We start from the raw sequence: 230,686 nt of genomic DNA, 5'->3' as shown, positions 1-230,686 counted from the left end.
GAGAACCTGACCCGCGTCGCGCAGTTGATCGAAAGCATCGACACACCGAGCGCCATCGACACTGACGTGGTGCAGATCCAGAACGGCATCGCCGCCGACATCGCGCCGATGGTCGCCGACTTGCTCGACGCGCCGGGCAACGATCCGACGCAGAAAATTGCCGTGATCGGCGATCCGCGTTCCAACACCATCATCATTCGCGCCGGCAGCCCCGAGCGCACCGAGCTGGCGCGCAACCTCATCTACAAACTCGACAACGCGCAGAGCAATCCGAGCAATCTGCATGTGGTTTATCTGCGCAACGCCCAGGCAGCGAAACTCGCGCAAGCGTTGCGCGGTTTGCTCACCGGTGAGAGCGATAGCGGCAGCAGTGACACGGCGCGCTCGGTGCTCAGCGCGATGGGCAGCAGCACCGGCGGCAATGCCGGGCAGAACGGCCAGAGCAGCACGCCGAGCACTGGCACGACAACCTCGACTGGCAGTGGCGGAACCGGCGGCAGCTATGCGCAGGGCAATGGCGGCGCGGCCAGCAGTGGTGGCACGCAGAGCAGCGAACAGAACGTTGCCTTCAGCGCTGGCGGTGTGACGATTCAGGCCGACGCCACCACCAACACTTTGCTGATCTCTGCGCCGGAGCCGCTGTATCGCAACTTGCGTGAAGTCATCGATTTGCTCGACCAGCGCCGCGCGCAGGTGGTGATCGAGAGCCTGATCGTCGAAGTCGGCGAGGACGATGCCAGCGAATTCGGCGTGCAATGGCAGACCGGCAATCTTGGCGGCAAAGGCGTGATCGGCGGTGCCAATCTCGGCGGTTCGGGTCTTAATACCAATGGCAAAACCAGCATAGACGTACTGCCTCAAGGGTTGAACCTTGGCTACGTCAACGGCACCGTCGACATTCCCGGCATCGGCAAGATTCTGGATTTGAAAGTGTTGGCTCGGGCGCTGAAGAGCAAGGGCGGCACCAACGTGCTGTCGACGCCGAATCTGCTGACGCTGGACAACGAAGCGGCGAGCATTTTTGTCGGCCAGACTATCCCGTTTGTCAGCGGCAGCTACGTCACCGGCGGCGGGGGCACCAGCAACAATCCGTTCCAGACCGTGACGCGCGAGGAGGTGGGCCTGAAGCTCAATGTGCGCCCGCAGATTTCCGAGGGCGGTACGGTGAAGCTGGATATTTATCAGGAAGTCAGCAGCATTGATGAGCGCGCGTCCAACAGCGTGACCTCGGCGGGCATCGTCACCAACAAACGTGCAATCGACACCAGCATTCTGCTCGACGACGGCCAGATCATGGTGCTCGGCGGTTTGCTCCAGGACGGTTACAGCCAGAGCAACGACGCGGTGCCGTGGCTGTCGACAATTCCGGGGATCGGCGCGCTGTTTCGCAACGAACGCCGGGCGACCACCAAGACCAACCTGATGGTGTTTCTGCGCCCGTACATCATCCGCGACAGCGACGCGGGGCGCAGCATCACCCTCAACCGCTACGACTTCATGCGCCGCGCCCAGGGCCGGTTGCAGCCGGAACGCAGCTGGGCGATGCCGGACATGCAGGCGCCGCAATTGCCGACGTCGGCGCAGGGTGTGCCACTCCCGTCCACCGGCCCACGCGCCACCATCAAAGCGGTCCCGATTGAAGGGAGCACCCGGTTTTGACTGAGATGATGACTGTGGCGAGGGGCACCCGGTTTTGACTGAGATGATGACTGTGGCGAGGGGATTTATCCCCGCTCGGCTGCGCAGCAGTCGTAAACCGGGCACACGCGATTTACCTATAGAAACCGGTTCTCAAGGTTTGGGTCTGCTTCGCAGCCCAACGGGGATAAATCCCCTCGCCACAGAGGATCGCATTGCCACAAGGGATCGCATTGCCACAGGGGATCCCGTTGCCACAGAGGATCGCATTGCCACTGTACCGATTGAAGGGAGCACCCGGTTTTGACTGAGATGATGACGGTGGCGAGGGGATTCATCCCCGCTCGGCTGCGCAGCAGTCGTAAACCGGGCACACGCGATTTACCTGTAGAAACCGGTTCTCAAGGTTTGGGTCTGCTTCGCAGCCCAACGGGGATAAATCCCCTCGCCACAGAGGATCGCATTGCCACAGGGGATCCGGTTGCCACAGAGGATCGCATTGCCACAGGGGATCCCATTGCCACTGTACCGATTGAAGGGAGCACCCGGTTTTGACTGAGATGATGACTGTGGCGAGGGGATTCATCCCCGCTCGGCTGCGCAGCAGTCGTAAACCGGGCACACGCGATTTACCTATAGAAACCGGTTCTCAAGTTTTGGGTCTGCTTCGCAGCCCAACGGGGATAAATCCCCTCGCCACAGGGGATCGCATTGCCACAGAGGATCCCGTTGCCACAGAGGATCGCATTGCCACAAGGGATCGCATTGCCACAGGGGATCCCATTGCCACGGTGGATTGTGTGGAGGATGGACGATGAGTGCATTGCCTTACGCCTGGGCCAAGGCGCAGCGCGTTCTGTTACGCGATGGCGTGCTGACGGTGTGCCCGTCGACGCCCGGCTGGTCGATCAGCGAGGTGCGCCGGCAGTTTGGTGCGGCGCAGATCGAGCGGGTGCGCGATGACGAGCTCGACGGTTTGCTCGCCGCCGCGTACGCCGACACCGGCAGTGCGGCGGCGGTGGTTGGCGCCGCTGAAAACGAAGTCGACCTCGATCGCCTGATGCAGGACATGCCGGAAATCACCGACCTGCTCGACACCCAGGACGGTGCGCCGGTGATTCGCATGATCAACGCCTTGCTGACTCAGGCTGCGCGCGACGAGGCCAGCGACATTCACATCGAACCGTTTGAAACCCATTCGGTGGTGCGCTACCGCGTCGACGGCACGCTGCGTGACGTGGTCTCGCCGCGCAAGGCCCTGCACGGTGCGCTGGTGTCGCGGATCAAGATCATGGCGCAGCTCGATATCGCCGAAAAACGCTTGCCGCAGGACGGTCGCATCGCTTTGCGCGTAGCGGGGCGGCCGATCGATATTCGCGTCTCGACGGTGCCGACCGGGCATGGCGAACGCGTGGTGATGCGCCTGCTCGACAAGCAGGCCGGACGCCTGCAACTGGAGACCCTGGGCATGGACGCGCAGGTACTGGCCAAACTCGATCATCTGATCCGCCAGCCCCACGGCATCGTGCTGGTCACCGGCCCGACCGGCAGCGGCAAGACCACCAGCCTCTACGCCGCGCTGGCCCGACTCGACGCGAGCACCAGCAATATCCTCACCGTGGAAGACCCGGTGGAATACGACCTGCCGGGCATCAGCCAGATTCAGGTCAACGCCAAGATCGACATGACCTTTGCCTTGGCGCTGCGGGCGATTCTGCGTCAGGACCCGGACATCATCATGATCGGTGAGATCCGCGATCTGGAAACAGCACAAATCGCCGTGCAGGCGTCGCTGACCGGTCACTTGGTACTGGCGACATTGCACACCAACGATGCGGTGTCGGCGGTCAACCGTTTGGTCGACATGGGCGTGGAGCCGTTTCTGCTGGCCTCATCAATGCTCGGCGTACTCGCGCAGCGCCTGGTGCGGCGCCTGTGCAATCAATGCAAACAGGAAGACCCGGCCACGCCCGGCACCTGGCGCCCGGTCGGCTGCGCGGCGTGCAATCAAACGGGTTACAGCGGTCGCACCGGCATTCACGAATTGTTCTGCATCGACGACGACATCCGCACGCTGATTCATCAAGGGGCAGGGGAGCAGGCTTTGCGCGCGGCGGCGGCGAAGGCAGGGATGTTCAGCCTGCGCGAGGACGGTGAGCGCTGGATTCGCAGCGGTGCCACCGCGCCGGAAGAAATCCTTCGCGTGACACGGGACGCCTGATGAATCGCTATCGTTTTGAAGCCGCCGACGCGAGCGGAAAGATTGAGTCCGGGCACCTTGAGGCCGACAGCCAGAGCGCGGCGTTCAGTGCCTTGCGCGGCCGTGGTTTGACAGCGCTGTCGGTGCACGAAGAAAGCAATGTCGCTCGGCAGGGCGGCGGCGGTTTGTTCAGCGCGCGGCTGTCGGACAACGATCTGGCCTGGGCCACGCGGCAATTGGCGAGCCTGCTCGGCGCCAGTCTGCCGCTGGAAGCAGCGCTGAGTGCAACGGTCGAGCAAGCCGAGAAAAAGCACATCGCCCACACCCTCAGCGCGGTGCGTGCCGATGTGCGCAGCGGCATGCGTCTGGCTGAATCGCTGGCGTCGCGGCCTCGGGATTTTCCCGAGATTTACCGCGCGCTGATTGCGGCGGGGGAAGAGTCCGGCGATTTGGCGCAGGTGATGGAGCGGCTGGCCGATTACATCGAGGAGCGCAACAACCTGCGCGGCAAGATTCTCACGGCGTTCATCTATCCGGGAGTCGTCGGATTGGTGTCGATCGGCATTGTGATTTTCCTGCTCAGCTATGTGGTGCCGCAGGTGGTCAGCGCGTTTTCCCAGGCGCGGCAGGATTTGCCGGGGCTGACGCTGGCGATGCTCACCGCCAGTGATTTCATTCGTGCGTGGGGTTGGTTGTGTGCGGCGCTCTTGGCCGGGGCGTTCTGGAGCTGGCGGTTGTATTTGCGCAATCCGGCGGCGCGCTTGAGCTGGCATCACCGGGTGCTGAAGTTGCCGCTGTTCGGGCGTTTCATTCTCGGCTTGAACACCGCGCGCTTCGCCTCGACCCTGGCGATTCTCGGCGGCGCCGGGGTGCCGCTGTTGCGCGCGCTGGAGGCAGCGCGGCAGACGCTGTCCAATGACCGTTTGAGCCTGAGCGTCAGCGAGGCCACGGCCAAGGTGCGCGAGGGGGTGAATCTGGCGGCCGCGTTGCGCGTGGAAAATGTGTTCCCGCCAGTGCTGATCCACCTGATCGCCAGCGGCGAAAAAACCGGCTCGTTGCCGCCGATGCTCGAACGGGCGGCGCAGACTTTGTCGCGGGATATCGAACGGCGGGCGATGGGCATGACTGCGCTGCTCGAGCCATTGATGATTGTGGTGATGGGTGGGGTGGTGCTGGTGATTGTGATGGCGGTGTTGTTGCCGATTATCGAGATCAACCAACTCGTGCAATAGGCCGAATGGGTGGTGGCTGGGCTGGCGCTATCGCGAGCAGGCTCACTCCTACAATTTGAAATGCATTCCCCTGTAGGAGTGAGCCTGCTCGCGAAGGCGCCGGTCCGGACAACACAAAAACTCAAATATTTTTCACCAGCCTCAGCACCACCCGAGTCCCGATCCGGTCATCCTCGGGTTCTCCATTCTGTCATCTGCAACCACCCTTCACCGGCTCCAGCCCGATTGAGCGAAATGCTTGACTCAGAGCGCCTGCCGATCACCGTAAACACCCGAGAAATCCGCACAAAAATCCCTCCTCAGCTCCCGAGGTTTTTTCCTTTATCTGTCACCGGAAGCTGCGAATTTCTCCCTGCGGCTCCACTTCGGTGGACCCTCCCAGTGTCATGCAAGCCTTCCGAAACCTGTGTTCCAAACCTCGTTGAAAAGGAGATTCTTCATGTTCAAGCGCACTCTGATCGCCGCCTCACTGACCGTCGCCGCTCTGGCTTCCGCCCAGGCCATGGCCGTAACCGGTGGTGGTGCTTCCCTGCCTGCCGCACTGTACAAAGGTTCCGCCAACAGCATCCTGCCTGCCAACTTCAGCTACGCCGTGACCGGTAGCGGCATCGGCAAAAGCGCGTTCCTGACCAACAACGCTGCCCAGTTCAGCACCACCGGTACTGTGCACTTCGCCGCCAGCGACTCGATCCTCAGCGCTACGGAACTCAGCACCTACAACACCAACTTCGGTGGTTCGTACGGCCCGTTGATCCAGCTGCCATCGGTGGCCACTTCGGTTGCCATTCCGTACAAAAAAGCCGGCAACACCACCCTCAACCTCACCAGCGCTCAGCTGTGCGATGCATTGTCGGGCGCCAAGACCACCTGGGGCCAGTTGTTGGGCACCGCTGATACCACCGCAATTCGCGTGGTTTATCGCTCGACTTCGAGCGGCACCACCGAAATCCTCAGCCGTCACCTGAACTCGGTCTGCCCGACCAAATTCGCCGTTAACACCACCTTCACCAACGCTCGTCTGCCAGCAGGTTCGGCCCTGCCGTCGAACTGGGTAGGGGTGGCCAACACTGCTGACGTTGCTACGGCCGTGAACGCGGTTGACGGCTCGATCGGTTACGTCGGTCCAGACGGTGTCAACGCTGCGAGCAACGCTGTGGTTGCCCGCATCAACGGCGTTCAGCCAACCAGCGCCAACGTCAACACTGCGCTGGCGTCGGCTCCGCTGCCAACCAACCCGGCCCTCCCGGCGCAATGGTCGCCAGTGGTCGCCAACCCGGCCAGCGGTTACGCCATGGCGGCTTACACCAACTTCATCTTCGGCCAGTGCTACAAGGATGCAGCCGTGGCCGCTGATGTCAAAGCGTTCCTGACCCAGCACTACAGCACTCCGGGCAACGCCGTAGCCACCGCTGCTCACGGTTTCATTCCGGTTCCGACCAACTGGAAAAACGCTGTGACCGCCAACTTCATCACCAACACCACGGGCAACAACCTGAACATCAACAACGCCAGCGTGTGCAACGCTGTGGGTCGTCCTCTGTAAACCTTGCTTCACTCGCAATGACTGCAGCAGCCCTCGGGCTGCTGCTTTTTTTTGGCTGGCCTTGGTCGATACCGGCAAACCGTGTGCGGTCTCAGACCCGGTCTTTATCGCCGGTTCTGGCCGATCTACTCCTCAATCATGAAGTTTGTGTGACATCCGTTCGGTCTCGCCCCTCGCCAACGGCCTATGTCCTGACAGCAGGTTTTTGCCGGCCTGCAGCTTTATGTGGCAATCAAAAAGGATCTCGTAGTGATGCTCGCTCGCCCATCCCGTCGCAGTACCCGTGCCCAGATTCTCAAGCGTGAGGCCGCCGAACCGGCCTTGTGGCTGCTCAAGCCGCTGGCGCACGCGGTTGCGCTCTGTCTGGTGGCGGGCAGTGCGCAGGCGCAAACGGCGTTCAGTTCCAACTGGTTCGCCGCCAAGGGCGCCGCACAACAAGCGGCGGCAGCGCGGCCGAGTATGGGAGGGCTGCCGGGGATGACGCCGCCGCTGGCGCAGCAGCAGAAAGCCAACCAGCAGTTGCAGCGTTCACTGCAGACGCTCAACAACACCGTGGCGGCAATCGCTGCGCAGCAGGCGGCTCAGGCGGCCGGACGCGCGGTGGCGTTGGGCAGTGTGCAAACCGTGCCAGATGGCTTGGGTGAGGGCGGTTTGAAAGTCGACAACAGCCTCACCCAGGGCTGGCTGAACGCCAAGGGGCCGCAGCAGACTCAGGCTGATGGCAAGACCACGGTGACAATCGAGCAGACCGCCGACAAGGCGATTCTCAACTGGGAAACCTTCAACGTTGGCCGCAACACCACGGTCGAATTCGCTCAGCAGTCCAACTGGGCGGTACTCAACCGCGTAAACGACCCGAACGCGCGCGCCAGTCAGATCCAGGGCCAGATCAAAGGCGACGGCACGGTGATGCTGATCAACCGCAACGGCATCGTGTTCAGTGGCAGCAGCCAGGTGAATGTGCGCAATCTGGTGGCGGCCGCGGCCAACATCACCGATATCCAGTTCCGCGACCGAGGCCTGTACTTCGACAGCAGCGCCACCCAGCCGACCTTCACTGACGCGGCCGGCAAGGTGCTGGTGGAACGTGGCGCCAGTATCCAGACCCATTCACCCAAGGCGTCGACGGACGCGGGTGGCTACGCCTTGCTGTTGGGCAACGAGGTGCAGAACGATGGCAACATCAGCACCGCCAAAGGCCAGACGCTACTCGGTGCAGGCGACCGCTTTTACATCCGCAAGGGTTCAGGGACCGATGGCAACGCTGTATCCACGACCTTCGGCAATGAAGTTACACCGGGCTTCAAGGCCGGCGCCGTGGCCGGCAAGGTCAGCAACAATGGCCTGATCCAGGCCGCCACTGGCGACATCACCCTGACTGGCCATGAAGTACTGCAAAACGGTGTATTGCTGGCGAGCACCTCGGTGGCCACGCGCGGCACTGTGCACTTGCTCAACCCGGCGAGCGACAGCGACGGCAGCGTCACGCTCGCTCAGGGCAGCGTCACCGCGATCATGCTCGACAGCAGCGACCTCACCGCGCTCGACAGTCAGCGTGACGCATCGCTACAGGCTGTCAGTGCCAACAACCGAATCCGTGGCGATCAGTCGCGCATCGAGATCGGCAGTGGCGGCAGCGTCGAATTTCAAAACGGTTCGATCACCCTCGCCACCGGTGGCCAGGTGGCGGTATCGGCGGGGCGTCGCAGCTTGGTCCGCGATGGCGCGTTGATCGATGTGGCTGGCGCTGTCGGGGTGAAAGTGGCGATGGAAGCCAACAACATCAAGATCAACGTGCAGGGCAACGAGCAGCGCGATGCACCGGTCAATCGCGAAGGTGGCGCGCTCAACAGTAACGATATCTGGGTCGATGTCCGCGAACTGGTGTACGTGCCGGCCGGCACCAACGGCTATGCCACCGACCGCTGGTACACCGCTGGCGGTTTGCTCGAAGTTGGCGGTTATCTGGGCACTCAGGGGCACACGATCGGCGAGTGGATGGCGCAGGGCGGCAGCGTGAATTTTTCCGGCAATGACGTGGTCACCGAGAAAGGTTCGCTGATCAATTTGTCGGGTGGCACGCTTGATGTGCAGAGCGGCGAGATCCGTCAGAGCTGGTTACGAGGGGCTGATGGACGTTTGTACGAAGTCTCGCGCGCGCCAGGGGATCTGCTCTACACCGGGCTGTACAAAGGCTATGAAGACAGCAGCGAGCGTTGGGGCCAGACACAGATTTTCTATAATCCGCTGATTGCACCGACGTCGCGCCAGGAGTCGGGCTACACCGTCGGCCGCGACGCGGGTCAATTGGTGATAGGCACCCGCAACGCGCTGGTCGATGGGCAGATTCTCGGCGACGTGTTCCAGGGCGACCGCCAGACCCAAGCCCCCCGCGCGGTGCTTGATGGCTATGAACAGAGTCAGACCGCGCGGGCGCGCCGGGCCCAGTTGATCGTGGGGCAATACGATCCGGCCTGGTCGGCTACTGCCGGTGGCCTGCAATACCAGCTCGATGCGCTATTGAACCAAGTGCAGATCGGCGCAAACCCTGCGGCGGCGCTCACAACGCCCGGCCTGGCGGATGCCGTGGCGCAGGAACGGCTCGGTAAACTGTTTCTCGACAGCGATCTGCTCAACGGCTTTCAACTCGGCGCGTTGAAGGTTTCTGCCGCGAAAGCCATCGTCATCGATCAGGCCGTGACAGTTGATGCGGGTGGCGACATCACCCTGTTCGGGCCGCAACTGCAGGTCAATGCGAACCTCACGGCGCGCGGTGGCAGCCTGTATCTGGGTGATGTTTTGACGGGTAACCCCGGATTGACGACGCCAGCCGGGACGCCTGTCGGGGTCACGGTGGCCAGGGATGCGCAACTCGATGCTCGCGGTCTGTGGAGCAATCTGGGCACCGACCCGGACGACGTCAGCAGTCTGGCCTACCTCAATGGCGGTGTGGTCTCGCTGCGCAGTACCGGCAAGGTCAGCCTGGGCAGTGGCAGTCTGCTTGACGTGTCGTCTGGCGGGGCGCTGTTGGCCAATGGCAAGACCCGTGGCGGCAAGGGTGGCGACGTCACCCTGGAGTCGACGCCGCTGACAAGCGCGACGCCGTCACAGGTGATCCTTGATGGCGATGTGCGTGGCTACGGTGTAACCGGGGGCGGCAGTCTGACGATTCAGTCCGGCAAGGTTGTGATCGGTGGATCCGGCGTGGCCCTTGCCGACAACGCGCTGCATCTGGCCCCGAGTCTGTTCAGCACAGGTTTTGCCCGTTATAGCGTCACCGGTCTGAATGGGCTGGAAGTCGCTGACGGCGCTCAGGTCGATGTGGCGATGCCGGTTTATCGTTTTCGCGATGTGGCGCCGAACCAGGCCAGCGGCGTCGATCCGCGTGCGGCCCTCGAATCGTGGACCCCGCCGCTGTTTCAGGAGAACCCGGCCAAAGGTGTTCTGACCCAGCGTGGCGGCGCCAGTCTGGCGCTCCAGGCCGGTTCCAGTGACTTGGCGCTGATTGACCCGGCGAGCAGTCCGCTGTCGATCGGCCACGGTGCACGGATCAGCGTCGACCCAGGGCAGCGCATTAATCTGCGCGGTGCCGGACAGATCACGGTCGACGGGCAACTGCACGCCTGGGGCGGCACCCTCGATATTCGTCAGCAACAGTTTGGCTCGCTGGACGTCGCGACCAGGCTGCAGAACGCCGACCCGCAGGCCCACAACCGTTCGATCTGGATTGGCGAAGACGCGGTGCTGGATGTTGCCGGTCGCGCTTATACCGCCGTGGATGCATTGGGTCGGGTGTACGGTCAGGTCGGCAAGGGCGGCAGCATCATTCTCGGTGGCGAGATCGATTCGAAGAAACTCACCGCGACGTCAGCCGACGCCTATGTGATCGTGCGCGACGGAGCGCGGCTGGACGCTTCCGGTACGCACGCAGTCCTGGACCTCGCCGGGCTCGGAATGACTGACGTCGCCACCGATGGCGGGCGCATTGCCTTGAGCTCATACAATGGCGTGTTTCTCGACGGCCAGTTGAAGGCTGCTGCGGGCGGCATCGGTGCCTCGGGCGGGCGTCTGGAGATTGTCCAGGACGCGCCGCTCTACCAGATGAATCTGGCGAGCAACGAAGTGCGTGCGCCGCGTGAAATGATCATCAGCCAACGCGCGGATGGATCGTTGCTGCCGGCCGATCTGCAAGCTGGTGAAGGTGCTGCGCAGCTGCGTTACGGGCAGACCCGGTTGAGTGCGGAGCGCTTGATGTCGGCTGGCTTCGATCACCTGAGCCTGATGAGTAACGGCTTGCTGACGTTCGCCGATGATGTCGATCTGCGCATGAATCAAAGCCTGAATGTGTACGCCGGCTCGATCTCGCTGGCGCAGGCCGCCAGCGATACGACGCGGGTCAATCTGGCCGCGCCGAACATGCGTTTGTCGGGGCTGGGGTTTTACTTGTCGTCGGATATCAGCATGCGTCCACGGGTGCTGGCCACCCCGACCACACAGGTATCGAACGCTCGATTCACCGCCACCGCTGATTTGCTCGATCTGAGCAACACCTTGTCGTTCGGCGCCGAAGGCACGCTTGCGCAGCTCGGCGCGCCGGCCCTTGCTGTCGTCCGTCGAGGTTTCGATCAGGTCACTCTCGACAGTCGTGGCGACATGCGGTTTCTCGCACCGAACGACAACGAACGCAGCTCGCGCTTGTGGACAGCCGGTGACCTCAATTTGCGCGCGGCGCAGATATATCCCGCTACCGGGGTGTCGGCCGATGTCCGGGTCGGTTATCAGGGCCCTGTCCCGATCGCCGAGGATGCCCGCACATTGCGCATCAGTGGCCATGGCGAAGCACCGCAGGCCTTGCCGTATTCCGCGTTCGGCAGCCTGTTGCTGGTGGCCGGGAATATCGAGCAGGGCGGCGTCATTCGCGCCCCGTTGGGGTTGATCCAGTTGGGGGAGAACTCGCTGGGCAAAACCCGGGAGCTGCATCTGTTGCCAGGGAGTGTCACCTCGGTCAGCGGCGCGGGGCTGGTCATGCCCTATGGCGGCACCACCGACGGCATCGACTATCGCTACAACGGCAAATCCGTGGCGTTGCACGGAATCGCCGGCGCTCTGGATGGCGTGATCCTCACCGGGCAGTACGTCGATGTACAAAGCGACGCGTTGATTGATTTGTCGGGTGGCGGTGATCTGCGCGGCGCAGGTTTCGTTTCCGGGCGCGGCGGTTCCACCGATGCCCGATTCAATCCGCTGGTGCGCAACGCTGCCGATGGCACGTTCAGCTTTCCGGGGCTTGGCAGCAACCCGGTGTACGCCATCGTGCCGGGCAACCAAAGTGCTTTTGCTCCGGCACTTGCCGAGGCGGGTGCGAGCGATCCACGTCTTGGCGAACAAATCACCGTCGGCGCCGGTGTACCTGGCCTGGCCGCCGGAACCTACACCTTGCTGCCTTCAACCTTTGCCTTGTTGCCCGGCGCGTTCCGGGTCGAGGTCAATGGACAGGCAACTCCAGGCATGACCACCGGTGCGCTGAAAATGCGCAACGGGTCCTGGTCCAGTGCGGGGGTGATGTCAATTGCCAACAGCGGTTTGCGCGACAGTCTGCCGAGCCAGGTGATCTTGACCTCGGCCGAGGTTCTGCGCCGCTATTCGCAGTACAACGAAACCAGCTTCACCCAGTTCGTTCAGAGCGATGCAGCCCGTCGGGGTGTGCCACGGGCCTTGGCGCCGATGGATGCGAAGTCGCTGATATTCAAACTGACTGTCGACGATCAATACGACATCGGCATGAATTTCCAGGGCAAGGCCATGTTTGCGCCCGGTGCAGGCGGCGTTGCCGGCACGGCGACCGTGTCAGCCACGCAGCTGGAAGTGCTCGGCCAAGGACAGTCGCACACCCCAGGCTTTGGCGGCGTTTCGGTGTACGCCGACAGCCTCAATCGCCTCGGTGCCGGTCGCCTGAGCCTCGGCGCGACGCCGACAGTCGAGTACGGCACGGCGGGTAACTTCATACGGTTTGACGGTAATGCGTCCGACATTGCTTTGCGTAACGGCGCGGTGTTGTCTGCGCCCGAGGTGCTGATACGCACGACCACCACCAGCGGCGGTATCACCGTCGAAGCGGGGGCGGGTATCAACACGCTTGGCCTGGGCAAAGCACCTTTCGACTCGAACGACGGTTTCATTTATCAGCCCGGCGCCGCCAGCCTGCTGGTCGTGTCCAACGGCTGGACCAATGTCCTTGCGCCGACGGCCGGGAACAGTGTTGATGGGGCCGGCAGTATCCGCATCGGCACGTGCGCAGCACAGCCGTGCACCCAGCCGTCCGTGCTGTATTCCAATGGCAGTATCAGCGCCGCCACCGATAACCGGTTCGAACTCAACGAGGCCGTACGATTTGGTACCCGTCACCTTGCTCTGGCGGTCGGTGCGATCAACGCCGGTAGCGCTGAAGCGATCACGGCGGCGGGGAACGTTCCGAGTGGTTTGAACCTGAACCAGAACGTTCTGGACCGTCTGTTGCGCGGCGACACGCAGTTCGGTGCGCCGGCGCTGGAAACCCTGAGCCTGACCACCCGCGATGCGTTCAATTTCTACGGTAATGTCAGCCTCGATACGCTCGATCCACAGACCGGCGTCAGTCGCTTGCAGAATCTGGCTCTCTCTACGCCTGCCATCTATGGCCTGGGCCAGGCCGGTGACGTGGCGACCATTCGCACCGCCAATCTGATCTGGAGCGGTGCGACCCAGGCGCCGGGTGCGGTGGCCAGCGGCGGGGCGGGAACGGGGAGCGGCACTCTGGACATTCAGGCGCAACGCATCGAGTTCGGTTATGGCCCGAACCCGCAGCCCAACGGCCTGGATCAGAACAACCGATTGGCGTTGGGCTTTGCCACCGTCAATCTCACCGCCAGCGAGCGCATCACCGCCAACCATAAGGGCAGCCTCGCGGTGTACCAGACGCAGGGGGCTTACGATCCTCTGACGGGTTATGCCTACAGCGGCGGCGCCCTCAATCTGCGCACGCCGTTGCTCACCGGTGAAGCGGCGTCAGTCAATCTGCTCAAGGCGGGGGGCAACCTGACGGTGAGTGGCGGTGCGAATGCTGCGGTGGCCAATGCCTTGGGTGCGGAGTTGACGCTTGACGGGCGCAATGTGGTGCTCGACGGTCGCATTGCGCTGGCCAGCGGCAAACTGGTGGTCAAGGCGCAAAACGATCTGACCCTGACCGCCGCGGCACAGCTGGACCTGGCCGGGCGTACGTTGCCATTCAATGACATCAGCAAATACAGCTGGGGCGGCGACGTGGCGCTGTACAGCAGCGACGGCAATATCCGCCAGGCCGCCGGTTCGCGTATCGACCTTTCGGCGCACAACAATCAGGCCGGCCATCTCAGTGCCGTGGCGCTGGCAGCGGACGCGGGTGTGGTCGATTTGCAAGGCGAGATCCGTGGCGCCAGCAGCGGTTATTACGATGCCGGCGGCACGCTGGTGCCGTACAAGGCCGGTGGCGTGGACATTCGCGCACAACGACTGGGCGACAATTTGAGCCAGGACTTCGCTGGGTTGAACCAACGCCTGAACGCCGGGCAGGTGTTCGGCAGCCGCAGCTTCCAGCTCAAGCAGGGCGATCTGCAGATTGGCGAGGGGCTCAAGGCCGGTGAGGTCAGCGTGTCGGTGGACAACGGCAGTCTGACCGTCGCCGGGCTGATCGACGCCAGTGGTGAGCGGGTCGGCAGCATTCGTCTGTCTGCCAATAACGGTCTGACGCTGACTGGCAATGCCGTGCTCGATGCCCATGGTCGCGTGCTGCGGGTCGACAGCTACGGCAAGATCATCGATGCGCCCAACCGCGCCATGGTCGAGCTCGATTCCGGTGACGGCTTGCTGACGCTGGCTGCCGGCGCACGGATCGATTTGCGCCACGGCACCGACGCTCCGCTGGGCAGCGCAGCCGGCCAGAACGACGGTTTGCCGCGCGGTACGCTGGAGCTCAATGCCCCGCGTATCGGCGCAGGCGACATTGCCATTGATGCCAGTGGCGTGCTGAATATTCAGGGCGCGCGTTCCATCGGCCTGAATGCCATGCGGCGCTACACCGATGCTGCCGACGGCACCGATGCGGCGGTCAGCGGGCGCCCGTATCAGGTGATCGATCAGGCTTATCTGGACGGTATCCATGGCGACAGCACGGCGTTCATCGATGCGGCGCTGGGCAACAGCCAATTGCTTCAGGGCAAACTGGCCGGGCTGAACAATGCCATCTACGCCGACGCTTTCCATGTGCGCCCTGGCGTAGAGATCGCCAGCAAAACCGTCGACGGCGATCTGGTGGTGCAGGGCGATCTGGATTTGTCCGGTTATCGCTATGCCAGCCTCAATCCACACACGCCAAAAACCGCCGTTTATGGTTCGGGAGAATCCGGCAGCCTGCTGATCCGCGCGGGTGGCAATCTGGATATTTACGGCAGCATCAACGATGGCTTCGCACCGCCACCGGAAACCGTGGACGACGCCGGGTGGAAACTGGTGCCGGGCATCCAGCCCTTCGGTGGCGACTTGATCGTTCCCGGTGCCGGGGTGACGCTGGCAGCAGGCACTTTGTTTCCGGTCGGTACGACCCTCAATTACGACTTGCCGATACAGGGCGCGACGCTGGCCAGCGGCACGCTGCTGCCAACCCAGGGCATTCTCGCCGGGCCTTACACAATGACCGCCGGCACGGTGTTGGCGGGGGCGGTGCATGATGCCGCCGGCAACCTGTTGTACGCCGCCGGCACCGTGCTCAACGACACCGTGACCTTGCCGGCCGGCAGCCGTCTCGGGGCCGGAACCCGGTTGAACGCCGCCACAGACATGCAGGCGATGCTGTGGCCCAAAGGCGTGCCGTTGCCGGGCACGTTTGCCGATAACCAGATCGTCGGGGTGAAATTAAGCACCGAACTCGCGTTGTTGCGCGGCTCGCTGATTCCATCGATGACTGACGTGGTGCTGGCCGACGGCACGGCGTACATCGATTTGCGTCCGTTGAACGGCACGCAACAGGGACGCAACTGGGCCTTGGCGAGCATGCTGCCGTCGGGCAGCACGTCGTGGTCGATGCGCGTGGTTGCCGGGGCAGACCTTGACGCTGCCGACAGCCGCACCGTGAAACCGCTGACCAGCGAAGGTCATTTGCGCCTGGCGGATACGCATTACGGCATGCTCGTCACCACGAAAGCGCTCGACACCACCTGGGCGATCGACAATCCGTTGGGGTTCCCCGCCGGGGAGGTGGTCAAGGAAGACGAAATGTTCTGGTGCGATATGATCCCCGGCGTCTGCATCGCGCCTGCCAAGTTCCTCTGGGCGGATGGCAACGTGTTGGGCATGCCGACTGGCACCCCGGTTTCCGAAGGCGATTTGTTCTGGTGCGACATAGATCCCAATTGGTGCCTGCCCAATGTCGGCGGCACCACGGTGTCGACGCATACGCAGATGTTCAGCGTACTGCGTACCGGCACCGGAGACCTCGATGTGCTGGCGGCTGGCAACCTGAGTATGGAATCGCCCTTTGGTGTCTACACGGCGGGGACGCAGTCAGGCGATGTCGAGGCGCGTTACAACCAGCCACGTGGTCGCCTGTCGGACAACGGTTCAGTGCTTGGCAGCGCTGGCAGTGACAACGAGAAATGGGTTGATGGCGGCAGTGACAGCCTCTATCAAGCGTGGTACCCGCGACTGGGCGGCAATCTGACGATCGGGGCCGGCGGGTCGGTGTCGGGCGATGTCATCGGGCAACGTACGGTGAGCAACAAAGTCGAAACCCGCGAGCAAGTAGCCAGCGTGGCCGTGGGCAATTGGTTGTGGCGTCAGGGCACGGGCAACGACGAGATACCGACCGCCTGGTGGATCAACTTCGGAAGTTACGCAACGCAGCCGTTATCAGGCGAGACCGGTACGGCGCCTTATCTTGTCGGTTTCACCGGGTTCGGTACCCTCGGCGGCGGCAACATCAGCCTGCGCGCGGGTGCCGACGGCGGCATGCTTGATCCGGTCGGCGATGGTCGCTCCAATCTTTATCCAAGGGGGCAGGGGCTGATCGTTGCGGTGGGCAGCACCGGACGAGTGGGGAGCGATGGCAGCCTGCAATTGACCGGTGGCGGTGACATCGATATGCGCCTGGGCGGTTCGCTCAACCCATCGCTACTGGCGCGGGCGCGGGAAACCGGAACGCAAGCGCCGCGCCACGATCTGCAAGGTGCGGTGATCAACCTGCGGGGGGCTGCGCAGGTCAGTGCGAGTGCGTTGGGCGGCGTCAATTTGCAATATGGCGCGTTTGCACAGGATCAGGATCCGCGCGAAGTCCGCGCCTACGACCCGTTCAGCTCAACCCTGAGCAGCGCGACCGGCGGACTGGTGTTGATTCCCGGTGACTCAGGCATGCGCCTGAGTACGCGGGGCGATCTGGTGCTGGGCGGCGCCGCGGATCCGGGGCGTGTGCGCCTGCAAAACTCCACGGCATTCACTGACGGCAGTGGCGTGGCCCATGCGGGCGGCGGTTTGACTGGCTTCTCACTGTGGACCGAGCACACCGCGATCGATCTGTTCTCGGCAGGGGGCAACCTGACGCCGAGCACGCAGTTGGCCGAAAGCGATCTGCTGACCAATGCCAGCTATAACGTCTCACCCACCGACGGACGCTTTGTATATCCGTCGATCCTGCGTGCGGTGGCGGCCCAAGGCTCCATCTATGCCGGTCCTTCTGCGGCCTACAGTCCCGGCAATGCTCCACCTGCGTTGGGCTACTCGTTGTTGCTGGCGCCGTCCGGTTCGGGTCAGCTGGAAATGCTGGCAGGCGACTCGATCTATGCCGGTGGTTACGCGATCAATCAGTCGGGCGCCAGTCCTTCGGCAATCACTACAGTGTTTGCGCCATCCTTTAACGGCTATGACAACAACAATGCGAGCCGGCCGGTCATGACCAATAACAGCCCGGACGGCGTCGCGACGAAAACCAATGCGTTGTACCCGTTGTTTGTGTTCGGGGCCAACAGTTATTCGGGGCTTGCTGGTGTGCAGGGACCGGCTCGGTTCTATGCGTTGGCCGGGGACCTGGTGGGGGTGCGCAGCGGCGAAACGCTGACGTTCAGCCGATTCGGCGTACCGCAGCGCACCTGGTACGAAGCGGCCGGCCCGGTTCGGATGCTCGCCGGCCGCGATATCGTCGCATCCGGCACTTATCTGGGCCAGCCAACCAAAGCACCCACTGACGGGATGGGGCGTAGCGACGAAGACATCGTTTCCAGCGGCAACCTGTTCATTCATAACCGGCCAAACGATGTGTCGCGGGTTTCGGCGGGGCGCGACATTCTTTACAGCAGCTTCGATATCGGCGGCCCAGGCGTACTTGACGTCAGTGCAGGACGCAACATTCTGATGGAAGACCGTGCCAGTATCACCAGCATCGGGCCGGTGTTGGCAGGCGACCGCCGCCCTGGCGCGAGTGTGGTGTTGCAGGCCGGTGTCGGCGCGCAAGGGGCGGATTATTCGCGCTTCATTGCGCGTTATCTGAACCCGCAAAACGTAGCGGATTCAGCGGTGGCCCTCAGCGCCCAGCCGGGCAAAGTGGTCAAGACCTACGTCGATGAATTGCGCAGTTGGCTGAGCCTCGGTTATGGCTTCAAGGGCAGCGATGAACAGGCGCAAGCCTTCTACGCCACACTGCCGAGCACTGAACAAGCCATCTTCGCTCGCCAGGTGTATTTCGCCGAATTGCGTGCCGGTGGCCTGGAATACACCGATGCCAACGGCCCGCGCACAGGCAGTTATCTGCGCGGTCGCAACGCCATTGCGGCGCTGTTCCCGACCACGGATGTCGCGGGCAATCCGATCCGCTACGACGGCGATATCACGATGTACGGCGGCGCCGGGGTCAAGACGCTGTTTGGCGGCGACATCCAGATGCTCACGCCGGGCGGTGGTCAGGTGTTCGGCATCGAAGGCGCGGCGCCGCCGTCCACGGCGGGGATCATCACTCAGGGCTCGGGCGACATTCAGCTGTACTCGCAGGGCAGCATCCTGCTCGGCCAGAGCCGGATCATGACCACCTTCGGCGGCTCGATTCTCGGCTGGTCCGCCGAGGGCGACATCAACGCCGGTCGCGGCTCGAAAACCACCGTGGTCTACACCCCGCCAAAACGCGTCTATGACACCTGGGGCAACGTCACGCTGTCGCCATCGGTGCCGAGTACCGGCGCCGGTATCGCCACGCTCAACCCGATTGCCGAAGTGGCACCGGGCAACATCGACCTGATCGCGCCACTGGGCACCATTGATGCGGGCGAGGCGGGGATTCGCGTGTCAGGCAACGTCAACATCGCCGCGCTGACGGTGGTCAACGCCGCGAACATCTCGGTGCAGGGCAAGGCGACCGGCGTGCCGGTGGTGTCGGCGGTGAATACCGGCGCAATCACCTCGGCCAGCTCGGCGGCTTCCTCGGCCACCCAAGCGGCAGAAGACGTTGCCCGTCAGCAACAAGCGGCGGCGCGGCAGAATCAGGCTTCGGTGTTTACCGTGCAGGTGCTTAGCTTCGGCAACGAGCAACTGGCGCCGTCGCGCGATGGCGCCAGTCGCACGCCGGCGACGGGCTACAACCCGGACAGCCCGGTGCAGGTGCTGGGTGCCGGGGCGCTGGATGAACAAGCGAAACAGCAGCTGACCGAGGAGGAGCGTGGGCAGCTGACGTTGTAAAGGACTCTCGTGCAGTACGTTTGGGCGGCCGGTTGGCCGCCTTTTTTTTAGAGTGTTTATGGATATTTTTTTCGGGCGTGCAACACGGTCAGAATATTGATGTGGTCTGTCACCCGATAGACCAGTAAATAATTCGAGTTAATGACCATTTCGCGAGTGCCCGGTATTCGACCGGAGCGAAAACCATGCGGTGCCCACGAAAGCCTTTGCGCTGCGGCGCTGAGCTTTTGCTGCAGTGCAAATGAAGCGACAGTGTTGCTTTGTTCAACGTATTCGATGATGTCAGCCAGATCTCCAAGAGCCGGTTTACTCCAGTTAACCGGCAGCGCGTCGATTCTTGCGTCTCTCTTCGAGCATCTGATCGACCAGCACCATTGCCTCATCGTGGGGAACAGGCGGCCGTGGATCATCAAGTGCGGCTTGTACCTTGGCGCGATACCAAAGGTCGTAGCTCGCAGCCTCTTCTTCGGTTTCGAAGTTTGAAACGATAAGTGAAAGTTCAGCGCTCATAATGACCTCCATGATCAATGTGCAGCAGTCTAAGGGGATGTGGGCTCGTTGTCGTCACTGGCAGGACGAGGAACACATCATCCCTGAACAGACCATTCATATCTGTCAGACGCTTCGCTTGTGAAGGGCGTGAAGTCGATCAGGGGTGTAGTTCGATTCTGTAGGAAATTATCAGTTTTCATTGGGCTGATATAAGCCTCCAACGCATGACTCAGCGCCAACCCAAGTCGTCATGGGGCGGCCGGTTGGCCGCCTTTTCAGGTTGAAGGGGTTCGAGGATATTTTTGTCGAGCGTGAAGCACCCTGAGTATGTCGATCTGCCCATTCACCCGATAAACCAGGAGATAGTTCGGATGAACCACCATTTCGCGAGTGCCAGGCACCCGACCGGATCGGTAGCCACGGGGTATGGGAGAAAGTTTCTGCGCTGCGGCAACGGCTTTGCGCTGAAAGGAAACCGAAGCAATGGAGTTGTGCTGGTCGATGTAATCAATGATGTCAGCCAGTTGACGAATTGCCTTGTAGCTCCATTTAACCTGCAGCGCGGCGCTTCCTGCGGTTTTCTTCATTCATCTGGTCGAGCATCACCATGGCTTCGGCATGGGGAATGCCCGGGTGCGGATCATCAAGTGCTTCCTGTACCTCAGCACGAAACCAAAGGTCGTAATCCGCAGCCTCTTCTTCGGTTTCGAAGTCTGAAACGATAAGTGAAAGTTCAGCGCTCATAATGACCTCCATGATCAATGTGCAGCAGTCTAAGGGGGATGTGGGCTCGTTGTCGTCACTGGCAGGACGAGGAACACATCATCCCTGAACAGACCATTCATATCTGTCAGACGCTTCGCCTGTGATGGGCGTGAAGTCGATCAGGGGTGTAGTTCGATTCTGTAGGAAATGAGCTTTTGGTCATCGAGCTGACAGCCGCCGCTCAAAGCAACGGCCACAGCTACGCCGCCTTCAATTGCCGTCCGCCACCTTGCGCTCGATCTCGTCGACCTTGCGTTGCAACTCTTCCGCTTCCTGCTCTTTGACCCGGTTGGAAGAAGGCGTAATGGTCTTGTCCACGCCCTCGGTGCTGCCGTCGCGGTCCTCAAGATCGCGCTCGACCACGTTCACCGGTTTGCCGCTGGCATCGGTGGGTGGGGCGTTGGGGGTTTTGTCGTCATTGGGATTCATGTCGCTGGCCTCCTGTGGGTGTAAATATTGGAGACAGCGCGGCGGCAGACGTTCGAAATTTTTCAGCGCAAAAGCCCTCTCCCGCAGGAGAGGGCACAACGGCGACTTTTTCAGTCTTTGAGAATGTCGCGATCTTTGGTTTCCGGCAGAAAGAACGTGCCGAGGATCGCGGTCGCCACAGCGATCACGATCGGGTACCACAGCCCGTAATAGATATCACCGGTGGCCGCGACCATGGCGAACGCGACGGTCGGCAGGAAGCCGCCGAACCAGCCGTTACCGATGTGGTAGGGCAGCGACATCGAGGTGTAGCGGATACGTGTCGGGAACAACTCGACCAGCCACGCGGCAATCGGCCCATAAACCATGGTCACGTAGATCACCAGGATCGTCAGCAGAAGCAGCAGCATCGGGTAGTTGGCTTTTGCCGGATCGGCTTTTTCCGGATAGCCGGCTTCTTTCAGCGCGCTGCCCAGGCTGGCGGTGAAGGCGTCGTTGCGGGCCTTGAAGTCGGCAGCCGGCAATGCGCTGCCTTCGAAACTCTCGATGACTTTGTCACCGATGCGCACCTGCGCCACAGTCCCCGGCTCGGCCGCGACGTTCTCGTAAGGAATCGCCCGCTTCGCCAGCAGGGTCTTGGCGACGTCGCAGGAACTGGTGAATCGCGCCTTGCCGACCGGGTCGAACTGGAACGAGCACTGGTCCGGGTTGGCGATGACCTTGACCGGGTTTTTCTCTTGCGCGACGAACACGTCAGGGTTGCCGTACTGGGTCAGCGCAGTAAAGATCGGGAAGTACGTCAGTGCCGCCAGCAGGCAGCCGACCATGATGATCGGCTTGCGTCCGATGCGATCAGACAGGCTGCCGAAAATCACGAAGAACGGCGTGCCGATCAGCAACGAACCGGCGATGAGCAGGTTGGCGGTCTGTGGGTCGATCTTCAGCGTCTGCAACAGGAAGAACAGCGCGTAAAACTGTCCGGTGTACCAGACCACCGCTTGCCCGGCGGTGCCGCCCAGCAGCGACATGATCACCACTTTGAGGTTGTCCCAACGGGCGAAGGATTCGGTCAGCGGCGCCTTCGAGGCCTTGCCTTCGTCCTTCATTTTCTGGAACACCGGCGACTCGCTCAGCTGCAGACGGATGTACACCGACACGGCCAGCAGAATGATCGACAGCAGAAACGGAATCCGCCAGCCCCAGGCTTCGAACGCTTCGGTGCCCAGCGCCGTGCGGCAGGCGAGGATCACCAGCAGCGACATGAACAGACCAAGGGTGGCAGTGGTTTGAATCCACGAGGTAAAGAAACCGCGCCTGTTACGCGGCGCATGTTCGGCCACGTAGGTCGCGGCGCCGCCGTATTCGCCACCCAGGGCCAGGCCTTGGAGCAGACGCAGGGTAATCAGAATGACCGGTGCCGCCACGCCAATGGTCGCGTAACCGGGGAGCAGACCGACGATGGCGGTGGACACGCCCATGATGACGATCGTGATCAGAAAGGTGTGCTTGCGTCCGATCATGTCGCCCAGGCGGCCGAACACGATGGCACCGAACGGCCGTACCGCGAAGCCGGCAGCAAAGGCCAGCAGGGCGAAAATGAACGCGGTGGTTTCGTTGACGCCGGCGAAGAAGTGCTTGGCGATGATCGCCGCCAGCGAGCCGTACAGGTAAAAGTCGTACCACTCGAAAACCGTGCCCAGCGAGGACGCAAAAATGACTTTGCGTTCCTCCTTGGTGATGCCGCCGCTGCGCGGTGGCGTGCCGGTGGATGCTGTGTCGATTGTGGCCATGGGTGTTCTCCGTCGTGCTTATTGTTGTAGGCCGGAGTCCCCCGTTACTGCCTGTCGCACTCTGGCCCGTTGGCATCTGCCGCCATTGCTGTCGCGTGAAGCTTGCACAGTCTGACCGCCTCGCAGGGCTGCAAGGTTTCCTCAAGCATAATCAGCTTTTGCCAGATATCCACTCGGCCTACGCTTTCACCCAACGCTGGCGGCTCCAGGCACTCAACCAGTCGACCAGAAACACCAGCAACAGCATCGCCAGAATCACCGTACTGGCCTGCGCTTCCTGAAACAGGCTCAGGCTGACATAGAGCATCTGGCCCAGGCCGCCAGCGCCGACAAAACCCAGCACGCTGGCCATGCGGATGTTGTTTTCCCAGCGATACAGGCAGTAGGCGAGCAGTTGCGGGGCGAGGTTGGGCAGCGTGCCGTAGCAGAACGCGAGAATCGGATTGCCGCCCTGCAAACGGATCGCTTCGGCCGGTTGCGGCGGGGTGTTTTCCAGCGCTTCGGCGAACAGTCGACCGAGCACGCCGGTGGTGTGCAGGGCGAGGGCGAGGGTGCCGGCGTTCGGTCCCAGCCCGGCGGCGAGCACCATCAGCGCCGCCCAGACCAGCTCCGGAATCGCCCGCAAGCCGTTGAGCAGCAAGCGCGCCGCGCTTTGCAGCGGCCAGCCGAAACGCCCGGCGGCGGGCAGCGCCAGAACGATACCAAACAGCGCCGCGAGCAGGGTGCCAAGGGCGGACATGGCCAGGGTTTCCAGCGAACCGTGAGCGATGGCTTTCAGGTAACCAGCGCTTAAGTCGGGGCTGAGAAAACGCTGCACATAAGCACCCATCTGCTTGAGGCTGTTGGCGCTGCCCAGCTCGCCGAGATCCAGCTCCAGATAAGCGAAGGAGGCGACCACGGCGACGGCAATGCCGAGGACCAGCAGCACGTTGATCAGGCGCCTCATGTCAGTCTCCAGCGCAACAGACGGCTGAGCTGATCGGCGCACAGTACCAGCAGCAAAAACGTCAGCAACATGCTGGCGACTTCACCGCCGGCGAACATGCGGATCGATAAATCGATTTGCTGGCCCAGACCGCCGGCCCCGACAAAGCCCATCACCACCGACGCGCGGATTGCACATTCCCAGCGATAGACCGTGTACGACAGCAGCTCTGCGGCAACATTGGGCAGCGTGCCGTAGGCGAACGCCGCCAGCCGACCGCTGCCGGCCTGCAGCAAGGCGTGCGCCGGGCGCTGGTCGGTGGATTCGAAAATCTCCGCGTAGACCTTGCCGAGCATGCCGCTGTAAGTGATGGCGATGGCCAACACACCCGCTGCCGGGCCGAGGCCAACCGCTCGCACGAATAACAGCGCCCAGACGATTTCCGGCACGCTGCGCAGAAAAATCAGCAAGCCGCGCACCGGCCAGCGCAGCAAGCGCCCGGGCAGGCTCGGCACGCCGCCGCGTGAGGCGGCAGAAAGTGACAACGCGCGGCTGGCGATCAGGCTTGCCGGCACTGCCAGCAACAAGGCCAGCGCCATGCCCGCCGTGGCAATCGCCAAGGTTTGCAGGGTGGCTTTGAGCAGCAATTGCAGGAACGCTTCATCGTGCGCAGGTGGCCAGAACGCCGAGACGAAACGGCCCATCTCGCTTTGGCTGTCGGCTTGAAACAGCACACCCAGATCAAGTTCACTGAGGAGGATGCCCGGCCACAGCAGGGCAATCGCCAGGACGGTGAGCAGTAATCGCGGCCACGCCGCAGGGTCGCGTGTGTCCGTTTTCAGCATCGCGGGATCTGCACAATCAACGGCGCCACCGCAGCGGTTGGCGATTGCAGTTGTTCGTTGGCGTACAGCGCATCGAGCTTGTCTCGGCTGACTTCATCAGAAGGGCAGTCGAAAAGAACTTGGCCGTCGCGCAAACCGATGACCCGTGGGAAGTGCGCCAGCGCCAGTTCCACCGCGTGCAGGCTCGCCACCAGCGTCACGTTATGCTCGCGGGCATGGCGCGCCAGGATCGACAGCGTATGCCCGGCCAGCACCGGGTCCATCGCCGAGACCGGCTCGTCGGCCAGCAGAATTTCCGGCGCCTGATACAACACCCGGGCAATACCGACGCGCTGCAATTGCCCACCGGACAATTGCTGGCAATGGGCGAACAATTTTTCGCCCAGATCCAGTTGCGCCAGTGCGGCGCGCGCACCGGCCACATCCAGCGGATGCAGCAGATTCAACAGACTTTTGCCCAGACTCCACTGACCGAGCTTGCCGGCCAGCACCGCGGTGATGACCCGTTGACGCGGCGGAATCGGCGGCGCCTGATGCACCAGACCGATGCGCGCCCGCAGGCGCTGGCGTTGTGGGGACGACACGTGCCAGGCACGTTCGCCAAGTACCTCGATCTCGCCGCTGCTGGGCTTCAGCGCGGTTGCCAGCAGGTTGAGCAAACTCGACTTGCCGGCACCGGACGGGCCGATGATCGCGACCTGTTCGCCGACGCCAATCTGCACGTCGACACCGCGAAGGGCTTCGACGCCGTTGGCGTGGCGCAGGCTGCCCTGGTGAAGGCGTAGGGTCATTTCAGCAGTTCGGCGGCGCGGGCGGCTTCCTCGATGCCCTTGTAGTTTTCAGGCTTGGTGTCGATGAAGCGACTGGCCGCCTGCAGATCAAGAATCTTCTTCTGCTCAGGATTGGCCGGGTCGAGGTCGAGGAAGGCTTTCTTGATTTTCGCCGCCAGCTTCGGATCAAGGGTGCCGCGCACGGTCCAGTTGTAATCGAAGTAGGTTGGCGTGGTGGCGAAGACCTTGACCTTGTTGGTGTCGACCTTGCCGGCATCGACCAGCTTCTGCCAGACGCTGGCGTTCAACACACCGGCATCGACCTTGCCGGCCTGTACCCAGGCAACGGTGGCGTCATGCGCGCCGGAGTAGGCGACGCGACTGAAATAGGCTTCCGGCTTGATGCCGTCATTCTTGAGCATGAAGTAACGCGGCATCAGGCTGCCGGACGTGGAAGAGACGGAACCGAAAGCGAAGGTCTTGCCCTTCAGATCAGCGAGGCTTTTCACGTTCGGGTCGGCGGTGATGAACTTGCTGGTGAACTGCGCATCCTGTTCGCGCTGCACCAACGGGATTACCGGGGTGGTCGCGTCGGTTTTCAAACGCGCCTGGACAAAGGTGAATCCCCCGAGCCAGGCCATGTCGAGGCGATCAGTGGCGAGCGCTTCGACCACGGCCGGATAGTCGGCCACCGGCACGAACTGCACTTTCATGCCCAGTTGCTGTTCCAGATAAGCCCCCAGTGGCTCGAATTTGCGCAGCAGCTCGGTCGGGGCTTCATCGGGAATCGCGCTGACACGCAAGACCTCGGCGGCTTGCGTCATCAATGCAGAAAGAGACAGGGCCAGGCCGGCGGTCAGGGCCAGGGTTCGTTTGAGCATGGAATTCTCCGTTTCGTAAGCGTCAACATTCGAAGGGCCACCGGTAGTTAACGGCGCGCCACGTCAGGGTAGACGAAACGGCGAGGTTATACGCATTCGCGAGGAGATTGGCCAGCCTCCGTGCCGGCGCGTTGTGTCTGTTTATGTGCTGTACCGGTCAGGCCGCTTCGGGCAGTTTCGCAATCACCTTGATTTCAAAATCGAAACCCGCCAGCCAGGTCACGCCGACAGCGGTGACAGTCGGGAACGGTGCTTCGCCCCAAAACTCCGGCACCACACTCCAGATCGTTTCGAACGTCGAATGCGGATCGACCATGAACACCGTGACATCCACTGCATCATCGAAGCTGCAACCAGCCTCAGCGAGAATTGCATTGAGGTTATTAAAAGCCGTGCGCACCTGATCACGCAGATCTGCCTCGGGTGAACCGTCCTCCCGGCTGCCGACTTGTCCCGAGACAAACAGAAAGCCGTTGGAACGAATCGCCGGCGAATAGCGGTGACGCTCGTAAAGAGCATGGCGGGCAGGTGGGAATACAACGTCGCGCTTGTTCATTGGATGACTCCATCATTGGGTTGATGGGCCGACTGTAGGTATTTGCAGGCGGGCGATAAACGCGCAAGCTTGGCGTTCACTGTTTGTAATTGCCAAACAATCGAGGCGCCAATGGACCGGTTCGATGCGATGCAGGCCTTTGCCCGGGTGGTCGAGGCGGGCAGTTTCACCAAAGCCGCCGAGACCTTGCACATGAGCAAGACCACTGTCACCCAACTGGTGCAGCAACTGGAGGCGCGCTTGCGGGTGCGGTTGCTTAATCGCACCACGCGCAAAGTCAACGTCACCGCCGATGGTGCGGCGTATTACGAGCGGGTGATCAAGCTGCTGGCCGATCTGGACGACGCCGAAACCAGCCTGCCCGGCGCCGCCGCACGGCCACGCGGGCGCTTGCGCATCGACGTGCCGAGCCCGTTCGCGCGGCTGATTCTGGTGCCGGCCTTGCCAGCGTTTCATGCGCGCTACCCGGATATCCAGATCGACATGGGCGTCAGCGACCGCATTGTCGACATCATCGATGAGAACGTCGATTGCGTGGTGCGCGGTGGCGAACTGCTCGATCAATCGCTGATGGCGCGCAAGGTCGCTGATCTGCCATTGGGCGTGTTTGCCGCGCCAGTGTATCTGGCTCGCGAGGGCACGCCGGCGCATCCGCTGGAACTGGAAGACTCCCATCACCGCGTCGTCGCTTTTCTTTGGGCGCGCACGGGCAAACCCGTGCCTTATGCCTTGCACAACGGTGCTGAGCAGTTGCAAATCAAAGGCCGCCACGTGCTCGCGGTCGACGACGGCAACGCCTACCTCGCGGCGGGCCTCGCCGGGTTGGGCGTGCTGTGGTTGCCCACGTACATGTCTGACGCGCCTGTGGCAAACGGAGAATTGGTGCCGCTGTTCGAAGACTGGCAGCTTGAACCGATGCCCCTTTACATCGCCTACCCGCCGAACCGGCATGTCAGCCTCAAGTTGCGGGTGTTTATTGATTGGGTGGTGGAGTTGATGGCGCTGCGAGTGCCGGTTGTGACGCGCCAGTCACTGGCATGATTGACTCCGGCGCAGATCAGGCCAACTATCGCCCCATAATAATCACCGATGGACCCGACCTTGATCGAACGACGTCAATTCAGCGGAGGCATGAAGGGCAAGAACCTCCGCTATCTGAATGAGCAGGACACCGCCAGCAGCGGTGTGACCCGCACCGGTTTTTTGCTCCTCGAACATTTTTCGCTACCGGCCTTCACCCAGGCACTGGACACGGTGGTCACCACCAACCTGTTGCGTCCGGGGCTTTTCTCGTCGCGCACTTTCGGGTTGGGCGATGGCGAGGTGATCAGTGACCTGGGTCTGGTCATCCGCCCTGATGCACGGCTGAATCCAGCGGCGCTGCAAGCGCTGGACCTTTTAGTTGTATGTGGAGGTTATCGCACCGAACTGCGCGCCAGTGACGAGTTCATCGGACTGCTCAAAGCGGCGGCGGAGCGGGGCGTGAGCCTCGCCGGTTTGTGGAACGGTTCGTGGTTTCTCGGCCGCGCCGGTCTGCTCGACGGCTATCGCTGCGCAATCCACCCGGAACATCGCCCGGCGCTCACCGAGATCGCCAAGAGCACCCACGTCAGCAGCGAACCCTACGTCATTGATCGCGACCGCCTCACCGCCTCCAGCCCGTCCGGGGCGTTCCACATGGCGCTCGACTGGATCAAGGGCTTGCATGGCAAAGCGTTGGTCGAGGGCATTGAAGACATTCTGGCCTTCGAGGAGTCGCGCTACCGGCGGATCAAACCGGACGAAAACATCTGCGTCAGCGCGCCGTTGCGTGAAGTGATCAAGCTGATGGATGCCAACCTCGAAGAGCCGCTGGAACTGGAACAACTGGCGGTCTACGCCGGGCGCTCGCGGCGTCAGTTGGAGCGCCTGTTCAAGGAACAACTGGGCACCACGCCGCAGCGCTATTACCTGGAGCTGCGTATCACCGAAGCGCGGCGCCTGCTGCAACACACTGAACTGTCACAGGTGGAAGTGCTGGTGGCCTGCGGATTCGTCTCGCCGAGCCATTTCAGCAAATGCTACAGCTCATACTTCGGTTATCGCCCATCGAAAGAAAAACGGCTGGTCAAATAGACCCCGCCGTTTTTGCCCTCGAGGGGTTTTTCTTCAGAGGTGATCGGCATCCACCACAGCCCGGGCGAACGCTTTCGGAGCCTCTTGAGGCAAATTATGCCCAACCCCACCCTCGATCAACCGGAACTGATATTTGCCGGTAAAACGCTTGGCATAGTCCTCGGGCCTGGGGTGCGGCGCACCGTTGGCGTCGCCTTCAAGGGTGATGGTCGGCACGCTGATTGACGGCGCGGTGGCGAGTTTCTGTTCCAGCGCTGCGTATTTCGCCTCGCCCTGAACCAGACCGAGCCGCCAGCGATAGTTGAACACGGTGATGTCGACGTGATCGGGGTTCTGCAAGGCCTTGGCGCTGCGGTCGAAGGTCGCGTCATCGAACTTCCACTGTGGCGAAGCGAGTTGCCAGATCAATTTGGCGAAGTCATGGGTGTTATTCTCGTAGCCGGCGCGGCCCCGGTCGGTGGCGAAGTAGAACTGATACCACCATTGCAGTTCCGCTGCGGGCGGCAACGGGTTCTGCCCGGCAGCCTGATTGCCGATCAGATAACCGCTGACCGCCACCAGCGCCTTCACCCGTTCCGGCCAGAGCGCCGCGACGATGTCGGCCGAACGGGCGCCCCAGTCATAACCGCCGAGCACCGCTTGCTTGATCTTCAGCGCATCCATGAAGTCGATGACGTCGCTGGCCAGCGCGGCCGGTTGACTGTTGCGCAGGGTGTCTTTGGAGAGAAAGTGCGTATCGCCATAACCGCGCGCATACGGCATCAACACCCGATACCCCTTGGCTGCGAGTAACGGCGCGACGTCGTCGTAGCTGTGAATATCGTACGGCCATCCGTGCAGCAGGATGACCACCGGGCCATCGGCGGGGCCGGTTTCGGCGTACGCCACCTCAAGCACGCCGGCCTTCACGTGTTTCAGCGGGCCGAACGGCGAGGGGGTGGTGTAGCTGACGGTCGCCGGTTCGACGGTTTGCGCCTGGACGGCGCTGATTGAGCCGAACAGCGACAAGGCCAGCATCGATAAACCGACAGCGGTTTTACGCAAGGGTTGAGCCTTTTTCATGATGACGTCTCCTGCCATTGTTGGGTCAGGGGGCTGGACGAGACCCTTGAAACCTTGGCTGCATTGGAGCGCGCAGACGTATCTGCCATGTGTCGAGGGACGGCCATTTTGCAACGCGTTGTACGGTAGAGGGGCGCGTACACAGTGTGATACACGAGGCGAAGAGGGCATGGCCGCTGCCCGGTTTTCGGCAAAAATAATAAGTCGCTGTTTTAAAACAAAAAATATTTCATTGCGGGCTTCCCAAACGAAATGAATGTTGATAAATTGCGCCCCGTTCTCACAGCGATCTTCTCGGAGTCGCTGGACAGAGCTACAGGGGCGTCGCCAAGCGGTAAGGCAGCAGGTTTTGATCCTGCCATGCGTTGGTTCGAATCCAGCCGCCCCTGCCATCTATTAAAAAACGCCAACTTCGCAAGAAGTTGGCGTTTTTTTATGCCTGCGATTCGCTCAGGCAGAGCGGGGCAGGCGTGCGCGATGCCGAAGCACCGCGCACGCCCGTCACTCAGTGCGGTGCGCGCGGGATGGTTTTCATCAAGTCTTCGGGGCTGATGTGGCCGACCACGCTGCCCGGTTGCGGCAGATTGAGGATATGGCCTTTCATCTTGCCGATGATGTGCATCTCGCACGGCTTGCAGTCGAATTTCAACGTCAGCACTTCGTCGCCGTGGATCAATTGCATCGGGGCGACCTTGGTACGCACGCCGGTCACGCCTTTGGCCTGTTTCGGGCACAGGTTGAAGGAGAAACGCAGGCAGTGCTTGGTGATCATCACCGGCACTTCGCCCGGTTCTTCGTGCGCTTCATAGGCCGCGTCGATCAGCTTGACGCCGTGGCGGTGATAGAAGTCGCGCGCCTTCTGGTTGTAGACGTTGGCGAGGAAGGTCAGGTGCGAATCCGGGTACACCGGCGGCGGGCTGGTTTCGGCTTTGCGGCTGCCTCGCGGGTGGGCGGCAACACGCGCAGCCGTCAGCGCTTCGATCACTTCGCGGCGCAGGGCCTTGAGCTGCGAGTTGGGGATGAAGAACGCTTGCGGCGTATCGAGTTTGACGTCGGTGGCGTGGTACTGGGTGGTACCGAGCTGGCCGAGCAGGTCGCGCAGTTGCTCCAGCGCCTGTTCCGGTTTGTTGGCGACGCCGAACGGTCCGTTGAGGCTGACGCTGGCGCTGATGCCTTCCTCGCTGGTTGCGGTCACTTCCAGCTTATCTTCACGCAGACGGGCAACCCAGCTCAGGGCCACGCGACGTTCCGACGAGGTCTTTTGCAGCGCCTGTTGCCAGTTGTGATCGAGGTTGCGATTTAACGGGTGGTTCGGCCGTAGCTTGAACAGGCCTTCGGGCATTTCATTCGGCTCGACGCGATAGCGGTAGCGCTTCTCGCCGTCTTCTTCGAACTCGCCTTTGGCCTCAGCGATGTTGGCGCGAAAACCGACCACTTCGCGTTTGACCAGCACGTTCAGGCCGTCACCGTTGGACAGCGGTTCGTGGGTCACGACCTGCATGTCACGCTTGCCGACTTTTTCCACCGTACCGACCGGCAGGCCGGTAAAGGTTGGCGAGTCGAAAGCGCCGATGTCGATCTTGCGATCAGTGACGAAGTAATCGGTGCTGCCGCGGTGGAAGGTTTTTTCCGGGTCGGGCATGAAGAAATGCACGGTGCGGCCGCTGGAGGCGCGGGCCAGGTCCGGGCGATCTTCGAGCACATCGTCGAGGCGCTGGCGGTAATAGGCAGTGATGTTCTTCACATAGCCCATGTCCTTGTAGCGACCCTCAATCTTGAACGAACGCACGCCGGCTTCAACCAGCGCACGAATGTTCGCGCTCTGGTTGTTGTCCTTCATCGACAGCAGGTGCTTTTCGTAGGCGATCACGCCACCTTTTTCGTCTTTGAGGGTGTACGGCAAGCGGCACGCCTGGGAGCAGTCGCCACGGTTGGCACTGCGCCCGGTCTGCGCGTGGGAAATGTTGCACTGACCGGAGAAAGCCACGCACAACGCACCATGAATGAAGAATTCGATGGCCGCGTCGGTTTCATCGGCGATGGCACGGATTTCCTGCAGGTTCAGCTCGCGGGCCAGTACCAGTTGCGAAAAGCCGGCCTGATCAAGGAACTTCGCTCGCTCGAGCGTGCGGATGTCGGTCTGGGTCGAGGCGTGCAGTTCGATGGGCGGAATGTCCAGCTCCATCACGCCCAGGTCCTGGACGATCAGCGCATCGACGCCGGCGTCGTACAACTGATGGATCAGCTTGCGCGCCGGCTCCAGTTCGTTGTCGTGCAGGATGGTGTTGATGGTGGTGAAAATCCGCGCATGGTAGCGGCGGGCGAACTCCACCAGATCGGCAATTTCACCGACTTCGTTGCAGGCGTTGTGGCGCGCGCCGAAGCTCGGGCCGCCGATGTACACGGCGTCGGCGCCATGCAGGATCGCCTCACGGGCGATGGCCACGTCGCGGGCAGGGCTGAGCAATTCCAGATGATGCTTGGGCAAGGACATAGTTTTTTTAGTCAGGCAGTCACGGTCAGGCGCGCATTCTACTCGCGAAATGCACGGCGGGCACGCATGCGCTGCCCGATGGCGAAAGCCATGCTCAGTTGGCATCGGTCGGCATGGGCCAAGGGCCCGCGTCGCTCGGACGAATGCCATCTGTCAGTGGCAGATGTGCTGCCTGACCCGGCGCTTTCGCGGGCAAGCCCGCTCCCACAGTTTTTTCAGGGTGTCAGCCAGTTTCGTGGATGACCCGCTCCCATAGTTTTTCATAGTGTCGGCAGATTTCAGGAACGGCCCCGGTCCCTGTGGGAGCGGGCTTGCTCGCGAAGGGGTCATATCAGGCGACGGATCGGTTGACTGACCCGGCGCATTCGCGAGCAGGCTCGCTCCCACAGTTTTTCGGGGTGTCAGGCAGTTTCGTGGCTGGCGACAGTCCCTGTGGGAGCGAGCTTGCTCGCGAAGGGGCCATGTCAGGCGGCGCATCGGTTGACTGACCCGGCGCTTTCGCGAGCAAGCCCGCTCCCACAGTTTTTTTCGGGGTGTCAGGCAGTTTCGTGGATGTCCTCAGTCCCTGTGGGAGCGAGCCTGCTCGCGAAGGGGTCATATCAGGCGGCGCATCGGTTGACTGACCCGGCGCTTTCGCGAGCAAGCCCGCTCCCACAGTTTTTTTCGGGGTGCCAGGCAGTCTTGCGGATGGCGACAGTCCCTGTGGGAGCGGGCTTGCTCGCGAAGGGGTCATGTCAGGCGGCGCATCGGTTGCCTGACCCGGCGCTTTCGCGAGCAAGCCCGGTCCCACAGTTTTTCGGGGTGTCAGCCAGTTTTATGGATGGCGACAGTCCCTGTGGGAGCGAGCCTGCTCGCGAAGGGGCCATGTCAGGCGACAAATCTGCTCACAGGCTGAACAATCAGGCCTTGGCCGCCATTGCCGTCACTTCCACACGCATCCCCTCAACCGCCAGCGACGCCACGCCCACCGCCGCACGCACCGGCCATGGTTTGGCGAAGAAACGCTGGTAGACCTCGTTGAACGCGGCGCGATCGGCCATGTCGGTGAGGTAGATGGTCAGGTGCATGACCCGGTCCATCGAACTGCCGGCGCGCTCCAGAGCGGCTTTCAATGCTTGCAGTGTGCATTCGCTTTGCGCGGTGATATCGCCCAGTTCCAGGCTGCCGTCAGCGCGGGTCGGGATCTGCGTAGAGACCATGATCCCGCCGAAGGTGGCGACGTCGGAAGAAATCGACTCAGCGTCCGGATCGGGCGTGAACGTGATGTCTGGAGTGGTCATGGTGATCCCTTTGAACGAGTTGAGAGCGCGCCAGTTTACAGATTCCATGACGACATGGCCTGCCTGACGCGCGTCGAAACACACCTGCCTGGCAGCGCTTGAGTAAAACCGCGAAGCATTTGTATGAGCGTGTATCAATCCCGCCCGGGTATACACCGCAATAATCAACGCGGTATTCCGGACACATCCTGCGTACATGCCGTGCTCAAAGTAGGGCCACAACCACTACGTTTGAGAGGGCACTACCATGAATCGTCCACTGTTTCTTGCTACCGCCGCTGTCTTCGCTTGTCTGATCGGCACGGCACAGGCCGCTGACAGCGGGGCCATGAGCTGGCAGAAGGGGCTGAGCCGCACGGACCTGGTCCGCCAGGACGTGGGCGCGGTCGACAGCGAAGTGATCCAGGCGCGGATCGATTTCGAACCGGGTGTGACTTCGCCGAGACACGCGCACCCTGGCGTGGAAATCGCTCACGTGCTCAGCGGCACGTTCGAATACCAACTGGAAGGCCGCGCGCCGGTGATCCTCAAGGCCGGTGAGTCGTTGTTGATTCCACAAGGCGTGGCGCATGTGGCGAAAAACGTTGGCAGCGACACGGCCTCGGAACTGGCCACCTACGTCGTCAAAAAGGGCGAACCGGTGCTGATTCTCAAGCCCTGAATCAGGCGGCCGCATGATCGGATTGTGAATGGCTGCTCGGGCACCGCTCGAGCAGTCCCCACCCGTCGCCTCGCTTGAACTGTATCGGCGTTGTCGCGTCTTAATTTCGCGATATCAACCTTTATGGAAGCAATCATGCTTTTAAAGAACAAGAGTCTCGTTGCTGTAATGTCCTGCGCCCTGATGCTTGCAGCCGCGCCTCTTCTGCCTGCCGACCTGTCCGTGATGGGTTCGGCATACGCCAAAGACGGTGGCGGCGGCGGTAACGGTGGCGGCGGCGGTGGTGGTAATGGTGGTGGCAACGGTGGCGGTAACGGCGGTGGCAATGGCGGCGGCAACGCTGGCGGTCGCGGCGGCTCAAGCCACTCCGGCGATGCCGGCAGCAATCGTGGCGGAATGAGCAGCGACCCCGCCGGGAAAGCCGTTCGCGATCACGGCCTGAGCGGCAATCACTACGGCGGTGACAAGAATGCGGGCAGCAATGGCCACGGTTCGACCACGTCAGCAGTCGCCAACTCCCGAGACACTCGCGGCATCAGCAAGGCCCGGGCGATCTCGACGACCACGCCGGGCGATCACAACGCAAAAGGCTTGAGCAATGCGGGCTCCTCGGTGTCGAAGAAGTCCCACTGAGTTCCAGCATGAAAAAACAAAGCCCTGACTTGTCAGGGCTTTGTTGTATGGGCGAACCGCAAAGGCCGTTACGGTCCGTCGGCGATCAGGCCTGTTCCAGCGTCTCGGTCAGCCCCTGATCCTCGCCCAGGAAGCCGCCACTCTGGTGCTGCCAGAGCCGCGCATAGGTGCCGTTCTTTTCCAGCAATTGGGCGTGGGTGCCTTGCTCGATGATGCGCCCTTCATCCATGACAATCAGGCGATCCATGGCCGCAATCGTCGACAATCGATGGGCGATGGCGATGACCGTCTTGCCCTTCATCATCTCATCGAGACTTTCCTGAATCGCGACTTCAACTTCGGAGTCCAGCGCGCTGGTGGCCTCGTCGAGTAACAGAATCGGCGCGTTCTTGAGCATCACCCGGGCGATGGCGATACGTTGGCGCTGGCCTCCCGAAAGCTTGATGCCGCGCTCACCCACCAGGGTGTCGTAACCGTTGTGGCCTTGTTTGTCGCTCAGTTGGCTGATGAAACCGTCGGCCTGGGCATGTGCGGCGGCGCGGCGGATTTGTTCGTCGGTTGCATCCGGGCGGCCATAGGCGATGTTGTCGCGTATCGAACGGTGCAGCAGGGACGTGTCCTGCGTGACCATGCCGATTGCGCTGCGCAGGCTGTCTTGCGTGACGTGCGCGATGTTTTGCCCATCGATGCGGATCTCGCCGCTGTTCACGTCATAGAAACGCAGCAACAGATTGATCAGCGTCGATTTGCCCGCACCGGATCGGCCGACCAGGCCGATTTTTTCCCCGGCACGAATGTTCAGGCTCAAACCGTCGAGCACCTGGCGTTCACCGCTGTAGTTGAAACTCACGTTATCGAACGTCACTGCGCCGCCCGCTGGCACCAATACCTTGGCGTCCGGCGCATCCTGCACTTTCGGGCCGCGGGTCAAGGTGTCCATGCCGTCCTGCACGGTGCCGATGTTCTCGAACAGTGAAGTCATCTGCCACATGATCCAGTGCGACATGCCGTTGATGCGCAACGCCATCGCCGTGATTGCGGCCACGGCACCCGTGCCGACCTGGCCCTGGTGCCACAGCCACAGGGCGTAGCCGCCAGCGCCAAGAATCAGCCCGACCACCAGGGCCTGATTGACGATCTCGAACTGGCTGACCAGACGCATCTGGCGAAAACCGGTGAGCTTGAAATCTTCCATGGCCGCGCGCGCGAAGTGCGCTTCACGTTTGGAGTGGGAGAACAGTTTCACCGTGGTGATGTTGGTGTAGGCGTCGGCAATGCGCCCGGTCATCGACGAGCGCGCATCGGCCTGTTCCTGGCCGACCTGGCCCAGGCGCGGTACGAAATACAGCATCGCCAGGCCGAACAGCACGATCCAGGCAAGGAACGGCAGCATGAGCTTGAGGGCGAAGCCGCCGGCCAGCGCGATGATCGCAATGAAATAAACGCCAATGCCGGGCAGGATCTCGATCAGCGTGAACAGCACTTCGCGCACGGCCAGCGCTGTCTGCATCACCTTGGTCGTGACCCGGCCGGAAAACTCATCGGAGAAGAACGACAGGCTTTGTCGCAGCATCAGTCGGTGGAAATCCCAGCGCAGGCGCAGCGGCAGATTGATCGCCAGGATCTGGTGCTGCACCATCGTGCGCAGCGCCACCAGCCCGATGCTGACAACCAGCACAATGCCGATGCCCCACAGCACACGGCTTTCCTCATCGCTCGCCGCGCCCCCGGTCTGCCAGGTCGACAGCAGATCGACCACTTGCCCGAGAAAGGAAAACAGCCAGGCCTCGTAGATGGACACGCTGGCGCTGAGCAGGGCGAAGACAAGAATGTAGCGGCGCGCACCGCGCGTGCAGGCCCACAGAAACTGGAACAGACCGACTGGCGGTGGTGGGGCCTCGTCGGGAGGAAAGGGGTCAAGCCTTTGTTCAAACAGGCGAAGCATCGTGGTCTCCGAAATGATCAGGGCAGGAAAATTCTGCCATTTAACGGTTGCCTTGAGGGGTTGCAGGTTGGCCGGACAGTACCGGCCAGGTTGTGCTGCGTGTTCGAAACTCAATAGCCAAACAGTCTATACCCTACGCCGTACGATCACCCGCCCGAAGCGTTGGTTCAGTCGCAGGTCGGTAGGCGGGGATTGGCTTTCACCACGCAGGCAAAAAATCGAACTGTCGGCGTTGACCTGTCGTCCATTTTGTTAGGAACAACCAGACAAAGGGCGGGCAGAACAATGGATCAGCAGAAAAACGATCTGGTGGTGATTTGTGGCGCGAGCGCAGGCGTAGGGCGTGCCACGGCCCAGCGCTTCGCCGCCGGCGGTTACCGCATCGGCCTGCTGGCACGCGATGAAGCCGCGCTTACGGAAACATGTGCAGAACTGGCGCAGTACGGCGTCGCGGTGAAGGCCATCAGTGTCGATGTGGCCGATGCGCAAGCCGTGCAAGCGGCGGCGGATGAGCTGGAAACGCAATTGGGGCCGCTGCGGATCTGGATCAATTGCGCCATGACCACGGTGTTTTCACCCGTGGCGACACTCACCGCAGAGGAGATTCGCCGAGTCACCGAAGTGACTTATCTGGGCGCTGTTCACGGCACCCTGGCCGCCTTGCGCTTGATGCGCCCGCGTAATCAGGGGCTGATCATTCAGGTCGGCTCGGCGCTGGCCTATCGGGCGATCCCGTTGCAGGCAGCCTATTGCGCCGCGAAGTTTGCCGTGCGCGGTTTCACCGACGCGTTGCGCTGTGAACTGTTGCATGACCACAGCAGGATTCGCCTGTGCATGGTGCAACTGCCAGCGGTCAACACGCCGCAGTTCGACTGGGCACGCAACAAGCTGGAAAAGCGCCCGCAACCGGTGCCGCCTATCCACGATCCCGACGTCGCTGCCCGTGCGATTTTTAGTGTTGTGCGGCGTCCACCCCGAGAGTTGTGGCTGGGCATGGCAACGATCAAAGCAATCGTCGGAACCTGCCTGATGCCGGGCCTGCTCGACCGCATGCTGGCGCGCCAGGCCTGGTCTGGGCAGATGTGCAACGAAAGTGATGACGCCGACCGTGGCGATAATCTATACGAGGCGCAGAGCACTGACCTGCACCGCACACGCGGAAGGTTTGTCGGCCGCTCGAAGGACTCGGCGCTGGCGCTGACATCGACGCAGGTCACGGCATTGTCTGCGTTATTGGCGCTGGTGTGCGCGGCGGTGCTGTTGCTGTTTTGAACCGCCGCGGCGAAACCAGCGGTAGCCAAATCCGTTCAGTGTCAGCGCCGTGTTGGCGCTGGCCGGCGAAGGGTAGGTGCCATCTGCCAGAATCTCTTCGAACCCCTGTAGCGCCTGAATCATTGTCTGTTCAAGCGCGGCTGGATGGCGCCCGAGATTGGCCAGCATGATCGTCGTCGCCTCGCCCTCGTGGCGAATGGCAAAAACAGCCGGGTGCTCGCAGGGTAGCGAGTGCGCCGTGCCGCTGCCGACTTCCGTGAGCACGGCACGCATCTGGAAAATCGCCTGACAACGGCTGAGCAGAGATTCGGGTTTTTCCTGCTGCATCGCGACATTCAGCATTGGGTAACCGAACGGTCCCTGGTCGATCAGCGGCGCGGGAAAATTTTTCGGTGTCCCCCGGGAAAAACCGCCGTTGCGTTCAGCGTTCCACTGCATCGGCGTGCGCACCGCCAGGCGCTCGGGCCGCAGCAAATCATCGCCCATGCCGATCTCCTCGCCGTAGCGGATGATCGGCGTACCCGGCAACGACGCCAGCAGCGCGTGCGCCAGCGCCTGGTGCCGGACATCCCCGTCGAGCATGGGCGCCAGGCGCCGACGAATGCCGCGACCGTAAGCGCGCATGTGCGGTTGTGGGGCAAACACTTGCATGACTTCCTCGCGCTCCTGTTCCGTCAGGCGCTCCAGATCCAGCTCGTCATGATTTCGCAGCCACAGCGCATAACCGGTACCGTCCGGCGCTGCCGGGCGATGTTGCAAGGCACGCCACAGCGGCTCGGCGCGCGCTCGGGCGAGTGCCAGAAACACGTGATTGTTGAGCCAGAAATCCAGCGCCAGTTGCAAGCGATTGCCCGTGCCGAAGTAGTGGCGGAAGCGCGCCGGTTCGACATCCACTTCGCCCATCAGCAGGCAGTCGGGATTGATCGAGCGGGCGTGCGCCGCCAGCCGCTCCAGCAGCCACACGCCGTGCTCCTCATTGCCGCCGCCGGCCTGTTCGACCGCATGGGACGCCGCATCGAGCCGAAACCCGGCAACGCCCAGGTGCAGCCAGTGGGCGATGATCTGCTCGATCTCCTCAACCACCGCAGGATTCGCCAGGTTCAGGTCCGGCTCATGTCGGTAAAACAGATGCCGATAAAACTGCCCGGCCTGTTCATCCCATTGCCAGATGCTGTCCTCGACGCCGGGAAAGATCGGCTGGTTGCCGTCGTCAATCGGTTCGTCCGCCCAGATGAAGTAATCACGATAACGACTGGTGCGGTCCTGACGTGCCTGTTCGAACCAGGGATGTTGCTCGCTGGTGTGTTGCAACACCAATTCGAGGATGACACGCATGCCGCGCTTGTTCGCCTCGTCAATCAACAGACGAAAATCGTCTTCGCGGCCAAAACGCGGTGCGACGATCCGGTGATCGTCCACGTCATAGCCGCCGTCGCGAAACGGCGAACCAAAGATTGGCAGCAGCCAGAGCGCGCCGACACCCAGCGAGCGCAAGTAATCAAGGCGCTCGACGATGCCGGCGAGGTCGCCGCAGCCATCGTCGTTGCGGTCGGAAAACAGTGAAGGGTCGATCTGGTAGATCACCGTGGTGTGCGGCCATTCAGCGCTCATGGGCGACTCCTGTGGGACGCAATAATACGGCTTGCAGCGGACCGACAATCCCGGCAAACGGCCGGTTCTCACCGTGACGATCACTGGCGACTTCGATCAGCCAGTCACCGACCAGGGCAAAGGTGTGCTCGGCCTCGTCGAAGTTGATGCAGACAATGCGCTCGTCCTCCTCGCAGTGTCGGCGGTACGCCAGCAATTGCGGGTGCGAGGGCAGCTCCGTCCAGTCGCCGACCCGCAAGGCCGGGCTGTCCTGGCGGCAGCGCAGCAGGCGCCGGTACAGGTTGAGCGTCGAGTCGTTGGCGTTTTCCTGCGCCTGCACGGCCAGCGCGGCGGCATCTGGCGGGAAGGGCAGCCACGGCGTTTTGCCGGTCCAGCCGTGGGGCGGCTGCGCTGTCCACGGCAGCGGCGCACGGCTGCCATCGCGTCCGCCGGGGTCGACGCGGGTTTGTGCGGTCACTTGGGTGTCTTCCAGCGCGAGCTCGTCGCCCTGAAAAATAAATGGCGTACCGCGCAGGCTCAGCAGCATGACCGCCGCGGCGTGCGCCTTGGCCCGCGAACCGCCGTAGCGGCTGCGAATCCGGCTGTTGTCGTGGTTGGACAATGCCCAGGTCGGCCACGCTTGCTGCTCGCCCAGGCAACGCTCGACCTCACGGATACACAGGCGGAACACCACCGGATCCCAAGGCGCATCGAGCGGCGGAAAATTGAATGACATGTGCAACTCATCGCTGGCGCCGTAATACGCCGCAACCCGCGCGGTGGAGCGAATATTCACTTCGCCGATCAACACACGGTCGCCGGGATAACGGTCGACCAGGCGCCGTAGCCCGCGCAGCACTTCATGGCTGTAGGGCTGATCATTGATCTGCACCATGGTTTCGCCGGCCAGACAGCGTGGGTCATCGGCGAAACTCGGGTCCTTGCCGACGCAATGCACGACATCGATCCGAAAGCCGTCGACGCCGCGATCCAGCCAGAACCTCAGCACGTTGTGCATGGCTTCGACGACCTGTGGGTTATGCCAGTTGAGGTCAGGCTGCTGCGGCAAAAAGAAGTGCAGGTAATACTGCTGACTGCCTTCATCCCAGGTCCAGGCGCTGCCGCCGTCGATCGAGGCGCGCCAGTTGTTCGGCTGGTCGCGCCAGATGTACCAGTCGCGCTTGGGATTGTCGCGACTGGCGCGCGATTCGACAAACCACGGGTGCTGATCCGAGGTGTGATTGGGCACGAAATCCATCAGCACCTTGAGGCCGCGATTGTGTGCCTGCGAAACCAGTTGATCGAGGTCGGCGAGGCTGCCGAACAGCGGATCGATGCCGGTGTAATCGCAAATGTCATACCCGGCGTCACACATGGGCGACGGGTAAACCGGTGACAACCACAAGGCGCTGACGCCCAAGGCCTTGAGGTAATCGAGCCGGCCGATCAACCCGGGCAGATCGCCAACACCGTCGCCGTTGCCGTCGGCGAATGACCGTGGATACACCTGATAAATCACCACGTTTTTCCACCACGTCAAATGCGGTTCGACAGACATGGTCTTCTCCTTGCATTGACTCCCGCTGGTGCCAGGCGGCACTTGGGTGCGCAGGTTCAGGGCTGCTGGTAGTGCCCGGGGATGTTGTCGTCTTCATCGGGTTTGGTGCGTTTTTGCACTTGAACGTCACTCAGGCGCGCGTCCTTGAGTTCAGTGAAAGTGGTTTTGAGCAGCGCTTCGGCCTGTTGGGGATCGAGGGTGTCGCCGTCGTGTTCCAGCGTTCTGTTATCCGGCTGGTTGTCGATGATGAAACTGACGATGTAGCGGTGCTTTTTATCAAACATGAGTGCCGTCCTTTTTCTGATACATCAAAGGTCAAAGCTCAGCGCCTGGCTTGCCTGTCCTGATCGGCCGGCCCCGGCTTGACGCGGGCCCCGTCCTGGCGATCGGACTGTTCGCGACTCGCCCGCTGATCATCTGTCAGGCCGTCGCCGTGGTCTTCAATGTGCAGTTGTCGTTCAGGTTGATCGGAGACGTGTTCAGTCGATGTATCGCGGTTACTGGCGGACATGGGCGCACCTTCAGTTGGTGGGTTTGTGCACGCGCGAGGCAGACAAATTTTCCTCGCGCTTTTAGTGATGACGCTGCAAGCGGCAGGTTGTTCCCCTGGATTGACTGAGGCGATGGGCTGCAACGTCGATGACTGAACCGCACGCACGATGAACGGCGTTTGTGGCCGGGCGGTAGCGGTTCGCGGTGCCACACGTCGATTGGTTCGAGCAGTGTCCGTGCGAGCCGGGTCAACCTCAGACGAAGGTCGACAGCGCATCCGGCGCGAGGAAGGTTTGACATGCGTGTGCATCATTTGAATTGCGGCTGTATGTGCCCACTGGGTGGCGCTTTGTTCGATGGCTACAGTCGCGGCCTGACCGCGTCGGTGGTGTGTCACTGCCTGCTGATCGAAACCGCCAGCAACGGCTTGATTCTGGTGGACACCGGTTTCGGCCAGCAGGACGTGCAGCATCCGCAGCGCCTGAGCGGTTTTTTCAGAACGCTTAATAACATTCGCCTGGAGCACCGCTTTACCGCGCTGGAGCAGATCCGCCGGCTGGGCTTCGACGCCAACGATGTGCACCATATCTTGCTGACCCACCTGGATTTTGATCACGCCGGCGCCCTGCAGGATTTTCCACGTGCGCGCGTGCATGTCATGCAGCAGGAACTTCAGCATGCCACGCGGGCGGGTGGCTGGATCGCGCGGCGGCGCTTTGTGCCCGCGCAATGGCGCGATGTCGTGGATTGGGAGCTGTATGCCCCACAGGGCGATACCTGGTTTGGCTTTGATTCGGTGCGCGCAGTGTTCGGCGCCGAAGAAGAGGACATTTTGCTGGTACCGCTAAGCGGGCACACCGCCGGACACGCCGGCATCGCCTTGCGCACTGCCGAAGGCTGGCAACTGCACGCCGGCGATGCCTATTTTCATCATGACGAAGTGCACCTGCCCACACGCCGCTGCCCACCCGGCATGCGGCTCTACCAATACATGATGGACACCGACCGCCACGCACGCTTGCACAACCAGCAGCGCCTGCGCCAATTGGCGGCGGATCAGCGTGCGGCGGTGAAGATCTATTGCAGCCACGATGCGCGGGAACTGCAGCATGCGACCCATCCTGGCAGTGACGCAGCGGCGCGGGCGAGTGGGCAGGTGGATCGGCTTCGGCATTGGTGAAGGTTCACGGTGGTGCCGCGCCAGACGCGCCGATCAGCCCCTGTCTTGTTCTGCGCCAGCGGCCTGAACGGCGGCTCTTTCGCGGCGCCGACGAAGCCAGCTGAACAAGGCATGGACGGGATGTAAAACGGCCGCCAGCACGCCCAGCAGCATGATGATGAAAATGACAATGAGGGGAAGGCTTTCGTGCGAGAACATGGTGGGGTTACTCCTGTAGTCACTATGTCGGAACCCGCAGGGTAGACGCGTCGAAGGCTCCTCGCGATGAACGTATGTTCATCCTTGCGCGGCACAATTGTGCTACGGCAGGGCTTGCTGGATATTCGATCGGTTGCGCGACATGGCCTTGTCCGGAGCTGGCGTGGTGAAGCTTGCCGATTTTCACATCGGGGCGCGGTGCTGGTGACGGCGGGTTCGCTACTGTGCGCGCAAGCGACTCGGCAACGACAGCCGCCTCCACCATCCGTTGAGATGCTGGAGGCGGAGGGTGAACGTCCCGGGATTCAATAGAACAGGCGCTTTACGGCAGCCCTCTACAACTTGAGGCGCGTCGGTCAGCCAACAGATTTCAACGCAATCGGCCCTTTGAGCCGGTCCAGCATCGTCGCGCAATACCAGTCATCGAACTGACACACGCCGGTCTCGGCCGTTTCCGAATACGGGCCGGGCTCGTACGAGGGCGAGGTCACGCCGCGCTGGGTGCCCTCGACCAGCGTGCGGTCCTGATCATTGGTGGCAATCCATACTTTGGTCAGACGTTCGATGTCGTAGTCAATGCCTTCCACGGCGGTGTTGGGCACCAGCCATTTGGTGGTGACCAACGTCTGCGTGGCGCTGATTGGCAGAACGCGGAAACTCAGCGCGTGGTCGCCGAGGAAGTGATTCCAGGTGGAGGGGTAGTGGAAATACAGCAGCGCGCCAATGTCCGCTTCGGTGGTCTTGTCCAGGCGACCGGCCACGGCAGGTTTTCCGTCCATGGTGTAGCTGACGGCACCGGATGACAGGGGAATGCGTGTCATGCGGAACTGGCCGTTGATATCCATGACCAGCCGGCTTGGCAACCCGGCCTTCTCGCACTTGGCCCAATAGGCCGACAGCTCGGGGTCATCTTCGCCACTGATGCCACCCACCGAAAAATTGTCGACGAACGAATGCAGGAGTTCGGGGTGGGAACCGTCGCAGTGATAGCACTCGCGATTGTTTTCGAAGACCAGTTTCCAGTTGCCTTTCTCGATGATGTTCGACTCGAACGCGACTTTGCAGTTTTCAAGATAATGCGGCGCGATGAAAGGGCTGACGGCTTTGCGGAAACCGTCGAACTCAGGGGCTTTGGCGGCGACGCAGACGTAAATGTAGGTATCGACGATCTCGCAGTGAACGCTTTTGAGGTTGTATTGCGACTTGTCGAAATCCTGGCCCATGTTGCCGGCAAACAACAAGTTGCCATCCAGCTCATAAGTCCACTTGTGGTACGGGCAAACCATTTTCGCGACTTTGCCGTGGTCGGCTTCGCAGATTTTTGCGCCTCGGTGACGGCACGCGTTATGGAACGCGCGAACCTCTCCATCCTTGCCTCGGACGACGGCGACGGGATAGTCACCGATCTGCAGAGTGAAATACTGCCCCGGCTTGGTGATTTCGAACGTGTGGCCGGCAAAGATCCACTCCTTGTGCCAGATTTGCTCAAGGTCCTGACGGTAAACGCTCTCACTGCTGTAAAGCGCGCCCGGCAGTGAGTGCCACGGTTTGCGCTGTGCGATAAGGTCGAATACGGATTCGTTGTTGTTCATTGTTATCCTCCCGGGACATCAATCTTGTGCGGTCACCTTTAACCGTGACTTTTAAAAATCAGCCATCGATAGAACTCAGCCTATCGGGCGCGGGCTGATCATCACAAACGACATTTGCTAGGGGTTATCGATGATGTGTAGTTATGAGTGATTGGCTAGCGGCAAGGCCTGAACCGCTTGGAAAACTGCATCGAGGGCGCTAACAGCGCAGTTCGCTTGAGCGATGTGCCTGATCGTGGTTTTCAACGCATCACTGCGTTGATGGCCGAGGCCACGGGCGAACAGATCAAACTTTTCGTTCAGCTCTTCAGCGCTCAAAGGCGATTCGGGATCACCACGTGCGGCGGTAAGCGGACTCACCAGCACTGTGCCGTTCTTCAGCGTGACGCTCACTCGGGAGAGGATTTCGTCAGGGAATCGGGCCGAGATATCAGCGGCTTCAACAATTTCGATGCGGCGGCTCAACGCCAGAATATCCGCCGCGAAAATGGCTTCACCGGTGACTTCTTCCGGCCCCACTTTACCCCTGACAAGCAGCGCAGCGAGTGGAAAGGCAAGGGCGTATTGCGCCTGATCGGCATTGCGCGGTGTATGGCCCTGTAAACACATCGACTCGTAGAATGTTTCCACACGAAGGGTTTCAATCGAATCGGCATCGAGCAGTGGATTTTCACGCCGCAGCTCAAGCATCGCAGTCAGCGCCGGTTGTGCCCAGCGGCAGACCGGCCAGGGCTTGAAGTACTGACTGTCGATCTCCCAGCGGCCACCGACATCGACCCAATGTTCGGCGACCGTGACGTCTTCCACCGTTTCTGCCGGCGCACCGGTGATGCCTGCCATTGCCATGAACAGCGCGTTCAAACCGGTAAAGGCCCCAGCGCCATGGGCGTCGCGCAGCATCGTCGGCGCTTGCACCACGCGCATCATCGGACAACGCGCGCTGAAGTACTCGGCGATGCCCAAGGCGTGGCGAAACGTCGATTCATCCAGACCCAGCAACCGTGCTCCGGCGCAGACAACTCCGACCGCCGAGAACCCCCCGGATGCGTGATACGTCGGCGAGGTCGCCATCAATGCAGACCCGGCCCGCAACGCGGTTTCGTAACCGATGCACAAGGCAGTCAGTAACTCACGGCCGGTGATTGACTGGCCTTGATGATGCTGCGCATCGGCAAGCGCCAGCACGGCAGGCACCACGGTGGCGCCGGCGTGGCCCTTGGATTTGAAATGGCCTTCATGGGCGTCGAGGCTGTCGGCACTGAACCCGCCGGCCCAGGCTGCGCCGAGCACGTTGACACGCTGCCCGCCGAAGATCATACGGCTGTTATAAACGCCTGTCGGGTAATGTTGCTGGGCAAAGCGCCGCATCGCGACAGTGGTGTCATTGCTGGCCGCGCCGGCCATGACGCCAACGATATCCAGCAGACTGTCTTGCACGATTGCTTGGGTGTTGCGCGGAGCATCCAGAAAATCAAAGTGGCGACAGAATTCGAAGAGTGACATTCAGCAAGCCCTTCCAGTGAGTTGAGCCGGGCCGGTCTGAACCGGCGGCGCTCAACAATGAGTCAGGGCAGGGCGCCGCTCCAGCGACATTTTCGTCGGGCAATTGATAACCAAAACGCCCGAACGAGTGGCGGGTTGAGTCAACGGCGGGGAAACTTCGTCAGGATCCATTCACGAAAGCGCCGCAATTCATCTTCATTGTCCGAGTTTTCTCGACAGCTGAGGTAATGCCAGCTGTTGCGCAACTGCACCTGTTGCTCGATCGGTCGCACCAGCAGGCCTTGCTGCACCAGCGAGGTGACGAGGTGATTCCAGCCCAGGGCGATGCCCTGATGGGTGAGCACCATGCTGATCAGCAGGTTGTAATCGTTGGCATTGAAAATCTGTGGGCTGTTCGTCGGCCGGTCGTCGATATCGATGGCCTGAAACGCCAGCCACACCCCCCAGTCGACGTGTTCGGCGACTTGCGAGCGGCCGTACGGGCTGAGGTTGAGCAGCGCCGAATCGCGTACACCTTCAATGGTCGAAATCTCCGGGTGCTTCTCCAGGTACTGCGGCGTGCACACTGGATAAATCACATCGTGGCACAGCGGATAGCTTCTATAACCTTCGCGGATGCGTGAAATCTTGGTGATGAAAATGTCCGGCTGCACGCCCGGTTCCATGGTCAGAAAATTCTGCGTGGTGATCAGGTTCAGTTCGATGTCCGGGCACTGGGCGAAGAATTCCTGCAGGTGGTTCGACAGCCACAGTGCGGAAAAGGCCGGTGAGCAGCAGACCGTCAGCACTTTCTTGCTCGATTGGCTGCTGCGGATGCGTTCGGCGGCCTGGGCAATGTTAACAAACGAGAGCTGCGCGGCATCAAAGAACACCGCGCCGGCGGCGGTCAATTCAACTGCACGGCCCACGCGGGTAAACAGTTGCGCGCCCAAATAGCTTTCCAGCTCGCGAATCTGTCGGCTGATCGCAGCTTGAGAAACGCATAAAGCCTCGGCGGCACGGGTGAAGCTTTCGTATTTGGCAGCGGCGACAAATGCCTTTACAGCCCTCAAGGAAGGCATTTTCAGCAAGATAGTGTCAGGGTCGACATGCTTGGTCATTCGTACACTCTCCTAACGATACAGCTCCCCAACGAAGCGCGAGGAGGGTAACGGAACCGACCGCGGACGGCCACGCCAGCGTCGTTTTGGGAATAGACCCGGTCGCTGAGGATGCGAGGCAGCCGATCCTTCATGGCCGCTTCGCAAACCGATAACCCGACGTTATCAAATTGTCCCTGTAAATGTAGTTGGATTAAGCGGGGCGATGCTAATAGATTTGCAACATCCCTTTTTCCTGGGTCCCCAAAAATAATAAAAGGAAGCCCGTCGTGAAAACATTTATTCATTACCGCTGCCGTTCAAAAACAGTTTCGCTGATTTGCTTGTCGTGCAAAGCAAAAGAGGCGCGACGCGAAGGAGGCAAGGTATGACAAGTTCCGACGAGATCATCTGCGTAAAGAATGTTTTCAAAGTCTTTGGTACGCAGCCGGCCCTGGCGATGAAAATGATAGAAGAGGGCGCCTCGAAAGCCGAAGTATTCAAAAAGACCGGTCAGGCAATTGGTGTTTTCGATGCCAACTTCTCCGTTCGCCGAGGTGAAATCTTTGTGATCATGGGATTGTCCGGCTCCGGCAAATCGACCATGGTCCGATTGTTCAACCGGCTGATCGAACCGACCTGCGGCCACATCTTCCTCAACGGCAAGGAGATCACCGGTCTAGCCGACAAGGACTTGCTGCAGGTCCGGCGCAAGGACATGGGCATGGTCTTCCAGTCGTTCGCGCTGATGCCGCACATGAGCGTCATCGATAATGTCAGTTTCGGCCTGGAAATCAGCGGCGTCAGCGAGAAAGAGCGCTACTGCCGCGCGATGGGCGCGCTCGAGCAGGTCGGGCTGTCAGGCCAGGAGTTCAGCTTCCCGCATCAACTCTCCGGCGGTATGCAGCAACGCGTCGGTCTGGCCCGCGCCCTGGCCAACGACCCTGCCATTCTGCTGATGGATGAAGCGTTCTCGGCACTCGATCCGATGATTCGCAGCGAGATGCAGGGCGAGCTGATCAAGCTTCAGGCCGAGCAGGATCGCACCATCATTTTCATCTCCCACGACATTGAAGAGGCGGTTCGCATCGGTCATCGGATCGCGATCATGGAAGGCGGACGCGTGGTGCAGATCGGCACGCCGCGTGAATTGCTGTGCAGTCCGGCGAATAAATATGTGCGCGACTTCTTTAATGGCTTCGACACCAGTCGAATATTGAAAGCCGGCGATATAGCACAGCAGGACTCCAATGTTGTTTATCTGCCAGGCAATCAAGTAACTATCAGGGCCGAAGCTTCATTGCGCGACATCTTTCATATTGTCGCTGCCTCGGCAACACCGATGCCGGTGGTCGACGAAGTTGGCCTTTATAAAGGTTCGATTTCGCAGGGCCATTTGCTGAGTTGCCTAAGTAACAGCTGAACGCCGAAGAGTCAGGATTGATAAAAGCAGTTTTTGCGGGCGAGGTAGCACCATGTCAGATTTCAATATTCTGGATCCATTCCAGAGCATCAATATTCCCTTGGGCTCGTGGGTCGAAACCGCACTCAAATATCTGGTCAGTCACTTTCGCGAAGTCTTCCGCTCGATTCGCTGGCCGGTCGACCAGGTTCTGGATGGCGTGCAGTGGGGACTGCTTTCGGTGCCTCCCACGGTCTTTATCATCATTGCCGGACTGATCAGTTGGCAGATCGGCGGCAAGCGTATCGCCATCTTCAGCATCGCGACGCTCACCGGCCTTGGCCTGATCGGGGTATGGAACGATGCCATGGTCACGCTGGCCCTGGTGCTGACATCGCTATTGTTTTGCGCAGTCATCGGCATCCCGCTGGGCATCCTCTGTGCCCGCAGTGATCGCACCGAAATGATCATCCGTCCGGTGCTCGACGCCATGCAGACGCTGCCGGCGTTCGTTTATCTGGTGCCGGTGGTCATGCTCTTTGGCATCGGTAACGTGCCCGGAGTGATCGTCACCATCATCTTCTCTGTCGCGCCGTTGGTGCGGCTGACCAACCTCGGCATCCGCCAAGTGCCTGCGGACAAGGTCGAGGCTGCACGAGCGTTCGGCTGTACGGCCACGCAAATGTTGCTGAAAGTGCAGTTGCCGCTGGCGGCGCCGACGATGATGGCCGGACTCAACCAGACGTTGATGTTGTCGCTGTCGATGGTGGTGGTCGCCTCGATGATCTCGGTCGGTGGTTTGGGCCTGATGGTGTTGAGCGGCATCGGTCGTCTCGACATGGGCCTGGCCAGTGTTGGCGGCGCCGGGCTGGTACTGCTGGCGGTGTTCCTTGACCGGCTGACCCAGGCCATGGGTGAACGCAGCAGCGATCTGGCCACCGGTCAGCGCTGGTATGAAACCGGCCCGCTGGGGCTGGTGATGAAGCTCAGGAAAAAGAAAACCGTTGCACGTCCGGTGACGAATTAAGTTGGCCTGCTCACCCCTCAAACATTCCAAGCGTGGTGAAAAATGAAACTGACAAATCTGAAGAAAAGCCTGATTGCGAGCCTGGTGGCTACGGTGTTCGGCACGGTGTTGGGCTCGGCGGTTTACGCAGCAGACGCCAACAAACCGGGCGCCGGCGTGTCGATCACACCGATTTTCCCGAGCATCGCCGAAGAGCGCTTCCGGGGTGAGGTCGTGCTCGCCGGTCTCAAGGAACTGGGCTATGACGTCAAGCCGCCGAAAGAGGTCGACTATCCGGCGATGTTCCTCGCGCTCTCTTACGGCGATGCGGATTTCACCGTGCATGAATGGGAACACCTGCACCAAGCGTTTTACGAGAAGGCCGGCGGCGATGACGTAATGGTCAAGGTCGGGCAGATCATGAAAGGCGTGCTGCAGGGCTACATGATCGACAAAAAAACCGCCGAGGCCTACCAGATCAAGGATCTGTCTGACCTGAAGAAACCTGAAATCGCCAAACTGTTCGACAGCAACGGCGATGGCAAAGCCGACCTGACCGGCTGCAACCCGGGCTGGGGCTGCGAGATCATGATCGAGCACCACATGAAAGCCTACGGCCTGGGGCCGACCGTGGTCGATAACCGCGGCTCCTACTTCGCGCTGATGGCCGACACCATTGCGCGTTATCAGCAGGGCAAGCCGGTGCTGTTTTTCACCTGGGTGCCGCAGTGGATTGCCGGCGTGCTGGTGGAAGGGCGGGACGTGGTGTGGCTGCCGGTACCGTTCACTGCGCTGCCCGATGGCAAGGACAGCAAAGAGACTTTCCATGACGGTAAAAATCTCGGTTTCCCGGTGGACACCGTCAATGCCGTGATGAACAAGGAGTTCGCCGAGAAGAATCCGGTAGCACGCAAGTTTCTCTCCGAAGTCAGCATTCCCACCAGCGCTGAGAGTGCGCAAAACCTGCGCATGCAAAACGGTGAAAAATCGCTCGCCGACATCAAGCGTCACGCGGCCGAATGGATCAAGGCCAACCAGCAGGCCTACGACGGCTGGTTGAGCGATGCACGTGCGGCGGCAAAGTAATCGGTTCGACTGCACGTGGCGGCGGGTCAGCCGGTCGCCACTGTTCGCGCCGCGGGTAAGCGTTCAGGCGAGTGAGTGACGAAAGATGGAAACCTTTCAGAGTCCGTTGAAGCAACAGAACATCCGGTTTCGACAATCCACGTCGGTCCCGGGACGTGAACGCGTCGTTCGGGTGGCCTTTGTTCTGCTCGACCATTTTTCGTTGACAACCCTTTCCACGGCGATGGATGCGCTGGTCACGGGTAACCTGATCAATGGCGAGACGCTTTACCAAGTGGCGACCTGTTCGCTCAAGGGCGGGCTGGTCGAAAGCGATATCGGCGTGCCGGTGTCTTCGCAGAGACTGGTCGCGGAAGGCTTAACTCATGATGCGGTGATTGTGGTCGGCGGTCAGCGTGTCAGGCTTGCGTCTCAACCGCTGCTGCGCCGAGTGCTGAAAAAAACTGCCAGCAAAGGCATCGTTGCCGGATGCTGGAACGCCGCGTTCTATCTGGCCGATGCCGGCTTGCTGGACACTCATGAGTTTGCCTGTCACAGCGACAGTCGCGCTTTGATCAGCGAATATTTCCCGCAGTTGAAGGCGTCCGGTCTCGACTTCATCTGCGCTCAGCGCCGAGCCACTTGTGCCAGTGCTCATGCAGCGCTGGGTATGACCCTGGCGATCATGCAGGAACTGGGCTCGCGGAGCGATGCTGCCCTGGTCGATGAAATCAAACGGCTTCACCAGCCTGGACAGGGCGAGCCTGCGATAACTGCCGAGAGTGTTCGTCCGGCAGCGATTCCAAAGCCGCTGAACATCGCCCTCGACCTGATGGAAAACAACATTGAGGAGCCGATGGAAATCGATGAGATCGCCAGTCAGACCGGCGTGTCCCGCCGGCAGCTGGAAAGACGGTTTTCCCGCTACCTCAACGCAGCACCGAATCGGTACTACCTGGAGCTGCGGCTGACTCGGGCTCGACAACTTATTGTGCAAAGTGACCGGTCGCTGACAGATGTAGCGCTGGCCACCGGATTCATCAGTTATCCGCACTTCTATAAGCGTTTCAAGGATCTGTTCGGCTTATCGCCCATGACCTTCAGGGATTATTACTACGCCAGCGATTGTGCCAGCCGCGGACACGCCCTGGCTGCCAGTTCCTGAGTCGAGCGGTTAACCCTGACGATAGGGGAAAAGCCGGTTTTGCAAGTTTTCCAAACAACGCCACTGCGTGCGTTTGCTGTGTGCCGCGTGCGTTTTGCAACTTCAACGAATAACGGTTGAACATTATGAAAGTCAGTTCATTGCCTGCCGATGATGATAGTTGTGGCTGGTTTCATCTGAGCAAGCCGCGCAGTCCCCGGCCCGCGCACCGCGGCCACCGTTCGGCGCGCTGGGTGATTATCGGTGCCGGTTTCACCGGGCTGGCCTGCGCGCGGCAACTGGCGTTGAATTTCCCCGGCGACGAAGTGGTACTTGTGGAAGCTCAGGAAGTAGGGCTGGGGCCTTCAGGTCGCAACGCCGGTTTTGCGATTGATCTTCCCCATGATATTGGTGCGGATGATTACATCGGCGACATCACACTTGCCCGGACCAGTCTGAAACTCAATCTGGCCGGACAATCGATACTTCGCGGGCTGGTCGATCAATTCAATATCGACTGTCAGATGAAAGCGTGCGGTAAGTATCAGGCGGCGGTGGAAGATCGCGGTGTTGCGGTACTTGATGCCTATCGACGCGGCCTGGAAAAACTCGATCAGCCATTTCAAATGATCGATGCCGAGGAATTGCCCGAACATCTGGGCACGCGGTTTTACCGCCAGGCATTGTTCACTCCGGGTGCCGTATTGCTGCAGCCGTCCGGCCTGGTGAAAGGTTTGGCCGATCATTTACCGTCGAACGTCACGCTGTATGAACGTACGCCGATTCTCGAAGTGGAATATGGCGCCAAGACCCTTCTTAAACACGCCCACGGCAGCATCACCACCGACAAACTGATTCTGGCGAATAACTCGTTCGGCATGCGCTTCGGTTTCCTGCAGGGGCGCATGTTGCCGATCTACACCTACGCGAGCATCACTCGACCGCTGGCGGATGAAGAACAGGCGCGCCTGGGCGGCAAACCTTTCTGGGGCGCGATCCCGGCAGATCCGTTCGGCACTACCGTGCGCCGCACGCCGGATAACCGCTTGCTCATTCGCAACAGTTTCACCTTCAACCCCGATGGCCGTAGCAACCGCAAATACAACGAGCGTTTCGTTCGTCGGCACAAGGCCTCTTTTGATCAGCGCTTTCCGATGTTGCCGAACGTGACCTTCGACTACACCTGGGGTGGCGCGCTGGCCATGTCGCGCAATCACAACGGCTTCTTCGGTGAACTGGCGCCGAATGTCTATGGCGCGCTGGGCTGCAACGGGCTCGGGGTGACGCGCGGAACTGTCACCGGCAAGTTGCTGGCCGACTGGCTGGGAGGGCAGCGTGACGAACTGATCAATTTTCTGCTGCAAACCCCGGGGCCCAACAGCAACCCGCCAGAACCGTTCCTTTCGCTTGGGGTGAACATGAACCTCAAGTGGGGGCAGTTCCGCGCCGGGAGAGAGAGCTGAACCTCCTGTTGCCCGAGTATTTTTTACATTGAACCCCTGGAGAAAACACGATGAACTTTGATGGAATTTTTACCCCGGCCATTACCCCGTTATCCGCCGATGGCCAGCTCGACTATTCGGCCTTCTCCGACGTGATCGAGTACCTGATCGAGTCCAGGGTTCACGGCATCGTGATTGGCGGTTCGACCGGCGAGTACTATGCGCATACCGCTGAGGAACGCGTGGAAGTGGCCAAGCGGGCGAAAGAGGTGATTGGCGGGCGCTTGCCACTGGTGGTCGGCACCGGCGGCATCCGCACTGAAGACTCGGTGTACTTCGCCGAGAAGGCAAAGACACTTGAAGCTGACGCGATTCTGGTCGGCTCGCCGCCCTATGCCTTGCCTACTCAGAAGGAGATCGCCGCCCACGTGCTTGCTGTCGACAAGGCCGCCGGGCTGCCGATCATGCTGTACAACTATCCGTCGCGCATGGGCGTTGCGATGGGCGATGAATTTTTCCAAGCCATTGCCGGTTGCAAGAACATCGCTGCCATCAAGGAAAGCTCCGGCGAAATGAGCCGTCTGCATCGACTGGCTCACGCACATCCGCAGATCCAGATCTCCTGCGGCTGGGATGATCAGGCGCTGGAGTTTTTTGCCTGGGGAGCGCGCAGTTGGGTGTGCGCCGGTTCGAACTTCATCCCCCGTGAACACATTGCGCTTTACGAAGCCTGCGTGATCGAGAAGAACTTCGATAAGGGCCGTCGGATCATGTCGGCGATGTTGCCGCTGATGGATGTCCTTGAAAGTGGCAAGTTTGTCCAATCGATCAAACATGGCAGCGAACTCAGCGGTCTGCGTGCCGGTGGCGTTCGTGCGCCCCTGCAGCCGCTGGAACCTTGCGAAAAGGACGAACTGAAGAGCGTGATCAAAACCCTGCAGTCGAACGTCGCGCGCATCGTCGAGGAGGCTTGAAATGGCAGACTTGCTGAGTAAAGAGCAATACCGTGAGCTGGCGGCGACGCTTGAGTTTCGTCATCAAGCGTTTATCAATGGCAGGTTTAGCGCCGCAAAGTCGGGCCAGACCTTTACCACAACCAACCCCGCCACTGGACAGGTCCTGACCGAGATTGCCGCGTGCAATGCCGATGACGTCGATGAGGCCGTCGCGGCGGCTAAAGAGTCGTTCGAAGACGGCCGCTGGCACTCATTGGCGCCGTCAGCCCGTAAATCGGTACTGCTGCGTTTTGCCCGGTTGCTGGAGGACAACGCCCATGAACTGGCGGTGCTCGAAAGCCTGGACAGCGGCAAACCCATTCGCGAATGCCAGAACATCGACGTGCCGGAGACCATCCACACATTGCGGTGGCACGCCGAGCTGATCGACAAGATTTACGACGCGACGGCGCCCGTCGGATCCGGGGCCGTCACCATGGTTGTGCGCGAGCCGATTGGCGTCGTCGGGCTGGTGTTGCCATGGAACTTCCCGCTGCTGATGCTCGCCTGGAAAATCGGCCCTTCGCTGGCCGCAGGCTGTTCGATTGTGGTCAAACCGGCCAAGGAAACCACGCTGAGCACCTTGCGCGTGGCCGAACTGGCGCATCAGGCAGGTATTCCCGCCGGTGTCTTCAACGTCGTGCCTGGCGGCGGCAAAGAGGCGGGCGAACCGCTGGGGCGCCACCCCGACGTGGCGATGGTCAGCTTCACCGGTTCGACCGACACCGGGCGGCTGTTCCTCAAGTATTCCAGCGAATCCAACCTCAAGCGCATCGTGCTCGAATGTGGCGGCAAGAACCCCGCCGTCGTGATGAATGATGTCGAAGATATCGACCTGGTCGCCCAGCACGTGGTCAACGGTGCGTTCTGGAATATGGGCGAAAACTGCTCGGCCTCGTCCCGCTTGCTCGTTCATACCGACATCAAGGACGAGCTGTTACAGCGTGTGCAGGTGCATCTTGGCGACTGGAAAATGGGCGACCCACTGGACCCTGAAAACCGCTTGGGTTCGATGATCAGCAAAGCGCACTTCGACAAGGTACGGTCTTATCTTGACGTGGCCAGGGACGAAAACCTCAGCGTACTGGCGGGCGGCAATACGACTAACGATATTTTCGTCGAGCCCACCATTATCGATGGCGTGAGCCGCGACAGTCGCCTGTTCCAGGAAGAAATCTTCGGCCCGGTCTTGAGCGTCACCACTTTCCGGACGGTAGACGAAGCCATCGCTCTGGCCAATGACACTGCCTATGGTCTGGCGGCCTCTGCGTACACCGGCAACCTGCGCCATGCACTGAAACTCTCGCGTGGCATCCGCGCCGGGATTGTCACGGTTAATTGCTTCGGCGAGGGTGACGCTTCGACGCCGTTCGGCGGCTATAAAGAATCGGGATTTAGCGGCCGCGACAAATCGATCTGGGCGCACGACCAGTACACTGAAATAAAGACGATATGGATTGATGCATCCTGAGGCCAGAGCGTCGGGGAAGCTAAACCGCAACAAACGACAAAGCCCTGATAATCAGGGCTTTGTCGTACATAAGACGCTCAAATCTTCCAAGCGCAGGATTACATTCTTTCGCTCGCAGCCTCTGCTGAACGATAGCGTTCGGCCAAAAACGGACACTGAGCTCCGCGTATTTACCTGAGACCCGTCGCGCGAGTAGAATGCGAGTAATTATCAGTTATGTACTTTCCGGGATTCCGATGCGCAGCGATGAAACACTAGGTACTGCAGATCTAGGGCTGCTCTATCGCACCCATCACTCGTGGTTACACGGCTGGCTGGTCCGACGCATTGGCTGTCGCGATAACGCAGCTGATTTGGCGCAGGACACCTTCGTGCGTCTGCTCAAATCCCGCCAGTCCAGCCCCTTGCGCGAACCACGCGCCTATTTGAGCAGTATCGCCCGCGGACTGATGATCGATCAGTATCGTCGTCGCGAACTCGAACGTGCCTACCTGGAAAGCATCACGTTGCTGCCTCAACACGAGGTTCCCTCGGAAGAGAGCCGGCTGATGATTCTTGATGCGCTCGAGCGCATAGACCGCATGCTCGGTTCGCTTAAACCGAGAGTTCGCCAGGCGTTTTTATTGGCCCGACTCGACGGCCTGACGTGCGCGCAAATAGCCGAAAAGCTGGGTGTTTCCCGCGCGACGGTGGAGCGCGACCTCGCCACGGCCCTGCAACACTGCTATCGCGTGCGTTATGTCGAGTCGTGAGCCGCAGGCGCCGGATCCGGCGATTGTCGAGCAGGCGATCCAATGGCTGGTGCGCCTTCGCTTCAATCAAGCCGATGAACAAACACAGCGCACTTTTGAGCACTGGCTCCAGCAGCACCCGGAGCATGGGTTGGCGTGGCAGCGTGTGGAAACGCTTGGGGATGAACTCGCAGGCGTGCCAGCTCAACTGGCCCGACAAACCCTTAACGGCACCCATCAAGGAATGCGACGGCGGGAAAGCCTGAAGCTACTGGGCCTATTGGCGACTGTTGGCACGGCAGCCTGGCTCGGCCGGGACTACACACCCGTACCCGCCATGTTCGCGCAACAGCGCAGCAGCACCGGCGAGCAACGACGCTTCCAGCTCGATGATGGCAGCCTTGTCCAGCTCAATAGCGATAGCGCCGTCGACAGCGATTTCGACGCCCAGCGACGCCTGATCATCCTGCGACGTGGTGAAATCATCGTGAATGTCGGTGCGGATCAACACTCGCCTCAAGCGCGACCGTTCTGGGTGCAATCACGTGACGGGATCATACGCGCTCAGAGCTCCCGCTTTCTCGTCCGCGAGCGTGACGATGGCACGCTCGTCGCGGCTCAGCAAGGATCGGTCACGGTGTTCCCCGGCTCCAGCCAAACGCCTGCGAGCCGCAGCGTCCAGGCGGAAAATCAGCTGCTGTTCACATCAACTGGCGCCCGAATGTTCAGGGACAACGGCCTTGATCTATGGAGCTGGGGTGACGGGGTGATCAGTGCGCGCAATATGCGCCTCAGTGATTTCATCGCGGAGTTGTCGCGTTATCGTCCCGGGATACTGCGCTGCGCCGAAGAGGTCGCTGATCGTCGTGTTTCCGGCACCTTCCAGCTCGCCGACAACGATCAGGTCCTGGCACTGATCGCGCAGTCACTGCGCTTGCACATTGATTACCGAACCCGTTACTGGGTGAGCGTAACCGCTGCCACCTGAATCCATCAGAGCGTGTGCAATCTGAAAAATAATGAGGTGGTTTCTCATTCTCGTTCGACCTCTAAGGAAGGCCGGAATACAGGCCAGTTGCCGATGTCCTTTCTTGGAGCGAGAAAATGAGTTCGTCCCCTGTTTCACAGCGCCATCCGTTAAATCGTGCCTTGCACGGCGCGATTCTGGGCTTGATCGTGAGCAGCTACGCATTGCCATCGCTGGCGCAAACCTCAGGCGCTGACCACAGCAATCAAGTCAAGCAGTGGAACATCGCAGCCGGCCCACTGGCGCCGGCGCTTGACCGCTTTGCGCGCGAGGCGGGCATCAGTCTTTCCTTCGACGCATCGAGTGTAATGAACCGCACCACGGCCGGCGTGAATGGCACGCTCGATACGTCGGCAGCGCTGTCATCGTTGCTACAGGGAAGCGAATTGCAGGTCGAACTGCAAGGCCCGAATGCTTACCTGCTGGTCCCCCAAGCAAAGCCCGCCGGCCCGCTGGAGCTTGACGCAACGGCCGTCGAGGACTATCGCCTTGCTCCCCTCATCATCAATGCCAAGGTCAGGGTCAGCGCCGACGACGACGCCAACTCGGTGGTCGCCAAGGAGCTTTGGGTTGGCGGCAAAGTGGCAACCAGCATTCTCAATACACCGGCATCGGTATCAGTCGTTACCAACAAGGAAATGCAACAGCGCAGCGTCAGCACCACGGAAGAGGCGCTGCAATACACGCCGGGCGTGGTCAGTGACTTCTATGGCACGGATGACCGCAACGACTATTTCCAGATCCGCGGCTTCCAGGCCACCACCTACCGTGACGGCTTGACCCTGAGTTCGATGCGCGGCGTACGCGAAGATCCATTCGCTTATGAGCGCATCGAGATTCTGCGTGGCGCCAACTCCACACTGTTTGGCCCCGCGGACCCCGGCGGTTCGGTGAATTTCGTGACCAAACAGCCGCGCTTCGAGAAGTTTGGCCAAGGCTATGTGACCTACGGTTCGTTTGACCATGTCGAGACAGGCATCGATGTGGGGGATGCACTGAACGACGAGAAAACCCTGGCTGGGCGCTTTACTGCCAAAGGTCAAAACAGCGACCGCGAGTACGATCACTCACAGGACGACAATCAGTTGTTCATGGGCGGCCTGACCTGGGCACCGACGGATTACACGTCCGCCACCGTGATTCTGGACTATCTGAAAACTGAAAGTTCGCCCAACAGCGGCGGTTATCCGCTGGATAAAGAGTACGACCGCAGCAAGTTTTATGGCGAGCCCAGCTACAACTTCCACGATGTCGAGCGCACCAGCCTCAGCGGTAACGTCACCCATGATTTCGACAACGGCTTCGTACTGCGCAGCAATCTGCGTTACAGCAAGTTGACCGATGATTTTGGCTACGTTTATATCAGCGACAGCGCCGCACGTGTCGGTACTAGCGTTGACCGGTACCTGTTTGGAACAGACACTGAAGCCGACCAGTTCAACGGCAATCTGATGCTGCAATACGATGCCCGCTTCGAGAACATCGACAGCAGCAGCCTGGTGGGCGTGGAGTACCTCGATTCGACCACCAGGGAAAGCTCGGTCTACGCCCTGACGGCCCCGATCGACATTGCAAACCCCGTGTTTACGGGCGTTTCACGCTCAATCACGCCGTATGCGGTCAACAAGCGAGACGCGACCACCAAGGCCGTATTCCTTCAGCAGAACCTCTCGTTCTACGAGCGCTTCATCGTCACCGGGGGTGTGCGCAACGACTCGATGGACCTGACCAGCAAAGGTTTGCAATCCACTGAGAAAGACACCTTCTCCGAAACCTCCTACCGAGGTGCGTTGACCTATATCGTCAACGATGAGGTGTCCACCTATGTGAGCATGGTCGAATCCGTTTCGCCGCCGCAGGTTGGCGTAACACCGCAGACGGGCAGGCAGTACGAAGTGGGCGTGAAGTATGCGCCGATGGGGATGGACGCCCTGTTCTCCGCCTCCGTTTATGACCTGACTCAGGAAAACGTTACCATCGCCGTGGTGCTGCCGAGCGGCATCATTGAGCAACAGACAGTGGGCGAGTCGCGGGCGCGTGGCCTCGACCTGGAGGCCAAGGCGCAGGTGACGCAGAACCTCAGCCTGATCGGTGGCTATTCCTATATGGAGTCCGAGGTACTGCGCGGTTCGTTGTACGACGGCAGCTCCCTGAAGGGTAATGAGTTCTCCACGGCACCCAAGCATTCCGCTTCGCTCTGGAGTTATTACGACGTGCCCGGCACTGACGTCAGCGTTGGCCTGGGCGCGCGCTATGTCGGTTCTTATTACTTCGATGCAGCCAACTCCGGCAAAAGCGATGGCACCACGCTGTTCGACGCCGCCTTCAACTACAAGATCGCCAAGGGCACCGACCTTGCGGTGAACGTCAGCAACCTGCTGGATGAGCAGCACGTGGTCGGTTCCGGCACCGCGAACTTCTACAACCCGGGCCGCGAGATTACCGCCAAAGTGAGTTACAACTGGTAAGCAGGCGTCGAGGACTTTTTCCCATACAGGAAGCGGTGCCCGCTTTAGGGCGGGCACCGTTAACCTGGCCAGCAATCGGCGAGGTGAAAGCAAGGGCGATGGGTTTCATCGTTGCGCGCGCTTTCGGCCATAAGCTGCCATTCGCTGACCCCGAACAAGTCACCATACATCTTAAAGATGCAGAACCGGGGCCCCCCCTGCGCCGTGCCTTGGCGCTTCGACCTTGACTCGCATCCCAATCAACAGCGCTGCGAGCAGCATCAGGATGCCAGCGGCGACAAATACGCCGGCGATGCCACTGACACTGAACATAGCGCCCCCGGCAGCAGCACCCGCAGCGATCGCAGACTGCACCGAGGCCACTACCATTCCTCCCGCACTTTCCGCCTGATCCGGCACCGACCGGGCTACCCAGTTTGACCACGCCACTGGTACACCGCCGAAAGCCATGCCCCAGAGTGCCAACAACAACGCCTGACACGGCACAGAAGCAGGCAGCAACACCAGGGCTAATGCTGCAACACCGACCAGCGCAGGCATCATTACCATCGTCCCGCGCGGGCTGCGTTCAAGTAGCCAGCCAGCCAGCAGCGTGCCGACGAAATTAGCCGCGCCGAAACCCAGCAGCATCAACGCCAACCCTTCTGCCCCTACGCCGGTTGTGCTTTCCAGAAACGGCCGGATGTAGGTGAACAACGCGAAGTGCCCTGTGTGCACCAGCACGCAACCCAGCATGCCCACGGCAATGCCCGGACGCAGCAGCACTTCAAGCACCGTTCTCAACCGCGCCGTCCTGCGCGGTGCCAAAGGCGGCAGCGTGAAAAGCTGAAAAACCAGCGTCACTACCCCGACGGCGGCGGCGGCCACAAAAGCACTGCGCCAGCCATACAGCCCGCCCAAATAGCTGCCGAGCGGCACCGCCACCACAGTGCCCACTGCAATACCGCTGAAAATAATCGACAGGGCTCGTGGCAGCAGCGCCGCCGGCACCAGGCGCATCGCCACTGCCGCCGCCATGCTCCAGAAGCCGCCCAGTGCGATGCCCAGCAAAATCCGCATGATCAACAGCACCATCAGGCTGGAGGAGAATGCCACCAGCAAGTTAGAGGCAATCATCAGCGTGGAAAAACACAGCAATACCACTCGCCGGTCGATCCCTCGCGTCAAGCCTGGCACCAGTAGTCCGGAGAACAGGGCCACTATCGCCGTCACTGTCACCGCCTGCCCCGCCAAGGCCTCCGACACCCCCAATTCAACGGCCATCGGCGTCAGCAAGCTGGCCGGAAGGTACTCCGCCGTCAACAATCCAAACACGCCCATCGCCAGCGAGAATACCGCCATCCAGGCCGGCATCGCTGGCTCGACATCAGTCTCATTGCCAAAGCGCGCATCAGCTACAACGTCACACACCCCATTACTCATCATTAAATACCTCTGGAAATTATCTCAACCAGAAGTCTATGGACGCAGACCAGGATGTTCTATGATGCAAAGTCTTTAGTTTTTGACCGAAACCCCGAAATGACACCTCTAAATCAGTTCGCCTTATCGTCCGATCTCATCAGCGAACTATTACGCGGTATGCGCCTGCGGGGCGTCGAGTACCATCGCATCCAGGCCGGACCCTCCTTCGGGCTGGGTTTTGCTGCCAAACCGGGACACGCTTACTTCCACTTCCTCGCCGTCGGCACAGCCGTCCTGCGTGCGCAGAACGGCTCTTTGTACGAGTTGTCGGCCGGCAACGCCGTGTTCATCGCCCAGGGTGAAGCCCATCAGCTTCTCTCAAGCCAGGACGTACCCGCCCATGACATCGGCAGCTTCGACGCGGCCCCACTCAGCGAGGCGGTCTGCGCGGTGGATGCTTCTCCTGGTGCCGAAGTCAGCCCCAGCACCCTTATCTTTAGCGGCTGCATGGAGTTCGAACTCGGAAGCATGCAAGGCCTCGGCGGGTTGATGCCAGATCTGATGCTGATTGATGCCAGGGGGCAGCGTTACCCTGGGCTTATGCCAATTCTCGCGACCATGGAGCACGAAGTTCGCTCCGCACGCATCGGCTTCGCAGGCATCCTCGCTCGTCTCGCCGACGTAGTGGCAGCGATGATCGTCCGTGGCTGGGTTGAATGCGCCTGCGGCAACGCCTCTGGCCTGGTGGCCGCGTTACGAGACCCCAGGCTGGCCCGCGCGCTCCTGGCCTTGCATCGGGAGCCGGCGCGTGACTGGACGGTAGCGGGACTGGCTGCGCAATGTAACACCTCTCGCTCGGTCTTCGCGGAACGCTTCCAGGCCACTATCGGCATCCCCCCGCTGCGCTATGTGACTGAACTGCGGATGCGCCTCGCCAATCAATGGCTAAGTCTCGAGCGACTGCCTATTGAGGCCGTGGCGCAGCGCCTGGGCTACACCTCTCAGGCAGCCTTCAGCCGCGCCTTCAAGCGCATCACCGGACAGCCACCCGGCGCCAGCCGGCAAATGGCTCGTTCTATGGCACCCTGAAGAACGAAGACGTGGAGTGTGCATTGACACTTGTATCGATCTGGTAATCCCCGATGTGTAGAAAAGGGGACTAGAAAAGGGGAGTGATTTATTTTCTGAGAAATGAATCTGAGAAATAAATCAGTCCCCTTTTGTTTCCCTTTTGTTTTAGAGCGGCAACAAATCCTGTGCCCTTTAACGCTGATTCATCGCTCTAGATACCCCACCGTTGCTCACCGGTTCAGGAACTTGATGACAGCACTGGCGAACAGTTCTGGCTGATCAAGCATGATGAAGTGAAAACTGCCGTCAATGCGCCTGAAGCTGATGTTTGGGGTCGAGGCATAGGCGTTATGGAACATTGCATCAATGTGGGATGCCTCTACGCCGTAAAGCAGGTCGTAGGCATAGACGACCTCGACAGGCACCTTGATGCGTTCAAGCTCAGGCCGGAGGTCGGTGACCATCAGTTCATACATGGCATTGGCCATCGTCTTTCGGTCCGAGTTCATCCCCGCTGCGACCAGGCCTGGTCTGACCGCTTCAGTTTTAGCGAGACGGGCGATGGCCGCCTGCTGCATGGCGTGCGCCTGCTCAGGCGTTGCCGCCAACATTGCATCGCGCATCGCAGCAGCATGCGGGGTCGCCGTTTCACTGGTCGCGGAGGGGTAGAAGAGCAACGTATAGAAGGGCATCGCATCGACAATCATCAGGCGTCCCACTTGATCGGGATGACGCGCACCCAGCATCAGTGCCACCTCACCACCCAACGAATGACCGATGACCACCGGCGCCTCGATGCGCTGGCTGCGGATGTATTCAGCGATCGCCTCGACCGTCGGCGCGACGACTTTCCCGTCTGGATTGGATACGGCAGGCGAGCCGGCAAAGCCAGCTACCTGCACGAGATGGAGACGGTGGCTGTGCCGTAATCCGGAGGCCAAATCAGCCCAGACTTCGTAGGACGACGCAAATCCGGGAATTAAGATGATGTCTGTTCCCGAGCCTTGTACCAGCACTGAGATACCACCCTGGTTGACAGTGACTGGCGGCAGGGCTGCAGGCTGGGCTGGCGACGCAGACAACAGCGCCAAAGTGGTGCCAATCCCGGCAAGAGTCACGCCTGCACGCATGGCGTTCCCCTTTTCGCGCAATGCGACGTGACATTTACAGTGTCACGGTCGCCGATTTCACCGACGGGCAGGCCGCTTAGCGGGTTCATAGCCATTCCTTTGACCGAAAAAGTATTGCCACTATACGGCGCACAAAGGCATCAGGAAACTCTCCCCGCCGGCAATCCTTGGCGTCCGCTTCGGGTCGAAAGCTGCCCATTTTTGAAAGCCAGCGCCTATCGAATGTGGGAGCGGGCTTGCTCGCGAAGGCGGTGCGTCAGGCGAGACAATTATCGACTGACACGCCGCTTTCGCGAGCAAGCCCGCTCCCACAGGTAGATCTGTGGCAGTTTCAGAAATCAGCGTTTTCCGGAGTTAATGCAACCAATGCGCTTTGCCTGGACTGATTTGATCAGCGCCAACGTAACGGTGTCAGCAGGGCAGGGTGGCGGGAATGGCTGAGAAGATGCGGAAGCGATCTACGTGAAGGGAGCCGGTTTTCCTGAATGCCAGAAACGACAAAGCCCTGAATAATCAGGGCTTTGTCGTACATAAGATGGCGGAGGCGATGGGATTCGAACTCATGGACCTGTTACAGTCGACGGTTTTCAAGACCGTTGCCTTAAACCACTCGGCCACACCTCCGTTTGCGTTGCGGGCGCCATAATACCTGAATGAAACACACTGTCAAACTCTCTGCATGGCTTGTTACAGAGCGTCTGTTATGATCTTTGCATCTGAACGTTTCCAACCAACAGGAGTGTCGCCATGCGCGAACAGGATTACGCAGTTAATAACAGCGTGCAGGCTGAGCAGCTAGAGGTTAGCCGCGTCCTGCGCAACACTTACGGCCTGCTGGCTCTGACCCTCGCATTCAGCGGCGTGATGGCTTTTGTGGCGCAGCAGATGCGTGTCGGCTACCCGAATATCTTCGTGGTGCTGATCGGCTTCTACGGGCTGTTCTTCCTCACCAACAAACTCCGTGACTCCGCGTGGGGCCTGGTGTCGGCGTTTGCGCTGACCGGATTCATGGGCTTCCTGCTCGGTCCGATCCTCAACCGTTACCTGGGCATGCAGGGCGGCGCCGAAGTGGTCAGCTCGGCGTTCGCCATGACCGCACTGGTATTCGGTGGTCTGTCGGCCTACGTGCTGATCTCCCGCAAGGACATGAGCTTCCTCAGCGGCTTCATCACCGCCGGGTTCTTCGTGTTGCTGGGCGCGGTCGTCGCAAGCTTCTTCTTCCAGATCAGCGGCCTGCAACTGGCGATCAGCGCCGGCTTCGTGCTGTTCTCGTCGGTCTGCATTCTGTTCCAGACCAGCGCGATCATTCACGGTGGCGAACGCAACTACATCATGGCGACCGTCAGCCTGTATGTATCGATCTACAACCTGTTCGTCAGCCTGCTGCAACTGTTTGGCATCATGAGCCGCGACGACTGATCGCAGCCACGCAACAACGGAAAAACCCGCTTCGGCGGGTTTTTTCTTGTCCGCAAGAAAGTGCCCCGGCTACGCCATCGGCGGCAAGCGACGTTTGACCGGCGTTTTCTTGACGATCGCGGTGTTGGTTTCCGCCAGGGTATTGAGGCGGTCGAGGAGGGTGTCGAGCTGTTCCATCGAACGCACATGCAGGCGCGCGATGAAGCAATCTTCGCCGGTGACCTTGTCGCATTCGGTAAATTCGGGGATCGACAGGATCTGCCGTTCGACCTCCTGCAACTGCCCCGGCAGTGGCCGCACGCGGACGATTGCCTGCAATTGATAGCCGAAGCACTTTGGATCGACCTCCACCGTATAGCCCTTTAACACGCCGCGTTCTTCCAGACGGCGCAAGCGTTCTGCAACGCTGGGCGAAGACAAACCGCTTATCTGCGCCAGCGCCTTGAGCGAGCGCCGCGAGTCTTCCATCAGGGCGCTGATCAGGATCTGGTCAATGTCATCGGTCATGAGCAACTCCGGCATTAGGCGTTTGGTGAAAAACACCCGCGATAAAAAAGGTGAAGCGCAAGTTTAGCCTTGTTTATGCGCTGGAGAAGCCCGGCGCGCGCCGGGCATACTTTTGCCATGCTTTCGCCACAGACTCAGGAGATAAAAGATGGACAAGACAATCCGTCGCGGTTCGCTGGAAATGACCGCTGCCATGCTGATATCCGGGACGATCGGCTGGTTTGTGCTGGTCTCCGGGCAACCGGTGCTGGACGTGGTGTTTTGGCGTTGCGTGTTCGGCGCCGGCACGTTGTTGCTGATTTGCGCGGCGTTCGGCTTTCTGCGCCCGGGCATTCTGACCCGTACCACGTTTCTGCTGGCGGTGCTCAGCGGCATGGCGATTGTCGGCAACTGGGTGTTGTTGTTTGCCTCGTACTCCAAAGCCTCTATCGCGATCGGCACGGCGGTCTACAACGTACAGCCGTTTATGCTGGTAGGGCTGGCGGCGCTGTTTCTGGGGGAAAAAATCACTTTGCAGAAGCTGTTCTGGCTGGTGATTTCGTTCATGGGCATGCTGGCGATTGTCAGCGCTCACGGTACTCAAGGTGAGAGCGGCAACGATTATCTGACGGGTATCGCCCTGGCATTGGGCGCGGCGCTCCTCTATGCGATTGCGGCGCTGATCATCAAGCGCCTGACGGGCACGCCGCCTCATCTGATTGCACTGATTCAAGTATGCACCGGGGTGCTGTTGCTGGCGCCGTTTGCGCATTTCAGCGCATTGCCGCAAGCGCCGAGTGCCTGGGCCAGTCTGATCACGCTGGGGATCGTGCACACCGGCCTGATGTATGTCTTGCTCTACGGCGCGATTCAGAAATTGCCGACCGCGTTGACCGGCGCGCTGTCATTCATCTACCCGATTGCCGCGATCTTTGTTGACTGGTTCGCTTTCGGTCATCGCCTCGAAACCCTGCAATGGCTCGGCGTCGCCGCGATTCTGCTGGCCGCGGCGGGTATGCAACAGGGCTGGGGCCTGAAGACGCGGCGCCTGGCTGCGCAATGACGGTCAGATGTTCCAGCGCGGAGCGGTCACGGCCAGGCGCTGGCGCAGTTCGCTGACATTGGCTGCCAATTGGCGGGTCAGTAACCGGTAACCGTCCAGCGTGTTGTCAACCGGTGCATCCAAATGGACCTGCGGCAGTTCCACAGGCCGATCCAGACGCTGGGTCGCGCCGCTTTTCAAGGCGCGGGCCATGCCGATCAGTTGCACGCGAATCTGCCGATGCTCGGCCTTCAACGCGGTTTGCAAATGGGCCATGGCGTGCGCATCGCTGGCGTTCGGGCGGATGTTGCCGAGGATCTCCAGGGTGCTGATGCACATGCGCAGGTTGCGCTGGATCGCATCGAGTTCGGTCATGGAAATTTTCACTTCCTTGGACACTGACGGCATCAGCGAGCGCAGTTGCACCATCACCGCGCCGAGGCGGCTCATCAGCTTCACGTGCTCGTCGGCACTGACCGGTTGGCCGCTGATGATGCGCCCGTACACCGTGGCGCAGTCGCGCAAGGCATCAGCGAGGTTGTAGCGCCACGAGTACACCGCATACAGCGGCAAGGCAAACGAGAAGGCGAGGGCGAGGGCGATGCCGATCAGGATATCGACGCCGCGCCACAAACCATCGGTGATCGGGTTGTCACCGTGTCCGGCCACGATAAACACGGTAATGGCTGAAAGCAGCGCGGTGTAGCCGCCCTTGCCGATGGCGTGATAGGAAAAGAACCCGCAGACCACAGCCATCGAGAAATAGGTCAGCCAGGGCATGCCGAGCCACGCGTGCTGGGCTACCAGAGCCAACCCGACTCCGGCACCGATCAACGTGCCGATGGCTCGCTCGGCGGCTTTTTTGCCGATATTTCCGTGATGCTGCAAGCCGCCGATCACCACCAGCATCGTCACCGAAGCCCATTCGCCGTGGGGCAGGTTGATGCCGGTGGTCAACAGAATCGTCGCCAGCAACCCCAGCGCTACCCGCACCGCATGAATCAGACGGGCGTGGCGATAACGCCGAAACGGATCGAGCAACGGCCGCAAGACGCGGCGTAAAAACGGTGGCAGTCGATGGGTGCGGAAAGTGCTCAGTGCGAACCTCGCTTTTCAAACCTGCAATCAATGGAAAGGGAAAATGTAATTCATCCATGCCGACATGCGCAGCAGGATTTTGCGCATCGCGCCGATGTGGTGAAAGTGCTGGCTGTACAGCGCCGCCTGCCCGTAAGCGCCTCCCGGCATGAGTTGGCTGTATTGGGCGAAGTTGGGGTCGGTGATTTCGATGATCACCGGCACCCGCCCGGCCGGCGGGGAACCGGTATAACCGATCAGCGTGCCGGAAGGCTGCACCTGGCCTTCGGCGATCACCCCAATGACATTTTTTACTCGACCGGCGAAGACCTTGCCGGGAATGCCATCGAACGCGACCTCGGCTTCATCGCCGACGGTCAGGCGCAACAGGCTGTTCTGGCGCATCCACGCAGCGAAATACTGGCCTTCCTGCGGAATAAACACCATCGAGGGGCGCAACGGCAGCTTGCTCGCCATCATGCCCGGGCGCAGCGACACATGGGTCACGAAGCCCTTGCTCGGCGCGCGCACCACGGTGTTGTCCAGTTCGAACTGGGCGTTGGCCAACTGCGCCTGGAGGTCGTCGGTGCGAGCGATCGCCGCGTCCAGTTCACGTTGCGTGCCGAAGTTGCGGCGAATCAGTTCGGTGATGCGATAACGATCGCCTTTGGCCGCGATCAATTGTGCCTTGAGCGATTTCACCCGGTTTTCGAAAGGCGTCGGGTCGATGCGAAACAGCACATCACCTTTTTCCAGGGGTTCGTTGCCTTGTACCGGCACCTCGATGACCTGGCCGCTGATAATCGGAATCACCGGCACCGAGACGAAATACGAGCGCGCCACCTCAGAGTACGGGTGGTTGTAGTTCATCGTAAAAATCAGCGCGCCGACCAGCACAATGCCACCGAGCACCGCCGTGGGCACGGTCCATTTGTTCAGCGGAATGCGAAAAATCTTGAACAGTGCGACACAGAAAGCGGCATAGGTCAGGACAAGGAGAAGATCCATGGTTCAGATCCCCTCGCCGTGTGGACGGGCGGGCGGTTCAGTTCCGGGAGAGCGGGTTTCCAGTTGCTCCAGCCGGGTTTGCAGTTGCAGCACTTGCTGTTCCAGGCGCAGCACATGACTTTGAACCGACTTGCCGTCGCCAAAGCCCCAGCCGCGATCTTCCCGATAGGCCATCGCCCAGATCCACAGGAACGGCCAGAGCGCATGCAAGGTGAACAGACTGACCCAGCCGGTGGCATGGATCGCATCCTGGTGCGGATGCTTGCGGTGAACGGCGATCTCGTACGGAATGTCATGCAATACGATGATCCCGTAAAACAGCACGAGACCGACGAACACCAACAAACCCAACGCGAAGTAGTCGAGCATCATCGCCTCCCGGCATCCAGCAGTGCTGGCCTCAGTGTAGACACTGGTTTTACCGGGAGCGGGGTGTTTCAGGCGGGAATTTTCAATCCTGCCGGTTTGCCGGTCAGAAGATGTAGTCGGTGGTCAGGAAGCTCGAATCGCGCCCGCGAATGATCTCGCTGATCAGGTCCTTGTTGCTCTCCTGGAATTTTGTCGCCACCAGCGTACGGATTGAAAATACGCGCAACGCATCGTGCACCGAGAGCGTACCTTCGGCGGAGTTCTTGCGGCCGTTGAACGGGTAGGTGTCGGGGCCGCGCTGGCACTGCGCGTTGAGGTTGATTCGTCCGACCTGATTGGCAAAGGTGTCGACCAGACGGCCGACGGCCACCGGGTTGGTGCCAAAGATACTCAGCTGTTGACCGAAGTCCGACTCCAGCACGTAATCAATCACGGTATCGAGGTGACGGTACGGCACGATCGGCACCACCGGGCCGAACTGCTCTTCCTGGTAGACACGCATCTGCGGCGTGACCGGATAGAGCACTGCCGGGTAGAAGAACGAAGCCCGGGATGCGCCACCATTCGGGTTGACCACCTGCGCGCCCTTGCTTTGCGCGTCGGCGACCAGTGCGTGCAGGTAATCGACCTTGCCCGATTCCGGCAGCGGCGTCAGCGACACACCGCTGTCCCATGGCATGCCCGGTTTCAGCGTGGCCAGGCGGGCGTTGAATTTTTCGATGAAGCGATCGACCACGTCTTCATGAACAAAGAGAATTTTCAGCGCGGTGCAGCGCTGGCCGTTGAACGACAACGAGCCGGTCACCGCTTCGCTGACCGCGTTATCCAGATCGACCTCCGGCAGCACGATGCCAGGGTTCTTCGCGTCCAGACCCAGGGCGGCGCGCAAACGGTGCGGTTTTGGGTGAAGTTTTTTCAGGTCGCTGGCGGCCTTGTTGGTGCCAATGAAGGCGAAGATGTCGATCTTGCCGCTGGCCATCAGTGCGCTGACGGTCTCGCGGCCGCTGCCGTAGATTACGTTGATCACGCCGGTGGGGAAGCTGTCGCGGAACGCTTCGAGCAGCGGGCGAATCAGCAAAACGCCGAGCTTGGCCGGTTTGAACACCACGGTGTTGCCCATGATCAGCGCCGGGATCAGCGTGGTGAACGTCTCGTTCAGCGGATAGTTGTAAGGGCCCATGCACAGGGCGACGCCGAGCGGCACGCGGCGGATCTGGCCGAGGGTGTCCTGTTCCAGTTCGAAACGGCTGGAGCGGCGGTCGAGTTCTTTCAGGGCATTAATGGTGTCGACGATGTAATCGCAGGTGCGGTCGAACTCTTTTTCCGAGTCCTTGAGATTTTTGCCGATCTCCCACATCAGCAGCTTTACCACCGCTTCGCGCTGTTCGCGCATACGGGCGAGGAAGGCTTCGACATGCTGGATGCGCTCGGCGACGCGCATGGTTGGCCACAAGCCCTGGCCTCGGTCATAGGCGCGGACGGCGGCGTCGAGGGCAGTCAGGGCGGTGTCGGCATCGAGCAGCGGCGTGCTGCCGAGAATCACTTGTTCGTCGCCGTTGGCGCCTTGCAAATACACCGGGCTGCGCACTTGCGCGAGCGGGCCGTCCCAGCGGCGCAACTCACCATCGACAAGGTATTCGCGTTGCTCGAGCTGCGCATCGAGGCGGTATTTTTCCGGGATGTCGCTGACTGAAGGGAACAGGTTGCCAAGGATGTTTGCTGTGGTCATGTCGCTACCCCGTGTTGATTTGCGCATGTAGATCAAAAGTCTCTACAGGTTATACGCCTGAATGCCTGCGGATTTAACCCCGCAAATGTCATGTGAATGTCACGCAGAGGTGCAGAACAGAAGGGCAGGTGCAACGCCGATCCCCTGTAGGAGTGAGCCTGCTCGCGATAGCGTCAGGTCAGCCAACTCCTTTTTGACGGACACACCGCCATCGCGAGCAGGCTCACTCCCACAGGGTTTTTGCGTGGCGTGTAATGAAGCTTTTATGACAAAAGTTCGGTAGCACATAGCCAGTCCGGTCATGCCTGTGTAACGCGCTTGAGGGGCCCAACGGGGCGCTTTTCACAAGCCGAGGCGGGACGCCGGGAGTGAGGCAGTGGGGACTATGGAACGCTACTCGAAAGTGGGCATGCAGGAGCTTGATCAACGCCTGTCGAAGATCGTCGAAGCCGCGCGCAAGAAGCCGGTTTCGGTGTATCGCTACGGCGCGCCGTGGGTCTGGATCGTCTCGCAGGATGACTGGCAAGGCGCCTTGAAGGAAGTGTCGAGCTACATTCCGCCGGGGCATTCGCTGGTCTTGTTGCGCCCGCAGATCGACGACCTGCTCGACGCCCACCGCGACCTGCTGCACGACCTCAATGCCGAACCCGGCATGCTCATTCCCGCGCAAACGGTCATGCACATCCTGCTCCTGCAACTGCTGTATTCGGTGCCCAGTGAACAACAACTCTATGAGCAACTGAACTACAACCTGCTGTTTCGCTGGTTCGTCGGCCTGGGCCTGAACCAGAAAGTCTGGAGCTTCAACGCCCTCAGTCGCGACATCGCCACGCTGCTCAACGAGCCGCGGGCGGTGCTGCTCATTCAGAAAATCATCGGCGAAGTGTTCTGTGGTGCCTTGCTGCAAATGCCCGAGTTCTCCTTGAACTTCGCGCTCTTGCACACCTGGCTGGGCAAGCACGCCTGCGCGACAACGATCAGCAATTGACGCAACACACCGGGGCGACAAACGCCAACAGGTCATCGCGAATTTCAGGGGGTAGTGTGGAACGGATTTTCACGTCACGGCTGGCGCTGTGGGGCTGGTTGCTGGTGGCGGCGGGCGCGCAGCCGGCGTTGGCCGAGGAGGGCGCAGAAGCGCCGGCCGCTCCGCGTCTGGTCGACGTCAACGAATACTTCGTGCGCGGCAACACCGTGCTCGATGCGCGGGCCATCGAGGAAGCGGTGTACCCGTTCCTCGGCCCGCAAAAAGCCCTGAGCGACATTGAAGGCGCGCGCGACGCGTTGCAGAAGGCCTATCAGGAACGCGGCTATCAGTCGGTGTTCGTCGAGTTGCCCGAACAGGCTGTGGCCGATGGCATCGTCTACCTGCAAGTCAGCGAAACCAAGGTCGGCCGCGTGCGTGTGGTCGGCGCCAAACACTATTCGCCACTGGACATTCGCGACAACGTGCCGGCGCTGAAGGAGGGCGAGGTGCCGGACTTCGCCAAGGTTCAGGGCGAACTGGCGCAGCTCAACAAAACCCCCGGCCGCCAAGTCATGCCGCTGGTGCGCGAAGGTCAGCGCCCCGGCACCATGGATGTCGACCTTCAGGTTGAAGACCAGAACCCGTGGACCGCCAGCGTCGGCCTCAATAACGACTACAGCGCCGACACCGAAAAGCTGCGCACGGTCACCAGCCTCGGTTACAACAACCTCTGGCAACTGGGGCACAGCGTCAACCTGACGTTCTTCACCGCGCCGCAGGAAACCGACAACGCCAAGGTCTGGTCCGGTTCTTATACCGCGCCGTTGAGCGAGCGCTGGAGTGTGCAGTTCTCCGGTTATCAGTCCGACAGCAACGTCGCCACCATCGGCGGCAGCAACGTCCTCGGCAAGGGTCACAGCTACGGCGTCGCAGCGATCTACACGCTGCCCGCAAGCGGCAACTGGTCGAACTCGCTGTCGGCCGGCATCGACTTCAAGGACTTCGACGAGCGCCTGAGCCTGTCCGGCGAAAGCGACAAGGTGCCGCTGCAATACGCACCGTTCACCTTCGCCTACAACGGCTATCGCTACAGTGAAAAGAGCCAGCTCGGCCTTGGCCTGAGCCTGGTCGCAGCCACGCGCAGCGTCTTCGGCTACGGCAGCGACGACGAAGATTTCGACTACAAACGCTACCGCGCCAAGCCGAGTTTCGCCGTGCTCAAGGGCGACACGAATTACACCTGGACCTTCGACAACGACTGGCAGAGCGCGAGCAAAGCCGCGTTTCAACTGGCCTCCGGTCCACTGGTTTCCAACGAACAATTCTCCGCCGGCGGCGCCACGTCGGTGCGCGGCTATCTGGCCGCCGAACGCACGGCGGACGACGGCTATCTGCTCAGCCAGGAACTGCGCACGCCGTCGCTGGCGAAGTACGCCGGCACCTGGATGCAGGACTGGCGCTTCTACGCCTTCGCCGAGGGCGCGCAACTGTACCTGCGCGACGAACTGCCGGATCAGGACGCCAATTACGCCCTCGCCAGCGTTGGCCTCGGCACCCGCGCCAGCCTCAGCAAATGGCTGTCCGGCAGCCTCGACTGGGGCTATCCGCTACTCGAAGGGCCGAACACCTCGAAACAGGAATCGCGCCTGCACTTCAACCTTCAAGCCACTTTCTAACGGAGCACGTCCATGCAACGCCTCTTCCTTTCGTTGTTGATCTGCCTGGGCTTCGTGCTCCCGGCCACGGCCCAGGCCTGGTGGCAGGACGACTGGCATTACCGCAAACAGATCGCCGTCGACACCACGCCGCAAGGCGCGGCGATAAATCAAGCTCTGGGCCGAACCGCGCTGCTGGTGCGCCTGCACACCGGCAATTTCACCTTTGACGGCGTGAAAGAGGACGGCGCGGATCTGCGCTTTGTTGCCGCCGATGACAAAACCGTACTCAACCACCAGATCGAAAGTTTCGATGCGCTGATGGGCATGGCGCTGATCTGGGTCGATGTGCCGAACGTCGAGGGCGGTCAGCGTCAGGACATCTGGATGTACTACGGCAACCAGAAGGCGCCGGCCACCGGCAACGGCCAACTGACCTTCGATCCGAATTACACCGCGCTCTATCACTTCGACGGCGCCACCGGTACGCCGGCCAAAGACACCACCGCCTACGGCAACACCGCACAAAGCGCGACCGGCGCGGCAATTGACGGCGTAGTAGGGCGCGCATTGCAGCTCAGTGGTCGGCCATTGCTCCTGCCGGCCAGTCCCTCGCTGCAACACAACACCGATAGTGCGTTTACGTTCAGTGCCTGGTTGCGTCTGGATCAGGCCAATGGCGAACAATTGATTCTCGCTCGTCGCGAGGGCACGCAAAGTCTGCTGATCGGTGTCAACCAGGGCGTGCCGTTCGTGGAGATCGACGGCCAGCGCGCCGCTGCCACGCAAGCGCTGACTCCGGCGCAATGGCAACACGTCGCCCTGACCGCTCAAGGCTCGAAGGTGACGCTGTACCTCAACGGTCGCGAGAGCGCAGTGTTGGCCCAAGCAATGCCGGCATTCAACTCGGTCATGGCCATCGGCGCCGATCTGCACGAAGGTGCGTTCCAGCCATTCGTGGGCGCCATCGACGAGCTGCGCCTGTCCAAAGTCGCCCGCCCAGCCGCGCTGTTACTGGCCGATGCGACCTCGCAAGGCGCCGAGTCGAAACTGGTGGCTTACGGTGTCGATGAAGAACAGTCCGGTTTTGGTTTCGGCAGCCTCGGCTTCCTGCTCAACGCCGTTCCAATCGACGCCTGGGTGATCATCGCCGTGCTGGTGCTGATGATGTTCCAGTCGTGGGTCATCATGCTGCGCAAGAACCGTACGCTCGGCCGCGTCACCGCCGCCAATGAAGATTTCCGCGTGCAATTCGCCAAGGTCGGCACGCGCCTGGAGATGTTCGCCGACGACGCGCAACTCGCCCAGCGCTTGCAGTATTCGCCGCTGTGGCGCCTGTATCTGGTGGCGGTGAAAGAGATCCGCACCCGCCGCGAGCAGGGCGCCGACACCTCATCGGTTTCCGGGGCCACCATCGAAGCGATCCGCTGTTCCATGGACGGCGTGCGCACCCGCGAAAACCAGCAACTGAGTTCGAAACTCTCGACCCTGTCCAACGCCATCGCTGGCGGCCCATACATCGGCCTGCTCGGCACGGTGCTGGGGATCATGGTGGTGTTCCTCGGCACGGCGATGGCCGGCGACGTCAACATCAACGCCATTGCGCCGGGCATGGCGGCTGCGCTGCTCGCGACGGCGATGGGTCTGTTCGTCGCGATCCCCGCGCTGTTTGGTTACAACCGCCTGATCACCCGCAACAAGGAAGTCAGTGCCGACATGCGCATCTTCGTCGACGAGTTCATCACTCGCCTGGCGGAGTTGCACGGCGAGAGCCAGCTCAGTGAGTCGGCGCATGCGCGCGGCCATCACGCCAACCACTCTGTACCGGCCTGAGGAGCACCCTGACATGGCGTCCGTAAATGCCTCCCACGATGATGAAGAAGATGCCGCCGTCGACAGCATCAATATCACCCCGCTGGTCGATGTGCTGATGGTGGTGCTGGTGATGTTCATTCTTACCGCCACGGCGCAGGTTTCCGGGATTCAGATCAACCTGCCCAAGGCCAGCGCCTCGGTGTCGCTGTCGGAAGCCAAGACCAAGGCGATTTCGGTCAACGACGGCGGCCAGGTGTTTCTTGATGCCTATCCGGTGACCTTGGCCGAACTGGAAGAACGCCTGCGCATCGAGAAAGCGCAGAGTCCGGATTTTCCTGTGATCGTGCGCGGTGACGCGACCGTGCAATACCAGAAAGTCATTGAGGTGCTGGATCTGTTGCGCCGGCTCGAACTGTCGCAAGTCGGTCTCGTGACCGGCAAACCGAGCCAGGGCTGAGCCATGACTGCACAACTCCCGATCGAGCCGCCGCCCGTGAAAAAGTCGCCGTTGCGCTATGTGAAATGGGGCGCCGGATTGCTGATCGGTGTGCTCGCCGCGTGGTTCCTCTGGCAGTGGGCCAACGATATGAGCGGTATCCGCCGTGAAGCGCCGAAGGTGCCGACGATCATTCCGCTGCCGCCACCACCGCCTCCGCCGCCGGAGAAACCGCCGGAGCCGGAAACCCCGGTGGAAGAAAAAGTCGTCGAGCCCGAGCCAACGCCTGAACCGCAAGAGGTCAAGCCTGAAGAAGAGGCGCCGCCATCGCCGGCGGATGATCTGGCCAACCCGATGCAAATGGACGGCGATGCGCAAAGTGGCAACGACGCGTTCAACATCGGCGCGGGCAAGGGCGGCGGCATGGCCGGTGCTGGCGGCGGGCGTCTGGGTACGGGCACGTACAGCCAGTTTCTGGCGTTCACCTTTCAGCGTTTGCTGCGCGAAAACCCCGACCTGCGCAATCTCGCGTTTTCGCTGCAAGCGGATGTGTGGCTGAGCAGCGTCGGCGAGATCACCCGCGTCGAGCTGATCAAGTCCAGCGGCAATCCGCAAATCGATACCCAAGTGCTGGCCGCGTTACGCGGCGCGCCGGCCCTCAGCGAACGGCCTCCGGCCTCCATTACTTTGCCTGTGCGCTTGTCCCTGCAAGGGCGACGTCCGGGTTAATTCATTTATTCGAGCTTTGGCAAAAGGAGTTGTGTGCAGATGATTTCCAACGTGAATCGATTGTCCCTGGCGGTCGGCATGGTCATTGCGACCCTGGTCGGTCAGGCCGTGGCAGCGCCTGCGCCCTCGGAAAACGCCACGATCAATCTGATCCGCTTGCTGGTCGAGCAGGGCATTCTGAAACAGGACAAGGCTGACGCGCTGATCGCTCAGGCGCAGAACGAAGCGGCGCAGGCGAAACAGGCTGCGGCGTCTACCGCCGTGGCGGCCGGGCCGGTCGCGGCGCCGGGCGATGTACGCGTGCAATATGTGCCAGCGGCGGTGCGTGACCAGATCCGCGATCAGGTCAAAGCCGAAGTCATGGCCACCGCCAAACAGGAAAACTGGGCGGCGCCCAACAGCTTCCCGGAATGGGCTGCGCGCATCAGCTTCGACGGCGACATCCGCTTGCGCGACGAATCGCGTTATTACTCGGGCAACAACAGCAACGAAATCGTCGACTTCGCCAAGCTCAACAACAACGGCCCGTACGACGTCAACCCCAACAGCAGCACCAGCCTGCCGCCGTTGCTCAATACCCGCGAAGACCGCGAAAACCTGTTCCGCCTGCGCGCCCGGCTGGGCATGAAAGCGGTGATATCGCCCGAGTGGACCGCCGGTATCCGCATCGGCACCGGCTCGGACAACAACCCGGTTTCGACCACGCAAAACCTCGGCGGCGGTTTCGCCAAGAAAGACATCTGGCTCGATCAGGGCTATCTGAGCTGGAAGCCGATGGATGAATTGACGCTGACGGGCGGGCGCTTCGCCAACCCGTTCATGTCCACCGACATGCTCTATTCCAACGACTTGAACTTCGACGGTGTGGCAGCGATTTTCGACCACAAGCTCAACCACGATTGGGGCGTGTTCGGCACGGTCGGCGCGTTCCCGGTCGATTACACCAACGACAGCGCCAGCAGCAATGGCTTCGATAAGGAAGAGAGCGACAACAAGTGGCTGTACGGCGCGCAACTCGGCGCGAAATGGGCGATCAACAGTAACAACCGCTTGAAAGGTGCGCTGGCTTACTACCGCTTCGACGACATTCAGGGCCAGCGCTCCAGCCCTTGCGAGCCGTGGGCCGGTGCGCCGGGCTGCGACAGCGACGGCACGCGCGCGGCGTTCATGCAGAAGGGCAATAGCGTGTTCCTGCTGCGCGATATCACGCCAAACCCGCTTAACCCGACCACGACGCCACAGCCGCAATTCGTTGGCCTCGCGTCCGAATTCAACCTGCTCGATCTCAACGTGGTCTGGGATGCCGATCTGCCGCAGGACTTCAAACTGCGCAGCCAGGGCAACTACATCCACAACCTCAGCTACGACGAAGGCGAGATGCGCAAGCGCTCGGCCGGGCAGATCGTCAACAACCTCGACAGCAATGGCGACATCGAAAGCGGCGCCAACGCGTGGATGGTGCAGTTCACCCTCGGCAACGCGCTGGACCTCAAACGCAAGGGCGACTGGAACCTGTTCGCCGGCTACAAGTACATCCAGCCGGACGCCTTGCCGGACGGCTTCAACGACTCGTCATTCCACCTCGGCGGCACCAACGCCAAGGGCTATTTCATGGGCGGCAACTATGGCCTGGCGAAAAACGTTTCGGCCACCGGGCGCTGGATGAGTACCGAGGCGGTGTATGGCGCGCCGTTCGACATTGACGTCTTGCAGCTTGAGATCAACACGCGCTTTTAAGCGCCGGGAGAGGTTATGAAAAACCGCTTGTTAGGGCTCGGACTCGGCCTGTTGATCGCCACCGGGGCGAGCGCCGAAGGCATGGAAGAACGCTTGCGCACGCAATTGCGCAGCACCGCCCAACAGTTGCAGGCCCTGCAAAGCCAGCAGGCCCAGGCCAGCGCCGCGCAATTGGCGGCGCAAAACGAGGCCAAGGCTGCCCAGGCGCAAATCAAACAACTGACGGCCGAGCTGGCTAAAGCCAAAGGCCTCGCCGAGCAACTGGCCGGGCAACAACAGAGCCTGCACAGCCAGGCCCAGGCGCAAGTCGCGGCCAGTGCCGAGCAGACCGGCAAGTTCAAAAAGGCCTATGACGAATTGCTGGTCCTCGCTCGCGCCAAAGAGGCCGAGCGCTCGAAGCTGCAAGCGCAACTGGCTGAACGTGACACACAAGTGCAGCAATGTTCAGTCAAGAATCAGCAAATGTACGGCGTCGCCAAGCAGATCCTCACGGCCTACGAAAACATTGATGTCGCCGAGGTGATGAAAATACGCCAGCCCTTTGCCGGTAGCGCCCGGGTCAAATTCGAAGAGCTGGCCCAAGGCTTTGGCGACGAGCTTTACAAGACGCAATTCGACGCGCCGCAAGCTGCGCTCGCTCACTGATGAACAAGGAAGCAGTCATGACTCAATTGATCACCCACGTTTCACCGCAATCGCTGACCGATGTGCTGCAAGCCGCCGGTTATCGCGTCAACCCGAGTGAGCAGAACGGCATCGTCCAGTTGCTCAGCGCCAGTCAGGGCATTGGCTACGCCGTACGTTTCGGTAATGCGGCGGTGGAGCAGGGCAGTTACGTCGATTTCACGTTCAGTTGCGCGCTGCGCGTGCAAGGTGAGTTGCCGCAGGGGGTGGCCGAACAGTGGAACGCCACGCGGCGCTTTGCGCGGCTGTCGTTGCAAGGCGAGTTTCTGGTCATGGAAATGGACGTGGTGGTGGCTGCGGGTGTGAGCAACGATCACCTACGTGGCAATCTGGAGTTGTGGGATCGCCTGTTGCAGGAATTCATCGTTTACCTGCGCGACTTCAGCCAGGCCCCGGCGGCGCAGGCGGCGAAAGTTGTCGTTACTGAAGAAGAGGAAGTGGCGCTGTGAAAAAGCCTGCCATGGTAGTCAGCGCTGCCGCCGTGGTGCTGTTGGTGGTGGCCGTGGCGCTGGTGCTGCGACCTGGAAGTGATCCGGTCGCTGCCCAGCAACCGTCGTCGGCAGCCGCGATTGCGAGCGGGCCAGCGGTGGCACGACTGGGCAATCAACAGGTCTCGCCTGAAGAGTTGCAGGCGTTGCTTGCTGCGGTCCCGCAGCAGACCCGCGAGCAACTGCGCGGCAACCGTGAGGCGCTGGAGCGCTGGATTCGCACACGTCTGGCCGAGAAAGCCGTGTTGGAGCAGGCGGACGCGCAGGGCTGGGCGCAGCGGCCCGACATCGCCCGGCAGACCCGTGCGGCGACCGAGCAGATCGTGTTTCGTGATTATTTGCGCTCGGTGAGTCAGGTGCCGGCGGAGTATCCAAGTGCGGCCGAGTTGCAGCAGGCGTATGACGCCGGCAAGGCCAACTGGCAGACGCCGGCGCTGTACCGGGTCAGTCAGATTTTCCTCGGCGTCAGTGAGGCTTCGAATGTGGAAACGGTGCGCAAACAAGCGCTTGAGTTGAGCAAGAAAGCCCAGTCAGCACCGGGCGAATTTGCAGCGCTCGCTACGCAATATTCGCAGGATCGCGTGACGGCAGAGCGGGGTGGTGATACCGGCCTGCAACCGTTGCAGCAACTGGTGCCAGAAGTGCGCGGCGCGGTGGCGCGGCTCAAGGTTGGCGCCGTCTCCGATCCCGTACAAAGCACTGCCGGATTCCACATCATCAAACTCACCGAGCAACAACCGGCGCGCACTGCGACGCTGGACGAACTGCGCGACCAACTGACCCAGGCCTTGCGTGCGCAACGTCAGGAGCAGATCGCCCAGGCCTACCTCGACGGCATGCTCAACACCGCCACGCTGAGCATCGATGGTGCTGAGCTCAACAAAATTCTTGAGGAAAAACCCTGATCCCAGCCCCCACACAAATCCCCCTGTAGGAGTGAGCCTGCTCGCGATAGCAGAGTGTCAGGTTTAGTGATGTCGACTGAAACACCGCTATCGCGAGCAGGCTCACTCCTACAAGGGAATTGTGTAAAGACAACCACATAGATCGACAGGGAGTCATCGATGTCATTCACCGAACCCGCAGGACGCGCCAACACCGGCGATTACCGCTCGCCGCCCAACAAACCTGAACCCTGGCTCACCCGGGCCGCGACCATCGACAACGAAGTCGCGCAATACTTCCTGGTCAGCGCCCGCTGCGGCTGCTTCATGCAAGCGGCGCGCAGCCTCAACGTACGCTCGACCCTGCTGCGCAAACAACTGGCGCAACTCGAACAGCAACTGCAACACAGTCTGTTCAGCTTCCAGGGCAGCGCCCTCAGCCTGACCCGCGAAGGCCAGCAGCTACAGGCGAAACTGATCGCCTTGGCCCACGAACGCAAACTGCCAGTGGTCGAGCAGCCACTGATTCGCCTGGCCGTCGCCGAATCGATCCTCCACGACATCCTCGGTCGCGACCTCATCGCATTGCTGCGCCGCAACGCCAGCGTGCGCCTGGAAATCATCGCGCTGGACAGCGAACTGTCGCTACGCGCCGTCAGCGCCGACGTCGTCCTCTGGCTGGCTCACGGCGAAACCCCACAACCCGGCCCGACCTTCGCCACCAGCGAACCTCAACAACTCGCGCGTCTCGACTATCTGCCCCACATCGCCAAACGCTACTCCCGCGTCACCGCCCGCCCCGAAACCACCGACGACCTTGCCGATTTCATGCTGGTGCAATGGCAGCATGATCGGCAGATCGATAGTTTTCGCCCGTGGAATGAATTGGTCGAACAGCGTCTGGCGGGTGTGGTGCAGATGCAGTCGTATGAGTTTATGCTGGAGATGATTCGGTGTGGCGCGTGCATTGGGTTGTTGCCGGCGTATATGAGTCGGTTTGACCGTGGCTTGAGCGCGCTGCCGGGGCTGTTCGAAGAACCGATGCAATTGCAGGCATGGCTTGCCGTCAACGCCGATTCGCAACACCTGCCTGAAGCCCGGATGCTCAGCGACGTTATCCACCACACCTTTTCCGAGCGTCAAGAATGGTTCCTGCCCTGACCCGTTTCCATTGTGGAAATGAACCTGCTGAAGGCATCGACACATCCAACACTGCGCTGCCTGGCCCACCGCCATCGCGAGGAGGCTAGCTCCCACTGGTCTGCTTTTGTTGCGGCGTAAAGTTTGTTCAGTGGTTCGTCTGTGGAGGCCGATGACACCCCAATGCACCGCAACGCTGTGGACCGGGCACTTGGCGGCAGGGCCTTAATAAACGGGCGCTCTGGAGCTTGTTTCTTTTTGTCAGACAAGAAATTCGGCTCGTTTATAAGGTGTTCTGACAAGTAATCCAGTATACGTACAGTTGATAAGCATATCTCTCCAAGTATGGGTAATAAAGTTGTATCTCAATGCTGTTAAACATACTGTTGTTCGGCATTGGAATGAACGTCTCGCGTTCGGCGCCGCTTCCAAAGGCAACAAGCTCGAATTTATGGACGATACTGCGCTGATTCATAAAGTTGATATGTCCTAACACTCTGTCCCTGAGGAGTGGACCGCCGTTTTCGGGTAATCCATTAATGTTGTAGGATAAAGTAAGCGCTTTGAATGTTCTGTCTTTTAAATCAAACAAGGTTTTGTCTTCACCTATTCCCCTGCTGTGCCTGTTGAACATGAGTAACGAATCGCCACCGTGCCCCTCTCGTTGGGTGCCGTTAACATTTATCCATGTCAGATTGGCTTCGCCTATATCGTATATTCGACCATATTCAAAGAGACGTGGGCCAAAGTTATGGATCTCGATTGCAGCCAAGCTCAAAATAGTTAGGTGGCGGATCTCGGAGTACACCGGAGAGAGGTGATACAGAGATTTTGCATACAATCTTCGTGCGCCCACTTCGAGAGTGATCGTACGCTCCCATTCACCTGTTGCCGAGGCTGTGGCCACGCCCTTGGAAACCGCGCTCGGACCGTTTCCATCAAAAATCTCGACTCTCTGGCCCAGGCTCGCGGTGCCTTTGAGGTTCAGGGTCGTGCTGACGGTGGTTTGACCCTCGGGAACTTCAACGTTTTTGTCGTCAAGCACGTAGCTCAAGGTAGGGACGACAACTGCCGTCACGGTCAGCGTCCTGGCGGCCGACACCGGATTGCTCCCATACAAAGCTTTGGCGGTAAAGCTGTGTGCCGCCACAGCCAGGGCAGTGACGGGCAGCGTCCAGACGCCGGTGGTGGCAAGTGCCGTTGCCTGACCTTTGGAGACATTGCCGTCAAAGACTTCGACTTTCTGTCCCTTGGCCGCAACGCCGCTCAGGGTTACGGCCGTTTCCACCGTGACCCCGCCTTGAGGAATTTCGGCCTCGTTTGTCGAACCGGTGATCTTGCCGATTTCCGGTTTCACATCTTCAACAGTCTTGACGATGTACGTGCGCAGCGGAAAACTCACCGCCTCGCCCTCCACCGCGCTACCCCCAAGCCCCGCCTTGAATATCACCGTCAACTCGCTGCCGTCTTGCAGCTTCTGCAGATCAATGAGCGGAATCGAATACGTCCAAAAGCCTTGTCTGATCCACGTCGCGTTGGTTTGTGCGCGGGGCGGTTCCCAGAATATTACGTCGTAGACACCGCCATCCTTCTTGGTGCCTTTCACCTGCGACCAGACAGGCTGCCCCAGCGCAATATGCGGCCAGCTATTCACTTGCACGGTGGCGGCGGCGGTCAACAGACTGACGTCCAGCTCTCGTCCTTCGCCGCCGTCCGACGCTTGCAGAATCAGCGGTTTGTCCAGATAACGATTATCCAGCGGCAGCACCACCAACGTCAGCGCTTGCGACGGCGGTGACGGCTTACTGTCTCGGGTCACGATGTAGGTTATCTCCACCGTTTTGCCGAGGTTGAAGGCGATGACCGGCACATGCAGCGGTATGTGCTGCGGTCCGAGCGCGGTCACCGTCCATGGCGTGGTGGTGTGCGAGCCGCCGGCGGGTGTGCCAGCGGCGCCAGTGAAAATGACGGTGATTTTGTCATGGAGGCGCAGGCCGCCAGGGGCAACCACCGCGGTCAGTTCGGTCTGCGCGTTGATCGGGTCGAGGCTGGTGCCGTTCGGCGCTTCCTTGATACCGGGTGCGGTGAGATCCAGCGCTACCCCAACACTGAACTCCAGCGGCTCGGCATAACTCGTCCCGCCCGCCGTGCGCTTGATTTGGTACCGGACGATCACCTTTCCGCCTTCATTGTCCTTGATCAGCTTGGCTTCGATGTTGAACGGTACTTCCTTGCCGGCGGTGAACTCGTTCAGCTTGATCGAGTCGGTGTACTCACCGGTGAGCGAACCAATCCAGAACATGAAGACTTCGTCGCCGGCGACCGTTTCGGTGTACGGCACGGTCAAGGTGGTGCCGGCAGTGTCGGGGGCAGGACGCCGTCCACCACGCCGGCCACCACCGGTTCAGGCAGTTCCAGGCGCGGTTTGCCGACTTGCAGGATCTCGGTGTGAATCGACTCGCGAACGGCCCGGGTGGCCTCGAACGGGTCCAGTGTAGCGAGCACCGCAGCGGCGACCAGTTGCTGGTAATAGAACTCGGCCGTGCCACCGTTGACCGGGGCCAGATGCTTGCCGTCAATCTTGTACTGCAACGGTTTCGCCTCGACGATGTCGTTGTAGGTGATGGGGCGCCTTGGCAGGTCAGGCAGGTAGGGCTTGAGGCCTGGCGTAGTGCCGAGCATGACCGGTTTGAGGACCTGGCCTTCGACAAAGGATTTGTCGAAGGGAATCTCGAGACTGATTTGCAGCAGTGTCGGGTCCAGCGCCCCGGAGTTCTCGTCCAGCATGATCGGCGCGGCCAGCCGCTGGATTTCGCCGATGGCACGGATGAACTGGCTTTTGGAGCGTAAATCGACAGAGGCATCGGCTTTTTCCAGGCGGTAGGACAAGGTGATCTGCGACTTGGCCAACTGGCGCAGCACGGCGTTGGGCGCCATGATTTCCATAACGCTCGGCACACTTTCCAGTTCCACGCCTGCTGATGGTTCCCAATCAATCGGCGGCCCTTCGACGGGCGTGCCCTTGATCCTGATGAATACAAGGTCACCGACCTCGAACTTGTTCTTATCCATGGCGATAATCTGCACGGTGCCATTGGCGTCGCCCAGCTTGTCGACGTCCAGTACATTGTTCAGCGTTTCCTTGAGCAACGGCGCGTCCGCCCGAGTCGCATCCACCGCCACCGGCACACGCTGCTCGGGGCTCCAGTCCTCGGAGCGGTTGAGCACGCAGTCGTATACCTCGAACACCACGGCCACGCCGGGAGTCCGCATCACCGGCCTCGCGGATGACGGCTTCGGTGATGGTCACGATGATCGGCGCTTTGCCTTCAGCCTGTTCCTGGGTCAGCGCCTCACTGAACACGAAAATGCCACCCCAGCTGATGCGAATAACATCGCCCGCCGCGGCAAAGGGATAAGGCGGCGTGCCATCGTTGTTGCCGACGGTGATCGGCACGCCCTCGGCCACGTTGTCCTGGTCGATACCGCCGTCAACAATCTCTTGGGGCATCGTCATGATCAGCTTGGAATGCCCGCTGTCATCGTTGTCATCGTGCCCGCCCGGGCGAGTGAGCTTGAGCTGCACCTGCATGACTTCGGACGGTTGATCCGTGCCGCCCAAGGGCTTGACCGTATAGGACACCGCGAACAGGCCATCGACCATGTGTCGGGAAGGTACGAACATACGGAGCTGCGTGTTGACCTCGGTCTTGTCGACGGTTTCAACCCACACGTTTTGCCCGGTGCCCAAATAGAGGGTCAATGTGTCGCCAACCGCCATGTTCGCCCACGGACCCGCCTGGCACAGCAGACCATTAAGTGGAAAGTTGCCCAGCGCGGCCGCGATGTTGATGCCCCAGATTTTCACCGGAGTTTCCGCTACCGGGCCGGTGCGACCGGGGATATCGAGTTCCGCGAGGACGAGAGGCTCGCTGGGGCTGGACATGGCGCTGACTCCGTGCGGGAAAGTGACGGAGTGAGTTAACGCGTATTGGAGAGCTTGCGCACCTGTCAGATCTGACAGGTGCGGGCTTGAATCCGACGGGTGGCGCTTGTTTTGAGTTGTGCTTGTTAGAAACACGGAGTCAGTGCCGGCCCCTTCGCGAGCAGGCTCGCTCCCACAGGGGGTCTTTAGCGATCACAGGTTTTGTGTCCGTCAAGGACCAAATGTGGGAGCGAGCCTGCTCGCGAAGAGGCCGGCACGGCCACCGCCTGATTCAGCCGGCCGACATCACCCCGGCAACTCCGGATTATCCAGTACCCGGTTCGTGGATTGGATGTGGGTTCAGTAGAAGCCACATTTTTAATCTCGCCAGACTCAATACCTCCTGTTTAGAGTGATCGGCCACACCCCGATCACGGATAGATCCTCATGCCAGACCCGAACCCCGCCATCCACCTCGAACGTTTCAACGAATCCCATCTCGAGGGCATTACCGCGCTGTACAACGACCCCGCGGTAGCGCGGCAAGTGTTGCAGATGCCGTTCCAGTCCACTGAAGTCTGGCGGCAACGCCTGCTGGCGGACAACGAACGCTCGGTGAAGCTGGTGGCGCTGCATCAGGGTGTGGTGATTGGTAATCTGGGGCTGGAAGCGCACTCGCGGATGCGCCGGGCGCACGCCGGTAGTTTCGGCATGGCCGTCGCCGTGGCGTGGCAGGGCAAAGGCGTGGGTTCGAAGCTGTTGGCGGCGGCGCTGGATGTCGCCGACAACTGGATGAATCTGCACCGCGTCGAACTCACGGTGTATGCCGATAACGAGGCGGCTATCGGACTTTATCGCAAGTTCGGCTTTGAGACCGAAGGCCTGTTTCGCGATTACGCGGTGCGCGACGGGCAGTGGGTCGACACCCTGAGCATGGCCCGTCTGCGCGGTTCGTCGAAGGCCTGACTCAGTCGCCCAAGGCGAACGCCACCGCCGACTGCGCATGCAGTTCGGTGGTGTCGAGCAGAGGCACGGCGCTGTGTTCGGGTTTGATCAGCAGGCCGATTTCCGTGCAGCCGAGAATGATCGCCTGGGCACCGCGTGCGGTGAGGGATTCGATCACCCGCTGATAGATTTGCCGCGACTGATCGCTGATCACCCCGACGCAAAGTTCGTCGTAAATGATTCGGTGCACGTCCTTGCGCTCGGCTTCTTCCGGCACCAATACCGTCAAACCCTGGGCGATCAGGCGCTGTTTGAGGAAGTCTTGCTCCATGGTGAATGCGGTGCCTAGCAAGCCGACCGTATGCGCATTGATCGCCAATGCAGCCTGAGCCGCCGGTTCGGCAATGTGCAGAAACGGAATACTGATCGCCGCCTGAATCTGCTCGGCGACCTTGTGCATTGTGTTGGTACACAGCACCACGCATTCGGCGCCGCCGGCTTCGAGCCTGCGTGCAGCATCGACCAGGATCGCCGCCGCGTCGTCCCAGCGCCCGGCGTGCTGGGCCTGTTCCACCGGGCCGAAGTCGACGCTGTGCATCAGCAATTGCGCCGAGCGCAACGGCCCGAGACGATCACGAACCTGCTGGTTGATCAGGCGATAATACTCGGCGCTGGACTCCCAGCTCATGCCGCCGATAAGGCCGATGGTGCGCATGCTGTGCTCCTCAGGGTTGATCAGGGAGGTGAGTGTCCTTTGTATAGGGTGTCGCGATCCAGCGAAAAATTACCGATGCCGGTCTCGCGCATCTGCCATGCTGGGTGTCCGCAGTACTCTTCAGGGAACACCGCAATGAACGACGTACAGCAACTGGGCGAAATGCTTCGCCACTATGCCGAGAGCGAAGCGCACAAGAAGCAACTGTTCGAGACGCAATCGGCGACATGGACCACGCGTATCGCCGCGTTGTTCGGCGATATTCAGCAATGGCTGGAGCCCGTGCAGGCACCGCATCTGCTCGAGGTGACTCGTGAAGCCTATGTGGCGTTCGGGCCGAGTACACCGGTGGAAACCTCGACCTTCAAGACTGAGAAACTGAGCATTGTGATTGCCGGCAAGCCGGTGGAGTTCGTGCCGGATGTGATGGGCAGTGCGGGGCAGATTTCGCTGGCGGTGATGGGGCTGACGGCGGCGCGCTACGGCAGTATCTCGCTGGTGGGCCTGGCGGATGGCGGATGGCAGTGGCGCAAGACCAATGGCCTCAAGGATCCGGATACGTTTGTGTTTGACGCGAACTTCCTCGCTCAGCAACTGCAAAGCCTGATCCCTAGAGACCGTACCTGAATCTGAAGGGTTGCCCAAAAAACTGTAGGAGTGAGCCTGCTCGCGATATCGGTGTGTCAGCACCAAAGATGTTGACTGACACACCGATATCGCGAGCAGGCTCACTCCTACACAGCAATTGTGGGGAGGTTACATATCGAGGTTGATCCATCCCGGTCTGGCTTCTTCCGGCGCCACCGCGTTCACCGTTTTCCCCGTCGCCAACTCCACCCGCCGCGCCACCTCCGGGTCATCGGCAAAGGGCACCATGCTCGCTTCATCCAGACTGTCCGCGGTTTCGCGACGCAGGCAGTACTCCACCGCCAGCCACAAAAACACCACGCCCAGCACATCGAACACAACCTCAACCATGACCGACTCCCGTCTCAGGCAATCTGCGCTTCACGCTGCGCCACGGCGACGTCCGCCACGCGCACCGTGCGCCAGACGTTGTAGGCCATCAGCAACATGCCGGTCAGAAAGAACACGCCACCGGCAAAGCGCACGACGAAGCCCGGGTGACTGGCTTGCAGCGCTTCGACAAACGAATAGGTCAGCGTGCCGTCCTCGTTGATTGCTCGCCACATCAGGCCTTGCGTGATGCCGTTGACCCACATCGAGGCGATGTACAACACGGTGCCGATGGTCGCCAGCCAGAAGTGCAGGTTGATCAGCGGCGTGCTGTACATCTGCTCGCGGCCGAACACTTTCGGCACCATGTGATAAGTCGCGCCGAACGTGATCATCGCCACCCAGCCCAAGGCCCCGGCGTGAACGTGGCCAATGGTCCAGTCGGTGTAGTGGGAGAGGGCGTTGACCGTTTTGATCGCCATCATCGGCCCTTCGAACGTCGACATCCCATAGAACGCCAGCGACAACACCAGAAAGCGCAGGATCGGGTCGGTGCGTAACTTATGCCAGGCGCCGGACAGCGTCATCATGCCGTTGATCATCCCGCCCCAGCTCGGCGCCAGCAGGATCAGCGACATGGCCATGCCCAGCGACTGCGCCCAGTCGGGCAGGGCGGTGTAGTGCAAATGGTGCGGGCCGGCCCAGATGTACAGGGTGATCAGCGCCCAGAAATGCACGATCGATAACCGGTACGAATACACCGGCCGGTTGACCTGTTTTGGCACGAAGTAATACATCATCCCGAGAAACCCCGTGGTGAGGAAAAAGCCCACGGCGTTGTGGCCGTACCACCATTGCACCATGGCGTCCGTGGCCCCGGAATACACCGGATAGGACTTGAACCAATCCACCGGAATCGACAGGTGATTGACCACATGAAGCATGGCAATCACTAGAATGAACGCGCCGAAAAACCAGTTGCCGACGTAGATGTGCCTGGTTTTGCGCCGCACCACCGTGGTGAAGAACACCACGGCGTAGGCGACCCAGACCACGGCCATCCACACCGCACCGGAGAACTCGATCTCGGCGTACTCCTTGGTGGTGGTGTAGCCCAGCGGCAAGGTGATGAGCATGACCACAATCACCGATTGCCAGCCCCAGAAGGTGAACGCGGCGAGGCTGTCCGAGAACAGCCGCACCTGACAGGTACGCTGCACCGCGTAATAACTGGCGGCGAACTGCGCGCTGCCGGCAAAACCGAAAATCACCAGGCTGGTGTGAAGCGGGCGTAAACGACCGAAAGTGGTCCACGGCAGATCCAGATTCATTTCCGGCCACACCAGTTGCGAGGCGATCCACACGCCCATCGCCATGCCCACCACACCCCAGAAAACGGTTGCAATGACGAATTGGCGGACGACCTTGTAGTTGTAGGCCTGCCCGATTGTTGCTGTGCTCATGGTCAGTTCATCCACGGTTGCCAAGTCTTGCCAGGCCTCCTGGTCTGGCATGGTGTGCACTGTAGGAACCGGGGCGCCAACAAAACAGACTCAGGAAATGTTGATTTGAGCAGATCAGATTCCGAGGCGATCTGCGGCGGGTTTGCCGCTTTTGATCGGGTGCCTTGCCTATTCGATGCTTCTGTTCCATGCCCCGGTCCCTGTAGGAGTGAGCCTGCTCGCGATAGCGGAGGGTCAGTCGCCTCATTTCTAGCTGACAGACCGCTATCGCGAGCAGGCTCACTCCTACAGGGAGAGAAGGCACATACCGGGGAAACCCTTAGAACCCGGCCCAACCCGGTATTTCCACTTGGGTCGATGGTGGCCTTTTGGTAGAGTCGCCGTCGCCAGCGGGTTTTCGGCTGGACGAGGGAATCGAAGAAGGGAGTCTGATCAGTGAGTCCGGGCAAAAAAATCCTCGGTCTCACAGCGTTGCTGTTGATGGTGACGCTGTGGGCCAGTTACTTTTATGTTTTCAAGGAAAATCGCGACGGCCAGCTTGGCGGTGTCGGTGAAAGCACCGCGTGGTGCGGCACACCGCCGACCACGGAAGCGGCGTTGCTGGGCAAGGACCAGCTGACCTTGCGTATCACCAACAACCTGCGTGGTGAGTTCATGCTCAGCGGTTCTGTGGTGGTCTCGGAGCGCACCTTCAACCGTTATGATCTGAGCCGCAACGAATTGCGCCTGCGTCTGGAACCGCTGCAGTGGTCTTACGGCGCCACGCCGATTTTCCTCGAACAGGTCAAGGTCCAGCCGCTGAGTCGCAATCTCTCGTCGACTAATAAAAGTGCGTTCGCCGAGCTTGAACCGCGACCGATCGGTGTGCGCGGGCAGGTCACCGGGTTTCCCTTCGACACCTATCGCTACGGCTACAAACCGGTGCTGTATTACCTCAAGGGCAGCGAGCGCGTCGACCTGCGCTTCAAGAACATCACCACGCTGATGGAGATGTCCAACACCTTCACGCCGATCCAGAAGTACAACCGCGTCGAGTACATCAACGAACCCAACACGATGATCCGCGACGACGATTACAAACCTTACGCAGCGCATGAATGCGCCTTCAGCGTCGAGCGCAAGGGCGCGTTCAAGGCCGTGGTGTTGTTGCTGCTGCTGGTGCTGTGCCTGCCGCTGATGCTGGTGTTCTATCGTGACGTGCCGGGGATCGACTTTCTGGCGACACTGGTCGGGGTTGCGCTGGTGCGGGTGCTGCTCATCGGGCCGGTGCAGGATTTCCGTCTGTACAACATTGATTTTCTGTTCGGCGCGGCAATTTTGCTGGTGGGCACGGTGTCGCTGATCAAGGCGATGCGTATCAATAGCCGGCGAGAGATCGCGTTGCGCAGTGGCGAGACGTCTGCCTGGTAGGGCGATGACATTGAAAAGCCCCTCACTCTGACGCTCTCCCGAAGGTGAGGGTGGGGTGAGGGGCCCGTCTACAGCCGGTCACTTCAGCGCCGGATCGCCCATGTTGATTTTCTTCCATCCCTGCAACAACACCTGCGCCTTGGGTTCCTGTCCGCTGTCGAGGTAATACTGGATCAACGACAGCCGCGCATTGCGGTTGGCCGGCTGGACCTTGAGCAGGCCCTCAAGAATCGCGCAGGCTTCATCGACCTTGCCGCTTTCATGCAGCGCCACCGCGAGCACGTAACCGTATTGCGCATTGTGCGGTTCCAGTTGCGCGGCTTTGCGCAGCGGGGCCATGGCTTCGGCGGACTGGCCGGCGCGAATCAACGACAGTCCGCGCGTGTGTTGCAACAGCGCTGCCTCGGGATGCTGCTTGAGGCTGTCATCCAGCAGTGTCTGCGCTTCCCGAGCGCGTCCGTTCGCCTCCAGCCACTGGGCCAGCGTCACCAGCGCCGGGTAGAAATCAGGATCGCGCTGCAGCGCACTGCGCAGCAGCGCTTCAACCTCGGCGCTGCGGCCGCTGGCCTGGTACAGCATCGCCAGATTGAGGTTGGCTTCGGCACGTTCCAGCAGGCTTTTCTGCACGGCTTCGTATTCGCCAATCGCGACATCCCAGTTGGCTTGCGCGGCGCCTAAACCGTTATTGCGTGCGGCGCCGAGCAAGTCCCGGGCGGCAACGATGCGCACGGCTTTCACCGGATCGTTCAACAGCGGCGCGAGCAGTGGCGCACGCGCAGGCGGCGGCAGAAACGCACTGATCGCCCGCACGGCACTGTCACGCACTTGTGGCTCTGGATGCTTGAGATCCTGCGTCGCCAGTTTCAGCGCCTGTTCGCTTGGGTACAGCGGCAGTTCGGCCAGTAACGTCGCACGCTGGATCGCCGGCAAATCGCTGCGCTGCAACTGCGCCAGCAGTGCATCAGCCGCGCCGGGCTGGCCGTTGCGGATCAGCCACAGACTGTCGTCGTAACGCCGCGCCTGGGGCGCGGGGGAAGTGCTCCATAACTTGAACTGCTCTGTGACCTTGGCGCCGGCCTTGCCTTGATGGCAGCTCAGGCAGGCGTCTGGCGTGCCGAGTTTTTGTGCGCGCTCCGGGTCGGGAATGCTGAAGCTGTGATCGTGGCGCCAGTCATTGCCCATGTAGAACTTGCCGGGCATATGGCAATCCACACACTGCGAACCGGGCTGCCCCGGAGTGTGACGGGTGTGCTCGGGCGAGTCATAGTGCTTGGCTTGCAAGCCTTTACCATCAACCCCTTCAAGCGAAGTTTTGCCGGCCGGGTTGTGGCATTGCAGACAGACCGCGTTGCCCGGCGCTTTCAACTCGTTGCTGTGCGGGTTGTGGCAATTGCTGCAACGCACGCCCTTGTCGAACATTTTGCTTTGCAGGAACGAGCCGTGTTCGAACACTTCGTCCTTGATCTTGCCGTCCAGCGCATAGAGTTCGCGGGTCAGGGTGCTGGGCAGGTAATCGTCCATCAGGCGCTTGCCAACGGTGAAGCCATCGCCCAACGGCGCGCGGCGCGCATGGCATCGGGCGCAGGTTTCGATTTCCACCGTGGCGTCTTTGTCCTTGAGGTCGACGTCGAAGCCCTTGTGGATCAGATCGCCTTTTTTCTGCGTCCATTCCAGGTGGCTGGAGGCCGGACCGTGGCAGGCCTGGCAGCCAACACCAAGGCTGTTCCACTGGCTCTTGAAGGTGTTGCTGGCCGCGTCGAAATTGCGCTTGAACCCGGTGGTGTGGCATTCGATGCACATGAAGTTGGCGTTCTGGCTCGGCTTGCTCCAGTGCAGCGGATTTTTGAAGTTCACGCCCTGGCCGGGATAGAGGTGAAACCAGCGATTTTTCTCGCTATCCCACGCCACGCCGAGCGCCTGCAAACGGCCTTCGCCGACGTCGATCAGGTATTGCTGCAACGGCGCAATGCCGAAGGTGTAGGCGACTTTGAAGTTGGCGTTCTTGCCGTCGATACCGGGCGCGTTGACCCAGAACTCATCGCCCCGGCGCGAGAATCGTGTGGTTTCTTTCTCGGCCTTGAACGTCACGTTGCTGAAATCGCCGAGGACGGTGTTGGCCTGTGCCACCTGCATCGCCAGTTGATGGTGCGAACCTTGCCAATCCTTGACCTGTTCGCTGTGGCAAGCCTGGCATTGTTGCTCGTCGATCATCGTCGCCGGGGCGCTCGCGACCGGTTGTGGCGCGGGCGCGACCTGCACCGGGGCTTTCGCCTGCGCGGGCGGTGCGGGCGCGGGTGCCGGGCTGAACAGAAACCAGCCGATGCCCAGGGCGGCGGCCAGCAACACGCCGATGGCGACGGGAAACAGATATTTCGAAACGGCGGATCGAGATGCCTCAGGGGCAGGTTGCGCTGCGTTGTTTTTATGCTTGGGCATTACCACTTCCATGATCCATGTGCATTTGCCGTCTGGCGTGCATACAAGCTCGATGCAGCTTTGCCGGCTGATCGGCATCTGTCAAATGAGCGTTGTGAACGCGTACGCAGCGTTGCGTGAACTTTGTGATTTGTAATCGCAATTGCCGCGCTTTTAGCTATACCTGTAGCTCCCCCTCTATAAAAGTTTGGGCCTTCTGACAGGAGTTACAGCATGAAGCTAGCAGTAATGGTGGGCACGCTGTGCATTGCCACCCTCGGTGTGGTGGGTTGTTCGAGCAAAACCGTCGCTCCCGAGCAGTACTCCGGATTTCTCAAGGACTACAGCCAACTGAAAGAGACCAAGTCACCGTCCGGTGCCGAGGTGATGCGCTGGATGGACCCGAAACTGGACATCAACAAATTCTCCAGTGTCTACGTCGAACCCAGCCAGCTCTACCCCAAGCCGCAAGCGACCGAAAAGATTCCGCAGCAAACCCTCAATGGCATCACCAGTTATTACGATCAGGCGCTCAAGCGTGAGCTGAGCAAATCACTGCCACTGGCCACCGGCCCCGGCCCTGGCGTAATTGTTGTGCGCCCGGCCATTACCGCGGTCAGCAGCAAGACCGAAGGCCTGCATGTGTATGAGGTGATTCCGATTGCGTTGGTGGCCGCCGCGGTGAGCACCGCTACCGGTATCCGCGATCAGGAAACCACCCTGGCCACCGAGGCGGTGTTCATGGATGGCGCCAGTAACAAGGTGGTGGCGCAGGTGGTGCGCAAGGGCACCGGTCAGCCACTGGAAAACTCATCGCAGGTGATGAAAGCGACTGACGTCAAAGCAGTGATCGATGGCTGGGCGTCGGATATGCACCAGACCTATCTGAAGCTCAAGGCTGAGGCCAAGTAGTGCGTCGAGGCTGACGGCCTCTTCGCGAGCAGGCTCGCTCCCACTCAAGTCTCCAATGGCTCAAGCGTGGGAGCGAGCCTGCTCGCGAAAGCGGTCTGTTGGTCGCCGATTTACTGCCCGACAAACCAGCGAAAATACGGATTGCCTCCATCGCCCTGCATCACTTCGCGAATATCCCGCCCCCACGCGTCTCGATCACCCTCATAGGCGTGCAGACTCGCCCGATAAAACTGCATCAGACGCTGACGATGCGCCTCCATGCGCTGATTGAATCCGCCGTCGGCATTCACCACTAAAGGCGCCTGATACAGCGCCAGCAGCGCCGGCAGCACCCGGGTGATTTCCTTGCTGCGAACCCACGGCGCATATTCGATGCGAGGCCGATCATCGGTCACGGCCGGCGCATCGGCGGCGAAGCGTTCAAGGCCGGCGCGGTCGGTGACCCAGGTCGCGAGCAGCGCGGCTGCCGAACCAATACCGACATCCTGCAAGGTGCTGCGCACGCTGTCTTGCTGCAAGCGCGCGGTGATCTTCGCGACGTCGAGTTGCATCGGCGCCATCGAACCGACCAGCAACATCTCGTGGAACTCGCTGGTCCACAGCGAGGCATGCGGGAACACGTCAAGAAAACTGCGCACCAGCGAGCGCGAATCGTCGATGTTTTGCGTGGGCAGCGGTAGCCACTGGGCGACGATGCCCTGGTGCTGCAGACGACTGGCGGCCAGTTGATAGAAGTCCCGAGAATACAGATTGACCACGCCGGCGGCGGAGGGCGGTGGCGGTTCGAGGGTGATCAGGTCGTAGGTCTGTGGACTGCGCAGCAGTTCCTGGCGGCCGTCGCGCAGACGCACCTCGACACCCGGATCGCCGGCCGCGTTGAAGTTGCCCTTGAACAACGGCGCAGCCTCGACCACCGCCGGCAGCAACTCGGCCACCACGCGATGTTCAAGACCCGGATAGCGCAGCATCGCACCGGCGGTGATGCCGGTGCCGAAGCCGATCACCAGCGTCGCGCGCGGCTCGCCGTTGTGGATCAACAGCGGCAGCAGCGCCTGGATGCGCATGTAGCGCAGCGACGGCATGGCGTCGCCGGTGTTCGATACGCCTTGAATGTACAAACGGTGGAAGGTGTTTCCACCGCGACCCTGGCTGACCACGGCGACAGTACCGCCACGTCCTTCTTCATAAAACGCCAGCGCGCCGTTGCGTGCCCCGGGCAGCAGGCTGGCGAGTTTGTCGACGGGTGTCAGCACGGCCACGGTGATTGACACCAGACCCAGCGCAACGACGGCCTGGCGCCGACCCTTGTCGACGCCGTGGCCCTTGCGCACGGCGCAATATCCGATGGCCGCCGCGATGAGCGCCAGCAGGCCCAGCGTGCGCACCAGCCCCAGCAGCGGAATCAGCACAAAGCCGCAGAGCATTACGCCGATGATCCCGCCCAGCGTGTTGAACGCGACCACCGCGCCGACGTCGCGGCCCACGTGTGCGGTGCCGACACTCAAGCGCAGCGCCAGCGGAAATGCTGCGCCGAGCAGCAGCGTCGGGATGAACACCAGGCTCATTGCCGCGACGGCAAAGCGTGCGCTCATGCCAGCCAACTCACCGCCCCCCAGACTCAACAGCCAGATTTCCGCCTGGCTTTGCGCAATCACCAGCCAGCGCCCCAGCAGGGCAATTTCCAGCAGGGCGATCAGTCCGGCGCCGGCAATCAACAGACCGAACACGCCCCACGGGTCGCGAATCCGCTCGACACGGTGAGCGAGCAGGGCACTGCCGAGAAACAGCCCGGTCAGGTAGGTCGCCAGGACCACGGCAAACGCATACGTGCGCGTGCTCATGAACTGCACGATCGATTGCGACCAGACCACCTCGTAACCCAGCGCCACGCCGCCAGCGATTGCGTACAGCCACAAGGCAGTGCGGTCCGGCGCTTTTTCCGTGGGGTGTCTTGTGTGCGCTGCCATCGGCAGCGGGTGCTGGCGCTGCAACCACAGCGCGCCGGCAGCGGCGAGCAGGTTGAGCATTGCGGCAAACAACGCGCTGCCGCGCACGCCAAGCGTCGCGATCAACACGAACGCAGCGAGCAGGGTTCCAACGATGGCGCCCAAGGTATTCGCCGCGTACAACTGACCGCCGGCCTTGCCCGGGTCAGCCGCCAGCGAGCGCACCAGCACCGGCAGCGTACCGCCCATCAACACGGCCGGAATGCCGACCAGGGCAAAAGGCAGCAACCAGGCAAACCAGCCCGCATGACTTTGCAGCCAGGCAAAAGGGCTGGCCGCCAGGCTCATGGCGAACGTCGCGCCGACGCCGAGCACCGCCACTGTCACTTCAAGCCCGGCGTACAGCAGAACCGGTTGCCGCAAGCGGTCGGCCCAGCGTCCGAACAGCCAGCCACCCAGGGCCAGACCCGCGAAGAACGCGCTGATACCGGTAGTGATCGCGTAGACCTCGACGCCGACGACCAGCGACAGTTGTTTGATCCACAACACCTGATAGACCAGCGCCGCAGCGCCGGAAATGCACAGCAACAGGGCGGGGATCAGCGAGGTGGCAGAGGCAGCGCGCGGGGCGGGTATGGCCGACGGCTTGCTGGCGATACGTGAGGACATGCGGTTGGCCTTGTTCCAGTTCTGAAATTCGGGTGACTGTGCGGGCCCTTTCGCGAGCAGGCTCGCTCCCACATTGGACGTGCGTGGGGGCGCGAGCCTGCTCGCGAAAAGGTCCACTCGGTCTCCAGTCGAAAACAGCGCCGCCCGCCAATAACGGCGGGCGGCAGTGCAGCGGTGTCACTGGGCTTTTTTCATTTTCTCTTCGATACGCCGATCCACGTCTTCACGAATCTGATCGATGCTGAAGCTCGCCGGACGCTGGCTAGGCGGGTAGTCGACGAACGTCTGCAAGAACTTCGCGGCCCGACGGGTGCCGTCGAAAATCAGGTAATCGTTCTTGGTCAGCCAGTCATAGTATTGGTCCGACACGATGTCGGCCCGCTCGTACGGGTCCATGCGCAGGTTGAACATTTTCGGTACGCGCAGGCAGGTGAACGGTTCGCTCCACACCTCAAGACCACCCGGTGCGCGCTGTTCGCAGAACACCAGTTTCCAGTCGTTGAAACGCATGCTGACCAACACACCGTCATCGTTGAAGTAGTAGAACTCCTTGCGCGCGCTCTTGTCGGTTTTGCCGGTCAGGTAATCCAGCTGGTTGTAACCGTCCAGGTGCACTTTGAAGTTCTTGCCGCCGACGTCGGCGCCCTTGAGCAGGCGGTCCTTGATGTCGGTATCGCCGACCGCGGCCAGCAGCGTCGGGAACCAGTCGAGTCCGGAGAACATTTGCGTCGACACTTCGCCGGCCTTGACCTTGCCCGGCCAGCGAATCATTGCCGGCACGCGGTAGGCGCCTTCCCAGTTGGAGTTTTTCTCGTTGCGAAACGGCGTCGTCGCGGCGTCCGGCCAGGACCATTGGTTCGGGCCGTTGTCGGTGGTGTAGACGACGATGGTGTTCTCGGTCAGCTTCAAGTCATCCAGCGTCTTGAGCAGTTTGCCGACGTCGCCGTCATGCTCGAGCATGCCATCGGCATACTCGTTGCCGATCATGCCGCTCTGGCCTTGCATCGATTCACGCACATGAGTGAACGCGTGCATGCGCGTGGTGTTCATCCAGACGAAAAACGGTTTGTCAGCCTTGGCTTGTTTTTCAATGAACGCCTGAGCCGCCGCGGTGGTTTCGTCGTCGATGGTCTCCATGCGTTTTTTCGTCAGCGCGCCGGTGTCTTCGATCTTGCCGTCGGCAAAGCTGTGAATCACACCGCGTGGCGAGGCGGCCTTGACGAACTCGGCGTCATCCTTGGGCCAATAGGGCCGCTCCGGTTCTTCTTCGGCGTTGAGGTGATAGAGGTTGCCGAAGAACTCGTCGAAGCCGTGGTTGGTCGGCAGGTATTCGTCTTTGTCGCCCAGGTGGTTCTTGCCAAACTGGCCGGTGGCATAGCCCTGGGCTTTCAGCGCCTGCGCGATGGTCACATCGCGGGCCTGCAAGCCGACCGGCACGCCCGGCATGCCGACTTTAGACAGGCCGGTACGCAACGGCGTTTGCCCGGTGATGAACGACGAGCGTCCGGCCGTGCAGCTGTTCTCGGCGTAGTAGTCGGTAAAGATCATGCCTTCTTTGGCGATCCGGTCGATGTTCGGCGTCTTGTAGCCGACAACGCCCATCGAGTAGGCACTGATGTTGGTCTGGCCGATGTCATCGCCGAAGATCACCAGAATGTTGGGTTTTTCAGCCGCTGTGGCGGTTGCCGACAGCGCCATCACCGAGGTTGCCACCAAGGCAAGTTTCGGTAGCCACTTGCGTATGCGAGTCATATGACTTGCTCCTTTGCGCGGGGGTCGTTTGTTGCGACTAACGTTTATTGCACTCCTGCATCACGCTTTTTTATTGCACCTGCCCGGTTGCCGGTGGATCGAACGGGTAGATCCGGCGCCACTCGGTTGCCATGTCCACCACGGTCCAGCCACGGGAATTCGCTTCGTCGAGGGCTTTGTCGAGCCGGCCGATATCGGATTGACGGTCATAGGCCCATTCGCGCTTTGCGTCGGTGTGATGCACCAGACCCATGAAGCGCTTGCCGGGACCCGCCGCCGTCCACTGCAGCATTTGCAGATCACCATCGGAATTGCCGAACGCGAGGATCGGCCGCCGACCGATCACCGCGTCAATACTCACCGGCTTGCCGGGACCGTCGTCGTTGTGCGCGACTTTCGGCAGCCGCACGATCGAGGCCTTGCCGTCCTTGAACTGGTACGCGGTGACGAATGTCGTGCCGATCACTTGCTCCGGCGGTATGCCGTAGACCTGCTCGGCGAAGGTACGCATGAAGCCAGTGTCGCCACCGGAAACGATGTAGGTCTTGAAGTTCTGGCTGCGCAGGTAGTCGAGCATTTCCAGCATCGGCTGGAAGATCATCTCGGTGTACGGCTTGCCGGTTTTCGGATGACGGGCCTGGGTCAGCCACGTTTTGGCGTAGTCATCGAAGGCTTCGGTGGTCATGCCGCTGTGCGTGGCGCCGACGATTTTCAACAAGCCGTCCATGCCCGAGGCGGCCAGGGCTTTGTGATCGTTCTCCAGCACTGCCTTGAAGGGCTGGGTGGTTTTCCACTCCGGGTGTTGCGCGGCAGTGCGCTTGACTTCATCGAAGGCGAACAGCAATTCGAAGTACGCCGGTTGCTCGCTCCACAAGGTGCCGTCGTTGTCGAACACGGCGATGCGCTCGGCCGGCCTGACGAAGTCCTTGCTGCTTTGGTCGGTGACCGCTTGTACAAACGCGATGATGCTCTTTTTCGCCGGGCCGTCGTGCCATGACGGCAGGGGTTCGTTCGCGTGTGCCAGCAGGGGCAGGACCAGGGTGAACAGCAGGGCGAGACCGAAGCGTTGGCGATGCGGCAACGGGTTGCTCATGGGAAATCCTTCTCGTGCACAGGGTTGAGCGGGCGCAGGGCCGAGGCGGGTTTTGCCTGTTGCCGGACGGCCTGACTGTGAAGCGTAGACAACGATTGGCGTAACTGAACAAGTGTTTGATCGGCGGCAGGCTGGCGACCGTAAAGCCCCCGTAACAACCCTTGCAGACGTGGCCCGGCACCGGTCAGTTTCAAGCCCAGGCGACTGCGCCGCAGCCACAGGTACAACGCGGTCAGTTGCGCCGGCCTGGCTTGCAGTTGCCGGTCGATCTGTTGCCAGGCGAACGCGGCAGACAGTCGCCAGGCCAATTGCCTGGCCTGTTGACGTGCCCGCCAGCGCTGCCGGGCGCGACCGGCGAGGGGACGCAGCAGGTAAACGCTGACCGTGATGCCAGCCAACAGCGCGAGCCACAGCAGCCAGCGGCTGGAAAAATACACGCGGTCCTGGCCCAGTTGCCTGAGGTCTTCTGTGATCGAAAACACCGGTTTGTAGGCGCTGTTGGCGACCGCCTCGAAATCCACTGCCGGGACCTGAGCAGTGCAGATCTGGCTCGCACCGGCGTCCCACCATTTCACGGTAATCGCCGGCAGCGAATAGGTGCCGGCAGCCTCGACGCGATAGCTCGCGCTATCGATGCGCTGGCCGCCGAGCAGATTGCCGCGTCCGTCGTCCAGCGCGGTGACCTGTGGTGTCTTCGTGTAGCGACTCAGGCCGGCGACATCGCTGAGCGTTGGTATCGGCAGCGCCATGGCCAGAGCGCCATCCGCTTGCAAGGTCAGCTGCCGGGTGATGCTGTCGCCCACTTTCAATGGCGTGGCCGAGTGACTGACGGTTTGGCTCAAGCGCAAACCGTTGGCGACCAGTGGCGTTTCCCCGACGTTAAAGCCGGGTGGCTGCGTGGCGCTGAAACTCAGCGGCTGGCTTTGCGCGCTGATCTCGCCACTGGCCTGTCCGGGCGTCGCGCGTACGCTCAGGGCGGGGATGTCGAAGCGGCGCGCGACGTTGGGCGTGATCAGGTAGCGGTAGCGCAAACCGGTGAACGACTGGCGATCGATGGTTTGATTAAGGTGCTCGGCCTGTCCGTTCGGCGGCATGACCAATGCGCCATCGAGTTTGAGCTCGGGCAGGGTGGCGGCGCTGGTGAACCAGGTGTCGGTGAGCACGTCGAGTTGCAGCTCGACGAGGCCGCCAACCATGGCGCCTTCGCTGGGGTTGAGGTGCGCCTGGACCTTGAGCTGCGGGCTGGCGGCGAGGGCATTGAATGACAACAGGGTGCCCAGCAACAGAGCGCCAAGTGTTGTGGTGAGCGCTCGGGCCTCTTCGCGAGCAGGCTCGCTCCCACAGGGAGGCGATGGGGTCCTTGTGGGAGCGAGCCTGCTCGCGAAGGCCGCGACCGGCTTCATGGCCTGGCCTCCTGCTGATCCTGCAGGCTGAATTTCTGCCGAAGAAACTTCGCCGGCGAGGTGGTCAGGTTCTGCAACCACAGCGCGTCGGAAGCGGCTTGCTCGGTCTTGATGGCTTTGGCCTGACCCTTGCCCGGCGCCTTGTCGAATTTCACTTCATCGGGTTTGGTTTGTGGGGCATTTTTCTCGGCGCTTTCAGTGTCCTTGAGCAACGCTTGGGCCAAGGCCAGGTTGGCCGTCGCTTCGGCAAACTGCGGCTGTAGTTTCAACGCCTGGGTGTAGGCGGCGATCGCCTGATCGAACTTGAAACGCCGCACGTAAATATTGCCCAGATAGAAGTACGCCTGAGCCGTGTCCAGCCGCGCAAAGGTCGCCAATGCAAGGTCGTAGTCAGCGGCATGATAAGCCGCGACACCTTTCCAGTAGGGATCGACAAACAGCGCCGCCGCCTGCGGCAAGTGATCGTGTTCGAACGCCCAGCGGCCCTGCTGATCGCGGGTGAAGAAGGCGTCAGTCAGGGCGTTGGCCTGTGCTGGCGCTGTGGGCCAGGCAAGGCCGATGGTCAGCGCCAGTGCCGGCATCCAGTTGACGCTCCAGCCTTTGCGCACATTGAACAGCGCCAACAGCAACAGCGGCCAGCACAGCCAGTAACCTGCGTCTTTCCAGTGCAGTTCGCGTTGCTCTGCGCTGACGCTCTGGAAGTGTCGTTGCGCGTGCAGTTCGATCCACTGCAAGTCGTCATCGTTGAGGGTCAGGCTGCCCAGTGGCGCATCGACAGCGGCGGCCAGTTGCTTGAGGGCGGCCTGATCGAAGCGGCCGAGCGCCGGGCGCCCGCTGGCATCGGTGCGCGGCCGACCGCTGCTGTCACGAATGACGCCGCCGTCTGCGTTGCCCACTGCCAGTAACAGCACTTGCAAGGGACTGTCGCCGATACGCTGTTCGAGGCCGTCGAGCTGCGCGGTGTCGGCGCCATCGGTCATCAGCAACAGGCTGCCGGGAGATTTTTCGGCAGTGAGCAAGCGCTTGGCCTGGTCGATCACCGCGCCGACGTTCTTGCCGGGTTTGTCGATCAGGCCGGTGCTCAAGGCTTGAACGAAGGTGTCGAGGAGCGCCGGATCATCGGTGGCCGGCAGCACCAGATGCGCGCTGCCGGCGTAGGCGATCAGCGCGATGCGAGCCCCGGCGCGGCGCTGGATCAGCTCGTGCAGTTTGTGTTTGGCCGCTTCCAGGCGCGTCGGTGACACATCACTGGCGTCCATTGAGGGCGACAGGTCAACGGCGACAATCAGCGGGGCGCGGTTCTCGAGAAAGTCCGGACGATCCTGCTCCCAGGTCGGCCCGGCCGCCGCGACGGCGCCGACCATCAGCAGCGCACAGAGCAGATGCACCGGGCGCAGGCGCTGAGTGTCCGGGGGCGTGACCAGCAAGTGCGGCAACAGGTGCGCGGCGATATGGCCGCGCAGCCGCCGTTGCAGGTCGCGGCTGCGCCGCCAGAGCCACGGCAGCAATGCCGCGAAGAGGGCGAGGATCAGCCATGGCGGGCGCAGGAAATGCAGGTCGCTGAGGTTGATGTCCATCTCAGGCGTCCTGCTGCTGGTGCGCGGCCGTCAGCCGTGGGCGCAACAGCGCCGCCAGTTGGTACAGGGCGAGCAATCCCAGCGCTGCGCCCAGTGGCCAGAAGAACAGCTCGCGCTGCGGCTGGTGACTGAGGGTTTGAATCTGATGCGGGGTGAGTTGATCGAGGGTGCGGTAGACCTGATCCAGCGCGGTGCGATCTTCGGCCCGGAAGAAGCGGCCGCCGGTGGCGCTGGCGATCTGTTCGAGGCCCTGCAGATTGACCTTGGCTTCACCGGATGCGTCGGGATCGCCGATGCCGATGGTGTGAATGATCACGCCTTTGCTGGCGGCCATTTCGGCGGCGTGATCCGGGGTGATCGCGCTGCTGGTGTCGTTGCCGTCGGTGAGCAGGATCAGCACTTTCTCCTGTTCGTGGGCCTGGTCCAGCAGCTTCAGGCTCAGGCCGATGGCATCGCCAATGGCGGTGTTCGGCCCGGCCATGCCGATGCCGGTATCGGCCAGCAGCAACGACAGGCTGGCGTGATCAAGCGTCAACGGCGCCTGCGGGTAAGCGCCGCTGCCGAACACGATCAGCCCGAGACGGTCGTCCTTGCGCTTGTCGATGAAGCCTTGCACCACTTCTTTTACGGCGGCAAGGCGATTGATTTTCTCGCCTTTGGCGTTGGTAAAATCCTCGGTTTCCATGGACTGCGAGAGGTCGATGGCGAGCATCAGGTCGCGCACCGGTTGCTGGCGTTCAATCGGTTTTTCGACGTACACCGGGCGGGCGGCCGCCAGCAGAATAAGCGCCCAGACCAGTACATTGAGCAGCAATTGCCAATGGTTGCGCTGGTTGCCAGCCACACCCGGGGCTTCACCGACCGCACGGCTCATCGCCGCAAAAAACGGCACACGCACAGCGCTGCGCGCCTCGCTGTAGGCCGGCAGGAAGCGGTAAGTCAGCCAGGGCAGCGGCAGCAGAAGCAGCAGCCACGGGTAATCAAGCTGCCACATGATGATGCTCCACCCAGTATTGGCAGGTGTCGAACAGTGCCTGGCGGTGCGGCGCGGGGAGGGCGCGCAGGACGTTGTCCGGTGCATAGGCGAGTTGCGCGAGTTGATCGCTGAAGTCCGCGGGGAGTTTCTTCTGGCAATGCTGCTGCAGAAAATTCTGCCAACGCTCTCCCTTGATCGCCGCAGGCCCCTGTGGGAGCGAGCCTGCTCGCGAAAGCGCTGGGTCAGTTGAGCCAGATATCGGATGTGCCAACCTCTTCGCGAGCAGGCTCGCTCCCACAGGGAATGCGTTCCAGGCTGAGGATTGAGTGGGCATCGACAGCGCCACGCGCTTGAGCAGTTCCGGCAATTGGCGCAGGGCATTGAGGTCATCGCTGCGCCTGCGCAGTTGCGCCAGTCGCGCCAGTCCCTCGCGGCGATAGGCGTCCCTGCGCCATTGCCGATAACGGCGAATGCCAATCAGCAACGCCGCGAGTAGCAGTAGCGCGAGCAAGACCCACCAGCCCCACGTCTGCGGCGCATAGCTGACGGGCGCGGGCAGGGCCAGCTCCTTGAGCTGATCGATGCTCGGAATATTCGGGTTCACCGCCGTGCCCCGCTGTTTTTGCCCAGTTCGGCGCGCAGTTGCGCGTGGGCCTCTTCGGCGGTGCTGATCAACATCAGCGGCACCTGACTGCGGCGCAGCAGGGTGGCGACGTCCTTGAGTCGACCGCTGAGGAAATCCCCGAGCGGCTGATGCACGGTGCGCTTGTCGATTGCCAGTTCGACTTGCAACTCGCCCTGAGTGACCAGCAGACGGCCGTTGTTCGGCAGTTTCAGCGCCAGCGGGTCGTAGACTTGCAGGGCGATGACATCGTTGTGCGCCGAGAGCTGGCGCATCAGTTGCAGAGTGCGTTCACCGGCGCCGGCAAAATCGCTGACGATGCAGATCAGATGATCGTGGCCGGCCACGGCGAGGCAGCGTTGCAAGACCTTGTCCAATTGTTCTTCGTCTTCGGCGTCGGGACTGCCGGCGTTCAGCGCGCGATTGTGTTGCACCACGCGGCTGAGCAGCGCTTCGACCCGTTTGCGGCTGCGCAGCGGGGCGAGGCTGTCGATGCGCGTGTCGTTGAAAACCAGACCGCCCACCCGATCCCCGGCGTGGAATACCATCCAGGCCGCCAGTGCCGCGAGTTCCGCGGCCACTGCGGATTTGAAGCTGCGTTGCGAGCCAAAAAACATCGCCATGCGTTGATCGACGACGATCAGTGCCGGGCGATCACGCTCTTCGGCGAAGGTGCGGACCACCGGTTTGCCGGTGCGCAGCGAGGCGCGCCAGTCGAGATGACGCAAGTCGTCGCCGGGCTGGTAACGGCGTAATTCGTCGAAGTTCAAGCCGCGCCCACGCAGGCGTGAAGCATGGTTGCCGGCAAGGATGCTGCCCTGTGGCTGACGTGCCAGAAAACTCAGGTCGCGGGCCTTGAACTCCAGTGCCATCAATTGCGCGAGAGAGACGTAGACCAGGCCTTCACCGTTCATGCCGGGATTGCCACTGTATCGAGTATCCGATCCAGCACTTGATCGGCGCTGACGCCGTCGGCCACCGCGTCGTAACTCAACTGCAGACGATGGCGCAGCACCGGGTGCACGACCGCGCGCACGTTGTCCGGCGAGACAAAATCCTGTCCCTGCAACCACGCGTCGGCGCGGGCGCAACGATCCAGGCCAATGCCGCCGCGGGGACTGGCGCCAATGGCGATCCAGCGGGCGAGGTCCTCGTCATAATCGGCGGGGTGGCGGGTAGCGTTGATCAGGTCGATCAGGTAAGTGTCGATCGCGGGCGACACATGCACGGCGCTGACTTCCTTGCGCGCGGCAAAAATCACCTCTTGGGGCAAGGTGAAGCTGTTGACGGGCGTGGTGCTGGCCCCTTGCGCGAACTCTTCGTTGCGCAGCAGGCGCAGCACCTGGCTTTCGTTTTCCGCACTGGGGTAATCGAGCAGGACCTTCATCAGGAACCGGTCCATCTGCGCTTCCGGCAGCGGGTAGGTGCCTTCCTGTTCGATCGGATTCTGCGTCGCCACGACAATAAACAGTTCGGGCAGCGCATGGCTGTTGCCGGCCACGGTGATCTGCCGTTCTTCCATGGCTTCGAGCAAGGCCGCCTGCACTTTGGCCGGCGCGCGGTTGATCTCGTCCGCGAGAATCAGGTTGCCGAACAGCGGCCCGGGCTGGAAGCGGATTTCGTTCTTGCCGTCGACCTGATGCAGCACCTCGGCCCCGGTGATGTCCGAGGGCAGCAGGTCGGGGGTGAACTGGATGCGGCTCATCTTTGCATCCAGATGTTTGGCCAGCGCCTTGACTGTACGGGTCTTGGCCAGCCCCGGCAGGCTTTCCAGCAATAAATGCCCGTTGGCCAGCAGGCCGAGGAGAATCTGCCGGATCACTTGATCCTGGCCGAGTACCGCTTCGGCGATGCTGGCTTGCAGGGCGTTGAGGTCGGTAAGCGCAGTCATGGAACAATCCTTTGTGGCCGTACTAGAAGAACGCCAGGGTCAGGTTAACGCCCACGCCGTTGCCTTGCGGGCGGTTCTTGGTGTCGAATTCCGGTACCCAGCGTGCACTGACGCTGGCTTGGGCATCGGCAAATTTGCCGCTCCAACCGACCACCGGGCCAGCGCCGACCGAGCGCCCGCGAAAGCCGTTGAAGCTGTCGGCGGTCTGGCCCTTGTCGTCGGTCAATTGCTGAACGTAGCCGGCGGCCAGACCGGCGCTCCAGCCACTGCCGAAGCCGTGGGTCCAGAGGGCATCGAGGCGAAAAATGTTGCCGTTGCGGTAATCCGTGGCGGTGTTCTCGCTGTACATCTCAAGGGCAGACATCAGGCTCAATTCACCGCCCTTGCCATCCAGGTGCGTGAACGCCAGGGTCGGCATGAACGTGTAGGTGTTCTGCCCGGCGTTAGCCAAGCGATCCTTGTTGTAGGCACCGGTGGGCAGGTATATCGGTAATGACAGCGACAAGTGGTTGGCTTCGTCGAAGTGATAGCCGGCGGCAAGCGGGGTGATCAGCGCATCGGCGAACTGGGTGGCGGAATCGCTGTCGCCCAGCGTGCGCCCGCGCGGGCCGGTGACAGCGCTTTTAATGTCGGTGTGTTGCACCGGCACCCCGGCGGCCGAGGCGAAATTCCAGCGCCCTTTGCCGGTGTCCCAGACGTGAGTGAAGTTGGCCATGGTGTAGGCGATTTTCAGGTCGATCCCGCCGCTGACCGCGCCGGAGATTGGCGCACCTTTGCTGCCCTTGAGCGAGCCGTCATAGCCGATGCTCGTCAGCGACATGATCCAGCCCGGCTCCGGCGGCACGATGCCCGCATTGGAGAACACCTGCTGGCCGGTCAGCGGTCGACCGCCACCTCCTTCGGCGGCGAACAGCAAAGGACTGCCGATCATGCACAGCGCCAATAGTGGGCGCACAACGTAACGCTGGACCATCAGCCCTTCCCCGATTCCCTGGTAGCACATGAACAATTCAGCACAGGCCGGACGTTTCGATGTAATCCCTTGCTTATCAAGCCTGTAGGACGCGTCTGAATGAAACTAGCAGCTAATCGGGGGTTAGCCAGTCGCTGGGATTAATTGTTTGGTTTTGTGCCGCGAGTCGCAATTACGGGGGGACGAGGGCTAAAGTTTCGCCGCGTGCAGATCGAGCCACTCATGGACAGCGTTCATTCGTACGCCTATGAACGACCCGGCCTTGCGCTCCAGCTCAATAAGAATCGCGACCGCGCAGGTAGGATAAAACCCATTGCTGTGCGGGATATAGTCGAAGCAGCCCTGGATCAGGCCGCCGCTCATGCCATCGGGGTCAGGCGCCTGAAGGGGCAGATTGTCATCGTTGAAGTTGCCGGTTTTGGAAAACTCCAGTGCGACATGGTATTCGGGCAGGAAACGGTGGTGGGGGAAGACCTTGGCGCTTGTATCGTAGGTGCTGTAGACGAAGCCTTCGGGGATGAACATGCGATTGAGCCGAGCGGCTTTTTTCGCCAGTTGCGTATTTTTCGGACCGGGGTAACCAATGAGTTGGTAAAACTTGATCCGTTGGCTGTTTGCCGGGGTTTCAATCAAGTCGCGCTGGATGAAATTGATCTCGCCGTTGCATTCATCCAGAACTTCATCCGGCACCACCATTGCACCGATGTCGAACGGGTCTTTGCTCCGGCTGCCCTGTGTCGCACTGGTGTTGGACACCAAGGCTTTGATATAGGGAAGTTTGAACACCTTGTTGGCGGCGTACAGATAGGCTGCTTCTTCGCCCTCGAGGTCTTCGAAAACATGGGCGGCACTGACAATGAGCAACTTGCCGTCATGAAAGAAGAACGTCCCGGAACCGATGGGGTCGTACACATCGCCTTTTTTCAGCATGAACATCACAACAGACTTTCTAAGCATGCAGCATAACCCCTGATCCTTGAGCGCCGACGCGTCCGGTAAATGGCCGCGTCGCGAGTTTATGACAGGGAGAGGGTATGGCAAAGCAACCCGTTGCCGGGTCGGTCTCAGGTGTTTTTCTTTGCCAGTTCGCGGACGCGTTCTTCTTGCTCGCGCGCTTGCGGGGTGAATTCATCGCCGAAATCTTGTGCCGAAAACACTTGGCGAATCTCGATTTCGGCATCGCTGCCCGGCATCGGGTGGGGACAGCGCTTGACCCATTCGATCGCTTCTTCCCTGGACTTGACGTCCCAGATCCAGTAGCCGGCAATCAATTCCTTGGTCTCGATGAACGGACCGTCTATTACGCTGCGCTGGTCACCGGAAAATCTGACCCGCGCGCCCTTGCTGCTCGGGTGAAGGCCGTCGGCTCCGACGAGAATGCCGGCCCTGGCCAGTTCTTCGTTGAAATTGCCCATGGACGTCAGCAGTTCCTGGCTGGGCATGATTCCCGCTTCGGAATCGGCGCTGGCTTTGACGAGAATCATGAAACGCATGGCAAGTGCTCCTTGGAGTGGGGAAGGTTCACTGCTTAATCGAATGGGGTAGAGCTGAATCGACAGAACCTGAAATATAAATCCGCTCTTCTGTAGGAGTTCGGCAGGTTGTATACAATCGCAGTCGCCAGCAACCAACAATTTCACACAGGGCATAGGTCGGCGGCCGATTTCGTGGTTAACTTCCGCCTCTTGCATGCTTTCCAATCACACCATCAGAAGGACTCAAGTCATGGCTCAAGTCACCCTTAAAGGCAATCCGGTTCAAGTCAACGGCCAATTGCCACAAGCCGGTTCCAAGGCGCCAGCCTTTTCCCTGGTCGCCGGCAATCTGTCCGACGTTTCCCTGCAAGACTTCGCCGGCAAGCGCAAAGTCTTGAACATTTTCCCAAGCGTTGACACTCCCACCTGCGCGACCTCCGTGCGCAAGTTCAACGCTCAAGCCAACGAGCTCGCCAACACCGTGGTGCTGTGCATTTCCGCTGACCTGCCGTTCGCCCAGGCACGTTTCTGCGGCGCTGAAGGTCTGGAAAACGTGCAGAACCTGTCGACCCTGCGCGGCGCCGAGTTCATCGAGAACTACGGCGTGGCCATTGCCGACGGTCCGCTGAAAGGCCTGACCGCTCGCGCCGTGGTAGTACTGGACGAAAACGACAACGTCCTGCACAGCGAACTGGTCAAGGAAATCGCTGAAGAGCCGAACTACGAAGCGGCACTGTCCGTTCTCAAGTAAGGCTTTTACAATTGTTAACGGCCTGGCCCTGTCCAGGCCGTTTTCATTTGTGTATCAGTGTTTTGCCTCACACCTTGAAACGTCAGTGGAAGGTAAATTGCCGGTAAAGCTGCTTTGCTAAATCCACACCAGTGCTTATCGTTCAGCCTCCCGTAAAAGAAGCCCACGCGCCCAATGGTTAATCACTCCATGCAATCGTCCCCCCGTCACTCCCGTCGCTGGCTGATCAGCCTGCTGGTCTTGTTGGTCATCGCCGTCCTGTGCTGGAAATTCTGGCCCGCCGGTTCCGCTGACAAGGCCGGCGGCGACAAAGCCGCCGGGCATACCGGGCGTTCGGGGATGATGCGGCCGGGCTTCGGCGGCGGCAGCGGGCCGGTGCCGGTGCGTGTGGCGCCGGCGGTCACGGGCGATTTCCCGCTGTACTACAAGGCGCTGGGCACCGTCACCGCGCTCAACACGATCAACGTGCGCAGCCGGGTCGGCGGCGAACTGGTGAAAATCCATTTTGAAGAAGGGCAGATGGTCAAGGCCGGCGACTTGCTGGCGGAAATCGATCCGCGTCCCTACCAGAATGCCTTGCTCCAGGCCGAAGGTACGCTGCTGCAAAATCAGGCGCAGCTGAAAAACGCCCAGGTCGACGTCGAGCGCTATCGCGGTCTTTATAAAGAGGACAGCATCGCCAAACAGACCCTGGACACCGCTGAAGCGCTGGTCGGTCAGTACCTGGGCACGGTCAAGACCAACCAGGCGGCGGTCAACGACGCCAGGCTCAATCTCGAATTCACCAAGATCCGCGCGCCGATTGCCGGTCGTGTCGGCCTGCGTCAAGTCGATGTCGGCAACCTCGTCACAGCGAACGACACCACGTTCATCGCCGTCATCACTCAGACCCAGCCGATCAGCGTCGCCTTCACCTTGCCGGAAAACAGCCTGGAAACCGTGCTGGCCCGTTACCGCAGCGGCGCGAAACTGCCGGCGGAGGCGTGGGATCGTGGCGATACCAAACTGCAAGCCACCGGCGTGCTGCAAAGCCTCGACAACCAGATCGATGTCGCCACCGGCACCCTGAAATTCAAGGCCCGTTACGACAACCGCGATCAAGCGCTGTTTCCCAACCAGTTCGTCAACGTGCACTTGCTGGCCGACACGCTCAAAGGCGTGGTGCTGGCCCCGTCGGCGGCGATTCAGTTCGGCACCAACGGCACCTTCGTCTACGCGCTGGACGGCGACAAGAAAGTCACCATCCGCCAACTGAAGATCGGCGCCAGCGATGGTGAAAACACCGTCGTCACCGAAGGCCTGGCCGCAGGCGACCGGGTGGTGCTTGAAGGCACCGACCGCTTGAAGGAAGGCAGCGAGGTGGAAGTGGTCAACGACAGCAATCAAGTGCCGACCACGCCGACCGAACACCTGCAAGGCAAGTCCGCCGCGAGCACCCCGGACGCCGCCGTGACTGACAAGGCCAAGAAGGGCGCATGAACATTTCGCGGCTGTTCATCCTCCGTCCGGTAGCCACCACCCTGAGTATGCTGGCGATCGTCCTCGCCGGTCTGATCGCCTATCGGCTGCTGCCGGTGTCGGCGCTGCCGCAGGTCGATTACCCGACCATCCGCGTCATGACCCTGTATCCCGGCGCCAGCCCGGACGTGATGACCAGTGCGGTCACCGCGCCACTTGAGCGCCAGTTCGGCCAGATGCCGGGCCTCACGCAGATGGCCTCGACCAGTTCCGGTGGCGCCTCGGTGCTGACCCTGCGTTTCAGCCTCGACATCAACATGGACGTCGCCGAGCAACAGGTGCAGGCCGCAATCAACGCCGCGACCAACCTGCTGCCGACGGACTTGCCGGCGCCGCCGGTGTACAACAAGGTCAACCCGGCGGACACGCCGGTACTGACCCTGGCCATCACCTCGAAAACCATGCTGCTGCCCAAGCTCAACGACCTGGTCGATACGCGCATGGCGCAGAAAATCGCCCAGATCAGCGGGGTCGGCATGGTCAGCATTGCCGGCGGCCAGCGCCAGGCCGTGCGGATCAAGGTCAATCCCGAGGCACTGGCCGCCGCCAGCCTGAACCTTTCCGATGTGCGCGCGCTGATCGCTGCCTCCAACGTCAACCAGCCGAAAGGTAATTTTGACGGCCCGACCCGGGTGTCAATGCTTGATGCCAACGACCAGCTGACTTCGCCCGAGGATTACGCCAACCTGATCCTCGCCTACAAGAACGGCGCGCCGTTGCGGCTCAAGGACGTCGCCGAGATTGTCGATGGCGCCGAAAACGAGCGCCTGGCCGCTTGGGCCAACCAGAATCAGGCGGTCCTGCTGAACATCCAGCGCCAGCCCGGCGCCAACGTGATCGAGGTGGTTGACCGCATCAAGGCGCTGCTGCCGAGCATCACCGACAACCTGCCGGCCGGCCTCGATGTGACGGTGCTGACTGACCGCACCCAGACCATCCGCGCCTCGGTCACGGACGTGCAGCACGAACTGCTGATCGCCATCGCGCTGGTGGTGATGGTGACGTTCCTGTTCCTGCGCCGCGCCAGTGCGACGATCATTCCGTCGGTTGCCGTGCCGCTGTCGTTGATCGGCACCTTCGGCGTGATGTACCTGGCCGGCTTCTCGGTCAATAACCTGACGCTTATGGCGTTGACCATCGCTACCGGTTTCGTCGTCGACGATGCCATCGTGATGCTCGAGAACATCTCGCGCTATATCGAAGAAGGCGACAGCCCGATGCAGGCCGCGCTCAAGGGCGCGAAGCAGATCGGCTTCACCCTGATCTCCCTGACGCTGTCGTTGATCGCAGTGCTGATTCCCCTGCTGTTCATGGGCGATGTGGTCGGCCGCTTGTTCCGCGAGTTCGCCATTACCCTTGCGGTGGCGATCCTGATTTCCCTGGTCGTCTCGCTGACGCTGACACCCATGATGTGCGCGCGATTGCTCAAGCGTGAGCCAGAGGCCCATGAGCAGGGCCGTTTCTACCGCACCAGCGGCGCCTTCATCGACTGGATGATTGCTGAATACGGGCGGATGTTGCGCTGGGTACTCAAGCACCAGCCGCTGACCTTGCTGGTGGCGATCGGCACGCTGGCGCTGACCGTGTTCCTTTATATGGTCGTGCCCAAGGGCTTCTTTCCGGTGCAGGACACCGGGGTGATCCAGGGCATTTCCGAAGCGCCGCAGTCGATTTCCTTTGCGGCGATGGGCGAGCGTCAGCAGGCGCTGGCGAAGATCATTCTCGAAGACCCTGACGTGCAAAGCCTGTCGTCGTACATCGGTGTCGATGGCGACAACGCCACGCTCAACAGCGGGCGCCTGCTGATCAACCTCAAGCCTCACGGCGAGCGCGATCTGACCGCGACTGAAGTGATCGCCCGCCTGCAACCGCAACTGGACAAACTGGTCGGCATCCGCCTGTTCATGCAGCCGGTGCAAGACTTGACCATCGAGGACCGTGTCAGCCGTACCCAATACCAGTTCAGCTTGTCCTCGCCGGATTCCGAACTGCTCAACCAATGGAGCGGACGGCTGGTCGAAGCGCTGGCACAGCGTCCGGAGCTGACCGACGTTGCCAGCGACTTGCAGGACAAGGGCTTGCAGGTCTATCTGGTGATCGACCGCGACGCCGCGTCACGCCTCGGCGTTTCGGTGTCGAACATCACCGATGCGCTGTACGACGCTTTCGGTCAGCGGCAGATCTCGACCATTTACACCCAGGCCAGCCAGTATCGCGTGGTGCTGCAAGCCCAGGCTGGCGAGAGGATCGGCCCGCAGGCGCTGGATCAGATCCATGTGAAAACCACTGACGACGCCCAGGTGCGGCTGTCCAGCCTGGCGCATATCGAGGAGCGTCAGGCGCAGTTGGCGATCAGCCACATCGGCCAGTTCCCGGCGGTGATGATGTCGTTCAACCTCGCGCCCGGCGTGGCGCTGGGGCATGCGGTGGACGTCATCGAACAGGTGCAGCAAGAGATCGGCATGCCGGTTGGCGTGCAAACCCGCTTCCAGGGGGCGGCCGAAGCGTTCCAGGCTTCGCTGTCGAGTACCTTGCTGTTGGTCCTGGCGGCGGTGGTGACCATGTATATCGTGCTTGGCGTGCTCTACGAGAGTTATATCCACCCGATCACCATTCTCTCGACCTTGCCGTCGGCGGCGGTGGGCGCCTTGCTCGCCTTGCTGCTCAGCGGTAATGATCTGGGGATGATTGCGATCATCGGCATCATTCTGCTGATCGGTATCGTCAAGAAGAACGCGATCATGATGATCGACTTCGCCCTCGACGCCGAGCGCAACCAGGGCATGGCGCCGCAGGAGGCGATCTATCAGGCGGCGCTGCTGCGCTTCCGGCCGATCCTCATGACCACCCTGGCCGCGTTGTTCGGCGCGGTGCCGCTGATGCTCGCCACCGGTTCGGGCGCCGAACTGCGCCAGCCGCTGGGCCTGGTGATGGTCGGCGGGTTGCTCATGAGCCAGGTGCTGACTCTGTTCACTACGCCGGTGATTTACCTGTACTTCGACCGCCTTGGCCGTCGGTTTGGCAAGAGCAAGGCTGACGGCGAAGAGGTGTCGGTATGACTGTCGGAACGCACAACCCCTGTAGGAGTGAGCCTGCTCGCGATGAGGCCGGCACCAGCACCATTAATGTAAACAGACACACCGCTATCGCGAGCAGGCTCACTCCTACAGGGGTTCGGCGTGACGCTGGGGATCGTGTTCAATGAACCTCTCCGGCCCATTCATCAAACGCCCCGTGGCAACCATGCTGCTGTCCCTGGCAATCATGCTGCTGGGCGGTGTCAGCTTCGGGCTGCTGCCAGTCTCACCGTTGCCACAGATGGACTTCCCGGTCATCGTTGTGCAGGCCAGCCTGCCCGGTGCCAGCCCTGAGGTCATGGCCTCGACGGTGGCGACGCCGCTGGAGCGCTCGTTCGGCGCGATTGCCGGCGTCAACACCATGAGCAGTCGCTCCAGTCAGGGCTCGACGCGGGTGATTTTGCAGTTCGACCTCGACCGCGACATCAACGGTGCGGCGCGGGAAGTGCAGGCGGCGATCAACGCCTCGCGCAATTTGCTGCCGAGCGGGATGCGCAGCATGCCCACCTACAAAAAGGTCAATCCGTCGCAGGCGCCGATCATGGTGCTGTCGCTGACCTCGGACGTGCTGGAAAAAGGCCAGTTGTATGATCTGGCCTCGACTATTTTGTCGCAGAGCCTGTCCCAGGTGCAGGGCGTCGGTGAAGTGCAGATCGGCGGCAGTTCGCTGCCGGCGGTGCGCATCGAACTCGAACCGCAGGCACTCAACCAGTACGGTGTCGCCCTCGATGATGTGCGCAAGACCATCGCCGACGCCAACGTGCGCCGGCCCAAGGGTTCGGTGGAAGACGCGCAGCGGCTGTGGCAGATCCAGGCCAACGACCAACTGGAAAAAGCCAAGGATTACGAATCGCTGATCATCCACTACGCCGACGGCGCTGCACTGCGCCTCAAAGACGTGGCGAAGGTCAGCGACGGCGTCGAAGACCGCTACAACAGCGGTTTCTTCAACGATGACGCAGCGGTGCTGCTGGTGATCAACCGGCAGGCTGGCGCCAATATCATCGAGACGGTCAACGAGATCAAGGCGCAGTTGCCGGCCCTGCAAGCGGTGCTGCCGGCCAGCGTCAAGCTGAACCTGGCGATGGACCGCTCGCCAGTAATCAAGGCCACATTGCACGAAGCGGAAATGACCCTGCTGATCGCCGTCGTCCTGGTGGTGCTGGTGGTGTTTCTGTTCCTCGGCAATTTCCGCGCCTCGCTGATTCCGACGCTGGCGGTGCCGGTGTCGCTGGTCGGCACCTTTGCGGTGATGTACCTCTACGGTTTTTCGCTGAACAACCTGTCGCTGATGGCGTTGATTCTCGCCACCGGCTTGGTGGTGGACGACGCCATTGTTGTGCTGGAGAACATTTCCCGGCACATCGACGAGGGCGTCAAACCGATGCAGGCCGCGTATCTCGGCGCCAAGGAAGTCGGTTTTACCTTGCTGTCGATGAACGTGTCGCTGGTGGCAGTATTTCTGTCGATCCTGTTCATGGGTGGCATTGTCGAAAGTCTGTTCCGCGAGTTCTCCATCACCCTGGCCGCGGCGATTGTCGTGTCGCTGGTGGTGTCCCTGACGTTGACGCCGATGCTCTGCGCCCGTTGGCTCAAGCCACACACGCCGGGGCAGGAAAACCGCCTGCAACGCTGGAGCCGGCGCACCAACGACTGGATGGTCGGCAAATACGCCGTGAGCCTCGATTGGGTCTTGCGCCACCGCCGCTTGACGCTGCTCAGTCTATTGATCACGGTCGGCGTCAACGTCGCGCTGTATGTGGTGGTGCCGAAAACCTTCATGCCCCAGCAGGACACCGGACAGTTGATCGGTTTTGTGCGCGGCGACGACGGTCTGTCGTTCAGCGTCATGCAGCCGAAAATGGAAATTTTCCGCCGCGCCGTGCTCAAGGATGAGGCGGTGGAGAGCGTCGCCGGCTTCATCGGGGGCGGCAACGGCACTAACAACGCCTTCATGATCGTGCGCCTGAAACCGATCAAGGAACGCCAGTTGTCTGCGCAGAAAGTCATTGAACGCCTGCGCAAGGAAATGCCCAAGGTCCCCGGCGCGCAGTTGATGCTGATGGCCGACCAGGACCTGCAGTTTGGCGGCGGGCGCGAGCAGACCTCGTCGCAGTACAGCTACATCCTGCAAAGCGGCGATCTCGGTGAGTTGCGCAAGTGGTATCCGAAAGTGGTCACGGCATTGCGCGCCTTGCCCGAACTGACTGCCATCGATGCCCGCGAAGGCGCCGGCGCGCAGCAGGTGACGCTGATTGTCGACCGCGACCAGGCCAAACGCCTGGGCGTAGACATGGACATGGTCACGGCGGTGCTGAACAACGCCTACAGTCAGCGGCAGATTTCGACGATCTACGACAGCCTCAACCAGTATCAGGTGGTGATGGAGGTCAATCCGAAATACGCTCAGGACCCGGTGACACTCAAGCAGGTGCAGGTCATTACCGCTGACGGTGCGCGGGTGCCGTTGTCGACGTTCGCTCATTACGAAAACAGCCTGGAAGACGACCGGGTCAGCCACGAAGGCCAGTTCGCGTCCGAGTCGATTGCCTTCGACATGGCCGAAGGCGTGACGGTGGAGCAGGGCAGTGCCGCCATCGAGCGGGCGATTGCCAAGGTCGGGCTGCCGGAAGATGTCATTGCGAAAATGGCCGGTACGGCTGATGCCTTCGCCGCGACGCAGAAGAGCCAGCCGTTCATGATCCTCGGCGCGCTGCTCGCGGTGTACCTTGTGCTCGGCGTGCTGTACGAAAGCTACATCCACCCACTGACCATCCTGTCGACGCTGCCGTCGGCCGGGGTCGGTGCGTTGCTGTCGATCTATGCGCTGGGTGGCGAATTCAGCCTGATTTCCCTGCTCGGGCTGTTCCTGCTGATCGGCGTGGTGAAGAAAAACGCCATTCTGATGATTGACCTCGCGCTGCAACTGGAGCGCCATCAGGGCCTGTCGCCACTGGAGTCGATCCGCAGCGCGTGCCTGCAACGTTTGCGGCCGATCCTGATGACCACGCTGGCGGCGATCCTCGGCGCCTTGCCGCTGCTGCTCGGCCGGGCCGAGGGCGCGGAAATGCGCCAGCCGCTGGGGCTGACCATCATTGGCGGTCTGGTCTTCAGCCAGGTCCTGACCCTTTACACCACACCTGTGGTTTACCTCTATCTCGACAAGCTGCGCCATCGCTTCAACCATTGGCGTGGCGTGCGCACTGACGCCGCTCTGGAAACTCCGCTATGACTGACCGTTCGCTTTTCAATCTGGCCACTGTTCGCGGTTCGCGGCTGTTGAGCCTGTCGCTGTGCGTGGCGATGCTCAGTGCCTGTGCTGTCGGCCCCGATTACCAGCGTCCGCAGACCGCTGAAATCGCTCAGTACAAGGAAGCCGAAGGCTGGCGCCAGGCCAACCCGAGCGATTCGCTGGCCCGCGGGGCCTGGTGGGAGTTGTACGGCGATCAGCAGCTCAATGTTTTGATCGAGAAACTCAACAGTTCCAACCAGACGGTGGCGCAATCCGAAGCCCAGTATCGCCAAGCTCAGGCGTTGGTGCGCAGCGCACGCGGGGCGTTTTATCCCAGTGTCGACCTGAGCCTGGGCAAGACCCGCTCCAGTCAGGGCACCGGCAGCAGCAGTTCGAGCCTGAGCAGTTCTTCCAGCGGGATTCGTGACACCTACAACGCGCAACTGGGCGTGAGTTGGGAGGCCGATGTATGGGGCAAGCTGCGCCGAGGCCTGGAGGCGGACGAAGCCAGTGCCCAAGCGAGTTTTGCCGACCTGGCGGCCATGCGCCTGAGCCAACAGTCGGAACTGGTGCAGAACTACCTGCAACTGCGTGTGATCGATCAGCAGAAACGGTTGCTCGAGGCCACCGTTGCCGCTTACGAACGCTCGCTGAGAATGACCGAGAACCAATACCGCGCCGGGGTTTCCGGGCGTGACGCGGTGGCGCAGGCGCAGACCCAGTTAAAAAGTACTCAGGCCGATCTGGTCGATCTGATCTGGCAGCGCGCGCAATTTGAAAACGCTATCGCCGTGCTGACCGGCGAAGCGCCGGCGAACTTCAGCATTGCCGAAAGCCAGACCATCCCGAACTTGCCGCAAGTGCCGCTGAGCCTGCCTTCGCAGTTGCTTGAGCGGCGTCCGGACATCGCCTCCGCCGAGCGCTCGGTGATCGCCGCCAACGCCAACATCGGCGTGGCGAAAGCCGCCTATTATCCGGATCTGACCCTGAGTCTGAGCGGGGGCTACAGCAGCAGTACATCGAACAACCTGATCAGCCTGCCGAACCGTTTCTGGTCGGTTGGCCCGCAGCTGTCGTTGCCGCTGTTCGACGGCGGCATTCGTTCGGCCGAGGTTGATCGCACTGAAGCGGCCTACGACCAGACCGTCGCCAAATACCGCCAGACCGTGCTCGACGGTTTCCGCGAAGTGGAAAACTACCTGGTGCAGCTGAAAGTGTATGCCGACGAAGCGGCCGTGCGCCAGGAAGCGCTGGATGCCGCGCGCGATTCCCTGCGCCTGACGGAGAACCAGTACAAGGCCGGACTGATTGCCTATATTGACGTAGTGGTGGTGCAGGCGACGGCGTTGAGCAATGAGCGCAGTGTTTTGAACATTCTGCAAAACCGCCTGATTGCCAGCGTGCAACTGATCGCCGCGCTGGGCGGTGGCTGGGACGGCCAACTGGATGTCAGCGACAAGCGCTGAGCCTTGTGGGCGTGAGCCTGCTCGCGATAGCGTCGCTCCCAGTGATCGTTCCCACGCTCTGCGTGGGAATGCCTCAACGGACGCTCCGCGTTCGGCTCTGAAAGGGACGCGGAGCGTCCCGGGCTGCATTCCCACGCAGAGCGTGGGAACGATCATCAACACGGCCAGAGTTGTCGGCAGCGGGTCTGGTTAAGTCCATTCCTGAGCGTTGTAGGACGATCGAACAAGCGTTTCATCGGCCTGATGGCAAAATGATTACTTTGTCAGTGCGTTCTTCCGCGCAATCAGTACAATCGCCGGATTTTCCTGACCGAGAATGGATGCAATACGGTCTTGGTCGGCACGAGAATCCCCATGCTCATCGGCAGCTACTCCTTCACCCTGGTTTTCATTTCGCTGTGCGTGGCGATTCTCGCCTCCTACACAGCGCTCGACCTGACCGGGCGCATCGCTACCGCCAAGGGCCGCGCCGTGCATTTCTGGACGGCGGGCGGGGCGTTGGCCATGGGGGTTGGCGTCTGGTCGATGCACTTTATCGGCATGCTCGCCTTCAAGTTGCCGATCGATCTGGGTTACGACATCGCGCTCACGGCGCTGTCGCTGCTGATCGCCTTGCTGTCCTGCGGATTCGCCTTGTGGCTGGTCAGCCAGCCAAAACTGCCGCTGCTGCAACTGGCCTTCGGTGCGTTGATCATGGGCGCGGGCATCAGCGCCATGCATTACACCGGTATGGCGGCGCTGCGCATGACCCCCGGCATCGACTACGACCCGACGTTATTCAGCGCCTCGTTGCTGATTGCCGTGGGTGCTTCGGCGGCCGCGTTGTGGATCGCCTTTCGCCTGCGCCAGCATTCGCCGTATGTAGGCCTGATCCGCGCCGGCGCGGCGGTGATCATGGGCATTGCCATTGTCGGCATGCACTACACCGGCATGGCGGCCGCACAGTTTCCCGATGGCAGTTTCTGCGGCGCGACGGTCAATGGCCTGAAAGGCAACGGGCTCGACAGTCTGGTGTTGGTCACCACGCTGGCGGTGTTGTCCATCGCCTTGCTGACGTCGATCCTCGACGCTCGCCTCGAAGCACGCACCGCTGATTTGGCGCATTCGTTGACGGTGGCCAACCGCGAACTCACGCAACTGGCCCTGCACGACACCCTCACCGGCCTGCCCAACCGCATGCTGCTCGATGACCGCATCAGTCAGGCGATCAACAAGGTTCACGAGCAGGGCGGTTGTTTCGCCTTGATGTTCATCGATCTGGACGGTTTCAAACCGGTCAACGATGCCTTCGGCCATCACATGGGCGACCAACTGCTGCGCGAGGTCGGTGTGCGCCTGCGCGAGGATCTGCGCAGCCAGGACACGCTGGCGCGGATCGGCGGCGATGAATTCGTCCTGCTGGTGCGCCTCACCGAGCCCGACGATGCCGTGAGTCTGGCGGCGCGGCAGGTCGGTTTGATCGCCCAGGCGTTCCGTGTTGCTGAACACGACCTGCAGATTTCCGCCAGTGTCGGCATCGCCCTGTACCCGGGCAATGGCCAGAGCGCGCAAGAGCTGCTGATGAACGCCGATGCCGCGATGTACCACGCCAAGGGCGGCGGCAAGAACGGCTACAGCTTTTTCGACGCCTCGATGAATAACAACGCCCGCAAGCAGTTGCAGTTGGTGCAGGACTTGCGCGCGGCGCTGGAACACAATCAGTTCAGCCTGCATTACCAGCCCAAGTTTGACGCCGCCAATGGTCGCGCGGTCGGCGCCGAAGCGTTGCTGCGCTGGGAGCATCCCGTGCACGGCTTGCTGATGCCCGACACGTTTATCGATCTGGCAGAGAAAACCGGTTTGATCATCCCGATGGGCGAGTGGGTGCTCAACGAAGCGTGTCGGCAGATGCGCGAGTGGTACGTGCTCGGCTACACCGATTGGCGCATTGCGGTAAACCTCTCGGCGTTGCAGTTTTGTAATGCCGGACTGGTGCGCAGCGTTGCCAAGGCGCTGCGCACGCACCACCTGCCGGCGAACAGCCTGACCCTGGAGATCACCGAAACCACCGCCATGAGCGATGCCGATGCGAGCATGACGGTTTTGCAGGAACTGTCGGACATGGGCGTCGACCTGTCGATTGACGACTTCGGCACCGGTTATTCCAGCCTGATGTACCTCAAGCGCCTGCCGGCCAATGAGCTGAAGATCGACCGCGGTTTCGTTCGCGACCTGGAGCACGACAGTGATGATGCGGCGATCGTTTCGGCGATTGTCGCGCTCGGCCAGGCGCTGGGGTTGCGCATCGTTGCCGAAGGCGTCGAAACCGGTGTGCAGCAGGACTTCCTGACCAAACTGGGCTGTGATTCGTTACAGGGCTACCTGCTTGGGCATCCGCTGCCGGCTGAGCGCTTCTTGCAGGACATCGTGCGCGGGGAGCGCATGGCGGTGGTCTGATAGACCCCCGTGGGAGCGAGCCCGCTCGCGAAGACGTCCTGACAGGCGCCACAGACTCCATGCAAAACCTGCCAATGGCAGTTATTCTTGCCCCGACTGTTACGTGTGCACGTGGGGGAAAGCCAGCATGGATAAAGTCATTGTCATCACCGGTGGCGGGCGCGGGATTGGCGCGGCTACGGCGCTGTTGGCTGCCGAACAAGGCTATCGGATCTGCATCAATTACCAGTCCGATGAACAGGCCGCGCACGCCGTGCTGGAACAGGTTCGCGCCTTGGGCGCCCAGGCCATTGCAGTGCGCGCCGACGTCAGCATTGAAGACGAAGTGGTTGCGATGTTTCACCGCGTCGACAGCGAACTGGGCCGCGTCACCGCACTGGTGAACAACGCGGGCACCGTCGCACACAAATCGCGGGTCGACGAAATGTCCGAGTTCCGCATTCTCAAAATCATGAAAACCAACGTCCTGGCACCGATCCTCTGCGCCAAGCACGCGATCCTGCGCATGTCGCCCAAACATGGCGGGCAGGGTGGCAGCATCGTCAACGTGTCATCGGTGGCCGCACGCCTGGGCTCGCCAAACGAATACGTCGACTACGCCGCCTCCAAAGGCGCGCTCGATACCTTCACCATCGGCCTGTCCAAGGAAGTCGCGGGCGAGGGGATTCGCGTCAACGCGGTGCGTCCGGGCTACATTTACACCGATTTCCACGCGCTGAGCGGCGATCCGGACCGGGTCAGCAAGCTCGAATCGGCGATCCCCATGGCGCGGGGCGGACGCCCGGATGAAGTGGCGGAGGCGATTGTCTGGTTGCTGTCGGACAAGGCGTCGTATGCGACGGGGACGTTTGTTGATTTGGGCGGTGGGCGCTGATGTCGCTGGTTTTTTTGTAGCGTCAGGCAGGTTTGCAGCGGTCGACGCGAAACGATCGCGTTGACCGCTGTCTTGCGGTGCCGTCAGTCTTGGACGATCTCAATGTCATCGAAACCAACCCTCTGGCCCACACCTTGCTCGGGACCTTCGACGAAAAATGTAAGTCCGGTCACGTCGTCGCGCGTTGGCGTCCATTCGCCTTGCACCACATGCCAGTTGTTATCGATCGGAGGGTGATCAAATACCATACCACCGGAAGGGGCGGCGTAAAGTCGCAATGTTTCCAACTTGAAGCCAAGTGGAAAGCGGATGCGAAACTTCACGTGCATCTTGGTTTGTTTGAACGCAACAGGGAACCTTTTATCTATCGTAGCGAGCGCTGTTATGCCGCCAGGAAAACCAGCCGTAGTAAACACTGCTGTATAGTGCGGCGATTCGATCGTTCCTCCGCCGTTAGTGTCACGCCAGCCGTTGGCGTTGCCATTGCTGAAATCGGTAAAGTCGTGAACAGCCTTGGAGTTTGTCATGAGATTGCACCTGCCTGTTTAGAGAGAACTAGCGCTGTAGATTCAGTCAGACAGGCCATCAAACGTCTACTGTCAGAAATTACAGGTTCTTCTACAGTTTTCTACCGTTTGTCCGAGTATCTTCAAAACGACCGCACAATCCGCCCCAGCGTCTCCATGGCCTTTTCCGAAGCCTCGGTCCACGGGCTGCCGTAGTTCAACCGAATGCAGTTCCTGAAGCGCTGGGTCGGCGAGAAGATCGGCCCCGGGGCAATGCTGATGCCTTGTGCCAGCGCCATCTGAAACAGCTTCAGCGAATCCATCTGCTCCGGTAATTCCAGCCACAAAAAGTAGCCGCCGGCCGGTTGGCTGACCCGGGTCTGTGCCGGAAAATAACGGGCAATCGCTGCGAGCATCGCGCTTTGCTGCTCTTCAAGGGCGTAGCGCAGTTTGCGCAGGTGGCGGTCGTAGCCGCCGTGTTGCAGGTAGTCGGCAATCGCTGCTTGCGCCGGCATCGAGGCGCATAGCGAGGTCATCAGTTTCAGCCGCTCGATTTTCTGCGCGTAGCGCCCGGCGGCGACCCAGCCGATGCGGTAGCCGGGGGCGAGGCTTTTGGCGAACGAGCCGCAATGCATCACCAGGCCCTCCGTGTCGAACGCCTTGGCCGGTTTTGGCGCCTGCTGACCGTAATAGAGTTCGGCGTAGACATCGTCTTCGATCAGCGGCACCTGATGCTGGCGCAGCAGTTCTACCAGTTCCTGCTTCTTCGCCTCGGGCATGGTTGCGCCCATCGGGTTCTGGAAACTGGTCATGCACCAGCACGCCTTGATCGGGTGCCGCGCCAGGGTTTGCGCGAGGACGCCGAGGTCGATGCCGTCGCGCGGGTGCACGGGGATTTCCACCGCTTTGAGCTTCAAGCGCTCAAGCACTTGCAGGCTGGCATAAAACGCCGGGGCTTCGATGGCCACCAGATCGCCTGGCTCGGTCACCGCTTGCAGGCACAGGTTCAGGGCCTCGAGGGCGCCGTTGGTGATCAACAATTCTTCCATCGGCAACATCAGGCCGCCGACCATGTAGCGCAGGGCGATTTGCCGACGTAACTGCGGGTTGCCCGGCGACATGTCGGTGACGACCATGCGCGGGTCCATTTCCCGGGCAGCGCTGGCTAATGAGCGTGACAGGCGCTGCAACGGGAACAAACCCGGACTGGGGAACGCCGAGCCGAAGGGCACAGTGCTCGGGTCCTTGATTGAGTCGAGTACCGAAAACACCAGCTCACTGACGTCGACTTCGGTGGATTCGTTGACCTGGCTGCTGATCACCGGCTCGGAAAACGGGCTCGGCGCATGGGTGTTGACGAAGTATCCGGAGCGCGGCCGCGCGCGGATCAGCCCGCGCCGTTCCAACAGGTAATAAGCCTGGAACACCGTCGACGGGCTGACGCCGTAGGTCTGGCTGGCATAGCGCACCGAGGGCACCCGCTGGCCGGGACCGAGTACGCCGGAGCGGATCAGTTCTGCGATGTCGTCGGCGAATTTTTCGTAGCGTTTCATGGTGGATCCGGGTGGGTGCTTATGGGGGAGTCGCGGCGGCTTCATTCGCGAGCAGGCTCGCTCCCACAGGGGAACGTGGTCAATGGTGCGAGCGAGCCTGCTAGCGAATGAAAGCACTGCAATCTAAGGGCAATCAGCGATTCAGCGGCGCAACAAATCGGCTCTTCGCCACGCTGTAAACCTGCGGCTCGTCAGTGTCTTCAATCCTGAAATTCAATGTCTGCGAGCTGCTGGCCGGCCGCTCGGTAGTCATCGCCACCGATACCGGCACGTCGATAATCTCCCCCGGCGCCAGGCTTAGTGCCGTTTTGCCCTGCAATTCGAACCCATCGCCATCAAGCAGACTCAACCGGTAATCCTGCCGCTGCTGAGTCTTGTTGATCACCTTGAGCGAATAGATATTCTCGATCTGCCCCTGAGCATTCTCACGAAACAATCCGCGATCCTTGGTCACATCCAGCGACACCATTGGCCGCTCGACCAGTGCCAGCGCCAAGGCGCCGATCATCACCAGCAGCACCGCCGTGTAGCCAATCAGGCGCGGGCGCAGCAGATGCGTCTTGCCGCCCTGCAATTCGCGTTCGGAACTGTAGCGGATCAAGCCGCGCGGGTAATGCATTTTGTCCATGATCGAGTCGCAGGCATCGATGCACGCCGCGCAACCGATGCACTCCATCTGCAAACCGTCGCGTATGTCGATACCGGTCGGGCAGACCTGCACGCACAGTTGGCAATCGATGCAATCGCCCAGGCCTGCGTCTTGCGGCTTGACGTCACGTTTGCGTGGGCCACGGCTTTCGCCCCGGGCGACGTCGTAGGCGATGGTCAGGGTGTCCTTGTCGAACATCACACTCTGGAACCGCGCATACGGGCACATATGCATGCACACCGCTTCGCGCAGCCAGCCGGCATTGATGTAGGTGGCGGCGGTGAAAAACAGCACCCAGAACAGGCTGACGCCACCGATCTGCAAGGTCAGCAGTTCTTCGGCCAGCGGCCGGATCGGGGTGAAGTAGCCGACAAAGGTCAGCCCGGTCAGCACACTGATCGCCAGCCACAGGGTGTGCTTGGCGGCGCGCCGGGCCAGCTTGTTCAGGCCCCACGGTGCCGCTTGAAGTTTGATCCGCTGGTTGCGTTCGCCTTCGGTGATTTTCTCGCACCACATGAAAATCCACGTCCACGAACTTTGCGGGCAGGTGTACCCGCACCAGACCCGCCCGGCGAACACGGTGATGGCGAACAGGCCGAACGCGGCAATGATCAGCAGGGCCGACAGCAAAATGAAATCCTGCGGCCAGAACGTCGCGCCGAAGATGTGGAATTTGCTTTGCGAGAGGTCCCACAGCACCGCCTGCCGTCCGCCCCAGTTCAGCCACACCGTACCGAAAAACAGCACGAACAACAGTCCCGCGCCGCTCATGCGCAGGGTGCGGAACAGACCGGTGAAACTGCGGGTCTGGATCGGCTGGTCACTGGGCCTTGCCGTCGCCTTCATCGGGCGTGCGGGCACGCTTTTTATTGTTGGCGGCGCTTCTACGGTTCGGACGGGGATTTGTTCGCTCATGGTCGTTCGCTCATCAGCCTCCATCAGGCCGAGGGACTATGAGCGCCGATCTGTTTGCATAACAGACTCAGGTCTGGCAATAAAAAGCGGATCAGATGAGGTTTTGCGTAACGCCTGCGACAACTTGAAGCAACTTGCCGAATGAGGCGCAAACGGCTAACGCAGGCGCTTGCGCGGGGTGTTGATCAGGGTCAGTCAAATCACCGAATCACCCGTGTCTGCTTTCAGGTGTTCACGACCGTCCCTGGCTCCGGCGACGGTCAAGGCGTCGGCTTCTGCTTCGGTGATGTAGACCCGTTTGCCTTCTATCTCCACGAACGACATGGCTTTTTCGCTATCGGTCATGACTTCCAGCGTGTCGCAGATGCGAATTTCTTCGCCATGTTCGACGGTGAAAAAACAGACTTTCTGCTCGGGGTTGGATTCATCGATTCGAACGGGCATCGCGGCAGTCCTTTTTTCCATTGAGGTCTGCACATTAGGAAGCGAAGCGCGTGGATCGTTCGGCGCAACCGATTAATGGTCGACGTTGTCCATCCTTTATCAAGCCAATAACAAGGACTGCACGATGGAAGACTGGTGGGATGAAGTGTGGAAAACCCTGGAAGCCGAATTTGCCGACATCGGCGACACCGCGCAAATGACCCGCATTACCGTGCGTCTGCTGATGGCGGCGATTCTTGGCGGCATTCTCGGTTTCGAGCGTGAACATAAAGGCAAGGCAGCAGGTGTGCGCACGCACATGCTGGTGGCGTTGGGTGCTGCACTGTTCGTACTGGTGCCGCAGACATCGGGCGCAGAATCCGATGCCATGAGCAGGGTATTGCAGGGTGTGATCGCCGGGATCGGTTTTCTCGGCGCGGGCACAATCCTGAAAAATCAGCAGGGCGACGAATCCCATGTCAAAGGCCTGACCACGGCCGCCGGGTTATGGATGACAGCGGCAATCGGTGTGGCAGTGGGGCTGGGCAAGGAAGCGACAGCGCTATTGAGCACCATTCTGGCGCTGGCGATTTTCAGCGTGATGCCTTATGTGGTGAGGATGTTCGAAAAGGATGTCGACAAGAACGACCACCTCTAGATCCCTGATGCCTGATCGTTCCCACGCTCTGCGCGGGAATGCCGCAACGGACGCTCTGCGTTCGGCTGAGTGGGACGCGGAGCGTCCCGGGCTGCATTCCCACGCGGAGCGTGGGAACGATCAACGTCGCGCGGGAACGCTCAGGCGGGGGCTAGACGATCACTGGCGGCATCGTACTCGGCGGTTCTTCTTTCGGCGGTGGTGTGGTGCCGGGCGGTTCCTGTTCCGGCACCGGTGGTGGTTCGGTCTCGGGCAACGTCGGTTTGTCGATGTTGGGATCGGGCGTTTCCGCCGGGATCGGGATGTTCATCTGTTGACCTCCGTGTGGCACATGGCGTGAGAAGTGCTTAAGTGGATTGACCGTCTCACGGTGAATTCGATCCGCGCCGCGCCCCGGCAATTTCGTCTGAACTTTTCCCCGGGCCGGTTGCTCGGAAGCTAAGTGAGTTGATCACGGGGCCGGCGCTTCGTGGCGAATACTGATCCGGCACAAGAGCGTCCTTGGGGCGTTAAGGAGAGATGCTCAATGACTGCTGAAACATCTTCAGAACTGAACTACAACCCGCATTTGCCGTTGGCCCAGGCGTTGCTGCTGCCGCGCATCGTCATCGAAAACACCATGCCGACCCTGGAGGGCGGCCAGTTCGCCCCCAAATCGATTGCCGGGCGCGAGATCGTCGTCACCAGCAAGGTTTTTGCCGACGGCCACGACAAGCTCGCCGTGCGCATCCGTTGGCGCGCCGAAGGTAATGAGAGCTGGCACAGCGAGATCATGAGCGATCAAGGCAACAATGGCTGGCTGGGCCGATTCCGCCCCGAGCATCAGGGACGGTATGTTTACTGCATCGAAGCGTGGATCGATCATTTCGCCAGTTTTCAGTATGAGCTGGAGAAAAAACACAGCGCCGCCGTGCCGGTGTCGCTGGAGTTGCAGGAAGGCCGCACCATGGTGCTCCAGGCCGCCGAGCGCAGCGAAGGACAACTCAGCGAACAACTTCACGCGCTGCACCACGAATTGTCCGGTTTGCTCGAAACCGAGCAGGTCGCGCTGTTTCTGCACTCGCGCAGTGCGCAATTGATGGCCGAGGCCGACCTGCGTGCGTACCTGAGTGTCAGCCCGCAGTATCCGATGGATGTTGAACGTGAACTCGCCGAGTTCGCCAGTTGGTATGAGCTGTTTCCGCGTTCGATCACCGACGATCCGCGCCGCCACGGCACGTTCAACGACGTCCATTCGCGTCTGCCGATGATTCAGGACATGGGCTTCGACGTGCTGTATTTCACCCCGATCCATCCGATCGGTCGCGCCCACCGCAAGGGGCGCAACAATTCTCTGACCGCCGGCCCGGACGATCCCGGCAGCCCGTATGCGATCGGCAGCGAGGAGGGCGGTCACGAGGCGATTCACTCGCAACTCGGCACCCGCGAAGACTTCCGCCGACTGGTCGCCGCTGCCGCCGATCATGGTCTGGAGATCGCCCTCGATTTCGCCATCCAGTGCTCCCAGGACCACCCGTGGCTCAAACAGCATCCGGGCTGGTTTAACTGGCGCCCGGACGGCACGATCAAATACGCCGAAAACCCGCCGAAGAAATACCAGGACATCGTCAACGTCGACTTCTATGCGCCGGACGCGATTCCGGGCCTGTGGGTGGAGTTGCGTGACATTGTCATCGGCTGGGTCAAAGAGGGCGTGAAGATCTTTCGCGTCGACAACCCGCACACCAAACCGCTGCCGTTCTGGCAATGGCTGATTGCCGATGTGCGCGCGCTGTACCCGGAAGTGATCTTCCTGGCTGAAGCCTTCACCACGCCGGCGATGATGGCGCGGCTGGGCAAGGTCGGTTATTCGCAGAGCTACACCTATTTCACCTGGCGCAACACCAAGGCTGAACTGGCCGCGTACTTCACCGAACTGAACCAGTCGCCGTGGCGCGAGTGCTACCGGCCGAACTTCTTCGTTAATACCCCGGACATCAACCCGGCATTCCTGCACGACTCCGGGCGCCCCGGTTTCTTGATCCGCGCCGCGCTGGCGACCATGGGCTCAGGCTTGTGGGGCATGTATTCGGGGTTCGAGCTGTGCGAATCGGCGCCGGTCCCGGGCAAGGAGGAATACCTCGATTCGGAGAAGTACGAAATCCGCGTCCGCGATTTCACGGCGCCCGGCAACATCATTGCCGAAATCGCTCAGCTCAACCGCATCCGCCGCCAGAACCCGGCGCTGCACAGCCATCTGGGCCTGAAGATCTATAACGCCTGGAACGACAACATCCTGTACTTCGGCAAACGCAGCGCTGACGGCAGCAACTTCATTCTGGTAGCGGTCAGCCTCGATCCGCATAACGTCCAGGAAGCGAATTTCGAATTGCCGCTGTGGGAAATGGGCCTGCCGGACGATGCCGTAACCCACGGCGAGGACTTGATGAACGGCCACCGCTGGGACTGGTATGGAAAATACCAGTTCATGCGCATTGACCCGGCGTATCAGCCGTTCGGGATTTGGCGAATCACAGCCACGTGACGTAGCGAACCGCCCCCTGTGGCGAGGGGATTTATCCCCGTTGGCGCGCGCAGCGGCGCCTTTTTTTCAAGCTTTACCGCGTTTACCAGTTTGCGACTGCTGCGCAGCCGAACGGGGATAAATCCCCTCGCCACAGGGGGTCACCAATGCGAGTCCCTCGGTGGTATCAGTGAATTTTTCAGGAGTTTCACATGGCGAAGAAACCCAAGGCAGCTGCCTTCATCAAAGACCCGCTCTGGTACAAGGATGCGGTGATCTATCAGGTTCACGTCAAATCGTTTTTCGACTCCAACAACGACGGTATCGGCGATTTTCCCGGGCTGATCGCCAAGCTCGATTACATCGCCGACCTGGGCGTCAACACCATCTGGCTGTTGCCGTTCTATCCTTCGCCGCGCCGTGACGACGGCTACGACATTGCCGAATACCGTGGCGTGCACAGCGATTACGGGACCATGGCCGACGCCAAGCGTTTCATCGCCGAAGCGCACAAGCGCGGTTTGCGGGTGATCACTGAGTTGGTCATCAACCACACCTCTGACCAGCACCCGTGGTTCCAGCGCGCGCGCAAAGCCAAGCCGGGTTCGGCGGCGCGGGATTTTTACGTGTGGTCCGATGACGATCAGAAATACGACGGCACGCGGATCATTTTTCTCGACACCGAAAAATCCAACTGGACCTGGGACCCCGTCGCCGGCCAGTACTTCTGGCACCGTTTCTACTCGCACCAGCCGGACTTGAACTTTGATAACCCGCAGGTGATGAAAGCGGTGCTTTCGGTGATGCGTTACTGGCTGGACATGGGCATCGACGGCCTGCGCCTGGACGCGATCCCGTACCTGATCGAACGCGATGGCACCAACAACGAAAACCTTCCCGAAACCCATGACGTACTCAAGCAGATTCGCGCCGAAATCGACGCCAACTATCCCGACCGCATGTTGCTGGCCGAGGCCAATCAGTGGCCGGAGGACACCCAGCTGTATTTCGGAGACACCGACGCTGCCGGGGTGAATGGCGATGAGTGCCACATGGCCTTTCACTTCCCGCTGATGCCGCGCATGTACATGGCACTGGCGCAGGAGGATCGCTTCCCCATCACCGACATTTTGCGTCAGACCCCGGAAATCCCTGCGAACTGCCAATGGGCGATTTTCCTGCGCAACCACGATGAATTGACCTTGGAAATGGTCACCGACCGCGAGCGCGACTACCTGTGGAATTACTACGCGGCTGACCGTCGCGCACGAATCAACCTGGGTATCCGCCGTCGTCTCGCGCCGCTGATGGAGCGTGATCGCCGTCGCATCGAACTGCTCAACAGTCTGCTGCTGTCGATGCCCGGCACGCCGACCCTGTATTACGGTGACGAAATCGGCATGGGCGACAACATCTACCTCGGCGACCGTGACGGCGTGCGCACGCCGATGCAGTGGTCGATCGACCGTAATGGCGGCTTCTCCCGCGCCGATCCGGCCAGCCTGGTGCTGCCGCCGATCATGGACCCGTTGTACGGCTATCAGTCGGTCAACGTCGAGACCCAGTCCGGCGATCCACATTCGCTGCTGAACTGGACGCGGCGCCTGCTGGCCGTGCGCAAGCAGTCGAAAGCCTTCGGTCGTGGCACGTTGAAAATGCTCTCACCGACCAACCGCCGCGTGCTCGCTTACACCCGCGAATACACCGATGCCGATGGCAAGCATGAAATCATCCTGTGCGTGGCCAACGTCTCGCGCAGTGCGCAGGCCGTGGAACTGGACCTGTCGGCTTACGTCGGCATGGTGCCGGTGGAGATGCTCGGCGGTAACGCGTTTCCGCCGATCGGCCAGTTGAATTTCCTGCTGACCCTGGCACCGTACGGCTTCTACTGGTTCGCCCTTGCAGCGGAAAACCAGATGCCGAGCTGGCACGTGGAACCGGCGCAGAGCCTGCCGGACTTCACCACGCTGGTGCTGAAAAAACGCATGGAAGAACTGCTCGAAGCGCCGTCGCGCACGACGCTGGAGCAAAACATTCTGCCGAGCTGGCTGCAGAACCGCCGCTGGTTCGCCGGCAAGGACGCGGCCATCGAGAAGGTCAATCTGGCCTACGGCGTGCGCTTCGGCGACGCGCAGCATCCGGTGCTGCTCAGCGAGATCGACGTCACCAGCGCGGGCCAGACCAGCCGCTATCAGCTGCCGTTCGGCTTCATTGCCGAAGATCACGTCGGCCCACCGTTGCCGCAGCAATTGGCGCTGTCGCGCGTGCGCCGTGTGCGTCAGGTCGGCTTGATCACCGATGCGTTCAGCCTGGAAACTTTCGTCCGCGCTGTGCTGCAAGGCATGCAGAACAACACCGTGCTGGCATCGAGCGAGGGTGAAATCCGCTTCGAACAGACCCCGCACCTGGAAAAACTCGCCCTCGGCGCCGAGCCGGACGTGCGTTACCTGTCCGCCGAGCAATCGAACAGCTCAGTGGTGATCGGCAACAGCCTGGTGCTTAAGCTGATACGTAAAGTCGCTTCTGGCGTACACCCGGAACTGGAGATGAGCGCTTACCTGACCGAGGCCGGATTTGCCAATATCTCTCCGTTGCTGGGATCGGTGATTCGCCGCGATGCGCAGGGGCAGGACAACCTGCTGATGATCGCTCAGGGTTATCTGAGCAATCAGGGCGACGCCTGGGAGTGGACGCAGAACAACCTTGAACGGGCGTTGCGCGATGAGCTGGCCGACGCCGTCTCGGAACAGGAGCAGCATTACAACGCCTTGGGCGAATTGAAGGACTTTGCCGGCATGCTCGGGCAGCGTCTGGGCGAGATGCATCAGGTGCTCGCCGCGCCAACCGACAATGCCGACTTTGCTGCGCAAGTGTCTTCAGGCAAAGACATGCAGGCCACCGGCAAGGACGTGACGGCACAGGTCGAACACGCCTTGAAATTGCTCAAGGAGCATCAGGGCGAACTCAATGCGGCGGACCAGAAACTGGTCAAGCGTCTGCTCGACGAGAAAAAAACCATCCTCGCCCATGTGCAGGATCTGGCGAAAAAAGCCACCGGCGGTTTGCGCATTCGTGTGCATGGCGACTTGCATTTGGGCCAGGTGCTGGTGATCAAGGGCGATGCCTATCTGATCGACTTCGAGGGCGAACCGGCGCGGCCGTTGAGCGAGCGTCGTGGCAAGCACAGCCCGTACAAGGATGTCAGCGGTGTGCTGCGTTCCTTCGATTACGCGGCGGCGATGACCATCAACGTGCACAACGTCGACAACAGCCCTGAAGCCGAAGCGGCGCGCCAACGGGTCGCCGAACGTTATCTGCGTGAAGCGCGCGAGGCATTTGTGCAGGCATATCGCGAGGCGGCAGCTAGTCTTGAACATGCCTGGCAAGACCCTGAAGGCGCCGACGCTGCGCTGGCGTTGTTCGGCCTGGAAAAAGCGGCCTATGAAGTGGCCTATGAGGCGGAAAACCGCCCGACGTGGCTACCCGTGCCATTGCACGGTTTGTATGGATTATTGACAGGGCTTAAACCCTTTTCCGATCTTGGTGGAGAGTAGTCATGAGTTTCTCGAACAAGGAACAGGGTGTGGTCAAACAAGCATTGTTGCCCTCGGCACGTGATATCGACGCATTGGTGCGGGCAGAACATCAGGACCCGTTTTCGATTCTTGGCCCCCACGGCGACGGCGTCGGCGGGGAGTACATCCGTGCCTACCTGCCCGGTGCGCTGAGCGTTGTCGTGCTGGACAAGGACAGCGGTGAAGAACGCGGGCCGCTGCAGATGACCGAAACGCCGGGGTTGTTTGTCGGTCATTTCGATCAGGCACGGCCGTATCTGTTGCGCACGCGCTGGGCGGGCGGCGAACAGGTTACGGAAGATCCCTACAGCTTCGGTCAGTTGCTCGGCGAGATGGATTTGTACCTGTTTGCCGAGGGCAATCACCGCGATCTCAGCGCTTGCCTCGGCGCCCAACTGAAAACCGCCGATGGCGTCGACGGGGTGCGCTTCGCGGTCTGGGCGCCGAATGCCCGGCGGGTGTCGGTGGTCGGCGATTTCAACGTCTGGGACGGGCGCCGGCATCCGATGCGTCTGCGCCATCCGTCCGGGGTCTGGGAGCTGTTTATTCCGCGCCTGCAAGCCGGCGAGCTGTACAAATACGAAATCCTTGGCGCCCACGGCATTCTGCCGCTCAAGGCCGACCCGATGGCGCTGGCCACCAGCCTGCCACCGGACACCGCCTCGAAAGTCGCGTCGCCCTTGCAGATCGACTGGCAGGATCAGGACTGGATGAATGCACGCCAGGATCGGCATCAGCATTCAAAGCCATTGTCGATCTACGAGCTGCACGCCGGTTCCTGGCAGTGCGAGCTGGACGACCTGGGCGAAGTCGCGCGCCAATACACCTGGCCGGAACTGGCCGATAGGCTGATTCCCTACGTCAAGGAGCTGGGGTTCACCCACATCGAACTGATGCCGATCATGGAGCACCCGTTCGGCGGTTCCTGGGGTTATCAGTTGCTCTCGCAGTTCGCCCCGAGCGCGCGTTACGGCACGCCGGAGCAATTCGCTGCGTTCGTCAATGCCTGCCACCAGGCGGACATTGGCGTGATCCTCGACTGGGTGCCGGCGCATTTCCCTACCGATACCCACGGTCTGGCGCAGTTCGACGGCACCGCCCTGTACGAATACGGCAATCCGCTGGAGGGTTTCCATCAGGACTGGGACACGCTGATCTACAACCTCGGCCGCACCGAAGTGCACGGCTACATGCTGGCGTCGGCGCTGCACTGGCTCAAGCATTTCCATGTCGATGGCCTGCGTGTCGACGCGGTGGCCTCTATGCTCTATCGCGACTATTCACGCAAGGCCGGTGAGTGGGTGCCGAACCGCCATGGCGGACGCGAGAACCTTGAAGCCATCGACTTCCTGCGGCACTTGAACGACGTGGTCGCGCTGGAGGCGCCGGGCGCGCTGGTGATTGCCGAGGAGTCGACCGCCTGGCCGGGCGTCAGCCAAAGCACGCAGCAGGGCGGACTGGGCTTTGCGTATAAATGGAACATGGGCTGGATGCACGATTCGCTGCATTACATTCAGCAGGACCCGGTGTACCGCGCGCACCACCACAACGAATTGAGTTTCGGTCTGGTCTATGCGTGGTCCGAGCGTTTCATCCTGCCGATTTCCCATGATGAAGTGGTGCACGGCAAGCACTCGCTGATCGACAAGATGCCCGGCGATCGCTGGCAGAAGTTCGCCAACCTGCGCGCTTACCTGAGTTTCATGTGGACCCATCCGGGCAAGAAGCTCCTGTTCATGGGCTGCGAGTTCGGCCAGTGGCGTGAGTGGAACCACGATCAGCAACTGGACTGGTACCTGCTGCAGTATTCCGAGCACAAGGGCGTGCAGAAACTGGTTGGCGATCTCAACCGCCTGTACCGCGAAGAGCCGGCCCTGCACGATCAGGACGACGCGCCTCAAGGCTTCCAGTGGTTGATTGGCGATGATGCGATCAACAGCGTTTATGCGTGGCTGCGCTGGAGCAAGGACGGCGCGCCAGTGCTGGTGGTCGCCAACTTCACGCCGGTGCCGCGTCAGGGCTATCGAGTGGGCGTGCCGTTTGCCGGGCGCTGGGCAGAGTTGCTCAACAGCGATGCCGACATCTACGCCGGCTCCAATTACGGCAACGGCGGCGGGGCGCTTGCCGAAGAAGTGCCGAGCCATGGCCAGGCCTTGTCGCTGGAGCTGAATCTGCCGCCGTTGGCGGTGTTGATTCTTAAGCCGCAGGGCTGATCCGAAACCGCGTCGCTGCCATTCGCGAGCAGGCTCACTCCTACAATTTGGAATGCGTTCCCCTGTAGGAGTGAGCCTGCTCGCGAAGGCGCCGAGTCAGTCAATGCTGATGTTGAAGGTGGCACCGCTTTCGCGAGCAGGCTCGCTCCCACAGGGATTTTCGGTGATCTGAAGATCACCAGCGCATCCGTACCCCCAGGCTGCCAATGACCCCATTCAAATCGTTGTCATCGACATCGCTGCTGTAATCAGCGCTGACATACAGACTCACCGCCGGCGTCACCCGCGCCACCAGACCCAGCCCCAGCTCCACCGTCGATGACTTGCGGCTGCTGCTGATCTTGTCGACCTGATCCAGCGTTACCGTGTTGCCGGTATACACGGTGTGCCAGAGGTTGGTGCGCACATACGGTTCGACCGGCAGGCCGTTCAAGTCATAACTGCCTTTCAAGCGTGCGCCGACGCGGCCGCTCCACGACGTCAGTTCCGAGGATGAAGCATTGCCCGATCCGGCGTATGGCGTGTCGAGGCTGATGCGCTGGTTGATCAATTGCGCTTGCGGTTCGACCACCCAGTGGTCGCTCAGTCCGATGGGATAGCCGCCTTCCACGGAAAAGGTCATCGCGGTGCCTTCGGTGACTTGCCGGGTGCCTTGGCCGTTGCGGCTGAAACCACTGACCCGGCCACCGCTGGCGGACAGGTCGACGTGCCAGCCCTGCGCACCGATCAGGCTGTAATAGGCGCCCAGGCTTTGGCCTTGCAGGTTGAGGGTATCGGTTCCGGCATCGGCTTGGGCGCGACTGTTGTACAAGCCGCTGGTGTTGCCTTGAATCTGATTGAGCCCTCCGATCAGGCCGATCTTCTGGGTATGGCTGGCGCTTCGCAGGGTCAACACCGCGGGGCCCTTGATGTCTCCGCTGCCGGGTGTTGCAAAGCCTGAAGACAGCACGTCGGTCTGGGCCTGGCGGGCGCTTTTGCCGTAGAGCTGATCCCAGGCGCCTGGGGCGAGTTCTTCGGTCATGAGGCGGCTGCCCGACAAGTCGCGGCGTGGATCAAGGCGCTGCGGCCCGGGCGTAATGACGGTCGCAGGCAGGGTCATGACCGGTACATCCGCGCGATACCACGGCGTGGCTTCATCCGCCGCAGGGCCTGCCTGCACCTCCATGGATGAGCACAGCAGGACAGAACTCGACACTGTGCAGATAGTGATTTTGATCTCGTGTGAGGTGAGCGAAGTTTTCATGGAGGTCTACCTTGCAGGCGCATGCGGCATCTCGATTCTGGCGTCTCTCCTACCCCGAATGAGGGGCGACCGAATGGGGCGGGGCGAACCGTGGCCGCTCGATTTTGCGAGTGCCTGGCGGTCAGCCCCGGTGAGTGTTTCCGGGGGTAGTAAGCTTGAGATAAGAAGATCTACGGCTGTCCGTCAAGAAATTGAACGATGAGCGGTCGTTATAAAACAGGCAGCGCAAGCGCTTGTTTTTTGGCGGATAACTAAGTGTCTGTTTGAATGGAGAATCGCAATGGCGGCTGCGCGATGCAGCCGCTTTATTGCCGACGGAAGGTCTACCAGCTAATGCGCACGCCCAGGTTGCCGACGACGCCACGCGAGTCATTGCTGTCAATATTTCGGCTGTAATCGGTGCTGGCAAAAATACTGACGGCGCGATCGAGTGTGAGCACGACGCCAAGACCGATATCCGCCGAAGAGGATTTCTGTTGCGTGGTAATGACATCGCTGGTTCCGAAGGTCACCGTGTCGGTGCCGGAGAACGTATGCCACAGGTTGGTGCGAAGGTAGGGTTCCAGCGGCAGGCTGCTGACGTGATAGCGTCCCTTGAGGCGAGCACCGAGACGGCCGGTCCAGGCGCTGTCCGAATCGAACGAGACCTTTGAGATACCGTCGTTCTGGCTGTCGAGGGAAATTTTCTGGTGAATGACCTGAGCCTGCGGCTCGATCACCCAAGTGTCATTGATCGCGAACGGATAACCGGCTTCGGCCGACAGCGTCAGCGCATGTCCGCGGTTGTCCAGTTTGATCCCGCGATCGGAATGATTGTCGCCGTCGAAACGGGTGCCCATCACGACGGCATCGATGTACCCGCCGGAGGGATCGATCAGTGTCCAGTACAGGCCATAGCTGTCGCCCTCAAGCTTGATCTTGCCGGCGCTATTGCCTTGGAAGCCTTCATTGAAGCCATCGACATCGCCTCGCAGGCGACTATGCCCGACGAAGAAACCCACACGCTGGGTTTGACCGCCCACGGTTTGTGTGCTGTACAGATCGTTGCCCGCCTGAAAACCGTTGAGCGAGCCATCCAGCCGTGGTGTGACGGTGCCGGTCCAGGTTTGCTCGAGATTCTTGCCGTAGACCCGAGCCCAACCGGCACTGAATGCGCCGGTCTCCTTGAGCAGGCGCTGATCACCTTGGCGATCGTGAAAAGTGCCCAACGCATTGAGCGTCAGCTGGGCGGCGGCGGGTGGCAGCACCGACCACGTCGGGACTTCCGGTCGGTACAGTGGAATCGGTGCGGCCCCGGCCACGGCGGCGGGCAATACCGGTAACGGTGCGCTGCCGGCCGGTGCCACGGCCGCTATGGGCACGGCTGCCACCGGCACGAGGATCGGCGGCAACGCCGGATCCGGGTTGGGTACGCTGATCACCTGCGGCGAAACAACGGCTGAGCGCAAGTACCAACTGTTTTCGGTGCCGGCCGTCACGCCGCCCTTGAACAGGTAGTAGTCATAAGCCCCGGCCGACACCGGGCCGTTGAGGGTGAAGGCGTTGTCCATGCTGACCGTGCTGCCTTGGGCCTGGACCAGTTGGATGCCGTTGAGCCGGGTCAGTGCGCCCAGCCCGCCAAGGTTGTCGACGGTAATGACGGTGGCGCCACTCAGAGTGCCATCGTTGACCACCAGTCTGTCGCTTGGCGAATCATCACCACCGACGCTGGTTTGCAGCAGTAACTGGCCGCTATTGCCGACATAGTTGCCCTGTACCGTCAGCGTATCGTCGGTGCGATTGCTGTTGCCGGCCAGGTCGATGACCCCGGCGTTGTTGAAGGTTGCCGCCTGCCCGGCCAGCGCAGATCTAATCACGCCCTGGGTGGAAAGCAAGGTGCTGTTGCCGTCAAGGTTCAATACACCGGTGCCGGTATCCGCGTCCCCCAGCGACAGGCTGGAAGACCCCAGGTCCAGTTGCGAGCCATTGCTCACGTTCACCGTCTCCCAATTGACAAAGCGTTCAGGCAGCGCCGTTCGGGTGTTGTCGAGCGTCAGCGCATCACTGCCGACACCGCCATCGATCCTGGGGGGAAGCGCGATAAGGCTGTCATCCAGGCCACTCAAAGTGGCGCGGTCATTACCGGCGTCCAGCAGGATCGCCGAGCGGATGATCCCGCCGCTCCACGACAATGTGTCCTCACCGGCACTGGCGCGAATCTCGCCGACGATTTCGCCACCGGTCACCGTGATGCTGTCGTTGCCGCCGCTGACACTCACGTTACCGCCGATGCGCCCGCCGGAGACGATGATGGTGTCAGTGCCGAAGCCGGTAACCAGATTGCCGAAGATCTGCCCGCCGGACAGATCGAAAAAATTGTTGTCGAGTTTCATGTCAACCCGGCCAATGGTGCCGCCGGTCATGCGCGCGACATCGCCATCCTCAAACGCCGAGTCGATGGCGCCGCCAGTCATCAGGAAGGTGTCACGACCGTCGCCCTGGGCAAGGAAGCCAATCTGGCCGCCGGTCATCACAAAGTCATCAATTCCGCCGCCCTGGCTCAATTGCAGCGTGATTCTGCCGGAGTTCATCGCGACCCGGTCGGCGCCGTTGCCGAAGGTTACGCTGCCATTGATCTGGCCGTTGCCGTTGGCAGGAAAGGTCAGACTGTTGTTACCCGAGAGGTCTGTGAGCGGGCCGCTACTGCCGCTGTCACATGAATAGCTGTCGTTGCCCGCGCCGGGTGTCAGCACGCAGGCGGACCAGGCCGGCGGGCTGACGAGCAGCCCGAGGCAAGCGGGCAAGACGAAGGTATGCGGCAAAGTCCTCAACGTTCTGATAGCTGGCATGTCAATTCCCTGCGTGACGATGGGAAGTTCATCCTTGTAGGGTGCCGGACCCAAAAAAAGCCTCTGGAGTTGAGGAACTACATAAGGTGTGTACCCTAACGTTCTGAAGTCGCCGATCCTTCAGCTTCGGAAGGTGTAGAAGAAGTTTGCCCCCTCAGCCGGTCCGACTGACGAACGGTCGTGCGCCGCATCGTGGTTACAGGTGCACTTCAACCGCCAGCGGCAGGTGATCGGACAGGTGCGTCCACGGCTTGTTGCCGAGGATCTGCGGATCATGGCTACTCGCGTTGCGCAAGTAGATGCGGTCCAGGCGCAGTAACGGAAAACGCGCCGGGTAGGTTTTCGCCGGGCGGCCGTGATGGCGTTCGAAGGCTTCGTGCAGGTAGTCGCGTCGGGCGAGGGTGGCATTGCCCTGTAACTGCCAGTCGTTGAAATCGCCGGCGATGATCACCGGGGCGTCCTCGGGCAGCGATTCCAGCAACTGGCAGAGCAGTTGCAACTGCAATTGGCGATGGCTTTCCAGCAGGCTCAAGTGCACGCAGATCGCGTGGACCTCAGCATGCCCCGGCACATCCAGCACACAGTGCAACAGGCCCCGGCGTTCCGGGCCGGTGATCGACACGTCGAGGTTGCGGTATTCGCGAATGGGGTATTTGGACAGCAGTGCGTTGCCGTGATGGCCATCGGGATACACCGCGTTACGCCCGTAGGCAAAATCGCTCCACATGCTGTCCGCAAGAAATTCGTACTGCGAGGTTTGCGGCCATTCGTTGTAGCGGCTCGAATGGCGCTCGTGTTCACCGACCACTTCTTGCAGGAACACCAGATCGGCCGAAGTGCTGCGCACCGCTTCGCGCAGTTCCGGGAGAATGAAGCGCCGATTCAACGCGGTGAACCCCTTGTGGGTGTTGACCGTCAGCACGCGCATGCGATGAATGTCAGGCGCGTCGACGGCGTGACGCTTGGGATCGCTGGACACGTTCACTCCTCTGAATGGGGTCTGCCTGTTCATGCGACTGATGCGAGCGGGCGGCAGTTCCGTTTTGTGAACGACGCAAGCAATGTAGGAGTGAGCCTGCTCGCGATAGCGGTGGGCCAGCCAATGCATGTATTGACTGACGAGGCCCCTTCGCGAGCAAGCTCGCTCCCACAGGTTTATAGGGCGCCAGCAAGTTTTGTGAGCAGTGAAGACCAGTGTGGGAGGGGGCTTGCTCCCGAAGGCGGTGGGCCTGTCAGCATCGATTTCACTGCCCCGGCGCTTTCGCGAGCAGGCTCGCTCCCACAGGGAATCGTGGCTGGCCGCCTTCAGACAAACACGATTTCATACGGCAATCGCATCCGCTCCAGCAGCACCGGCGGCAGCATCGGGGCAATGCCGATGGCCGGTTCGCCCTTGAGCTGGCTGGCGTAGGCGTGGGTGGCGTGGCTTTTGCGCGCAACCGTCCAGGTGTCGAGGCGCAGTTTGCGTGCGCGTTCCCAGGGGATCAGGTGCTGGTCGCGCTCCGGCCAGTGCCAGGCCCACACCGGGACATCGTGGTAGCTGGCCGCGCAGTGTTGTGCTGCGTTGAAGCTGGCACGACCGACCACCTCGTGGTCGCTGTTGCGGTCTCCGCGCCAGGTGCTGAACACCACGTCGCCGGGCCGCAGGTAGCGGCTGATGAATTCGGTCAGTTGGGTTTCCTGGTCGCTCAAGGCGCTGTCGGCGAAACCGCCGCGCACCCACTTCAGGCTGTGCATCGGCAGACCGAGACGGCGCAGCGCTTCGACGCTTTCCTGGGGACGGAACACGCTCAGGCGTTTTTCCGACCATTGGCGCGAGCCGGGATGGCTGGCGCTGCCATCGGTGATCGACAGCAGTTGCAGCGGATGGCCGAGACTGGCGAGCAACTGCAACAGGCCGCCGCAGGTGACTACTTCGTCGCCGGGATGGGGTGCGATTACCACGGCGCGCGCACCTTCGGGCACCAGGCTGTGGGTATTGATGACGGGGATGTTGGCGAGTTGCGGCGCGCTGTTCCAAATCTGCGCCGGCAGGCCGTGGTCAGTGATTAACGGTTTCATGAGTGCGACGTCCTTGTTGTGTCCCGCCTCTGGTCGGTGCCGAAAACGCTGGCCGCGAGCCGAAGAGGCAAATTGATTGCAACTGTGCAGTGCTCCGACCCTTGGATTACCGCGAGCAGAGTATTGCTCAAGACACGGGATTCGTCGCGTCACAGATCAATCTGATACGCATTTTTTTGCGCCAACTGCGCCCGGTTACGCAAATGCTTACAGAAATCGCCCGCCACCGGCGGGCGCTGGCTCACTCGTTCTGTCAGTCCTCTTCATCGCGCTGCAGTTCAAACAGCAACAGCGAGCGCCCGGTGACCGAATATTCGTGGCCGAACTCAAAACGCTCCTGACCCCGGACCGAAGGCTGGTTGGTGTCGACCATGCAGGTCCAGAAACCACCGTCCGGCACTTCCGGCAAGACAAAATTGACGATGTCGTGGTGCGCATTGACCACCAGCAGCAACGTCGCATCGCCACCCTTGCGGCGGATCCCGGTTTCCTGCGCGCGACCATCGAGCAGCATGCCAAGGCAGCGGTTGTGCGCGTCATGCCAGTGTTCGGTGGTCATTTCGGTGGCGTCCGGGGCCAGCCAGGTCACGTCCTTGACGCCGATGTCCTCGTTGTACTCACCGACAAGGAAACGCCCGCGCCGCAGAATCGGGTAAGTCAGGCGCAACTTGATCAAGCGTTTGACGAACTTGAGCAGGGCCTTGCCGTCCTCGCTCAAATCCCAGTTGACCCAGCCGATTTCGCTGTCCTGGCAGTAGGCGTTGTTGTTGCCGTCCTGAGTGCGGGCGAACTCGTCGCCGGCGACGATCATCGGCGTGCCCTGAGCCAGCAGCAGGGTGGCGAAGAAGTTGCGCATCTGCCGGTGGCGCAGCGCATTGATCTCGGGATCGTCGGTCGGGCCTTCGACGCCGTGGTTCCACGACAGATTGTTGTTGCTGCCGTCCTGGTTGTTTTCGTCGTTGGCTTCGTTGTGTTTGTCGTTGTACGACACCAGATCGTTGAGGGTGAAGCCGTCGTGGGCGGTGACAAAGTTCACCGACGCATACGGCCGCCGACCGCGCTGGTTGAACATCTCCCCAGAGGCGGTCATGCGACTGGCGAAATCGGCGAGCTGACCATCGTCGCCTTTCCAGAAGGCGCGCACGGTGTCGCGGAACTTGTCGTTCCATTCGACCCAGCCCGGCGGGAAATTGCCCACCTGATAGCCACCGGGGCCGCAGTCCCACGGCTCGGCGATCATTTTTACCTGACGCAACACCGGGTCCTGACGGCAGGCGACGAGGAAGCTGTGACGCTCGTCGAAACCGTCGTGATAGCGCCCGAGGATGGTCGCCAGATCGAAACGGAAACCGTCGACGTGCATCTCGCTGGCCCAGTAGCGCAGGGAGTCGGTGACCATTTGCAAAACGCAGGGATGGCTCAGGTCGAGGGTGTTGCCGGTGCCCGAATCGTTGATGTAATAGCGCTTGTCGTCAGGCATCAAGCGGTAATAGGAGGCGTTGTCGATACCGCGCATCGACAGGGTCGGCCCTTGCTCGTTGCCCTCGGCGGTGTGGTTATAAACCACGTCAAGGATCACTTCCAGATTGGCGTCGTGCAGGTGCGCGACCATTTCCTTGAACTCGGCGATCTTGCCGCTGGCCAGGTAACGCGGGTCCGGGGCGAAGAACGCGATGCTGTTGTAGCCCCAATAGTTGGTCATGCCCTTGTGCAACAAGTGCTGGTCATTGACGAACGCGTGGATCGGCAGCAACTCGACCGTCGACACGCCGAGTTTGCGGATGTGTTCCAACACATCGTCGACCATCAACCCGGCAAACGTGCCGCGCACGTTTTCCGGCACCGAAGGGTGACGCATGCTGATGCCGCGCACGTGGGTTTCGTAAATGATTGTTTTGTCCCACGGCACGCTGACGCGGTGGTCGCTGCCCCAGGTGTGCGCCGGGTCGATGACTTTGCACTTGGGCACGAACGGCGCGCTGTCGCGTTCGTCGAAACTCAGGTCTGCGTCCGGGTGGCCGATGGTGTAGCCGAACAGCGCTTCGGACCATTTGAGCTCGCCGACCAATTGTTTGGCATACGGGTCGATCAGCAATTTGTTCGGGTTGAAGCGGTGACCGTTGGCCGGGTCATACGGACCATAGACGCGGTAGCCATAGATCAGCCCCGGATGCGCATCGGGCAGATAACCGTGATAAATCTCGTCGGTGTATTCCGGCAGTTCGATGCGTTCGAGTTCGACTTCGCCGGTATCGTCGAAGATGCACAGTTCGACCTTGGTGGCGTTGGCGGAAAACAAGGCAAAGTTAACCCCCAGGCCATCCCAGGTCGCACCGAGCGGGAAGGGCAGGCCTTCACGGATTCTCGATGGCTCGGCTTGCGCAGCGGGCTCGGCTTTTTTTGGACGGGTCATGATTGCTCCTGCAAAAAAACGGGGAAATTCTGTGCTGACATAAAACCCTTGTAGGAGTGAGCCTGCTCGCGATAGCGGTCTATCAGGCTTCATTGATGTTGCAAGTCAGATCGCAATCGCGAGCAGGCTCACTCCTACAGGGGGGGTGTGTTTCTTCAGGGCGAGTGCACCCTCGGTGGCAAGCGTGCTCGCCACACAGTGGTTCAGTTCAATACTCGGGGTGGCGTCAGATTGCCGGGGGCTTGCGCGGTGCTCGCGGCTTTTTCTCGGCAGCCTTTTCACCCGGCGGCGACACTTTTGGCGTGGCGGCAGGTTTGGCCTTGGCCACGGGTTTGGCCTTCGCCGCCGGGGCTTTGCTGACAGGGGCTTTGTCGTCGGTGGTCTTGGCGGTCGCTGCCTTGCCGGCGGTCTTGCTGCCAGCGGCCTTCGGTGATTTCTTCGGTGCCAGCGCCTCGGCTTCGGCGAGTTTGCGCGCCATTTCCCAATGCCGTTCTTCCTGGCCTTCAGGTTTACCTTCCGATTCCCAGATCTGATAGGCGAATTCGCGGATGCGTTTATCGTCGGTGCTCATCGCAATGCTCCTGAACTGAACTCATGCTTACGTTAAGTGTTGGATAAAGAGATTGACCGGGACCTCCCCCAGCGCGTCGGCGACATTCAGCGCCCTGTTTTTTGTGACTGCGCCGCTTGCAAAAAGTCCCTTCAGGTTTGTTCCGCAAGCGTCGAACGGTAGAACCACGTGCGTATCGCCCCAGCGCAGCGCATCGATGCGCGGTACGGCACTGTTACCCAGCAAAGTGGCGCCACGCACCGGCACGATGACAATGGCCTGCGTACCTTCGTGCTCACGGGCGAACGCCAGCACGTTGTGCGCCTGCTCGCCGAGTACCTCCAGCGCCTGATAGCTGCCGTGGCGAAACAGCCCGGCGTGTTCGGCGCGCAGGTTTAGCACCTCGGCAATCAACGCCTGCTTGATGCGCCCGTCACGCCAGTCGCTCAGCAGTGCGTCGAGCGGCGCCTGTGCCTGCAAGGCCTGCTCGCGCGCGGCATAGTCCACTGGCCGGCGATTGTCTGGATCGACCAGACTGAAGTCCCAGAACTCGTTGCCTTGGTACAGATCCGGCACGCCCGGCACAGTCATGCGCAGCAAAGTTTGCGCCAGACCGTTGAGTGCGCCGGCGACGGCGATGCTGTTGATCGTCTTGATCAGTGCGGCACGCAGCAGTTGACCTTCGTCGCCGGTGAGCAGTTTTTCGGTGAACGCCTGGGCGGCGTTTTCATAGGCCTCATTCGGTGCGCTCCAGCTGCTTTGCAGCTTGGCTTCGCGCAGGGCTTTCTGTTGCCATTGCCAGATACGCTGGGCGTAGTCGGCAAACCCGGCCTGATCGCCTTCGTGCAGATCCAGCGGCCAACTGCCGATCAATGCTTGATACAGAATCAGCTCATCGCCGCTCGACGGCAGTTGCTCATCGCTGCGCACCGGACGGGCGAGGGCGCGCCACAGTTCAATCTGCTCGGCGTACCAATGGCTGCGCTCGCTGAGCACGGCCAGACGCGCGCGGGTGTCTTCGCCGCGTTTGTGGTCGTGGGTCGCCGTCGCCAACAGGTTGTCAGGAAAGGCTTGCAGGCGCTGCTGGTTGACTTGATGAAAATCACTCAGCGGCGCGCTGAACTGTTCCGTGTTGTAGCCGACGTCATTGCGCGACAACAGCACCGCCGAGCGATACAGCGCGGTGTCTTCGACGGCTTTGGCCGCCGCAGGAGAGGTCAGTTGCTGGAAGCGTACGCAGGCGTGGCGGAGGATTTTTCGTGAACGACCACGGGGTTTGCGCCGCCACGGCGTGCCGCCCAGCCAGTCGGCCACGCAATCAAGCACCGGCCAGTCGCCTTCGCCGAGGGTCTGCCGCGCACCGTCCATGGCCTGTTGGAAAAACACCTCGTCCTGGGCCGAACGCCCCAGCGCGCTGACGTAGGTGCGGTACACCGGAAAGTGCACGATCAACGCCTGCAACACCCGGCGGATCGCGCCGAGGGTGAGGTCGCGGGTCATCAGGTCGTCGCGGGCCACTTGCAGCAGGGCCTGAGCGACGCTTTCGCAATCGCTGGCGAGCGAGCCATTGAGAATCTGTTGGCGCGCCAGTCGGGCTTCTTCGATGAACGCCGCCGGGCGTTCGCTGCGCCGTTGCCACAGCTCGCCGAGTACCGATTCGCCCTCCGGCTCGTGTTGCAGCAACGACAGCTGATTCATGAATTCGTAACCGGTGGTGCCGTCCACCGCCCAGTCGCGACGCAGGGTTTCCCCGGCGCCGAGGATTTTCTCGACATAGATCGGCAAATGCCGGTCCGGCGCCAGGCGGTCGAGGCGGCGCCGCAGTTTGCGGCAATAACCACGCGGGTCGGCCAGACCGTCGATGTGGTCGATGCGCAGGCCGTCGACCAGGCCTTCGGCGATCAGCTGGAAGATCTTGCCGTGGGTCGCTTCGAACACGGCCGGGCGCTCGACGCGCAGGCCGCCGAGTTCGTTGATGTCGAAAAAGCGCCGCCAGTTGATGTCGTCGGCGGCCGTGCGCCAACTGGCGAGGCGATAGCTCTGCCGTTCGAGCAGCTGATGCAGGTTCTCGAAGCCCTCTGCAGTGGTCGAATCGTAACGCGTGAGGTTTTGCTCGATCGCGGCAAGCACCTGAGGATCGCTTGCCAATTGCTGCAGCTCCTGCTTGAGCGGGATCGACAGCGAATGCGCGTCGGTCTGGTAACTCAGGGCACTGAAGCGATCGGCGAGCGGTTTGAGCGCGTCATCGCCCTTGAGCAATTCGCCGTAATCGTTCGGGCAGATCGGAAAGTGATGTTCGTAATGCTCGACATGGAAGCTGCCCTTGTGCGCGTTAAAGTGCAGCTTCAACGTGCCTTCCTGCAATGCCACACCGTAATCGCTGCCCAGGAACGGCAGCAACAACTGGCCTTCCATCAGCGGGTCCGGCGAATGCCACTGAATATCGAAGAATTCACCGTAGGGACTCAGCCGTCCCCACTCGAGCAGGTCGAGCCACCACGGGTTGTCGCTGCCGCCGACGGCCATATGGTTGGAGACGATGTCGAGGATCAAGCCCATGTTGTGTTCGCGCAGGGCGCTGACCAAACGGCGCAACGCCGCTTCGCCACCCAGTTCAGGGTTCACTTGGGTTGGATCGACCACGTCGTAACCGTGCATCGAGCCGGCGCGTGCCGCCAGCAGTGGCGAGGCGTACAGATGACTGATGCCTAGCCGGGCGAAATACGGCACCAGCGGCACCGCCTGTTCGAGGGTAAAGCCTTTATGGAATTGCAGGCGCAGGGTGGCGCGCACTGGCTGGATAAGCGTCTGGTTCATTGGTCACGCTCGGCAGCCTGAAGACGCGCGCAGGCCAGCAGCTCCAGACGGCGCGCGGCATCGGGGTCATCGAGCAGCGCCTCGCTGGTGCCCGGCAGGCGTCGCGACCAGTTCGGATGAGTGTCTGTGGTGCCCGGCAGATTGGCCTGTTCGTTGATACCCAAGGCATCTTCCAGCGGTAACAGCACCAGTGGCGCGCGGGTATGGCCGAGGAATCGCACGCTGGCATCGACCACCTGATCGGCCTCGTGGGACTCCTCGCGAAAGTTCTGCGGATCCTGGCTCAAGGCATTGCGCAAGCCTTCGCACTCACGCTGACGGTGCTGGCGCCATTCGATTTCGCCGTTGGCATCGACCAGCCCCAGGCGCGCGTTCCAGTCGATATCGCGGCCATGCCACCAGCCGTTGAGCGTCGGCAGGTCGTGGGTGCTGGTGGTTGCCAGCGCGTTGTCCGGCCAGTCGAGAATCGGCTTGAAGTGAGTGTTGTCCTGTTCGAACAGCAGCACGCGCATGCCGAGAATCGAACGTGCGGCGAGCTTTTCCCGCAGCCCTTCCGGGACCGTACCGAGGTCTTCACCGAGGACGATCGCCTGATGACGATGGGACTCGAGGGTCAGCAGGCGCAGCAGATCGTCGATCGGATAATAGAGGTAGGCGCCATCGGCGGGGTTGGCGCCGTTGGGAATCACCCACAAGCGTTGCAGGCCCATCACATGGTCGATGCGCAGGCCGCCGGCGTGAGCGAAATTGGCGCGAAGCATGTCGATGAAGGCGCGAAAGCCGTTGCGGATCAGGCCTTCGGGAGAGAACGCAGAGATGCCCCAGCCTTGCCCCGCTCGGTTGAGAATGTCCGGCGGTGCACCCACGGTGAGCGAGGCAAGCAGCTCGTCCTGAAAACTCCAGGCCTGGCTGCCGGCGCCATCGGCACCCACCGCCAGGTCGGCGATCAGGCCGATGCTCATTCCGGCGCTGCGTGCGGCGGTCTGCGCACGCTCCAGGCAACGGTGGATCAGCCACTGGCAGAACGCAAAGTAGCCGATGCGCTCGGCATATTCCTCGGCAAACGCGCTGAGGGCGGCGCCCCGTGGGTCGTGCCATTGCTCCGGCCATTCGCGCCAGTCGAGGCTTTCGCCGCGGGCCGCGCGCATTTCCTGAATCGCTTCGAAGCGGCAGTGATTCTCCAGCGCTTCGCCGCCCGTATGGCGAAAACTGGCGAAGTCTGGGTGCAACGGGTGGTCACCGACGATAAAGCCGTCGTACAGCGCCTGCAGCAATTTCTGCTTGGCCGCGGCCGCGGCGGGCCAGTCAATCAGCTTGAGGTCTTCGAGCTGGGCGAATTGCCCGGTCAGGCCGGCGGCGTCAATGGCGTCGCGCAGGGCACGTTCGCCAAGAATCGCGCCCGGCGCCGCGTACAGCGGATTGAGAAACAAACGGCTGGACGGCGAATAAGGGCTGTAGCGCCCGGTGTCGGCGCTGAACATGGCGTGCAACGGGCTGATCGCCAACGCGTCGGCGCCGCGTTCTCCCGCCACCCGAGCGAGTTCCTCAAGGGTCTGGGTATCACCGAAACCGCCGTCGCCGGGGCGCCGCAGCGAATACAGTTGCGCGCTCAGACCCCAGGCGCGCGGCACCGGACTGTCCACCGCGTCACCGACGCTGAAGCAGCGCTGCGGTGCCACGGCCAGGGTGAAATGCTGATCGGCGATGTGCACGTGCTGATAGCCGACCGGAATCAGCCCTGGCAGGATCGCCTCGGAATCGAGTTTCAGATTCAGGCGCGAGCCGTCCTCCAGATGAATTTCACACGGCGTTTCAGGGGCGAAATAACGCCCCAGATCGACACCGACGCCGACATCGCTGGTGAGCAATGGCGGCAGGTGGCGGTCTTGCTGGGCTGCTTGCAATTCGAGCAGGCTGGTATCGATTTCCTGTGCGGTGTTGGCAGGGTGGCCAAGTCCGGTGAGAACGTTGCGCAGTACCGCCGGGGCGACTTTCTGCTGACGCCCGTTGGCGTCGATCCAGTCGACGGCAAGGCCGGCTCGGCTGGCAAGAATTTCCAGTTGCGCATCGCTCATAGGCGCTCTCCATCCAGAGGTTGCAAAGGGGTTGCGGCCGTGAGGCTGACAAGCGCGCAATACGCGGGCAGTTGACCCGGATCCGACAAGGCGACGGCGGGCGGCTGTTGAAACAGCCACACAGCGTCGGTCTGTGCAGGGTTGACCACTGGCGTATCACTGAGGTTCAGGTCGATTCGCAGTTCGCTGCCATTGCCGAGACGCCAGCGCGCACTGACCGCGCCGTAGCCAAGCATGCTGGCGCCGAGCGCCTGAGTGCCGGACAGGTTGGGAATGATGTACTGGTGGCGCAACTGCAGCAGTTGACGGTATAGCGCCAGGGTCTGTTGTTGCAGCGGCGTGCCGTTGCCGGTCAGCCGCGGTTGCGAAGCGAGAAAGGTTTGTTCGGCGTTGGGATCGGGAATCTGTTCGCGTTTGTGCGGATCGGCAAAGGCACTGAACGCGGCAAATTCATTGCGCCGACCTTCGCGCACCAATTTCGCCAGTTCGCCGTGGTGGCTGGTGAAGAACAGGAACGGTTGCTCGGCGGCAAACTCGTCGCCCATGAACATCAGCGGGATCATCGGTGACAACAGCAACAGCACGGTAGCCGCCTGAACCGCGCGCGGGTCGGCCAGTTGATGCAGGCGTTCGCCGAAGGCGCGATTGCCGATCTGATCGTGGTTTTGCAGGAACAGCACGAAGGCGGTCGAGGGCAGATGTTCGCTGGGTTCGCCGCGCGGTTCGCCGTGACGGGTGATATGGCCCTGGAACACAAAACCCTGGCTCAGGCAGCGGACCAACTGCTCGGTGGGTTGCGCGGCATAGTCGGCGTAATAGGCATCGGTTTCGCCGGTCAGCAACACATGCAGGGCGTTATGGCCGTCGTCGTTCCACTGCGCGTCGTAGTCGTTTTCCAGCAGGCTGGACTGGTTCAGCTCGTTTTCCACGGTCAGCCAGACATGCCGCGCCGGGTCGACCTGCTGGCGAATGCGCTGGGCCAGTTCTTCCAGAAAGCCGGAATCGCCGATGGCGTGCACGGCATCCAGACGCAGGCCGTCGAAGCGATATTCCAGCAGCCACATCAAGGCGTTCTCTATGAAGAACTCACGCACTTCGCTGCGGCGAAAATCGATCGCCGCGCCCCACGGCGTGTGTTTGTCCTCGCGAAAGAATCCCTTGGCGTAGCGATGCAGGTAATTGCCGTCCGGGCCGAAGTGGTTGTAGACGACGTCAAGAATCACCGCCAGACCATGGCCGTGGGCGGTGTCGATCAAGTGTTTGAGTTGTTCCGGGCTGCCGTAGGAGGCTTGCGGCGCGTAAGGCAGGACGCCGTCGTAACCCCAATTGCGATCACCGGGGTATTGCGCCAGCGGCATCAGCTCGATGGCCGTGATGCCCAGCGCGACCAGACGCGCCAGATGTTGCTCGACTTCAGCAAAGCCGCCAAGTGCGCCAACGTGCAGCTCGTAAATCACCGCTTCGTTCCATGGCCGACCGCGCCAGGCACTGTGTCGCCATTGATAGGCATGCGGATCGACCACCACGCTGTGGCGATCGAGATCGCCATCCTGCGCGCGGGAGGCCGGGTCGGGCACCTCCATTTCACCGTCGATACAGTAGCGGTAGCGGCTGCCCGCCGGGCAGCGGGTCTTGAGGACAAACCAGCCATCGGCCTGGGGCAGCATCGGCAGCGATGGCCGGCCTTCCAGCTCAACGCTGACGTAGAACGCATCAGGGGCCCACAAAGCGAACTGCGTATGCTCGGCATCCAGCATGATCGCGCCGTGGGGCCAGGTTTCTTGGGTCCGTGACGGCATCTTGGAAACCTCCGTGTTATTTGTGGCTGGCTTTACCCAGTGCCTTGGCCACCAATTGTTCGTAGAGTTCGGCGTAGGGTTCGACTGCTTTGCACCAGTTGAACGGCGCGGCCATGGCCCGGCAACGCATGGCGTTGAGCAGGTCGGGGTAAGCGAAGACCTTGAACGCACGACTCAGGGCTTCTCGGTAGCTTTCGACCGTGGACTCATCAAAGAGGAAACCGGTGACGCCGTTTTCGATGGTGTCGGCCAGGCCCCCGGTGTTGCGTGCCACCGGCAGCGAGCCGAAGCGCTGGGCGTACATCTGGCTCAGGCCGCACGGTTCATAGCGCGATGGCATCAGCAGGAAATCGCTGCCGGCAAACATCCGCCGCGCGTCGGTTTCGTTGAAGCCGATGCGCACGCCGATCTTGCCGGGGAAGCGCAGCGCCAGTTCGCGCATGGCTTGTTCTTCTTCCGGTTCGCCACGACCGATGATCGCGATCTGCCCGCCGTTCTGCACGATGTACTCGGAAACCGCCTGGGTCAGGTCCAGCCCTTTCTGGTAGACCAGTCGCGAGACCACGGCGAACAACGGACCGTTACTGTCGTCAAGGCCGAACAGTTCGCGCACATGGGCGGCATTGATTGCCTTGCCTTCCCACTCGCCGATGGCGAACGGCGCGAACAGATGCGGGTCGGTTGCCGCGTCCCAGCTCTCATCGATGCCGTTGGGAATTCCGCTGAGCAAGCCTTGCTGGGTCTTGGCGGCCAGAAAGCCGTCGAGGCCGCAGCCAAAATCCGGCGTGGTGATTTCCTGCGCGTAGGTGGCACTGACCGTGGTGATGTGGCTCGAATACGCCATGCCGGCCTTGAGGAACGACATCTTGCCGTAGAACTCCATGCCTTCCTGTTGCAGGGCATGGGCCGGAATGCCCAGCTCAGGGCAAGAGCCAAGGCTGGTCACGCCTTGATAGGCGAGGTTGTGAATGGTGAACAGCGTCGGCGTGCGCTGCCCACGCCAGTGCATATAGGCAGGGGCGAGGCCCGCTGGCCAGTCATGGGCGTGCACCAGATCCGGGCACCAGTGGATCTGTGCGAGGTTGGCGGCGATGTCGGCAGCGGCCAGACCCAGGCGGGCAAAGCGGATATGGTTGTCGGGCCAGTCGCGACCGTTGTTGGCGCCGTAAGGGCCGCCCTCGCGTTCGTAGAGTTCAGGGCAGATCAACACGTAGATCACCAGGCCGTCGGGCATGTCCATGCGCCCGATCTTGCAAGGTGGCAATGCGGCATGGCCACCGAGCTCGCCGATGATGTGGATCGGGTTTTCGCTGTGCATCACTTGCGGATAACCGGGGATCAACACTCGTACGTCGTGCAGATGGGCCATGGCCCGGGGCAGGGCGGCGGAAACGTCACCCAGGCCGCCGGTCTTGACCAGGTCGGCGATTTCCGAGGTGACAAACAATACCTTTTTCTTGTTGGGGTTCTGGCTCGCTACCGGAGCCAGTGTTCGGGTGCCGGGAACGTTGATCTGTCGGCTGCCGGGAACACTGACGGTGCCCTGTTCGCCAAGCGACTGGTGAGCACGCTCTCCCTGAATTTCCAATGCCGCACTGATCATATGTATCTCCCGTTGTGTTGATCTGATTCTTGTCTCTAACAAGCGATGTCCATGGCCAAATCCTGTGGCCGGGCGCAAACGCGCCGCGCATCGGTGAGCAAACGCTACCCAACACGCGCATGCAGAATGGGTGGTGAGGCCGTTGCAAGGATTACACCAGTCGCTTTCGCCCAGTTGTTCTGATGACCTGTGGCGTGAAGCAAAAGTTTCGACTTTTTTTCCGCGGTGTGACTGAGTGGTTTCGCCCGCAAAAAAGCAGTCTAGGCCAGATCCTAGAGCGGGTCGGCGCAAATGGCTAAATTGTTCGACAATCGGTTGGATCGGAGGGCGTGACCGGTATTTGGTCGGGAAATGCTCCGACGAAGGGCAGGTTTTTCTGATGGAGTGAGCCAAAACGGTGACTGGGCGGTCATGGTTTTGTGCTAGCGGGCGGGGTGACTGCACAGGTTTGGTGCGCAGGTTTTGAGGTTGTGGTGGGTGGGAGGGCGCTATCGCGAGCAGGCTCACTCCTACAGGAGAACGCATTTCAAATGTAGGAGTGAGCCTGCTCGCGATGGCGTCGGTTGAGTCAACAGGCTGGAGTATGGATCAATTCAACAGGCGCACCGGCTCTCCACCCGCCCAGGCCTGAATATCCTCGATCATCTGCCGGAAGAACTGCTCATAGTTCTGCCGACTCACATACCCCACATGCGGCGTCGCCAAGACATTGTCCAGCGTGCGAAAGGGGTGCAGCGCCGGCAGTGGCTCGTGTTCGAAGACATCCAGCGCTGCCCCGGCGATCTGCTGTTTCTGCAAGGCTTTGATCAGCGCCGCCTCGTCGACGATCGGCCCGCGAGCGGTGTTGACCAGAAGGGCGGTCGGCTTCATCCAGGCCAGCGCCTGCGAGTCGACCAGGCCGCGACTGCGCTCGCTGAGCACCAGGTGCACCGAGAGCACATCGGCCTGTTCGAACAGTTGCTGCTTGCTGACGTACGTCACGCCAGTCTGTTCGGCCCGTTCAGCGCTGAGGTTTTCGCTCCAGGCGATCACCCGCATGCCGAACACCTGGCCGAACTGCGCCACACGCTGGCCGATGCTGCCCAGACCGAGAATCCCCAGCGTCTTGCCGTGCAGATCGCCACCCAGCCCTTGCTGCCAGCCGCCGGCGCGCAGGGCGTTGGCTTCGTTGAGCAGGTTACGCGTGGCCGCCATGATCAGCGCCCAGGTCAGTTCCGGCGCGGCGTGTTTGTAGCTGTCGGTGCCACAAACCTTGATGCCCAGGGCCGCCGCGGCCGGCATGTCCAGCGCCGCGTTGCGCATGCCGCCGGTGACCAGCAGCTTGAGGCGAGGCAGGCGCTTGAGCAGGTCCGCATCGAAACGCGTGCGCTCGCGCATCACGCAGATCACCTCATAGCGGTGCAGACGCGCGGCGATCGTGGCGTTGTCAGCCGGATAATCATGCTCGAACGTCACTTCACCCAGGCTGTCGAGCACGGACCAGTCGACGACGTCGCGGGCCACGTCTTGCCAGTCATCGATTACCGCAATCTGCACCGTCATCGGCGTTACCTCATCAAGGAACGGAAGGGGTCTTGTCCAGCCAGCTCAGCAGCGCCTGATGGAATTTTGCCGGCTCTTCCATTTGCGGCGCATGGCCCATGCCCGGGAATTCCACCAGCGTCGACTGCGGGATCAGCTTGGCGACTTGCTTGCCCAGCACCTCATAGTGGCCGATCTTGGCTTTCACTTCAGGTGGGGCAAGGTCCTTGCCGATCGCGGTGGTATCGGAGGTGCCGATCAACAGCAGCGTCGGCATCTTCAGGTCCTTGAACTCGTAATACACCGGTTGGGTGAAGATCATGTCGTAGATCAGCGCCGAGTTCCAGGCGACCTGGGTCTTGCCCGGACCTTTGCTCAAGCCCGCGAGCATGTCGACCCAGCGGTCGAATTCCGGCTTCCAGCGGCCATCGTAATAGGTCGTGCGTTCGTACTCGCGGATGCCTTGGGCGGTGACTTTGAGTTCACGCTGATACCACTGATCCACAGTGCGATAGGGCACACCGAGGGCTTTCCAGTCTTCCAGGCCAATCGGGTTGACCATCGCCAGTTGATCGACCTGTTCAGGGAACAACAGTGCATAGCGGGTGGCGAGCATGCCGCCGGTGGAGTGGCCGAGCAGCGTGGCTTTCTGGATGCCCAGCGCCTTGAGCAACTGCTGGGTGTTGGTCGCCAGTTGCTGGAAGCTGTACTGATAGTGCTCGGGTTTGCTTGAGGTGCAGAAACCGATCTGGTCCGGGGCGATGACCCGGTAGCCGGCTTCGCTCAACGCTTTGATCGAACTGTCCCAGGTCGCCGCGCAAAAATTCTTGCCGTGCATCAGCACCACGGTACGCCCGTTCGCCTTGCCGTGGGCGGCAACGTCCATATAGCCCATCTGCAGGGACTGGCCCTGGGATTCGAAGGCGAAGTGTTTAAGCGTGTAGGGATATTGAAAGCCTTGCAGTTCCGGGCCGTAGGCGGGACCTTCGGCGGGTGCAGTGTCGGTGGCGGCCTGAGCCAGCACGGGCAGGGCGGCGGTGAGGAACAGACCGGGCAGCCAGCGGGACAGCGTGACGGACATAAGGGCAAACTCCTTGGAAATTGACCGATGCTGGAATGGCGCGATTACGCCGACGTTAAGGCAACCTCATCGCGCGATCGTTCAACCCAGCCAGCCCAGCGTGAGCAGGGCCAGCACGCCATAACGTGCGCCTTTGGCCAGGGTGACGATCAGCAGAAAACGCCCGAGCGGCTCGCGCATCACCCCGGCAATCAGCGTCAACGGGTCACCGATCACCGGCAGCCAACTGAGCAGCAACGACCAGTGCCCGTAGCGCTCATAGTGTTTGCGCGCCTTGTCCATGTGCCGCGCACTGACCGGGAACCAGCGGCGCTCCTGAAAACGCTCGAGGCCACGGCCCAGCCACCAGTTGACCAGCGAACCGAGTACGTTGCCCAGTGTCGCCACCGCCAGCAAGCCCCAGAGCCAGTAACGTTCGCTGACGATCAACCCGACCAGCAGCGCCTCGGATTGCAACGGCAGCAACGTCGCCGCGCCGAATGCAGCGAAAAACAGCCCGGCGTAAGCGGCGCTCATCAATGGGCCGGGTAATCCGCCACCACGATATCCGCGCCGTCCTTCTTCAGGCCGATCACTTGATACGCATCGCTCATGCCGTCCATTTCCATGCCCGGCGAGCCCATCGGCATGCCCGGTGCGGCGACGCCCAGCAGGTCATCGCGCTTGCTCAGGGCCAGTACCTGCTCGGCCGGCACATGCCCTTCGACGAATTTACCGTTGATGATCGCGGTGTGGCAGGACGCCAATCGCGGCGGTACGCCGTGCTGTTGTTTGAAGCTGCTCATGTCGCTTTCGACGTGATCGTCGACTTTGAAGCCGTTGGCTTCGAGGTGGCTGATCCATTTTTTGCAGCAGCCGCAATTGGCATCGCGGTGCACTTCGATCGGGATCAGCTCGGCGGCCTGGGCCAGGGAGCTGATGAATAGGGTGCTCAGTGCGAGCAGGCGCAGATGGGATCGCATGGCGGATTCTCGGCTCGGGTGACGGTCAAAAAGAACGCATTTTGACGGGTTTTCCCCGGCGGGCATCAACTGAGTGTTTCCAGTTGCTACAAGGCGGGCTGACAGGATGATACTGGATCAAGGCTGACAGCCGGATGAGTGGGAGATGACAAAGCTGTCAGCGATCTATCGTCACTGTGACTGACCGCCGTAGGAAATGTGGTTTGCACAATTCATTGTAGGAGTGAGCCTGCTCGCGATTGCGGTATTCCAGTCGCCGATTGTTGTGACTGACACACCGCAATCGCGAGCAGGCTCACTCCTACATTATTTGCAGTTGGCTCAATTAACCTTGAAGCGCCCCATGATTGCGCTCACCCGGCTGTTTGCCTCGAGCAATTGCCGGGTATTGAGTTCGCTGGCCTGGCCGCTTTGCACCAGTTCATCGACCATGTGGCGGATCTGCACCATGCTGCGGTTGATTTCTTCGGTGACGGCGCTCTGCTGTTCGGCCGCGGTGGCGATCTGCGTGCTTAAGCTGTTGATGTGGCTGACCGAACCGGCCATTTCGTCCAGCCCCGAGTTGACCCGTGCCGTGGCGTCGGCGGCGGACTGACAACTGGCCTGGGTGTTCTCCATGGCGCTGACCGAGGAACTCACGCCTTGGGTCAGGCGCGTCAACATTTCATTGATCTCCGAGGTGCTGGCCTGAGTGCGGGCGGCGAGGGCGCGCACTTCATCGGCGACCACCGCAAAGCCACGACCTTGCTCTCCGGCGCGGGCGGCTTCGATGGCAGCGTTGAGCGCCAACAGGTTGGTTTGCCCGGCAATCGCGCCGATCACCCCGAGAATCTCGGTGATGCGCTGGGCGTCCTGCTGCATGTTTTCGACTTTGTGCGTGGCGCTGGCCACTTCGTCGATCAGCGCAACCACACTGCTGGTCGCTTGCCCCACGACCACCCTGGAGCGATCGGCGTTCTCGTTGGCGCGCTGGGTGAACGCGGCGGTTTCGGCGGCGTTCTGCGCGACGCTTTCGGCGGTCGAGCTCATTTCGGTGATGGCGGTGACGGTCTGGTCGGTTTCCTCGGCGTGGCGCAGCAGGATCTGGCTGGTGTGCGCCGAAGTGCGTTGCAGATTGTCCAGACTCGAGGCCATGGCGCCGGTGGCCTGAGTCACTTCTCCGATCATGTTTTGCAGGTAGGCAATGAACGTGTTCACCGAATGGCCGATGGCCCCGAGTTCGTCTTCGGCGCGAATGGTGATGCGTCGGGTCAGATCGGCATCGCCACTGGACAGCAAATCGATGTTGGCTTTCAGGGCTTTCATGCGTTGCACCAACTGGCGGATCGCGTAGACCTGCAACAGCACCAGCAGGATCACCAGCGGAATCTGGATCAGGCTCAGGCTGCTGAGTACGTCATCGCGCTGGGCCGTGAGCATTTTCGTCGGCAGGGCAGTGGCGAGGAACCATGGCGTGCCCTCTATCGGGCGCATGAAGAAGGTGCTGGCTTCGCCGTTGTTGTCGAATTCGATGCGTTGCGCCTGATCGCGGTTCAACAGCCCGGCTTTGACCTGGCTGGCAAAGGTCGAAGACGCGGCCAGTTCGCTGATGTTTTTCAGTACGATCGGACCGCTGATGCGCGAACTGTTGCTGATGATCTTGCCGTCCGCTTCGACAATCAGCATCTGGGCGTTGAGGTCCTTTTCCTTGCGCGCCACCAGATCGTTGAAGAAACCAAGGGTGACGTCGATGGTCGACACGCCCCAGGCATTGCCGTTCTTGTAAATCGCCATGGCGCAATTGGTGCGCGGCTCGGCACTGGCGTCGTCCTTATAGGCCGCCGCCCAGGCGCATTGGCCGCGCGGCGTGGCCATGCCGCCCTTGTGCCAGGTCTGGTCGTAGTAGTTCGGCGCGGCGTCGCTGTTCCAGAAGGTATTGACCTTGAGGTTGCCGGACGCGTCACGGTGCCAGAACGTGCTGAATTTGTTGCGCCCGGCCTCACGCTGCCCCGGCAGAGGCCAGATCCCGCCGCCGAATACCTTCAGTTCGCCGTATTGATCGACCAGCCCCGGAAGCACCGTGTCGATCGCCGCGCTGTCGAGCAGCGGGATGGTCTGGGTGATGCTGCGCTGTTGCGCCTGCACTTTGTTCAGTTCGCCCTGAATCTGCTCGGCGACCTCGGCAATCCGGTTGAGCACCACTTGCTCTTCGGTTTCGCGCAGCTTGGGCGCGACCAAGTGGCTGATGCCGACCACTGTAAGCACCGACAGCAGCAAGATGAACAGAACCAGAAACAACGTGTAGCGGGCCTGAATGGTGCGGAATGCGGGCATGGAAACCGGTCCTTGAGCAGCGCTTCTAGTGAGGTGGCGAGGGGCGAACAGTGCGGGTATCACCAGCGTATCGTCGGTGTTGCGCGAACCTTGAGGTACGCACGTGCTGAAAAAATCCCGGCACCGATGAGGAAGCCGTATCAAAACCGATACACCCACGCGGATCAGTCCATCTGCCAGCCGGGAAAAGTCAGTTGTGTTGCGGGTTGATGACAGCTCTGCGACAGGGTTTGCGGGGAGTTGCGTGTTTGTATCGGGAATGTACGAGAATTGTAAAAAAGTGCAGAAACAGGTTGGTGCCATCAGTCTGCCGACCGATACTCGCGCCCATTCATCCGCTTCGACGCGGATATTTTTACGTCATTCACAGGGAGTCTTCTCATGACGATCGGTATTGTCGGCGGCTGGGAAAGCAAAGCAGGGGTTATGGTGCGCAACACCGGCGCCAAGAAAGAAGTGGCCCAGAGCGTCAAGGTGCAGCAGATGCTGACCATGGTCGGCAACGACCCCAACGCATTGAACACCGCCGAAATGGACAAGCAGGGTTTGCGCAAGCAGATCAAGGGCTTCGATCCAGCCAATGTGTCGGTCAAGCAGCTGGGCAATTTGAGTGCGTTCCTGCGTGGGCGGGGACTGATCTCTGAAATCACTTCCTTCACCCTGATGAATGCCGGCGACAAGTTCGACCGTTTCGGCGTGACCAAGGATGTCGATGCCAAATTCAACGCACTGGAGTATTTCGCGACCCAGCTCGATGCCATCCAGACCAATGGCCTCAATGGCAACGCCTACGGCAAGAATCTGATTCCCGAGTTCAAGAAAGCCATTTATGTGCTGCAGAACCTGAAAACCTATGGGGAAGGCAACGCCGCGAAGCCGGCCGACGAAGGTGTCAGAGCCAAGGCCTGAACCGCACCGTTGCAGCCCGTTCAGCGCGTGAACGGGCGATGGTGACTCACGAATGCGCAACCGCCTCGTCGGCGGGCTGTTGGGCCTGATCATGCAAACGCTGGATATGCGGGCAATGCAACTGCAACGTGCGCGCGCAATAGCCCCGGTGAAACAGCGCCAGCCAGCCATCACAGCGATCGTTCGGGGCAATCCCGGTGAAGCTGAAGCCTATTTTCGACAGATTTTCCACGGCACTGGCAAACCCCGTCGCCAGCCTGAGCCTGATGGAAATCATCCAGTGCCGCGGCAGCCTTCGCAGTTGCTTGAGTAACCTGCTGTCGAGCTTTTCCAGGGTCACGTCATAGCGCATGAAACGTTGCTCGACATGAATCGGCGCACCCACCCAGGGGACTTCTTTCTCCTGCGTTCCGTATACCTCACTCAAGTGTTCCATGAACTCGCGACAGCGTTCCGGCCACAGCAGTGCCGGAAGTGGCCTGCGGTAACCGTCGATAGGCATGAAACCGATAACGATGGACTCAGGCAAAGGTTCGCCAAACGGCGAGGGCACATAGTCGAGCAGCAACCCGGTGCTGCAAAAACCCAGCCGCTCAGCCATGCGTTGCGTGTAGTCATGCTGCGTCACTTGCTTGATGGTCACGCCCCGGCAGCGCAGCGCTTGCGCATGTATCAACAGCCGTGTGCCCAACTGGGTGGCAATGTTCTGTCCGCGTGTCGCCGGGTGGACCACGCTCAAGGCCAGTTCCGCCGTTTGCGATTCGACACTTCGGCAGAGCGTGGCGTGACCCAGAATCTTTTTGCCGATTTGCGCGACCAGCGAATGCCAGGTCCCGTCACCATGGTTCTGGTTGATCATCAACGGCAAGTACACGTGGGGCTGTACGTAGTGTTCGCCATAAATTTCCCGGAACAGGCGGCTGACGGCTCCCGCGTCGGCACTGCGATAGCTGCGTAGCGTCAGGTTGTCCATGGACGTTGCTCCTGACCAGAGGCTGGGTATACGCGCAGGTCGACGACGCGCTGGCGCTTGCCGGAGCGTGGATGACGCGCGAGTTCTGCGCTTGGGCAAGCGATGACCTGCAATTGCAGCAGCCGCTCGGCACACAGTTGTGCCGCCTGCGGGTTCTGCGCGTGCCAGGCTTCCAGCAAGGCTGCATTGGCTTGCACGGTCGTTGGTGCCTGGGGGTCGGACGCCCACTTCAGGCTGACGACATCGACATTCGCCGATTGGCTGATGACCAGTTGCCAGTCGTCACTGCCGGTGTGGCGCTGCACAATCCTGGCGATGTCCTCGATCACCAAGGTCAGGCTGCTGACCCGTACGCGCTGACTGCTCGCGCTGCGACCCATCAAGGCAAACTTGCGCATCGGCGCGGTGGCCGGTTCTCGCCAGCAAGCCAGGTCGCCGACCGGGTAGCGGATCAACGGCATCAAGCGACGGGTGAGGTTGGTCAGCACCAGCCGCCCGCTGCGGTCGCAGGCTTCGATGACTTCGCCGGTGTGCTCATCGATGATTTCCAGCACGCTGTGGCCGGGTAGCATGCGGTGTTCGCCCAAGGCGCAATCCGCGGACGAGGCGCCGATGAACCCGGCGTCGACACTGGCGTAGCCGATGGAGGCGATTCGTGCATTGGGAAACACACTGCGCAGCACCTGCAGTTGCCCGGCGAACAGGCTTTCCCCGCCGTAGAGCAGGGCGTCAACCTCGGTCAGGGTCTGGCCTTGGCGCTGTAACACGTCGGCGAACCCGAGCAACTGCGCGGGCACGCCGGCCAGCACATTGATAGCGTGTTGCCGGATGGCTTCAACCAGCACCGCAGGCTCGACCGCGCCGGTAAAAGGGTATTCAGTGACACCTGCGGTTTCGTACGCCAGTGCATCGTGGATAAAGATGAAACTGGCATAGAGATCGCCGACGAAAAACAGGTTGGCGACTCGATCGCCCGGCTTGAGTTGGCCGGCAAGCTGGCCGCCGAAGTCGCGCACCAGTGTCTGCCACTCATCGCGGGTAAACACCGATAGCTTACCGGCGCTGGCGGTTCCACCGGTCTTGAACACCAGTGCGCGTTCTACGGTTGATGTCAGTACCGGCCAATCGGCGAAGTTCTCGCTATGTGCCCAATATTGTTCCGGGTCAACCAAAGGAAGTTCGTCGAGCGTGGTGACTTGCGGTGCAACATGTTGCCAATGGCGGGCGTAATACGGTGAATGTTCGCGAGCAAAGGCGAGCAACTTGTTAAGTTCAAGTGAAGTGTCCATAACATCTTTCTCTAATTATTCAGGCTGTGTGCGTTGGAGGCGTTTAACGGCGCGCGTCAATCACCGGGGGTACCTTTCCACTGTGTCTGTTTCTGCAGAATTGCTCTGGCGTGCAGACCTCGACTTGCACCGTGAGCAGCCCGGTGCGAACCAGATTGCTCAGCGTGATGTAGTGCTCCAGGCGGCCCTGAATGTCTGCCGGATCGCCGGGGCTGCGAATCAACAAGCGCTCCAGGCCCTCGGGCGCGTGGTCGAGGTACAGCTGGAACGGCGTCTGCAGGTGCCGCGCGAGTGTGTCCACACAGATGAAATCGCTGCCGATGCGCAGTAGCCGGCCGTGGCGCTGCAGCAGTTCAAAGCGTGGCGAGCTCAGCCCGCAGGCGCATTCGCCGGGGAGCCAGCGCCCCGTGTCGCCGACTTCATAACGCTGCACCTGCTGGGCCTCACGTGCTTTGGAGGTGAACAGTAAACGGCCGATTTCCTCGCCAACCACGGGCCGGTCATCGTCCATGGCGACGATTTCCAGATGTTGAATCGTCTCCATCAGGTGGAACACGCCGTCGCCGGTCGCGGCGCAGGCATGCCCGAAAGGCCCGGCATCGACACTGCCGTAAAGCGCCGAACGGATGCTGGCGACGCCGCAGTCCTGCAAGAGCGCGCGGCACTGATCGCTGAGGTGCTCGCCGCCGAGAAAGACCTTTTCAATGGCCCCGTATTCGCGCAGACGCTGCTGTTCGTTGAGGAACAAGCGATGCAGGGTGCTGGGCATGCCGATCAGCACCGTGACGCGCTGCTCGATGATCAGTTGCGCAATGTCGCTGTAGTCATCGTCGCCGGGCGCGCCCATTGGCAGGTGAGTGGCACCCAGCAGTTCCAGCACTTTGGCGAAACTGAAGAAGCCGCCGTACAGGCTGCCGCCGAAGAACAGGTTCATCACCTTGTCGCGTTGCGGGTCGAGCCCTGCCGCGAACAAGCCGTCGGCCGCCGCGCGCATCTGCCGCTGAAAATCACGGTAGCTGAAGCCCGCCAGTGCCGGCGTGCCACTGCTACCGCCCGAGCGGAAAAACAGCTGCGCCGTCGCTTCCGTCGGCCGTGCGATAAACGCGGCTTTGTCGGTGATGGGCAGACCAGCCAGCCTCGGCGCGTCGGGCCGCGGGTCGAGGCTCGTGTGCGTGGGCAACTGCGTCGGCGAGACACTGACCGACACCCGCCGGCTCAAGCGTTGCAAGGCGTAGACGCCGTCGTGGGGTTCGCCATCGTAGCCATCGTGGATCGTGCCGGTCGGCGTGATTCGGCTGACGCCCGCCGCAATCAGCCTGCGCGACAGTTCGGCGATCTGCGTTTCGGCGCACACCAGCGCGCAGCTCTGCAAAACGTTGCGCCACGGCAACAGGTTTTCGCTCAGTTGCGCACGTGGCAACGGTTTGAGCAGCAGCGTACGAAACAGCGGTGACGGTGCGAGCGGCGCTTCATGGCTCCAGATCACCCGCCAGCCCGGCGCGCTCCAGACCTGCGTGGTTACCCCGGTAAAGCTCTGGCGCAAGCCGGCCATCAGGGTCTGCATGGTGATCTCGCAGGCTTCCTGAACCGTCGGCACCAGCGCCGGCCATTGTCCGGCGCGGCGCTCGAATGCCTGCGCCAGCGCCGCGCCGATGGCTTGCAGCACCGCTGGTTCTGCGCTGTCGACCAACAGCCATTGCGGGCTGGAACAGGCCTGCTGATCCAGGCGACACACCTCATCGACCAGCGCATCCAGCGCTTGTGGCGAGGCCGCGTCCGGGGTCAGGTAGGCAAAACTGATGCGGTGTCCCCAGTCGATCCAGCGGCAACCGGGCGGCAATTGCTGGCGGATGGCTTGCAGCGCTGCTTCACCGCCCCACGCCGACACGCCGTTGGCGATTTTGCATACCTGGCCGATCTGCGCGGTGGCCACCGGTAGCACGGCAACGTAATGACGCAACTGGCCGCTGGCATCGCACTGCACCAGCGCGTGCAGCAGGCGCGCGGTCAGACCCTGGTCGCTGCGGCTGGGCCGGAGCCAATTGACGTTGCCGGCCAGCAGGCTCTCGATGATCGCGCAGCACGCCAGCAACGGCGCGTTTGCCGGTGCCACGTGAACCACCAGGCCCAAAGGGCTCCAGCGTTCGAACCGCGCTTGCCGATAATTGATACGGCGCAGGCAAGCCGGTTGTTCGCCCAGCTCGCGTTCAAGCTTGGTTTGCAAGGTGTGAGGCTGGCAGAAGGCAGTCAGTGCCTCACGCTGGTCGTCATCCAGTGGCAGGCTCAGCGTGTGCAGTCGCTCGGCAAAGATTGCCGCGGCGGTCAGCACGGTGGCGCTGTCCAGCGCTGTGCTCAGGTGCTGCGGCAGTGCTTGTTGCAGCGTCTGGAGTGTGGCGTCCAGGTCCAGATCCGCGTGCAATTGTCCATTGATCAAATACATGTCACTGCCTCCCCAGAAAATCGGCCGCCGCCATGGCGCAGCTTCTGCCCGCCGATGTGCCGGCGCGGCCGTGCAACTCGAACCAGTCAGTCGTCAGGCCGCAAGCGCAGTCTTTGCCGGCGTGCAGCGTTGCCAGATCGCTCATCACCACTGCGTGCGCGGGACTTGAGGAAATGTAGGGCGAGACGAACCCGAGCAAACCTTGCTGGCCGTACGGCTGCACAGAAAAGTCATTGGGATTGCGCACGTAGGCCTTGGCGTAAACCGGCACATGGAAACGATGGTGGGCGCATTCGATATAGGGCACCGCGTGCTCGACCGCACCGTAACCGTCTCGGCAGCGCGCCGTTTCGATACCCAATTGTTCGGCGACGCGTGCGTACAGCTGTTGTCGGGGAATCTCTTCGCTGGCGCGGGTTTTCCAGCCGCCGCCGAAAAACACCAGTGACGCGGCCGGCAGTCTCAGATCAGGCACACCGGTGGCGCGCATGTGTTCCAGGGTCTGCCAAAGAAACGCCGGAAAGCCGAAAATCCTTACCGGCAAGCCTTCCTCGGCGAATGCTTGCAGGGCCGCGATGACCCCGTAGACATCGAACTGATGGCTGTCGCCGGTGCAGCGCAGGGCGTAGACGACGCGGTTGGCCGGGGCAAAGCGGCAGAGAAATTGATCGGTGTAGGACGTGCCGAGAGTGATCGCGCCGCGCGGCTCGTAGCTCAGCAGCAGGTAATTGCAGGGCGTGTCGGGCGTCAGCCAACCATAGTGGTCAAAGATTCGCTCGACCATGAACTGCGCGCCCGCCAGGCTGCGCGGGTCATAGCGCATGCGGCTCTTCTGGCCGCTGGTGCCGGACGACGTCAGCTCCAGGGCGTCTTCGCCGGTCGGGCTGAGCAACAGCTGTTGTTTGAAAAAATTGGCCAGGATCGGTGGCAGGTGTGACCAGTCCTCAACACGGTCCAGGTCCTGAACGTCAAAACCGTTAGCGTTCAGCCAATGTTCGTAGCCAGGGGTGTGCCGGCAATGAAACCGGCTGATCTCGGCCATGGCCTGGTCGAACAGGCCCGTCGGTACGGAATTCAGGCAATAGGGGTGTGGCAACGCGCAGAGCGCATCGCTGGCAGGGAAGGCGTGCATTGGAATATTCCTTTATTGGTCAGACGCGGAGTCAGCGGGTGTGCCTGGCAGTAATCCGTACAACAAAGGCAGGCACATCAGGCCGCTGGCCGCAGCGCAGAGGGCGAAAAGTCCGAGGTGTGCGCCACCCCCGATGACGGCGATCAGCGAGCCGCCAAGACCCATCACGGCAATCGAGATCATCCCGGTCAACGCCGAGACCAGGCCTTTGCTGTCATCGCTGGAAAACAGCGCCAGTCGATACACGGCGGCATTGCTCATGCCCAGACCGACCGCATACAGCGCCAGACTGGCAACCACCGACACCGTGCTGGCGCCGAGCAGCGTGCAGCCGGCCAGTGCCAGCAGTCCGAGGCAAAATGGCCAGAGCGCCAGTTGAATCAACTGTGGCAGGGAGTGGGTGGGCAGCAGTCGGTCGAGGATCAGATTGCCGACGATCACCGCAGAAAACACCGGCAATTGCCACAGCCCATATTCCACAGGCGAGAGGCCCTGCAATCGAATGAGCAACAGCGGCGCCAGGCCGATCCAGGCAATCAGCGGCAGGCTCATCAGCCCCAGAGAGAGACTGGCGCAAAGAAACCGGCGGTTGCCCAGCAGTGCACGATAGCGCCTTGCGGTGAGGCGCCAGGAGAGGGCAGTCGGCATAGACCGCTGCCCATCGCGGCGAATGACGCCGACAGTCTCGGGCATATACAGGTAAAGCCCCAGCCAGACGAGCGCCGTCATCAGGCCCAGCCCCAGAAACAGCTCGCGCCAGCTCAGCCATTGCAGCAGCACGACGCCGAGCAGCGGCCCGAGCAACGGCGACAGCAAGGCAACGTTGCCAAGCAGGGCCATCAGGCGAACCGCATCGGCTTCGCAGAACACCTCTTGCAGCGCCGGATAGCTGACCGTCACGACAAAGCCCAGGCCCATGCCTTGCAGCAGGCGCAGCAGATTGAACAGTTCAATGCTGTTGACGAAGAATGCCGCCGCACAGGCTGCACCAAACAACGCGCACCCGATCAGCAGCAGCCGTCGTCGCCCCCAGCGATCCGACAATGGCCCCAACAACCATTGCAGGCAGACGCCCCCCAGCAGGTAGAGATTGAATGCGTGGGGAACATGACGCGCATCGGCGTGCAGTTCGGCAGTGACACTAAGCATTGCCGGCATCAGCAAGTCGCTGGCCATGTAAGTCAATAGTTCAAACGCAGTAAGGGCCAGACAAAAAACAGCTATTTGCCGAGGTCCGATGTTTATAAGAGTTCTGTGCATTACACGTCCTTGTCAGTTAACCGCAATTGGCGAGAGCCTAGAGCCAGACGTGTGCGACACCTAGTTGTTTGCTGCGACATTAGATTTCAAATGCTTGCAGTTTGTTTAAGCGAAGGCCTGATTAAACAAACTTGGCGAGTGTATTTCGCAGGCAAAAAAATACCCGCGACAGCGCGGGCATTGGGTGGGTATATCGATTGGGTGTATTGCGCAAATCCGTATGTGAGTGCCGTCATGAAGCCAAAACGCCTCATCGGCTGTAACATGAGGTCCCGTTTGCAGCGCCGCACCCGCAGAGCGATATGCGCCCGCACGCAAGCGGATACGAACCGGATTCAGCCCATGTTCCAGGAAACCGCAATGACCCAGAAGCAACGCTTGATTTATTCGATTCTGATCGCCGTGTCCGTACTGGCGATCATGCTCGGCCTGTCCTGGCTGCAGAACGCCGGGATGATCAGTGAGAAGACCTTTCAGTACATCGCCATCGGCGTGGCGGTGGTCGTGGTGGTGATCAACGGGGTAATGCGCCGCAAGGTCAAGCCCTGACCGCGATTACCGCGCGTCTCACTCGTTATTGAGTACGGCCGCAGCCTGTGGATGCAGGCTGTAGCTTTTGTCGGCATTGAAGACGATGACGCCTTCGGCGCACAGGCGCTTGAGCACTTCGCGCACGCTGAGAAAGGACAGTGGAACGTCCAGGTCGAGCAACTGACTGTGCACGCCGCGTACGCCCAGGCGGCGATTGCTGTGGGCGGCGACCAGCAGTGCGTCGATGACTTTCAGGCGGATCAGGCTGGTGCGCAGGCCGAAGCTCTTGAGCAACAGGCGGATGCGGTCGTTGGCGTGACGTTCGCCGCGCTGTCCGAAATCGCTCGCGTGTGGGCTCATGGAGACTCCTTGTGGCGCCTGGCTACCGTCCGTTGGTAGTTGCGAGTTGTACATGCGGTGACTCCTTTTCAGCGTCTGATCGGGAAGGGTTTTTTTGCGCTCTGTAGAACTAGACGTATCAGCGGCGCGAATCATGAAAGAAAAGATGTAGAAATTTTGTGTAGGGGGGGTGGTTTTTTTGTGGGGGACCTTGGCGGCCTTTGGGCCGACCAGGTTTTGGGTGGTTTGGGGGCATATCCGTTGCTGCGGTAACGGCTGCTTAGGGTTCCGCCCTTACGGCGGGTGACTTTGGGGGCCCAAAGTAACCAAAGGCCTTTTGCCCTGACGTGCGGCCCCTCGCCTAGGCTCGGGGTGCCTTCGCTGCGGGATCGATCCGGGCGCAGCGTTTCCGGTTTGCTTCGCTGCACCTCCTTCCGCTGTGTACGACTTCGTCGTACGGTCGCTGCGCTCCCACGCCCGGATCAATCCCTCCGCTCAGCCTTCCGACGGGCGCCGTGCATCAAGATCAAGAGCCTTACTCGAGCTAACGCTCATTGTGTTGAGTGGTGAGAAGCAAAAGCGGTACTTGAGCTAACGCTCATCGTGTTGAGTGGTGAGAAGCAAAAGCGGTACTTGAGCTAACGCTCATCGTGATGAGTGGTTAGAAGCCAACGCGGTTTGCTTTGCTTTTGTTTTTGCTTTTCTGTGGGAGCTGGCTTGCCAGCGAAGGCGGCCTTCCAGCCGACCCATATCCTCCTGGCACACCACAATCCCATTGTAGGAGTGAGCCTGCTCGCGATGACGGCCAACCAGCCGCCTCATTTCCATCAGATTCACCCAATCCCAACTGTGGGAGCTGGCCTGCCAACTGACCCATATCCTCCTGACCCACCACAATCCCACTGTAGGAATGAGCCTGCTCGCGATGACGGCCAACCAGCCGCCTCATCTCCATCAAATTCACCCAATCCCAACTGTGGGAGCTGGCCTTCCAGCCGACCCATATCCTCCTGACCCACCACAATCCCACTGTAGGAGTGAGCCTGCTCGCGATGACGGCCAACCAGCCGCCTCATCTCCATCAGATTCACCCAACCCCAACTGTGGGTGCTGGCCTGCCAGCGAAAGCGGCCTTCCAGCCGACCCATATCCTCCTGACCCACCACAATCCCACTGTAGGAGCGAGCCTGCTCGCGAAGGCGTCCTGACAGCCACCCATGCTGCTACTGACTGAACTCGAACCCATTGACCGAACCTGCTCTGTTTCCCGAATGACAGGAACTCATTAAATTTTTTCTTCCAGCTTCGTTTCTTCGACAGGCTCATTGCGCGTGGACGCAGGGGTGTTTCCAGGGCGGATCCGCCGTACGCCTTGTTTGCGGCGTCTGGTCCGTTCGTTGGCATGTCGATCAGGAGCAAGCGTGACGATTTCCAGACAATTAACCGGGCTGACCTTTGCCAGCGTGTTTTTCAGCCTGAGTTGTTCAGCTCATGCATTGAGCCCGGCCGGTGAGGTCAGTGCCGATATTCGCCGTACCGCTTTTGGTGTGCCGCATATTCGTGCGCACGATGAGCGCGGGCTTGGGTTCGGTATTGGTTATGCCTATGCGCAGGACAACCTGTGCCTGCTGGCGAACGAGATCGTGACGGTCAATGGCCAGCGTTCACGTTACTTCGGTCCGGATCAGTTCACCGTCGAAGAGCGTGAAAACCGTGTCAGCGATGTGTTCTTCAATTGGCTCAATACCCCCGAGGCGGTCGACACCTTCTGGCAGGCTCAACCGGCTCAGGTTCGGGATCTGGTCGAAGGCTACGCTGCCGGTTACAACCGTTATCTGGACGAGCGCCGTCAGCAGGGTTTGCCACAACAGTGCCAGGGCGAGTGGGTGCGCCAGATTGCACCGCAGGATCTGGTCAAGCTGACCCGACGTTTGCTGGTCGAGGGCGGTGTCGGGCAGTTTGCCGAGGCCTTGGCCGGCGCTACGCCGCCGCAAGCGACAGCGGCGGTCGAACACGATAGGCAGGCTTATCAATTGGCTGATGCGCGTCAGCAACGCTTTGCTCTGGATCGCGGCAGTAATGCGGTGGCTGTGGGCAGTGAGCGTTCGTTCAACGGGCGCGGGATGTTGTTGGCCAATCCGCATTTTCCGTGGGTCGGCGGGATGCGGTTTTATCAGATGCACCTGACCATTCCGGGCAAGCTCGACGTCATGGGAGCTGCCTTGCCCGGTCTGCCGTTGATCAATATTGGCTTTAACCAGCACCTGGCCTGGACGCACACGGTCGATTCATCTAAACATTTCACCTTGTATCGCTTGCAACTCGATCCGAAAGACTCGACGCGCTACCTGCTCGACGGCAAGTCGCTGCCGATGAACAAGCAGACCGTGACCGTGCAGGTCAAACAGGCTGACGGGCAGGTGGTGGCGGTCTCGCGTGACATCTACAGTTCTCAGTTCGGGCCGATTGTGCAGTGGCCGGGCAAGCTCGATTGGGACAAGCAATACGCCTATAGCCTGCGCGATGCCAACCTGGAGAATGACCGGGTGTTGAATCAGTGGTACGCGATGAATCAGACGTCCACGCTCCAGCAGTTGCAGGATTCGGTGCACAAGATCCAAGGCATACCGTGGGTCAATACGCTGGCCGTCGATGACCAGGGGCAGACGCTGTACATGAACCTGTCGGTGGTGCCCAACGTCAGTGCTGACAAACTCGCGCAGTGCAGCGATCCGCGAACTGGCACGCAACTGATTGTGCTGGATGGCTCCAACAGCGCCTGCGCCTGGGACGTCGACCCGCACGCCGCGCAGAAGGGCATTTATGCCGCCAGCCAATTGCCGCAATTGCTGCGTAAAGACTTCGTCCAGCATTCCAATGACTCGGCATGGCTGGCCAACCCGGCGCAACCGCTGAGCGGTTTTTCACCGCTGATCAGTCAGGACGGTCAACCGCTGGGCTGGCGCTCGCGTTTTGCGCTGGATCGTCTAGCCACGTTGAGCAAGAAAGGTCCGCTGGCAGTGAAGGATTTGCAGCACATGGTGATGGATGATCAGGTGTATCTGGCCACCCAGGTGATGCCGGATCTGCTGAAGTTCTGTGCCGCGAGCCTCGGTGCCAATGCGCAGGCGCTGAAACCGCTTTGCGCCAGTCTCAAGGCCTGGGACGGTCGGGCCAATCTGGATTCGGGGGTGGGGCTGGTGCATTTCCACAACATCATGCAGGCGCTGCAGGATTTGCCGGATCTCTGGCGTGTCGCGTTCGATCCCAACGATGCCCGGCACACGCCGCGCGGTCTGGCGATCGAGCAGCCAGTGGTGGCCGAGGCGTTGCGTGAGGCGATGCTGGCGTCGGTCGAGTCGACTGCGAAAATGGGCCTCAAGCCGCAAAGCCGTTGGGGCGACATCCAGGTCGTCAGCAGTGGCGGGCAACAGACGCCTATTCACGGCGGGCCGGGCACGTTGGGAATTTACAACGCGATTCAGAGCGTGCCTCGTGAGGACGGCAAGTTCGAAGTGGTCAGCGGTACCAGTTATCTGCAAGTCGTGACGTTCGATGAAAACGGTCCGCACGCCCAGGGGTTGCTGGCGTTTTCGCTGTCTAGCGATCCGGCGTCGAAGTATTCGCGGGATCAGACCGAGGCGTTTTCGAAGAAGCGGTGGAGTGTGCTGCCGTTTACCGAGCAGCAGATTCAGGCTGATCCGCAATATCAGGTGCAGACTGTACGCGAGACGCCGGGCAACGCGGGGAAAGTCGCCGCTCAGTAATTCCCGGCGTGTTCATGGTGTCGAAGCTGAGGGCCGCATCCTGGAAGGGTTGCGGCCTTCAGCTTTTTGGCGGTTGTTGTGGCATCGAGTTGATCACCGGGTTGCCTTCCTTGTTGCGCGTCAGGTAGACCGGCAGCACTTTGGGCAGACTGTTGGCGAGGTTGTTCAGCTCTTTGATGTTGTAGATGCCGCCCACGCGAAGCGAACCGGTGCGGCTGTCGGCCAGCATCAAGGGGTGGGCCAGGTAGCGGTTGATCAGGGGCAGGGCGTCGTTCAGCGCCAGATTGTCCAGCACCAGTTTGCCGCTGCGCCAGGCCAGCGCTGCATCGTCGGGGTAGGTCTGGCTGATCTGCGGGATGTAGTCGCCGTGTTTGTAGCGCGCCTGCATCATTGGCCCCAGACGCAGGCCGTCACCCGGCAGGGCGCGATCGCTGGACACCAGCACCGAGCCTTCGACCAGGTTGACCCGCACTTGATCTTCATACATCCACACATTGAAGCGCGTGCCGGTCACCCGAACCTTGCCTTCCCCTGCGCGCACGACAAAGGGGTGAGCGAGGTCGTGGCTGACAGTAAAGAATGCCTCGCCTTTTTTCAGCGTGACACGGCGCTCATCCTTGTAGTTGCTGAAGGTCAGATCGGTGTTGAGGTTCAGTTCCAGCTCGCTGCCGTCACTGAGGGTGACTCGACGCACCTCGTCGGTGGCGGAGAAATGCTCATGGCTGTTGGGCAACCAGCCAAGATTCCAGCCGGCATAGGCCGCCAGAGGCAGTGCGAGCGCGCACGCTGCGGCGACCGCAACGTACTGGCGCCATGTGCGCGAAGGCTGGCGCGGCGCGGCAGTGAGCGCTGGGGTCGGGCGAGGCAAGTGCTCAGCGACCTCCCAGACTTCGAGCATGGCCTCGTACTCGAACGCATGCAGCGGATGAGCCGCGTGCCACTGTTCGAATGCATCACGCTCCTCATCCGTGCAATCGGCGGCGTGCAGACGCATGCACCAGTGCGCGGCGGCATCGGTGATCGCATCGTATTCGGCTTCCGAGAGGGTGTCTTGGGTCATTGAGTCATCCTGATTTTGCTCATTCTACCCTTTGCGGGAAGTGGCCGAGAACAGCAGTCATGGCAATTGCCCATCAAAAGTGGAACTTATTTTCCGCAGCGCTACCCAAAAAAACAGGATGCACTGCCTACTATCCATAAATGGAGTGAAAAAATGATCAAAACAACGTTTGCTGCCTTGATTGCCACCGCCGGTCTGCTCGGCGCCGGCACCGCCCTGGCCGACAAGCCTGGTGCAGGCTGGATCACCATCGAAAAAGCCATCGAAGTTGCCAAGACCAAGGCCGGCTACGTCGAGGTCTATGAAATCGGCGCCGACAATGACGGTTACTGGGAAGGCGAGGGGCGCAAGGCCGACGGCACCGTCTACGAATTCCGCATTGACGGGGCGTCGGGCAACGTGTTGCGCGACCAAAAGGATTAACCAGGCGGCTCATCCACTAAGTGTTACGGGTAGAAAAAGCGCTGGCGTCACGCCGGCGCTTTTTTTTGGGCTGTCATGGCGAGGTTTGCGTGATTCCTTTTTCGCCCGCCGTTGGCGCTGGCAGCGGTATCGGCGCCGGAAGCGGGTCCAGTTCCCTGCCCATTTCGCTGATCAGCAGCGCGATCGAGTCAGCGTTGGCCAGCATTACGTCAATGCGTGCCTCAACAGCCAGAGGATCGCGGAAGGCTTTACGCGCATCTGCGAGGTTTATGGTTTTTGTAACGCTGAGAATTTTTTTGCAGGCATCGGCGGCGTCCGGCAACTTGTCGAGATCGACCCACACTCCGTTCTCGTCCTTGTGCGCGAACAGATGCGAAGCTTCAGTGAAGCGCGACAAGGATTTGCGCTGTTTATCGAGGTCTTCTTTGAGCCGTTCCCCCTTGGTAGTGGTTGTATCGATAAGGTGTGGAAACGGCGCCATCGCTTCAGCGGAGACCAGATCTTCGCTATCGCAAATCAGATGCGAAAGCTCGTGCAGCAGAGCGACGGCGCGAGCATGCGAGTCGACATTGAATCTGGGCGGCAATACATCGGTGTAGACATCCATGCACGGGTTAAAAAAATGTTCGGTCAGGTGAAGGATCTTGCGTTTGTCTTCCTTGAAAACAAAGGCAACGGTGTCGTCGCTGTAGCGTGTATTCAAACCGGCGAAAAAACGCTCGGTATAGAGCAAGTCGTCTTTGGGATCTGTCAGCTCGCGGCAAATGGGCAGGACGACTTTCTCGATTTTTCTGAGCAGCATGGGTGTGACTTGCGGTACTTCGAAGAAATGCCTGAGCAACCTTTCTACCCGTGTGCCACCGAGGTTGTCCCGATGTATGACGAAGTTATGCAGACAATTGAGTGCATAGTTCCGCGCCCGCCCGACAGCTTGCTGTATCACGAAGGCTCGGGCGGGATAGCGCTGATTGATTTGGGCCATCCCTTTGGCCTGGATGTACATCATGATCGAGCGGCTTGACTCGACCTCGGTTTGAATACGGTTGCGCTGTTTCGAGCGACAGCGCTGAACCTGCTGACCCGCGCGCGCCAATACTAATCTGGCGTTCTTCTGTTCAAGGGCCGGCCCTGGCCCCCCGTCTTTTTTGCGCAAGTACCAGTTTTTTTCAGACTGGACGACTCCATAAACTTTGCCGGCGATTGCCGCGTACTTGTGCGTGGCGGCGGCATCCCCGTAAACCAGTTTATTGCCCTCGAGTTTGAGCTTCTCCAGAGCAGTGGTGGTTTCAAAACGCTGTAAGTCAAGGCGAGGGGACGTAACGGGTGATACTTTTGCCCAGCGTGCAGCGGCTTTTATTGTCGTCTCGCCGGCAGTTTCGCCAGCGGTCGATACCGGAGCCTGCGCTTGAGAGGCAAATTCGGCCGTTTCCTGTTCTGCTTCGGTTTCCCAGGACAGGCGCCCCAGACTGGCCAGGGTTATCCCGCCGGCGATGAAGTTTTTCACGGCGTTCGCCCAATGGTGGTCCTGCAGTCCTTCGGCGGATTTTTTGAAATCCTCGTAGCTTTTCCAAAGGAAAAACAAAGAAGCGAGTTTACCTGGCAACACGTGCGGAACCAGATGAACGCCATGACGCAAGAGACACTTCACAGCTTCCCAGTCCGATTGCGCGTTTACCTGCGGCTGGCATTTAAGCAATTGGGTTAAGAGGCTGAGGGTGTCCTTGTGTAATCGCTCCAACAGATTGCCCGTGATGGGCGAACGTTGAAGCTTGATGTCGCAGGCTTTGCCAACGGTTGTTTCCAACCGACTCCTGAAGATCGCTTGTTGCGCGGAAGGCAGACGGCGGATGATTAGTTCCTGAAAATCCCCGGGCGCATTCAAGGCTTCGATCAACTGCACGTCACTCTCGAATTCTCGAAATACTTCACTCGCGTACGGCGCATAGAGCACGCATGGGCCTGTGTGCCCGGTGTCCGGCCCGATGACATACAGCCCAAGCGTGTCGACAAAGTCTGCGCTGCCGGTGTTGATCAATGACAACGGGCTAACGATGGCGTGAGCGCCTTCCACCGTCGCACGCGCTATCCCGTCGGGCATGTCCATAACCTGGCAAATGAAGTCATACCCGGTGTCCGACAACTGTTGTTGCAATTTCAACGAGTGTGCGTGCTGCATCATTTGCCAGGGTAACTGACGCACAAAGCGTTCTTTGCTGGTACTGGCAGAAGCACTGTCACCTGACAGCGCCTGCACCACTTTGTCAGTGTAGGCGGTGGTAATCCGGAGCGATTGCAGCAGTTGTCGTACCGCTGACTGATCGAGCTTTGCGGGTAACGCTGTGGTCGTGTTCGAAGCCACTTTGAAGCCAGTGCCTTGCGCGATGTTGAAGTGCTGCAAGGCAAAATCGAGTAGATGGCAGGCAGGCCCGGCCAGCGCCAGATTAGGCGTAATCTGGATATCCTGGGGCTTGAGTCCGTTATTCGGGAATCGGCTGTCGAGTAATGTTTTCAGTGTCTGCTCGACATGAGAGGCCAACGTCGGGACATTTTCGAGAAAATCCTTGCCGTCGATAACACTGCGTCGCCATTGATCAAGCAAGTGCAGTTGCGTGGTTTGTTCGGCCACTGGCGCTTTGCGCAACCAGTCGGGGAAGTCGAGGTGACCAGAAAGGGCCTGCGCGAGCTGCACTGCCCGGCGCAGATTGGTTTCGATAACGATGTCTGTCAGTCGATCGAGATAGTTTGCCGGCATGTCCGGATGCTTGCTGCAGGTGCGTAACACTTCGCAATGAGCGAGGAAATGTTCAATGGCCGATTGCATGCGATCGGTTGATACCTTGCCCTCAATCAACTGAAAAGTGCCCAGTGTGTACTGCTGATCCAGTCGACGTTGCTCAACTGCCAGGTTCTCCAGCACTGTCTGACTCTGGTTATTGTTGTCGAGCCGCTGCTGCAATTGCGTTTTCGCAATATCGATGTTGTCGAACGATTCCAGGCCGATGGCCGGGGTCCACAGAATGGCGCGCCCTGAATGCTCGACGTCCATGCCGCCGCGTTCGGTCAACAGGAGGCAATGGGCAAGCGGTAATTCGCCACTTTGGTCTGTGCGGGTAAGGGTCAGTGACCAAGCGTCCGGCCGAAAGCCATTGAGCGTCTGGCGATCCGTACGTGTGCTGAGTTTCGTGTCGAACACGCAATCGACGATGTCGCGTTCTGCCGCCAGCCATGAACCGCTGAGGTTCCTGATCTGCGCTTCAGCGCGCAGCCCATCCTCGAAGGCCTGCGCCAGTTTCCAGCGATTGCTTTGGAGAAAAACACGCTGTTCGGTGCTGCTGAGGGTCGGCTGAACTTTGAAAACGCTGGTGAGATTGTCCAGAGTCTGTCCGAGCGTTTTCGCCAGTTGCGCTGCCTTGTCGACCTGCGCGAGCGAGGTTGGCGGCGTGTTGGAATCAATTGGACGGGTGCTCCAGCGCCCATCGACGTCAAGTTTGAGCAGGCGCTCGTGGAGCATCGAGCGGATGTCCAGAGCCTTGTCAAAAAGCGCATGAACATCGGTAGTGCGTGCACCCTGGCGAAATTGCTCCAAGGCGAATTCGACGTTCTGGCGTTGTTTGGTGATGATCGCCTCAAACAGTGCCGTCATGATTTCGCCAGCGATGCGCTCTCCGGCCACCTGTGCGTTGGCGAAACCAAGGTAACGTTTGCGCTCCTCCAGATTCATCAGCCCATACAGTTCGTCTTCCTGGCCGGCCACTGTGAGTGTGGCGATCAGCATTTGTTTAAGTGCGGCGTCGTTGCTGAATGCTTGCCAGCCTTGGCTGGGGCGGTAGAGCCAAGCCTTGTCATGGCTGGTCATCAGCGAGCCGGACAGTTCGACAGCGCCAGTCTCGTCGCGTAAACACACGGTTTTGAAAGTCGGCTTGCGCACCGGTCCGCTCGGCTCCCGGATCAAGCAGTGCAGGGCGTCAAACTCGGTGGCCGAGAGAAGTGCCGACTCGCGTTTGATCATCAGTTGGGCACGTGCCTGGTCCTGTAACGTCTGGCTGAAGAATGTACGGCGGGGCGAACCCTCGAACGAGGCGGCATTCCAGAACAGCTCCAGCTGTCGAAACAGCAGCATGGTCAGCTCGCCGGACGCGGACTTGATCGCATTGCCCCAGGCGATCTGGTCGGCCGCCACGCTTGAACGGCCCGGATTGGCAAACTCGACGGTCTGACCCGGCGGCCAGCCCTGACGGTGGAAATGCAGCAGCAGCGCCTCACTCAGCGACAGCGAAGCGAGCAATTGCCTGTTTTGCGTGGAGAGCGTCGGGGTATCCGCGAAAAATCGGACCCGGGTATGTGACTGTCGCAAGCCGGCAAAGTGGGGCTTGAGCAGTTCGTCGAGAATTTTTTCCAGCAATGCGGTGAGTGAAGGCAGACGCTTTAATTCATCCAGCAGATCGCGTGCGCAGGCCTCCTGGGATTCGTTGATCGCGGCTTTCTGATCTTCGAATACATCCCCCTCAATCGTTTCGCGGCTCAGCGTAATGGATTCCTTATCTATCAGCTCCTTGCGCCGTGACAGGGTGAGAAACGCGAGTAGATCATCCGTGTCCTTCGCCTTGTCCAGGCGCGTTTGCAGGGCAGCGACCAGCGCTGGGGCATCGCTGAATTTTTTCAGGCCATCGTAAGGGGTGTACAGAAACGCGCCATGGCCATTCGCGCTGGAGCTGAGCATGAAGCTGCCGGCCAAGGGGACAGCCAGTTGCTTGTCTGCGTTGAGCAGAATGCGTTCGGCCAACATCGGCGGTGTTTGCGCGATGCGCAGGGAGTGGGTGGCCAGTTTCACGTGGGCGAGCCACGCAAGGTCTTCGCTGCCGAGGGCGTGGGTGGAACCCGAGGCAGCCCGCTGGCCTGGGGATTGAAGAATGTCTGGAAACAGCAGTGGAGCAGTCGAACTGGGCATCATCGGGACTCTGAACGAGGGCGCCATGGGGCGGGATCGTCAGAATAATTAGGCGGCCTCAGCGACTGGCGGTAGATAGTTACCGCACACGCCGGATTGAAATGTGCAGTCAGGCGAGTCCTTGATTGTCGTGTCATCGAAGGGTTGACAGCCGACAGCTGCGCCATGGTTAATCGCTGGGCAAGTCGTTCGTACGCTGTTGTTCCCTCCAATAATCATTCTGGAGCTTCAGATGTCTGCGCCACACGATCATGTGTCCTCGGTTGTCTCGTCCTCGTTGTCTCTCGAAGCGCTGACGCAATTGCTTGAAACGATTTTCCTGCGGCATGGCACCTCTGCGGAAGTCGCGCGAGTGCTGGCCGCCAACTGTGCCGGCGCTGAGCGTGATGGCGCGCACAGCCATGGCGTGTTTCGCATTCCTGGTTACGTCTCGACTCTTAATAGTGGCTGGGTCAACGGACAGGCGGTGCCGCAAATCGAAGACGTCGCCCCCGGATTCGTGCGCGTCGATGCCGGTAACGGTTTCGCCCAGCCGGCCCTGGCCGCCGCTCGGCCGTTGCTGGTCGAAAAGGCGCGGCACGCGGGCATCGCCGTGTTGGCGATTCGCAATTCGCATCACTTCGCCGCGCTGTGGCCGGACGTCGAACCGTTCGCCGACGAAGGCCTGGTGGCGCTCAGCGTGGTCAACAGCATGACCTGCGTGGTGCCCCATGGCGCCGACCGGCCGTTGTTCGGCACCAACCCGATTGCCTTCGCTGCACCCCGGGCCGGCGCCGCACCGATCGTTTTCGACCTGGCCACCAGCGCCATCGCCCACGGTGACGTGCAGATCGCTGCGCGCAAGGGCGAAAAACTGCCGGTCGGCATGGGCGTCGACGGTCTCGGCCAACCGACCCAGGACCCACGCGCCATTCTGGAAGGCGGCGCGTTGCTGCCGTTTGGCGGGCACAAGGGCTCGGCGCTGTCGATGATGGTCGAGTTGCTGGCTGCGGCGCTGACCGGCGGCAACTTCTCCTTTGAGTTCGACTGGTCGAACCATCCCGGGGCGAAAACGCCGTGGACCGGCCAACTTATGATCGTCATTGACCCGAGCAAGGCGGCGGGGCAAAGCTTTGCCGAGCGCAGTGAAGAGCTGGTGCGGCAGATGCACGGTGTCGGGCTCAAGCGGTTGCCGGGCGATCGCCGACATCAGCAGCGCGCCAGATCGCTGGCGCAAGGGATTGTGCTGGACGAGGCAACGCTGGCGCAGTTGCGCGAACTGGCAGGGCAGTCAGGCGCCTGAGGAAATTGCGGCAACAAAAAAGGCGAACCGCGAGGTTCGCCTTTTTCATCTACGCCAGACTCAACGACGCCCGAGCAACAACCCTACCACCAGACCGAACCCGGCGGAGATCGCCACGGTCTGCCACGGATGCCCGCCGATATAATTCTCAGTGGCTTCGACTGCCGGTTTTGTGCGATCACGCACGCTGGACACCGAGTCCAGCGCCTGCTGCAGTTTCAGGGCGATTTGTGCGCGCAGCGTTTCCGCTTCTTCGCCGACCAGCGAGGCGCTGCTCTTGAGCAGTTTGTCCGATTCTTCGATCAGGGCCTGAAGCTCGCTGAAGGCTTGATCCTTGATTTGCTCTTCAGCGGCTTGCGCGGCGGATTTGCGGGCCATTGGGTGACTCCTTGCAGGTGAATGGACAGTGACTAATGGAGTGTGGCGCGGGGCGAAAAGTTGCACGTAATTTAGCCCACGCACAAAAACCTGCGCGGGAGATTTCTGTCGAGCGTGTAAGATGTCGTCATTTTACGCAGCAGGATAATTCCCCATGAGTTTCAATCTGGCCGACAAATCCCTCGCCGAGCGCGCCGCGCTGGAAGATGAGAAATCCCGTCTGTTCGAACTCTGGCAAAACAATCTGGGCAAGGCCAAAGGCGAAGCCGCGCGGTTGTTTGGCGAGCGGGGCAAGCGCAAGGGCAAATGGGCCGAGTGGGTCCGTGCCGAGCTGGACGGCATGTCGCCACCGGAATTTGCCAACATGGTGCGCAGTGAAGTCAATCGACTGATGGCCGCGAACAAGTAGCGCTTCAGACAAACGTCGCGGCAATCGCCTCGCGGACCTTGACCACCAGCGGATCGACCCGCGTGCTGGTGCGCCAGCCCAATTCGATCGGATAACGCGGCAGCTTCAGCGGGCAGGGCAGCAGCGCCAGGCCGCTGAGCGCCGCGATGCTTGCGGCCGCGTGCGCGGGAATCGTCGCCACGGCCCGACTGCCCTTGAGCAAATACGGCAGCGCGGCGAAATGCGTGGTCGAGGCGCACACCTGTCGACTCAGGCCCAGCGCGGCCAATCCTTCATCGGTAATTCCGATAAACCCGCCGGACGACACCAGAATGTGCTCGCGGGCAACAAACTCTTGCAAGCCGATGTCCTCCTGGCCGGATTCCAGACTGTCGGCGTCGACCAGACAGGCGTATCCGCCTTCGCCCAACACCTGCCGGCTGAGCAGACGCTCGGCAAAGCCACCGGCGGTGATTGCCAGGTCAATGCTGCGCTCCATCAGGGCACGGGCAACAATCTGGCTGTGGGTCTGGCGAAAAATCAGCCGCAGTTTCGGCGCTTGGCGGGCGATTGCCTCGATCAGGCGTCGGCCGTAAGCGATTTCGAAATCATCCGAAAGACCAATCGTGATCGAACGACCGTCGTACGCTTGCGCCGCCGGATCGACCATCGCCAGGCTTTGCCGACATTTGTTCAGCGCCTCGCTGACCACCGGTTTCAACTGATTGGCTTGCAGCGTCGGCGCCAAGCCACGACCGGTGCGCACGAACAGCTGATCGCCATAAACCTCGCGCAAACGCCGCAGCGCCGCGCTGACCGCCGATTGCGTCACACCCAGGCGCAGCGCGGCGCGGCTGGCACTGGATTCTTCATGCAGCGCTTCGAAGACTTTCAGCAGGTTGAGATCGATGTCGGCGATATTCATTTGGCTCATATCATTCAGCAGTGATTCGGTCTTTATTCATGATCGCGTGGCGCCGCAGAATCGGCAACCTCTGAACCTGATGGAGTACCGCAATGCCCAAATCAATCGTCGCCGCGCTGCAAATCGGCGCCTTGCCCGGTGGCAAAGGCGAAACCCTGGAACAGATCCTCGACTGGGAGAACGCCATCGCCGAATCCGGCGCCGCGCTTGTGGTAATGCCCGAAGCGCTGCTCGGTGGTTATCCGAAAGGCGAGGGGTTCGGCACGCAACTGGGCTATCGCTTGCCCGAGGGGCGCGAGGCCTATGCGCGGTATTTCGCCAATGCCATTGATGTGCCTGGCGCAGAAACCGAAGCGCTGGCGGGGCTGTCAGCCCGCACCGGGGCGAATCTGGTGATCGGTGTGATCGAACGCGCCGGCAGCACCTTGTATTGCACGGCGCTGTACTTCGATCCGCACGCCGGACTGGTGGCCAAACACCGCAAACTCATGCCCACCGGCACCGAGCGGCTGATCTGGGGCAAGGGCGACGGCTCGACCCTGCCGGTGCTCGACACCCAGGTCGGCAAGCTCGGCGCGGTGGTCTGCTGGGAAAACATGATGCCGTTGCTGCGCACGGCGATGTACGCCAAGGGGGTCGAAATCTGGTGCGCACCGACCGTGGACGAGCGCGAGATGTGGCAAGTGAGCATGCGCCACATTGCCCACGAGGGGCGCTGCTTTGTGGTCAGCGCCTGTCAGGTGCAGGCATCGCCAAATGAGCTGGGCGTGGAGATTGCCAACTGGCCTGCGGATCGCCCCTTGATCGCCGGCGGTAGCGTGATCGTCGGGCCGATGGGCGATGTGCTGGCCGGGCCACTGCGCGGTGAGGCGGGGCTGCTGACCGCTGAAATTGATACTGACGAGTTGATCCGTGCCCGCTACGACTATGACGTGGTCGGCCATTATGCGCGGCCGGATGTGTTTGAGTTGTCCGTCGATGAACGGGCCAAGCCGGGGGTGCGTTTCAACACCTAAACCTAAGGCTGAGGAAGGTCCTGTAGGAGTGAGCCTGCTCGCGATATCGGTTTATCAGATAAATCTTTATCGCCTGGCACACCGCTATCGCGAGCAGGCTCACTCCTACAATGGTTTTGTGTTGCTTCCACGATCAGGAGTAGACCGCTCAGATGTGTGCGCGACTGGCTACCAGGTCGCAGCACTGGCCTTGGGCAAACTCAGCTTGCCGCTATCGGTAAAGCGCATTGTGCCAAACAACCCACCCGCCAGTTTGCCACGTAGCACGTAGGGCAGATTGTCGAGGCTTTGCGTCTGGCTCAGGCCCAATGTCTGGCGCAGTACCGAAAACGCCGAAACGCTGACCGGGACCGTCACCACGGTTTCCGAAAAACGTGGGATCGAGCCGCTCTGATCGCTCACACCTGACGCCAGCGAATGGCCGTTGACTTCCAGATCCAGGGCGATGCCGTTGTAGTCGATGGCGGTTTCGTTGGGATTCTGCACGCGCAGCTTGATGGCGAAGCGCACCTCCAGTTCCTGGCTCGGCAGCGGTTCGAGGCCGACCACGTTGATGTTCACCGGATCGCGATGGGGAAACAGCGCGCAGGCACTGAGCGACAGCAGCAGTAGCGACAGGATGACGGCGTGGACGCGGCGCATAAATACTCTCTCGAAAAAAGGGCTGAACCGTTGCCGGTGCAGCCCTTTTTGTCGAGGCCCGGAGTCAGCGGTTCAACTGTGCGACAGCCGCCGATGGGGCAGGTTCACCCTTGGCCGGCATGTCCGGGTTCTCCATGACTTGAAGAATAGAGGCTTCCGGGTCGAAATCGTCTTCTTCCAGCTCGATGAACTCTTCTGGCAGGAAGATGTTCAGCACGATAGCGCACAACGCCCCGACGGTGATCGGCGATTCGAAGATGTTGCGCAGCGCTTGCGGCAACTCACGCAGCACCTCGGGCACGGCAGCAATGCCCAGGCCCATGCCGAGGGAAATCGCTACGATCAGCATGTTGCGCCGATGCAGGCCGGCCTCGGCGAGGATCTTGATCCCGGCCACGGCCACGGTGCCGAACATCACCAGTTCAGCGCCGCCGAGCACGGGTTTGGGCATCAGTTGCAGCACCGCGCCAATCATCGGGAACAGCCCCAGCAGCACCAGCAGACCGGCGATGAAGAACGCAACATAACGGCTGGCGACGCCGGTCAGCTGAATCACGCCGTTGTTTTGCGCGAACGTGACCATCGGCATGCTGTTGAACACCGCGGCCATCGCCGAGTTCAGGCCGTCCGCGAGCAGCCCCGACTTGATCCGCCGAATGTACAGCGGCCCTTTCACCGGTTGCCGGGAAATCATCGAATTGGCCGTCAAATCACCCGCCGCCTCCAGCGGCGAGACGAGGAAAATTACTGCCACCGGGACGAACGCGACCCAGTCGAAGTTGAAACCGTACTTGAACGGCACGGGCACGCTGACCAGCGGTACTTCCGGCATCGAGGCGAAGTCCACCGTGCCCATCAACCACGCCACCCCGTAGCCGAGGGTCAGGCCGATGACGATCGCGCCCAGCCGCAGGAACGGCACGTCGACGCGGTTCAGCACCACGATGGTGCCAATCACCAGCGCCGCCAGGGCTATATGGCTGGCCGCGCCCAGATCCGCCGCGCCGAAGCCGCCGGCGATGTCGGTCATGGCGACTTTGATCAGCGACAGGCCCATCAGCGTGATGATCGTCCCCGTGACCACCGGGGTAATCAGCATGCGCAGCTTGCCGATGAACTGACTGAGCACCACTTCAATGAACGCCGCGAAAAAGCACACGCCGAAGATGGTCGAGAGGATTTCGTCGGTGCCGCCGCCACGCGCCTTGACCATGAACCCGGCGCTGAGAATGACGCTGATAAAGGAAAAACTGGTGCCTTGCAGACACAGCAGCCCCGAACCGACCGGGCCGAAGCGCTTGGCCTGGACAAACGTGCCCAGGCCCGAGACGAACAGCGCCATGCTGATCAGGTAGGGGATTTCACTCTGCAGGCCGAGGGCGCCGCCCATGATCAGGGTGGGGGTGATGATGCCGACGAAACTCGCCAGCACGTGCTGCAACGCCGCAAACACGGTGGCGGTCAGGTGCGGACGGTCGTTGAGGCCGTAGATCAGATCGTTGTTGCGCGGGGCTTTATCAGAGGCGGTCATGGTGAGGTGCGTGCCACAAAGCGCGGCCGGGTCAGAAAATGGAGGCGCAGGATGCCGCAAGCGGGCGGCGAGGGCAACGAGCAATAACTGCCTGAAAGGTCAGGTTTTATTGGGCGCCGCGCTTAGGCAAAGCAACGGCGGGAGCCAGCGTGCTGGCGATAGCGCGAATTGCGCGGCTATCGCCAGCAGAGACGGACGGCCTGGGGTTAGCCAGCGCGTTGCGCCAAAGCCCGCTCCATCCGCGTAATCCCTTCTTCCAGCAGGGCACGCGGGCAACCGAAGTTCAGGCGCACGAACTGCTGGCTCTGATCGGCGAAGTCCACTCCCGGGCTGAGGCCGACCTTGGCCTGCTCCAGGAAAAACTGCTGCGGATTGCTCAGGTCCAGGGCCGAGCAATCGAGCCACGCCAGATAGGTGCCTTGCGGCACATTCAGGGTCACGCCCGGCAGGCGGCTGCGCACCGCGTCCACCAGCCAGTCACGGTTGGCCTGCAGATAGGTTTTAAGCGCCGCAAGCCACGGCCCGGCTTCGCTGTAAGCCACGCGGGTGGCTTCCATGCCCAGTGGATTGACGCTGTCGACCATGCCGCAACGGGCATGGTTGACGCGTTCGCGCAGGGCGGCGTCCTGAATGATCATGAACGAAGTTTTCAGGCCGGCGATGTTGTAGGCCTTGCTCGCCGACATCAGGGTGATCGTGCGCCGGGCAATCTCCGGGCTCAGCGACGCAGTAGGAATGTGCACGCGCCCGTCGAAACACAGCTCGGCGTGGATTTCGTCGGAGATGATCCACGCGTCCTGCGCCACGCAAATGTCGGCTACCGCTTGCAGTTCCTCGCGGCCGAACACCTTGCCGATCGGGTTGTGCGGGTTGCTCAGCAGCAGCGCGCCGCCACCGTTCAGCGATTCGCGCAGCACATCCAGTGGCGTGGCATAGGTGCCATCGGCCTGCGCCAGGAATTGCAGTTCAACCTTGTTCAGGCCCCAATGCCCCGGCGCGTGGCGCAGCGGCGGGTAGTTCGGTACCTGCACCACGACATTCTGCGGCGCCTGCACCAGCGCCTTGAGCGCCATGTTGAAACCGGACTCGACGCCGGGCAGGAAGATCAGTTCTTGTGGCTTGACCTGCCAGGCGTATTTGTTCCAGAGATCGGCGACGATCGCTTCACGCAGGTTGTCCTGAGCCACGCTGTAACCGAGCAACGGGTGCAGCAGACGCTGTTGCAAGGCTTCGATCACCACCGGCGGCGCGGCGAAATCCATGTCAGCGACCCACATCGGCAGCACATCGGCCGGGTAGCGGCTCCACTTGGTGCTGCCGGTGTGGTGGCGGTCGAACAGCTGATCAAAATCGAAAGTCATGCGCGGTCTCGTGAAGGCGGGATATTCATGGGCGCCATGATAAGCCCATGACCCTGCCGGAGCGAGCCTGCCGGTTCCATGGCGGCGGGGGCAATGTGATTCTCGATTTTTCGGCCTTTGGTGACGCGCAATTCAGCCGGTCCGCCCGACGATGCAGGGTGGATGCCCTCAGAATCCCAGCGGGTACTGAACCACCACATAGAGACGGTCAATATCATCGCCAGCCTGCGCCTCGTTGCCGCGATGGGAAACATGCGAGAGCTGGACCGACAAGTCCTTTGCCGCCCCCGACTGAACGATGTATTTCACATCGATATCGCGCTCCCAGTGCTTGCCGTCTTTGCCTTGCTGCGGCTGGTACTCGCCACTGTCGGCATCAAACGGGTTGTAGGCGCCGCCCTTGGGCGCGTGGGTGCCGTCGATGTGACTGCCGGCGACGTAACGGGTCATGAAGGTGAGACCGGGGAGGCCAAAGGTGCCGAAATTGAGGTCGTAGCGCGCCTGCCAGGAGCGCTCGTTGGCACCGTTGAAGTCAGCGTATTTGATTGAGTTGGCGAGGTAGATCGAGTCGCCACCGACGAAATCGAACGGCGTATCGCCATGGATACGTTGCCAGCCGAGCATCACCGCGTGCGGGCCGAAGGCGTATTTGCCAGACAGGCTGACAGCGGTGTTGTCGATTGCACCGGCCAGGGCTTGTCCGGTATCGCGGGTGTGGTAGAGGTTGGCATCGATCAGCAGACCCGATTGTTTGAAGTGCAGGTTGCCGTAGTACTGGTGCCAGGTGTCGGTCAATTCGGCGGCGTAAAGTGCGCCGCCCAGCGGACGGTCTGCAAACAGGTCGGCGCCGATAAAACTGATCGCGCCGTGCTCGGTGCTGGCGCCGTAACCGTAAAAATCGCCTTTGCCCGAAGCGCTGTCCTGGTTCTTGAACGCAGTGAAGTGCCCGGCCTGCAAATTGACGTTGTCGATCTCCTGGCTGCTCAGCAGAAAACCGCTGGCGTACTCCGGTTGCAGGCGTTTGTCCGAGGTATCGAATACCGGGGTTTCCACGGTCATTTCGCCAAAGGCGAGGGTAGTGCGCGAGGCCTTGAGCTTCAGCGCACCACCGGCGCTGGCGTAATTGCTCGCGCTGCGCCCGTCGCTGTCGACCGGCAGCAACCCGGTCCCCGAATGACCTTTGCCGCCGTCCAGCTTCAGGCCGGAAAAAGCGTGTGCATCGAGGCCGAATCCAAGCGTACCGGCAGTGAAACCGGATGAGAAAGTTCCGATAAAGCCTTGTGCCCACTCTTGTTTATAGCTTTTTCCGCTGGCTGAGGGCGAGCGGTAGTCGTTGTTCAAATAAAAGTTGCGACTGAGCACTTCGCCGCTGGCATCGTCGAAAAAGCCGCTGGCGTGCGCGGTTGCGTTCACCCCGCAGAACAGCGCCAGCAGAGTGAGGTGCATGGAGACACGGTCGATCATGATCAGTGGCCAGCGGCAGTGGAGATGACCGCGATGATCGAGCAATGGCAGGCGAGGGGATTGAGCGGATGTGCTGACTTGACTCCATCATGCCCACGCAGGGATTTTGTCTGAATTGAGATGAGCATCCCGACGCAGAACCCAGTGTGGGAGCGAGCCTGCTCGCGAAGACGGTGTGTCAGGCAACGGAAATGTTGGCTGACACAATGCAGTCGCGAGCAAGCATCACTCCCGCAGTCCGGGTCAGACGCGGAACTGACGCAGGAGGCCGTTGAGTTGTTCGCTCAGTTGGCCCAGGCGCACGCTGGCGGCGCTCGATTGCTCCGCGGCGATGGCCGTGCTGTGGGAAAGTCCGGCGGCCTGGGTGACGTTCTGGTTGATGTCCTCGACCACGTGCGCCTGTTGCAGGGTGGCGCTGGCAATCGAAGCATTCAAGCCATTGAGGTTACGCAACGCCTGACCGATGGCATTGAGGCTCGCACCGGCAAGTCCGGCCTGTTCGATGGTCAGTTGCGAGGCTTTGCTGCTGTCGCCGATCACCTTCACGGCGGCCTCGGAATGACTCTGCAGGCGCTCGATCATCGACTGGATCTCGGCGGTCGACTTTTGCGTACGCTGCGCCAACAAGCGCACTTCGTCCGCCACTACGGCAAAACCGCGACCTTGCTCGCCGGCCCGCGCGGCTTCGATCGCGGCGTTGAGCGCCAGCAGGTTGGTCTGTTCGGCAATCGAGCGAATCACCTCCAGCACACTGCCGATCTGGGTGCTTTCAGCGGCCAGGGTGCGAATCACTTCAACCGCTTGATCGATGGTGCCGGACAGCTTGTCGATCTGCTGCAAGCTGCCATCGATATTGATCTGGCCCTGTTGCGCCTGCGCTTCGGCATCGCGCATTTCCGCAGCAGCGTGCTCGGCGTTTTTGGCCACATCCTGCACGCCATAGGTCACTTCGTTGATCGCCGTGGCGACCAACTCCATTTGCTGCGATTGCTGCTGGCTGCGTTGCTGGGCCTGGGAGGCATCGTTGCCCAGTTCGCTGGAGGACTGGCCCAGCGCGCTGGCCGACACTTGCAGTTCGCCGATGACCCGACGCAGCTTGGCGGTAAAGGCATTGAAGTGATGGGCCAGTTCCGTGACCTCGTCCTTGCCATGGGTATCGAGGCTGCGCGTCAGGTCGCTTTCACCGCTGGCGATGTTGGCCATGGCGTTCACGGTTTCCTGTAGCGGACGGACAATGCTGCGCGCAATCAGAATCACCAGCAGCGCCATGATCAGCGCAATCGCCAGGCCGATGGCCGAAGCCTTGATCATCTGATCCTGAAACTCTGCCTGCACGTCATCCACATATACCCCGGACCCGATCACCCAGCCCCACGGTTCGAACAACTTGACGTAGGACGTCTTCGCCACCGGGTCGGTGGCGCCCGGTTTCGGCCAACGGTAGTTGACCATGCCAGCGCCCTTGGCCTTGGCGATGGCGACCATTTCGTTGAACACCGCAAAGCCGTCCGGGTCGCGAATCGCCGAAAGATTCTGGCCTTCGAGTTTGGGATTGGTCGGGTGCATGACCATCACGGGGGTGAGGTCGTTGATCCAGAAGTAATCGCTCTGGTCGTAGCGCAAGCCACGGATCGCGGTCAGCGCCTGTGTCTGCGCGGCTTCCTTGCTCAGGGTGCCGGCGGTTTGCAGGCCGTGGTAGTAGGTCAGCAAACCGCTGGCGGTCTGCACCACATGTTCGGTTTTCTGGGCTTTGGCGTGATACAGGTCTTCGTGGATCTGCTTGAGCATTAACACGCCCAAGGTCAATAACATGACCACCGCCACAATCAAGATGAGCCACAAGCGTCGGCTGATCGACACACTGCGCAAGCTGTTCATAACGCTGTCACTCCGGATTCTTGTTCTTGTAATAAACAACCGCGAGCATCCAATCAGCTTTTGCCGATCAGGCATACGCGACCCAAGTCGTATAACGCCGCAGCGCTATTAAGGCTTGTCTGTTAGGATTTCGGCCCCGCGCGTGAAAACCTGAATGCAAATTGATATTTCACGGAATTTTTACCGTTTCGTGTGGATCCTGTGCGCGCGGAATCGGTACAGCTTTTTCAAGCTACGCTGAACGCAGTGAACGTAAAAAAATACTATCGGGGCATGCCGGCGTGCATCGCTCTCTGGGGGATTGATGGATCTTTGGACCGCCTTGCAGGCATTGATACTGGGAGTTGTAGAAGGGCTGACGGAGTTTTTGCCCATTTCGAGTACCGGACACCAGATCATCGTCGCTGACTTGCTGAACTTCGGCGGCGAACGGGCCATGGCCTTCAACATCATTATTCAGCTCGGCGCGATTCTCGCGGTGGTCTGGGAGTTTCGCCGCAAGATTTTCGATGTGGTGGTAGGGCTGCCGACTCAGCCGGGCGCTCGGCGTTTCACCGCCAACCTGCTGATCGCCTTTTTGCCGGCGGTGGTGCTGGGTGTGATTTTCGCCGACCTGATCCACGAATACCTGTTCAACCCGATTACAGTGGCGGCGGCGCTGGTCGTCGGTGGGGTCATCATGCTGTGGGCGGAGAAGCGTCAGCATGAGGTGCATGCCGAAACGGTCGACGAGATCACCTGGCAGGACGCACTGAAAGTCGGTTTTGCCCAATGCCTGGCAATGATTCCCGGCACTTCGCGCTCCGGCTCGACGATCATCGGCGGGCTGCTGTTCGGCCTGTCGCGCAAGACCGCGACCGAGTTCTCGTTCTTCCTCGCGATGCCCACCATGGTCGGCGCGGCGGTGTATTCCGGCTACAAATATCGCGAGTTGTTCGTGCCGGCGGACTTTCCGGTGTTTGCCATAGGTTTCGTCACCGCGTTCATCTTCGCGATGATCGCCGTGCGTGGCCTGCTCAAGTTCATCGCCAACCACAGCTATGCGGCGTTTGCCTGGTACCGGATCGTGTTCGGCCTGGTGATACTCGCCACTTGGCAGTTCGGCTGGGTGGACTGGACGGCGGTCAAGCCATGAGCGATTCCCGTGGGCGTCGCCCTGAGGGCCGACCTTCCAGTGGCAACATTCAGCACCTGAAACTCAAACTGCTGGTGTTGCTGGGGGTTTGTGCCTTGCCGTTGTTCGGCTCAGTGTCGATGTGGCTGCGGGGGATTTCCCTGCTGCCCCTCGCGGCGTACGGGATCGTCAGCGTGCTGGCGTTTTTCCTGTACTGGGCCGACAAACGCAAGGCGCGCGCCGACGCCTGGCGCACCCCGGAAAACATCCTGCATGCGGTGGAACTGGCCGGCGGCTGGCCCGGCGCACTGATCGCACAGCAGGTATTTCGGCACAAGACGCGCAAGGTGTCGTTTCAGATTCTGTTCTGGGTGATTGTGCTGCTGCATCAGGTGTTCTGGATTGACCAGTTATTCCTCGGTTCCAGCCTGTTGACCCTGTTCTGATTAAGCATACAAAGCCCCTGTAGATACTCTGTTTACGGTCAAGCTTTTTGGAGGTGTTTACCGCTAAAAAGCTTGGTCGTATCGAAGTCTTCGCCAGCCTGCATGCAGGCCCAGAGTCCGGTCAGATATTTGCGCATGACTGCGACGATAGCCTGCATCTTTCTCTTTCCTCGAGCCACTAACGCTTCGTAAAACGCTTTCACGTTCGGGTCGCAACGTATGGCGGTCAGCGCAGGCATGTACATTGCTGAGCGCAAATAGGCATTGCCGCCCTTACTTATCCGGCCGGGCTTATCAATGCTGGTTCCTGATTGCGTAAGCCGGACATCGAGCCCCGCGTGGCGGCTGACCTGCGCTGACTTGAGCGTCACCGGTAAAGTAGTCAGCTCAGCCAGCGCCGCAAATACAGAAATCTCACCCATTCCCGGGGCGGCGATACTCTGTTTACGGTCAAGCTTTTTGGAGGTGTTTACCGCTAAAAAGCTTGGTCGTATCGAAGTCTTCGCCAGCCTGCATGCAGGCCCAGAGTCCGGTCAGATATTTGCGCATGACTGCGACGATAGCCTGCATCTTTCTCTTTCCTCGAGCCACTAACGCTTCGTAAAACGCTTTCACGTTCGGGTCGCAACGTATGGCGGTCAGCGCAGGCATGTACATTGCTGAGCGCAAATAGGCATTGCCGCCCTTACTTATCCGGCCGGGCTTATCAATGCTGGTTCCTGATTGCGTAAGCCGGACATCGAGCCCCGCGTGGCGGCTGACCTGCGCTGACTTGAGCGTCACCGGTAAAGTAGTCAGCTCAGCCAGCGCCGCAAATACAGAAATCTCACCCATTCCCGGGGCGGCGATCATGTGCCCGAACTGGGCGCTCAAGGTTGGGCAGTTGTCGATCAATGCCCGACCCGCAAGTCGGAAACGCTCGATTCTTTTGTCAAAGGCCTTGATGGCTTCCTCTTCGTCTTCAATCAGCATCAGAAGAGTTGTTTGAGTGGCTTTGAGCGCATGCAGCTCGTTCTTGGCGCGGGTGCGATGACACGTCAAACGATTGATGTGTCGGCCAATAGCGCGCAGCTCAAGCTGTATTGAAGTGGGCGGCGTCCACAACCTTGGGCTCATTCGTTCGCCGTATTCAGCTAATAACTGGGCATCGATCGCGTCCGTTTTGCTGTTTTTCAGCATCAGCTTTGCAAAGTTGTGAAAACTCTTCGGATTGATAACCGAGACTGGCAAACCCGCCGCAGCGAGCTCCATGGCCAAGTCCAGGTAGTAGATGCCGGTGGCTTCCATCACCACTGATAGAGGCTTGAGTTCAAGCAACTTGCTGACAGCGGCCTTACGACCCGCCGGCGTCTGCTCGATATTGCACTGACCTGCAAAACGGCCGCCATTGCGCCAGCCCATCGCTGTAGTGCGAGATCCCACATCCAAACCGACGTGCATGTTCATGCTTTCAACTCCAAGAGAACTGGGTTAAAAATGCTTCCTGGTTCCCCTGACCTCGAACTTCATGCCACTGCAACCTTGTAATGCGAAGTCCGACTTGTCGGCTTCTCGATACTCTTCGTGGTGGGCAATGAGGCGGGGGGACCTCTCTACAGACAAGGTCAGGAGCAAGTCCTGCCTTCAGGAGTGATCGGTCTCCCCCAGAAACACATCTTCGTATGTCGCACCAGCGAGCTTAGATCTCATTTCATGCTGGTGTGTGGGCAACATACAAGGAGTGAGCCTGCTCGCGATAGCGTAGTGTCAGTCGACATCGCTTCAGCAGATAAACCGCTATCGCGAGCAGGCTCACTCCTACAGGGGACCGTGTTACAGCAATAGGCCGATGCGGGTCTTCTTCGGCAACTTGCTCACCACCAGCTGATGCGAGCGCTGCAACAAGCCCTGCAATTCCTCGGCGCCCAGCGGGTAGGGCGGGTGCATGATGATCCACTGCGCCCGCGCCAGATACGGCGCCGGGTGAATGCCCGGGCGGTCGCAATGGCCGAGGAAGAGATCCTTGTCGACCTTGAATGCCAACGAATCCCCGCGCAATCCCTGCAAGGCAAACATCTTGTTGCCGGCAATCGAAAAGACGCGCACGCCGCCCCACTTGTAATCTTCCCGCGCACCCGGCAAAGCCAGACAAAATGCCGCGACGTCGGCTTCGCTCATTTTTCCCTTGCTCATAACAACCGCTCCCCACAGGCATTGAACGACTCGACCAAGTGGTCGATCCAGGCGCGGACCGCCGGCATCACCCCGCGTCGATGCGGGTACACCGCCTGCAACCAGCCACCGGGCAACGACCAGTCCGGCAGCATCTGCACCAACGTGCCGTTATGCAGTTCGGTTTCGCAATACATCATCGGCAGCAGGGTAAAGCCCTGGCCAGCGAGGACGCAGGCCTTGCGCACGACAAAGTCATCAATTCCCAGACGGGCTTCCATGTTCAGCTCGAAACTGTGGCCCTGCTCATCGAGCAAGCGCACATGCACCATGCGATCTGCCTCCAGAGCGCCCAGCACGGGCAGGTGCTTCAGGTCCTGCGGATGAATGATCGTGCGGCCCTGTAAAAAAGCCGGACTGGCCACCACGACCATTTGCGCCTGACGCAGGCGCCGTGTGACCAGCAACGGGTCCTCGTCGCCGTGTTCGCGCACGCGCAACGCGACATCAAAGCCTTCGCCCACCAGATCGACCCGCCGATTGAGCAGGACGACTTCCAGTTGAACCTGAGGAAACTTGTCGAGGAAATCGCTGATGACCGCCGGCAACATCTCGTGGGCCAGACCGGTGGGACAGGACACCCGCAAGCGCCCGCGCGGCTCGCTGGACATGCTCGCCACCGCCTCGTCGGCCATTTCCGCTTCGAGCAGCATTGCCTGACAGTGACGCAGATAGCGCTCGCCCACGGCGGTGAGGTTGAGCTGCCGGGTGGTGCGTTGCAGCAGGCGCGCACCGAGGCGTTCTTCCAGTTCGGCAATACGCCGCGACAATCGCGATTTGGGTATGCCCAGCAGGCGGCCCGCCGCGGCAAAGCCGCCGGCCTCGACGACTTTGGCGAAATAGTAGAGATCGTTGAGGTCTTGCATGGGACTTCCGCTGTTCTATCAGTGGGACGAACTATCGCATTGTTGGCGGCTAATCATCCATTGGTTTCTTGCGTAGGATTGTCTCCATTGCGCCGCCACCGGCGATTCATTCCAGGAGATTCCACATGAAACTGCTGCATATCGATTCGAGCATTCTGGGCGACAACTCGGCTTCCCGTCAGTTGAGCCGCGAAGTGGTCAAAGCCTGGCAGACCGCCCAGCCAAGCGCTGTGGTGACTTACCGCGATCTGGCCGCTGACGCCATCAGCCATTTCTCGTCGACCACCCTGGTCGCCGCCGGCACCAGCGCGGAACTGCGCGATGCGGCACAGCAGCATGAGGCGGAATTGAGCGCCAGCACCCTGGCCGAGTTCATCGCAGCCGACGCCGTGGTGATCGCCGCACCGATGTACAACTTCACCGTGCCGACCCAACTCAAGGCGTGGATCGACCGTGTCGCGGTTGCCGGCCAGACCTTCCGCTACACCGAAGCCGGCCCCGAAGGCCTGTGCGGTGGCAAGAAAGTGGTGATCGTGTCCACGTCTGGCGGCATCCATGCCGGTCAAGCCAGCGGCATCGCTCACGAAGAATACCTGAAGCTGGTGCTGGGCTTTCTCGGCATCACCGACATCGAAATCGTCCGCGCCGAAGGCCTGGCCTATGGCGAAGAAGTCCGCAACAACGCCATGAGCGCCGCTCAGGCCACCATCAGTGAGCAGTTGTTCGCCGTCGCGTAAGGCATGCGTAAAGGAACAGCCATTGTTCAGGCAAGTCGCCAAAAACTCTGTATTCTGGTTCCGCAAGGGCCGAATACGGAGTTTTTTGTTTCTGGCTGTTACATAATCTGGCCCAGGTTATGCAGTTCCAGTACATCCGGCGATTACGTCCAACAGGGTGGGGCATCCGATGATGCGTCTTTGTGCAGCGTTACTGATTTGCCTGCTCGGCAGCCTGAATTCAGTGCAGGCTGCGCCGGGGCAGCACCCTGTCTGGAGCGTTGGCTACCACGAAATGACCGTGCTCGATCCGCTGGATCTGCAACCGATGCGTGCCATTGCGTTTTATCCGTCCAGCGATCGCGAGCACTTGAGTCTGCTTGAGGGTTACTCGGTCGAGGCTGGTGAAGACAGCAAAGTCGCCATTGGCCGCTTTCCAATGCTGATGTTGTCTCACGGCAACACTGGCACACCGCTGGCGCTGCACGACCTCGCCACGTCACTGGCGCGCAAGGGCTTTGTGGTGGTGGCCGTGATTCACCCCGGTGACAACTCGCGTGACCACAGTCGACTTGGCACCTTGAGCAATCTCTACGGGCGTCCGATCCAGATTTCTGCGGCAATCACTGCGACCCTCGGTGATGCCATGCTTGCGCCCTACGTCAACGCTGATCAGGTCGGTGTGATCGGTTATTCAGCGGGCGGCGAGACGGCGCTGATCCTGTCGGGGGCGCAGCCGGACCTGGATCGCTTGCGGCGCTACTGCCAGGAGCGGCCGGATGACCATGACGCCTGCAACACCCAAGGCGAACTGATTGTCGACCGCGATGATTTGCAGCCGGTAGCCGACCCGCGCGTGCATGCGTTACTGCTGATGGCGCCGTTGAGCCTGAAGTTCGGCCGGCATACCCTGGCTGATGTGCATGTGCCGGTGCTGCTCTATAGCGGCGATGGCGACAAACTGGTCGCCTTCGACAAAAACGCCGCCGCGCTGGCGCGCAAACTGCCGACGGCGCCGGATTTCAAATTGCTCGCCGGTGCAGGGCACTTTGTCTTCATGGCGCCGTGCACCGCCGAGCAGATCCTCGCCATGCCGGCGCTGTGCACCGATGCCGATGGCGTTGACCGCCAGGACATCCACCGCAACCTGATCTCCGAAGCCGGACGGTTCTTCGCCCATGCGCTGGGCCAATCGAGCAGGGCGGGGATGCAAACGGCGGATCAATAATCTGATTGCCACCACCTATCCCCTGTAGGAGTGAGCCTGCTCGCGATAGCGTCGTGTCAGTCAGCACATTTATCAACTGACACACCGTTATCGCGAGCAGGCTCACTCCTACAATGGGGATCGTTGGTTTCAGGAGGTTGTGCGGCGCTTGAGCAGGAGGGTCAGGCCCAACCCGGCTACCGATAACAGCGCCGCGCTGAAGAAGATCCACGAATACCCCAGATTCAACGCCACCGCGCCCATCAACGGCCCGGCAATTGCCAGCGCCAGATCGAAGAACACCGCATAAGCGCCCAGTCCCGACCCACGACTGGAACTCGGCACTTGCTTGATTGCTTCAACGCCCAGCGCAGGATAAACCAGCGACAGGCCAAACCCCGCCAACCCCGCGCCAATCAGCGCATAAGCGGTGGAGGGCGCCAGCCACAGCATCACCAGTCCGACGGTTTCCACCGTCATGCAGACGATAGCCGAAGCAAACCCACCGAACCGGGCAATCGCCGAGATAAACAAAAGCCGCGACAGAATGAAACACGCGCCAAATACGGTCAGGCAGTAGGCCGCGCCGGTCCAGCCACGGTTGAGGTAATAAAGCGTAATGAACGTGGTCAGCGTGCCGTAGCCAATCGAGGCTAGCGTCAGGCTGAGGCCATACGGCGCAATCTTGCCGAACACAGTCCAGAACGACAGGCGCTCGCCACGAATCACCGGCACCGATGGCTTGTTGCGGATCAACCACAACGCCACCGCCGCCAACGCCGACAAGGCAATCCCCAGACTGACAAAACCGTATTCGGCGACCATCACCACGCCCAGCGGCGCGCCAATGGCAATTGCGCCGTAAGAGGCGATGCCGTTCCAGCCGATGGATTTGGCTGTGTGCTCGACACCGACCTGGCCCATGCACCAACTGATCGTGCCGACACCGATCAGACCTTGGGCGATGCCAAGCAGCAAGCGCCCTGCAATGAGAATCAACAGGCTGGTCAGGGGAAAACTTTGCAACAAGGTCGAGAGCAGCGTCAGCACGCCACTGAGCACGATCCCCCACAAGCCATAAATGATCGCCCGCTTGGTGCCGAGCGTGTCCGACATACGCCCGGCCATCGGCCGGCTGAGCAGGGTAGCGAGGTACTGCGAACCGATCACCAGCCCGGCGATGATCGCGCTGAAACCCAGTTGCTCATGCACATAGCCGGGCAACACCGCAATCGGCAAACCGATGCAGAGAAAAGCAATAAAGGTATAGAAAACGATGGAGACGATCTGCAGGGTGATCGCCAGAGAGCTTTGAGATGGCGGCTGCTGCACAGACATGGGAACTCGTTCGCGGGCGGCGGTGGGAGAGTTCTTGCCATGATGGCTTGGGTGCGGGACAAAAGAAAGCAGGCTAACTACTTCGCCTTAACGATGATCGTTCCCACGCTCTGCGTGGTAACGCCTCCAAGGACGCTCTGCGTCCGCTGTTGGGACGCGGAGCGTCCCGGGCTGCATTCCCACGCGGAGCATGGGAACGATCAACAACGCGGAATACAAAAAAGCCCTGTCACATGGACAGGGCTTTTCACTTGCAGCTTGCAGCTTGAAACTAAAAGCTGCCCTTAAAACACGACGCCCTGGCTACGCAGGTAATCATCGTAGGTGCCGCTGAAGTCGGTCACGCCGTTCGGGCTCAGCTCGATGATGCGCGTGGCCAGGGACGATACGAACTCACGGTCGTGGCTGACGAAGATCAGCGTGCCCGGATAGTTTTCCAGCGCCAGGTTCAGCGCCTCGATCGATTCCATGTCCAAGTGGTTGGTCGGTTCGTCCATGATCAGCACGTTCGGCTTTTGCAGGATCAGCTTGCCGAACAGCATGCGACCTTGCTCACCCCCGGAAATGACTTTGACCGACTTGAGGATCTCGTCGTTGGAAAACAGCATGCGGCCCAGCGTGCCACGAATCATCTGCTCGCCCTGGGTCCACTGACCCATCCAGTCGAACAGCGTCACGTCGTCTTCGAAGTCGTGGGCGTGGTCCTGAGCGTAGTAGCCCAGTTCCGCGGCATCGGTCCATTTCACGCTACCGGCATCCGGGGTCAGTTCGTTGACCAGGGTGCGCAGCAGGGTGGTTTTGCCGATACCGTTCGGGCCGATGATCGCGACGCGCTCGCCGGCTTCAACCTGGAAGCTGAAGTCCTTGAACAGCGGCTTGCCATCGAAACCCTTGGCCATTTTTTCGACCATGACTGCCTGACGGTGCAGCTTCTTGTTCTGCTCGAAACGAATGAACGGGCTGACGCGGCTGGAAGGCTTGACCTCGGCCAGCTGGATCTTGTCGATTGCCTTGGCGCGAGAGGTGGCTTGCTTGGCTTTCGAGGCGTTGGCCGAGAAGCGGCTGACGAACGATTGCAGTTCGGAAATCTGCGCTTTCTTCTTGGCGTTGTCCGACAGCAATTGCTCGCGGGACTGAGTCGCCACGGTCATGTATTCGTCGTAGTTGCCCGGGAACAGACGCAGTTCGCCGTAATCCAGGTCAGCCATGTGCGTGCACACGCTGTTCAGGAAGTGACGGTCGTGGGATATGATGATCATCAGGCTGTTACGCTGGGTCAGGATGTTTTCCAGCCAGCGAATGGTGTTGATGTCCAGGTGGTTGGTCGGTTCGTCGAGCAACAGCACTTCCGGATCGGAGAACAGTGCCTGCGCCAGCAGCACACGCAGTTTCCAGCCTGGCGAGACTTCGCTCATCGGGCCGAAATGCTGTTCCAGTGGAATGCCCAGACCCAGCAACAGTTCGCCGGCGCGGGATTCGGCGGTGTAGCCGTCCATCTCGGCGAATTCGGTTTCCAGCTCGGCGACGGCCATGCCGTCTTCTTCGGACATTTCCGCCAGCGAGTAGATGCGATCGCGCTCGGCCTTGACCTTCCACAGCTCTTCGTGACCCATGATCACGGTGTCGATCACGGTGAATTCTTCGTAAGCGAACTGGTCCTGGCGCAGCTTGCCCAGACGCACGTTCGGCTCGAGCATGACCTGGCCGCCGGACGGATCGAGATCGCCGCCGAGGATTTTCATGAAGGTCGACTTGCCGCAACCGTTGGCGCCGATCAGGCCGTAGCGATTGCCCGCGCCGAATTTGACCGAAACGTTTTCGAAGAGCGGCTTGGCGCCGAACTGCATCGTGATGTTAGCTGTGGAGATCAATTACCTTACCTATCAATGGTTTAGAGCTGGTCATATGTGCCTGATACCGACTTGATACCAATCTGGAGCTTTTCCGGCTCCGCCCAGTCTGAGCTTGAGTTGAGCCAACGCGCATGCGCCGCCAGCAACCTTTGGCCGTGGTGGCCAGGCTGCTGAGCGATGCATGCGGGGATCATGTTGGACATTGCGCGCATTGTCGCATAATCAAGAAGGCAGTTGTATGGCGACGCGACAAGCCATCGCCCGCCACCAGCGATGGCAGGCAGCGGGCGGTCTTGCGCGGGCGGGCGGTGCGACCCGCCTCAGGGCAACGCGGGTTTCAATTGGCCTGTTGAACCCACTCCGTTTGCAGCTGGTTGCATTGCCAGCGCCACGCGTCGGCGAGCATTGTTTCCAGCGAGTGGCGCGCGCGCCAGGCCAATTCATCGGCGGCTTTTTGCGGGTCTGCCCAGCAGCAGGTCACATCGCCCGGCCGGCGCGCCTTGAACGCCAGCGGAATCGGCACGCCACTCACTCGTTCAAAGGCGCTGACCAGTTCCAGAACGGAATAGCCGCGTCCCGTTCCGAGATTCCAGATATTCACCCCGCTGCGTTGACCCAACGCCTCAAGGGCGCAGGTGTGTCCCTGCGCCAGATCTACGATATGGATGTAATCGCGCACGCCGGTACCGTCCGGCGTTGCGTAGTCCGTACCGAACACAGACAAAGCCTCGCGTTGGCCACTCGCGACCTGCAGCAGATAAGGCAGCAGATTATTCGGCTGGTTGAGTGGCGCCTCGCCCAGAAGACCTGAGGGATGCGCGCCGATCGGATTGAAGTAACGCAGCAGGCCAATGGACCAGCGCGGATCGGAGCTGGCGACACTTTTCATGATGTTCTCCGCCATCAGTTTCGACATCCCGTAGGGATTGGTCGGTTGCCCGGTGGCACATGATTCGTTGATCGGCATCGTCGTGCAGTCGCCATACACCGTTGCCGATGAACTGAACACCAGCGTGAACACACCGGCCTGCGCCATCGCCTGGCACAGGGTCAGGCTGCCGCCGACGTTGTTGTCGTAGTAGCGCAACGGCTCATGCACGCTTTCACCGACAGCCTTGAGTCCGGCGCAATGCACCACCGCATCGACCGGGTAATCGCGCAGCAGCGTATCGAGCAAGTGCCGGTTTCGCACATCGCCCTGAACGAATCCGGGCCGCCTGCCGGCCAGCGTACTGATGCGGTCGATGGCTGAACGTTGGCTGTTGCACAAGTTGTCCAGAATCAGCACGTCCTCGTCTTTGTTCATCAGCTCCAGTGCGACGTGCGCACCGATGTATCCCGCACCGCCCGTTATCAAGATCATGCGTCCGCCCTCAATCACGATGATTTTTTCGCTGGCTGTTTCGTTGATTTGCCGCCGTCGCAGCGGCAGCAGCAACGTTGCCTGTTGAAGGGTAGGGGGCACTTTCAGTGCGGAGTTCAAACCGGTTGGCCAGCCGGTATGTGCAGTTCATCGGCTTCGATCACGGATCTTTTGAACGCCTTGTGAACGCCGTGTTTCCAAGCTTCAAGAGCCGTACGGACTCATCGAGAGATGCCGGACACCCGTTGTTTCACAGGTGTTACGGCCCGATGGCTCGACCTTGAGCCGTCTTTCCTTCTCTTGATAAGGGCCTTGCTATGAACCTTGCCGAACAACCTGAACAGTCGCCGATTCTCACTGCACAAAATGTTGTCGAACTGTCGCCACAGCTTCGACCCACACTGGTGTGCCTGTCTCACTTGCGCTGGGGTTTTGTCTTCCAGCGACCGCAGCACGTGATGTCGCGTCTGGCGAAAAACTACGACGTGATCTTCTTTGAAGAACCGGTGATTTCGCCTGGCGATACGCCCTGGCTGGACACCTCCACCCCGGCAGAAGGAATCCAGGTGGTGGTCCCGCACATGCCCGAGGGCTTAAGTCCTGAAGCCGTCGTGCAGGCGCAGCGCAGTTTGCTTGACCAGTTGCTGGCCGGACGCGCGCAGGGCGAGCTTCTGCTCTGGTATTTCACGCCGATGAGCCTGGCTTTTACCGATCACCTGGACGCACAGGTCACGGTCTACGACTGCATGGATGAGCTGTCTGCGTTCAAGGGCGCACCGGCGCAACTGATCGACATGGAACGGCTATTGATGGGCAGGGCGGACGTCGTGTTCACCGGTGGTGTCAGTTTGTGGGAGGTCAAGCAACGCCAGCATGGCAACGCTTACCCGGTGCCCAGCAGTGTCGACATCGCGCACTTTGCGGTAGCGCGCCAGGCCTTGTCGGAACCTTCGGATCAGGCGCCGATCGCGCGGCCACGCCTGGGTTTTTTTGGCGTCATTGACGAGCGTTTCGATATTGAGTTGATCGAGCAAGTGGCACAGCGGCGCGCCGACTGGCAAATCGTGCTGGTCGGGCCGGTCGTCAAGATCGACCCGCAGACGCTGCCACGACGGCCGAACATTCATTACCTGGGCGCGAAGCAATATGCCGAGCTGCCGGCGTATCTCAGCGGTTGGGACGTGGCGCTGATGCCGTTCGCGCTCAACGCTTCCACGCGTTTTATCAGCCCGACCAAAACCCCGGAATATCTGGCCGGTGGGTGCCCGGTGGTGTCGACGCCGATCCACGACGTCATCAGCGGCTACGGGCAAAGCGGCGCCGTGTTCATCGCGGGCACGGCCGAGGCGTTCATCGAAGCCATTGAACGCGCGTTGGGGCTCAAAGGCACCGACGAATTTCTGCAAAAAGCCAATGCGGCCATTGAAGGCATGTCTTGGGACAACACCTGCCGTTTCATGAAGGAGCAGATCGAATGCCTCAGATAACCCTAGAAGCCGCCCGATCCGGCCCATCCCGCCAGGGCGCAGACAGTGCCTATGACTACCTTATCGTTGGTGCCGGGTTTGCCGGCAGTGTCATCGCCGAACGGCTGGCCGAAGGTCTCGGTCGCCAGGTGTTGCTGATCGATCGTCGCAATCACATCGCTGGCAACGCCTACGACCACTACGATGCGGCAGGCCTGCTGGTGCACCGTTACGGTCCGCACATCTTCCATACCAACGCCCAGCGCATCGTCGATTACCTGTCGCGTTTCACCCAGTGGCGCCCCTACGAACACCGGGTGCTGGCCAAGGTTGACGGTCAGTTGCTGCCGATCCCGATCAATCTGGCGACCCTCAACGCGCTCTACGGTTTGTCGATGACGTCGGCACAGGCCGAACAGTTTCTGGCCGAGCGCGCGGAACCGGTGGCGACGATTCGCACGTCCGAAGACGTGGTGGTCAACCAGATCGGTCGCGAACTGTATGAAAAATTCTTTCGCGGCTATACCCGCAAGCAGTGGGGGCTCGATCCTTCGGCGCTGGACAAGTCGGTCACCTCGCGGGTGCCGACTCGCACCAATGAAGACGATCGTTATTTCACCGACACGTTCCAGATCATGCCCCGGGACGGTTACACGCGGATGTTCGAGCGGATGATCGATCACCCGCGAATCGATCTGCTGTTGAGCACCGACTTCAAGCAAGTGCGCCATGCCGTGAAGTTCAGGCACGTTATCTATTGCGGGCCGATCGATGAATATTTCGATTTTCAGTTGGGTCGCTTGCCCTATCGTTCGTTGCGCTTCGAACACCAGACGCTGGAGCAGGAACGCTATCAACCGGTGGCGGTGGTCAATTTTCCCGACCCCGAGGTGCCGTACACGCGCATCACCGAGTACAAACATCTGACCGGGCAGACTCATCCGCGTACCAGCATCAGTTACGAATTTCCCTGTGACGACGGCGATCCCTATTACCCCGTGCCACGGCCTGAAAATGCCGAGTTGTACAAACGCTATCGGGCGCTCGCGGAGCAAACGCCGAACGTGACGTTTCTCGGTCGCCTGGGCACCTACAAGTACTACAACATGGATCAGGTCGTCGGGCAGGCGCTCGCGCTGTACCGCGATATCGAAGCGCAGAGCGCAGCGTTGCCGGCCGAAGCGGGGCTGGACGCCTGATGACGGCACAGTCGAAGGGTGACGGACGCGAACCCGCCGAGCGTGTGCATCGCACGCTCTTCGACAGCTTCGTGATGGCCGGCTACGAGTGTTCCAGTCATCGGCGCCGGGATGGCCAGCGTCTGGACTTGCTCTGCAGCACAGGCCATGCGCAATGGGTGGACAGGGATTATCGGCATCTGAGCGATTTGAATATCCGTTGCGCGCGGGACGGACTGCGCTGGCACTTGATCGAGCGCAGTCCGGGTCGCTACGACTGGAGCAGTTTTCTGCCGATGCTCAAAGCGGCGCAAGGCCGGCAATTGCAAGTGGTCTGGGACCTCTGCCATTACGGCTACCCGGATCACTTGGATATCTGGCAGCCGTCCTTCGTCGAGCACTTCGCCCGGTTCGCCGGGGCCGTGGCGCGATTGATGATCGACGAGGGTATCAGCGTGCCGTTTTTCTCGCCGATCAACGAAATATCGTTCTGGAGTTGGGCGGGGGGCGACGTCGGTTATTTCAACCCCGGCGCCCAGGGACGCGGGCAGGAACTCAAGCATCAGTTGGTGCGGGCAAGCATCGCCGCGATCGAAGCGATTCGAGCGCACGCGCCTGATGCGCGGTTCGTGCAATGCGACCCACTGATCAACGTCATCTCGGCTTCGCGGCGCAGCGAGGACAGGGAACACGCCGAGCGCTACCGGCTGGCACAGTTCGAAGCCTGGGATTTGCTCACCGGGCGCCAATGGCCCGGACTGGGCGGACAAGAGCATTACCTGGACATCATCGGCGCGAACTTTTACCCGCATAACCAATGGTACTTCGAGGGGGCTCGGATCCAGCGCGGTGAGCCGGATTACCGCCCGCTGGCCGGCATGCTCAAAGAGCTCCATCAACGTTACCAGCGACCGTTACTGATTTCAGAAACCGGGGCGGAGGATCTCGAACGCGTGCCCTGGCTGCGTTATGTCGTCGATCAAGTGCGGTTGGCGCTCGAGCGTGGGGTGCCGGTGCAAGGCATTTGTTGGTATCCGTTTCTCGATTATCCGGGTTGGGATGATGACCGTTATTGCCCCACCGGCGTCTTCGGTTACCCCGATGGCGAAGGTGAGCGCGCAGGTTTTCATCCGTTGTGCGTCGAGCTTGCCCAAGTTGGCGCACAGATCAACGCATGCACGCACGGCATTGATGGCAAGCAACGGGAGCGTTGGCAGCGATGAACTTTCAGCACTTGCGTGACGCGCCACTGCCGGCCACCGCCAGCGCATTTTTATGGCGTTACGTCAGGGTGCGTCCGTTCCATTTCAGCGCCATGTTGTCGCTGGTGATTGGCGCTGCGTGTTGTGCGGTGGCGGTGCAGTACGGCATGAAAATGCTCGTCGATGCGATGGCCGGAGACGCGCAGACCGAGCAAGTGTGGCGCGCGTTCAGCCTGTTCATCGCGTTGATCGTTGTCGAGAATGTACTGTGGCGCCTGGGCGGCTGGGTGGGTTGTCACACCGTGGTCGGCAGTTGCGCGGATTTGCGCGTGGATCTTTTTCATCACCTGACCGGCCACCCGATGCGCTATTTCAAACGGCACTTCAGCGGGTCGCTGGCCAACCGGGTGGCCGCGGCGGGCGGTGCCGCCGATGTTGTCTACGGCGGCTTGGCGTGGCGCATCGTCCCGCCGTGTGTGGACTTTCTCGGTGCGGTGGTGGTGTTGTTTGCGGTCCGCGATTCCATGGCGCTAGCCTTGATCGTCTGCGTGTTGCTGGTGGCAGCATTGCTCACGGTGGTCGGCGTGCGCGGTCGGAATCGCCACATCGCTTTTGCCTCGCAGTCGGCGCGCGTCGGTGGCGAGATCGTCGACCTGGTGTCCAACGTCTGGACCATCAAGGCGTTCTCCGGCCGTGAACGCGAACGCCAGCGCCTGGAGCGCGAGATAGGCGTGGAGGCCCGCGCGCATCGGCGCAGCTGGATTTACCTGGAAAAGGCGCGGGTGCTGCACGATATCTGCCTGTCGATCATGGCCGGTGCAATGCTGGGGTGGGCGATCCTGTTGTGGCGCCAGGGTGAAGTCACCGCGGGCGATGTGGTGATGGTCAGCGCGCTGACGTTCCGCATTCTGCACGGCTCGCGCGACCTTGCGCTGGCACTGGTCGACACCAGCCAGCAAATGGGCGTGATCGCCGAGACGCTCGGGATCATCGCTCAACCGCACGAGCTGCGCGATACGCCGCACGAGCTGGCACCGACGCGCGGCAGCATCAAATTGCTCGACGTCAGCTATGCCTACCCGGACGGCTGTCAGGTGTTCAAGCATTTCTTCCTCGACATTGCGCCCGGGCAAAGCGTTGGCATTGCCGGCACCTCCGGCTCGGGAAAGTCGACCTTGCTCAGCTTGTTGCAACGACTGGATGACGTGCAAAGCGGCGTCATCCTTATCGATGACCGCGACATCCGTTCGGTCAGCCAGGACAGCTTGCGTCGACAGATCGCCGTCGTGCCGCAAGAGCCGGCCCTGTTCAATCGCAGCATTCTGGAAAACATCGGCTACGGCCAGCCTCACGCCACGGAGCAGCAGATTATCGATGCCGCGCGGCAGGCGTTCTGCGATGAGTTCGTGCAGGCCTTGCCCAACGGCTATCACACGTTGGTCGGTGAGCGTGGGGTGACGCTTTCCGGCGGTCAGCGTCAGCGCCTGGGGCTGGCCCGGGCCTTTCTCAAGGACGCGCCGATTCTGATTCTCGACGAGGCGACGTCGGCGCTGGACTCGGATTCCGAAGCGATTATCCAGCGTGCCCTCACCAATCTGATGCGTGGCAGAACGGTGCTCGCGGTGGCGCACCGGCTCTCGACCATTGCCAGCTTCGATCGGGTGCTCGTCCTGGAGCGAGGCGAGATTGTGCAAGACGGCCCGCCTGATGAACTGCGCCTTCGCCAAGGTCGCTTTCGCACGCTCTGGCAGATGCAGGCGATGTTGCAGGAGCGCTGAGGGTTGTGCTGGTTTTGCCAGCTTCGCTGCGCTCGACGGCGGTCGGGGCGCTTCACCGCTCATCGGGTTTCAGCACAATAAAACCGATGTTTTTCCTCGATTTTCTGGTCATCTCCTTGAGACCGCAAACCTTTGCATACGGCCGTTTCGCTGCGAAACGCCATCCGTCGAGACAGCGGAATGGGCGGATCGCGGACGCAGTCGACTTTGAACAGCGGGCCTCGACAGCCATTGCGTGTTGACTGATGAAGGAGAGCAACTGATGACCAAAATTGACAATTTGCTGGACAACAAGGGCACCCCGTTGGACAAGCAGACGTTTACCTGGCGCGAACTGGCCGGCAAGCCGATCAGCAAGCTGGATGACGATGCGTTCACCCGCGTGCGGGTGATCCTGATGAATGGGGTAGAGTCCGACGCCCTGCGACTCAAGCATTTCGGGGCGCGATTTCACAAGGAACTGCAATTGCCGCTCGCGCAGATTCGCCGCGCGGAGCAGCATCAGATGACCTCGATCAACTGGCTGCTCTCGGCCGACCATTCGCCACTTGAAACCACAGTGGCCTATGAGCAAGTGGCGATAGAGGTCACGGCGGCGGTCGCACAAAACGAGCCCGATCCGTATCAGGCGCAGACTTACCGGTTTGGCCTGCTCGAAGACTTCGATCACTTGTATCGCTACGCGGCCATGCTCGACCGGCTCGAAGGCAAGGATGCCAATAACATCCTGCAAGGCTACACGGACCTGGTGCCCGGTCGGCCGACCAGCGAGCACCATCGCGCACCCGGCGACGACTTGCGCGATAACTACGAAAAAGACAGCGCCGCGCTGATCACCAAAATCCATGCCGCGCTGATCACCGGCGCCGAATACCAGACCCACGATTACTACATGAACATCGGCCCGCTGTTTGCCGATCCGGTGGCGCGTGCGCTGTACGCCGAGATCGCCTCCGTCGAAGAGCAACACGTCACCCAGTACGGGTCGTTGCAGGACCCCGCCGAGACGTTCATGGAAAAGTGGTTGGTCCACGAAGCGATGGAGGTCTACACCTACGCCAGTTGCGCCGAGCAGGAGGAAAACCCGCGGTTGAAAGCGATGTGGGAACGTTTTGTCGACTACGAACTGGGGCACCTGAACCTGGCGTGTGAACTGTTCAAAAAGTACGAACGACGCGATCCCGCCGAAGTGCTCGCCGGGCCACTGCCGCGCATGATCGAGTTCAAGAGTCAGCGCGATTTCGTGCGTGAAACCTTGTCGCGCGAGGTTGACCTGCGGGCGCATGGCATCGACTACGTGCCCAAGGAACGCGAAGCACGGCCCTCCCTTGATTACCGCGCTCAGCTCAACAGCGAAGGCGTGCCCGCCAATATCGTCTCGGCCGGTTACACCTTTAAACCCGGTACGGAACTCAACGAAGTGGGAGAACAGCAATGAGCGAACCTCAAGTAACCCTCGGCACCAATCGCACCGGCGTTCAAACCTCGCCAGAAGGCACGGCTCGTCAACTGGAGGCGACCCGGATGTTTCCGGCCGATGTGCCGGGCGACATGAGCGACTACACCGCTGAACGTGAACGCGCGATTCGCGAGGCTGACCTGATCGGTTCGGTGCCGCCGCCGGCAACCACCAAAGGCATGGTCAAGACCGCGATAGACAAAACCATCGGCAAGGCCCCGGAAGTGCTGATCGACAAACTCGGCGAGCGGCTGGCGTTCGAGCGCACCGGCGTGCGCCTGTATGAAGCCATGGTCGCCAAGGCCACGTCGGCACCCGGCGCCGATCCAGCGCTGGTCGACACGCTACGGCAGATTCAGGCCGAGGAGCTGGAGCACATGAACATCGTGCGTGAAGCCATCGAAACTCTCGGCGGCGACCCCACTGCGATGACGCCGTGCGCGGACGTGGCCGGCGTCAAAGCGATGGGCGTGCTGCAAGTGTTGACCGATCCGCGCACCACCGTGTCGCAGTCGATGAGTGCGATCCTGACCATTGAACTGGAGGACAACGCGGCTTGGGAATTGCTCATCGAACTGGCGCAGAAGGGCGGTCATCCGCTGATTGCCAAACGCTTCAAGCACGCACTGGACCAGGAAGAAACACACCTGGCCACGGTTCGCCAGATCATTCGCAAAGACCTGCTCGACCAAGTGAGCTGAGCCGTGTGCAACGCGTGGTTTCACATCGAGCGTGATGTGAAACCACCGACTCGAGAAGGACACCGCCGTGAGTGAAACCGATCTTGAAATGGAACTGAAAGCGTGGCGCCTGTTGCTGGAAGACGACGCCTATCGCCTGGATTTTCCGGAGGATTATCACCGCACGCTGATTTCGCGGGCCGACGAATTGCTGCTGCACGAGTGGATCACTCGCGACGACTGGCAATTGCTGAAAAACGCGGCGGACGACGCCTATGCATTCACCGTGCAAAGCCTTGCGCGCGAACAGCGCGATTGCCTGAAGACCTCGTCGCTACGGTTGCCTAAAGGTCCCGCAGGATCCGGCATAGCCTCAGAGGAGAATGACGATGACTGACGAAAACACGGACCCCAGCACGCGGAGTATTTCACCATGCAAGTACAAGTAGACAGTAACCATATCGAAGGCAGCGCCGAACTGCAGGAGTGGGTGGGTAGCCTGGTGGTCGATGAGCTGGACCGCTACTCATCGTTTTTGACCCGGCTGGAAATTCACGTTGGCGATGTCAATGCGCAGAAAGCCGGAGCGCAGGACAAGCGCTGCCAGATCGAGGCCCATCCCAAGGGGCACACCTCGCTTTCAGCCACCCATCACGCCGAAAGTCTCGAGCTGGCCGTCGCCGGCGCGGCGAAGAAAATCAGCCATGCCCTTGAGCATCTCGTGGGGCGCTTGTCGCCGCGCGTCGAATCCACCGGACGCCTGACGGCACCGCCGGTGCGGGAAGATTCGCCAGCGGAAATCGACGCCCTGCTCGAGGACGAGTTCCTCGCCAAACAAGCTGATCTGGAGAAAGAGTAAGGAGTGTTGTCATGGCCCGGATTCAACCGTTTACCCACGAGACGCTGGGCACGCTGCTGGCGCTCAGTGGTCGTCTCAACCTCAGCCTGTTTATGCCGGCTCATCGAACCTTTCCGGAGCGCACGCAAGACCCGATCCGCTTCAAGAACCTGATCAGGCAACTGGAAGGTCTGCTTGAGGAACACAATCCCGAGGCAGACAAGGATCGTCTGCTCGCGCCGTTTCATGAGCTGCTGGACGATCAGGCGTTCTGGAACACCTGCCCGGCGTCCATTGCAGTGTTCGCTGGCGATGAGCATTTCATTGTTCTGGGGCTGCAGCAGGCGGTGCGGGAAATTGTCATTGTCAACAGCCACCCGTATCTCAAACCGTTGCTGCGGCTGGTGCCGGTGACTGATCGCTGCCAGGTGCTCTGCCTGTCCCGTGACAGCGTGCGGATGTACCAAGGCACGGCGCAGCAAATGGAGGAGGTCGAGCTGCCTGAGGCGGTTCCCACCCGCCAGGTCGACGCGCTTGGCGACGAGCTGACGCCGCGCGATCAACAGGGCCACCCCGACGGTTTCAGCGGTGGCGGCGAGCGCGGTGACCCGATGATGCATGAGTCAGGCGGCGGCGGTAAGCAAGACGAAATCAACATCGACCGCGAGCGCTTCTTCCGCGCTGTCGACAAGGCGATTACCGAACACTGCTCGCGCCAGTGCTGCCTGCCGCTGGTGCTGGTCGCTCTGGCGGAAAACCAGGCGGTTTTTCGTGCCGTAAGCCACAACCCGTTTCTGTTGCCTGACGGCATCGAACGTGATCCGGCGACGTTGCAGCCGGCGCAGCTCGCCGCGGCTTGCGCAACCTTGTTGCGCCAGCGCCACGACGATGCACTGGACAAAGCGCTCGATCGCTTTGGCGTGGCGCGCGGTCAAGGGGCGGTAGGGCGCGACTTGCCGGACATTGCCAAAGCAGCGGCGGAGGGCAGGGTGGCTTTGTTGCTGGTTGAGGCCGAACGTGAGATTGCCGGCAGCCTGGCGGCCAATGCAATCAATCGCGACGCGTCGCCCGGCGCAAAAATTCATTCGGAGGACATACTTGATGAGCTGATCCTGGCGGTGATTCGCCAGGGTGGCGACGTGGTGGTTGTACCGCCCGAGCGCTCGATGCCGACCGAGACGGGCGCAGCCGCCGTTTACCGTTATTGATCACTCGGGCCGAACGCCGTCGCAAGGATTTCAATCCTTGCGACGGCATGGTCGGTTCTTTTCAACGAGAAATGACGAGCCACGGCCGGCGCGTGTTCGCAAGCGCCGCACAGTTTTTCACAGATGAAGGTTCACTATCGGTTACAAAGTGTGGCTAAAATGCCACCTTTTCACCGAGCGTCCGGTTACGGCGCGGGCCAGGGACGTGCCATGTGTATTCAGACCGCTGCATAAGACGCTGGGCCTCAGGCCGCCGGGGCGCGCAGTTTGTTCACTTCTGACGTGTGACGATTTCCGTGAAACTCATCATTGCTGCTATCTATGTCATTTCCATTGCCTACGTTCATTTGCGTGGACGTGTCCGCCACAAGCTGGGACGGCAACTGAGTGACCACTCGACGTTTCTCGCGCCGATCAACTGCTTCCTTTATCTGTTCTCGAAGATCCCCAACAAGCCTTATCTGGATCCGGCGGATTTCCCCGATCTGCGCCCACTGCAGGCGCACTGGGAAGAGATTCGCGCCGAAGGCCAGAACCTGTTGCGCGCTGGCGAAATCAAGCGCTCGAACCAGTACGACGATGTCGGTTTCAACTCGTTTTTCAAGACTGGCTGGAAACGTTTCTACCTGAAGTGGTACGGCGACAGCCATCCTTCGGCGATGAAACTCTGCCCGCGCACCACTGAACTGGTGCAGGGCATCGGTTCGATCAAAGCGGCGATGTTTGCCGAACTGCCACCAGGCTCGAAACTGGTGCGCCACCGCGACCCTTATGCAGGTTCCTACCGCTATCACCTGGGCCTGGACACGCCGAACGACGCCGGTTGCTACATCAATGTCGACGGTGAGAATTACCACTGGCGCGATGGCGAAGCGGTGATGTTCGATGAGACGTTTATCCATTACGCGGAAAACACCACCGACAAAAACCGCATCATTCTGTTCTGCGACATCGAGCGCCCGATGAAGTATCGCTGGGCGGCGGCATTCAACGGCTGGTTCAGCCGCACAGTCATGTCAGCGGCGGGTGCGCCGAACGATGCCGGCGACAAGACTGGCGGCATCAACCGCTTGTTCACCAAAATCTACAAGATTCGTTTGCGTGGCAAAGAGTTGAAGAAACGTAATCGCACGCGGTATTACCTGGAGAAATGGGCGATTTTCGCTGGGTTGCTGGCGATCTTCATTCTGATCTGATTCCTTGATTGGCCTTGCTGGCCCCTTCGCGAGCAAGCATTGGATTTGGTTGTATGCCATTTCAGCGTTCACTCAAAACCCTGTGGGAGCGAGCCTGCTCGCGAAGTGGCCATTCGCTTCAAAGCATTAACCACCTGACGCCTTCCTGGTCTTCTTCGCCGGCGCCGCCTTAGCGCTTGATTTGGTCTTCGGCTTCGCCGCCGTTTTCCCTCCCAGGCTGCGTTTAAGCAGCTCGGTCAGATCGATAACATCGGCTGTCTTGCGCTCTTCCTGGCCAGCCTCTGTCTCGACGTCCTCGATCTTGCCTTCGTGGGCCTTCTTCTCGACCAGGGCCATGATCTTGTCTTCGAATTCATCCTTGTAGTCTTCGGGACTCCAGTCGCCGCTCATGTCTTCCACCAGCCGTTTGGCCATGTCCAGCTCGCCCTTGGCCAACTGCGGCTTGGTCACTTCGCTGCCCAATGCCAGCTCATCGAGGCTGCGCACTTCCTGCGGCCAGCGCAACTTCACCAGCACCAGCGCCGACTCCAGCGGCATCAATGCCGCGAGGTATTGCCGTGTATGCAGCACCACGCGGGCGAGGGCGACCTTGTTGGTCTTGCTCAGCGTCTCTCGCAGCAAGGCATAGACCTTGCCACCGCGCTTGTCGGGGGCCAGGTAGTAGGGCGTGTCGATGTTTTGCAGGGGAATCTGCTCGGCGTCGACGAAGGAAAAGATGTCGATGGTCTGCGTTGACACCGGATGCGCCGAGCGGATTTCCTCTTCGCTGAGTACCACATAACGGCCCTTTTCGTAGGCGACACCCTTGACGATGTTTTCCTTGGTCACTTCCTTGCCGGTGACCTTGTTGATGCGCTTGTAGCCGACCGGGTCCATGCTGCGGCTGTCGAGCCAATCGAAGTCCACGCCTTGCGAGGATGTCGCTGAAACCAGCGCAACAGGGATGTGTACCAGTCCGAAGCTGATTGCGCCTTTCCAGATTGCCCGAGCCATGGTCAGTTCTCCGAGTGATGATCGGATGACCTGTGGGCGTTACGGAAAGTTTCCCCGGAATGCAGGGTTGGCCGTCACTTGGTCAAGTCGTGTTACATGTTGTTTAAGGCTGACGGGTTAACAAATCCGAACCCTGAGCGTAGCGTGGGCTCGAAGGCTCTATCCCCGATCCATCGAGAGGCAGCGTCATGAACCGAATTGTGCTTGGCATCGTCGTCCTGGCCCTCAGTGTCGGTCTGGTTCAGGCGGACGTCCTGTTGGCTCAAAGCCCAACCGGCAACAGCAACAATCCCTATAACAGCCCGATCCGCCGGGCCAACCCCAACAGCATGCAGGGCACCCAGCCGAGCACGCCCCCGGTCCGCGCCCCCAATACCGTGCCGACGCCCCGTCAGCCCACCCTGGACAACCGCGGGATTGGCAACGGTCAGCCGATTCGCTCGGTGCCGGCCACGCCGCCAACCTTCATTCCCAACCCGCCCCCGCGGGATACCGGCAGCAACCGTTGAACGGCAGGACTGCGGTTCTGTCAGCCTTTCAAGTGAACAAAAGGAATCGTGCATGTTGCGTAAAACCCTTCTAGCCACACTGTGTGCCGGCGCGCTGATCAGCACGCCGGGATTTGCCGCCGTGCCCAAAGAGCTGAACAGCGAACAGGGCACGCTCGAAGTCACCACCGTTGCCGCAGGGCTTGAACATCCCTGGGCGCTGGCTTTTCTGCCGGACCGTCAAGGCATGCTGGTGACCGAGCGGCCGGGCAATCTGCGCGTGGTGACTGCCGACGGGAAGCTGTCGGCGCCAATTTCCGGCGTGCCGCAGGTCTGGGCCAAGGGGCAGGGCGGTTTGCTCGATGTGGTGCTGTCGCCGGACTTCAAGGAGGATCGCCTGGTCTATCTGTCGTATGCCGAAGGTGGCGGCGCGGGGAACAAGGCCGGCACCGCGGTTGGGCGCGGGCGCCTGTCCGATGACTTGAAGAGTTTGAAGGATTTCAAGGTGATCTTCCGTCAGGAGCCGAAGCTCTCGGTGGGCAATCACTTCGGCTCGCGGCTGGTGTTTGACCGCGGCGGTTATCTGTTCATCACCCTGGGCGAGAACAACGACCGGCCCACCGCGCAGGATCTCGACAAGCTGCAAGGCAAGATCGTACGCCTCTACCCAGACGGCAAGGTGCCGGACGACAACCCCTTTGTCGGCCAGTCCGGTGTGCGCTCCGAGATCTGGGCCTATGGCCTGCGTAACCCGCAAGGCGCGGCGCTTAACCCGTGGACCGGCACGCTGTGGGAAAACGAACACGGCCCGCGCGGTGGCGACGAAGTGAACATCATCGAGCGCGGAAAGAACTACGGCTGGCCGCTGGCAACCCACGGTATCAACTACTCGATGCAGCCCATCCCCGAAGCGCAGGGCAAGACTGTCGAAGGGGCGGTGGCGCCGCACCATGTCTGGGAGAAATCGCCGGGTGTCACAGGCATGACGTTCTATGACGCTGACCGCTTCAAACCGTGGCAGCACAACGCGTTCATCGGTGCGCTGGTCACTCAGGAGCTGATCCGCCTGCAGTTCGACGGCGACAAGGTGGTGCATGAGGAGCGCTTGCTGGGTGAACTCAACCAGCGGATTCGCGACGTGCGACAAGGGCCGGATGGCTATTTGTATGTACTGACGGATGATGAAAATGGTTCGCTGTACAAAATCGGTCTAAAACAAACGCCTTAAACGCTCTGTGTAGGAGCTGCCGATGGCTGCGATCTTTTGATCTTGGGACGCAGAGCGTCCCACGGCTGCATTCCCACGCAGAGCGTGGCAACGATCAAATGCATTCTCCCTGTGGGAGCGAGCCTGCTCGCGAAGAGGCCGGACTGGCTGGCGCTAGACGTCAGCCAGTCCCGTATTTGGCCGAACCGCCGCCCCATGGCCTTGTTATAGTTCGGGCCTCATTTCCCGCCCGGTAAAAGGAACACTGCCATGCCTCAATACTCCGCCTTCAGCGTCGAACTTGCCGACAACATCGCTCATGTGCAGATCAATCGTCCGGAAAAGATCAACTCGATGAACGCGGCGTTCTGGAGCGAGATCATCGAAATCTTCCAGTGGATCGATGACACCGACGAAGTGCGCGTGGTGGTGCTCAGCGGCAATGGCAAGCATTTCTCCTCTGGCATTGATCTGATGATGCTCGCCGGCGTTGCCAATGAACTGGGCAAGGACGTTGGCCGCAACGCGCGTTTGCTGCGGCGCAAAATCCTTGCCCTGCAAGCCTCGTTCAATGCCGTCGACCACTGCCGCAAGCCGGTACTGGCGGCGGTTCAGGGTTATTGCCTGGGCGGTGCGATCGACCTGATCGCCGCCTGTGACATGCGCTACGCCGCCGAAGATGCGCAGTTCTCGATCAAGGAAATCGATATCGGCATGGCCGCCGATGTTGGCACTTTGCAACGGTTGCCGCGGATCATCGGAGACGGCATGCTGCGTGAACTGGCATACACCGGACGCACCTTCGGCGCTGACGAGGCCCGCAGCATCGGCTTGGTCAATCGCGTTTACAACGACAAGGACGCGTTGCTCGAAGGCGTATTCGACATCGCCCGCGACATCGCTTCGAAGTCGCCGATTGCGGTCACCGGTACCAAGGAAATGATCAGCTACATGCGCGACCATCGCATCGACGACGGCCTCGAATACGTTGCCACCTGGAACGCCGCCATGCTGCAATCGAACGACTTGCGCGTGGCCATGGCCGCCCATATGAGCAAACAGAAACCCGAATTTCTGGACTGAGAAACCATGACATCTCGCTGGACCACCGCAGTACTGGACACCGACCAACCCGGCGGCTGGGCCGTCGCGCGCAGCCCCGAAGGCTTTCTGTTCGATGACAATGGCGCACTGTTCCCACGGCAGTGGCTCAAGCGTCAGGACCTCTGCGTCCTTGCCGAACACGGCATTGGCCATCTCGACGGCGAGCCGGTCTACCTGCTCGAACTGCACCGTTCAAGCGAGGTGCCGGGATGCGGCTGGAAAGGTTTGCGGGCGTTCATGCTGGAAGGCGACCAGACGATCTATAAAGTGCTTGGTTACGCCGCGCAGATCGGCACCTGGGCCCGTGAGCATCGCTTCTGTGGCAATTGCGGACAAGCCATGACGCAAGTGCCACGCGAGCGGGCGATGTATTGCCAGCCGTGTGACTTGCGCAGCTATCCGCGAATTTCACCGAGCATGATCGTGCTGATCACCCGCGGCGACGAAATCCTCCTGGCACGCTCGCCGCGCTTCGTCGCCGGTGTCTACAGCACGCTCGCCGGATTTGCCGAGCCGGGCGAGTCGGCTGAAGACTGCCTGATTCGTGAAGTGCGCGAGGAAGTGCAGATCGAAGTAAAGAATATTCAGTACATGGGCAGCCAGTGCTGGCCGTTCCCGCATTCGATGATGCTCGGCTTTCACGCTGAATACGCGGGCGGCGAGATTGTCTGCCAGGAAGATGAAATCGAAGACGCCCAGTGGTTCAACGTGCATGCGCTGCCGCCGTTGCCGGCGTCCAGATCGATTGCACGCTACCTGATCGACGTCTACGTGGCGCGCCGCTTAGGCCACGCTGAACCAGTGCTGCCAGGCTAGGCGTACCGTCAGCCCGAGCACCACGGTGATGAATACCGGACGAATGAACTTGGCGCCGCCGCTGATCGCTGTGCGTGCGCCAAAGAACGCGCCGACCATGACCGACAGGCCCATGCACAGACCGATGATCCAGTCGACCTGACCGGAAAATATGAACACCGACAACGCAGCAATGTTACTGACGAAGTTCATGCTGCGCGCCACGCCGCTGGCCTTGACCAGGTCGATCGGGTAGAGCAGCAGGCTGCTCACCGTCCAGAACGCGCCAGTGCCGGGGCCCGCCACACCGTCGTAAAAGCCGAGGCTGAAACCCTGGGTCGATTGCCACTTCTTTTTGATCGGCGCGTCACTGTCCAGCGGCGCTTTCGGCGTGCCGCCAAACAACAGATACAGGCCACAGGCGAAAACGATCACCGGAAGCATTTTGTTCAGCCACTCCGCCGGCAAGTAATGAGCGACGATGGCCCCGGTGAGCGCGCCGACCAGGGTGCCGACAATCGCATGGGTCCACTGCCGCGGGTGGAACAGTTTGCGTTTGTAGAAGGTGAAACTCGCGGTGGCCGAACCGAATGTCGAACTGAGCTTATTGGTGCCCAGTACCAGATGCGGCGGCAGGCCGGCGGTCAGTAGGGCTGGCGTGGTCAACAGACCGCCACCACCGGCGATGGCATCGATGAAACCGGCAAGGAAGGCGACAGCGGCCAGGATGGCCAGAGTGGTGAGGTCAACGCTGAGTTCGAAGGGCATGGAATCGGCTTATTCGGCAGGGCGCAGAACGTGGGCTGCGGGGAGGGCTGCCATGTTACTCATTTCCAGGTGTTGCGGCGAGCCGTCGGGCCTCTTCGCGAGCAGGCTCGCTCCCATGGATGTTGTGTCGTACATATTCGCCACATGACCATTGTAGGAGTGAGCCTGCTCGCGATGGCGGTGTGTCAGATGAGGAAATCTCACAGATATATCGCAATCGCGAGCAGGCTCACTCCTACATGGGATTTGTGTTCGCCTTAGAGACCGAGTTCGCTCAGCCCCGGATGCTCATCCGGGCGGCGGCCCAGCGGCCAGTGGAACTTGCGTTCGCTTTCCTTGATCGGCATGTCGTTGATGCACGCATAGCGCTGAAACATCAGGCCGTTCTCGTCGAACTCCCAGTTCTCGTTGCCATAGGAACGGAACCAGTTGCCCGAATCGTCATGCCATTCGTAGGCATAGCGCACCGCGATTCGGGTGTCGGAGTAAGCCCACAGCTCTTTGATAAGCCGATAATCAAGTTCCCTGGCCCACTTGCGCGTCAAAAAAGCCTTGGCTTCTTCGCGGTTGTTGGCGAACTCGGCGCGGTTGCGCCATTGGGTGTCGAGGGTATAGGCCAGCGAGACCTTTTCCGGATCACGGGTATTCCAGCCGTCTTCGGCCAGACGCACTTTTTCGATGGCCGACTCACGGTTGAACGGGGGTAATGGCGGACGTACCTGAGCTGCAGCAGACATATCAGTCTCCCGATTTATAGAACAGTCAAACAACGGGTTCGGCTTACTAAGGCGTTACAGGTCCAATAACTTTCGCGCCATGCATTGCGCATTATCGGCGGCACTGTGATCACCCATCACAAGCGCTACGGTAATGGCACCGTCAATCAGGATCAGCAACTGTCTGGCCAACTGTTGCGGGTGCTCGGCGCCATGTTCGGTACACAGCTCGCACACGTAGTCGAGCAACTTCTGTTTGTGTTCTTTGGCGACCAGACGAACAGGGTCACGCGCATCCCCGGTCTCGCCGCTGGTGTTGATAAAGGCGCAGCCGCGAAAGCCTTCCGAAGCGAACCAGCCCTTGAGTACGGCAAACAGGTTGAGCAGGCGATCAGCCGGGGTTTCGGCCTGGTCGACGGCGCTTCTGTACCAGTGCATCCAGCGCTGGTCGCGGCGTTGCAAGGCGGCGACGGTCAACGCGTCCTTGTCGGCAAAATAGCGGTAGATACTTTTTCTGGAGACGCCGGCGGTTTTCACCAGAAGGTCCATGCTGGTGGCGGCGATGCCACTTTTGTAGATCAACTTTTCGGTGACATCCAGAATGATGTCGCGTGTGTTGGTGCTGGCTGATTCGTTCATGCGGCAGACAGTAGAACGGATGTTCTCCTTGGTCAATTAAATATTTTTGCAGCCTGCTGATCGTTCCCACGCTCTGCGTGGGAATGCAGCCCGGGACGCTCTGCGTCCCAGAGCGGACGCAGAGCGTCCATTGAGGCATTCCCACGCGGAGCGTGGGAACGATCTGATCCTGGACTTCAGGACACTGACAAGACCAGACGCAGACGATGGTGTAAGCTCTCAAACTCTTCGGATTCGAACCCCTGCGAGCCTTATGCCGTTGCTTTTCAAACGTTCTCTGCTGCCCAAACTGCGCAGCTTTGCGCTGACCCCCGAGGCGGTCAGCATTGTGTCGAGCGCTGCCGAGTTCCGTCGTTGCCTGCTTGCGAAAATCGCCGCAGCGACCCAGCGCATCTACATCGTCGCGCTGTACTTGCAGCAGGACGAAGCCGGTCAGGAAATCCTTGATGCCCTGCACGCCGCCAAACTCAAGCGCCCGGAGCTGGAGATTGCCGTGGTGGTCGACTGGTTGCGGGCGCAGCGTGGGCTGATCGGTGCCGGCAAGCAGCCAGGCAACGCCGCCTGGTATCAGGACATGACGCGTACCCACCAGAGCGAAGTGCCGATCTACGGCGTACCGGTGCAAACCCGCGAACTGTTCGGCGTGCTGCACCTGAAAGGCTTTGTAATCGACGATAGCGTGGTGTACAGCGGCGCGAGCCTGAACAACGTTTATCTGCACAAGTTCGACAAGTACCGTTTCGACCGCTATCACGTGCTGCAAAACCAGGCGTTGGCGGATTCGATGCATCACCTGGTCAAGCATGGGCTGATCGAATCCAAAGCCGTGCACCGCCTCGATCTGCCGAACCTGCCGAGTACGCGCAGCCTGCGCAATGACATCGGCGATCTGCGCAGTCGCCTCAAATACGCCACTTACGACACCAGCGCCGGCAGCACGGCCAGGGAAGGCCTGTCGGTCAGCCCGCTGTTGGGCGTGGGCAAGAACAACCCGTTGAACCGGGCGATTCTCGAACTGATTGCCAGCGCGCAACAGCAACTGACCATTTGCACACCGTACTTCAACCTGCCGCTGGGGGTGATCCGTGAGATCAACCGCGCGCTGGCCCGTGGCGTGAAGATCGATATCGTGGTTGGCGACAAGACCGCCAACGACTTCTACATTCCGCCGAGCGAGCCGTTCAAGGTGATTGCGGCGCTGCCGTATCTGTACGAAATCAGCCTGCGCCGTTTTGCCAAGCGCCATCAGCGCAACATCGACAGCGGCCAGTTGAATCTGCACTTGTGGCGCGACGGCGATAACACCTATCACCTCAAGGGCATGTGGGTCGATCAGCGCTACACCTTGCTGACCGGCAACAACCTCAATCCCCGGGCGTTCCGCCTCGATCTGGAAAACGCGCTGCTGATCGATGATCCCAAAGGCGAGTGGCTGGAGCCGCGGGCGCAGGAACTGGAAAACATCTTCCGCCATACCACGCGGATCGACAGCTTCCACACGCTGGAGACGCTGCCGGATTACCCGGCGGGGGTGGCGAAGTTTCTCAAGCGGGTGAGTCGTGTGCGGATTGAGCGGTTGTTGTATCGGATTTTGTAAGGGATCAAATTTGCAGTGCAGCCAAAACCGCTATCGCGAGCAGGCTCACTCCTACAGGGGAACGCATTCCAATTGTAGGAGTGAGCCTGCTCGCGATAGGGCCCTGACAGACGCTACAAAAGGTCAGTTAAGCCCCAACTTCCCACGCATCATCGACAAATCTTCCGCCAGCGTATTCACCGGCCCGACCAGCGCCTTGCGATCGTTGTCCTTGACCTTGTCGTAGGTTTCAAAGCCGCCATCGGCGGTCTTGTACCGGGCGAGGATCTTATCCACGGTTGCAAAATTCTTGTCGACCTTGGCCACAAACGCCTTGTCCTGCTGTTCGATCTGCGCACGGAACAAATCGACAATCTTTTTCGCGCCGTCGATGTTGCCCTGGAAGTCGTACAGGTCAGTGTGGCTGTAGCGATCTTCCTCGCCGGAAATCTTCGTCGCTGCGACTTCCTCCAGCAGCGCCGCTGCGCCACCCACCACTTTTTCGGGCGGGAAGGTCAGGCTGGCGACACGGGTTTGCAGATCCTGCACGTCTTTGTTCAAACCGTCCGCCAGGGCATCCAGCCCCTTGGTGGATTTTTCCGCAAACAACGAATATTCAATGCGATGGAACCCGGTGAAGTCTTCAGCCTTCACGCCTTTTTCATGGTCGTCGACACGCGAGTCGATTGACGCGTCCAGGTCACTGAACAGCTCGGCAATCGGCTCGATCGACTCGTAATAGACACGGGTCGGCGCGTAGAGCTTTTGCGCGGTGGCCAAGTCGCCTTTTTTCACCGCATCGGTGAACTGCTGGGTGTGACTGGCGAGTTCGTCGAGCTTTTCCGTGACATAAATCTTGTAGTCCGACACCGGCCCCACCAGATCCAGCGGCGCCGTGGCGGCGAACGCCGACAGCGGGGTGTTGAGCAAACCAAGGGTCAGCAATAACGCGAGTGGCGTTTTTTTCATGGGGGCGGCTCCAGTGTCGGTTGGGTGTCATGCGGTTGTTTGGGCGGATGTGGCGGCAAGCAGTGAGCGACCGATGAAGTCGTGATCGCCGGTGACGCCCGGCAAGGTGAAGAAATAACCGCCGCCGACCGGTTTGAGGTATTCCTCAAGCGGCTCGCCATTGAGGCGGGTCTGCACGGTGATGAAGCCTTTTTCCAGATCGGCCTGGTAGCAGATGAACAGCAGGCCCATGTCGAGCTGGCCGTTTTTGTTGACGCCGTTGGAATAGTTGAACGGCCGACGCAGGATCAGGTTGGCCTGGCTCGCGGCGGTGCGCGGGTTGGCCAGACGAATGTGCGCATCGAGTTTGGTCAGCTTGCCGGCTGGGTCTTTGCTGTAATCCGGCACTTCGCTTTCGCTGTGGCCGCCGATGGGCGCGCCGCTGCTTTTGACCCGGCCAAGAATGCTTTCCTGTTCCTGCAACGGCGTGCGATCCCAGCGCTCGACAAAGTTGCGGATGATGCGTACCGCTTGATAACTGCCGTGGGCCGCCCAGGCCGGCTCATCGCTGCCCGGCTGCACCCAGACGATCCGGTCCATGGCTTTGCCATCGTTGGAATCAGGGTTGGCCGAACCATCGCGAAAGCCGAGAAAGTTGCGCGCCGATTGCGCCGGTACGCCGGGTTTGGTCGGCGCCTGGGGCGGTACGCTGCCTTCTTGTTTCCAACGCACCAGCAACAGGTCTGGCAGGTTTTTCACGATATCGCGCAGGGCGTGAATATTGGTGTCGGCGGTGTTCGCGCAGAACTGCAGGCTCAGGTCGCCGTGGCAGCTGTCGGCATCGAGCGCATCGTTGGGAAAACCGACCATGCGTTGCAGACGTTTGGGTTTCACCGCGGCCAGTCCGAAGCGCTCATCGAACAGCGATTCGCCCACCGATACGGTAATGGTCAGGTTGTCCGGGGTGACCACCGGGCCGAGAATGCCGGAGTCCGGCGGCGGCAGTTTCGGATCGATCTGCGCCACCGGGCCGCCCTTCATCAGAAAGGCGATGCGCTGGTTGAGGGTGCGAAACAGCCGCTCAAGGTCGTCGCGATCGCTGGCCAGCACATCGAAGGCCACCAGCATGCCCGAGGCTGGGCGTGGGGTGACGACGCCCGCCTGGTGCATACCGTGGAAATCGTGGCGATCTTCGGTCTTGTCGCTGCTCGGCGCTTCGGTCACCTGCGCCGTGGCGGCGGCCATGGCCGGGCAACTGAGGGCCGAACCGGCGAGGGCGACACCCGCGGCGCCCATGCCCATCAGGACGCGACGACGCTGCAGATTGAGGGGTTCGATTTCTTTCATCGCGATAGGTCTTCTGCTTACAGGCCGGAGAGGCCGAGGGCGGGGTCGATGCCGTTCAAAGCCGTGGCCAGGGCCTTGGCGTTGTTGGCAATCTGTTGGCGTTGCTCGGCGGATACGGCGTCGTAACTGACGTAGCCGTCGGCGGAGTTGAGGGCGTTGAGCTGGCTGTCGAAGTCGCCCAGCGCCTGGTCGATGTCTGGCAACAGGTCAGCGGCGGATTTGCTCAGCATTGGCCGCAACAGGTCGACGACCTTATGCGCGGTTTGCGCGTTGGCGGCGAAACCGTTGAGATCGCTGTGGCTGTAACGTTCCTCTTCACCGCTGGCGGCGCGAACGTCGGCGAGGCTGTTGAGGTTGCGCACGACGATGCTGACCAGTTGCTCCGGTGGCAGCGACTGGGCGAGCAACTGTTGTTTGAGCTCACTGACGTCGGCGAGCAGGCGCTGGGCAATCGGCGCAGCGGTGTCGAGTTTGCGTTGCTGAAACAGGGCATATTCGAGGCGATGGAAACCGACAAAAGCCGGGTCCTGCTCGCGCTTTTCAAAGTAATCGGCGCGGGCATTGATGCGGTTATCCAGCTCGGCCAGACGCTGCGCCGCCGGCGCCAGACGCTGATAAGCGGCGCGCGCCGGCAGGTACAGCGCCTGCGCCTGACCAAGATCGCCGCTGGTAATCGCCTGATCCAGCGCCGTCACCGCTTTGATCAAGGCGCTGCCCTGAACGGCCAGATACACACGGAATTCCGACAACGGTCCTACGAACGCGACCATCGACGGCTTGGCCCTGGCGGCGGCATCGGAGGCTGCCGTCGGCGTCACGTGCAAGGTGCCGCGCGGGTTGCTGAGCAAGCCACAGGTGATTGCGTAGTCGCCCGGTTGCAGATTGGCGTTGATCACCTGGCTCAGGCCCGGCGCGATGTTTTCACGCTCTTCGACCACCAGCACGCCATCGAGAATTTCCCACTCGACCGCACGCTCGGAGCGGTTGACGATGCGGAAACTGGCGCGTCCGGCCGGCACTGTCAGCGCATTGGGTTCGCAGCTGTGCGGATGGATGTTGACGACGATTTCGTCGTGGTTGTGTTGGCGCTTGGCCGCCGCCATGTTCGAGGCGTACCAGAACAGCCCGCCGGCGGCGATCATCAGCAGCACCGAGCCGGCCAGCGCCAAACGCAGGGCACGGGGAGGCGAGGCCTGAGGGTTTTCAGTGTTAGACATGGGGGCTCTTTATTGGCTGGAAACGGAAGTCGTGGGCACCGCTTGGCCGGGCGCCGGCAGGAAGAACATCACCAGCGCCACCAAGAGGTAAATCAGGTAGGCGCCGAGGGTGCTCACGGTCGGCGCATCCTGATAACCGAACATGCCGGCCAGTACCGAGCCGAGCGGGCCGTCCATCGGCAGCGTCGCGCTGAAATCGAAAAGCACGGTCTGCAGATGATTCCACAGTCCGGCTTCATGCAACGCCTGCACCGAGTTGGCGAGAATCCCGGCGGCGACCACGAGGATGAACAGTCCGGTCCACTTGAAGAACGCCGAGAGATTCAGGCGCAGGCTGCCGCTGTAGATCAGGAAGCCGACGATCACCGCCAGCATCAGCCCGAGCAGGGCGCCGATCGGCGCGCCCGCACCTTCGCTTTGCTGGAACACGGCGAGCAGGAAGAACACGGTTTCCAGGCCTTCGCGAGCGACGGCGAAAAAGACCATGGCGATCAGTGCAATGACTTGATGGTTCGATGCCGTCAGCGCCTGATCCAGCGAGGCGTGCAGCGAATGCTTGATCGACCGGGCGACCTTGCGCATCCAGAACACCATTGAACTGAGAATGCCAACCGCGAGCAAACCGACGACGCCTTCGAACAGTTCCTGTTGCTTTTGCGGGAATTCAGCGCTGACCAGTTCCAGACCACCGCCGACCAGCAGGGCGAGGGCGGCGGCGAGGAACACGCCAATCCACACGGCGGGCATCCACTGGCCACGCCCGGTTTGCTGCAGGTAGCTGGCAATGATGCCAACGATCAGCGCGGCCTCGATGCCTTCGCGCAGCATGATCAGAAAGGGAACGAGCATTTGGCAACCACGGTGATTTAGATAGGTGGCTAAGTTGTAACATAATGACACTCATTCCCAAATGGCATTGATTGACATTTAGCTGAACCTGAGCTGAACAAACACAATCTTCGTTTCACACAGATCCCCTGTAGGCGTGAGCCTGCTCGCGATATCGGTCTATCAGTCACATCTTGTTAGCTGACACACCGCCATCGCGAGCAGGCTCACTCCTACAAGGGAACTGTGTGGGGGCGGGAGGCTGGGTTAAGATGCCCACCACCCAAAAACAACAAGGCTCACATCGCTCCATGGCGGAAAAAGACACCATTGCGATCCAACTGGTGCGCGAAGCGCTGCTGCAAAGCTGTGCGCCGGGCGCGGCCACGGATGAGGCGTTGAACAAGGTCGGCATCGATCCGGCGTTGCTGATGACGGATCAGGGCAGGGTGCCGGCCTCGCAGTACGCCAGACTCTGGCGTCTGCTGGCCCGGCGCGGCGATGACGAATTCTTCGGCATGGACCCGCGCAAGCTCAAGTCCGGCAGCCTGGCCTTTCTGTGCCGCAGCGCGATGGCGCAACCGACGTTGGCGGCGGGTCTGGAGAGTGGCTTGAGTTTTTTGTCGTTGATGCTTGAACGGCTGCCGGCGCAACTGGTGCGTCAGCAGAGCCTCGCCGAAATCGTCCTGCTCGAAGACGACGCAGACCCGCGCCGCGCCTTCACTTATTTCACTTATTGGATGATCGTCCACGGCGTCGCCTGTTGGCTGGCGGGGCGGCGGATACCGATTCTGGCAATTGAGCTGCGTTGCGCTGAGCCGGAGTTCATCGATGATTATCAGGTGATGTTCTCCGACAACCTGCGCTTCGACCGCCCGCGCACGCGGATGATTTTTTCCGCCGATTGCCTTGATCTGCCGATCAAGCGTAGTGCCGAAGAACTGAAACGCTTCCTGGCTCACGCCCCGGCCAACATTCTGGTGAAGTACCGCGACCCGCAAAGCCTCGCCAGCCGGATCAAGCACGATCTACGGCAACTGCCAGCCGAACAGTGGCCCGAAACCGAGGCACTGGCCCAGCAACTGTGCATGTCCGCCTCGACCCTGCGCCGGCGCCTGGCCGAAGAGGGGCAGACCTATCAAGGCCTCAAGGACAGCGTGCGCAAGGAGTTGGCGATTGCCTGGCTGGCTGAGCCTTCGATCAGTTTTGTCGAGATTGCCAGTCGTCTGGGCTTTGCGGATGCGAGTTCGTTCTATAAAGCGTTTCGCAAGTGGTCCGGGTCGAATCCGGGGCACTACCGGACGCTGATCCTGAATGAGGTTGTCTGACCCGGACTTCGCAGCGCTCATACTGGCGCCTTCGCGAGCAAGCTCGCTCCCACAGGGGAACGCATTTGATGATCGTTCCCATGCTCTGCGTGGGAATGCCTCAAGGGACGCTCCGCGTTCCAGCTTCGGACTGGACGCGGAGCGTCCGGGGCTGCATTCCCACGCAGAACGTGGGAACGATCAGGTCAGCCGGCATGGCCAAACCAGTCAGCCACTTTGATAGCTTTGACCATTGCCGCCCAAGCCCCGCAGCGCGACTATTCCCCTGTTGTTTACGGTTCCCAGCCTAATAAAAACACCGAGGGATTCTGGCAATGCGCGATTACTTGTCTGCCACCGCACAGTTCAATTATCAGCACACCGTGGAGGCCGCGCTCAGCGGTACGCTTGAGGCGCTCAACGCCTGTGTCGAATGTTGCGATCGCCATGCCTTGCCCGGGCGCATTGCGCTGTTCTGGGAAGGTCGCGACGGCGCCAGCGCGACGTACACGTTCAGCGATCTGCAGGACCAGGCCGCGCGTTTCGCCAATTTCCTTCTCGCCCAGGGTGTGCGCAAGGGCGACCGGGTCGCCGGTTTGCTGCCGCGCAATATCGAACTGCTCATCACCGTGTTCGCCACTTGGCGCATTGGCGCGGTGTATCAGCCGTTGTTTACCGCATTCGGCCCCAAAGCCCTCGAACATCGCCTGAACAGCTCCGGGGCGAAAGTCGTGGTCACTGACGCGGTCAACCGGTCGAAACTCGCCGAAGTTGCCGACTGCCCGACCATCGTTACGGTCGGCGGCAGCAAAGGCCAGGGCATCGTGCGCGGCGATTTCAGTTTCTGGGCCGAACTGGGCAATCACTCGAACGTCTGCGAACCGGTACTGCTCAATGGCGAAGACCCGTTCCTGCTGATGTTCACCTCGGGTACCACCGGGCCGTCGAAAGCGCTGTCGGTGCCGCTTAAAGCTATCGTTGCATTCCAGAGTTACACCCGCGATGCGGTGGACCTGCGTCCCGAAGATGCCTTCTGGAACGTGGCCGATCCGGGCTGGGCCTACGGCATCTATTTCGGCGTCACCGGGCCGCTGGCGATGGGACACCCGATCACGTTCTACGACGGGCCGTTCACCCTTGAAAGCACCTGCCGGGTGATCAACAAGTACGGCATCACCAACCTCACCGGATCGCCGACGGCGTACCGTTTGCTGATTGCCGGCGGTGATACGTTCGCCAAGTCGGTCAAAGGCAAACTGCGCGTCGTCAGCAGCGCCGGCGAACCGCTGAACCCGGAAGTCATCCGCTGGTTCGCCGACAACCTCGACGTGGTCATTCACGATCATTACGGCCAGACCGAGCTGGGCATGGTGCTGTGCAATCACCACGGCCTCGATCACCCGGTGCACATCGGCGCCGCCGGCTTCGCCTCGCCGGGCCATCGCATTGTTGTGCTGGACGAGCACTACAACGAACTCGGGGCCGGACAGCCGGGCATTCTCGCCATCGACCGTGGGCAATCACCGATGTGCTGGTTCGGCGGTTACGAAGGCGCACCGACCAAGGCCTTCGTCGGCAATTACTACCTCAGCGGCGACACCGTGGAATGGAACCCGGACGGCAGCATCAGTTTTGTCGGTCGAAGCGATGATGTGATTACCACCTCCGGCTATCGCGTCGGCCCGTTCGACGTCGAAAGCGCGCTGATCGAACACCCGGCCGTGGTCGAAGCGGCGGTGGTCGGCAAACCGGACCCGGAGCGCACCGAACTGGTCAAAGCCTTTGTCGTGTTGAGTGCGCAATATCGCGCAGCGCCGGAGCTGGCCGAAGAACTGCGCCAGCACGTGCGCAAGCGCCTGGCCGCACATTCGTACCCGCGTGAAATCGAATTTGTCAGCGAATTGCCCAAAACCCCCAGTGGCAAATTGCAGCGCTTTATCTTGCGCAACCAGGAAATCGCCAAGGCTCAAGAGGCCGCGGCGCACAACGTTTCAGCTTGAATCCAAGGGAACACCGACATGCAGATCGACAACAAGGTTTTTATCGTCACCGGCGGCGCTTCTGGCCTCGGCGCCGCCACGGCTGAGCTGCTGGTGAACGCCGGTGCCAAGGTGATGCTCGTGGACATGAATGCCGAAGCGCTTGCCGCTCAAGCCCAGCGCCTGGGTGCGCAAAGCGTCGTCGCGGACATCAGCAACGAAGCCGCGGCCGAGGCTGCCGTGCAGGCGACCGTCGCCGCGTTTGGCAGCCTCAACGGTCTAGTCAACTGCGCCGGCATTGTCCGGGGCGAGAAGATCCTCGGCAAGAATGGTCCGCATGCGCTGGCCAGTTTCGCCCAGGTCATCAACGTCAACCTGATCGGCAGTTTCAACATGCTGCGCCTGGCGGCTGCGGCCATTGCAGAAAGCGAAGCCAATGCCGACGGCGAACGCGGCGTGATCATCAACACTGCCTCGGTCGCCGCGTTCGACGGGCAGATTGGCCAGGCCGCGTATTCGGCATCGAAAGGCGCGATTGCCAGCCTGACCCTGCCGGCCGCCCGTGAGCTGGCGCGTTTCGGCATTCGCGTAATGACCATTGCACCGGGCATTTTCGAAACCCCGATGATGGCCGGCATGACCCCCGAAGTGCGCGACTCGCTGGCCGCCGGCGTGCCGTTCCCGCCGCGCCTGGGCAAGCCGGCCGAGTACGCCGCGCTGGTGCGGCACATCATCGAAAACAGCATGCTTAATGGCGAGGTGATCCGTCTCGACGGCGCCTTGCGCATGGCGGCCAAGTAAGGAGGAACCATCATGACTGTTTCCAACGATCCGATTGTTATCGTCAGTGCCGTGCGCACGCCAATGGGTGGTTTTCAGGGCGAGCTGAAAAGCCTCACCGCTCCACAACTCGGCGCCGCCGCGATCAAGGCCGCGGTTGAACGCGCCGGTGTCGCCAGCGATGCGGTTGATGAAGTGCTGTTCGGTTGCGTATTGCCCGCCGGCCTCGGTCAGGCTCCGGCACGTCAGGCCGCGCTGGGCGCCGGGCTGGATAAATCCACCCGCTGCACCACCGTCAACAAGATGTGCGGCTCGGGCATGCAAACCACCATCATGGCCCACGACATGCTGCTCGCGGGGAGTGCCGATGTGGTCATCGCCGGCGGTATGGAAAGCATGTCCAACTCGCCGTACTTGCTGGATCGTGCCCGCGCCGGTTATCGCATGGGCCATGGCCGTGTGCTCGACTCGATGTTCCTCGACGGCCTCGAAGACGCCTATGACAAGGGGCGCTTGATGGGCACCTTCGCCGAGGATTGCGCCGAGACCAATGGCTTCAGCCGCGAAGCGCAGGACGCCTTCGCCATCGCTTCGACCACCCGCGCGCAGCAGGCGATCAAGGATGGCAGCTTCCAGGACGAAATCGTCCCGCTGACCGTGACCGTCGGCAAAGAACAGGTGCTGATCAGTCACGACGAGCAGCCGCCGAAAGCCAGACTCGACAAAGTCGCCTCGCTGAAACCGGCCTTCCGCGAAGGCGGCACGGTGACGGCGGCGAACTCCAGTTCGATCTCCGATGGCGCTGCTGCGCTGGTGCTGATGCGCCAGTCTCACGCGCAGCAACTGGGCCTCACGCCACTGGCGGTGATTCATGGTCATGCGGCGTTCGCCGACACGCCGGGGCTGTTTCCGACCGCGCCGATCGGGGCGATCAAAACCCTGCTGAAACGGACTGGATGGGCGCTGGATCAGGTTGATCTGTTCGAAGTCAACGAAGCGTTTGCCGTGGTCGGCATGGCGGCGATGACGCATCTGCAGATCCCGCACGACAAGCTCAATGTGCACGGCGGCGCCTGTGCGCTGGGCCACCCGATCGGTGCGTCGGGCGCGCGGATTCTGGTGACGCTGCTGGCGGCGCTGCGGCAGAAACAGCTCAAACGCGGGATTGCGGCCATCTGCATTGGCGGCGGCGAAGCCACGGCCATGGCTGTGGAATGCCTCTATTGAAGTAAACAACAATCCCTGTGGGAGCGAGCTTGCTCGCGAAGGCGTTCTGTCAGCCAACATTAGGGTTGAATGACACACCGCATTCGCGAGCAAGCTCGCTCCCACAGGGGTTCTTTGTGGTAACCCGGATTTAAGGATTCACCATGATTCCCAACCAAGACCAACAACAGATCCGTGACATGGCCCGGCAGTTTGCCGAGGAGCGTCTCAAGCCGTTCGCCGCCGAGTGGGATCGCGAGCACCGGTTCCCCAGAGAAGCCATCTCTGAGATGGCTGAACTCGGCTTCTTCGGCATGCTCGTGGCGGAGCAGTGGGGTGGCTGCGACACCGGCTATCTGGCCTACGCCATGGCTCTGGAGGAAATCGCCGCCGGCGATGGCGCCTGCTCGACGATCATGAGCGTGCACAACTCGGTCGGTTGCGTGCCGATTCTCAAGTTCGGCAACGACGATCAACGCGAGCGATTCCTCAAACCGCTGGCCAGCGGCGCGATGCTCGGCGCCTTTGCCCTGACCGAGCCGCAGGCCGGTTCCGATGCCAGCAGCCTGAAAACCCGCGCACGTCTGGACGGCGACCACTACGTGCTCAACGGCTGCAAACAGTTCATCACTTCCGGACAGAATGCCGGGGTGGTGATTGTGTTTGCCGTGACCGATCCGAGCGCCGGCAAGCGCGGCATCAGCGCGTTTATCGTGCCGACCGACTCGCCGGGCTATAAGGTCGCAAGGGTCGAAGACAAACTCGGCCAGCACGCGTCAGACACCTGCCAGATTCTCTTTGAGGACGTCAAAGTTCCGGTAGCCAATCGGCTGGGCGAGGAGGGCGAGGGCTATAAAATCGCCCTGGCGAACCTTGAGGGCGGCCGCGTCGGTATTGCTTCCCAGGCCGTCGGCATGGCGCGCGCCGCGTTCGAAGCGGCGCGCGATTACGCCCGCGAGCGCGACACCTTCGGCAAGCCGATCATCGAACACCAGGCCGTCGCGTTCCGCCTCGCCGACATGGCCACGCAGATCGCCGTGGCCCGGCAGATGGTGCACTACGCTGCGGCCCTGCGCGACAGCGGTCAGCCGGCGCTGGTGGAGGCGTCGATGGCCAAACTGTTTGCTTCGGAAATGGCCGAAAAGGTCTGCTCAATGGCGTTGCAAACCCTCGGCGGTTACGGTTACCTCAACGACTTCCCGCTGGAACGCATTTACCGCGATGTGCGTGTCTGCCAGATCTACGAAGGCACCAGCGACATTCAGCGCATGGTCATTTCGCGCAATCTCTGACAAGGAATTTTATTCATGACTTACGAAACGATCCTCCTGGAAATCCGCGACCGCGTTGGCCTGATTACCCTCAACCGGCCCCAGGCGCTGAATGCCTTGAACGCGCAACTGGTCAGCGAAGTGAACCACGCCCTCGACGCGCTGGAAGCCGACGCGCACATTGGCTGCATCGTCCTCACGGGTTCTAAAAAAGCTTTCGCTGCCGGCGCTGACATCAAGGAAATGGCCGAGCTGACCTATCCGCAGATCTACATGGACGATCTGTTCAGCGACAGCGATCGCGTCGCCAACCGACGCAAGCCGATCATCGCCGCGGTCAACGGCTTTGCTCTTGGCGGGGGGTGTGAACTGGCGCTGATGTGCGACTTCATTCTGGCCGGCGACAACGCCAGATTCGGCCAACCGGAAATCAACCTTGGCGTCCTTCCGGGCATGGGCGGCACCCAGCGCCTGACCCGCGCCGTGGGCAAGGCCAAAGCCATGGACATGTGCCTGAGCGGGCGCATGATCGATGCCGTGGAAGCCGAGCGCTGTGGCATCGTCGCGCGCATCGTGCCGAGCGATGAATTGCTGGAAGAAGCGCTGAAGGTTGCGGCGGTGATTGCCAGCAAGTCACTGCCGATTGCGATGATGATCAAGGAAAGCGTCAACCGCGCTTTTGAAGTGAACCTGACTGAAGGCGTACGCTTTGAGCGCCGGGTGTTCCATGCGGCGTTTGCCACCCAGGATCAGAAGGAAGGGATGGCCGCGTTTGTCGGTAAGCGCGATCCGGTGTTCCGGGGCAAGTGATGTAGCGCCCGGGCTGACGCCTTCGCGAGCAGGCTCGCTCCCACAGGGATTTTGCAGTGGGTCGTAATAACTACGGCACACACCGGAACCTGTAGGAGTGAGCCTGGTCGCGATGGCGGTTTGTCAGTCACTCTATCTGCTGACTGACCCACTGCCTTCGGGAGCACGCCCCCTCCCACATGGATTTTGCAGTGGGTCGTAATAACTACGGCACACACCGGAACCTGTAGGAGTGAGCCTGCTCGCGATGGCGGTTTGTCAGTCACTCTATCTGCTGACTGACCCACCGCCTACGGGAGCAAGCCCCCTCCCACACTGAGTCTGCGCTGCACACACACACATTCCCTGTGGGAGCGAGCCTGCTCGCGAAGCTTTTAGAGCTGATAGTTTTTCAGATCCCGCGCAATCACCATCCGTTGAATCTCGCTCGACCCTTCATAAATCTGGGTAA

At 60.9% G+C, this 230,686-nt stretch carries 179 protein-coding genes, 2 tRNA genes and 1 pseudogene (2 of these 182 cut by a window edge); 82 read left to right on the top strand and 100 right to left on the bottom strand.

Annotated features, from left to right (window positions below; translation table 11 throughout):
• From gspD to HU739_RS05430, 5 genes are all read left to right on the top strand, one after another.
• Nucleotides 1-1,659, top strand: the 3' portion of a protein-coding gene (gene gspD / locus HU739_RS05450; RefSeq protein WP_186551709.1) for a type II secretion system secretin GspD. Its footprint begins 717 nt before the window's first position; the window shows 1,659 of its 2,376 coding nt (coding positions 718-2,376); the start codon falls outside the window, past its left edge; its stop codon occupies nt 1,657-1,659.
• 793 nt (nt 1,660-2,452) lie between these two features.
• Entirely contained in the window at nt 2,453-3,859 is a 1,407-nt protein-coding gene (gene gspE / locus HU739_RS05445) for a type II secretion system ATPase GspE (protein ID WP_186551332.1), read from the top strand.
• On the top strand, nt 3,859-5,070 hold the full coding sequence (gene gspF / locus HU739_RS05440; protein WP_186551333.1) for a type II secretion system inner membrane protein GspF: 1,212 nt from the start codon (nt 3,859-3,861) through the stop codon (nt 5,068-5,070). Before gspE ends, gspF begins: the two co-directional genes overlap by 1 nt.
• 439 nt (nt 5,071-5,509) lie before the next feature.
• Nucleotides 5,510-6,613, top strand: coding sequence for a substrate-binding domain-containing protein (locus HU739_RS05435; protein ID WP_186551334.1), 1,104 nt, complete (start codon nt 5,510-5,512; stop codon nt 6,611-6,613).
• Between the two features lie 252 nt (nt 6,614-6,865).
• Nucleotides 6,866-19,339, top strand: a complete 12,474-nt coding sequence (locus HU739_RS05430) for a filamentous haemagglutinin family protein (RefSeq protein ID WP_186551335.1) — start codon at nt 6,866-6,868, stop codon at nt 19,337-19,339.
• A 56-nt stretch (nt 19,340-19,395) separates the two neighbouring features.
• Here the strand turns inward: HU739_RS05430 and HU739_RS05425 are convergent, their stop codons facing one another.
• From HU739_RS05425 to HU739_RS05375, 11 genes are all read right to left on the bottom strand, one after another.
• Nucleotides 19,396-19,722 carry a type II toxin-antitoxin system RelE/ParE family toxin gene (locus HU739_RS05425; protein WP_186551336.1) on the bottom strand — a complete coding sequence of 109 codons (327 nt, stop codon included), beginning with the start codon at nt 19,720-19,722 and terminating at the stop codon, nt 19,396-19,398.
• Nucleotides 19,655-19,849, bottom strand: a complete 195-nt coding sequence (gene relB, locus HU739_RS05420; protein ID WP_186551337.1) for a type II toxin-antitoxin system RelB family antitoxin — start codon at nt 19,847-19,849, stop codon at nt 19,655-19,657. The genes HU739_RS05425 and relB (HU739_RS05420) overlap by 68 nt, the downstream gene beginning before the upstream one ends.
• Nucleotides 19,850-20,106: 257 nt before the next feature.
• Nucleotides 20,107-20,418 carry a type II toxin-antitoxin system RelE/ParE family toxin gene (locus tag HU739_RS05415; protein ID WP_202884245.1) on the bottom strand — a complete coding sequence of 104 codons (312 nt, stop codon included), beginning with the start codon at nt 20,416-20,418 and terminating at the stop codon, nt 20,107-20,109.
• Nucleotides 20,381-20,575: a type II toxin-antitoxin system RelB family antitoxin gene (gene relB, locus HU739_RS05410; protein WP_186551338.1), complete on the bottom strand. Its 195-nt coding sequence runs from the start codon at nt 20,573-20,575 to the stop codon at nt 20,381-20,383. Before relB (HU739_RS05410) ends, HU739_RS05415 begins: the two co-directional genes overlap by 38 nt.
• A 231-nt stretch (nt 20,576-20,806) precedes the next feature.
• Nucleotides 20,807-21,025, bottom strand: coding sequence for a hypothetical protein (locus HU739_RS05405; RefSeq protein ID WP_186551339.1), 219 nt, complete (start codon nt 21,023-21,025; stop codon nt 20,807-20,809).
• Nucleotides 21,026-21,135: 110 nt separating this feature from the next.
• The gene (locus HU739_RS05400) at nt 21,136-22,815 is read right to left on the bottom strand and encodes an MFS transporter (RefSeq protein ID WP_186551340.1); all 1,680 of its coding nucleotides are present in this window, start codon (nt 22,813-22,815) and stop codon (nt 21,136-21,138) included.
• Nucleotides 22,816-22,993: 178 nt separating this feature from the next.
• On the bottom strand, nt 22,994-23,761 hold the full coding sequence (gene phnE, locus HU739_RS05395; RefSeq protein ID WP_186551341.1) for a phosphonate ABC transporter, permease protein PhnE: 768 nt from the start codon (nt 23,759-23,761) through the stop codon (nt 22,994-22,996).
• Entirely contained in the window at nt 23,758-24,585 is an 828-nt protein-coding gene (locus HU739_RS05390; RefSeq protein ID WP_186551342.1) for a PhnE/PtxC family ABC transporter permease, read from the bottom strand. Before HU739_RS05390 ends, phnE begins: the two co-directional genes overlap by 4 nt.
• Complete coding sequence (locus HU739_RS05385; protein ID WP_186551343.1) at nt 24,579-25,376, bottom strand: phosphonate ABC transporter ATP-binding protein; 798 nt, start codon at nt 25,374-25,376, stop codon at nt 24,579-24,581. The genes HU739_RS05390 and HU739_RS05385 overlap by 7 nt, the downstream gene beginning before the upstream one ends.
• A complete protein-coding gene (locus tag HU739_RS05380; RefSeq protein ID WP_186551344.1) occupies nt 25,373-26,236 on the bottom strand; it encodes a putative selenate ABC transporter substrate-binding protein in 864 nt (287 codons plus the stop codon). Before HU739_RS05380 ends, HU739_RS05385 begins: the two co-directional genes overlap by 4 nt.
• A 157-nt stretch (nt 26,237-26,393) precedes the next feature.
• Nucleotides 26,394-26,792, bottom strand: coding sequence for a RidA family protein (locus HU739_RS05375; protein WP_186551345.1), 399 nt, complete (start codon nt 26,790-26,792; stop codon nt 26,394-26,396).
• Between the two features lie 111 nt (nt 26,793-26,903).
• Between HU739_RS05375 and HU739_RS05370 the strand changes: the two genes are divergently transcribed.
• Together HU739_RS05370 and HU739_RS05365 are read left to right on the top strand one after the other, a co-directional pair.
• On the top strand, nt 26,904-27,833 hold the full coding sequence (locus tag HU739_RS05370; protein ID WP_186551346.1) for a LysR family transcriptional regulator: 930 nt from the start codon (nt 26,904-26,906) through the stop codon (nt 27,831-27,833).
• A 48-nt stretch (nt 27,834-27,881) separates the two neighbouring features.
• Nucleotides 27,882-28,907 carry a GlxA family transcriptional regulator gene (locus HU739_RS05365; protein WP_186551347.1) on the top strand — a complete coding sequence of 342 codons (1,026 nt, stop codon included), beginning with the start codon at nt 27,882-27,884 and terminating at the stop codon, nt 28,905-28,907.
• Nucleotides 28,908-28,940: 33 nt separating this feature from the next.
• Here HU739_RS05365 and HU739_RS05360 read toward each other — a convergent pair whose 3' ends face one another.
• Entirely contained in the window at nt 28,941-29,969 is a 1,029-nt protein-coding gene (locus HU739_RS05360) for an alpha/beta fold hydrolase (RefSeq protein ID WP_186551348.1), read from the bottom strand.
• A gap of 317 nt (nt 29,970-30,286) precedes the next feature.
• Between HU739_RS05360 and HU739_RS05355 the strand changes: the two genes are divergently transcribed.
• A tRNA-Gln gene (locus tag HU739_RS05355) sits at nt 30,287-30,361 on the top strand.
• 113 nt (nt 30,362-30,474) lie between these two features.
• On the opposite strand, the gene HU739_RS05350 is transcribed toward HU739_RS05355, so the two are convergent.
• Both HU739_RS05350 and HU739_RS05345 read right to left on the bottom strand, forming a co-directional pair.
• Complete coding sequence (locus tag HU739_RS05350) at nt 30,475-32,463, bottom strand: peptidase U32 family protein (RefSeq protein WP_186551349.1); 1,989 nt, start codon at nt 32,461-32,463, stop codon at nt 30,475-30,477.
• 899 nt (nt 32,464-33,362) lie between these two features.
• On the bottom strand, nt 33,363-33,743 hold the full coding sequence (locus tag HU739_RS05345; RefSeq protein WP_186551350.1) for a RidA family protein: 381 nt from the start codon (nt 33,741-33,743) through the stop codon (nt 33,363-33,365).
• Nucleotides 33,744-33,990: 247 nt separating this feature from the next.
• On the opposite strand from HU739_RS05345, the gene HU739_RS05340 reads away from it, so the two are divergent.
• Both HU739_RS05340 and HU739_RS05335 read left to right on the top strand, forming a co-directional pair.
• Nucleotides 33,991-34,404 (top strand): cupin domain-containing protein, encoded by a 414-nt coding sequence (locus HU739_RS05340; protein WP_186551351.1) that lies wholly within the window; start codon nt 33,991-33,993, stop codon nt 34,402-34,404.
• 135 nt (nt 34,405-34,539) lie between these two features.
• A complete protein-coding gene (locus HU739_RS05335) occupies nt 34,540-35,037 on the top strand; it encodes a hypothetical protein (protein WP_186551352.1) in 498 nt (165 codons plus the stop codon).
• A gap of 85 nt (nt 35,038-35,122) precedes the next feature.
• Here HU739_RS05335 and HU739_RS05330 read toward each other — a convergent pair whose 3' ends face one another.
• The gene (locus tag HU739_RS05330; protein ID WP_186551353.1) at nt 35,123-36,982 is read right to left on the bottom strand and encodes an ABC transporter ATP-binding protein; all 1,860 of its coding nucleotides are present in this window, start codon (nt 36,980-36,982) and stop codon (nt 35,123-35,125) included.
• A 285-nt stretch (nt 36,983-37,267) separates the two neighbouring features.
• Between HU739_RS05330 and HU739_RS05325 the strand changes: the two genes are divergently transcribed.
• Complete coding sequence (locus HU739_RS05325) at nt 37,268-38,254, top strand: SDR family oxidoreductase (protein ID WP_186551354.1); 987 nt, start codon at nt 37,268-37,270, stop codon at nt 38,252-38,254.
• Here the strand turns inward: HU739_RS05325 and HU739_RS05320 are convergent.
• From HU739_RS05320 to HU739_RS05305, 4 genes are read right to left on the bottom strand one after another with little or no spacing between them, the layout of a single operon-like run.
• Entirely contained in the window at nt 38,213-39,865 is a 1,653-nt protein-coding gene (locus HU739_RS05320) for an alpha-amylase family protein (protein WP_186551355.1), read from the bottom strand. The two genes, HU739_RS05325 and HU739_RS05320, sit on opposite strands and share 42 nt — an antisense overlap.
• Complete coding sequence (locus tag HU739_RS05315) at nt 39,855-41,402, bottom strand: alpha-amylase family glycosyl hydrolase (protein ID WP_186551356.1); 1,548 nt, start codon at nt 41,400-41,402, stop codon at nt 39,855-39,857. The genes HU739_RS05320 and HU739_RS05315 overlap by 11 nt, the downstream gene beginning before the upstream one ends.
• A 56-nt stretch (nt 41,403-41,458) precedes the next feature.
• Entirely contained in the window at nt 41,459-41,686 is a 228-nt protein-coding gene (locus HU739_RS05310) for a hypothetical protein (protein WP_186551357.1), read from the bottom strand.
• A gap of 38 nt (nt 41,687-41,724) precedes the next feature.
• Nucleotides 41,725-41,913: a hypothetical protein gene (locus HU739_RS05305; protein ID WP_186551358.1), complete on the bottom strand. Its 189-nt coding sequence runs from the start codon at nt 41,911-41,913 to the stop codon at nt 41,725-41,727.
• Nucleotides 41,914-42,192: 279 nt separating this feature from the next.
• Here HU739_RS05305 and HU739_RS05300 point away from each other — a divergent pair, with 279 nt between their 5' ends.
• Nucleotides 42,193-43,074 (top strand): MBL fold metallo-hydrolase, encoded by an 882-nt coding sequence (locus HU739_RS05300; RefSeq protein WP_186551359.1) that lies wholly within the window; start codon nt 42,193-42,195, stop codon nt 43,072-43,074.
• Nucleotides 43,075-43,107: 33 nt separating this feature from the next.
• Here the strand turns inward: HU739_RS05300 and HU739_RS05295 are convergent, their stop codons facing one another.
• The 4 genes from HU739_RS05295 to HU739_RS05280 all read right to left on the bottom strand — a co-directional run bounded on the left by HU739_RS05295 (nt 43,108) and on the right by HU739_RS05280 (nt 47,467).
• Nucleotides 43,108-43,272: a hypothetical protein gene (locus HU739_RS05295; RefSeq protein ID WP_186551360.1), complete on the bottom strand. Its 165-nt coding sequence runs from the start codon at nt 43,270-43,272 to the stop codon at nt 43,108-43,110.
• A 356-nt stretch (nt 43,273-43,628) separates the two neighbouring features.
• On the bottom strand, nt 43,629-44,864 hold the full coding sequence (locus HU739_RS05290) for an aromatic ring-hydroxylating oxygenase subunit alpha (RefSeq protein ID WP_186551361.1): 1,236 nt from the start codon (nt 44,862-44,864) through the stop codon (nt 43,629-43,631).
• Nucleotides 44,865-45,005: 141 nt separating this feature from the next.
• Nucleotides 45,006-46,367, bottom strand: coding sequence for an MmgE/PrpD family protein (locus HU739_RS05285; protein WP_186551362.1), 1,362 nt, complete (start codon nt 46,365-46,367; stop codon nt 45,006-45,008).
• Nucleotides 46,368-46,507: 140 nt separating this feature from the next.
• Nucleotides 46,508-47,467: a LysR family transcriptional regulator gene (locus tag HU739_RS05280; RefSeq protein ID WP_186551363.1), complete on the bottom strand. Its 960-nt coding sequence runs from the start codon at nt 47,465-47,467 to the stop codon at nt 46,508-46,510.
• Between the two features lie 367 nt (nt 47,468-47,834).
• Between HU739_RS05280 and HU739_RS05275 the strand changes: the two genes are divergently transcribed.
• The 10 genes from HU739_RS05275 to HU739_RS05230 all read left to right on the top strand — a co-directional run bounded on the left by HU739_RS05275 (nt 47,835) and on the right by HU739_RS05230 (nt 60,197).
• Entirely contained in the window at nt 47,835-48,869 is a 1,035-nt protein-coding gene (locus HU739_RS05275; protein ID WP_186551388.1) for a quaternary amine ABC transporter ATP-binding protein, read from the top strand.
• A gap of 52 nt (nt 48,870-48,921) precedes the next feature.
• The gene (proW, locus tag HU739_RS05270; protein WP_186551364.1) at nt 48,922-49,875 is read left to right on the top strand and encodes a glycine betaine/L-proline ABC transporter permease ProW; all 954 of its coding nucleotides are present in this window, start codon (nt 48,922-48,924) and stop codon (nt 49,873-49,875) included.
• Nucleotides 49,876-49,917: 42 nt separating this feature from the next.
• On the top strand, nt 49,918-50,940 hold the full coding sequence (proX, locus tag HU739_RS05265) for a glycine betaine/L-proline ABC transporter substrate-binding protein ProX (RefSeq protein WP_186551365.1): 1,023 nt from the start codon (nt 49,918-49,920) through the stop codon (nt 50,938-50,940).
• A gap of 85 nt (nt 50,941-51,025) precedes the next feature.
• Nucleotides 51,026-52,084 (top strand): GlxA family transcriptional regulator, encoded by a 1,059-nt coding sequence (locus HU739_RS05260; RefSeq protein WP_186551366.1) that lies wholly within the window; start codon nt 51,026-51,028, stop codon nt 52,082-52,084.
• A 122-nt stretch (nt 52,085-52,206) separates the two neighbouring features.
• Nucleotides 52,207-53,526, top strand: a complete 1,320-nt coding sequence (locus HU739_RS05255) for an NAD(P)/FAD-dependent oxidoreductase (RefSeq protein ID WP_186551389.1) — start codon at nt 52,207-52,209, stop codon at nt 53,524-53,526.
• A 50-nt stretch (nt 53,527-53,576) separates the two neighbouring features.
• Nucleotides 53,577-54,479 (top strand): dihydrodipicolinate synthase family protein, encoded by a 903-nt coding sequence (locus tag HU739_RS05250; protein WP_186551367.1) that lies wholly within the window; start codon nt 53,577-53,579, stop codon nt 54,477-54,479.
• 1 nt (nt 54,480) lies between these two features.
• Nucleotides 54,481-55,971, top strand: a complete 1,491-nt coding sequence (locus tag HU739_RS05245; protein ID WP_186551368.1) for an aldehyde dehydrogenase — start codon at nt 54,481-54,483, stop codon at nt 55,969-55,971.
• 236 nt (nt 55,972-56,207) lie between these two features.
• Nucleotides 56,208-56,723: a sigma-70 family RNA polymerase sigma factor gene (locus HU739_RS05240; protein ID WP_186551390.1), complete on the top strand. Its 516-nt coding sequence runs from the start codon at nt 56,208-56,210 to the stop codon at nt 56,721-56,723.
• Nucleotides 56,710-57,690 carry a FecR domain-containing protein gene (locus HU739_RS05235; RefSeq protein ID WP_186551369.1) on the top strand — a complete coding sequence of 327 codons (981 nt, stop codon included), beginning with the start codon at nt 56,710-56,712 and terminating at the stop codon, nt 57,688-57,690. Before HU739_RS05240 ends, HU739_RS05235 begins: the two co-directional genes overlap by 14 nt.
• Nucleotides 57,691-57,806: 116 nt before the next feature.
• A complete protein-coding gene (locus HU739_RS05230; protein ID WP_186551370.1) occupies nt 57,807-60,197 on the top strand; it encodes a TonB-dependent siderophore receptor in 2,391 nt (796 codons plus the stop codon).
• Nucleotides 60,198-60,368: 171 nt separating this feature from the next.
• Here HU739_RS05230 and HU739_RS05225 read toward each other — a convergent pair whose 3' ends face one another.
• Nucleotides 60,369-61,619 (bottom strand): MFS transporter, encoded by a 1,251-nt coding sequence (locus HU739_RS05225; protein ID WP_186551391.1) that lies wholly within the window; start codon nt 61,617-61,619, stop codon nt 60,369-60,371.
• A gap of 99 nt (nt 61,620-61,718) precedes the next feature.
• Between HU739_RS05225 and HU739_RS05220 the strand changes: the two genes are divergently transcribed.
• Entirely contained in the window at nt 61,719-62,690 is a 972-nt protein-coding gene (locus tag HU739_RS05220; RefSeq protein WP_186551392.1) for an AraC family transcriptional regulator, read from the top strand.
• Nucleotides 62,691-62,902: 212 nt separating this feature from the next.
• On the opposite strand, the gene HU739_RS05215 is transcribed toward HU739_RS05220, so the two are convergent.
• Entirely contained in the window at nt 62,903-63,802 is a 900-nt protein-coding gene (locus HU739_RS05215) for an alpha/beta fold hydrolase (RefSeq protein WP_186551371.1), read from the bottom strand.
• Nucleotides 63,803-64,338: 536 nt separating this feature from the next.
• Nucleotides 64,339-64,426: transfer RNA gene (locus HU739_RS05210), tRNA-Ser, on the bottom strand.
• 123 nt (nt 64,427-64,549) lie between these two features.
• On the opposite strand from HU739_RS05210, the gene HU739_RS05205 reads away from it, so the two are divergent.
• Nucleotides 64,550-65,221 (top strand): Bax inhibitor-1/YccA family protein, encoded by a 672-nt coding sequence (locus HU739_RS05205; RefSeq protein WP_186551372.1) that lies wholly within the window; start codon nt 64,550-64,552, stop codon nt 65,219-65,221.
• Between the two features lie 69 nt (nt 65,222-65,290).
• On the opposite strand, the gene HU739_RS05200 is transcribed toward HU739_RS05205, so the two are convergent.
• The gene (locus tag HU739_RS05200) at nt 65,291-65,728 is read right to left on the bottom strand and encodes an Lrp/AsnC family transcriptional regulator (RefSeq protein ID WP_186551373.1); all 438 of its coding nucleotides are present in this window, start codon (nt 65,726-65,728) and stop codon (nt 65,291-65,293) included.
• Nucleotides 65,729-65,876: 148 nt separating this feature from the next.
• Between HU739_RS05200 and HU739_RS05195 the strand changes: the two genes are divergently transcribed.
• Entirely contained in the window at nt 65,877-66,770 is an 894-nt protein-coding gene (locus HU739_RS05195) for a DMT family transporter (protein ID WP_186551374.1), read from the top strand.
• A 3-nt stretch (nt 66,771-66,773) separates the two neighbouring features.
• Here the strand turns inward: HU739_RS05195 and HU739_RS05190 are convergent, their stop codons facing one another.
• The 4 genes from HU739_RS05190 to HU739_RS05175 form a co-directional block, all read right to left on the bottom strand.
• A complete protein-coding gene (locus HU739_RS05190; protein WP_225922810.1) occupies nt 66,774-67,790 on the bottom strand; it encodes an FUSC family protein in 1,017 nt (338 codons plus the stop codon).
• Nucleotides 67,791-67,874: 84 nt separating this feature from the next.
• Complete coding sequence (locus HU739_RS05185; protein ID WP_186551375.1) at nt 67,875-68,834, bottom strand: HlyD family secretion protein; 960 nt, start codon at nt 68,832-68,834, stop codon at nt 67,875-67,877.
• A gap of 3 nt (nt 68,835-68,837) precedes the next feature.
• Nucleotides 68,838-69,203, bottom strand: a complete 366-nt coding sequence (locus tag HU739_RS05180; protein ID WP_186551376.1) for a DUF3302 domain-containing protein — start codon at nt 69,201-69,203, stop codon at nt 68,838-68,840.
• Nucleotides 69,204-69,306: 103 nt separating this feature from the next.
• Nucleotides 69,307-70,932 carry an NADP-dependent glyceraldehyde-3-phosphate dehydrogenase gene (locus tag HU739_RS05175; protein WP_186551377.1) on the bottom strand — a complete coding sequence of 542 codons (1,626 nt, stop codon included), beginning with the start codon at nt 70,930-70,932 and terminating at the stop codon, nt 69,307-69,309.
• A gap of 376 nt (nt 70,933-71,308) precedes the next feature.
• On the opposite strand from HU739_RS05175, the gene HU739_RS26980 reads away from it, so the two are divergent.
• The 10 genes from HU739_RS26980 (at nt 71,309) to HU739_RS05125 (ending at nt 81,488) form a co-directional block, all read left to right on the top strand.
• Nucleotides 71,309-71,920, top strand: a complete 612-nt coding sequence (locus tag HU739_RS26980; RefSeq protein ID WP_186551378.1) for a transposase — start codon at nt 71,309-71,311, stop codon at nt 71,918-71,920.
• 56 nt (nt 71,921-71,976) lie between these two features.
• Nucleotides 71,977-73,575, top strand: coding sequence for a ShlB/FhaC/HecB family hemolysin secretion/activation protein (locus HU739_RS05165; protein WP_186551379.1), 1,599 nt, complete (start codon nt 71,977-71,979; stop codon nt 73,573-73,575).
• A gap of 12 nt (nt 73,576-73,587) precedes the next feature.
• Complete coding sequence (locus HU739_RS05160; protein WP_186551380.1) at nt 73,588-75,387, top strand: DUF2341 domain-containing protein; 1,800 nt, start codon at nt 73,588-73,590, stop codon at nt 75,385-75,387.
• A gap of 13 nt (nt 75,388-75,400) precedes the next feature.
• Nucleotides 75,401-75,826 (top strand): ExbD/TolR family protein, encoded by a 426-nt coding sequence (locus HU739_RS05155; RefSeq protein WP_186551381.1) that lies wholly within the window; start codon nt 75,401-75,403, stop codon nt 75,824-75,826.
• A 3-nt stretch (nt 75,827-75,829) separates the two neighbouring features.
• Nucleotides 75,830-76,534, top strand: a complete 705-nt coding sequence (locus HU739_RS05150) for an energy transducer TonB family protein (RefSeq protein ID WP_186551382.1) — start codon at nt 75,830-75,832, stop codon at nt 76,532-76,534.
• A gap of 39 nt (nt 76,535-76,573) precedes the next feature.
• Entirely contained in the window at nt 76,574-78,271 is a 1,698-nt protein-coding gene (locus HU739_RS05145) for a putative porin (RefSeq protein WP_186551383.1), read from the top strand.
• A 15-nt stretch (nt 78,272-78,286) separates the two neighbouring features.
• Entirely contained in the window at nt 78,287-78,916 is a 630-nt protein-coding gene (locus HU739_RS05140) for a DNA repair protein (RefSeq protein WP_186551384.1), read from the top strand.
• A 17-nt stretch (nt 78,917-78,933) separates the two neighbouring features.
• Nucleotides 78,934-79,404: a YbjN domain-containing protein gene (locus HU739_RS05135; RefSeq protein WP_186551385.1), complete on the top strand. Its 471-nt coding sequence runs from the start codon at nt 78,934-78,936 to the stop codon at nt 79,402-79,404.
• Nucleotides 79,401-80,348: a peptidylprolyl isomerase gene (locus tag HU739_RS05130; protein ID WP_186551386.1), complete on the top strand. Its 948-nt coding sequence runs from the start codon at nt 79,401-79,403 to the stop codon at nt 80,346-80,348. Before HU739_RS05135 ends, HU739_RS05130 begins: the two co-directional genes overlap by 4 nt.
• A gap of 159 nt (nt 80,349-80,507) precedes the next feature.
• On the top strand, nt 80,508-81,488 hold the full coding sequence (locus HU739_RS05125; RefSeq protein ID WP_186552633.1) for a LysR family transcriptional regulator: 981 nt from the start codon (nt 80,508-80,510) through the stop codon (nt 81,486-81,488).
• Between the two features lie 262 nt (nt 81,489-81,750).
• Here the strand turns inward: HU739_RS05125 and HU739_RS05120 are convergent, their stop codons facing one another.
• Together HU739_RS05120 and HU739_RS05115 are read right to left on the bottom strand one after the other, a co-directional pair.
• Nucleotides 81,751-83,814, bottom strand: a complete 2,064-nt coding sequence (locus tag HU739_RS05120) for a hypothetical protein (protein WP_217844303.1) — start codon at nt 83,812-83,814, stop codon at nt 81,751-81,753.
• Nucleotides 83,811-84,695, bottom strand: a complete 885-nt coding sequence (locus HU739_RS05115) for a hypothetical protein (protein WP_217844302.1) — start codon at nt 84,693-84,695, stop codon at nt 83,811-83,813. Before HU739_RS05115 ends, HU739_RS05120 begins: the two co-directional genes overlap by 4 nt.
• A 1,144-nt stretch (nt 84,696-85,839) precedes the next feature.
• Here HU739_RS05115 and HU739_RS05110 point away from each other — a divergent pair.
• Entirely contained in the window at nt 85,840-86,358 is a 519-nt protein-coding gene (locus tag HU739_RS05110) for a GNAT family N-acetyltransferase (RefSeq protein ID WP_186552327.1), read from the top strand.
• A 1-nt stretch (nt 86,359) separates the two neighbouring features.
• On the opposite strand, the gene HU739_RS05105 is transcribed toward HU739_RS05110, so the two are convergent.
• Entirely contained in the window at nt 86,360-87,052 is a 693-nt protein-coding gene (locus HU739_RS05105; protein ID WP_186552326.1) for an aspartate/glutamate racemase family protein, read from the bottom strand.
• Nucleotides 87,053-87,187: 135 nt separating this feature from the next.
• Here HU739_RS05105 and HU739_RS05100 point away from each other — a divergent pair, with 135 nt between their 5' ends.
• Entirely contained in the window at nt 87,188-87,679 is a 492-nt protein-coding gene (locus HU739_RS05100) for a hypothetical protein (protein WP_186552325.1), read from the top strand.
• 129 nt (nt 87,680-87,808) lie between these two features.
• Here the strand turns inward: HU739_RS05100 and HU739_RS05095 are convergent, their stop codons facing one another.
• Nucleotides 87,809-88,030: a cbb3-type cytochrome c oxidase subunit 3 gene (locus tag HU739_RS05095; protein WP_186552324.1), complete on the bottom strand. Its 222-nt coding sequence runs from the start codon at nt 88,028-88,030 to the stop codon at nt 87,809-87,811.
• 14 nt (nt 88,031-88,044) lie between these two features.
• Complete coding sequence (gene ccoN / locus HU739_RS05090) at nt 88,045-89,472, bottom strand: cytochrome-c oxidase, cbb3-type subunit I (protein WP_186552323.1); 1,428 nt, start codon at nt 89,470-89,472, stop codon at nt 88,045-88,047.
• A gap of 435 nt (nt 89,473-89,907) precedes the next feature.
• Between ccoN and HU739_RS05085 the strand changes: the two genes are divergently transcribed.
• Nucleotides 89,908-90,882, top strand: coding sequence for a hypothetical protein (locus tag HU739_RS05085; RefSeq protein WP_186552322.1), 975 nt, complete (start codon nt 89,908-89,910; stop codon nt 90,880-90,882).
• Between the two features lie 78 nt (nt 90,883-90,960).
• On the opposite strand, the gene HU739_RS05080 is transcribed toward HU739_RS05085, so the two are convergent.
• On the bottom strand, nt 90,961-93,318 hold the full coding sequence (locus tag HU739_RS05080; protein WP_186552321.1) for a tetratricopeptide repeat protein: 2,358 nt from the start codon (nt 93,316-93,318) through the stop codon (nt 90,961-90,963).
• Between the two features lie 213 nt (nt 93,319-93,531).
• Between HU739_RS05080 and HU739_RS05075 the strand changes: the two genes are divergently transcribed.
• Nucleotides 93,532-94,209, top strand: coding sequence for a DUF3313 domain-containing protein (locus tag HU739_RS05075; RefSeq protein WP_186552320.1), 678 nt, complete (start codon nt 93,532-93,534; stop codon nt 94,207-94,209).
• 110 nt (nt 94,210-94,319) lie between these two features.
• Here HU739_RS05075 and HU739_RS05070 read toward each other — a convergent pair whose 3' ends face one another.
• The 12 genes from HU739_RS05070 to HU739_RS05015 form a co-directional block, all read right to left on the bottom strand.
• The gene (locus HU739_RS05070; RefSeq protein ID WP_186552319.1) at nt 94,320-96,824 is read right to left on the bottom strand and encodes a fused MFS/spermidine synthase; all 2,505 of its coding nucleotides are present in this window, start codon (nt 96,822-96,824) and stop codon (nt 94,320-94,322) included.
• A gap of 177 nt (nt 96,825-97,001) precedes the next feature.
• Nucleotides 97,002-98,576, bottom strand: a complete 1,575-nt coding sequence (locus tag HU739_RS05065) for an arylsulfatase (protein WP_186552318.1) — start codon at nt 98,574-98,576, stop codon at nt 97,002-97,004.
• A 70-nt stretch (nt 98,577-98,646) separates the two neighbouring features.
• Nucleotides 98,647-99,669: an HAD family hydrolase gene (locus tag HU739_RS05060; RefSeq protein WP_186552317.1), complete on the bottom strand. Its 1,023-nt coding sequence runs from the start codon at nt 99,667-99,669 to the stop codon at nt 98,647-98,649.
• Nucleotides 99,666-101,072, bottom strand: a complete 1,407-nt coding sequence (locus HU739_RS05055; RefSeq protein WP_186552316.1) for a BatD family protein — start codon at nt 101,070-101,072, stop codon at nt 99,666-99,668. The genes HU739_RS05060 and HU739_RS05055 overlap by 4 nt, the downstream gene beginning before the upstream one ends.
• Entirely contained in the window at nt 101,069-102,649 is a 1,581-nt protein-coding gene (locus HU739_RS05050; RefSeq protein WP_186552315.1) for a VWA domain-containing protein, read from the bottom strand. Before HU739_RS05050 ends, HU739_RS05055 begins: the two co-directional genes overlap by 4 nt.
• 1 nt (nt 102,650) lies before the next feature.
• Nucleotides 102,651-103,643 carry a vWA domain-containing protein gene (locus HU739_RS05045; RefSeq protein ID WP_186552314.1) on the bottom strand — a complete coding sequence of 331 codons (993 nt, stop codon included), beginning with the start codon at nt 103,641-103,643 and terminating at the stop codon, nt 102,651-102,653.
• On the bottom strand, nt 103,630-104,229 hold the full coding sequence (locus HU739_RS05040) for a DUF4381 domain-containing protein (protein ID WP_186552313.1): 600 nt from the start codon (nt 104,227-104,229) through the stop codon (nt 103,630-103,632). The genes HU739_RS05045 and HU739_RS05040 overlap by 14 nt, the downstream gene beginning before the upstream one ends.
• Nucleotides 104,226-105,161, bottom strand: a complete 936-nt coding sequence (locus HU739_RS05035) for a DUF58 domain-containing protein (protein WP_186552312.1) — start codon at nt 105,159-105,161, stop codon at nt 104,226-104,228. Before HU739_RS05035 ends, HU739_RS05040 begins: the two co-directional genes overlap by 4 nt.
• Entirely contained in the window at nt 105,158-106,138 is a 981-nt protein-coding gene (locus tag HU739_RS05030) for an AAA family ATPase (protein WP_186552311.1), read from the bottom strand. Before HU739_RS05030 ends, HU739_RS05035 begins: the two co-directional genes overlap by 4 nt.
• Nucleotides 106,139-106,160: 22 nt before the next feature.
• Nucleotides 106,161-107,111, bottom strand: a complete 951-nt coding sequence (locus HU739_RS05025) for a SphA family protein (protein WP_186552310.1) — start codon at nt 107,109-107,111, stop codon at nt 106,161-106,163.
• 189 nt (nt 107,112-107,300) lie between these two features.
• Nucleotides 107,301-108,068 carry a hypothetical protein gene (locus HU739_RS05020; RefSeq protein ID WP_217844301.1) on the bottom strand — a complete coding sequence of 256 codons (768 nt, stop codon included), beginning with the start codon at nt 108,066-108,068 and terminating at the stop codon, nt 107,301-107,303.
• A 107-nt stretch (nt 108,069-108,175) separates the two neighbouring features.
• On the bottom strand, nt 108,176-108,604 hold the full coding sequence (locus HU739_RS05015; RefSeq protein WP_186552308.1) for a YciI family protein: 429 nt from the start codon (nt 108,602-108,604) through the stop codon (nt 108,176-108,178).
• Nucleotides 108,605-108,836: 232 nt separating this feature from the next.
• Here HU739_RS05015 and tpx point away from each other — a divergent pair, with 232 nt between their 5' ends.
• From tpx to HU739_RS04980, 7 genes are all read left to right on the top strand, one after another.
• Complete coding sequence (gene tpx / locus HU739_RS05010; protein WP_186552307.1) at nt 108,837-109,337, top strand: thiol peroxidase; 501 nt, start codon at nt 108,837-108,839, stop codon at nt 109,335-109,337.
• A 174-nt stretch (nt 109,338-109,511) separates the two neighbouring features.
• Nucleotides 109,512-110,816, top strand: a complete 1,305-nt coding sequence (locus HU739_RS05005; protein ID WP_186552306.1) for an MdtA/MuxA family multidrug efflux RND transporter periplasmic adaptor subunit — start codon at nt 109,512-109,514, stop codon at nt 110,814-110,816.
• Nucleotides 110,813-113,914, top strand: a complete 3,102-nt coding sequence (locus HU739_RS05000; protein ID WP_186552305.1) for an MdtB/MuxB family multidrug efflux RND transporter permease subunit — start codon at nt 110,813-110,815, stop codon at nt 113,912-113,914. Before HU739_RS05005 ends, HU739_RS05000 begins: the two co-directional genes overlap by 4 nt.
• A 142-nt stretch (nt 113,915-114,056) precedes the next feature.
• Nucleotides 114,057-117,164, top strand: a complete 3,108-nt coding sequence (locus HU739_RS04995; RefSeq protein ID WP_186552189.1) for an efflux RND transporter permease subunit — start codon at nt 114,057-114,059, stop codon at nt 117,162-117,164.
• Nucleotides 117,161-118,630, top strand: a complete 1,470-nt coding sequence (locus HU739_RS04990) for an efflux transporter outer membrane subunit (protein ID WP_186552188.1) — start codon at nt 117,161-117,163, stop codon at nt 118,628-118,630. Before HU739_RS04995 ends, HU739_RS04990 begins: the two co-directional genes overlap by 4 nt.
• Before the next feature lie 354 nt (nt 118,631-118,984).
• The gene (locus HU739_RS04985; RefSeq protein ID WP_186552187.1) at nt 118,985-121,066 is read left to right on the top strand and encodes a putative bifunctional diguanylate cyclase/phosphodiesterase; all 2,082 of its coding nucleotides are present in this window, start codon (nt 118,985-118,987) and stop codon (nt 121,064-121,066) included.
• 127 nt (nt 121,067-121,193) lie between these two features.
• On the top strand, nt 121,194-121,940 hold the full coding sequence (locus HU739_RS04980) for an SDR family oxidoreductase (RefSeq protein WP_186552186.1): 747 nt from the start codon (nt 121,194-121,196) through the stop codon (nt 121,938-121,940).
• A gap of 83 nt (nt 121,941-122,023) precedes the next feature.
• Here HU739_RS04980 and HU739_RS04975 read toward each other — a convergent pair whose 3' ends face one another.
• The 4 genes from HU739_RS04975 to HU739_RS04960 form a co-directional block, all read right to left on the bottom strand.
• On the bottom strand, nt 122,024-122,467 hold the full coding sequence (locus HU739_RS04975; protein WP_186552185.1) for a hypothetical protein: 444 nt from the start codon (nt 122,465-122,467) through the stop codon (nt 122,024-122,026).
• Nucleotides 122,468-122,589: 122 nt separating this feature from the next.
• The gene (gene mapR, locus HU739_RS04970) at nt 122,590-123,999 is read right to left on the bottom strand and encodes a GntR family transcriptional regulator MpaR (RefSeq protein ID WP_186552184.1); all 1,410 of its coding nucleotides are present in this window, start codon (nt 123,997-123,999) and stop codon (nt 122,590-122,592) included.
• Between the two features lie 133 nt (nt 124,000-124,132).
• Nucleotides 124,133-125,563, bottom strand: a complete 1,431-nt coding sequence (ccoG, locus tag HU739_RS04965) for a cytochrome c oxidase accessory protein CcoG (protein ID WP_186552183.1) — start codon at nt 125,561-125,563, stop codon at nt 124,133-124,135.
• A 195-nt stretch (nt 125,564-125,758) separates the two neighbouring features.
• Nucleotides 125,759-126,007, bottom strand: a complete 249-nt coding sequence (locus tag HU739_RS04960) for a DUF3203 family protein (RefSeq protein ID WP_186552182.1) — start codon at nt 126,005-126,007, stop codon at nt 125,759-125,761.
• A 124-nt stretch (nt 126,008-126,131) separates the two neighbouring features.
• Here HU739_RS04960 and HU739_RS04955 point away from each other — a divergent pair, with 124 nt between their 5' ends.
• On the top strand, nt 126,132-126,644 hold the full coding sequence (locus HU739_RS04955) for an MgtC/SapB family protein (protein WP_186552181.1): 513 nt from the start codon (nt 126,132-126,134) through the stop codon (nt 126,642-126,644).
• A 151-nt stretch (nt 126,645-126,795) separates the two neighbouring features.
• Here the strand turns inward: HU739_RS04955 and HU739_RS04950 are convergent, their stop codons facing one another.
• On the bottom strand, nt 126,796-126,954 hold the full coding sequence (locus HU739_RS04950; protein WP_186552180.1) for a hypothetical protein: 159 nt from the start codon (nt 126,952-126,954) through the stop codon (nt 126,796-126,798).
• Between the two features lie 216 nt (nt 126,955-127,170).
• Here HU739_RS04950 and HU739_RS04945 point away from each other — a divergent pair, with 216 nt between their 5' ends.
• The 3 genes from HU739_RS04945 to glgB all read left to right on the top strand — a co-directional run bounded on the left by HU739_RS04945 (nt 127,171) and on the right by glgB (nt 134,935).
• Entirely contained in the window at nt 127,171-129,168 is a 1,998-nt protein-coding gene (locus tag HU739_RS04945) for an alpha-1,4-glucan--maltose-1-phosphate maltosyltransferase (RefSeq protein ID WP_186552179.1), read from the top strand.
• A gap of 191 nt (nt 129,169-129,359) precedes the next feature.
• Nucleotides 129,360-132,701 carry a maltose alpha-D-glucosyltransferase gene (gene treS / locus HU739_RS04940; RefSeq protein ID WP_186552178.1) on the top strand — a complete coding sequence of 1,114 codons (3,342 nt, stop codon included), beginning with the start codon at nt 129,360-129,362 and terminating at the stop codon, nt 132,699-132,701.
• 2 nt (nt 132,702-132,703) lie between these two features.
• A complete protein-coding gene (glgB, locus tag HU739_RS04935) occupies nt 132,704-134,935 on the top strand; it encodes a 1,4-alpha-glucan branching protein GlgB (protein ID WP_186552177.1) in 2,232 nt (743 codons plus the stop codon).
• 175 nt (nt 134,936-135,110) lie between these two features.
• On the opposite strand, the gene HU739_RS04930 is transcribed toward glgB, so the two are convergent.
• From HU739_RS04930 to HU739_RS04860, 15 genes are all read right to left on the bottom strand, one after another.
• Entirely contained in the window at nt 135,111-136,178 is a 1,068-nt protein-coding gene (locus HU739_RS04930) for an autotransporter domain-containing protein (protein ID WP_186552176.1), read from the bottom strand.
• A gap of 323 nt (nt 136,179-136,501) precedes the next feature.
• A complete protein-coding gene (locus HU739_RS04925) occupies nt 136,502-139,006 on the bottom strand; it encodes an autotransporter family protein (RefSeq protein ID WP_186552175.1) in 2,505 nt (834 codons plus the stop codon).
• Between the two features lie 196 nt (nt 139,007-139,202).
• Nucleotides 139,203-139,985 (bottom strand): endonuclease/exonuclease/phosphatase family protein, encoded by a 783-nt coding sequence (locus HU739_RS04920; RefSeq protein WP_186552174.1) that lies wholly within the window; start codon nt 139,983-139,985, stop codon nt 139,203-139,205.
• A 326-nt stretch (nt 139,986-140,311) separates the two neighbouring features.
• Nucleotides 140,312-141,067, bottom strand: a complete 756-nt coding sequence (locus tag HU739_RS04915; protein WP_186552173.1) for a PIG-L deacetylase family protein — start codon at nt 141,065-141,067, stop codon at nt 140,312-140,314.
• A 253-nt stretch (nt 141,068-141,320) separates the two neighbouring features.
• Nucleotides 141,321-143,480, bottom strand: coding sequence for a glycogen debranching protein GlgX (gene glgX, locus HU739_RS04910; protein WP_186552172.1), 2,160 nt, complete (start codon nt 143,478-143,480; stop codon nt 141,321-141,323).
• 226 nt (nt 143,481-143,706) lie between these two features.
• Nucleotides 143,707-144,051 (bottom strand): DUF2934 domain-containing protein, encoded by a 345-nt coding sequence (locus tag HU739_RS04905; RefSeq protein ID WP_186552171.1) that lies wholly within the window; start codon nt 144,049-144,051, stop codon nt 143,707-143,709.
• A 27-nt stretch (nt 144,052-144,078) separates the two neighbouring features.
• On the bottom strand, nt 144,079-146,847 hold the full coding sequence (locus HU739_RS04900) for a malto-oligosyltrehalose synthase (RefSeq protein WP_186552170.1): 2,769 nt from the start codon (nt 146,845-146,847) through the stop codon (nt 144,079-144,081).
• Nucleotides 146,844-148,922, bottom strand: a complete 2,079-nt coding sequence (gene malQ / locus HU739_RS04895) for a 4-alpha-glucanotransferase (protein ID WP_186552169.1) — start codon at nt 148,920-148,922, stop codon at nt 146,844-146,846. Before malQ ends, HU739_RS04900 begins: the two co-directional genes overlap by 4 nt.
• Complete coding sequence (gene treZ, locus HU739_RS04890) at nt 148,919-150,721, bottom strand: malto-oligosyltrehalose trehalohydrolase (RefSeq protein WP_186552168.1); 1,803 nt, start codon at nt 150,719-150,721, stop codon at nt 148,919-148,921. Before treZ ends, malQ begins: the two co-directional genes overlap by 4 nt.
• Nucleotides 150,722-150,737: 16 nt before the next feature.
• Nucleotides 150,738-152,324, bottom strand: a complete 1,587-nt coding sequence (gene glgA, locus HU739_RS04885) for a glycogen synthase GlgA (RefSeq protein ID WP_186552167.1) — start codon at nt 152,322-152,324, stop codon at nt 150,738-150,740.
• A 588-nt stretch (nt 152,325-152,912) separates the two neighbouring features.
• The gene (locus HU739_RS04880; RefSeq protein WP_186552548.1) at nt 152,913-153,866 is read right to left on the bottom strand and encodes a D-2-hydroxyacid dehydrogenase family protein; all 954 of its coding nucleotides are present in this window, start codon (nt 153,864-153,866) and stop codon (nt 152,913-152,915) included.
• A 13-nt stretch (nt 153,867-153,879) separates the two neighbouring features.
• Nucleotides 153,880-154,926 (bottom strand): alpha/beta fold hydrolase, encoded by a 1,047-nt coding sequence (locus HU739_RS04875; RefSeq protein WP_186552547.1) that lies wholly within the window; start codon nt 154,924-154,926, stop codon nt 153,880-153,882.
• Nucleotides 154,927-155,007: 81 nt separating this feature from the next.
• On the bottom strand, nt 155,008-155,442 hold the full coding sequence (locus tag HU739_RS04870) for a YqaA family protein (protein WP_186552546.1): 435 nt from the start codon (nt 155,440-155,442) through the stop codon (nt 155,008-155,010).
• Nucleotides 155,442-155,888: a DUF411 domain-containing protein gene (locus HU739_RS04865; protein WP_186552545.1), complete on the bottom strand. Its 447-nt coding sequence runs from the start codon at nt 155,886-155,888 to the stop codon at nt 155,442-155,444. The genes HU739_RS04870 and HU739_RS04865 overlap by 1 nt, the downstream gene beginning before the upstream one ends.
• A gap of 321 nt (nt 155,889-156,209) precedes the next feature.
• Entirely contained in the window at nt 156,210-158,201 is a 1,992-nt protein-coding gene (locus HU739_RS04860) for a methyl-accepting chemotaxis protein (RefSeq protein ID WP_186552544.1), read from the bottom strand.
• 381 nt (nt 158,202-158,582) lie between these two features.
• Here HU739_RS04860 and HU739_RS04855 point away from each other — a divergent pair, with 381 nt between their 5' ends.
• A complete protein-coding gene (locus HU739_RS04855) occupies nt 158,583-159,110 on the top strand; it encodes a hypothetical protein (RefSeq protein WP_186552543.1) in 528 nt (175 codons plus the stop codon).
• 46 nt (nt 159,111-159,156) lie between these two features.
• Here HU739_RS04855 and HU739_RS04850 read toward each other — a convergent pair whose 3' ends face one another.
• Genes HU739_RS04850 through HU739_RS04830 form a run of 5 tightly spaced genes read right to left on the bottom strand, consistent with a single transcriptional unit; the run spans nt 159,157 to nt 166,204 of the window.
• Complete coding sequence (locus tag HU739_RS04850) at nt 159,157-160,083, bottom strand: GNAT family N-acetyltransferase (RefSeq protein ID WP_186552542.1); 927 nt, start codon at nt 160,081-160,083, stop codon at nt 159,157-159,159.
• Nucleotides 160,071-161,372: a phenylacetate--CoA ligase family protein gene (locus HU739_RS04845; protein ID WP_186552541.1), complete on the bottom strand. Its 1,302-nt coding sequence runs from the start codon at nt 161,370-161,372 to the stop codon at nt 160,071-160,073. Before HU739_RS04845 ends, HU739_RS04850 begins: the two co-directional genes overlap by 13 nt.
• Before the next feature lie 43 nt (nt 161,373-161,415).
• Nucleotides 161,416-163,812: an acyl-CoA reductase gene (locus tag HU739_RS04840; protein WP_186552540.1), complete on the bottom strand. Its 2,397-nt coding sequence runs from the start codon at nt 163,810-163,812 to the stop codon at nt 161,416-161,418.
• A 1-nt stretch (nt 163,813) separates the two neighbouring features.
• Complete coding sequence (locus HU739_RS04835) at nt 163,814-164,944, bottom strand: LuxE/PaaK family acyltransferase (protein ID WP_186552539.1); 1,131 nt, start codon at nt 164,942-164,944, stop codon at nt 163,814-163,816.
• A 12-nt stretch (nt 164,945-164,956) separates the two neighbouring features.
• Complete coding sequence (locus tag HU739_RS04830) at nt 164,957-166,204, bottom strand: MFS transporter (RefSeq protein WP_186552538.1); 1,248 nt, start codon at nt 166,202-166,204, stop codon at nt 164,957-164,959.
• A gap of 360 nt (nt 166,205-166,564) precedes the next feature.
• Between HU739_RS04830 and HU739_RS04825 the strand changes: the two genes are divergently transcribed.
• On the top strand, nt 166,565-166,753 hold the full coding sequence (locus tag HU739_RS04825) for a hypothetical protein (protein ID WP_186552537.1): 189 nt from the start codon (nt 166,565-166,567) through the stop codon (nt 166,751-166,753).
• Between the two features lie 18 nt (nt 166,754-166,771).
• On the opposite strand, the gene HU739_RS04820 is transcribed toward HU739_RS04825, so the two are convergent.
• Nucleotides 166,772-167,149 (bottom strand): fe2+ zn2+ uptake regulation protein, encoded by a 378-nt coding sequence (locus tag HU739_RS04820; protein ID WP_186552536.1) that lies wholly within the window; start codon nt 167,147-167,149, stop codon nt 166,772-166,774.
• Nucleotides 167,150-168,495: 1,346 nt separating this feature from the next.
• Between HU739_RS04820 and pvdQ the strand changes: the two genes are divergently transcribed.
• On the top strand, nt 168,496-170,841 hold the full coding sequence (gene pvdQ, locus HU739_RS04815; protein ID WP_186552427.1) for a bifunctional acylase PvdQ: 2,346 nt from the start codon (nt 168,496-168,498) through the stop codon (nt 170,839-170,841).
• A gap of 58 nt (nt 170,842-170,899) precedes the next feature.
• Here the strand turns inward: pvdQ and HU739_RS04810 are convergent, their stop codons facing one another.
• A complete protein-coding gene (locus HU739_RS04810; RefSeq protein WP_186552428.1) occupies nt 170,900-171,901 on the bottom strand; it encodes a FecR family protein in 1,002 nt (333 codons plus the stop codon).
• A gap of 153 nt (nt 171,902-172,054) precedes the next feature.
• Between HU739_RS04810 and HU739_RS04805 the strand changes: the two genes are divergently transcribed.
• Nucleotides 172,055-172,324, top strand: a complete 270-nt coding sequence (locus HU739_RS04805) for a PepSY domain-containing protein (protein WP_186552429.1) — start codon at nt 172,055-172,057, stop codon at nt 172,322-172,324.
• A 73-nt stretch (nt 172,325-172,397) separates the two neighbouring features.
• Here the strand turns inward: HU739_RS04805 and HU739_RS04800 are convergent, their stop codons facing one another.
• Nucleotides 172,398-177,155 carry a dermonecrotic toxin domain-containing protein gene (locus HU739_RS04800; RefSeq protein ID WP_225922809.1) on the bottom strand — a complete coding sequence of 1,586 codons (4,758 nt, stop codon included), beginning with the start codon at nt 177,153-177,155 and terminating at the stop codon, nt 172,398-172,400.
• A gap of 349 nt (nt 177,156-177,504) precedes the next feature.
• Here HU739_RS04800 and HU739_RS04795 point away from each other — a divergent pair, with 349 nt between their 5' ends.
• A complete protein-coding gene (locus tag HU739_RS04795) occupies nt 177,505-178,554 on the top strand; it encodes an Ldh family oxidoreductase (protein ID WP_186552430.1) in 1,050 nt (349 codons plus the stop codon).
• A 60-nt stretch (nt 178,555-178,614) separates the two neighbouring features.
• Here the strand turns inward: HU739_RS04795 and HU739_RS04790 are convergent, their stop codons facing one another.
• A complete protein-coding gene (locus HU739_RS04790; RefSeq protein WP_186552431.1) occupies nt 178,615-178,932 on the bottom strand; it encodes a DUF883 family protein in 318 nt (105 codons plus the stop codon).
• A 154-nt stretch (nt 178,933-179,086) separates the two neighbouring features.
• On the opposite strand from HU739_RS04790, the gene HU739_RS04785 reads away from it, so the two are divergent.
• Nucleotides 179,087-179,341 (top strand): hypothetical protein, encoded by a 255-nt coding sequence (locus HU739_RS04785; protein ID WP_007917411.1) that lies wholly within the window; start codon nt 179,087-179,089, stop codon nt 179,339-179,341.
• 4 nt (nt 179,342-179,345) lie between these two features.
• Here the strand turns inward: HU739_RS04785 and HU739_RS04780 are convergent, their stop codons facing one another.
• Nucleotides 179,346-180,254, bottom strand: coding sequence for a LysR family transcriptional regulator (locus tag HU739_RS04780; RefSeq protein WP_186552432.1), 909 nt, complete (start codon nt 180,252-180,254; stop codon nt 179,346-179,348).
• 83 nt (nt 180,255-180,337) lie between these two features.
• Here HU739_RS04780 and HU739_RS04775 point away from each other — a divergent pair, with 83 nt between their 5' ends.
• Nucleotides 180,338-181,261 (top strand): carbon-nitrogen hydrolase family protein, encoded by a 924-nt coding sequence (locus HU739_RS04775; protein WP_186552433.1) that lies wholly within the window; start codon nt 180,338-180,340, stop codon nt 181,259-181,261.
• A 168-nt stretch (nt 181,262-181,429) separates the two neighbouring features.
• On the opposite strand, the gene HU739_RS04770 is transcribed toward HU739_RS04775, so the two are convergent.
• From HU739_RS04770 to HU739_RS04750, 5 genes are all read right to left on the bottom strand, one after another.
• Nucleotides 181,430-181,903, bottom strand: a complete 474-nt coding sequence (locus tag HU739_RS04770) for an LEA type 2 family protein (RefSeq protein WP_186552434.1) — start codon at nt 181,901-181,903, stop codon at nt 181,430-181,432.
• Nucleotides 181,904-181,967: 64 nt separating this feature from the next.
• Entirely contained in the window at nt 181,968-183,434 is a 1,467-nt protein-coding gene (locus HU739_RS04765; protein WP_186552435.1) for a nucleobase:cation symporter-2 family protein, read from the bottom strand.
• A 206-nt stretch (nt 183,435-183,640) separates the two neighbouring features.
• Nucleotides 183,641-184,795, bottom strand: coding sequence for a MalY/PatB family protein (locus HU739_RS04760; RefSeq protein WP_186552436.1), 1,155 nt, complete (start codon nt 184,793-184,795; stop codon nt 183,641-183,643).
• Between the two features lie 168 nt (nt 184,796-184,963).
• Nucleotides 184,964-186,259 (bottom strand): OprD family porin, encoded by a 1,296-nt coding sequence (locus HU739_RS04755; RefSeq protein ID WP_186552437.1) that lies wholly within the window; start codon nt 186,257-186,259, stop codon nt 184,964-184,966.
• Between the two features lie 243 nt (nt 186,260-186,502).
• The gene (locus HU739_RS04750) at nt 186,503-188,137 is read right to left on the bottom strand and encodes a methyl-accepting chemotaxis protein (RefSeq protein ID WP_186552438.1); all 1,635 of its coding nucleotides are present in this window, start codon (nt 188,135-188,137) and stop codon (nt 186,503-186,505) included.
• A 304-nt stretch (nt 188,138-188,441) separates the two neighbouring features.
• Between HU739_RS04750 and HU739_RS04745 the strand changes: the two genes are divergently transcribed.
• Together HU739_RS04745 and HU739_RS04740 are read left to right on the top strand one after the other, a co-directional pair.
• Complete coding sequence (locus HU739_RS04745) at nt 188,442-189,272, top strand: undecaprenyl-diphosphate phosphatase (protein WP_186552439.1); 831 nt, start codon at nt 188,442-188,444, stop codon at nt 189,270-189,272.
• Complete coding sequence (locus HU739_RS04740) at nt 189,269-189,697, top strand: DUF1294 domain-containing protein (protein ID WP_186552440.1); 429 nt, start codon at nt 189,269-189,271, stop codon at nt 189,695-189,697. The genes HU739_RS04745 and HU739_RS04740 overlap by 4 nt, the downstream gene beginning before the upstream one ends.
• A gap of 38 nt (nt 189,698-189,735) precedes the next feature.
• Here the strand turns inward: HU739_RS04740 and HU739_RS04735 are convergent.
• From HU739_RS04735 to HU739_RS04720, 4 genes and pseudogenes are all read right to left on the bottom strand, one after another.
• Nucleotides 189,736-190,134 (bottom strand): annotated as a pseudogene (locus HU739_RS04735) (transposase); the annotation flags it as partial.
• A gap of 13 nt (nt 190,135-190,147) precedes the next feature.
• Nucleotides 190,148-191,143: an IS110 family RNA-guided transposase gene (locus HU739_RS04730; protein WP_217844294.1), complete on the bottom strand. Its 996-nt coding sequence runs from the start codon at nt 191,141-191,143 to the stop codon at nt 190,148-190,150.
• A 366-nt stretch (nt 191,144-191,509) separates the two neighbouring features.
• On the bottom strand, nt 191,510-191,869 hold the full coding sequence (locus HU739_RS04725) for an MmcQ/YjbR family DNA-binding protein (RefSeq protein WP_186548083.1): 360 nt from the start codon (nt 191,867-191,869) through the stop codon (nt 191,510-191,512).
• Nucleotides 191,866-192,774 carry a LysR substrate-binding domain-containing protein gene (locus HU739_RS04720; protein WP_186548086.1) on the bottom strand — a complete coding sequence of 303 codons (909 nt, stop codon included), beginning with the start codon at nt 192,772-192,774 and terminating at the stop codon, nt 191,866-191,868. The genes HU739_RS04725 and HU739_RS04720 overlap by 4 nt, the downstream gene beginning before the upstream one ends.
• Nucleotides 192,775-192,899: 125 nt before the next feature.
• Between HU739_RS04720 and HU739_RS04715 the strand changes: the two genes are divergently transcribed.
• Nucleotides 192,900-193,511, top strand: coding sequence for an FMN-dependent NADH-azoreductase (locus HU739_RS04715; protein WP_186548088.1), 612 nt, complete (start codon nt 192,900-192,902; stop codon nt 193,509-193,511).
• A gap of 169 nt (nt 193,512-193,680) precedes the next feature.
• On the top strand, nt 193,681-194,718 hold the full coding sequence (locus tag HU739_RS04710) for an alpha/beta hydrolase family protein (RefSeq protein WP_186548090.1): 1,038 nt from the start codon (nt 193,681-193,683) through the stop codon (nt 194,716-194,718).
• Nucleotides 194,719-194,847: 129 nt separating this feature from the next.
• Here the strand turns inward: HU739_RS04710 and HU739_RS04705 are convergent, their stop codons facing one another.
• The 3 genes from HU739_RS04705 to galE form a co-directional block, all read right to left on the bottom strand.
• Nucleotides 194,848-196,035: an MFS transporter gene (locus tag HU739_RS04705; protein WP_186548092.1), complete on the bottom strand. Its 1,188-nt coding sequence runs from the start codon at nt 196,033-196,035 to the stop codon at nt 194,848-194,850.
• A 284-nt stretch (nt 196,036-196,319) separates the two neighbouring features.
• Complete coding sequence (locus tag HU739_RS04700; protein WP_016774693.1) at nt 196,320-197,906, bottom strand: ABC-F family ATPase; 1,587 nt, start codon at nt 197,904-197,906, stop codon at nt 196,320-196,322.
• A gap of 319 nt (nt 197,907-198,225) precedes the next feature.
• Nucleotides 198,226-199,251, bottom strand: a complete 1,026-nt coding sequence (gene galE, locus HU739_RS04695; protein ID WP_186548094.1) for a UDP-glucose 4-epimerase GalE — start codon at nt 199,249-199,251, stop codon at nt 198,226-198,228.
• A 317-nt stretch (nt 199,252-199,568) separates the two neighbouring features.
• On the opposite strand from galE, the gene HU739_RS04690 reads away from it, so the two are divergent.
• From HU739_RS04690 to lpxO, 10 genes are all read left to right on the top strand, one after another.
• The gene (locus HU739_RS04690) at nt 199,569-200,738 is read left to right on the top strand and encodes a glycosyltransferase family 1 protein (protein WP_186548096.1); all 1,170 of its coding nucleotides are present in this window, start codon (nt 199,569-199,571) and stop codon (nt 200,736-200,738) included.
• Complete coding sequence (gene glf / locus HU739_RS04685) at nt 200,726-201,916, top strand: UDP-galactopyranose mutase (RefSeq protein WP_186548098.1); 1,191 nt, start codon at nt 200,726-200,728, stop codon at nt 201,914-201,916. Before HU739_RS04690 ends, glf begins: the two co-directional genes overlap by 13 nt.
• Nucleotides 201,916-203,118, top strand: coding sequence for a glycoside hydrolase family 1 protein (locus tag HU739_RS04680; protein ID WP_186548100.1), 1,203 nt, complete (start codon nt 201,916-201,918; stop codon nt 203,116-203,118). Before glf ends, HU739_RS04680 begins: the two co-directional genes overlap by 1 nt.
• Nucleotides 203,115-204,875 carry an ABC transporter ATP-binding protein gene (locus tag HU739_RS04675; RefSeq protein WP_186548102.1) on the top strand — a complete coding sequence of 587 codons (1,761 nt, stop codon included), beginning with the start codon at nt 203,115-203,117 and terminating at the stop codon, nt 204,873-204,875. The genes HU739_RS04680 and HU739_RS04675 overlap by 4 nt, the downstream gene beginning before the upstream one ends.
• Before the next feature lie 262 nt (nt 204,876-205,137).
• On the top strand, nt 205,138-206,313 hold the full coding sequence (locus HU739_RS04670; RefSeq protein WP_186548105.1) for a hypothetical protein: 1,176 nt from the start codon (nt 205,138-205,140) through the stop codon (nt 206,311-206,313).
• Nucleotides 206,310-207,035, top strand: a complete 726-nt coding sequence (locus HU739_RS04665; protein WP_186548107.1) for a DUF892 family protein — start codon at nt 206,310-206,312, stop codon at nt 207,033-207,035. Before HU739_RS04670 ends, HU739_RS04665 begins: the two co-directional genes overlap by 4 nt.
• 67 nt (nt 207,036-207,102) lie before the next feature.
• Nucleotides 207,103-207,411 (top strand): hypothetical protein, encoded by a 309-nt coding sequence (locus HU739_RS04660; RefSeq protein ID WP_186548109.1) that lies wholly within the window; start codon nt 207,103-207,105, stop codon nt 207,409-207,411.
• A gap of 36 nt (nt 207,412-207,447) precedes the next feature.
• Nucleotides 207,448-207,873, top strand: a complete 426-nt coding sequence (locus HU739_RS04655; RefSeq protein ID WP_186548111.1) for an HPF/RaiA family ribosome-associated protein — start codon at nt 207,448-207,450, stop codon at nt 207,871-207,873.
• 11 nt (nt 207,874-207,884) lie between these two features.
• Nucleotides 207,885-209,060 (top strand): baeRF3 domain-containing protein, encoded by a 1,176-nt coding sequence (locus HU739_RS04650; protein ID WP_186548113.1) that lies wholly within the window; start codon nt 207,885-207,887, stop codon nt 209,058-209,060.
• Nucleotides 209,061-209,356: 296 nt separating this feature from the next.
• Nucleotides 209,357-210,256: a lipid A hydroxylase LpxO gene (lpxO, locus tag HU739_RS04645; protein ID WP_186548115.1), complete on the top strand. Its 900-nt coding sequence runs from the start codon at nt 209,357-209,359 to the stop codon at nt 210,254-210,256.
• Nucleotides 210,257-210,382: 126 nt separating this feature from the next.
• Here lpxO and ku read toward each other — a convergent pair whose 3' ends face one another.
• Nucleotides 210,383-211,249, bottom strand: a complete 867-nt coding sequence (ku, locus tag HU739_RS04640; RefSeq protein ID WP_186548117.1) for a non-homologous end joining protein Ku — start codon at nt 211,247-211,249, stop codon at nt 210,383-210,385.
• 188 nt (nt 211,250-211,437) lie between these two features.
• Between ku and HU739_RS04635 the strand changes: the two genes are divergently transcribed.
• The 4 genes from HU739_RS04635 to nudC all read left to right on the top strand — a co-directional run bounded on the left by HU739_RS04635 (nt 211,438) and on the right by nudC (nt 214,864).
• Nucleotides 211,438-211,758, top strand: a complete 321-nt coding sequence (locus HU739_RS04635) for a hypothetical protein (protein ID WP_186548119.1) — start codon at nt 211,438-211,440, stop codon at nt 211,756-211,758.
• 52 nt (nt 211,759-211,810) lie between these two features.
• Nucleotides 211,811-212,965 carry a PQQ-dependent sugar dehydrogenase gene (locus tag HU739_RS04630; RefSeq protein WP_186548121.1) on the top strand — a complete coding sequence of 385 codons (1,155 nt, stop codon included), beginning with the start codon at nt 211,811-211,813 and terminating at the stop codon, nt 212,963-212,965.
• Between the two features lie 249 nt (nt 212,966-213,214).
• A complete protein-coding gene (locus tag HU739_RS04625; protein ID WP_186548123.1) occupies nt 213,215-214,027 on the top strand; it encodes a crotonase/enoyl-CoA hydratase family protein in 813 nt (270 codons plus the stop codon).
• Between the two features lie 6 nt (nt 214,028-214,033).
• On the top strand, nt 214,034-214,864 hold the full coding sequence (nudC, locus tag HU739_RS04620) for an NAD(+) diphosphatase (protein ID WP_186548125.1): 831 nt from the start codon (nt 214,034-214,036) through the stop codon (nt 214,862-214,864).
• On the opposite strand, the gene HU739_RS04615 is transcribed toward nudC, so the two are convergent.
• From HU739_RS04615 to HU739_RS04605, 3 genes are all read right to left on the bottom strand, one after another.
• Nucleotides 214,832-215,611 carry a TSUP family transporter gene (locus HU739_RS04615; RefSeq protein ID WP_186548128.1) on the bottom strand — a complete coding sequence of 260 codons (780 nt, stop codon included), beginning with the start codon at nt 215,609-215,611 and terminating at the stop codon, nt 214,832-214,834. The genes nudC and HU739_RS04615 overlap by 33 nt on opposite strands.
• 257 nt (nt 215,612-215,868) lie before the next feature.
• Complete coding sequence (locus HU739_RS04610) at nt 215,869-216,348, bottom strand: nuclear transport factor 2 family protein (RefSeq protein WP_186548129.1); 480 nt, start codon at nt 216,346-216,348, stop codon at nt 215,869-215,871.
• Nucleotides 216,349-216,402: 54 nt separating this feature from the next.
• Entirely contained in the window at nt 216,403-216,966 is a 564-nt protein-coding gene (locus tag HU739_RS04605) for a TetR/AcrR family transcriptional regulator (protein WP_186548131.1), read from the bottom strand.
• A 253-nt stretch (nt 216,967-217,219) separates the two neighbouring features.
• Between HU739_RS04605 and pssA the strand changes: the two genes are divergently transcribed.
• Nucleotides 217,220-218,563: a CDP-diacylglycerol--serine O-phosphatidyltransferase gene (gene pssA, locus HU739_RS04600; protein ID WP_186548133.1), complete on the top strand. Its 1,344-nt coding sequence runs from the start codon at nt 217,220-217,222 to the stop codon at nt 218,561-218,563.
• A gap of 123 nt (nt 218,564-218,686) precedes the next feature.
• On the opposite strand, the gene efeO (HU739_RS04595) is transcribed toward pssA, so the two are convergent.
• Genes efeO (HU739_RS04595) through efeU form a run of 4 tightly spaced genes read right to left on the bottom strand, consistent with a single transcriptional unit; the run spans nt 218,687 to nt 222,903 of the window.
• Nucleotides 218,687-219,511, bottom strand: a complete 825-nt coding sequence (gene efeO, locus HU739_RS04595; RefSeq protein WP_186548135.1) for an iron uptake system protein EfeO — start codon at nt 219,509-219,511, stop codon at nt 218,687-218,689.
• Nucleotides 219,512-219,538: 27 nt separating this feature from the next.
• The gene (gene efeB / locus HU739_RS04590) at nt 219,539-220,837 is read right to left on the bottom strand and encodes an iron uptake transporter deferrochelatase/peroxidase subunit (RefSeq protein ID WP_186548137.1); all 1,299 of its coding nucleotides are present in this window, start codon (nt 220,835-220,837) and stop codon (nt 219,539-219,541) included.
• 17 nt (nt 220,838-220,854) lie between these two features.
• Nucleotides 220,855-222,054 (bottom strand): iron uptake system protein EfeO, encoded by a 1,200-nt coding sequence (efeO, locus tag HU739_RS04585; RefSeq protein ID WP_186548138.1) that lies wholly within the window; start codon nt 222,052-222,054, stop codon nt 220,855-220,857.
• Nucleotides 222,055-222,063: 9 nt separating this feature from the next.
• Complete coding sequence (gene efeU / locus HU739_RS04580) at nt 222,064-222,903, bottom strand: iron uptake transporter permease EfeU (protein WP_186548140.1); 840 nt, start codon at nt 222,901-222,903, stop codon at nt 222,064-222,066.
• Between the two features lie 290 nt (nt 222,904-223,193).
• On the opposite strand from efeU, the gene HU739_RS04575 reads away from it, so the two are divergent.
• From HU739_RS04575 to HU739_RS04550, 6 genes are all read left to right on the top strand, one after another.
• On the top strand, nt 223,194-224,210 hold the full coding sequence (locus tag HU739_RS04575) for an AraC family transcriptional regulator (protein ID WP_186548402.1): 1,017 nt from the start codon (nt 223,194-223,196) through the stop codon (nt 224,208-224,210).
• 314 nt (nt 224,211-224,524) lie between these two features.
• Nucleotides 224,525-226,189, top strand: coding sequence for an AMP-binding protein (locus HU739_RS04570; protein WP_186548142.1), 1,665 nt, complete (start codon nt 224,525-224,527; stop codon nt 226,187-226,189).
• Between the two features lie 18 nt (nt 226,190-226,207).
• Entirely contained in the window at nt 226,208-226,969 is a 762-nt protein-coding gene (locus HU739_RS04565) for an SDR family NAD(P)-dependent oxidoreductase (RefSeq protein WP_186548144.1), read from the top strand.
• A gap of 12 nt (nt 226,970-226,981) precedes the next feature.
• A complete protein-coding gene (locus HU739_RS04560) occupies nt 226,982-228,175 on the top strand; it encodes an acetyl-CoA C-acyltransferase (RefSeq protein WP_186548146.1) in 1,194 nt (397 codons plus the stop codon).
• Nucleotides 228,176-228,318: 143 nt separating this feature from the next.
• Nucleotides 228,319-229,446, top strand: a complete 1,128-nt coding sequence (locus HU739_RS04555) for an acyl-CoA dehydrogenase (RefSeq protein WP_186548148.1) — start codon at nt 228,319-228,321, stop codon at nt 229,444-229,446.
• Nucleotides 229,447-229,461: 15 nt separating this feature from the next.
• Complete coding sequence (locus tag HU739_RS04550; protein WP_186548150.1) at nt 229,462-230,235, top strand: enoyl-CoA hydratase; 774 nt, start codon at nt 229,462-229,464, stop codon at nt 230,233-230,235.
• A gap of 374 nt (nt 230,236-230,609) precedes the next feature.
• On the opposite strand, the gene HU739_RS04545 is transcribed toward HU739_RS04550, so the two are convergent.
• A protein-coding gene (locus HU739_RS04545) for an acyl-CoA dehydrogenase family protein (protein ID WP_186548152.1) crosses the window boundary here: on the bottom strand, nt 230,610-230,686 show its end. 1,075 nt of this gene lie beyond the right edge of the window; 77 of the gene's 1,152 nt are visible here — the last part of the coding sequence; the start codon falls outside the window, past its right edge; the stop codon is at nt 230,610-230,612.

Origin of the sequence: Pseudomonas hamedanensis, from assembly GCF_014268595.2 — a bacterium.
GTDB classification, from domain to species: domain Bacteria; phylum Pseudomonadota; class Gammaproteobacteria; order Pseudomonadales; family Pseudomonadaceae; genus Aquipseudomonas; species Aquipseudomonas hamedanensis.
Note: the sequence above shows the minus strand (reverse complement) of the source record. Positions and strands in the feature narration are given on the sequence as shown.

Coding starts and splice junctions, on each gene's coding strand:
- gspE (WP_186551332.1), top strand. CDS start 2,453: ATGAGTGCATTGCCTTACGCCTGGGCCAAGGCGCAGCGCGTTCTGTTA.
- gspF (WP_186551333.1), top strand. CDS start 3,859: ATGAATCGCTATCGTTTTGAAGCCGCCGACGCGAGCGGAAAGATTGAG.
- HU739_RS05435 (WP_186551334.1), top strand. CDS start 5,510: ATGTTCAAGCGCACTCTGATCGCCGCCTCACTGACCGTCGCCGCTCTG.
- HU739_RS05430 (WP_186551335.1), top strand. CDS start 6,866: ATGCTCGCTCGCCCATCCCGTCGCAGTACCCGTGCCCAGATTCTCAAG.
- HU739_RS05425 (WP_186551336.1), bottom strand. CDS start 19,722: ATGAGGCAATGGTGCTGGTCGATCAGATGCTCGAAGAGAGACGCAAGA.
- relB (WP_186551337.1), bottom strand. CDS start 19,849: ATGAGCGCTGAACTTTCACTTATCGTTTCAAACTTCGAAACCGAAGAA.
- HU739_RS05415 (WP_202884245.1), bottom strand. CDS start 20,418: ATGAAGAAAACCGCAGGAAGCGCCGCGCTGCAGGTTAAATGGAGCTAC.
- relB (WP_186551338.1), bottom strand. CDS start 20,575: ATGAGCGCTGAACTTTCACTTATCGTTTCAGACTTCGAAACCGAAGAA.
- HU739_RS05405 (WP_186551339.1), bottom strand. CDS start 21,025: ATGAATCCCAATGACGACAAAACCCCCAACGCCCCACCCACCGATGCC.
- HU739_RS05400 (WP_186551340.1), bottom strand. CDS start 22,815: ATGGCCACAATCGACACAGCATCCACCGGCACGCCACCGCGCAGCGGC.
- phnE (WP_186551341.1), bottom strand. CDS start 23,761: ATGAGGCGCCTGATCAACGTGCTGCTGGTCCTCGGCATTGCCGTCGCC.
- HU739_RS05390 (WP_186551342.1), bottom strand. CDS start 24,585: ATGCTGAAAACGGACACACGCGACCCTGCGGCGTGGCCGCGATTACTG.
- HU739_RS05385 (WP_186551343.1), bottom strand. CDS start 25,376: ATGACCCTACGCCTTCACCAGGGCAGCCTGCGCCACGCCAACGGCGTC.
- HU739_RS05380 (WP_186551344.1), bottom strand. CDS start 26,236: ATGCTCAAACGAACCCTGGCCCTGACCGCCGGCCTGGCCCTGTCTCTT.
- HU739_RS05375 (WP_186551345.1), bottom strand. CDS start 26,792: ATGAACAAGCGCGACGTTGTATTCCCACCTGCCCGCCATGCTCTTTAC.
- HU739_RS05370 (WP_186551346.1), top strand. CDS start 26,904: ATGGACCGGTTCGATGCGATGCAGGCCTTTGCCCGGGTGGTCGAGGCG.
- HU739_RS05365 (WP_186551347.1), top strand. CDS start 27,882: ATGGACCCGACCTTGATCGAACGACGTCAATTCAGCGGAGGCATGAAG.
- HU739_RS05360 (WP_186551348.1), bottom strand. CDS start 29,969: ATGAAAAAGGCTCAACCCTTGCGTAAAACCGCTGTCGGTTTATCGATG.
- HU739_RS05350 (WP_186551349.1), bottom strand. CDS start 32,463: ATGTCCTTGCCCAAGCATCATCTGGAATTGCTCAGCCCTGCCCGCGAC.
- HU739_RS05345 (WP_186551350.1), bottom strand. CDS start 33,743: ATGACCACTCCAGACATCACGTTCACGCCCGATCCGGACGCTGAGTCG.
- HU739_RS05340 (WP_186551351.1), top strand. CDS start 33,991: ATGAATCGTCCACTGTTTCTTGCTACCGCCGCTGTCTTCGCTTGTCTG.
- HU739_RS05335 (WP_186551352.1), top strand. CDS start 34,540: ATGCTTTTAAAGAACAAGAGTCTCGTTGCTGTAATGTCCTGCGCCCTG.
- HU739_RS05330 (WP_186551353.1), bottom strand. CDS start 36,982: ATGCTTCGCCTGTTTGAACAAAGGCTTGACCCCTTTCCTCCCGACGAG.
- HU739_RS05325 (WP_186551354.1), top strand. CDS start 37,268: ATGGATCAGCAGAAAAACGATCTGGTGGTGATTTGTGGCGCGAGCGCA.
- HU739_RS05320 (WP_186551355.1), bottom strand. CDS start 39,865: ATGAGCGCTGAATGGCCGCACACCACGGTGATCTACCAGATCGACCCT.
- HU739_RS05315 (WP_186551356.1), bottom strand. CDS start 41,402: ATGTCTGTCGAACCGCATTTGACGTGGTGGAAAAACGTGGTGATTTAT.
- HU739_RS05310 (WP_186551357.1), bottom strand. CDS start 41,686: ATGTTTGATAAAAAGCACCGCTACATCGTCAGTTTCATCATCGACAAC.
- HU739_RS05305 (WP_186551358.1), bottom strand. CDS start 41,913: ATGTCCGCCAGTAACCGCGATACATCGACTGAACACGTCTCCGATCAA.
- HU739_RS05300 (WP_186551359.1), top strand. CDS start 42,193: ATGCGTGTGCATCATTTGAATTGCGGCTGTATGTGCCCACTGGGTGGC.
- HU739_RS05295 (WP_186551360.1), bottom strand. CDS start 43,272: ATGTTCTCGCACGAAAGCCTTCCCCTCATTGTCATTTTCATCATCATG.
- HU739_RS05290 (WP_186551361.1), bottom strand. CDS start 44,864: ATGAACAACAACGAATCCGTATTCGACCTTATCGCACAGCGCAAACCG.
- HU739_RS05285 (WP_186551362.1), bottom strand. CDS start 46,367: ATGTCACTCTTCGAATTCTGTCGCCACTTTGATTTTCTGGATGCTCCG.
- HU739_RS05280 (WP_186551363.1), bottom strand. CDS start 47,467: ATGACCAAGCATGTCGACCCTGACACTATCTTGCTGAAAATGCCTTCC.
- HU739_RS05275 (WP_186551388.1), top strand. CDS start 47,835: ATGACAAGTTCCGACGAGATCATCTGCGTAAAGAATGTTTTCAAAGTC.
- proW (WP_186551364.1), top strand. CDS start 48,922: ATGTCAGATTTCAATATTCTGGATCCATTCCAGAGCATCAATATTCCC.
- proX (WP_186551365.1), top strand. CDS start 49,918: ATGAAACTGACAAATCTGAAGAAAAGCCTGATTGCGAGCCTGGTGGCT.
- HU739_RS05260 (WP_186551366.1), top strand. CDS start 51,026: ATGGAAACCTTTCAGAGTCCGTTGAAGCAACAGAACATCCGGTTTCGA.
- HU739_RS05250 (WP_186551367.1), top strand. CDS start 53,577: ATGAACTTTGATGGAATTTTTACCCCGGCCATTACCCCGTTATCCGCC.
- HU739_RS05245 (WP_186551368.1), top strand. CDS start 54,481: ATGGCAGACTTGCTGAGTAAAGAGCAATACCGTGAGCTGGCGGCGACG.
- HU739_RS05240 (WP_186551390.1), top strand. CDS start 56,208: ATGCGCAGCGATGAAACACTAGGTACTGCAGATCTAGGGCTGCTCTAT.
- HU739_RS05235 (WP_186551369.1), top strand. CDS start 56,710: ATGTCGAGTCGTGAGCCGCAGGCGCCGGATCCGGCGATTGTCGAGCAG.
- HU739_RS05230 (WP_186551370.1), top strand. CDS start 57,807: ATGAGTTCGTCCCCTGTTTCACAGCGCCATCCGTTAAATCGTGCCTTG.
- HU739_RS05225 (WP_186551391.1), bottom strand. CDS start 61,619: ATGAGTAATGGGGTGTGTGACGTTGTAGCTGATGCGCGCTTTGGCAAT.
- HU739_RS05220 (WP_186551392.1), top strand. CDS start 61,719: ATGACACCTCTAAATCAGTTCGCCTTATCGTCCGATCTCATCAGCGAA.
- HU739_RS05215 (WP_186551371.1), bottom strand. CDS start 63,802: ATGCGTGCAGGCGTGACTCTTGCCGGGATTGGCACCACTTTGGCGCTG.
- HU739_RS05205 (WP_186551372.1), top strand. CDS start 64,550: ATGCGCGAACAGGATTACGCAGTTAATAACAGCGTGCAGGCTGAGCAG.
- HU739_RS05200 (WP_186551373.1), bottom strand. CDS start 65,728: ATGACCGATGACATTGACCAGATCCTGATCAGCGCCCTGATGGAAGAC.
- HU739_RS05195 (WP_186551374.1), top strand. CDS start 65,877: ATGGACAAGACAATCCGTCGCGGTTCGCTGGAAATGACCGCTGCCATG.
- HU739_RS05185 (WP_186551375.1), bottom strand. CDS start 68,834: ATGGATCTTCTCCTTGTCCTGACCTATGCCGCTTTCTGTGTCGCACTG.
- HU739_RS05180 (WP_186551376.1), bottom strand. CDS start 69,203: ATGCTCGACTACTTCGCGTTGGGTTTGTTGGTGTTCGTCGGTCTCGTG.
- HU739_RS05175 (WP_186551377.1), bottom strand. CDS start 70,932: ATGACCACAGCAAACATCCTTGGCAACCTGTTCCCTTCAGTCAGCGAC.
- HU739_RS05160 (WP_186551380.1), top strand. CDS start 73,588: ATGCAACGCCTCTTCCTTTCGTTGTTGATCTGCCTGGGCTTCGTGCTC.
- HU739_RS05155 (WP_186551381.1), top strand. CDS start 75,401: ATGGCGTCCGTAAATGCCTCCCACGATGATGAAGAAGATGCCGCCGTC.
- HU739_RS05150 (WP_186551382.1), top strand. CDS start 75,830: ATGACTGCACAACTCCCGATCGAGCCGCCGCCCGTGAAAAAGTCGCCG.
- HU739_RS05145 (WP_186551383.1), top strand. CDS start 76,574: ATGATTTCCAACGTGAATCGATTGTCCCTGGCGGTCGGCATGGTCATT.
- HU739_RS05140 (WP_186551384.1), top strand. CDS start 78,287: ATGAAAAACCGCTTGTTAGGGCTCGGACTCGGCCTGTTGATCGCCACC.
- HU739_RS05135 (WP_186551385.1), top strand. CDS start 78,934: ATGACTCAATTGATCACCCACGTTTCACCGCAATCGCTGACCGATGTG.
- HU739_RS05125 (WP_186552633.1), top strand. CDS start 80,508: ATGTCATTCACCGAACCCGCAGGACGCGCCAACACCGGCGATTACCGC.
- HU739_RS05110 (WP_186552327.1), top strand. CDS start 85,840: ATGCCAGACCCGAACCCCGCCATCCACCTCGAACGTTTCAACGAATCC.
- HU739_RS05105 (WP_186552326.1), bottom strand. CDS start 87,052: ATGCGCACCATCGGCCTTATCGGCGGCATGAGCTGGGAGTCCAGCGCC.
- HU739_RS05100 (WP_186552325.1), top strand. CDS start 87,188: ATGAACGACGTACAGCAACTGGGCGAAATGCTTCGCCACTATGCCGAG.
- HU739_RS05095 (WP_186552324.1), bottom strand. CDS start 88,030: ATGGTTGAGGTTGTGTTCGATGTGCTGGGCGTGGTGTTTTTGTGGCTG.
- ccoN (WP_186552323.1), bottom strand. CDS start 89,472: ATGAGCACAGCAACAATCGGGCAGGCCTACAACTACAAGGTCGTCCGC.
- HU739_RS05080 (WP_186552321.1), bottom strand. CDS start 93,318: ATGCCCAAGCATAAAAACAACGCAGCGCAACCTGCCCCTGAGGCATCT.
- HU739_RS05075 (WP_186552320.1), top strand. CDS start 93,532: ATGAAGCTAGCAGTAATGGTGGGCACGCTGTGCATTGCCACCCTCGGT.
- HU739_RS05070 (WP_186552319.1), bottom strand. CDS start 96,824: ATGTCCTCACGTATCGCCAGCAAGCCGTCGGCCATACCCGCCCCGCGC.
- HU739_RS05065 (WP_186552318.1), bottom strand. CDS start 98,576: ATGACTCGCATACGCAAGTGGCTACCGAAACTTGCCTTGGTGGCAACC.
- HU739_RS05060 (WP_186552317.1), bottom strand. CDS start 99,669: ATGAGCAACCCGTTGCCGCATCGCCAACGCTTCGGTCTCGCCCTGCTG.
- HU739_RS05055 (WP_186552316.1), bottom strand. CDS start 101,072: ATGAAGCCGGTCGCGGCCTTCGCGAGCAGGCTCGCTCCCACAAGGACC.
- HU739_RS05050 (WP_186552315.1), bottom strand. CDS start 102,649: ATGGACATCAACCTCAGCGACCTGCATTTCCTGCGCCCGCCATGGCTG.
- HU739_RS05045 (WP_186552314.1), bottom strand. CDS start 103,643: ATGTGGCAGCTTGATTACCCGTGGCTGCTGCTTCTGCTGCCGCTGCCC.
- HU739_RS05035 (WP_186552312.1), bottom strand. CDS start 105,161: ATGAACGGTGAAGGCCTGGTCTACGTCTCTCTCGCGCAATTGATGGCA.
- HU739_RS05030 (WP_186552311.1), bottom strand. CDS start 106,138: ATGACTGCGCTTACCGACCTCAACGCCCTGCAAGCCAGCATCGCCGAA.
- HU739_RS05025 (WP_186552310.1), bottom strand. CDS start 107,111: ATGGTCCAGCGTTACGTTGTGCGCCCACTATTGGCGCTGTGCATGATC.
- HU739_RS05020 (WP_217844301.1), bottom strand. CDS start 108,068: ATGCTTAGAAAGTCTGTTGTGATGTTCATGCTGAAAAAAGGCGATGTG.
- HU739_RS05015 (WP_186552308.1), bottom strand. CDS start 108,604: ATGCGTTTCATGATTCTCGTCAAAGCCAGCGCCGATTCCGAAGCGGGA.
- tpx (WP_186552307.1), top strand. CDS start 108,837: ATGGCTCAAGTCACCCTTAAAGGCAATCCGGTTCAAGTCAACGGCCAA.
- HU739_RS05005 (WP_186552306.1), top strand. CDS start 109,512: ATGGTTAATCACTCCATGCAATCGTCCCCCCGTCACTCCCGTCGCTGG.
- HU739_RS05000 (WP_186552305.1), top strand. CDS start 110,813: ATGAACATTTCGCGGCTGTTCATCCTCCGTCCGGTAGCCACCACCCTG.
- HU739_RS04995 (WP_186552189.1), top strand. CDS start 114,057: ATGAACCTCTCCGGCCCATTCATCAAACGCCCCGTGGCAACCATGCTG.
- HU739_RS04990 (WP_186552188.1), top strand. CDS start 117,161: ATGACTGACCGTTCGCTTTTCAATCTGGCCACTGTTCGCGGTTCGCGG.
- HU739_RS04985 (WP_186552187.1), top strand. CDS start 118,985: ATGCTCATCGGCAGCTACTCCTTCACCCTGGTTTTCATTTCGCTGTGC.
- HU739_RS04980 (WP_186552186.1), top strand. CDS start 121,194: ATGGATAAAGTCATTGTCATCACCGGTGGCGGGCGCGGGATTGGCGCG.
- HU739_RS04975 (WP_186552185.1), bottom strand. CDS start 122,467: ATGACAAACTCCAAGGCTGTTCACGACTTTACCGATTTCAGCAATGGC.
- mapR (WP_186552184.1), bottom strand. CDS start 123,999: ATGAAACGCTACGAAAAATTCGCCGACGACATCGCAGAACTGATCCGC.
- ccoG (WP_186552183.1), bottom strand. CDS start 125,563: ATGAGCGAACAAATCCCCGTCCGAACCGTAGAAGCGCCGCCAACAATA.
- HU739_RS04960 (WP_186552182.1), bottom strand. CDS start 126,007: ATGCCCGTTCGAATCGATGAATCCAACCCCGAGCAGAAAGTCTGTTTT.
- HU739_RS04955 (WP_186552181.1), top strand. CDS start 126,132: ATGGAAGACTGGTGGGATGAAGTGTGGAAAACCCTGGAAGCCGAATTT.
- HU739_RS04950 (WP_186552180.1), bottom strand. CDS start 126,954: ATGAACATCCCGATCCCGGCGGAAACGCCCGATCCCAACATCGACAAA.
- HU739_RS04945 (WP_186552179.1), top strand. CDS start 127,171: ATGACTGCTGAAACATCTTCAGAACTGAACTACAACCCGCATTTGCCG.
- treS (WP_186552178.1), top strand. CDS start 129,360: ATGGCGAAGAAACCCAAGGCAGCTGCCTTCATCAAAGACCCGCTCTGG.
- glgB (WP_186552177.1), top strand. CDS start 132,704: ATGAGTTTCTCGAACAAGGAACAGGGTGTGGTCAAACAAGCATTGTTG.
- HU739_RS04930 (WP_186552176.1), bottom strand. CDS start 136,178: ATGAAAACTTCGCTCACCTCACACGAGATCAAAATCACTATCTGCACA.
- HU739_RS04925 (WP_186552175.1), bottom strand. CDS start 139,006: ATGCCAGCTATCAGAACGTTGAGGACTTTGCCGCATACCTTCGTCTTG.
- HU739_RS04915 (WP_186552173.1), bottom strand. CDS start 141,067: ATGAAACCGTTAATCACTGACCACGGCCTGCCGGCGCAGATTTGGAAC.
- glgX (WP_186552172.1), bottom strand. CDS start 143,480: ATGACCCGTCCAAAAAAAGCCGAGCCCGCTGCGCAAGCCGAGCCATCG.
- HU739_RS04905 (WP_186552171.1), bottom strand. CDS start 144,051: ATGAGCACCGACGATAAACGCATCCGCGAATTCGCCTATCAGATCTGG.
- HU739_RS04900 (WP_186552170.1), bottom strand. CDS start 146,847: ATGAACCAGACGCTTATCCAGCCAGTGCGCGCCACCCTGCGCCTGCAA.
- malQ (WP_186552169.1), bottom strand. CDS start 148,922: ATGAGCGATGCGCAACTGGAAATTCTTGCCAGCCGAGCCGGCCTTGCC.
- treZ (WP_186552168.1), bottom strand. CDS start 150,721: ATGCCGTCACGGACCCAAGAAACCTGGCCCCACGGCGCGATCATGCTG.
- glgA (WP_186552167.1), bottom strand. CDS start 152,324: ATGATCAGTGCGGCATTGGAAATTCAGGGAGAGCGTGCTCACCAGTCG.
- HU739_RS04880 (WP_186552548.1), bottom strand. CDS start 153,866: ATGACGGTGCAGATTGCGGTAATCGATGACTGGCAAGACGTGGCCCGC.
- HU739_RS04875 (WP_186552547.1), bottom strand. CDS start 154,926: ATGTCCGTCACGCTGTCCCGCTGGCTGCCCGGTCTGTTCCTCACCGCC.
- HU739_RS04870 (WP_186552546.1), bottom strand. CDS start 155,442: ATGAGCGCCGCTTACGCCGGGCTGTTTTTCGCTGCATTCGGCGCGGCG.
- HU739_RS04865 (WP_186552545.1), bottom strand. CDS start 155,888: ATGCGATCCCATCTGCGCCTGCTCGCACTGAGCACCCTATTCATCAGC.
- HU739_RS04860 (WP_186552544.1), bottom strand. CDS start 158,201: ATGCCCGCATTCCGCACCATTCAGGCCCGCTACACGTTGTTTCTGGTT.
- HU739_RS04855 (WP_186552543.1), top strand. CDS start 158,583: ATGACGATCGGTATTGTCGGCGGCTGGGAAAGCAAAGCAGGGGTTATG.
- HU739_RS04850 (WP_186552542.1), bottom strand. CDS start 160,083: ATGGACAACCTGACGCTACGCAGCTATCGCAGTGCCGACGCGGGAGCC.
- HU739_RS04845 (WP_186552541.1), bottom strand. CDS start 161,372: ATGGACACTTCACTTGAACTTAACAAGTTGCTCGCCTTTGCTCGCGAA.
- HU739_RS04840 (WP_186552540.1), bottom strand. CDS start 163,812: ATGTATTTGATCAATGGACAATTGCACGCGGATCTGGACCTGGACGCC.
- HU739_RS04835 (WP_186552539.1), bottom strand. CDS start 164,944: ATGCACGCCTTCCCTGCCAGCGATGCGCTCTGCGCGTTGCCACACCCC.
- HU739_RS04830 (WP_186552538.1), bottom strand. CDS start 166,204: ATGCACAGAACTCTTATAAACATCGGACCTCGGCAAATAGCTGTTTTT.
- HU739_RS04825 (WP_186552537.1), top strand. CDS start 166,565: ATGACCCAGAAGCAACGCTTGATTTATTCGATTCTGATCGCCGTGTCC.
- HU739_RS04820 (WP_186552536.1), bottom strand. CDS start 167,149: ATGTACAACTCGCAACTACCAACGGACGGTAGCCAGGCGCCACAAGGA.
- HU739_RS04810 (WP_186552428.1), bottom strand. CDS start 171,901: ATGACCCAAGACACCCTCTCGGAAGCCGAATACGATGCGATCACCGAT.
- HU739_RS04805 (WP_186552429.1), top strand. CDS start 172,055: ATGATCAAAACAACGTTTGCTGCCTTGATTGCCACCGCCGGTCTGCTC.
- HU739_RS04795 (WP_186552430.1), top strand. CDS start 177,505: ATGTCTGCGCCACACGATCATGTGTCCTCGGTTGTCTCGTCCTCGTTG.
- HU739_RS04790 (WP_186552431.1), bottom strand. CDS start 178,932: ATGGCCCGCAAATCCGCCGCGCAAGCCGCTGAAGAGCAAATCAAGGAT.
- HU739_RS04785 (WP_007917411.1), top strand. CDS start 179,087: ATGAGTTTCAATCTGGCCGACAAATCCCTCGCCGAGCGCGCCGCGCTG.
- HU739_RS04780 (WP_186552432.1), bottom strand. CDS start 180,254: ATGAGCCAAATGAATATCGCCGACATCGATCTCAACCTGCTGAAAGTC.
- HU739_RS04775 (WP_186552433.1), top strand. CDS start 180,338: ATGCCCAAATCAATCGTCGCCGCGCTGCAAATCGGCGCCTTGCCCGGT.
- HU739_RS04770 (WP_186552434.1), bottom strand. CDS start 181,903: ATGCGCCGCGTCCACGCCGTCATCCTGTCGCTACTGCTGCTGTCGCTC.
- HU739_RS04765 (WP_186552435.1), bottom strand. CDS start 183,434: ATGACCGCCTCTGATAAAGCCCCGCGCAACAACGATCTGATCTACGGC.
- HU739_RS04760 (WP_186552436.1), bottom strand. CDS start 184,795: ATGACTTTCGATTTTGATCAGCTGTTCGACCGCCACCACACCGGCAGC.
- HU739_RS04755 (WP_186552437.1), bottom strand. CDS start 186,259: ATGATCGACCGTGTCTCCATGCACCTCACTCTGCTGGCGCTGTTCTGC.
- HU739_RS04750 (WP_186552438.1), bottom strand. CDS start 188,137: ATGAACAGCTTGCGCAGTGTGTCGATCAGCCGACGCTTGTGGCTCATC.
- HU739_RS04745 (WP_186552439.1), top strand. CDS start 188,442: ATGGATCTTTGGACCGCCTTGCAGGCATTGATACTGGGAGTTGTAGAA.
- HU739_RS04740 (WP_186552440.1), top strand. CDS start 189,269: ATGAGCGATTCCCGTGGGCGTCGCCCTGAGGGCCGACCTTCCAGTGGC.
- HU739_RS04730 (WP_217844294.1), bottom strand. CDS start 191,143: ATGAACATGCACGTCGGTTTGGATGTGGGATCTCGCACTACAGCGATG.
- HU739_RS04725 (WP_186548083.1), bottom strand. CDS start 191,869: ATGAGCAAGGGAAAAATGAGCGAAGCCGACGTCGCGGCATTTTGTCTG.
- HU739_RS04720 (WP_186548086.1), bottom strand. CDS start 192,774: ATGCAAGACCTCAACGATCTCTACTATTTCGCCAAAGTCGTCGAGGCC.
- HU739_RS04715 (WP_186548088.1), top strand. CDS start 192,900: ATGAAACTGCTGCATATCGATTCGAGCATTCTGGGCGACAACTCGGCT.
- HU739_RS04710 (WP_186548090.1), top strand. CDS start 193,681: ATGATGCGTCTTTGTGCAGCGTTACTGATTTGCCTGCTCGGCAGCCTG.
- HU739_RS04705 (WP_186548092.1), bottom strand. CDS start 196,035: ATGTCTGTGCAGCAGCCGCCATCTCAAAGCTCTCTGGCGATCACCCTG.
- galE (WP_186548094.1), bottom strand. CDS start 199,251: ATGATCTTGATAACGGGCGGTGCGGGATACATCGGTGCGCACGTCGCA.
- HU739_RS04690 (WP_186548096.1), top strand. CDS start 199,569: ATGAACCTTGCCGAACAACCTGAACAGTCGCCGATTCTCACTGCACAA.
- glf (WP_186548098.1), top strand. CDS start 200,726: ATGCCTCAGATAACCCTAGAAGCCGCCCGATCCGGCCCATCCCGCCAG.
- HU739_RS04680 (WP_186548100.1), top strand. CDS start 201,916: ATGACGGCACAGTCGAAGGGTGACGGACGCGAACCCGCCGAGCGTGTG.
- HU739_RS04675 (WP_186548102.1), top strand. CDS start 203,115: ATGAACTTTCAGCACTTGCGTGACGCGCCACTGCCGGCCACCGCCAGC.
- HU739_RS04670 (WP_186548105.1), top strand. CDS start 205,138: ATGACCAAAATTGACAATTTGCTGGACAACAAGGGCACCCCGTTGGAC.
- HU739_RS04665 (WP_186548107.1), top strand. CDS start 206,310: ATGAGCGAACCTCAAGTAACCCTCGGCACCAATCGCACCGGCGTTCAA.
- HU739_RS04655 (WP_186548111.1), top strand. CDS start 207,448: ATGCAAGTACAAGTAGACAGTAACCATATCGAAGGCAGCGCCGAACTG.
- HU739_RS04650 (WP_186548113.1), top strand. CDS start 207,885: ATGGCCCGGATTCAACCGTTTACCCACGAGACGCTGGGCACGCTGCTG.
- ku (WP_186548117.1), bottom strand. CDS start 211,249: ATGGCTCGGGCAATCTGGAAAGGCGCAATCAGCTTCGGACTGGTACAC.
- HU739_RS04635 (WP_186548119.1), top strand. CDS start 211,438: ATGAACCGAATTGTGCTTGGCATCGTCGTCCTGGCCCTCAGTGTCGGT.
- HU739_RS04630 (WP_186548121.1), top strand. CDS start 211,811: ATGTTGCGTAAAACCCTTCTAGCCACACTGTGTGCCGGCGCGCTGATC.
- HU739_RS04625 (WP_186548123.1), top strand. CDS start 213,215: ATGCCTCAATACTCCGCCTTCAGCGTCGAACTTGCCGACAACATCGCT.
- nudC (WP_186548125.1), top strand. CDS start 214,034: ATGACATCTCGCTGGACCACCGCAGTACTGGACACCGACCAACCCGGC.
- HU739_RS04615 (WP_186548128.1), bottom strand. CDS start 215,611: ATGCCCTTCGAACTCAGCGTTGACCTCACCACTCTGGCCATCCTGGCC.
- HU739_RS04610 (WP_186548129.1), bottom strand. CDS start 216,348: ATGTCTGCTGCAGCTCAGGTACGTCCGCCATTACCCCCGTTCAACCGT.
- HU739_RS04605 (WP_186548131.1), bottom strand. CDS start 216,966: ATGAACGAATCAGCCAGCACCAACACACGCGACATCATTCTGGATGTC.
- pssA (WP_186548133.1), top strand. CDS start 217,220: ATGCCGTTGCTTTTCAAACGTTCTCTGCTGCCCAAACTGCGCAGCTTT.
- efeO (WP_186548135.1), bottom strand. CDS start 219,511: ATGAAAAAAACGCCACTCGCGTTATTGCTGACCCTTGGTTTGCTCAAC.
- efeB (WP_186548137.1), bottom strand. CDS start 220,837: ATGAAAGAAATCGAACCCCTCAATCTGCAGCGTCGTCGCGTCCTGATG.
- efeO (WP_186548138.1), bottom strand. CDS start 222,054: ATGTCTAACACTGAAAACCCTCAGGCCTCGCCTCCCCGTGCCCTGCGT.
- efeU (WP_186548140.1), bottom strand. CDS start 222,903: ATGCTCGTTCCCTTTCTGATCATGCTGCGCGAAGGCATCGAGGCCGCG.
- HU739_RS04575 (WP_186548402.1), top strand. CDS start 223,194: ATGGCGGAAAAAGACACCATTGCGATCCAACTGGTGCGCGAAGCGCTG.
- HU739_RS04570 (WP_186548142.1), top strand. CDS start 224,525: ATGCGCGATTACTTGTCTGCCACCGCACAGTTCAATTATCAGCACACC.
- HU739_RS04565 (WP_186548144.1), top strand. CDS start 226,208: ATGCAGATCGACAACAAGGTTTTTATCGTCACCGGCGGCGCTTCTGGC.
- HU739_RS04560 (WP_186548146.1), top strand. CDS start 226,982: ATGACTGTTTCCAACGATCCGATTGTTATCGTCAGTGCCGTGCGCACG.
- HU739_RS04555 (WP_186548148.1), top strand. CDS start 228,319: ATGATTCCCAACCAAGACCAACAACAGATCCGTGACATGGCCCGGCAG.
- HU739_RS04550 (WP_186548150.1), top strand. CDS start 229,462: ATGACTTACGAAACGATCCTCCTGGAAATCCGCGACCGCGTTGGCCTG.